The 228450-nt window shown below is 69.9% G+C and carries 203 protein-coding genes, 5 tRNA genes, 1 pseudogene and 1 riboswitch (1 of these 210 running past the window's edge); of the genes and pseudogenes, 114 read left to right on the forward strand and 95 right to left on the reverse strand.

What is annotated here, in order from left to right:
- Positions 1-37: 37 nt before the first annotated feature.
- Positions 38-1312 (forward strand): MFS transporter, encoded by a 1275-nt coding sequence (locus tag FHX52_RS15765; protein WP_141823266.1) that lies wholly within the window; start codon positions 38-40, stop codon positions 1310-1312.
- Positions 1313-1320: 8 nt separating this feature from the next.
- On the opposite strand, the gene FHX52_RS15770 is transcribed toward FHX52_RS15765, so the two are convergent.
- The 4 genes from FHX52_RS15770 to FHX52_RS15785 are packed head-to-tail and all read right to left on the reverse strand — an operon-like array spanning position 1321 to position 4380.
- Positions 1321-2388, reverse strand: coding sequence for an ABC transporter ATP-binding protein (locus FHX52_RS15770; protein WP_141823267.1), 1068 nt, complete (start codon positions 2386-2388; stop codon positions 1321-1323).
- Positions 2385-3194, reverse strand: a complete 810-nt coding sequence (locus FHX52_RS15775; protein WP_141823268.1) for an ABC transporter permease — start codon at positions 3192-3194, stop codon at positions 2385-2387. Before FHX52_RS15775 ends, FHX52_RS15770 begins: the two co-directional genes overlap by 4 nt.
- The gene (gene modA, locus FHX52_RS15780) at positions 3191-3988 is read right to left on the reverse strand and encodes a molybdate ABC transporter substrate-binding protein (RefSeq protein WP_141823269.1); all 798 of its coding nucleotides are present in this window, start codon (positions 3986-3988) and stop codon (positions 3191-3193) included. Before modA ends, FHX52_RS15775 begins: the two co-directional genes overlap by 4 nt.
- Positions 3985-4380, reverse strand: coding sequence for a TOBE domain-containing protein (locus FHX52_RS15785; protein WP_141823270.1), 396 nt, complete (start codon positions 4378-4380; stop codon positions 3985-3987). The genes modA and FHX52_RS15785 overlap by 4 nt, the downstream gene beginning before the upstream one ends.
- Positions 4381-4615: 235 nt before the next feature.
- Between FHX52_RS15785 and FHX52_RS15790 the strand changes: the two genes are divergently transcribed.
- Genes FHX52_RS15790 through FHX52_RS15800 form a run of 3 tightly spaced genes read left to right on the forward strand, consistent with a single transcriptional unit; the run spans position 4616 to position 5957 of the window.
- Positions 4616-5008 carry an ArsR/SmtB family transcription factor gene (locus FHX52_RS15790; protein ID WP_141823271.1) on the forward strand — a complete coding sequence of 131 codons (393 nt, stop codon included), beginning with the start codon at positions 4616-4618 and terminating at the stop codon, positions 5006-5008.
- A complete protein-coding gene (locus FHX52_RS15795; RefSeq protein ID WP_141823272.1) occupies positions 5005-5511 on the forward strand; it encodes an SRPBCC family protein in 507 nt (168 codons plus the stop codon). Before FHX52_RS15790 ends, FHX52_RS15795 begins: the two co-directional genes overlap by 4 nt.
- A gap of 5 nt (positions 5512-5516) precedes the next feature.
- Entirely contained in the window at positions 5517-5957 is a 441-nt protein-coding gene (locus FHX52_RS15800) for a VOC family protein (protein ID WP_141823273.1), read from the forward strand.
- A gap of 64 nt (positions 5958-6021) precedes the next feature.
- Here the strand turns inward: FHX52_RS15800 and FHX52_RS15805 are convergent, their stop codons facing one another.
- Positions 6022-7554 (reverse strand): S53 family peptidase, encoded by a 1533-nt coding sequence (locus tag FHX52_RS15805; RefSeq protein WP_141823274.1) that lies wholly within the window; start codon positions 7552-7554, stop codon positions 6022-6024.
- Between the two features lie 370 nt (positions 7555-7924).
- On the opposite strand from FHX52_RS15805, the gene gabT reads away from it, so the two are divergent.
- Positions 7925-9262, forward strand: a complete 1338-nt coding sequence (gene gabT, locus FHX52_RS15810) for a 4-aminobutyrate--2-oxoglutarate transaminase (protein ID WP_141823275.1) — start codon at positions 7925-7927, stop codon at positions 9260-9262.
- Between the two features lie 135 nt (positions 9263-9397).
- On the opposite strand, the gene FHX52_RS15815 is transcribed toward gabT, so the two are convergent.
- The 3 genes from FHX52_RS15815 to FHX52_RS15825 all read right to left on the reverse strand — a co-directional run bounded on the left by FHX52_RS15815 (position 9398) and on the right by FHX52_RS15825 (position 13620).
- Positions 9398-11770 (reverse strand): immune inhibitor A domain-containing protein, encoded by a 2373-nt coding sequence (locus FHX52_RS15815; RefSeq protein ID WP_141823276.1) that lies wholly within the window; start codon positions 11768-11770, stop codon positions 9398-9400.
- A gap of 351 nt (positions 11771-12121) precedes the next feature.
- Positions 12122-12946: an SGNH/GDSL hydrolase family protein gene (locus tag FHX52_RS15820; RefSeq protein WP_141823277.1), complete on the reverse strand. Its 825-nt coding sequence runs from the start codon at positions 12944-12946 to the stop codon at positions 12122-12124.
- The gene (locus FHX52_RS15825; RefSeq protein WP_141823278.1) at positions 12943-13620 is read right to left on the reverse strand and encodes a uracil-DNA glycosylase; all 678 of its coding nucleotides are present in this window, start codon (positions 13618-13620) and stop codon (positions 12943-12945) included. Before FHX52_RS15825 ends, FHX52_RS15820 begins: the two co-directional genes overlap by 4 nt.
- 131 nt (positions 13621-13751) lie before the next feature.
- Here FHX52_RS15825 and FHX52_RS15830 point away from each other — a divergent pair, with 131 nt between their 5' ends.
- Both FHX52_RS15830 and FHX52_RS15835 read left to right on the forward strand, forming a co-directional pair.
- The gene (locus FHX52_RS15830) at positions 13752-14999 is read left to right on the forward strand and encodes an N-acetylglucosamine-6-phosphate deacetylase (protein ID WP_141823279.1); all 1248 of its coding nucleotides are present in this window, start codon (positions 13752-13754) and stop codon (positions 14997-14999) included.
- Positions 15000-15020: 21 nt separating this feature from the next.
- Entirely contained in the window at positions 15021-15668 is a 648-nt protein-coding gene (locus FHX52_RS15835; protein ID WP_141823280.1) for an HAD family hydrolase, read from the forward strand.
- Positions 15669-15837: 169 nt separating this feature from the next.
- On the opposite strand, the gene FHX52_RS15840 is transcribed toward FHX52_RS15835, so the two are convergent.
- Positions 15838-17133: an IS30 family transposase gene (locus FHX52_RS15840; protein WP_141823737.1), complete on the reverse strand. Its 1296-nt coding sequence runs from the start codon at positions 17131-17133 to the stop codon at positions 15838-15840.
- A 218-nt stretch (positions 17134-17351) separates the two neighbouring features.
- Positions 17352-17771 carry a VOC family protein gene (locus FHX52_RS15845; RefSeq protein ID WP_141823281.1) on the reverse strand — a complete coding sequence of 140 codons (420 nt, stop codon included), beginning with the start codon at positions 17769-17771 and terminating at the stop codon, positions 17352-17354.
- 130 nt (positions 17772-17901) lie between these two features.
- Between FHX52_RS15845 and FHX52_RS15850 the strand changes: the two genes are divergently transcribed.
- The 4 genes from FHX52_RS15850 (at position 17902) to FHX52_RS15865 (ending at position 21362) form a co-directional block, all read left to right on the forward strand.
- Positions 17902-19263, forward strand: coding sequence for a pyridoxal phosphate-dependent decarboxylase family protein (locus FHX52_RS15850; RefSeq protein WP_141823282.1), 1362 nt, complete (start codon positions 17902-17904; stop codon positions 19261-19263).
- Between the two features lie 171 nt (positions 19264-19434).
- The gene (napA, locus tag FHX52_RS15855) at positions 19435-19734 is read left to right on the forward strand and encodes a nucleoid-associated protein NapA (RefSeq protein ID WP_141823283.1); all 300 of its coding nucleotides are present in this window, start codon (positions 19435-19437) and stop codon (positions 19732-19734) included.
- A 72-nt stretch (positions 19735-19806) separates the two neighbouring features.
- Positions 19807-20271 (forward strand): GNAT family N-acetyltransferase, encoded by a 465-nt coding sequence (locus FHX52_RS15860; RefSeq protein WP_141823284.1) that lies wholly within the window; start codon positions 19807-19809, stop codon positions 20269-20271.
- Complete coding sequence (locus tag FHX52_RS15865; RefSeq protein ID WP_141823285.1) at positions 20268-21362, forward strand: P1 family peptidase; 1095 nt, start codon at positions 20268-20270, stop codon at positions 21360-21362. The genes FHX52_RS15860 and FHX52_RS15865 overlap by 4 nt, the downstream gene beginning before the upstream one ends.
- A 75-nt stretch (positions 21363-21437) precedes the next feature.
- Here FHX52_RS15865 and FHX52_RS15870 read toward each other — a convergent pair whose 3' ends face one another.
- On the reverse strand, positions 21438-22676 hold the full coding sequence (locus tag FHX52_RS15870; protein WP_141823286.1) for a M48 family metallopeptidase: 1239 nt from the start codon (positions 22674-22676) through the stop codon (positions 21438-21440).
- Positions 22677-22885: 209 nt separating this feature from the next.
- Between FHX52_RS15870 and FHX52_RS15875 the strand changes: the two genes are divergently transcribed.
- Positions 22886-23221, forward strand: a complete 336-nt coding sequence (locus tag FHX52_RS15875; RefSeq protein WP_141823287.1) for a hypothetical protein — start codon at positions 22886-22888, stop codon at positions 23219-23221.
- Positions 23222-23267: 46 nt separating this feature from the next.
- Here FHX52_RS15875 and FHX52_RS15880 read toward each other — a convergent pair whose 3' ends face one another.
- Positions 23268-24158 carry an MBL fold metallo-hydrolase gene (locus FHX52_RS15880; RefSeq protein WP_141823288.1) on the reverse strand — a complete coding sequence of 297 codons (891 nt, stop codon included), beginning with the start codon at positions 24156-24158 and terminating at the stop codon, positions 23268-23270.
- 102 nt (positions 24159-24260) lie between these two features.
- On the opposite strand from FHX52_RS15880, the gene FHX52_RS15885 reads away from it, so the two are divergent.
- The 3 genes from FHX52_RS15885 (at position 24261) to groL (ending at position 27102) form a co-directional block, all read left to right on the forward strand.
- Complete coding sequence (locus FHX52_RS15885) at positions 24261-24725, forward strand: hypothetical protein (protein ID WP_141823289.1); 465 nt, start codon at positions 24261-24263, stop codon at positions 24723-24725.
- 29 nt (positions 24726-24754) lie between these two features.
- Positions 24755-25180 (forward strand): HIT family protein, encoded by a 426-nt coding sequence (locus tag FHX52_RS15890; protein WP_141823290.1) that lies wholly within the window; start codon positions 24755-24757, stop codon positions 25178-25180.
- A 287-nt stretch (positions 25181-25467) separates the two neighbouring features.
- Positions 25468-27102, forward strand: coding sequence for a chaperonin GroEL (groL, locus tag FHX52_RS15895; protein WP_141823291.1), 1635 nt, complete (start codon positions 25468-25470; stop codon positions 27100-27102).
- 293 nt (positions 27103-27395) lie between these two features.
- Here the strand turns inward: groL and FHX52_RS15900 are convergent, their stop codons facing one another.
- Positions 27396-27686 (reverse strand): WXG100 family type VII secretion target, encoded by a 291-nt coding sequence (locus FHX52_RS15900; RefSeq protein WP_141823292.1) that lies wholly within the window; start codon positions 27684-27686, stop codon positions 27396-27398.
- A gap of 130 nt (positions 27687-27816) precedes the next feature.
- On the opposite strand from FHX52_RS15900, the gene FHX52_RS15905 reads away from it, so the two are divergent.
- The gene (locus FHX52_RS15905; protein WP_141823293.1) at positions 27817-28605 is read left to right on the forward strand and encodes a DUF4031 domain-containing protein; all 789 of its coding nucleotides are present in this window, start codon (positions 27817-27819) and stop codon (positions 28603-28605) included.
- Between the two features lie 61 nt (positions 28606-28666).
- On the opposite strand, the gene FHX52_RS15910 is transcribed toward FHX52_RS15905, so the two are convergent.
- Complete coding sequence (locus tag FHX52_RS15910; RefSeq protein WP_141823294.1) at positions 28667-29161, reverse strand: YajQ family cyclic di-GMP-binding protein; 495 nt, start codon at positions 29159-29161, stop codon at positions 28667-28669.
- A gap of 133 nt (positions 29162-29294) precedes the next feature.
- Between FHX52_RS15910 and FHX52_RS15915 the strand changes: the two genes are divergently transcribed.
- Positions 29295-29375 (forward strand) — tRNA-Tyr (locus FHX52_RS15915).
- 160 nt (positions 29376-29535) lie between these two features.
- Here the strand turns inward: FHX52_RS15915 and FHX52_RS15920 are convergent.
- From FHX52_RS15920 to FHX52_RS15945, 6 genes are all read right to left on the reverse strand, one after another.
- On the reverse strand, positions 29536-30954 hold the full coding sequence (locus tag FHX52_RS15920) for a tyrosine-type recombinase/integrase (RefSeq protein WP_141823295.1): 1419 nt from the start codon (positions 30952-30954) through the stop codon (positions 29536-29538).
- Between the two features lie 2 nt (positions 30955-30956).
- A complete protein-coding gene (locus FHX52_RS15925; RefSeq protein ID WP_141823296.1) occupies positions 30957-31157 on the reverse strand; it encodes a helix-turn-helix transcriptional regulator in 201 nt (66 codons plus the stop codon).
- A gap of 1021 nt (positions 31158-32178) precedes the next feature.
- Positions 32179-32817, reverse strand: coding sequence for a hypothetical protein (locus FHX52_RS15930; RefSeq protein ID WP_141823297.1), 639 nt, complete (start codon positions 32815-32817; stop codon positions 32179-32181).
- Complete coding sequence (locus FHX52_RS15935; protein ID WP_141823298.1) at positions 32817-33569, reverse strand: SDR family NAD(P)-dependent oxidoreductase; 753 nt, start codon at positions 33567-33569, stop codon at positions 32817-32819. Before FHX52_RS15935 ends, FHX52_RS15930 begins: the two co-directional genes overlap by 1 nt.
- Positions 33570-33646: 77 nt before the next feature.
- A complete protein-coding gene (locus FHX52_RS15940) occupies positions 33647-34366 on the reverse strand; it encodes a class I SAM-dependent methyltransferase (RefSeq protein WP_185747316.1) in 720 nt (239 codons plus the stop codon).
- Entirely contained in the window at positions 34359-37136 is a 2778-nt protein-coding gene (locus tag FHX52_RS15945) for an NACHT domain-containing protein (RefSeq protein WP_141823300.1), read from the reverse strand. Before FHX52_RS15945 ends, FHX52_RS15940 begins: the two co-directional genes overlap by 8 nt.
- 261 nt (positions 37137-37397) lie before the next feature.
- On the opposite strand from FHX52_RS15945, the gene FHX52_RS15950 reads away from it, so the two are divergent.
- The 5 genes from FHX52_RS15950 to FHX52_RS15970 are packed head-to-tail and all read left to right on the forward strand — an operon-like array spanning position 37398 to position 41922.
- The gene (locus tag FHX52_RS15950; RefSeq protein WP_141823301.1) at positions 37398-37577 is read left to right on the forward strand and encodes a hypothetical protein; all 180 of its coding nucleotides are present in this window, start codon (positions 37398-37400) and stop codon (positions 37575-37577) included.
- Positions 37574-38401, forward strand: coding sequence for a hypothetical protein (locus tag FHX52_RS15955; RefSeq protein ID WP_141823302.1), 828 nt, complete (start codon positions 37574-37576; stop codon positions 38399-38401). The genes FHX52_RS15950 and FHX52_RS15955 overlap by 4 nt, the downstream gene beginning before the upstream one ends.
- A complete protein-coding gene (locus FHX52_RS15960; RefSeq protein WP_141823303.1) occupies positions 38401-39654 on the forward strand; it encodes an OmpA family protein in 1254 nt (417 codons plus the stop codon). The genes FHX52_RS15955 and FHX52_RS15960 overlap by 1 nt, the downstream gene beginning before the upstream one ends.
- Before the next feature lie 34 nt (positions 39655-39688).
- Entirely contained in the window at positions 39689-41071 is a 1383-nt protein-coding gene (locus FHX52_RS15965; RefSeq protein ID WP_141823304.1) for a hypothetical protein, read from the forward strand.
- A 56-nt stretch (positions 41072-41127) separates the two neighbouring features.
- Positions 41128-41922 (forward strand): zinc metalloprotease, encoded by a 795-nt coding sequence (locus tag FHX52_RS15970; RefSeq protein WP_141823305.1) that lies wholly within the window; start codon positions 41128-41130, stop codon positions 41920-41922.
- Between the two features lie 238 nt (positions 41923-42160).
- Here the strand turns inward: FHX52_RS15970 and FHX52_RS15975 are convergent, their stop codons facing one another.
- The 12 genes from FHX52_RS15975 to FHX52_RS16030 form a co-directional block, all read right to left on the reverse strand.
- Positions 42161-43525 (reverse strand): helix-turn-helix domain-containing protein, encoded by a 1365-nt coding sequence (locus FHX52_RS15975; protein WP_141823306.1) that lies wholly within the window; start codon positions 43523-43525, stop codon positions 42161-42163.
- The gene (locus FHX52_RS15980) at positions 43522-43857 is read right to left on the reverse strand and encodes a hypothetical protein (RefSeq protein WP_141823307.1); all 336 of its coding nucleotides are present in this window, start codon (positions 43855-43857) and stop codon (positions 43522-43524) included. Before FHX52_RS15980 ends, FHX52_RS15975 begins: the two co-directional genes overlap by 4 nt.
- A gap of 25 nt (positions 43858-43882) precedes the next feature.
- Positions 43883-45319, reverse strand: coding sequence for a CHC2 zinc finger domain-containing protein (locus tag FHX52_RS15985; RefSeq protein WP_141823308.1), 1437 nt, complete (start codon positions 45317-45319; stop codon positions 43883-43885).
- Positions 45316-45924, reverse strand: coding sequence for a hypothetical protein (locus FHX52_RS15990; protein WP_141823309.1), 609 nt, complete (start codon positions 45922-45924; stop codon positions 45316-45318). The genes FHX52_RS15985 and FHX52_RS15990 overlap by 4 nt, the downstream gene beginning before the upstream one ends.
- Before the next feature lie 161 nt (positions 45925-46085).
- Positions 46086-46514, reverse strand: a complete 429-nt coding sequence (locus tag FHX52_RS15995) for a hypothetical protein (protein ID WP_141823310.1) — start codon at positions 46512-46514, stop codon at positions 46086-46088.
- Between the two features lie 378 nt (positions 46515-46892).
- The gene (locus FHX52_RS16000; protein WP_246070038.1) at positions 46893-48203 is read right to left on the reverse strand and encodes a type IV secretory system conjugative DNA transfer family protein; all 1311 of its coding nucleotides are present in this window, start codon (positions 48201-48203) and stop codon (positions 46893-46895) included.
- A gap of 596 nt (positions 48204-48799) precedes the next feature.
- Positions 48800-50263: a TraC family protein gene (locus FHX52_RS16005; RefSeq protein WP_246070040.1), complete on the reverse strand. Its 1464-nt coding sequence runs from the start codon at positions 50261-50263 to the stop codon at positions 48800-48802.
- Positions 50263-51705, reverse strand: coding sequence for an SCO6880 family protein (locus FHX52_RS16010; protein ID WP_141823311.1), 1443 nt, complete (start codon positions 51703-51705; stop codon positions 50263-50265). The genes FHX52_RS16005 and FHX52_RS16010 overlap by 1 nt, the downstream gene beginning before the upstream one ends.
- A 4-nt stretch (positions 51706-51709) precedes the next feature.
- Positions 51710-53035 (reverse strand): hypothetical protein, encoded by a 1326-nt coding sequence (locus FHX52_RS16015; RefSeq protein WP_141823312.1) that lies wholly within the window; start codon positions 53033-53035, stop codon positions 51710-51712.
- A gap of 41 nt (positions 53036-53076) precedes the next feature.
- Complete coding sequence (locus tag FHX52_RS16020) at positions 53077-53886, reverse strand: hypothetical protein (RefSeq protein ID WP_141823313.1); 810 nt, start codon at positions 53884-53886, stop codon at positions 53077-53079.
- A gap of 1 nt (position 53887) precedes the next feature.
- Positions 53888-54181 carry a DUF6112 family protein gene (locus FHX52_RS16025; protein WP_246070042.1) on the reverse strand — a complete coding sequence of 98 codons (294 nt, stop codon included), beginning with the start codon at positions 54179-54181 and terminating at the stop codon, positions 53888-53890.
- 100 nt (positions 54182-54281) lie between these two features.
- Entirely contained in the window at positions 54282-55286 is a 1005-nt protein-coding gene (locus tag FHX52_RS16030) for a C40 family peptidase (RefSeq protein ID WP_246070049.1), read from the reverse strand.
- Between the two features lie 289 nt (positions 55287-55575).
- On the opposite strand from FHX52_RS16030, the gene FHX52_RS16035 reads away from it, so the two are divergent.
- Positions 55576-55941 (forward strand): hypothetical protein, encoded by a 366-nt coding sequence (locus tag FHX52_RS16035; protein ID WP_141823315.1) that lies wholly within the window; start codon positions 55576-55578, stop codon positions 55939-55941.
- 370 nt (positions 55942-56311) lie between these two features.
- Here FHX52_RS16035 and FHX52_RS16045 read toward each other — a convergent pair whose 3' ends face one another.
- Positions 56312-56857: a hypothetical protein gene (locus FHX52_RS16045; RefSeq protein ID WP_141823316.1), complete on the reverse strand. Its 546-nt coding sequence runs from the start codon at positions 56855-56857 to the stop codon at positions 56312-56314.
- A 230-nt stretch (positions 56858-57087) separates the two neighbouring features.
- On the opposite strand from FHX52_RS16045, the gene FHX52_RS16050 reads away from it, so the two are divergent.
- The gene (locus tag FHX52_RS16050; RefSeq protein ID WP_141823317.1) at positions 57088-58641 is read left to right on the forward strand and encodes a transcriptional regulator; all 1554 of its coding nucleotides are present in this window, start codon (positions 57088-57090) and stop codon (positions 58639-58641) included.
- Positions 58638-58985: a cupin domain-containing protein gene (locus FHX52_RS16055; RefSeq protein ID WP_141823318.1), complete on the forward strand. Its 348-nt coding sequence runs from the start codon at positions 58638-58640 to the stop codon at positions 58983-58985. The genes FHX52_RS16050 and FHX52_RS16055 overlap by 4 nt, the downstream gene beginning before the upstream one ends.
- A 610-nt stretch (positions 58986-59595) precedes the next feature.
- Here FHX52_RS16055 and FHX52_RS16060 read toward each other — a convergent pair.
- From FHX52_RS16060 to FHX52_RS16075, 4 genes are read right to left on the reverse strand one after another with little or no spacing between them, the layout of a single operon-like run.
- Positions 59596-60549: a PD-(D/E)XK nuclease family protein gene (locus FHX52_RS16060; RefSeq protein WP_141823319.1), complete on the reverse strand. Its 954-nt coding sequence runs from the start codon at positions 60547-60549 to the stop codon at positions 59596-59598.
- Positions 60550-60552: 3 nt separating this feature from the next.
- Positions 60553-66021 carry a DEAD/DEAH box helicase gene (locus FHX52_RS16065; RefSeq protein ID WP_221630619.1) on the reverse strand — a complete coding sequence of 1823 codons (5469 nt, stop codon included), beginning with the start codon at positions 66019-66021 and terminating at the stop codon, positions 60553-60555.
- Positions 66008-66952, reverse strand: coding sequence for a hypothetical protein (locus tag FHX52_RS16070; protein WP_141823320.1), 945 nt, complete (start codon positions 66950-66952; stop codon positions 66008-66010). Before FHX52_RS16070 ends, FHX52_RS16065 begins: the two co-directional genes overlap by 14 nt.
- Positions 66942-68684: a hypothetical protein gene (locus FHX52_RS16075; protein ID WP_141823321.1), complete on the reverse strand. Its 1743-nt coding sequence runs from the start codon at positions 68682-68684 to the stop codon at positions 66942-66944. Before FHX52_RS16075 ends, FHX52_RS16070 begins: the two co-directional genes overlap by 11 nt.
- Positions 68685-70118: 1434 nt before the next feature.
- Here FHX52_RS16075 and FHX52_RS16080 point away from each other — a divergent pair.
- The 5 genes from FHX52_RS16080 to FHX52_RS16100 all read left to right on the forward strand — a co-directional run bounded on the left by FHX52_RS16080 (position 70119) and on the right by FHX52_RS16100 (position 77435).
- Positions 70119-70460 (forward strand): histone-like nucleoid-structuring protein Lsr2, encoded by a 342-nt coding sequence (locus tag FHX52_RS16080; protein WP_141823322.1) that lies wholly within the window; start codon positions 70119-70121, stop codon positions 70458-70460.
- 562 nt (positions 70461-71022) lie between these two features.
- Positions 71023-74223, forward strand: coding sequence for a MobF family relaxase (gene mobF, locus FHX52_RS16085; RefSeq protein WP_246070051.1), 3201 nt, complete (start codon positions 71023-71025; stop codon positions 74221-74223).
- A 507-nt stretch (positions 74224-74730) separates the two neighbouring features.
- A complete protein-coding gene (locus FHX52_RS16090) occupies positions 74731-75171 on the forward strand; it encodes a very short patch repair endonuclease (RefSeq protein WP_141823323.1) in 441 nt (146 codons plus the stop codon).
- Positions 75172-75292: 121 nt separating this feature from the next.
- Complete coding sequence (locus FHX52_RS16095) at positions 75293-76513, forward strand: DNA cytosine methyltransferase (RefSeq protein WP_221630620.1); 1221 nt, start codon at positions 75293-75295, stop codon at positions 76511-76513.
- A 28-nt stretch (positions 76514-76541) separates the two neighbouring features.
- Positions 76542-77435, forward strand: coding sequence for a NotI family restriction endonuclease (locus FHX52_RS16100; protein ID WP_246070174.1), 894 nt, complete (start codon positions 76542-76544; stop codon positions 77433-77435).
- Positions 77436-77732: 297 nt separating this feature from the next.
- On the opposite strand, the gene FHX52_RS16105 is transcribed toward FHX52_RS16100, so the two are convergent.
- The 3 genes from FHX52_RS16105 to FHX52_RS16115 form a co-directional block, all read right to left on the reverse strand.
- On the reverse strand, positions 77733-78650 hold the full coding sequence (locus FHX52_RS16105; protein WP_185747317.1) for a NotI family restriction endonuclease: 918 nt from the start codon (positions 78648-78650) through the stop codon (positions 77733-77735).
- Positions 78651-78952: 302 nt separating this feature from the next.
- Entirely contained in the window at positions 78953-80182 is a 1230-nt protein-coding gene (locus FHX52_RS16110; RefSeq protein WP_141823327.1) for a hypothetical protein, read from the reverse strand.
- Positions 80183-80347: 165 nt separating this feature from the next.
- Positions 80348-81637 carry an ISL3 family transposase gene (locus tag FHX52_RS16115; RefSeq protein WP_141823328.1) on the reverse strand — a complete coding sequence of 430 codons (1290 nt, stop codon included), beginning with the start codon at positions 81635-81637 and terminating at the stop codon, positions 80348-80350.
- 265 nt (positions 81638-81902) lie between these two features.
- Here FHX52_RS16115 and FHX52_RS24680 point away from each other — a divergent pair, with 265 nt between their 5' ends.
- Entirely contained in the window at positions 81903-82235 is a 333-nt protein-coding gene (locus FHX52_RS24680; protein WP_185747318.1) for a hypothetical protein, read from the forward strand.
- Between the two features lie 25 nt (positions 82236-82260).
- Here FHX52_RS24680 and FHX52_RS16125 read toward each other — a convergent pair whose 3' ends face one another.
- Entirely contained in the window at positions 82261-84450 is a 2190-nt protein-coding gene (locus FHX52_RS16125) for a hypothetical protein (RefSeq protein WP_141823329.1), read from the reverse strand.
- A gap of 877 nt (positions 84451-85327) precedes the next feature.
- On the reverse strand, positions 85328-86476 hold the full coding sequence (locus FHX52_RS16130) for a DUF262 domain-containing protein (RefSeq protein WP_185747319.1): 1149 nt from the start codon (positions 86474-86476) through the stop codon (positions 85328-85330).
- A gap of 581 nt (positions 86477-87057) precedes the next feature.
- Here FHX52_RS16130 and FHX52_RS23930 point away from each other — a divergent pair.
- Positions 87058-87133 (forward strand) — tRNA-Tyr (locus FHX52_RS23930).
- 70 nt (positions 87134-87203) lie between these two features.
- On the opposite strand, the gene FHX52_RS16135 is transcribed toward FHX52_RS23930, so the two are convergent.
- A complete protein-coding gene (locus FHX52_RS16135; protein WP_141823331.1) occupies positions 87204-88349 on the reverse strand; it encodes a helix-turn-helix transcriptional regulator in 1146 nt (381 codons plus the stop codon).
- Between the two features lie 136 nt (positions 88350-88485).
- On the opposite strand from FHX52_RS16135, the gene FHX52_RS16140 reads away from it, so the two are divergent.
- Positions 88486-90291, forward strand: a complete 1806-nt coding sequence (locus tag FHX52_RS16140) for an FAD-binding oxidoreductase (RefSeq protein WP_221630621.1) — start codon at positions 88486-88488, stop codon at positions 90289-90291.
- Between the two features lie 32 nt (positions 90292-90323).
- Positions 90324-90839: a hypothetical protein gene (locus FHX52_RS16145; RefSeq protein WP_141823332.1), complete on the forward strand. Its 516-nt coding sequence runs from the start codon at positions 90324-90326 to the stop codon at positions 90837-90839.
- A gap of 137 nt (positions 90840-90976) precedes the next feature.
- Here the strand turns inward: FHX52_RS16145 and FHX52_RS16150 are convergent, their stop codons facing one another.
- Complete coding sequence (locus tag FHX52_RS16150; RefSeq protein ID WP_141823333.1) at positions 90977-91330, reverse strand: cupin domain-containing protein; 354 nt, start codon at positions 91328-91330, stop codon at positions 90977-90979.
- A 273-nt stretch (positions 91331-91603) separates the two neighbouring features.
- Between FHX52_RS16150 and mraY the strand changes: the two genes are divergently transcribed.
- From mraY to FHX52_RS16170, 4 genes are all read left to right on the forward strand, one after another.
- Complete coding sequence (mraY, locus tag FHX52_RS16155) at positions 91604-92716, forward strand: phospho-N-acetylmuramoyl-pentapeptide-transferase (RefSeq protein WP_141823334.1); 1113 nt, start codon at positions 91604-91606, stop codon at positions 92714-92716.
- 168 nt (positions 92717-92884) lie between these two features.
- Positions 92885-93649, forward strand: coding sequence for an HD domain-containing protein (locus tag FHX52_RS16160; RefSeq protein WP_141823335.1), 765 nt, complete (start codon positions 92885-92887; stop codon positions 93647-93649).
- Positions 93650-93657: 8 nt separating this feature from the next.
- Positions 93658-94551: a CPBP family intramembrane glutamic endopeptidase gene (locus tag FHX52_RS16165; protein ID WP_141823336.1), complete on the forward strand. Its 894-nt coding sequence runs from the start codon at positions 93658-93660 to the stop codon at positions 94549-94551.
- An 85-nt stretch (positions 94552-94636) separates the two neighbouring features.
- Entirely contained in the window at positions 94637-97381 is a 2745-nt protein-coding gene (locus FHX52_RS16170) for a helix-turn-helix transcriptional regulator (RefSeq protein WP_141823337.1), read from the forward strand.
- An 86-nt stretch (positions 97382-97467) separates the two neighbouring features.
- Here the strand turns inward: FHX52_RS16170 and FHX52_RS16175 are convergent, their stop codons facing one another.
- The 5 genes from FHX52_RS16175 to FHX52_RS16195 form a co-directional block, all read right to left on the reverse strand.
- Positions 97468-98883, reverse strand: a complete 1416-nt coding sequence (locus tag FHX52_RS16175) for an alpha/beta hydrolase (protein WP_141823338.1) — start codon at positions 98881-98883, stop codon at positions 97468-97470.
- On the reverse strand, positions 98880-100400 hold the full coding sequence (locus tag FHX52_RS16180; protein WP_141823339.1) for an MFS transporter: 1521 nt from the start codon (positions 100398-100400) through the stop codon (positions 98880-98882). Before FHX52_RS16180 ends, FHX52_RS16175 begins: the two co-directional genes overlap by 4 nt.
- Before the next feature lie 218 nt (positions 100401-100618).
- Positions 100619-101587 carry an NAD(P)-dependent alcohol dehydrogenase gene (locus FHX52_RS16185; RefSeq protein ID WP_141823340.1) on the reverse strand — a complete coding sequence of 323 codons (969 nt, stop codon included), beginning with the start codon at positions 101585-101587 and terminating at the stop codon, positions 100619-100621.
- 305 nt (positions 101588-101892) lie between these two features.
- Positions 101893-102921, reverse strand: a complete 1029-nt coding sequence (locus tag FHX52_RS16190; RefSeq protein WP_141823341.1) for a sensor histidine kinase — start codon at positions 102919-102921, stop codon at positions 101893-101895.
- A complete protein-coding gene (locus tag FHX52_RS16195; protein WP_141823342.1) occupies positions 102921-103652 on the reverse strand; it encodes a response regulator transcription factor in 732 nt (243 codons plus the stop codon). The genes FHX52_RS16190 and FHX52_RS16195 overlap by 1 nt, the downstream gene beginning before the upstream one ends.
- Before the next feature lie 160 nt (positions 103653-103812).
- Between FHX52_RS16195 and FHX52_RS16200 the strand changes: the two genes are divergently transcribed.
- Positions 103813-104268, forward strand: a complete 456-nt coding sequence (locus FHX52_RS16200; protein ID WP_141823343.1) for a hypothetical protein — start codon at positions 103813-103815, stop codon at positions 104266-104268.
- Positions 104269-105212: 944 nt separating this feature from the next.
- Positions 105213-107003 (forward strand): immune inhibitor A domain-containing protein, encoded by a 1791-nt coding sequence (locus FHX52_RS16205; RefSeq protein WP_141823344.1) that lies wholly within the window; start codon positions 105213-105215, stop codon positions 107001-107003.
- A 68-nt stretch (positions 107004-107071) separates the two neighbouring features.
- Here the strand turns inward: FHX52_RS16205 and FHX52_RS16210 are convergent, their stop codons facing one another.
- A complete protein-coding gene (locus FHX52_RS16210) occupies positions 107072-108109 on the reverse strand; it encodes a zinc-dependent alcohol dehydrogenase family protein (RefSeq protein ID WP_141823345.1) in 1038 nt (345 codons plus the stop codon).
- A gap of 124 nt (positions 108110-108233) precedes the next feature.
- Positions 108234-109871, reverse strand: a complete 1638-nt coding sequence (locus tag FHX52_RS16215) for a phytoene desaturase family protein (RefSeq protein ID WP_141823346.1) — start codon at positions 109869-109871, stop codon at positions 108234-108236.
- Between the two features lie 196 nt (positions 109872-110067).
- On the opposite strand from FHX52_RS16215, the gene FHX52_RS16220 reads away from it, so the two are divergent.
- The 4 genes from FHX52_RS16220 to FHX52_RS16230 all read left to right on the forward strand — a co-directional run bounded on the left by FHX52_RS16220 (position 110068) and on the right by FHX52_RS16230 (position 113683).
- A complete protein-coding gene (locus tag FHX52_RS16220) occupies positions 110068-111612 on the forward strand; it encodes a S8 family serine peptidase (RefSeq protein ID WP_185747320.1) in 1545 nt (514 codons plus the stop codon).
- Positions 111613-111798: 186 nt separating this feature from the next.
- Positions 111799-111966 (forward strand): hypothetical protein, encoded by a 168-nt coding sequence (locus tag FHX52_RS23935; protein ID WP_185747321.1) that lies wholly within the window; start codon positions 111799-111801, stop codon positions 111964-111966.
- Positions 111963-112742 carry a cytochrome b N-terminal domain-containing protein gene (locus FHX52_RS16225; RefSeq protein ID WP_221630623.1) on the forward strand — a complete coding sequence of 260 codons (780 nt, stop codon included), beginning with the start codon at positions 111963-111965 and terminating at the stop codon, positions 112740-112742. Before FHX52_RS23935 ends, FHX52_RS16225 begins: the two co-directional genes overlap by 4 nt.
- On the forward strand, positions 112739-113683 hold the full coding sequence (locus FHX52_RS16230; protein WP_141823348.1) for a hypothetical protein: 945 nt from the start codon (positions 112739-112741) through the stop codon (positions 113681-113683). Before FHX52_RS16225 ends, FHX52_RS16230 begins: the two co-directional genes overlap by 4 nt.
- Positions 113684-113716: 33 nt before the next feature.
- On the opposite strand, the gene FHX52_RS16235 is transcribed toward FHX52_RS16230, so the two are convergent.
- A complete protein-coding gene (locus FHX52_RS16235; protein WP_185747322.1) occupies positions 113717-114475 on the reverse strand; it encodes an SMP-30/gluconolactonase/LRE family protein in 759 nt (252 codons plus the stop codon).
- 85 nt (positions 114476-114560) lie between these two features.
- The gene (locus FHX52_RS24585) at positions 114561-114683 is read right to left on the reverse strand and encodes a hypothetical protein (RefSeq protein ID WP_281288016.1); all 123 of its coding nucleotides are present in this window, start codon (positions 114681-114683) and stop codon (positions 114561-114563) included.
- Between the two features lie 159 nt (positions 114684-114842).
- Positions 114843-114955, forward strand: a riboswitch (SAM riboswitch).
- A 29-nt stretch (positions 114956-114984) separates the two neighbouring features.
- Here FHX52_RS24585 and FHX52_RS24770 point away from each other — a divergent pair.
- The 7 genes from FHX52_RS24770 (at position 114985) to FHX52_RS16265 (ending at position 121263) form a co-directional block, all read left to right on the forward strand.
- Entirely contained in the window at positions 114985-115083 is a 99-nt protein-coding gene (locus FHX52_RS24770) for a putative leader peptide (RefSeq protein ID WP_425460115.1), read from the forward strand.
- A gap of 183 nt (positions 115084-115266) precedes the next feature.
- The gene (locus FHX52_RS16240; protein ID WP_141823350.1) at positions 115267-115497 is read left to right on the forward strand and encodes a hypothetical protein; all 231 of its coding nucleotides are present in this window, start codon (positions 115267-115269) and stop codon (positions 115495-115497) included.
- The gene (locus FHX52_RS16245) at positions 115494-116723 is read left to right on the forward strand and encodes an LLM class flavin-dependent oxidoreductase (protein WP_221630624.1); all 1230 of its coding nucleotides are present in this window, start codon (positions 115494-115496) and stop codon (positions 116721-116723) included. Before FHX52_RS16240 ends, FHX52_RS16245 begins: the two co-directional genes overlap by 4 nt.
- Before the next feature lie 14 nt (positions 116724-116737).
- Complete coding sequence (locus FHX52_RS16250; RefSeq protein WP_141823352.1) at positions 116738-118150, forward strand: NtaA/DmoA family FMN-dependent monooxygenase; 1413 nt, start codon at positions 116738-116740, stop codon at positions 118148-118150.
- A complete protein-coding gene (locus tag FHX52_RS16255; RefSeq protein ID WP_185747323.1) occupies positions 118147-118749 on the forward strand; it encodes an NAD(P)H-dependent oxidoreductase in 603 nt (200 codons plus the stop codon). The genes FHX52_RS16250 and FHX52_RS16255 overlap by 4 nt, the downstream gene beginning before the upstream one ends.
- A complete protein-coding gene (locus tag FHX52_RS16260) occupies positions 118746-119858 on the forward strand; it encodes an LLM class flavin-dependent oxidoreductase (protein ID WP_141823354.1) in 1113 nt (370 codons plus the stop codon). The genes FHX52_RS16255 and FHX52_RS16260 overlap by 4 nt, the downstream gene beginning before the upstream one ends.
- Before the next feature lie 232 nt (positions 119859-120090).
- Entirely contained in the window at positions 120091-121263 is a 1173-nt protein-coding gene (locus FHX52_RS16265) for a glutamate--cysteine ligase (protein ID WP_141823355.1), read from the forward strand.
- Positions 121264-121327: 64 nt separating this feature from the next.
- Here the strand turns inward: FHX52_RS16265 and FHX52_RS16270 are convergent, their stop codons facing one another.
- The 4 genes from FHX52_RS16270 to FHX52_RS16285 form a co-directional block, all read right to left on the reverse strand.
- Positions 121328-122236, reverse strand: coding sequence for an HAD family hydrolase (locus tag FHX52_RS16270; RefSeq protein WP_185747324.1), 909 nt, complete (start codon positions 122234-122236; stop codon positions 121328-121330).
- Positions 122237-122238: 2 nt separating this feature from the next.
- Positions 122239-123246, reverse strand: coding sequence for a formylglycine-generating enzyme family protein (locus FHX52_RS16275; protein ID WP_141823356.1), 1008 nt, complete (start codon positions 123244-123246; stop codon positions 122239-122241).
- Positions 123247-123305: 59 nt separating this feature from the next.
- A complete protein-coding gene (locus FHX52_RS16280) occupies positions 123306-124805 on the reverse strand; it encodes an arylsulfatase (protein ID WP_141823357.1) in 1500 nt (499 codons plus the stop codon).
- Between the two features lie 84 nt (positions 124806-124889).
- The gene (locus FHX52_RS16285; protein WP_141823358.1) at positions 124890-126239 is read right to left on the reverse strand and encodes an MFS transporter; all 1350 of its coding nucleotides are present in this window, start codon (positions 126237-126239) and stop codon (positions 124890-124892) included.
- A 199-nt stretch (positions 126240-126438) separates the two neighbouring features.
- Between FHX52_RS16285 and FHX52_RS16290 the strand changes: the two genes are divergently transcribed.
- Positions 126439-126765, forward strand: coding sequence for a rhodanese-like domain-containing protein (locus FHX52_RS16290; RefSeq protein ID WP_141823359.1), 327 nt, complete (start codon positions 126439-126441; stop codon positions 126763-126765).
- A gap of 14 nt (positions 126766-126779) precedes the next feature.
- Here FHX52_RS16290 and FHX52_RS16295 read toward each other — a convergent pair whose 3' ends face one another.
- Entirely contained in the window at positions 126780-129053 is a 2274-nt protein-coding gene (locus tag FHX52_RS16295; RefSeq protein ID WP_141823747.1) for a glycoside hydrolase family 3 C-terminal domain-containing protein, read from the reverse strand.
- 177 nt (positions 129054-129230) lie between these two features.
- Here FHX52_RS16295 and FHX52_RS16300 point away from each other — a divergent pair, with 177 nt between their 5' ends.
- Entirely contained in the window at positions 129231-129809 is a 579-nt protein-coding gene (locus FHX52_RS16300; RefSeq protein WP_141823360.1) for a TetR/AcrR family transcriptional regulator, read from the forward strand.
- Positions 129810-129840: 31 nt separating this feature from the next.
- Complete coding sequence (locus FHX52_RS16305; protein WP_141823361.1) at positions 129841-131331, forward strand: carboxylesterase/lipase family protein; 1491 nt, start codon at positions 129841-129843, stop codon at positions 131329-131331.
- A 16-nt stretch (positions 131332-131347) separates the two neighbouring features.
- Here the strand turns inward: FHX52_RS16305 and FHX52_RS16310 are convergent, their stop codons facing one another.
- Complete coding sequence (locus FHX52_RS16310; protein ID WP_141823362.1) at positions 131348-132727, reverse strand: MBL fold metallo-hydrolase; 1380 nt, start codon at positions 132725-132727, stop codon at positions 131348-131350.
- A 196-nt stretch (positions 132728-132923) separates the two neighbouring features.
- Between FHX52_RS16310 and FHX52_RS16315 the strand changes: the two genes are divergently transcribed.
- Positions 132924-133667, forward strand: a complete 744-nt coding sequence (locus tag FHX52_RS16315) for a ferritin-like domain-containing protein (protein WP_185747325.1) — start codon at positions 132924-132926, stop codon at positions 133665-133667.
- A 78-nt stretch (positions 133668-133745) separates the two neighbouring features.
- Here the strand turns inward: FHX52_RS16315 and FHX52_RS16320 are convergent, their stop codons facing one another.
- From FHX52_RS16320 to FHX52_RS16355, 8 genes are all read right to left on the reverse strand, one after another.
- Complete coding sequence (locus FHX52_RS16320) at positions 133746-134687, reverse strand: type IV toxin-antitoxin system AbiEi family antitoxin domain-containing protein (RefSeq protein ID WP_141823364.1); 942 nt, start codon at positions 134685-134687, stop codon at positions 133746-133748.
- 123 nt (positions 134688-134810) lie between these two features.
- Positions 134811-135926 (reverse strand): sensor histidine kinase, encoded by a 1116-nt coding sequence (locus FHX52_RS16325; protein ID WP_141823365.1) that lies wholly within the window; start codon positions 135924-135926, stop codon positions 134811-134813.
- A complete protein-coding gene (locus FHX52_RS16330; protein ID WP_141823366.1) occupies positions 135923-136648 on the reverse strand; it encodes a response regulator in 726 nt (241 codons plus the stop codon). Before FHX52_RS16330 ends, FHX52_RS16325 begins: the two co-directional genes overlap by 4 nt.
- Before the next feature lie 111 nt (positions 136649-136759).
- Entirely contained in the window at positions 136760-140176 is a 3417-nt protein-coding gene (locus FHX52_RS23940; protein WP_185747326.1) for a caspase family protein, read from the reverse strand.
- 75 nt (positions 140177-140251) lie between these two features.
- On the reverse strand, positions 140252-142330 hold the full coding sequence (locus FHX52_RS16340; RefSeq protein WP_141823367.1) for a CHAT domain-containing protein: 2079 nt from the start codon (positions 142328-142330) through the stop codon (positions 140252-140254).
- On the reverse strand, positions 142327-143637 hold the full coding sequence (locus FHX52_RS16345; RefSeq protein ID WP_141823368.1) for a CHAT domain-containing protein: 1311 nt from the start codon (positions 143635-143637) through the stop codon (positions 142327-142329). The genes FHX52_RS16340 and FHX52_RS16345 overlap by 4 nt, the downstream gene beginning before the upstream one ends.
- 139 nt (positions 143638-143776) lie before the next feature.
- Positions 143777-145207 carry an alanine--tRNA ligase-related protein gene (locus FHX52_RS16350; protein WP_141823369.1) on the reverse strand — a complete coding sequence of 477 codons (1431 nt, stop codon included), beginning with the start codon at positions 145205-145207 and terminating at the stop codon, positions 143777-143779.
- A gap of 52 nt (positions 145208-145259) precedes the next feature.
- Positions 145260-146495 (reverse strand): flavin-containing monooxygenase, encoded by a 1236-nt coding sequence (locus tag FHX52_RS16355; RefSeq protein WP_185747327.1) that lies wholly within the window; start codon positions 146493-146495, stop codon positions 145260-145262.
- 94 nt (positions 146496-146589) lie between these two features.
- Here FHX52_RS16355 and FHX52_RS16360 point away from each other — a divergent pair, with 94 nt between their 5' ends.
- From FHX52_RS16360 to FHX52_RS16370, 3 genes are read left to right on the forward strand one after another with little or no spacing between them, the layout of a single operon-like run.
- A complete protein-coding gene (locus FHX52_RS16360) occupies positions 146590-148329 on the forward strand; it encodes an alpha/beta hydrolase (RefSeq protein WP_185747328.1) in 1740 nt (579 codons plus the stop codon).
- A 55-nt stretch (positions 148330-148384) separates the two neighbouring features.
- Entirely contained in the window at positions 148385-148750 is a 366-nt protein-coding gene (locus FHX52_RS16365) for a YidH family protein (protein WP_141823371.1), read from the forward strand.
- Positions 148747-149094, forward strand: coding sequence for a DUF202 domain-containing protein (locus tag FHX52_RS16370; protein ID WP_185747329.1), 348 nt, complete (start codon positions 148747-148749; stop codon positions 149092-149094). Before FHX52_RS16365 ends, FHX52_RS16370 begins: the two co-directional genes overlap by 4 nt.
- Positions 149095-149106: 12 nt before the next feature.
- On the opposite strand, the gene FHX52_RS23945 is transcribed toward FHX52_RS16370, so the two are convergent.
- A complete protein-coding gene (locus tag FHX52_RS23945; RefSeq protein WP_185747330.1) occupies positions 149107-149796 on the reverse strand; it encodes a hypothetical protein in 690 nt (229 codons plus the stop codon).
- Positions 149797-149989: 193 nt separating this feature from the next.
- Between FHX52_RS23945 and FHX52_RS16380 the strand changes: the two genes are divergently transcribed.
- The 4 genes from FHX52_RS16380 to FHX52_RS16395 are packed head-to-tail and all read left to right on the forward strand — an operon-like array spanning position 149990 to position 153108.
- On the forward strand, positions 149990-150337 hold the full coding sequence (locus tag FHX52_RS16380; RefSeq protein ID WP_141823373.1) for a lycopene cyclase domain-containing protein: 348 nt from the start codon (positions 149990-149992) through the stop codon (positions 150335-150337).
- A complete protein-coding gene (locus FHX52_RS16385) occupies positions 150330-150704 on the forward strand; it encodes a lycopene cyclase domain-containing protein (protein WP_141823374.1) in 375 nt (124 codons plus the stop codon). The genes FHX52_RS16380 and FHX52_RS16385 overlap by 8 nt, the downstream gene beginning before the upstream one ends.
- A complete protein-coding gene (locus FHX52_RS16390) occupies positions 150686-151519 on the forward strand; it encodes a class I SAM-dependent methyltransferase (protein ID WP_141823375.1) in 834 nt (277 codons plus the stop codon). Before FHX52_RS16385 ends, FHX52_RS16390 begins: the two co-directional genes overlap by 19 nt.
- Positions 151516-153108: an FAD-dependent oxidoreductase gene (locus FHX52_RS16395; RefSeq protein WP_141823376.1), complete on the forward strand. Its 1593-nt coding sequence runs from the start codon at positions 151516-151518 to the stop codon at positions 153106-153108. The genes FHX52_RS16390 and FHX52_RS16395 overlap by 4 nt, the downstream gene beginning before the upstream one ends.
- A gap of 214 nt (positions 153109-153322) precedes the next feature.
- Here the strand turns inward: FHX52_RS16395 and FHX52_RS16400 are convergent, their stop codons facing one another.
- From FHX52_RS16400 to idi, 5 genes are all read right to left on the reverse strand, one after another.
- Positions 153323-154363, reverse strand: a complete 1041-nt coding sequence (locus tag FHX52_RS16400; RefSeq protein WP_141823377.1) for a Rieske (2Fe-2S) protein — start codon at positions 154361-154363, stop codon at positions 153323-153325.
- Positions 154360-155265, reverse strand: a complete 906-nt coding sequence (locus FHX52_RS16405) for a phytoene/squalene synthase family protein (protein WP_246070055.1) — start codon at positions 155263-155265, stop codon at positions 154360-154362. Before FHX52_RS16405 ends, FHX52_RS16400 begins: the two co-directional genes overlap by 4 nt.
- Positions 155262-156803: a phytoene desaturase family protein gene (locus FHX52_RS16410; RefSeq protein ID WP_141823378.1), complete on the reverse strand. Its 1542-nt coding sequence runs from the start codon at positions 156801-156803 to the stop codon at positions 155262-155264. The genes FHX52_RS16405 and FHX52_RS16410 overlap by 4 nt, the downstream gene beginning before the upstream one ends.
- Positions 156800-157945 carry a polyprenyl synthetase family protein gene (locus tag FHX52_RS16415; RefSeq protein WP_185747331.1) on the reverse strand — a complete coding sequence of 382 codons (1146 nt, stop codon included), beginning with the start codon at positions 157943-157945 and terminating at the stop codon, positions 156800-156802. Before FHX52_RS16415 ends, FHX52_RS16410 begins: the two co-directional genes overlap by 4 nt.
- 103 nt (positions 157946-158048) lie before the next feature.
- On the reverse strand, positions 158049-158690 hold the full coding sequence (gene idi / locus FHX52_RS16420) for an isopentenyl-diphosphate Delta-isomerase (protein WP_141823380.1): 642 nt from the start codon (positions 158688-158690) through the stop codon (positions 158049-158051).
- 135 nt (positions 158691-158825) lie between these two features.
- Between idi and FHX52_RS16425 the strand changes: the two genes are divergently transcribed.
- From FHX52_RS16425 to FHX52_RS16440, 4 genes and pseudogenes are all read left to right on the forward strand, one after another.
- Positions 158826-159245: an SRPBCC family protein gene (locus FHX52_RS16425; protein WP_141823381.1), complete on the forward strand. Its 420-nt coding sequence runs from the start codon at positions 158826-158828 to the stop codon at positions 159243-159245.
- Positions 159242-159814 carry a TetR/AcrR family transcriptional regulator gene (locus tag FHX52_RS16430; protein WP_185747332.1) on the forward strand — a complete coding sequence of 191 codons (573 nt, stop codon included), beginning with the start codon at positions 159242-159244 and terminating at the stop codon, positions 159812-159814. The genes FHX52_RS16425 and FHX52_RS16430 overlap by 4 nt, the downstream gene beginning before the upstream one ends.
- A gap of 10 nt (positions 159815-159824) precedes the next feature.
- A pseudogene (locus FHX52_RS24405) lies at positions 159825-160037 on the forward strand (NAD(P)-dependent dehydrogenase); the annotation flags it as partial.
- 632 nt (positions 160038-160669) lie between these two features.
- On the forward strand, positions 160670-160987 hold the full coding sequence (locus tag FHX52_RS16440) for a hypothetical protein (protein WP_141823383.1): 318 nt from the start codon (positions 160670-160672) through the stop codon (positions 160985-160987).
- A 5-nt stretch (positions 160988-160992) separates the two neighbouring features.
- Here FHX52_RS16440 and FHX52_RS16445 read toward each other — a convergent pair whose 3' ends face one another.
- Positions 160993-161994: an aldose epimerase family protein gene (locus FHX52_RS16445; protein ID WP_185747333.1), complete on the reverse strand. Its 1002-nt coding sequence runs from the start codon at positions 161992-161994 to the stop codon at positions 160993-160995.
- A 176-nt stretch (positions 161995-162170) separates the two neighbouring features.
- On the opposite strand from FHX52_RS16445, the gene FHX52_RS16450 reads away from it, so the two are divergent.
- Positions 162171-163439, forward strand: coding sequence for a D-arabinono-1,4-lactone oxidase (locus FHX52_RS16450; RefSeq protein ID WP_141823385.1), 1269 nt, complete (start codon positions 162171-162173; stop codon positions 163437-163439).
- Between the two features lie 22 nt (positions 163440-163461).
- Here the strand turns inward: FHX52_RS16450 and FHX52_RS16455 are convergent, their stop codons facing one another.
- The 4 genes from FHX52_RS16455 to FHX52_RS16470 form a co-directional block, all read right to left on the reverse strand.
- The gene (locus FHX52_RS16455) at positions 163462-164406 is read right to left on the reverse strand and encodes an SGNH/GDSL hydrolase family protein (protein ID WP_141823386.1); all 945 of its coding nucleotides are present in this window, start codon (positions 164404-164406) and stop codon (positions 163462-163464) included.
- A complete protein-coding gene (locus tag FHX52_RS16460; RefSeq protein ID WP_141823387.1) occupies positions 164399-165517 on the reverse strand; it encodes an alpha/beta hydrolase in 1119 nt (372 codons plus the stop codon). The genes FHX52_RS16455 and FHX52_RS16460 overlap by 8 nt, the downstream gene beginning before the upstream one ends.
- Entirely contained in the window at positions 165508-168837 is a 3330-nt protein-coding gene (lysX, locus tag FHX52_RS16465) for a bifunctional lysylphosphatidylglycerol synthetase/lysine--tRNA ligase LysX (RefSeq protein ID WP_141823388.1), read from the reverse strand. Before lysX ends, FHX52_RS16460 begins: the two co-directional genes overlap by 10 nt.
- A gap of 87 nt (positions 168838-168924) precedes the next feature.
- Positions 168925-169449 (reverse strand): MarR family winged helix-turn-helix transcriptional regulator, encoded by a 525-nt coding sequence (locus FHX52_RS16470; protein ID WP_246070057.1) that lies wholly within the window; start codon positions 169447-169449, stop codon positions 168925-168927.
- A gap of 61 nt (positions 169450-169510) precedes the next feature.
- On the opposite strand from FHX52_RS16470, the gene icmF reads away from it, so the two are divergent.
- The gene (gene icmF, locus FHX52_RS16475) at positions 169511-172780 is read left to right on the forward strand and encodes a fused isobutyryl-CoA mutase/GTPase IcmF (RefSeq protein WP_141823390.1); all 3270 of its coding nucleotides are present in this window, start codon (positions 169511-169513) and stop codon (positions 172778-172780) included.
- A gap of 152 nt (positions 172781-172932) precedes the next feature.
- Positions 172933-173697 carry a helical backbone metal receptor gene (locus FHX52_RS16480; protein ID WP_141823391.1) on the forward strand — a complete coding sequence of 255 codons (765 nt, stop codon included), beginning with the start codon at positions 172933-172935 and terminating at the stop codon, positions 173695-173697.
- A 98-nt stretch (positions 173698-173795) separates the two neighbouring features.
- Here the strand turns inward: FHX52_RS16480 and FHX52_RS16485 are convergent, their stop codons facing one another.
- Both FHX52_RS16485 and FHX52_RS16490 read right to left on the reverse strand, forming a co-directional pair.
- Entirely contained in the window at positions 173796-175040 is a 1245-nt protein-coding gene (locus tag FHX52_RS16485; protein ID WP_141823392.1) for a cupin domain-containing protein, read from the reverse strand.
- Entirely contained in the window at positions 175040-175312 is a 273-nt protein-coding gene (locus FHX52_RS16490; protein WP_141823393.1) for a BatC protein, read from the reverse strand. The genes FHX52_RS16485 and FHX52_RS16490 overlap by 1 nt, the downstream gene beginning before the upstream one ends.
- A gap of 110 nt (positions 175313-175422) precedes the next feature.
- Here FHX52_RS16490 and FHX52_RS16495 point away from each other — a divergent pair, with 110 nt between their 5' ends.
- Positions 175423-175626, forward strand: a complete 204-nt coding sequence (locus tag FHX52_RS16495) for a hypervirulence associated TUDOR domain-containing protein (RefSeq protein ID WP_141823394.1) — start codon at positions 175423-175425, stop codon at positions 175624-175626.
- Between the two features lie 61 nt (positions 175627-175687).
- On the opposite strand, the gene FHX52_RS16500 is transcribed toward FHX52_RS16495, so the two are convergent.
- Positions 175688-176509 (reverse strand): MBL fold metallo-hydrolase, encoded by an 822-nt coding sequence (locus FHX52_RS16500; RefSeq protein ID WP_141823395.1) that lies wholly within the window; start codon positions 176507-176509, stop codon positions 175688-175690.
- A gap of 70 nt (positions 176510-176579) precedes the next feature.
- Between FHX52_RS16500 and FHX52_RS16505 the strand changes: the two genes are divergently transcribed.
- The gene (locus tag FHX52_RS16505; RefSeq protein WP_246070062.1) at positions 176580-177494 is read left to right on the forward strand and encodes a hypothetical protein; all 915 of its coding nucleotides are present in this window, start codon (positions 176580-176582) and stop codon (positions 177492-177494) included.
- Between the two features lie 3 nt (positions 177495-177497).
- On the opposite strand, the gene FHX52_RS16510 is transcribed toward FHX52_RS16505, so the two are convergent.
- Positions 177498-178742 (reverse strand): AI-2E family transporter, encoded by a 1245-nt coding sequence (locus tag FHX52_RS16510; RefSeq protein WP_141823396.1) that lies wholly within the window; start codon positions 178740-178742, stop codon positions 177498-177500.
- A 146-nt stretch (positions 178743-178888) separates the two neighbouring features.
- Between FHX52_RS16510 and FHX52_RS16515 the strand changes: the two genes are divergently transcribed.
- The 6 genes from FHX52_RS16515 to FHX52_RS16540 all read left to right on the forward strand — a co-directional run bounded on the left by FHX52_RS16515 (position 178889) and on the right by FHX52_RS16540 (position 181558).
- Positions 178889-178961, forward strand: a tRNA-Thr gene (locus FHX52_RS16515).
- Positions 178962-179020: 59 nt separating this feature from the next.
- Positions 179021-179097, forward strand: a tRNA-Met gene (locus FHX52_RS16520).
- 172 nt (positions 179098-179269) lie between these two features.
- Positions 179270-179440 carry a 50S ribosomal protein L33 gene (gene rpmG / locus FHX52_RS16525; protein WP_141823397.1) on the forward strand — a complete coding sequence of 57 codons (171 nt, stop codon included), beginning with the start codon at positions 179270-179272 and terminating at the stop codon, positions 179438-179440.
- A 125-nt stretch (positions 179441-179565) separates the two neighbouring features.
- The gene (locus FHX52_RS16530) at positions 179566-180012 is read left to right on the forward strand and encodes an FAS1-like dehydratase domain-containing protein (RefSeq protein ID WP_141823398.1); all 447 of its coding nucleotides are present in this window, start codon (positions 179566-179568) and stop codon (positions 180010-180012) included.
- On the forward strand, positions 180012-180470 hold the full coding sequence (locus FHX52_RS16535) for a MaoC/PaaZ C-terminal domain-containing protein (RefSeq protein ID WP_141823399.1): 459 nt from the start codon (positions 180012-180014) through the stop codon (positions 180468-180470). Before FHX52_RS16530 ends, FHX52_RS16535 begins: the two co-directional genes overlap by 1 nt.
- Before the next feature lie 14 nt (positions 180471-180484).
- Positions 180485-181558: a UDP-N-acetylmuramate dehydrogenase gene (locus tag FHX52_RS16540; RefSeq protein ID WP_141823400.1), complete on the forward strand. Its 1074-nt coding sequence runs from the start codon at positions 180485-180487 to the stop codon at positions 181556-181558.
- Positions 181559-181729: 171 nt separating this feature from the next.
- Here FHX52_RS16540 and FHX52_RS16545 read toward each other — a convergent pair whose 3' ends face one another.
- From FHX52_RS16545 to FHX52_RS16560, 4 genes are all read right to left on the reverse strand, one after another.
- On the reverse strand, positions 181730-182380 hold the full coding sequence (locus FHX52_RS16545; RefSeq protein ID WP_141823401.1) for a hypothetical protein: 651 nt from the start codon (positions 182378-182380) through the stop codon (positions 181730-181732).
- Between the two features lie 122 nt (positions 182381-182502).
- Positions 182503-183537 (reverse strand): adenosine deaminase, encoded by a 1035-nt coding sequence (locus tag FHX52_RS16550; RefSeq protein WP_141823402.1) that lies wholly within the window; start codon positions 183535-183537, stop codon positions 182503-182505.
- 59 nt (positions 183538-183596) lie between these two features.
- Positions 183597-184118, reverse strand: coding sequence for a DUF5709 domain-containing protein (locus FHX52_RS16555; RefSeq protein WP_141823403.1), 522 nt, complete (start codon positions 184116-184118; stop codon positions 183597-183599).
- Positions 184115-185473 (reverse strand): aspartate aminotransferase type Ic, encoded by a 1359-nt coding sequence (locus FHX52_RS16560; RefSeq protein ID WP_141823404.1) that lies wholly within the window; start codon positions 185471-185473, stop codon positions 184115-184117. The genes FHX52_RS16555 and FHX52_RS16560 overlap by 4 nt, the downstream gene beginning before the upstream one ends.
- A 302-nt stretch (positions 185474-185775) precedes the next feature.
- On the opposite strand from FHX52_RS16560, the gene FHX52_RS16565 reads away from it, so the two are divergent.
- The 6 genes from FHX52_RS16565 (at position 185776) to ggt (ending at position 191050) form a co-directional block, all read left to right on the forward strand.
- Positions 185776-185848, forward strand: a tRNA-Trp gene (locus FHX52_RS16565).
- A 116-nt stretch (positions 185849-185964) separates the two neighbouring features.
- Positions 185965-186234 carry a preprotein translocase subunit SecE gene (gene secE / locus FHX52_RS16570; RefSeq protein ID WP_185747334.1) on the forward strand — a complete coding sequence of 90 codons (270 nt, stop codon included), beginning with the start codon at positions 185965-185967 and terminating at the stop codon, positions 186232-186234.
- An 80-nt stretch (positions 186235-186314) separates the two neighbouring features.
- Positions 186315-187214: a transcription termination/antitermination protein NusG gene (gene nusG / locus FHX52_RS16575; RefSeq protein ID WP_141823406.1), complete on the forward strand. Its 900-nt coding sequence runs from the start codon at positions 186315-186317 to the stop codon at positions 187212-187214.
- Positions 187215-187426: 212 nt separating this feature from the next.
- The gene (rplK, locus tag FHX52_RS16580) at positions 187427-187861 is read left to right on the forward strand and encodes a 50S ribosomal protein L11 (protein WP_141823407.1); all 435 of its coding nucleotides are present in this window, start codon (positions 187427-187429) and stop codon (positions 187859-187861) included.
- 146 nt (positions 187862-188007) lie between these two features.
- The gene (gene rplA / locus FHX52_RS16585; RefSeq protein ID WP_141823408.1) at positions 188008-188724 is read left to right on the forward strand and encodes a 50S ribosomal protein L1; all 717 of its coding nucleotides are present in this window, start codon (positions 188008-188010) and stop codon (positions 188722-188724) included.
- Between the two features lie 451 nt (positions 188725-189175).
- Positions 189176-191050 carry a gamma-glutamyltransferase gene (gene ggt / locus FHX52_RS16590; protein ID WP_246070064.1) on the forward strand — a complete coding sequence of 625 codons (1875 nt, stop codon included), beginning with the start codon at positions 189176-189178 and terminating at the stop codon, positions 191048-191050.
- A gap of 68 nt (positions 191051-191118) precedes the next feature.
- On the opposite strand, the gene FHX52_RS16595 is transcribed toward ggt, so the two are convergent.
- Positions 191119-191631, reverse strand: coding sequence for a hypothetical protein (locus FHX52_RS16595; RefSeq protein ID WP_141823409.1), 513 nt, complete (start codon positions 191629-191631; stop codon positions 191119-191121).
- A gap of 69 nt (positions 191632-191700) precedes the next feature.
- Entirely contained in the window at positions 191701-192573 is an 873-nt protein-coding gene (locus FHX52_RS16600; protein WP_141823410.1) for a DUF3152 domain-containing protein, read from the reverse strand.
- 294 nt (positions 192574-192867) lie between these two features.
- Here FHX52_RS16600 and rplJ point away from each other — a divergent pair, with 294 nt between their 5' ends.
- Together rplJ and rplL are read left to right on the forward strand one after the other, a co-directional pair.
- Entirely contained in the window at positions 192868-193452 is a 585-nt protein-coding gene (gene rplJ / locus FHX52_RS16605) for a 50S ribosomal protein L10 (RefSeq protein WP_141823411.1), read from the forward strand.
- 66 nt (positions 193453-193518) lie between these two features.
- On the forward strand, positions 193519-193908 hold the full coding sequence (rplL, locus tag FHX52_RS16610; RefSeq protein ID WP_141823412.1) for a 50S ribosomal protein L7/L12: 390 nt from the start codon (positions 193519-193521) through the stop codon (positions 193906-193908).
- Between the two features lie 370 nt (positions 193909-194278).
- Here the strand turns inward: rplL and FHX52_RS16615 are convergent, their stop codons facing one another.
- The 4 genes from FHX52_RS16615 to FHX52_RS16630 form a co-directional block, all read right to left on the reverse strand.
- Positions 194279-195412, reverse strand: a complete 1134-nt coding sequence (locus FHX52_RS16615) for a pyridoxal-phosphate-dependent aminotransferase family protein (RefSeq protein ID WP_141823413.1) — start codon at positions 195410-195412, stop codon at positions 194279-194281.
- Positions 195412-196833, reverse strand: a complete 1422-nt coding sequence (locus FHX52_RS16620; protein ID WP_342777958.1) for an FAD-binding oxidoreductase — start codon at positions 196831-196833, stop codon at positions 195412-195414. The genes FHX52_RS16615 and FHX52_RS16620 overlap by 1 nt, the downstream gene beginning before the upstream one ends.
- Before the next feature lie 86 nt (positions 196834-196919).
- Complete coding sequence (locus FHX52_RS16625) at positions 196920-197336, reverse strand: hypothetical protein (protein ID WP_141823414.1); 417 nt, start codon at positions 197334-197336, stop codon at positions 196920-196922.
- Positions 197333-197878 (reverse strand): SigE family RNA polymerase sigma factor, encoded by a 546-nt coding sequence (locus FHX52_RS16630; protein WP_141823415.1) that lies wholly within the window; start codon positions 197876-197878, stop codon positions 197333-197335. Before FHX52_RS16630 ends, FHX52_RS16625 begins: the two co-directional genes overlap by 4 nt.
- Positions 197879-198118: 240 nt before the next feature.
- Between FHX52_RS16630 and FHX52_RS16635 the strand changes: the two genes are divergently transcribed.
- From FHX52_RS16635 to FHX52_RS16645, 3 genes are all read left to right on the forward strand, one after another.
- Entirely contained in the window at positions 198119-198898 is a 780-nt protein-coding gene (locus tag FHX52_RS16635; RefSeq protein WP_141823416.1) for a hypothetical protein, read from the forward strand.
- A gap of 418 nt (positions 198899-199316) precedes the next feature.
- Complete coding sequence (locus FHX52_RS16640) at positions 199317-200291, forward strand: nitrilase-related carbon-nitrogen hydrolase (RefSeq protein ID WP_141823417.1); 975 nt, start codon at positions 199317-199319, stop codon at positions 200289-200291.
- Between the two features lie 9 nt (positions 200292-200300).
- Positions 200301-201368, forward strand: a complete 1068-nt coding sequence (locus tag FHX52_RS16645; RefSeq protein WP_141823418.1) for an agmatine deiminase family protein — start codon at positions 200301-200303, stop codon at positions 201366-201368.
- 190 nt (positions 201369-201558) lie between these two features.
- Here FHX52_RS16645 and FHX52_RS23950 read toward each other — a convergent pair whose 3' ends face one another.
- On the reverse strand, positions 201559-202065 hold the full coding sequence (locus FHX52_RS23950; RefSeq protein ID WP_185747335.1) for a DUF4282 domain-containing protein: 507 nt from the start codon (positions 202063-202065) through the stop codon (positions 201559-201561).
- Positions 202066-202512: 447 nt separating this feature from the next.
- Here FHX52_RS23950 and rpoB point away from each other — a divergent pair, with 447 nt between their 5' ends.
- The 8 genes from rpoB (at position 202513) to tuf (ending at position 215870) form a co-directional block, all read left to right on the forward strand.
- Positions 202513-205995: a DNA-directed RNA polymerase subunit beta gene (rpoB, locus tag FHX52_RS16655; protein ID WP_141823420.1), complete on the forward strand. Its 3483-nt coding sequence runs from the start codon at positions 202513-202515 to the stop codon at positions 205993-205995.
- Positions 205996-206119: 124 nt separating this feature from the next.
- On the forward strand, positions 206120-210016 hold the full coding sequence (locus tag FHX52_RS16660; protein ID WP_141823421.1) for a DNA-directed RNA polymerase subunit beta': 3897 nt from the start codon (positions 206120-206122) through the stop codon (positions 210014-210016).
- 245 nt (positions 210017-210261) lie between these two features.
- Positions 210262-210570: a LysR family transcriptional regulator gene (locus tag FHX52_RS16665; protein WP_141823422.1), complete on the forward strand. Its 309-nt coding sequence runs from the start codon at positions 210262-210264 to the stop codon at positions 210568-210570.
- 9 nt (positions 210571-210579) lie between these two features.
- A complete protein-coding gene (locus FHX52_RS16670) occupies positions 210580-211137 on the forward strand; it encodes a hypothetical protein (protein WP_141823423.1) in 558 nt (185 codons plus the stop codon).
- Between the two features lie 321 nt (positions 211138-211458).
- On the forward strand, positions 211459-211833 hold the full coding sequence (gene rpsL, locus FHX52_RS16675; protein ID WP_141823424.1) for a 30S ribosomal protein S12: 375 nt from the start codon (positions 211459-211461) through the stop codon (positions 211831-211833).
- Positions 211833-212303 (forward strand): 30S ribosomal protein S7, encoded by a 471-nt coding sequence (gene rpsG / locus FHX52_RS16680; RefSeq protein ID WP_141823425.1) that lies wholly within the window; start codon positions 211833-211835, stop codon positions 212301-212303. The genes rpsL and rpsG overlap by 1 nt, the downstream gene beginning before the upstream one ends.
- A 137-nt stretch (positions 212304-212440) precedes the next feature.
- Positions 212441-214558, forward strand: coding sequence for an elongation factor G (gene fusA / locus FHX52_RS16685; protein ID WP_141823426.1), 2118 nt, complete (start codon positions 212441-212443; stop codon positions 214556-214558).
- A gap of 115 nt (positions 214559-214673) precedes the next feature.
- Positions 214674-215870 carry an elongation factor Tu gene (gene tuf, locus FHX52_RS16690; protein WP_141823427.1) on the forward strand — a complete coding sequence of 399 codons (1197 nt, stop codon included), beginning with the start codon at positions 214674-214676 and terminating at the stop codon, positions 215868-215870.
- A gap of 486 nt (positions 215871-216356) precedes the next feature.
- On the opposite strand, the gene FHX52_RS16695 is transcribed toward tuf, so the two are convergent.
- Positions 216357-217466, reverse strand: a complete 1110-nt coding sequence (locus FHX52_RS16695) for a serine hydrolase domain-containing protein (protein ID WP_141823428.1) — start codon at positions 217464-217466, stop codon at positions 216357-216359.
- A gap of 82 nt (positions 217467-217548) precedes the next feature.
- On the reverse strand, positions 217549-218298 hold the full coding sequence (locus FHX52_RS16700) for a DUF2785 domain-containing protein (protein WP_185747336.1): 750 nt from the start codon (positions 218296-218298) through the stop codon (positions 217549-217551).
- Positions 218299-218350: 52 nt separating this feature from the next.
- On the opposite strand from FHX52_RS16700, the gene FHX52_RS16705 reads away from it, so the two are divergent.
- From FHX52_RS16705 to rplF, 18 genes are all read left to right on the forward strand, one after another.
- Positions 218351-219658, forward strand: a complete 1308-nt coding sequence (locus FHX52_RS16705) for a M18 family aminopeptidase (protein WP_141823430.1) — start codon at positions 218351-218353, stop codon at positions 219656-219658.
- 861 nt (positions 219659-220519) lie between these two features.
- Positions 220520-220828 carry a 30S ribosomal protein S10 gene (gene rpsJ, locus FHX52_RS16710; protein ID WP_009775966.1) on the forward strand — a complete coding sequence of 103 codons (309 nt, stop codon included), beginning with the start codon at positions 220520-220522 and terminating at the stop codon, positions 220826-220828.
- A gap of 13 nt (positions 220829-220841) precedes the next feature.
- Positions 220842-221495: a 50S ribosomal protein L3 gene (gene rplC / locus FHX52_RS16715; protein WP_185747337.1), complete on the forward strand. Its 654-nt coding sequence runs from the start codon at positions 220842-220844 to the stop codon at positions 221493-221495.
- The gene (gene rplD, locus FHX52_RS16720) at positions 221492-222130 is read left to right on the forward strand and encodes a 50S ribosomal protein L4 (protein WP_141823431.1); all 639 of its coding nucleotides are present in this window, start codon (positions 221492-221494) and stop codon (positions 222128-222130) included. The genes rplC and rplD overlap by 4 nt, the downstream gene beginning before the upstream one ends.
- Complete coding sequence (rplW, locus tag FHX52_RS16725; RefSeq protein ID WP_141823432.1) at positions 222127-222426, forward strand: 50S ribosomal protein L23; 300 nt, start codon at positions 222127-222129, stop codon at positions 222424-222426. The genes rplD and rplW overlap by 4 nt, the downstream gene beginning before the upstream one ends.
- A 28-nt stretch (positions 222427-222454) precedes the next feature.
- Positions 222455-223291 (forward strand): 50S ribosomal protein L2, encoded by an 837-nt coding sequence (gene rplB / locus FHX52_RS16730; protein ID WP_141823433.1) that lies wholly within the window; start codon positions 222455-222457, stop codon positions 223289-223291.
- Between the two features lie 15 nt (positions 223292-223306).
- Positions 223307-223588 (forward strand): 30S ribosomal protein S19, encoded by a 282-nt coding sequence (rpsS, locus tag FHX52_RS16735; protein ID WP_141823434.1) that lies wholly within the window; start codon positions 223307-223309, stop codon positions 223586-223588.
- Positions 223589-223623: 35 nt separating this feature from the next.
- A complete protein-coding gene (rplV, locus tag FHX52_RS16740; protein ID WP_141823435.1) occupies positions 223624-223992 on the forward strand; it encodes a 50S ribosomal protein L22 in 369 nt (122 codons plus the stop codon).
- Positions 223992-224816 (forward strand): 30S ribosomal protein S3, encoded by an 825-nt coding sequence (gene rpsC / locus FHX52_RS16745; protein ID WP_141823436.1) that lies wholly within the window; start codon positions 223992-223994, stop codon positions 224814-224816. Before rplV ends, rpsC begins: the two co-directional genes overlap by 1 nt.
- A gap of 2 nt (positions 224817-224818) precedes the next feature.
- A complete protein-coding gene (rplP, locus tag FHX52_RS16750) occupies positions 224819-225238 on the forward strand; it encodes a 50S ribosomal protein L16 (protein WP_141823437.1) in 420 nt (139 codons plus the stop codon).
- Positions 225238-225612, forward strand: a complete 375-nt coding sequence (gene rpmC / locus FHX52_RS16755) for a 50S ribosomal protein L29 (RefSeq protein ID WP_141823438.1) — start codon at positions 225238-225240, stop codon at positions 225610-225612. Before rplP ends, rpmC begins: the two co-directional genes overlap by 1 nt.
- Positions 225609-225908, forward strand: coding sequence for a 30S ribosomal protein S17 (gene rpsQ, locus FHX52_RS16760; protein ID WP_221630625.1), 300 nt, complete (start codon positions 225609-225611; stop codon positions 225906-225908). Before rpmC ends, rpsQ begins: the two co-directional genes overlap by 4 nt.
- A 220-nt stretch (positions 225909-226128) precedes the next feature.
- Positions 226129-226497, forward strand: coding sequence for a 50S ribosomal protein L14 (rplN, locus tag FHX52_RS16765; RefSeq protein ID WP_034715247.1), 369 nt, complete (start codon positions 226129-226131; stop codon positions 226495-226497).
- 2 nt (positions 226498-226499) lie between these two features.
- Positions 226500-226871 carry a 50S ribosomal protein L24 gene (rplX, locus tag FHX52_RS16770; protein ID WP_141823439.1) on the forward strand — a complete coding sequence of 124 codons (372 nt, stop codon included), beginning with the start codon at positions 226500-226502 and terminating at the stop codon, positions 226869-226871.
- 2 nt (positions 226872-226873) lie between these two features.
- Positions 226874-227449: a 50S ribosomal protein L5 gene (gene rplE, locus FHX52_RS16775; protein WP_141823440.1), complete on the forward strand. Its 576-nt coding sequence runs from the start codon at positions 226874-226876 to the stop codon at positions 227447-227449.
- Between the two features lies 1 nt (position 227450).
- The gene (locus FHX52_RS16780; protein WP_141823441.1) at positions 227451-227636 is read left to right on the forward strand and encodes a type Z 30S ribosomal protein S14; all 186 of its coding nucleotides are present in this window, start codon (positions 227451-227453) and stop codon (positions 227634-227636) included.
- A gap of 136 nt (positions 227637-227772) precedes the next feature.
- Positions 227773-228171, forward strand: coding sequence for a 30S ribosomal protein S8 (rpsH, locus tag FHX52_RS16785; RefSeq protein ID WP_141823442.1), 399 nt, complete (start codon positions 227773-227775; stop codon positions 228169-228171).
- A gap of 12 nt (positions 228172-228183) precedes the next feature.
- Positions 228184-228450, forward strand: the 5' end (the start) of a protein-coding gene (gene rplF, locus FHX52_RS16790; RefSeq protein WP_141823443.1) for a 50S ribosomal protein L6. The gene runs 270 nt beyond the window's last position; only the first 267 of its 537 coding nucleotides appear in the window; the start codon lies at positions 228184-228186; its stop codon lies off the right edge, out of view.

The raw sequence follows: 228450 nt of genomic DNA on the forward strand, positions 1-228450 counted from the left end.
GATGACGCCGCAGCTGCCCCGGCCCTAGCGTCGGGGCGTGCTCACGCTCCTGCGGCGTCCGCTGCGCGAGGCGCCCGCGATCCCGACGTTCTATGCCCTGACGGCCGTGGCGGCCTTCGCCTTCTCGGCGTGCTTCACCCTGAACCTCGTCTTCCAGTACCGCGTCATCGGGCTCGACCCACTCCAGATGGTGCTCGTCGGCACGGTGCTCGAGCTGACCTGCTTCCTGTTCGAGGTGCCCACGGGAGTGGTCGCCGACCTGTGGAGCCGGCGCGTGTCGGTCATCATCGGCTTCGTGCTCATCGGGGCCGGCTTCGCGGTCGAGGGCATCGTCGCGACGTTCGCGGCCGCCATCGTGGGCAACGTCGTGTGGGGCATCGGCTACACCTTCACCTCCGGTGCGTTGCAGGCCTGGATCACCGACGAGGTGGGGGAGGCGGCGGTCGCTCCGGTCTTCACGCGCGAGACCCAGATCGACCTCGGCTTCACCATCGTCGGGACGCTCGCAGCCGGGGCACTGGGGCTCATCTCGCTCCGGGTGCCGATCATTGTCGCGGGGGCGACGCTCATCCTCCTCGGCATCGGGCTGTGGGTCGTCATGCCCGAGCGGAACTTCCAGCCCACGCCCCGGGGGGAGCGCGAGACGTATGCCCACCTCAAGGCGCAGTTCGTGGCCGGCCTGACGATCGCGCGTACGCGCCGCGTGGTCCGCGTCTTCCTGCTCGTCAGCGTGCTCGCCGGTCTCGCGAGCGAGGTCTTCGACCGGCTGTGGCAGGTCAGGGTGCTCGACAGCTTCGCCATGCCGGAGGTCTTCGGCGGTGACGAGGCCATCGCCTTCACCGTGTTCGCGCTCATCGGCACGGTGGTCTCGCTCCTCGCCTCGCTCGCGAGCGGTCGGTGGTTGCCGCGCCACGTCATCGACGCCCACCCCGGACTGCCCGTCGCCATCGCGGCCGCCGCGCAGATGCTCGCCGTCGCCGGGCTGGCACTCGTCGGCAACCTCTGGCTGGCGCTGGCCTTCGTCTGGCTGCGCGGTGCGGCGATGGCCTTCAGCGGCCCCATCGAGGCGGCCTGGCTCGCCCGCAACCTCGACTCCTCGACCCGAGCCACGGTGCTGTCGATGAACAGCCAGGCCAATGCGATCGGGCAGGTCGTCGGTGGGCCACCGCTCGGCGCGCTCGCGACCCGCACCTCGATCCCGGTCGCCCTCCTCGTCGCCGCCGTTGTGCAGGCGCCGTCGGTCGCCGCGTTCTGGCGGATCCGTCGCCTCGGGGCTCCTGCGCAGCCGGTGGCCGAGAGCTCGTCGAGCTGAGGCGGTGCTCAGCGGGGGTAGGTGCGCACCTCGGTGGCCTTGACGGCGGCCCAGACCTCCGCCCCGACACGCAACCCCAGGGCGGCGACCGACTCGAGAGTCACCTCGGCGGTCAGCGGCACGTCGCCGAGCAGCCCGATCCGGGCCGACTGCCCCTGCATCGTCACCGACGCGATCCGCATCCGCCAGGTGTTTCGCGGTGATCCTTCGGGCTCGTGCGCGTGCAGCGACACGGCCGTCGGCGGGATCGTGGCCCAGACCGCACCTTCGGTGGGGCCGGTCGTCACGATGCGCCCGCCGTCCAGCGTCCGCACGTGGCCGCGCGAATCGCCCTGTGCCGCATACAGGTTTAGCCCGACAACAGTGCCGACGTAGGCGCTGCGCGGCTCGCGCAGCACCTCGCTCGGGGTGCCGGTCTGGGTGACCCGGCCGTCCTCGACGAAGACGAGGTGGTCGGCGAGCGTGAGGGCGTCGAGGGGGTCGTGGGTGACGAGCACCGTCACGCCGCTGTATGCCGCGAGGCGGGTCGCGAGGTCGCTGCGGGTTCGCGCTCTGGTGTCGGGGTCGAGCGCCGAGAGGGGCTCGTCGAGCAGCAGCAGCGCCGGGTCGGTGGCCAGCGCCCGCGCGAGCGCGACCCGAGCCTGCTGCCCGGATGACAGCTCCGCCGGCTTCGCCCCGGCCCGGTCGGCGAGGCCGACCCGGTCGAGCTCGGTGTGCGCACGGGCACGAGCGGCGCCGCGGCCCACCCCCCGGCTGCGGGGCCCGTAGGCGACGTTGTCGAGCGCCCGCAGGTGGGGGAAGAGAAGGCTGTCGGCAAGCATGAGCCCGACGCCGCGCTGCTCCGGCTCGAGGTGGTGGGTGCTGTCGGCCCAGAGCCCGCCGTCGACGCGCACGTGCCCGCTGTCGAGGCGCAGCACGCCCGCGAGGGCGAGCACCGTCGTCGTCTTGCCCCCGCCGTTCGGGCCGAGGACGCCGATGACCTGGCCGGGCTCGGCGGTGAGGGCGACATCGACCTCGGTCGTACCGCGGGTCAGAGCGATTCGGGCGTCGAGTCCTGCGCCGCCTCCGCCGCTCATCGCAGCCACCGTCCGCGCAGGACCCCCAGCACGAGCACGCTGACGGCGAGCAGCATGATGCTGATCGAGATGGCCACCTGCGGGTCGCGCTCGAGCTCGACGTAGACGAGGAGAGGCAGGGTCTGGGTGCGCCCCGGGAAGTTGCCGGCGAAGGTGATCGTCGCGCCGAACTCACCGAGCGCGCGGGCCCACGCGAGTGCGAGGCCACCGGCGATGCCGGGCAGGACGAGCGGGATGCCGACCGTGCGCAGGTAGCGCAGGTCGCTCGCACCGAGCGTGCGCGCCACCGACTCGAGCCGGGGGTCGAGACCGCGCATGGCGCCCTCGACGGCCAGCACGTAGTAGGGCATCGCCACGAAGGTCTCGGCGAGCACGACCGCCACTGTGGTGAAAGGGATCTGGATGCCGAACGGCGTGAGGTACTGGCCGAGCAGCCCGTTGCGGCCCCAGGTCAGGAGCAGGGCCACACCACCGACGACAGGCGGCAGCACGAGCGGCACCGTGAGCAAGGCCCGCACCCAGCTCGTCACGGGATGGTCGGAGCGCGCGAGGAACCAGGCCAGCGGGGTCCCGAGGAGCAGGCAGAGCACGGCCGTGACAGAGGTCGTCGTCAGCGAGAGTCGAAGTGCCGGAAGCACCGTCGGCGTCGCGAGGTCCGACGGGATGCGCGACCAGTCGGCCTGCACGAGCAGCGCGGCGAGCGGGACGACGAGCAGCAGGAGCGCGAGAGCCGCAGGCAGGCCGAGCACGATGCGCGAGGGCCAGCGGCCGGCATACCTCGTCGGCGAGTGGCTCGGAGCTGTCACGGTGCGGCGAAGCCGAAGGCCTGCAACGTGGCTCGGCCCTCGGCGCTCAGGAGGTAGGCGACGAACGCGCGGGACGCGGCGTCGTCGGCGAGGGTGATGACGGGGTAGGACAGCGTCGTGTTGAGCTGCGACGGGATGGTGACGCCCGTGACGGCATCCTTCGCGGCGACGACGTCGGAGTGGTAGACGACGGCGGCATCCGCCTCGCCGAGCTTCACCTTGGCGAGCGTCGCCTTGACGTCGACCTCCTTGCTCACGACGTTGGGCACGACGCGCGCCTTCCTGAACGTCGCCTGGGCCGCCTTGCCGCAGGGCACGGTGTCAGCGCAGAGGACGACCTTGACGGAGGGCTTCGCGAGGTCGGCGACAGAGGTGACTGCGCCGGGATTCGTTGGTGGCACGGCGATCTCAAGGACGTTGGTGGCGAACATCTGCGTGCCCTTGACGAGGCTCCTGTCGAGCGGCTCTGCGGCGGACGTGCCGGCGAGCGCGATGACGGAGGCGGGCGCGCCGTTGTTGACCTGCTGCACGAGGGTGGCGCTCGACCCGTAGGACGTCTCGACGGTCACCCCGGGATGAGCGGCCTCGAAGTCCTTCTTCAGCTGGTCGAAGGACTCCGTGAGCGATGCCGCAGCGAGCACGGTCACGGTGCCGTTCACCCCGCTGCTGGCCGGGCCGGACGAGGCGGAGGTGGAGCCCCCGCACGCTCCCAGGAGGGCGACGAGCAGGGCGGCGGGAGCCGCGAGGGCCAGGCGGCGGGCCCGTCGGGGGGGCAGGGGTGGGGTGGCGCTCATGCCGGGACCTCCACGACGACGTGGGTCGACTTGACGCTGGCCACGGCCACGGAGCCGACCTCGAGGTGCAGGTCGTCGACCGACTCGCTCGACAGCAGCGAGACCATGCGGAACGGGCCGCACTGCATCTCGACCTTGGCCATGACGGTGTCCTGGGTGATGGCCGTGATGATGCCGCGCATCCGGTTGCGGGCGGACGCGCCCCCGATGGCGCCGACCGCAGCCGGATGTGCGAGCTCCTGGGCGACCGCGGCCAGCTGGGCACCGTCGACGGTGCGTCGTCCGGCATCGTCGGTGCCGCCGTCGAGGCGGCCCGCGTCGACCATCCGCCTTACGGTGTCGTCGCTCACGCCGAGCAGGGCGGCGGCCTCAGTGATACGCAGATGCGGCATGAGAGCGACTCTAGCCCCGCAACTGCGCCGCGTCACGGGTTGGGAGCTGCCGCACCCGCGAGCTCGAACCAGAAGGAGCGAGAACCCCGATCGAAAGAGCAGTTCGTCGCGGTCGACCGACCCCGCGCGGCCACGTGGAGGGCGACGAACTGCTCTTGCGACTGCCGAGGGGGTTGACGTGAGGCGCGCCAGAGAGTGTAATCAACGTGTCAGTTGATAAAGGAGTTTGTTGATTATGATGCTCGCCCCCGTCTCGGATGCCGACCTGGACCGCGCCTTCGCGGCCCTCGCCGACCCGGTGCGCCGGGCGATCATCGCCCGCCTCAGCCGGGGCGCCGCGACGGTCAACGAGCTCGCAGAACCCTTCGAGATCAGCAAGCAGGCGGTGAGCCGGCACATCCAGGTGCTCGAGCTCGCCGGCCTCGTCAGTCGCAGCCGCGACGCCCAGCGGCGCCCCGTGCACCTCGAGGCAGCCCGGCTCGAGGCGTTGACGGCGTGGATCGACCGCTACCGCCTCGTCACCGAGCAGCGCTTCCGCGCGCTCGACGCCGTCCTCAGCGAACGCGTCGACGCCATCCCCACCACCGACAAGAACAGCACCACCACCGACAAGGAGCAGCAGTCATGAGCAACGCACTCACCCTCGACATCCCCGCCGGCGTCCCGTGGATCGACTTCACACGCGACTTCGACGCACCGGTCGAGGCCGTCTGGAACGCCCACCGTGACCCCGAGCTCGTCCGCCAGTGGCTCGGCCCGCGCGGCTACGAGATGGACATCGAGCGCTGGGACTTCACCCCGGGCGGCGGCTACCGCTACGTGCACCGCAACCCCGACGGCATGGAGTTCGGCTTCCACGGCACGTTCCACACGATCCGTGACAACGACCTCGCCATCCAGACCTTCGAGTTCGAGGGGGCGCCCGACGAGGTCGCGATCGAGTTCATGCGCTTCGTCGACCTCGGCGACGGGCGCTGCCGCCTCGAGGGACGCAGCATCGGCCGCACCGTCGAGGGCCGCGACATGATGGTCGAGAGCGGTATGGAGAAGGGCATGTCCGAGGGCTACGAGCGTCTCGAGGAGCTCGTCGCCCAGCCCACCCCCGTGACCACCGCACCGGCGCAGGGCTGAGCCCCGTGGACTGGACCCTCGAGGTCGTCATCGTCCCGGTCAGCGATCTCGATGCCGCCATCGCCTTCTACCGCGACCAAGTGGGCTTCACCCTCGACCACGACACGACGAACGAGCACATGCACGTCGCCCAGCTGACGCCGCCCGGCTCCGGCTGCTCGATCGTCGTGGGCGACCTGCCGTCGCAACGGTCGATGGCGCCCGGCAGCCTCCACGGGCTCCAGCTCGTCGTCGCCGACGCCGCTTCGGCCCGTCAGGAGCTCGTGGGCCGCGGAGTCGAGTGCTCCGAGATCACCGTCTTCGACGAGCGCGACGGCGGCACGTTCTTCGGCTTCGCCGACCCGGACGGCAACTCGTGGGCGGTGCAGCAGATCAGGGCCCGGGCCGACCAACCGCTCATCCCCCGTGAGCACCGGGGCCGCTTCGGCGAGGGTGTCGAGCTCTGAGCGAACCGGCGACGTCCGTGCCCGGGCCTGGAAACCAGGCCCAGGCACGGACGTCGCGCGTCGGTCAGTTGCCGTGCACCGCCTGGACGAGGTCGGGCAGCAGCACTGCTGCGTTCGGCGTGCCGAGGCCGGTCACCGGGTCCCAACCGGACGTGGCCGGGTAGCCAGCGACGCTGGGGTCGGCCGTGTTGTTGCCGAGGGTGACGTCGTGGAAGTCCGCGGCATACCGCGTCGCGTTGGCGCCGATCCGGTAGAGCCCCGGGTTGATGAGGCCCAGGCCGCCGCCGTTGATCTGGTCTGCGATCGCGACGAGCCCGGCCCACTCCGGGCAGGAGAGCGACGTGCCGCCGACGTCGTACCACCCGGTGCTGCAGGGTGCGCCACCGCAGATCAGCCCGCTCGTTCCGTCGGGAGGCAGCGACACGTAGATCAGGGCACCGGTGCCGGCGCTGGCCTGCAGGCCGATGTCAGGGACGCCGCGCTTGCTGCCGATCGGTGTGCTGCCGGCGGGCAGGGTCGACTGGTAGTCGGGCCTGTCGAAGATGCGGCTGAAGCCACCTCCGGAGAAGGTCCACCCCACCTCGGCTGCCTGCGGGTTCGCCTGGCACTTGGCCGGGGGGTGGATGCTGTCGACGACACGACCGGCCGTCGCCTCGGCGTCGGTGCACAGGTAGGTGCCCCCCACGCCCGTCACGAGCGGATCGGATGCGGGCCACTCCACCGTCGGGTAGGGGATGAGAGCCCCGCCCGTGCTCACCGGCTGCTTCATCGTGTTAGCCGTGCCGCCGTCGCCGGACGAGCCGAGCACCGTGACGCCGTTCTGGGCGGCGGAGACGAACGCGTGCCTGAGGTTCAGCAGCGACTGCGTGCTGCCGAAGGCATCCTCGGCGGAGGCGAAGCTCTGCGAGATCACGTTCGCAAGATGGTGGTCGACGACGTACTGCTCTGCGGCCATCATCTGTGGGAAGCCCTGGACCCCAAGGGTTTCGGAGTTCGGGGTGGTGACGAGGAGGATGTTGGCACCCGGAGCCATGGAGTGCGCGCTCTCGACGTCGAGCGACACCTCGAGCGCCCAGGCGGACTTATCCTGCAGGCCGGGGCTCTTGCTGGTCGGCGGAGGTGCCTTCGTTGCCGGACTGCCCTGAAGGTGCAGCTCGCTGAAGGTCGGCATCCCCGCGGTGCAGCTCACCGACTCCTCACCGCACATGGCGGGCAGCCCGAACGCCTGGTCGTAGACGTGCAGGTCGTGAGCCATCGTGTCGCTGCCGTGCGAGTCGACGATGGCGATCGTCATGCCGCGGCCGTCGAGGTGGCTGTCGATCAGGCTCTGGACGTTGTAGGCAGCGCGCGTCGACGTCGGCGTGAAGCACCGGCGTCCCGCGGAGTAGCACTGCGCCGCCGTGGGCGGGGTCGTCGAGGCTGTCATCTGGACGTAGTCGGACACCGCCGGGTGAAGGCCCGACAGGGCCGCGGTCGCCGACCCCGTCGAGACAGGAGCGGCGGTCAAAACGGTCGAGGCGCCGCTCGTGGCAGCGCCGAGGGTGGCCAGGGCGATGGCGCTGATGGTCGCCACCGCTCTCGCTTGGGTCTGGATCATCGTTGCTCCAAGCTTCCCGAGTGGATGTGATCTGCGGATCGAATCCTTCGGCTGACCGGCGGCGGACATCGGCGTCGACAGCCACCTCCCAGCGAACCGCTGCCACGCCGCGGGCACCACAGCGCCCTGGAAACTCAGTGCGAATTCACGGGTTGCGTGCAGGATCGGCTCCGCGTGCGTTCGGCCCAGACCGGGCCCCGCCGCAGCGCCATCGCAGGCGCGCGTCGTCGACCCGGGTGCACATTCAGTCGCACCAGCCGGCCCGGAGCGACGATATGCGTCGCCCACGGGGCCCGACGTGACGGATTGCGCACATCGGGGCACGGACTGCGGGTTCCGCCGGAGGCCGGCCGGGCGGCATACTGACCCCATGAGCAACGTCCCCCAGCAGCGGCTCCTCCAGACCGCGATCCCCGGCCCGAAGTCGGCCGCGCTCCAGGCCCGCAAGACGGCCGCCGTGTCCGCCGGTGTCTCCACCGGCCTCCCGGTCTACGTCGAGCGCGCCGGTGGCGGCATCCTCGTCGACGTCGACGGCAACCAGCTCATCGACTTCGGCTCCGGCATCGCCGTGACGACGGTCGGCAACGCCGCCCCACGCGTCGTCGACCGCGTGACGGCGCAGGTGCAGGACTTCACCCACACGTGCTTCATGGTGACCCCCTACGAGGAGTACCTCGAGGTCGCCGAGGCCCTCAACGACCTGACCCCCGGCGACCACGACAAGCGCACCGCGCTCTTCAACTCCGGCGCCGAGGCCGTCGAGAACGCCGTCAAGGTGGCCCGCCACTTCACCGGCCGCAACGCCGTCGTCGCCTTCGACCACGCCTACCACGGCCGCACCAACCTCACGATGGCGCTGACGGCCAAGAACATGCCGTACAAGCACAAGTTCGGCCCGTTCGCCGGCGAGGTCTACCGCGCGCCGATGAGCTACCCCTACCGCTGGCCGGGTGGCCCCGCCGACTGCGCCAAGGAGAGCTTCGACGCCTTCGTCAGCCAGGTGCACGCGCAGGTGGGGGAGGAGAACCTCGCCGCCGTGATCCTCGAGCCGATCCAGGGTGAGGGCGGATTCATCGTCCCCGCACCGGGATTCGTCAAGCAGGTCGCCGACTGGTGCACCGACAACGGCATCCTCTTCATCGCGGACGAGGTGCAGACGGGCTTCTGCCGCACCGGCGACTGGTTCGCGAGCGAGCACGAGGAGGTCGTGCCCGACCTCATCACGACCGCCAAGGGCATGGCCGGTGGCCTCCCGCTCGCTGCCGTCACCGGCCGCGCCGACGTCATGGACTCGATTCACGGCGGCGGCCTGGGTGGCACCTACGGCGGCAACCCCGTCGCCTGCGCGTCGGCTCTCGGCGCCATCGAGACGATGAAGGAGGAGGACCTCTGCGGCCGCGCCAAGCAGGTCGAGGCCCTCTTCGTCCCGCGCCTGCAGGCGCTCGCCGAGCGCTACCCCCAGATCGGCGACATCCGCGGCCGCGGCGCCATGCTCGCCGTCGAGCTCGTCAACGGCGCGGGCGACATCACGCCCAACGCCGCGCTCACCGCCGCCGTCAACAAGGCCTGTCACGCCGACGGCCTCGTCACCCTGACGTGCGGCACCTACGGCAATGTCTTCCGCTTCCTGCCGCCGCTCGCCGCGAGCGACGAGCTGCTCAGCGAGGGCCTCGACATCTTCGAGAAGGCGTTCGCCGCCTCCGTCTGAGGCGCCGTGACCCCGAGGAGGTATGCCGTCCGGTTGCCTTGCAGCGCAACGGAACCGGACGGCCTACCGCCTGACAAGCCGAGAGGCCCGCCCCCGTGAAGGGGCGGGCCTCTCTGTGTCGCAGGCGGTTACCTGTCAGCGCTTCCAGACCTTGACCGTCATCGACGTGCCGTTCTGGCCCGTGATGCCGATGTTGACACCGTTGTTAGGGACCTTGACGCCCGTGGTCGGCGTGCTCGGGTACCAGTACTGCTTGCTGTCGTCGAACACCGGCTGGGCGGGCTTGCCCGTGATCCGGTAGCCCACGCTGTTCTTGTGGTACGTGAACGAGTCGGACGTCTCCAGCGAGAACGGTGCGTCGTAGCCGGCGATGCGCGGACGCAGCAGCGTGCCGTCACCGACCGGCACCGGTGCCGGGTTGGCGTCGACCGGCAGGATCTCGCCCTCGCCCGGGTGCGCGCCGGTGTTGTTGTCGGCCTGCGAGAGGTCCCAGTAGCTGATGAGCAGGCCGTCCTGGTAGGGGAAGTGCTCGACGAAGTCAGGCTTCGTGTTCAGCCAACCGAAGTTGTACGGACCGCTCTTGAGGTACTGGTCGAACGACACGTAGTCGCGGTGTGAGGCGATGTAGTAGTTGGGGTAGTCCATGGTCGTCTCACTGCCGACTGCCGAGAAGCCGTCGAGGGTCCAGCCCTCGTTACCTGTCTCCGCGCCGGAGTTGACCAAGATGGTGCCACCGGAGACGACCTGGACGTCGTCGACGAAGAAGCCGCGCTCGGTGTAGGCCGGGTCGGTCGCGTAACGGAATCGGAGGCTAACCGTCTTACCCGCGTAGGCAGATAGGTCGAACGTCGCGGGAACCCACGTGTCGTTCGTCGTGCCGGTGATGCCGTTGTTCTCCTTGCCCGTGATGGTGCCCGGGATCGTGGCCCAGCCGGAGCCGTCGTTGACCTCGACATAGGCGAAGTCGCAGGTGCAGTCCTCGATGAAGTAGTTCGTCTGGAAGGACAGCGTCGAGGTGCCTGCGGCGAGGGTGACGTCACGGGTCATCGTGGCGTTGGTTGCGTCCTCACGGCCGCCGTACCAGGACTTCGAGCCGGCGTACGGCGTCGCGAGCTTGGTGACGACGGTCTTGTCGGGAAGGCCGACGATGACAGCCTGCTTCTTCGCCGAGTTGTACTCGTGGGGGCCAAGGTCGACCGTACTGCCCGCGGCCGTGACGGTCGGGATGTACTTGTAATCGAGCCAGCCGAGGAACAGCTTCTCCCAGGCGCCGAAGTCGGAGCCGCGCGAACCGATGGACTTATCCTTGGGTCCGGCCTGGCGGCTCTGCGCCATCATCGACCACCAGTTGACGCCGTTGTCGGCACCGGTGGCGCTGTCGTAGAGGTCGGGAAGGCCGAGGTCGTGGCCGTACTCGTGGGTGAAGACGGACATGCCGCCGTTCTCGGGCTGGATCGTGTAGTCGCCGACCCACATGCCCGTGGTGCCGATCTGCGTGCCACCGTTGAGGTTGCCCGCGGGGCCCTGGCTGCCGGCCGTGTTGTAGTACGCGAACCAGCGGTGCGACCAGATGGCGTCCTCACCCTGGATGGGGTCGCCGTCGGCCTGGTCGCCACCGGCGTGGACGATCTGGAAGTGGTCAATGTAGCCGTCGGGCTCGTTGAAGTTGCCGTCGTTGTCGGCGTCGTAGCGGTCCCACTGGTCGTAGGTCGCGAGGGTCGCCTTGATCTGGGTGTCGGTCTGGCCCTTGGCCTTCTGGTCGGCGACCCACTGGTTGACGCCGTCGCGCACGAGAGCCCACGTGTTGGTGCACACGTGGGAGCCGCAGAAGTCGCGGCCGTAGCGGGCCTCGTTGTAGGGCACCTTGACCCAGTCCGAGACCTGGCCGTCGATGCTGTAGCGGCCCGAGCTCTGGCGCTCGTACCACTGCTTGACGGTCTCCTGCGTGCCACCGGCGCCTATCGTGCCGCCTGTGCCGAAGTAGAGGTTCTGGAAGTAGTCGCGGCTGTAGTTCGCGTTCCAGTTTGTCGAGTTGTCGAGGCTGCGGTCGGGCTGCGGGATCGCGTTGTGCAGCGGTCCGTCCCACGTCGTCGGACCGGGGGTGTTCGGGTCGGAGTCGACGTCGGGGTAGCTCGCGCTGCGCTGGTTGCCGAACTCCGCGAGCACGACGAAGATCTTGTCGGTGCCCTCGCGGCTGAGCTCGACGTACTCGTCGGTCGCGCCACTGCCCTTCTTGCCGGTGGAGATTTTGGCGACGGTGCTCTTGCCTTGCTTGACGGCGGTGGCCTTGCCGTCGAGGACCTCGGTCAGGGCCCGCTGCTTGAGAGCTCGCGCCTTGTCCTGCTGCGGGCTCGAGAAGTCGTCCGAGCCGGCGGGTGCAGCGGCGTCGCCGACGTGCACCGTGTTCGGGCTGGCGTTGGGAAGAGCGCCCACCATCGGAGCTCCGATGGACACCCCCATCCCTGCGGCCAGGGCGAGGCTGAGCAGCCCCACAGACGTCCTACGCACTGATCCTCCTTGACGGGCGGCCGTCGTCGGCCGCCGGTCCGCGCGATGCGCGTGGCCCGATCAGGGTCACGCGCACCAGTGATGTCGGGTTGGGGCTCCCCCGAGCAACCCGAGAAGGAGAATGGCAGCGCCAGTGGGCTCGCGCCAGAGGTTGAGCCCACTAATTTCAGGAGTTTTTCAGGTGGCAGGCAGACCGCTCTGAAGAAGATGCCGTATGCCGCGTGGTCGGCGAAGGATCCGAAGGCCGCTCCCCGAGACTATTGGAGAGCGTCCGGGAGCGTCGGAGGGCCCGGACGTCTGGCGGTCTCAAGGGGACTCAGGCGGACGGCATACCTGCGTGGATGGCTGGGGTCAGTGCTGGTCGAGCGGGGCGACGTCGGGGCGCTTGGCCTGGCGGTGGTCGCCCGACGATCGGCCGGTGAGTCGGCGGTGGACCCAGGGGCCGACGTACTCCTTGGCCCACTGGGCGTTGGCCTGCAGCGCCTCGCGGCGCCCGATCGGCGGGGCCGGCTCGAGCGGTGTCGCCCAGTCGGTCTCGGCCGGAGTGTGTCCCAGCGCCTCGAGCGCGGCGAGGGAGACGCGCCGGTGGCCCTCGGTCGTCATGTGGATGCGGTCCTCGCTCCACATCCGCCAGTCGCGCAGGGCGTGCAGGCCCCACTGGTCGATGACGTGGGCGCCGTTGCGGCGCGCGATGCTCCAGATGTTGGCCGTGTGGATCGCGGCGCGGCCCCTCGTGGCCTTGACGAGCGGCGCGTCGGCCGGGTCGACGGGGGTCGCCATGAGCACGTCGGCGCCGGTCGCGCGGATGCGGGCCACCGCGGCCTCGAGGCGCGCGGCCAGCCCGTCGAGGTCGGCCTTGGGGCGCAGGATGTCGTTGCCGCCACCGACGATGCTGACGAGGTCCGGTTGCAGGGCGAGGGCGTCCTCGAGCTGCGGACCGACGACGTCGTCCAGCTTGCGACCGCGCACGGCGAGGTTGGCGTAGCCGAAGTCGAGCCCCTCCGTGCGGGCGATCTCGGACAGGTGCGACGCGAGGCGGTCGGCCCAGCCGGCGAACTCGCCGTCGTGGCCGAAGGTCGGGTCGTCGTCGCACATGCCCTCGGTGAAGGAGTCGCCGATCGCGACGTAGCGCGTCCAGACGGTCGGTCCGGAGACCTCGGGGGTGGGCTGGGTCATGTCAGCCTCCAGTCGATGGGTGCCGCGCCCTGCTGGGCGAGGAGGTCGTTGGTGCGGCTGAAGGGCCGCGAGCCGAAGAAGCCGGAGCGTGCCGAGAGGGGCGACGGGTGGGCCGACTCGATGCGCGGCACGTCGCCGAGCATGGGGGCGAGCGACTGGGCCTGACGGCCCCAGAGGATCGCAACGAGTGGCCCACCGCGCTCGACGAGGGCCGAGATGGCTTGTGCCGTAACGGTTTCCCAGCCCTTGCCCTGGTGGCTCGCACTGGCACCGGGACGCACCGTGAGCACTCTGTTGAGCAGCATGACGCCGCGCTCGAACCACGGCGTGAGGTCGCCGTTGCCCGGTGTCGGCAGGCCGAGGTCGGTGCCGAGCTCGACATAGATGTTCTGGAGTGAGCGCGGCACCGGTTGCACGTCGGGTGCCACGCTGAAGCTCAGCCCCACTGGGTGACCGGGCGTCGGGTAGGGGTCCTGGCCGACGACCAGCACGCGCACATCGGGCAGCGGCAGCGAGAAGGCCCGCAGCACGCGGTCGCCGGCCGGGAGGTAGCCCCGGCCCGCGGCGACCTCCGCGCGCAGGAACTCGCCCATCGCGCTGATGGTGTCGGCGACGGGTTCGAGGGCTGGCACCCAGGTCGGGTGGACGAGCTCACTGAGGGGTCGGGCCGGCACGGGCACACGCTACCCCCGCCCGCCCGCCGACCCCGGATCGAGGTGATCCTGGCACCGACGTGGCTTCCGCGATCACCTCGAATCGGGGAGTGGGGGAGGCTGAGGGTGGTGGTGCGACAGAATCGGTGGCGATGAACGCCACGCTCCGCGGACCCGCCCTCGTCGATGACGCCGTGCTGCCCGACGTGCTCGTGCGCATCGAGGGCGACCGCATCGCAGCCGTCACGCCACTGACCGGCACACACGGCCTTCCGAGCTCCACCCAGGGCTCCACACACGGCGCCGCCCGTGGCCCCGGTGATCCACTCGTCCCCGACCCCCGCACGTCTGGCAGCGCGGCCGCTGCTGAGGTGGTGAGCGGGACGATGCTGCCGGCATACGTCGACATGCACTGCCACGGGGGTGGCGGCACGGCCTTCACCGACCTCGACGACGCGGCCGCCGCGCGTGCCGCCGAGCACCACCACGCGCGCGGCACGACGAGCCTGCTCGCGAGCCTCGTGACGATGACGCCTCGCGACCTCGAGCGGGGGGTCGCGATGCTCGCGGAGCTCGCGGACGACGGGCTCGTCGACGGCATCCACCTCGAGGGTCCCTGGCTTGCCGAGGCGCGCTGCGGCGCCCACGACCCCACGCTCCTGCGCGACCCCACTCTTGCGGAGGTGGAACGCCTGCTTGCCCTGGGGCGCGGACACATTCGCCAGGTGACGCTCGCGCCGGAGCGCGACCACGGGCTCGACCTCGTGCGCTGGCTCACCGCCGCCGGAGTGCACGCGGCCGTGGGGCACACGACGGCGAGCTTTGCGCAGGTCGAGCAGGCGCTCGCCGCCGGGGCCGACGTCGCGACGCACCTCTTCAACGGGATGGACCCGTGGCACCACCGGGTGCCCGGAGCCGTGCCCGCCCTGCTGCGCGGGGCAGCCCGCGGCGTCGTCGTGGTCGAGGTCATCGCCGACGGGGCGCACCTCTCCGACGACACCGTGCGCACCGTGCTCGACCTCGCCGGTGCGGGCTCGGTGGCTTTCGTCTCCGACGCCATGGCCGCGGCCGGGGTGGGCGACGGCGCCTACGCGCTCGGCGGCCTGTCGGTCGTCGTCGACCGCGGCGTCGCGCGCCTCACCCGCGACCCCGACGGCACGTCGCCCGGCTCGATCGCCGGCGGCACGAGCCACGTCGCCGACATCGTCAGCCGACAGGTCGGCCTCGGGCTGCCCCTGCCGTATGCCGTCCGGGCCGGTTCGCGCACGCCGGCCCGCCTGCTCGGGCTGGCTGACCGCGGCTCGATCGCGGTCGGGGCGCGCGCGGACCTCGTCGTCGTCGACGAGGCGCTGAGGGTGCAGCGGGTGATGCGGGCCGGACGCTGGCTCGGCGAGGGCTGACGGGTTGGCTACGCTCGCCCGGTGACGACTCCCCGCTGGTCCACTGCCGTCTTCGATCTCGACGGCACGCTGGCCGACACCATCAACCTCATCGTCGAGTCCTACCAGCACGCGTTCCGCACCGTGCTCGGTCGTGAGGAGGACCCCGAGGTCATCAAGTCGTGGATCGGCCGGCCGCTCATCGGCGCCTTCCGCGACCACTCGCCCGAGCAGGCCGACGAGCTGTATGCGACCTACCTGCAATGGAACTCGGACAACACCGAGCGGCTCATCCGCACCTATGACGGCGTCATCGACGTGCTCGGTGACCTGCGCGAGGCCGGCGTGCACGTCGGCATCGCCACGTCGAAGCGGCGCGAGTCGGCCCAGCAGGCGATGGACATCCTCGGCATCAGCCAGCACGTCGACGTGCTCGTGGCGATGGAGGACACCGAGCGCCACAAGCCCGACCCGACGCCGCTGCTGCTCGCGCTCGAGCGGATGGGCCGCAGCAGCAACGCCGCCGTCTACGTCGGTGACGCGGTCGTCGACGTGCTCGCGGGCAAGGCCGCCGGCATGGACACCCTCGCCGTGACGTGGGGTGCCGGCCAGCGGGAGGCGCTGCATGCCGTGCGGCCGACCGTCGTCGCCTCGAGCGCGGACGAGCTGCGCGCCGCCTTCCTCGGCTGAGCTGCGCTACGAGCCCTCGGACTGCTGACCCAGGAAATCGAGAGAGCAGTCCGTCGGCCCACCCCCGGTGGTGCGCGGTCCGGGAGGAGGCCGACGAACTGCTCTCTCGATTGGGGGGGGCGGGCCCGGGGGAAGGCCGACGAACTGCTCTCTCGATTGGGGGGCGGTCTCAACTCGTCGGTGCAACGGTGAGTAGTTGGTTGAGTTTAGCGGCGGGGGTGTGGAATCCGAGGGTGGCTCGGGGTCGGGTGTTGAGCAGGCGCTCGACCTCGGCGACGCGTTCGTCGTCGATGGTGGTGAAGTCGGTGCCCTTGGGGAAGAACTCGCGGATCAGGCCGTTGGTGTTCTCGTTGGTGCCGCGCTGCCAGGGTGAGTGCGGGTCGCAGAAGTAGACGCTGCAGCCGGCCGCGACGGTGAACCGGGCGTGTTCGGCCAGCTCGGAGCCCTGGTCCCAGGTCAGGGTCTTGGCCAGGTGGCCCGGCAGGGAGGTGACCATCTCGATGAGCCGGTCGGTGACGGTGGCCGCGTCGTGGCGGCCCGGGAGCCGGGCGATCATCGTGTACCGGGTGGCGCGTTCGACCAGGGTGATCGCTGCGGTCCGGTTCCCGGCGCCCATGACCAGGTCGCCTTCCCAGTGCCCGGGTACCGCCCGGTCGGCGACCTCGGCCGGGCGGGCGGTGATCGTGGCGTCCCCGACCCAGGACTTCCCCCGGGGCCGGGCGGCCAGCTTGCTGGCCGGGACCCGGGTGGTGCGTCCGGAGCGCAGCGCCTTCTCCCGGGCCAGCTCCGCCCGCAGGCTGCCGCGGCCCTGGACGTAGAGGGCCTGGTAGATCGTCTCGTGAGAGATCTGCATGGACTCATCCTGCGGGTAGCGCAGCGCCAGCTCGCCCTGGATCTGCTGCGGGGACCAGTGCGCGTTCAACCCCTGGATGACCGCGGCCCGTAACGGGGCGTGCTCGGGCCGGTCCAGCTTCCGCTGCTGCGGCCGGGCCCGGCCCGCGACGGTGCGGACCTGAGCCGTCCGCGGCGAGTACACCCCGTTCAGGCGGTGGCGCTTCAGCTCGCGGCCCACCGTGGCCCGATGCACCCCCAGCTCACGCGCGATCCGCGCGTGGGACCACCGCTCCCGGCAGCGCAGCACGATCAGCCCGCGCCCGGCCTCGGTCAGCTGGCCACGCTCATCAGTCCAGTCCCCGGCGAGCACGAGCTCCGCATCGAGCGCGTCGTCCAGCCCCGTGTCGAGCCCCCTGTCGAGCCCCATGTCGAGCCCGTGCGCTGTGGCCGGCTCGCGCAACCCACCGCGTGGACCCATCCGTAACGACATGCCTGCATTCTTGGCCCACCGCTGCACCGAGGAACGATTCGTCCCCAGCTCACGCGCGACCGCACACGCCGACAGCCCCTGACCCAGCAACGTCAGCACCTGCGCCACGTCGTCCTCGGAATAGACCCGCCCACGAACCATCGCCAGCACCTCCACGATCCCGTGTTGCGCCGACGATCTGAGGCCGCCGGGGGGCGGGCCCGGGGGAAGGCCGACGAACTGCTCTCTCGATTGGGGGGCAGGCCCGGGAGAAGCCGACGAACTGCTCTCTCGATTGGGGGCCGGCTCGGCGGACGGTCTGCCGGAGCCGCCGACGTCGGCTGAGCTGCGCGCCGGGCTGCCGTCCCCGCCGCGTCAGCTCACCACCAGCAGAGGCAGAACGGGTGGCCGACAGGGTCGGCGTAGACGCGGTAGCCCGCTGTCGGCGTGTGCGCGTGGCTGTGCAGGTGACGGGCGCCCAGGGCCACCGCCCGCTCGTGGGCGGCCTCGATGTCGCCGACGTGGAAGTCGAGGTGCAGCTGCTGCTGCACCGGCGGCTCCGGCCACGTCGGTGCGACGAAGCCAGCGGCGCGGTGGAAGCCGATCGCCGTGCCTCCACGGGGCGGGTCGAGGGTCACGGCCCCGCCCTCCTCGTCGGCCTCCGGGCCGACCTCGGGCATCGGCCAGTCGAGCAGCCGGGCATAGAAGCCGGCCAGCGCTGCCGGGTCCGGGCAGTCGAGCACCACGGCGTCGAAGGTCGGGACAGCAGCAACACCAGCAACGGGCACAGTCGGATCCATGGTGACTCCTCGTCGAGTCCGGGCCGGTTGGGACCAACCGGTCATCTCGCCCACCGACGCTACCCGGCTCCGGGGACAGCGGACCCTGAGGCCGTCGGAGACTCCCCGCGAGAGGGCCTAGCATCGCCCCGTGCACAGCTTCGACAAGGACCCTGACCACATTGCCGTCGACAAGGTCCTCACCTACGCCCGTGAGCGCCTCCTCATGGACCCGATCCCGCTCGACGGGCCGCAGTCCGAGGACTACCTCCTCTCGGCGGCCGGGCAGACGATCACGGCGGCCGGGCTCGGCTCGACCCGCGCGATGGAGCTCTTCGAGCACACCCTCGCGCCGGCGTGCCTCTCGACCGACCACCCGCGCTACCTCTCCTTCATCCCGTGCGCGCCGACCCGCGAGGCCGCGGCCTTCGACGTCGTCGTCGGTGCCTCCTCGATCTACGGGGGGTCCTGGATGGAGGGCGCCGGAGCCGTCTACGCCGAGAACCAGGCGCTGCGCTGGATCGCCGACCTCGCGGGCCTGCCCGAGGAGGCGGGCGGCGTCTTCGTGCCCGGTGGCACGGTCGGCAACCTGTCGGCACTCGTCACCGCACGGCATACGGCCCGGGCCAAGGCGGTCGCCGAGGGCACCGGCGCGCGGCCCTTCCGCATCGCGGCGACGGACAACGCGCACTCGTCGGTGGTCTCGATGGCGGCGGTCATGGACGCGGAGGTCTGCGGCGTCGTCGTCGACGACATGCTGCGCATGACGGGCCCGGAGCTGCGGCGCACCCTCGAGGAGCACGGCCCCGAGACCTTCTTCGCGGTCGTCGCGACGAGCGGCACGACGAACTTCGGCGTCGTCGACGACCTCGACGGCGTCGCCGAGGTGTGCGAGGAGTTCGGCCTCTGGCTGCACGTCGACGGTGCCTACGGCGGCGCGGGGCTCGCGGCGCCGTCGGTGCGCCATCTCTACGAGGGCATCGAGCGCGCCGACTCCTTCATCGTCGACCCGCACAAGTGGCTCTTCGCGCCGTTCGACTGCTGCGCCCTCATCTACCGCGACCCCGAGCTGGCGCGCATCGCGCACACGCAGGAGGCCGGCTACCTCGACGTCATCACGAAGTCGGCGGAGTGGAACCCCACCGACTACTCGATCGGCCTGACGCGCCGTGCCCGCGGGCTGCCGCTCTGGTACTCCCTCGCCGTCCACGGCACCGACGCCTACGTCGAGGCGATCGAGGACACGCTCGCGGTGACGCGGCACGCGGCCGCCGAGATCGACAAGCGCCCCTACCTCGAGGCGGTGCGCGAGCCCGACCTGTCAGTCATCGTCTTCCGCCGGCTCGGCTGGTCGGCGGAGGACTACCAGGCCTGGACCGACCGGCTCCTCGACCGGGAGTTCGCGTTCGTCGTGCCGACGAGCTTCCGCGGGGAGACCCTGACGCGCTTCGCCGTCGTCAACCCGCACACGACGAAGGAGGACGTCACGGCCATCCTCGACACGATGGCGTGAGGGGCTGATGGGACTGGTGTTACCCGTGGAACGCGCTGTCCGGAGAAGCCTCCGGACACGCCCCGCCGCGACCTCGCAGGCGAATGACACCCCTGTCATTTCGGTCTATGGTGGGGACGGAGCCAACGCTTGACCGCACCACCTGACGACGACCGCAGCGAAGACGGGGACATGAGCACAGACCACGCCACGGCGCAGCCGCACCGCCACGACTCGGAGGACGGCCTGTCGGCCCGCGACCTCGAGATCCTGGCCTTCGAGCGCCAGTGGTGGAAGTACGCCGGCTCCAAGGAGCAGGCCATCAAGGAGCTCTTCGACATGAGCTCCACGCGCTACTACCAGGTCCTCAACGCGCTCCTCGACAACCCCGACGCCCTCGCAGCGGACCCCATGCTCATCAAGCGGCTGCGCCGGATGCGCTCCAGCCGCCAGCGCGCCCGCACGAGCCGTCGCCTCGGCATCAACGTCTGACGCCACCCACGCCGGCGTCTGCTCGGTTCGCACGTCCACGCCTGCGCGCGCTCGTCGTGGTTGACTTCGAGCATGGCCGAGGTCGTGATCCGTCGCGCGGGTCCCGATGACGCGTTCGTCGTCGCCGCGCTGCACCTGCAGTTCGCCCGCGAGCTCGGTATGCCGTCCGAGCAGGGCTACCTCGACCGTTTCGTCGACGCGTGGCTGGCCGACCGGCCGGACCGGCCGACGTGGATCGCCGAGAGCCGCGGCGAGCACGCCGGCCTGCTTGAGACGAGGCGCATCCGGGCGCTGCCGTGGCCGGGCCGCAAGGACGTGAGCTGGCTGCACGTCGGCGGCCTCTTCGTCGCGCCGACCTGCCGCGACCGTGGCGTGGGTCGCGCCCTCACCGAGGCGATGATCGAGTGGGCGCGCACCACCGACGTCAAGTGGATCCGGCTCAACGCACCTGACGCGCGGGCACAGGAGTTCTACGAGCGGCTCGGCTTCAGCTCGCCCGGTCGCCTCATGGAGTTCGAGCTGCGGGACTCGCGGTGACGGCGGCTCCGGACGGTGGGGCGCAGCACCCCGCGGGCGCCGGGCCGACGAACTCGCTCGTCGACGTGGCGGGCATCCGGGTCGGGCACCACACGCGCGAGGAGCCGGGCTGGCTCACCGGTGTCACGGTGGTCGTCGCGCCGGCCGGCGGAGCCGTCGCCGGGGTCGACGTGCGCGGGGGAGGCCCCGGCACCCGCGAGACCGACCTGCTCGACCCGCGCAACCTCGTCGACAGGGTCGACGCAGTGGTGCTCGGCGGCGGCTCGGCCTTCGGGCTCGCCGCGGCCGACGGGGTCATGGACGCGCTCGCCGCCGACGGCCGGGGCTGGCCGATGGCCGATCCTCCCGACGCCACGAGGGTCGTGCCGATCGTCCCGGCCGCGATCCTCTTCGACCTCGGACGCGGCGGCAGCTGGGCCAACCGCCCTCGTGCCGAGGACGGCAGGGCGGCATACGCGGCGGCGACGGACGCGGTGGCCCAGGGCAGCGTCGGGGCGGGCACGGGCGCCAAGGCCGGCGGCCTCCGCGGAGGCGTGGGCTCGGCAAGCGTCGTGCTCCCCTCGGGCGCCACGGTGGCGGCCCTCGTCGTCGTCAACGCCGTCGGCTCGGCCGTGGACCTCGAGACCGGGCTGCCGTATGCCGTCCGGCTGGGCCTTCCCGGGGAGCTCGGTCACGTGCGGGCGCCGAGTCAGGCGGATCTCGCTGCGGCACAGGCCCGCTCGCTGGCCGCGGTCGAGGCGGGAGAGGCGGCCGTGCCAGGGCTCGCGACGACCATCGGGGTCATCGCGACCGATGCGACGCTGACCAAGGCGCAGTGCCAGAAGATGGCCGGGGTCGGGCACGACGGCCTCGCCCGTGCGGTGCGACCGGTGCACACCCTGTTCGACGGCGACACCCTCTTCGCGCTCGCGACGGGGAGCGGGCCGTCGTCAGACCCCGTCGAGCAGACGATGGTCATGGAGGCCGGCGCCGACTGCGTGGCCCGCGCGGTCGTGCACGCGATGCTCGCGGCAACGTCTGTCGACCGGACCGCTGACGGTGGCGTCGCGCTGCGGTCGTGGTCGGACGCGTTCCCCTCAGCGCTCACCTGACGTCCGCAGCCGCGGGGCGGCGGCCGGACGGCGAGCCGTGAGTCGGCCGGGGGTCGGACGGGGGTCAGCGGGGAGTCAGAAGCAGGCCTCGAGGAGCTCGTGCGAGAGCTCGCGCGACAACCCCGGCCGGAGAGTCCTCAGCTCGTGGTCCGCAGCCTCCACGAGCAGTCGTCGCGTGGCGAGGGCCGCCGCGTCCACCGTGACGGGGCGTGCAGTGATGACCTCGAGGCGCAGGTCGTCTCGCGGGTGGCCGTCGTCCCAGCGCAGGCCCGTCGCTCGCGCACGTGCATGGGCCTCGCTCACAGCGGTGGGGGTGGGCGCGGGCCGCGCGCGCACCTGCTCGAGCGCCTCGAACGGGTCCTCCCGGCGACGCACGGCGGCGCCCGCCAGGGTGAGCAGGCCGCTCGTGTTCATCATCGAGAGCATGAGGCGCTCGGTCGCCACCGTGCCGGCGATGTCGGCGGCGCGCAGGTCGGCGAGGCACTCGCGTCGCTGGCTGTCACGCGCGGCCAGGCGCTCGAAGGCGAGCAGGAGGGCGAGGGAGGGGAGCGAGAGGACGCGGAGCAGACCCGACCCCATCCAGTTCATCGTGGCGGTGCCGCCCCACCCGCCGTCGTCGACGGTGGACGGAGTGAGCCCGGAGTAGGCCCCAGCAGGCAGCGGAGTGATGAGGGTGGCGAGGCGTTCGAGCACCCGGTGGGCCTGCCCGACCACGACAACCCGGCCCTGGTCACGGCCGACGAGGTGGCCCAGCTCATGACCGAGGAGGGCGATGCGTTCGTCGTCGGTGAGGCAGGTCCAGCAGGGCAGGCCGATGACGAGAGCCGGCCGCAGACGCCACCCGGTGCCCGTCACGAAGGCGTTGAAGTCGAGGTTGACGTGGATGCTCGCCGGCGGGCGCACTCCGAGCTCAGTCGACAACGCCGCCACGAGGCGGTGCGTGCCGGGGAAGTCGTCGCTCGACAGTGTTGGGGCGTCGGCCACCCGGTGCGGCCGGGGGAGCAGACCGGCCATGACGACCCACCCGAGCACCACGCCCGCCCAGCCCAGCCAGCCCTTGGGCGCAAAGGTCGCCCAGGTCAACACGGCAAAGGCCGCCACGAGCGCGATGAGCACGACGGCCGAGAAGGTGAGCAGGCCGGTCGACGCCAGCGGCGGCTTCGCCGCGTGCCCGTGGGCGACGAGCTCGCGGTGGACCCGCTCCGCGGCCCGGTCCACCGACGCCCGTTGCTGGCGGGCGAACCAGGAGAGCCGCTCGTCCTCCGGAGTCGGCAGGGGACGGGACGGCGGTGCAGCAGGGTGCGGCTCTGACACGGTGGTCCTTCGGCGACGAGTGGGATGGCCGGATGCTAGCCGCTGCGATCCGGGGAATCGCCTCCTGAACCCGCCTTGAAGCAGGAGACTTTGAGCACCTCATCTTCACGGGGCGCCCGGCGGGGGCAGGCATTCGTTCACCGCCAACAGAACAGGAGCTCGCGATGGCCAGGTCGTTCCGACACCTCATCTCCGGAGTTCACGGACGAGTGTCCGAGACTTTCACCCATCCCGACTGGGGAATGCTGTCGTCACAGTCGGTCGTGCACGTCTCGGCCGGACAGGTCATCACCCACGAGGCCGGACCGAACGACATGATGTACGGTCCCAACACCGACGCCGGCCAGCTCACGACGCAGCCCTTCTCCTACACCGTTGGAGATGCCGACGTCTGGGTCAGCAACGTCTCTCCGCTGGGCCTGGGGGAGGTTCCGGACGCGGAATCGGGCGGGGTGGCCTACGTCCTGCACGTCGACTCGGCCTCACCCATCGACGTCGCTGTCACGATCACGCTCGAGGACCAGACCGTCTGGGCCGTCGACTGACGACCGTTCGGGTAGCGGCGTTCGTCCGGGCCACTGCCACGACCGCTCAGGTGACCGGACGGTTGGCCTGCTCCCAGCCGCGGCGGATGGCGGACTCGAGGTGCTCTAGCGGGTAGGGCAGGCGCTCGTCCGGCTCGCGCAGCGCCGCTTCGAGCGGTTGCCCCGCGAGCCGGCGTGCCCTGATGACCGACGCGACGATAGCGATGTCGTCGCGCTGGGCCTCGACGAAAGCGGGGTCGACCGGGCGGCCGTGCCCCGGGACCACGACGGTGCGCGCGCTCGTCTGGTAGAGGTGCGAGGTGAGGGTGTCGGCCCAGTCGAAGGGCCAGCAGTCGCCGCCGAACGACGGGTGGGCGCTCTCCTCCACGAGGTCGCCGAGGAAGACCGCGTCGGTGTCGGGCACGACGACGGCGATGTCTCCGTCGGTGTGGCCGCGACCGGCATACGTCATCGTGACGCAGCGGTCACCGAGGTCGATGGTCGCGTTGCTGCCGAAGGTGCGGTCGGGCGCGCGCACGACCGTGGCCATGACCTCCGCAGCGTCCTGGGCCGTGTAGCCGTGCTCCGGCGCCGCACCGGGGTCGGCGCGGAAGAGCGCCTTGATGCGCTCCGCATCGGCCTCGAGCGTGCGTCCGACGTTGTCGTGGGCGTGCACGGTCGCGGTCTCGAAGGCGGCGTTGCCGAAGGTGTGGTCGAAGTGGACGTGGGTGTTGACGACGTGGGTGACCGTGATGTCGCGGCCGAGGCGGCGCACGTCGTCGAGGGCGTGCCGGCCCTGGACGTCGCTCGCCCGCGTGTCGATGACGACGGCGCCGTCGCGGCCGAGGACGAGCCCCACGTTGACGTCCCACTGGGGGTAGCGCGCCACGAAGACCCGGTCGGCGACCTCGACGAAACCGCGGGCGACCGAGGGCCGGGTCGGGGGCTGCGCCGTCATGCGCCCACGCTAGCGGCGGGACGGGGCCCAGCAGGCTCCGGAACGGCTCTCGCCCGGTTGCGATGCCCGATTCGCGCCGATCGTGCTCTACCTTGGGTAGCCATGTCCCTCGATACCCGCACCGAACGACGACAGGCCCGCCAGCGCCGCAACCTCGTCATCGGTGGGGTCGCCGCCCTCGCGTCGGTGCTCAGCGTGAGCCTGCTCGTCGCCCTCCTCACCGGCGGCGCCGACCAGCCCGCGTCGGCGGAGCAGCCGAACGGGCCGTCGACGAGCGCCTGGACACCCACCGACGACGACGTGTGGAGCGAGGCCCCCTCCACGACCTCGGTGCCGACCGTGACCGCCCCGGGTCTCACGGCCGCCACGGGCACCCCCACCGCCACCACGCCCGCCGCGCCGCAGCGCACCGCCGTCACCGTTGCTCGCACGACGAGCGCACCCAGGCCTGCAGACCCGGCGCCGGCGACGCCCACCACGACGATGACGACGAGCCCGACGAGCAACGTGCCCCCGGGTCAGCTCAAGCGCCCCAAGCCCAAGACGACCCCGCCGCCCCGCCGCTGAGCAGCGGCACGCCGTGGGAGCCTGACCGCATGGACTGTGTCTTCTGCTCGATCGTCGCGGGGGAGGTGCCGGCGGACGTCGTGCTCGACGAGCCGGACTTCGTGGGCTTCCTCGACCGGCGCCCCGTGTTCAAGGGGCACGTGCTCCTCGTGCCGCGCGAGCACGTCGACACCCTGCTCGACCTGCCCGCGCGCCTGCACGCCGGCCTCACCGAGACCGCGCAGCGCCTCGCCCGCGCCGCCGTGGAGGGCCTCGGTTCACAGGGCACCTTCGTGGCGACGAACAACGTCGTCAGCCAGTCGGTGCCCCACCTGCACGTCCACGTCGTGCCCCGCACCAAGGGTGACGGGCTGCGCGGCTTCTTCTGGCCGCGCACGTCCTACGCCTCTGCCGACGAGTCCGCCGGGTATGCCGCCCGGCTCGCCGCCGCGCTGGGGCCGCGCCCGCAGGACTGACCCGGGCGGACGGCATACGGACGCGAGATCGCGCCACGGCCGGTGGTCGGGGGCGCTCGGGGGCGCTCGGGGGCGCAGGCCGTCTGCGGCCGTGAGCTCAGAAGGGTTTGCACTCTCCGGGCGAGAGTGCCAATAATGGCGTTAGCACTCTCCATGGGGGAGTGACAGAAATGGGCCGTAGTTCGAGGGGCCCGGCCTCGCAGTGACGTGAGCTGCGCGACGGTCCTCGTCCGTCGCGGGCGACCTGCGGCCCGACACCAACGTTTCGTGTGGGAGGAACCACCCGAATGGCCAAGATCATTGCATTCGACGAAGAGGCGCGACGCGGTCTCGAGCGAGGGATGAACATCCTCGCCGACGCCGTGCGAGTCACCCTCGGCCCGAAGGGCCGCAACGTCGTGCTGGAGAAGAAGTGGGGCGCCCCCACGATCACCAACGACGGTGTCTCGATCGCCAAGGAGATCGAGCTCGACGACCCCTACGAGAAGATCGGCGCGGAGCTCGTCAAGGAGGTCGCCAAGAAGACCGACGACGTCGCCGGTGACGGCACGACGACGGCCACCGTCCTGGCCCAGGCCATGGTGAAGGAAGGCCTGCGCAACGTGGCTGCCGGCGCCAACCCGATGGCGCTCAAGCGCGGCATCGAGAAGGCCGTCGACGCCGTCTCCGCGACCCTGCTCGAGCAGGCCAAGGAGATCGAGACCAAGGAGCAGATCGCCTCGACCGCCAGCATCTCGGCGGCTGACGAGGAGATCGGCTCGCTCATCGCCGAGGCGATGGACAAGGTCGGCAAGGAAGGTGTCATCACCGTCGAGGACTCCAACACCATGGGCCTCGAGCTGGAGATGACGGAGGGCATGCGCTTCGACAAGGGCTACATCTCCGCGTACTTCGTCACCGACACCGAGCGCATGGAGACCGTCCTCGACGACGCCTACGTCCTCGTCGCGAACTCCAAGATCGGCAACGTCAAGGACCTGCTGCCCCTCCTCGAGAAGGTCATGCAGTCGGGCAAGCCGCTGCTCATCATCGCCGAGGACATCGAGGGTGAGGCCCTCGCCACCCTCGTCGTCAACAAGATCCGTGGCACGTTCAAGTCGGTTGCCGTCAAGGCCCCCGGCTTCGGCGACCGCCGCAAGGCCATGCTGACCGACATCGCCATCCTCACCGGTGGTCAGGTCATCTCCGAGGAGGTCGGTCTCAAGCTCGAGAACGCCACCCTCGACCTGCTCGGCAAGGCTCGCAAGGTCGTCGTCACCAAGGACGAGACGACCATCGTCGAGGACGCCGAGGACCGCTCGCAGATCGAGGGCCGCATCGCCCAGATCAAGGCCGAGATCGAGAAGTCGGACTCCGACTACGACCGCGAGAAGCTCCAGGAGCGCCTCGCCAAGCTCGCCGGCGGCGTCGCCGTCATCAAGGCGGGCGCGGCCACCGAGGTCGAGCTCAAGGAGCGCAAGCACCGCATCGAGGACGCCGTGCGCAACGCCAAGGCTGCCGTCGAGGAGGGCATCGTCGCCGGTGGTGGCGTGGCCCTCATCCAGGCCGCCAAGGTCGCGTTCGAGTCGCTCAACCTCGAGGGTGACGAGGCGACGGGCGCCAACATCGTGCGCGTCGCGACCGAGGCCCCGCTCAAGCAGATCGCGATCAACGCCGGTCTCGAGGGTGGAGTCGTGGCCGAGAAGGTGCGTGGGCTCGAGTCCGGATGGGGCCTCAACGCCGCCACCGGCGAGTACGTCGACCTGCTGGCCGCCGGCATCATCGACCCGGTCAAGGTGACCCGGTCGGCGCTGCAGAACGCAGCCTCGATCGCGGCGCTCTTCCTCACGACCGAGGCCGTCATCGCCGACAAGCCCGAGAAGAACGCGCCGGCGATGTCCGGTGGCGACGACATGGGCGGCATGGGCGGCATGGGCTTCTGAGCCCACTGGCTGTCTGCAGGACCTGATCCAACCGAGGGCCGGTTCCCGACACGGGAGCCGGCCTTCGGCGTGTTCGCGGTGGCCGGACGGGCGGGCTCCGGCCCTGTCATGCCGAACGCACCTTCTGCTGTGCGTTTGGCACCACACAGGCCGCAGAGGTGCCGACCGCGCGACCTGTCGCGCGTCTGGCACCTCGCTGCGCCCAGGCGCCGAACCCGGCCAGGCCATGGAGGGGACTCGACCCCGCCGGGAGATCGTGGGCTGACAGGGCTGACAGGGGGTGGTGGGCTCGGTCAGCGGGTGAAGAGGGCGCGCGTCGCGTTCTCGTGCTCGAGGTAGGCCGCCGAGACCCGCGAGGTGAGCCGGGCGATGTCGGACAGGGCCTCGTTCATGCGGGCCTGGGCGCTCTGGTAGTCGTGCAGCACCCGGACGAACTCCGCCTTGGCCGGGCCCTCCCACGCGCCGTCGAGCGAGGCGAGGCGCCCGCGCAGGGTCGCGACGTCGGACTGGATGCTCTCGGCGAGGCGGTTGATGTCGCCGGCCGCTGCGGCGATGACCTCGGTGTCGACGATCGAGCGGGACATGGTGGCTCCTTCGGGTCGGGACGCCCGGTCTGACGTCCTGTCCCGACCGAGGCTAGGTCGCCGCGGGGCAGCGCCTCCGGCGTCATCCACAGGCCTCGGCGATGTCGGGGCCCTGCCCTAGGCTGCCAAGGTGACGGTGTGGATCGATGAGCCCATCTGGCCTGCGCACGGTCGGCTGTTCGCCCACCTCGTCAGCGACGCGTCCTATGCCGAGCTGCACGCCGTCGCCCGCGCCGCGGGTCTGCACCCGAGGTCGTTCGACGGCGACCACTACGACGTGCCCGACGTGCGCTGGCACGAGGCGGTCGCCGCAGGTGCGACGCCCACCTCGGGGGTCGACCTCGCCCGCCGGCTCAACGCCTCGGGCCTGCGGCTGCGCAAGCGCAAGCACGATCGCGGCGTCGCGCGGCACCTCGACGTCTCCTTCCCCAACGGGGCGAGCGACGTCGACCTCATCGCCTCCTCCGTGCCCGTCGACGAGCGGCGCGTCATGGCCGCGATGGTCTTCGTGCGCGACTCGGGCGGTGACTTCGCCGTCGTGCACAGCGTCCGGCGCCGCGAGTGGGGCTCTCCCGGTGGCTGGCGTGAGCCCGACGAGTCACCGGTCGAGAACGCCGTCCGTGAGACGCACGAGGAGACCGGGCTGCTACTCGACCCGGCTCGCGTGTCCCCTTGCGGCTATGAGCGGTTCACGCCGCGCACCGACGACAACGTCATCGGTGTGGACAAGCCCTATCTCCAGGTCTTCCGCACGGAGCTCGACGCGGTGCGCCCGCCGCTGACCAACGGAGACGACGGCATTCACGCCACGCGCTGGGTCACGCCGCAGGAGTATGCCGCCCTCTGCGGTCACCTCTTCTGGTGGCCCCTCGCGGCCGAGGTGTTCCCCGACCTCCGGGGCCTCGTCCCCGCCCCGTGACACAGGTATGCCGTCCGCCGGAGCCAGGCGGACGGCATACCGGATGCGGCTGAGTGGGTGCTCAGCGCTGGTTGGTGAAGGAGAGCGCGACGTCGAGGTCAGCCTCGCGCAGCATGCGCTGGACGGCCTGGAGGTCGTCGCGGCTCTTGCTCGAGACGCGCAGCTCGTCGCCCTGGATCTGGCTCTTGACGCCCTTGGGGCCTTCGTCGCGGATGAGCTTGTTGATCTTCTTCGCGTTCTCCTGGGAGATGCCCTCCTTGAGGGCCGCGTCGAGGTGGTACTCCTTGCCGGAGATCCGCGGGCCGGCCTCGGGGACGTCGAGGTGCTTGAGGCTGACCTTGCGCTTGACGAGGTGGGTCTGGACGACGTCGAGGACCGCCTTGCAGCGCTCCTCGGTGCTGGCCTTCATCTTGATGACCTCGCCGGCGAGCTCGACGGAGGCGCCGACGTTCTTGAAGTCGTAGCGCGTCGCGATCTCCTTGCTGGCGCTGTTGACCGCGTTCGCGATCTCCTGCTTGTCGAACTTGCTGACGATGTCGAAGGAGGAGTCGGCCATCGGGGGTCCTTCCGGATGCTGTTGTCTGGTCAGTCGGGCGGGCGCGTCGGGGCTGGTGGAGGCGTCCTGACGGCCACCGCGGCCCCGATTTCGGACGCCGCCCGATCTCTTGCTATCCTTCCAGACGCACCAAGGCAGGTTGTCCGAGCGGCCAATGGAAACGGACTGTAAATCCGTCGCGAGAGCTACGAAGGTTCGAATCCTTCACCTGCCACACAGTGCTCAGAAGGGCCCCTGGCCAGCGGAAACGCCGGTCGGGGGCCCTTCTGCCGACGCCGGTCGCTGTCCGGCTATGACCGGCTCCAGACAGTGCTTTACGGGTGTCAGTGGGGAACTGGTGGGGAAGTTCGCGCGTCTCCCGGTGCGGATCTTGGTCATGGGCGGATCCCCTCGGCGGCGGAGAGTGCGAGCTCGACCCTGCGGCGAGAGGCCGCGTCCTGGCCGACGATGCAGGATGCGTAGACGCGCAGGAGCACGCTCACGCTGTGGCCGGCCCACTCGGCGACCTGGGTCGCGGGAACGCCGGCGTTGAGCCACAGCGAGACCGCAGCGTGGCGCAGATCGTAGGGACGCTTTGCCAGTGGCGAGCGATACTCAGCTTCGGTCAAGGCACCTTGGCGGGCCTTGTCCCAGACCCGGTAGACGATTCCCATCGACTGTGGGCTTGCGAAGGGAGGCGCGACGGGGATGCCCGCTCGGCCCGCGCGAGTGACGAAGAGGCGACCCTCGAGGCCCGGGGGGAACGTATCGATGTGTCGCCGCAGCACCGCCACCAGCTCTGGTGGTGCAGGTACCTGTCGGGTCGCCCTCCGCGCCCGGTGCTTGAGGCTCCGGTCCTCGGTCGCCTGGCCGGTGTCGGTCCACGCGGATCCCACGGTCTGAGTGGAGCCGAGCAGGTGCAGTGTGCCCCAGGAATCGAGGCTCGTCGGAAGCTCGAAGTCCTGGACCTTGAGGTGGCGCACCTCAGAGGGGCGCAGGCCCGCGTAGTAGATGCAGGCAAAGAATGCCTCCAAGGAGGGGTAGATGGCCGCGACGACGTCGAGCAGCTCCTTAGCTTGGTGCGGATTGACAACCACACGTCGGTCGATCTCGTCTGTGTGAGTTGGGGGCCTCCAGGCGATCCGGTCCAATGGATTCGTCGGCAGAGCAGCAACCTCCACGGCGTACTGGAAGGCGCTGTACAGGGCGGATCGCTTTCGAGCGACCGTGCTGGAGGAGGCTGGCTTCCCATCCAGCTTGAGCGCCAATGCCTCGAGTACTCGCCGCAACAGCGCTGACGCTGCCATATCGACGAGCGACGGCGAGTGCCGGCGAGCCCATCGAACCGCGGCCGCGTGCTCCTCTGGCGGCTCGGTCTCCCTCGACCCTGAACGAGCCGCAGAGTTGAAGACCCAGCCCTCCAGAGCGCGGCGTATGACCGTTGGGTCGATGCTTGAGGCGGGCAGCGCGGCAACGGTGGCCGTGGTCAGGCCCTCGGCAATGCCTTTTCGGTGGCGCGGGGAAGCATGCGGCCATTTGACGTCGACGAAGGTCATCGCGTGATCCACCCACGAAACGTCCGGCAGCTTGTCGAGGACGCTGACGGGTTGTCCCGTCTGCACGTCGAAGGGCTCGGCTTGGCGCAGGCCCACCAAGAGCCGCGCGCGGAAGGACTCGGCCAACTTGATGGTGTCAAAGGTCCTCTGAAGAATGCGACCTTCGACCCTCCATCTGACGGTGTACGTCGTCTTGCGCTTGCCTTTGTAGCGACGGACACCCCACACCTGCACGTCGAGGGTGGTCCGCGAGGTCATTGTCAGACTCGCTGTTCGAGAGACTGCAGCCAGCTCTCGAAATCGGCGCGCCTAATCCGCAGGTCGCCATTCGGCAGCTTGATGCAGGGTGGTGCCTTCCGCGCAGCACGCCAGTCGTAGAACGTCGACCTGGCAACGCCGAGTTCGTCGCAGATCTCCCGGACAGTGAGATGAGTGTGCTTGTCGTTCTGCGCTGTGGTCATCACCGGCTCCCTTCGACGTCTGTGGTCGTGAGCCGTTCACATCCGACAGGGGGCCCTATGCGCCTGAGACATGAAGAAGCGCACCGGTCGTCGCGGCGAAAAGGGTCTGCATAGTCGCGAACGACTGCGCAGGCAAGTGCATAGATGTATTGCGAAGGGGACCGCGGACCGTATGTCGGGTCGACGGTTCCTACCGTGGCCTGCCCATGTTCACCGCGGGGATGATCGCCGGTGGCGATCGCCCTTGGCGAGTGGCGGTAGAGGCCGCGAGCGGCGGACGGGTAGGTCGTCGTAACGTCAGCGGTCATGACTCGGGCGGGGCGTCCGAACTGCTGCCATCAAGATGATCCGCAAGCAGCGCAATTACGCGCCCTTCGTGACGATTGCTTGGGCGAACCTGTCGCGGCAGGAAGGCCCTGGATGTTGTTGTCGCTGCGCGGCGGTCCGCCTGGATGGCTAGAGACTGGATGACTTCTTGTCGCTTGGGACGGTCTCGTGCCAGTCGACCGCTTCGTCAGTGGGCTGTGTCTCACCTTCCACAGACATCCCTGTGAGACATTGAGCCTTCCGCTCGCCTCCTGTACAGCGGAGCAGCTCCTCGGCGAGATCGTCAACGAGAGGCTCCCGTTGTGATCCATGAGCCATGAGCCATGAGCCATGAGCCACGAGCGGTTGGAGTCCCTGAAGAGCGACCAAATCTGCGAGAAATCCAGCAAGCAATGAATCCTTGGACGTGACTGATCCGACAGGGATCGTGGTTGTCGGGCCGGTCCGGAAAGAAGGGCCGGAGGACGTCGCCCCTTCGCTGCTTGACGCGGAGCGTCTCACCACAGTGTGTGGTCGGCGGGAGCCAGATCTCCCGCGGTCGCACCAAGGGGTTCGGCAGTCCCAGCCGCCTGGCCGCGCACTGGCCTCGCGACCTTGGGCACACCGCCCCATCTCTCGTGCCAGCCAGGCATGGGCCGATCCTGGCCTCCAACTTCTTGAGGAGCCACCCGGCTCGTCGACGGCGTTGGTGCAATTAGCCGGCAAGCACTCGCGCAAGAGTCGCGCTCGCAGAACGTTCTTCGTCCGGGGTCAATCCAGGGCGTTTGAAGTGAGTGGCGTTGAAGGGGCTTTCGGCCGCGAGCATCATGCCGCCCGTCTGCCGTGGACCCATCATCACGTAGGTCACGACGGTCTCGTCGTCCGGCACCAGAGTCTCATGCGGGACGCCGGCATCCATGTGGTGGCAGGTGCCAGCCTCGACGGTGCGAAGTTCCTGTCGGACAAGCTGTACGTTATCGCCGGTGGGCTCGATTGAGTCACCGTCAGCACCGCCGTACTGAACGGCATGCGCGACGAGTGCGGGTGCCTCACTTGATCTCCCGAAGATGACGTCGGCGTACTGCCCGTTCAAGACGAGGGACTGCAGCTCCCAGTCGTGGCTGTGGATGGTCGGATGACCAGGCAAATCACGTCGCGCAATCTCGCCAGGCCAGATGTGGACACGGTGGGAGCCGGTGAAGACACCGTCCCGCACGTCGCCTAGTCGGAACACAATGAAGCCGTTCGGGTGCCAGCGTGCACTGGAGACGTTGTTGAGCGCCTCTCGTATCGCCGAGCGCCAATTGTTGTGCAGATGGCGCTCGGCCCACGAGGACCATGTGGTGTCGGTCACTAGATCTCCAGTCGCTGTCCACCGTCGAGCGGGATGACTGCTCCGGTGATAAAAGGGTTGTTGACGAGGTAGGCGAGCGCATCCGCGACCTCGCTCGGCTCGCCGAGCCGACCGGCTGGTGTGGTGGAGATGGCCCAATCGACGACGCCCTGCCCGGCGGAGCGGGTCATTTCGGTGTCGATGTTGCCGGGAGCGATGCCGTTGACGGTGATCCCGTGGGCCCCGAGCTCGCGTGCCATAGCAGTCGTCACGGTGGCCAGTGCCGATTTCGCAGCGGTGTAGGCCAACACCGCCGAGGAGCCCTTGTCGGCGTAGGTGGTGTGGATGTTGATGATCCGGCCGAAGCCCTGGTCTTTCATGCCGGGCGCAACGGCCTTGATCAGCAGGATCGGTGCAATGACGTGCTCGGCGAAGGTCGTTGCCGAGTCCGCAAACGTTGCCGCGCTCCACTCAGACGGTCGCAGGATGCGCCCGGCATTGTTGACCAGGACCGAGATCGCGTCGCCCACGGCCAGCTCGGCGGCCAGATTCTCTACGGCCGCCTTGTCGCTCAGGTCAGCTTGAACGGCGCGGTGGACTCCAGGGCCCGGGAGGTCGGCGACGAACTTCTCGGCGATGTCGCTCTGCTCTCGGTAGACGACGATGACGGCCGCCCCGGCGCTCGCCAGCCGCTCGCTCATGGCAGCGCCGAGCCCCCGGGTGCCGCCGGTGACGACAGCAGTCCGTCCAGTCAGTTGCAGGTCGTTTGTCATCTTGGGTTCCTCTTTCTCGTAGTGAGCTGCAACCCAGTCGGAAGACGGGTGCTGGTCGTGTTTCTCGGCGACGTAGGTCAGTCGTCTGGCTTCTGTCCGATCGCGATGATCGTGCCGCCGAGGCGCGGGAAGACCCGTGCAAGCAGCGGGAGGTTGTAGCGCTTCCCGCGTCGGTGGAAGTCCACGAAGTTGCTGCGCACGTCGAGCGTTCTGAAACCAACACTGCTGAAAGCGCGATCCAACAACTCCGGGGTGAAGGGCCGGATGTGCAGCCGGATGTAGTCGTGAAGCGGGTCAATGTGGCGGGGAGCCTTGCCCAGAAGGAACCTGAGTCGATCCTGCAAGGTCGCGATGTTCGGCGTCGTCACCAACAGGAGGCCACCTGGCACAAGGACGCGGTGGCACTCGTCAAGAAACCGCCGGGGGTCGAAGAGGTGCTCGATCAGCTCGCCGCAGAAGATCGCGTCGACGGATGCGCTATCCAGGGGAAGGCCGGCGGTGACGTCCGCGCAGATCTTGGTTGTGAAGCCCGTGGCACCCTCAAGGGCCTCCGCAGACGCGTCGATGGCGATGCGGACAGCCTGCGGGTAGCTCTCCTTGCCGACAGGGCTACTGTCGCCGGGGCCAATATCCACGAGGACAAGGTTGGCGCTGGTGGGCGCAAGGTGCGCGTGCAGCAGTTCCGTCGCGACCTGCGTTCGTCGGCTGTGGTAGATGCTGGAGATGTACTCGAAAGCGCCCGGCTTGGCGTAGTGCTCCTGGTTGGCGCGGAGCGCCTGCTTGGCGGGGTCAGTCATCACGTACTCCCAGCTCATCGAGTAGCTCGCCGAGCTCGCGGGTCTCGGGCCAGTCCTTGGTGCGGGGGTCGCTCTGGAAGTGCGTCTGAACCCAGTTCAGAAGATCACGGTTCTCGAAGAGCGTGCTGGTCACCGAGTCACGAGAGATCGTGCGGTGATGGTACAGATCCAGGATGGTGTACAGATCCAGGCGCCAACTGCCGAAGTCGGTCTCGATCGACAGCTGGTAGATCAGTCGCGACACCGTCGAGCTCACTGTATTGAGCCGTCGGTCAAGGTACGGCTGCACGGGGTCGAAGGGCTGGTCGCCGAAGAACGACAGGTGGTAGCCGATATTGAGATCATTGGCGGCCGTCGTACGGCCAAGCGTGCGCTCTCGGCGCAGCGACTCGATGTACTGATCGATGCCCTTAGTCTCGCCACCGAAGCTGAGCCCGATGGCAAGACCCCTGCTCACCCATGGGTCATGCTCGATTGCGAGCCGGTCGAGCATGAGGTTGCGGACCGGTTCGAGCGGGAGCGACGACAGGTAATAGCAGATCTGCTGAATCGTCGAGCGCAGGCGGATGGAGTCCGGCTCGCGTGCAGCCTCGCGGTCGTAGCTGGCCAGCGCGCCCTGAAGGTTTTGGGCAAGCTGACGAGCGATGCCCGATGACGACGACGTGTTCTTCAGCTCGTCCTTGATGAAGTCAGAGACCTGCGGGGAGAGGTACTGTCGGAACACCGAGGCGGCTGCTTCCGGTCCCGTCTTCGCGGCGTTGATGATGTACCGCGCCACCAGGAACTCCTGGAAGGTCTTGTGCATGAACTCGAAACTGTCGAACTGCGTGGTACCCGAGCCGACGGCCTCGGCCCCGATCAGAATCGAGTGCAACTCAAGATCCCGTGCGTACGCCTTGACTTCGTCGGGCGTCTTGTCGAACAGCATCTCGGTCAACGCCTGTCGGATCTGTCCATCGGTGAACGAGGGTGCAGTCTGGAGGCCGGGAGTGCCTTCGTCGTAGAAGCGCCATGCGAGGTGCGTCAGTAAGTCGAGCTTGTCGGCCGACTCAAGGACGCTCCCGCGCCGGGCGGCTTCGTTGCGGAGGGTCTGCACGATCCACTGCCGGTGTAGTGATAACGAGTTCAGCTCCAGCGGGAGGTTGTTCTCGCCGGGTGGGATGAGGTCGAGCGCCATGTTGAGGCGCAGCGGGATCGAGAGGAGCGACTCGACGTTAGGCGACTCAAGCCGACGCTTAAGGCCCTCGACCACGCTCAGATCGTCAGTGTGGAAGACGTGCCGGTGGTAGGCGTCGATGTAGCGCTCGATCGTCGGCACGTCCCACGGCCGCATCTCCAGTACAGTGCGCCCCTCTACGAGAGTCGTTCCGGTGAGGAACTGCTCGTAGAACTGTGTGCGGCAGGCAATGACGTCCGCGCCCTGAAGGCTCTCGTTCTCGATCGCCTCGCGGACCTGCGGCAGGGTTCCCGACGCCAGAAGCTCGTCCAGGGAGTCCATGACGACGACGTCTCGACCATCGGTGAGCACCGCTGCTTTGCTGAGGTTGACGGCGCGCAGGTCGATCAGCACGGGAATGCGGTCAACATTGTCCGGCAACCGTGCGGCAAGGGCCAGGAAGATCAGGCGGCAGACCAAGGATTTTCCCGCTCCCGGAGGAGCCACAATCAGGTATTGCTCACCGTTGTCCCGCAGCTTCTCGGTCAGGTGCTTCACGACATCAGCGATTGGCTGGTTGCGATTTGCGCCCGCGCGGATGGACGCCGTCGCGGGCATCCGGAGCGCGGTGTTGCTGTCCAAGTCGCGCAGGGTCAGCGTCGATGACCCGGTGACCTTCAAGCTGAGCAAGCGGTCTCGCTCTGCCGCCAGGTCACTGCGTGTCGCCGAGACCTCCGCCCGCGACGGCATCGGTTTCTGCGCCTCCCGGGTCGCGCCCGGCGTCGCGGGAAGGATGTACGTCGGCTTGTTCGCACGCTCGTCAAGCCATCGGGCGACCCTAGCTTCGATGGTCGACACGTTCACCGTGTCCAGCTCGTTGTGGACCCCGAGCTTGGTAAGCGCGATCTTGGCGTCGGAGAACAGCTCGGAAGCCCGCTGTGTGTCACCGAGATGCGCCGTAAGGCCGACGCGGAGCTCCCACAGGGTCGGAAGGGCGACAGATTCCAGCTCGAACTGGCCCAGGGCGAGGAGGAGCCCGTCGGCGTCGTAGTTGGTGTGCTTGACGATGCCGCCGAAGTAGGAAGCGATGGCGTGCTCCCGTAGCGCCGACGCCGTCGTCACCTCCTCGATCCATATCGAGACCTCGTCGTCTGGCGACACCCACTCCGTCGGAGGCTTGATTCGTCCCAGCGTCTTGATCGTGGGATGCAGCAACGGCATGACCGGCTCGAGTTGCTTGAGCGCCGCGACTGGCTCTCCAGCGTCGGCGAGGTCACTTGCGTGGCTGAGGCGATCGGCGATGTCCAGAAGGTCGACCGCGGCGCGATCGAGCGTCAGCGAGTAGGCCCCAGTTCCCTTCGCCTCCAAGCTGTAGCCGGTGATCCCGTGGTCGGTGAGGAGCTTCTTGATGCCCGGCGCGTTGCCACGGATCTTGCTGGTGTCGCGTTCCTCCGGGTCGTCATACCAGCCGGCCGCTGCGAGCGAGTCCCCGTCGACCGTCTCGCTGGCCTTGAGCAGCAGGGCGGTCAGGATGCGCGAGGGCTTGTTGTCGCGGATCTCTTTGCCGCCGAGCAGGAGTCCATTGATCACAGAAATCGGGTAGCTCGCGGTCACGTCCTCGCCTCCTTCCTGCTGCCCGGAAAACCACGGTAGTAGCCCGGCTGTGGCCGCGTGTTGACGACTGTCGAAACCACACCCACGACAGTCCCCCATTAGGCGTCAACAGTCGGCTGGTTGACATACCGAGGCACTCGACCGGGCGGCCGTGTGTTGACGGGTGTTGAGTTCAGGCGCCTCCAACAGAGCCGAACGACCACCCCCAGCGTGCTTGCCACGCTTTATCCAGTGTCCACATCGAGCGGGAGGAGCCAGGCCATGAAGAACCCCAGCAACGGCATTACGTATTGGCCGTACGAGGTGTGCGACGACACCGGCGTCGTGACCTCTGGTCTCATCTTCGCGCCCTCCGCCGCGAGTGCCGCCTGGCACGTGATGCGCTTCGTCGCGCCGACCGCGCAGGTGCACGTCCTCGACGAAGGCGAGGGGGCCGCATGATCGACCGCGCTCTCCTGCAGGCGAACGCCGCGCCCACGTCGGTGCTCGCGGAGCCGCACAGTCTCCTCCAGGACGCCGTCCTCACAGCGCTCTCCGCCTGGTCGGAGGAGGCGACCGGTCTGCTGGAGTACTTCCAGGACAACATCGCCTTCCATCTCAGCCTCGACGGCCGGCCGACGGTGCTCGGCTCGTTCAGCAAGAACGCGCTGGTCTTCTCCGACACCGAGGTCTCGACGATCCAGATCCACCTCGGCGAGATCCTGCGTCTTGTTTTGCCGGCCCAGCGCGCGACGCAGTTGGTCGTCACCGCGTTGCACGAGCTGGCCCATGCCAACGCCGCTCTCGACGGCGTCAAGGACACTAGCCGCGGCGGCCGCTACCACAACCGCAAGTTCGGTCGTCATGCCGCCGGCCTCGGTCTGCAGACCGAGTTGGCGCCGCAGATCGGTGTCATCACCACCGGCCTCGCGCCCCACGTTCTCTCGGTGCTCGGCGACGCACTCGTCGACATCGAGGCGGCGCTGGTGATGGAGCTGCCCGGCCCGGTGCTGGGGCCGCTCTCGGCCGCCGCCGCGAGCTCCGCCGGGTTCGACGCCGCCAGCGAAGAGACCACGCTGCCGAAGCACATCAGCGCGGTCTGCGCCTGCGTGGAGATTGCGGGCCGTCCCCGACGGCTTCGCATGGCAGCTGGCTCCTGGCTCGCGGGGCCGGTGGTCTGCGGCGTCTGCCACGCACCCTTTCGACCCGTTGTCGGGTCCCTGTCAACCGCTGGTCGCACGAAAGCCACCAGCGGGGCCGCATCCCCCACGAAAGGAGCCCCGTAATGGCCACCAAGAAGGAGATCAAGAAGAAGGTGCGCGCCAGCTCGACGCGCACCCACAACCGCCGCAAGACCCCTTGGTATTCCCGCGCCCCGAGGTGGGTGCTGGTGCTTGGGACCGTCATCGCGCTGGCGCTGCTCGGCACCGGCGGCGCTGTCTCCTACGCGAAGTACAAGCTCGACTCGTTGGTGCCGAGACTCCCAATCATCGGCACCATCGTCTACACCGCGCCGACCGCCAACGAGCAGGCCATCGACCTGCCGACGTCGGTCACCGACCTGGTCACGCAGGCGGCTGACGCCAGCTCCGGCTTCCGGCTCGTGCGCGTCGATGGGGACGGCACGATCAGCTCGAAGGTTGTCGATGCCACGCCGAAGTTGCCCGACGGTGAGGTTGCAAAGGTCGAGGCCCGCAAGCGCGACGCCACCAACGCCCTGCTGGACAACCTCAAGGGGGACCTCAACGGAGCCGTGGCCACGGTGTCGGGGGAGTCGCTGCTCGGCGGCCTCCAGCGCCTGACCAACCTCGACACCACCAAGCCGGTGATCCTCATCGGCTCGCTGCTCGACACCACGAGTCCCTTCGACTTCCGCTCGCTCGGCTTCGATACCAACGTGCCTGAGCTGGCCGACAAGCTGAAGCAGGCAGATGAGCTGCCGAAGCTCGACGGTGCCGACATCCGCATCGTGGTGCGCGGCACGGCAGGCGACCAGCCGCAGCTGCGCACCGTCCAGAACGACTACCGCCAGGCTGCCTGGTCTACGGTCTTGAAGGCCAGTGGTGCTAGCTCGGTCAGCTTCAGCTATCCCGACGGCAGCACGCCCACCGCGACCGTGCCCGCGCCGGTGGTGCCGATCCCGCCGCCGCCAAGCACCCCGGTGGTGCCGGAGTCGACGCCGACCGGCACCATTTGCACCTTGCTCGGCGGCACCTACTTCCAGCCCGACAAGCCGGTGCTGCTCGATCGCGTGGCCACCCTCAAGGCGATCGAGAAGTGCGTCGCGGCCATGCCGCCCGGCGCGAAGGTGACGGTCACCGGCTACACCGCCGGTGCTGACCCGAAGAACAGCTTCGCGCTAACCCTCAGCCAGCAGCGCGCTGACGTCGTGCGCGATCTGCTCGTCGCCCTGGGCATCGCCAAGGGCGACATCACGACCTTCGGCAAGGGCAACTCGAACGACCGCCCGTACCCGAAGGCCCCCGACGACCCCCGCAACCGCTGCGTCGTCATCACCGCCGACACCGGCACCAAGTAGGAGAGGAACAACCACCATGAGTGAGAGCAACGTCGTGCTCCTCCACCCCGAGGAGCCGCACGAGCCCGGCCCGATCTGGAGCGGGCCGACGCCCAAGCCCAAGCTGACCGAGACCCAGGCAGTCAAAAAGGGCAAGTTCGTCGACCGCAAGACCTTCCGCTTCGTCGACCTGCTCTTCGGCCTCGTCGTCGCGCACCACATCTCGTCTCGGACGCCGCGCAACCAGTGGGAGCCGACGCCGACCGTCACACAGCGGCTCTCCGCGCCGTACATCAAGGAGGGCCAGGACATCGTCGACATCCGGTTGGAGACCGACGTCGACCCCGAGCTTGACGCCATCGACGAGGGCGTCGAGCAGATCAGGGTGAACGTCGAGACGTTGGAGAAGGGACCGGGCGACGTCACCTCGCCCGAGACCAACAAGCCCTTCAGCGCCGCCGAAGGCGTCAGCCGCGCCAAGCAGGACGCCGACCAGATTGAGCGCGACCGAGCCGCCGGGGCGCGCATCCACGAGCGGGTGCCGAAATGGCTGCGCATCGTGGGCCACCTGATGCCGTTCATCGAACTGCTCGGTTTGCTCAGCTTCGCCAGCTTCGAGTTGAACGTGCCGCTGCTGGCGCCCTGGGTGAACCTTCTCACCTGGAGCTTGTGCGTCGTGATCGTGGTGGTGATCTGCATTGCGCTCAAGGTCTCGGTCGACCGCGCCGCGACCCATCACAACCAGGCGCGCGAGAGTGAACTCTACGGCCAGAACCACGAGGCCGAGGCCAGCCGCAAGCACCGCCTCGGCTGGGGCATCGCTGCTGGCCTGATCGCGCTAGTCATCACGGTCTGCTTGCTGGAGCGGGCCGTCGTGGCGCTCACGGCCGCCCGCCCACTGGCGGCGCTGACCCTGGTCGCCCTGGCGGTGATTGCTGGCATCGCCTGCCCGGTCGTCGCCTTCGCGGCCACGGCCTTCGACGGCTCAAAGGTGCGCCGGGAGCACGACGTACTCGTCGAGCAGCTCGATGACGACCGCGACGAGTGGGACGACCACATCGCCTCGATCGAGGAGGAGACCGCCCAGCTGCTGCAGACCGCTGGCGGCATCACGACGCGCATCTTCCCGTCGATCCGGGTCGAGGCCGAGGCCAAGGCCAACGAGGCCCGGCCGGTGTTCAACTTCCTGCGCCTGCAACTCGGGCTGCCGGAGGGTGACGCCCCGGCTGGTGGCACCCGGCTGCTATGGGGCCACGCAGGCAAGGCTCGCAGCGGCTCGATCTCCAACGGTCTTCCGGGCAGCGACGAGATCAGCCTGCAGGGCCTCATCGACCGCTGGCTGCACGTGGAGTCGAAGCGTGGCGAGCTCAAGGCGCTGCTGGACCGTGTGGCCCAGCTCCCGCCCCACCCCTGGGACAAGTCCCGGCCCGACCAGTGATCTCACGGCGTAGCCCGGGGATTCACATCCCCGGCCGACGCAGGAAGGACACCCCCATGCGAAGCGTTCGCCGTGTACGTTCCCGCCGCACCCTGCGGGCACGACCCCCTCGTCGTCGTCGCCTGTCCCGGGCTTCCCGTCGCCGGTCACCGATTCCCAGCAGCTCCCTGATCGCTGCCGTCGCGGTTCCGGCCATCCTGCTTCTTGGCGTCGCCACTGCCCAAGCCGACAGCAAGCTCGACGTGCCGCCGAGCGTCGCCCCGGCGGCACCGGGGCACGCCCCGGCAGCACCGGCCATTCCCGGCGGTCTCAAGGAGGGGCGCGACTACTCGTTCATCGCGAAGGATGGCGGCACGCCCATCCAGTGGGCGTGCACCAAAACCATCCCCGTGGTGCTCGACGGCTCCGCTCCGCCAGGGGCCGAGAGGACCCTCAAGTCGGTGGTGAAGACGCTGACCGACGCCACCGGCTTGCCCTTGGTCGTGGAGCCGAGCGCGCCCACCGCTGGCGCCATCCACGTGCGCTACGTCGCCCAAGGGCAGCAGACTCTCGGCATGGAGCTGCATGACCCTGAGCTGGGCGAGGGCGGGCCGCAGGCGTCCGGCGGCACGATCACCTTGGGCAGGGTAGTGGTGCGCGACGACACGCCAGACGCCGATCCCCGCACTCCCCAAGGTGCCCACGTTCTCCTCCACGAACTCGGTCACGCCGTCGGCCTGAATCACTCCGTCGACAACGTCGACGAGCTGATGGCGCCGTCCAGCGGGCCCGGATCGAAGCCGGTGCTCGGCCCGGGGGACCGGTACGCCCTGAGTGTTATCGGATGCCCTTCAATGGGGGCGGGTGGGTGAGGGACCCACGGGCCACGGTCCAAAGTGGACTTGTACACGTCGACAGCCTGCCGACGGAACTCCTCGGAGTAGTACTTGCGGGCCGTGGTTCAGGATCATCTCGCTTCCCCAGGAATTGCTGGATTCAACGTGTCCATGAACCACGGTCACGGTCCACCGGCACTAATGAGACAACTCCGCTTTGGCTGAAAGTCGTCGCGTCGATTCCGAGCCTCCACAAAACCCGAAACGGGATGGTCTATAGCGTCGGCTGAATCCCGGGCGTTTGGCCAGCTGTGAGTTGGTCGGGCAGCGTTAAGAGCAGCCTTCGAGTCACGGTGGCGGCTTCCTCGGCGGCGCTCGCCTGGTGCGGGAGGTCAGCACCTGAGGCTGCGACCAGGCGGCCTCTGGCCGTCGATGTGAGCCGTTCAGCGGTGTGGTTGAGAGAGTTGGGGCGACCGAAGACGAGACCGGAGCGCACGAGGGCGCTCGAGAGGGCGGTTGCATGCGCGGAGAGCCAGGTGGCGCCTTGGGCGCTCCGAATCAGGGAGTCGTATACCCGCGCCGTATCCCAGGCGTCCCCGTCGTCGCGCGTGACGACATGGTCAAGTGTGGTGAAGAGAGCCCGTGCGGCAGCCGTGTAGTCCTTGGACGGGGGAGCCAGGGTCGTGTTTGGACCCCATACATTAACTGCACCTTGAGCGGCATGCGCGGCCTTCACGAGCAGCTCATGCTGTCTGGCGAATGACGGGCGACCGTTTCGTCGCAGGACGTCATCGAGGGCGGCGTAGATGTGGATGGCCTGGCTGGAGATGTCCTTGACGACATCGAGGCTTGGAACTGTCCTTCGGAGCTCGAGGTAGGCCTCGCGGGCCCAGGCGTGCAGCGCGAGGTCGAGCGCGTCGTTGAGCGTTCGCACCTCTGTGGCTGCTGGCCCGGCGGCGGGATTCTGCAGCCCTGAGACGCGTGTGCTCGGGGGCAGCGAGATCAGCGCTCGAGCGGCATACCGTGCCATTGTCATTGGCCGGTCGACGTCTTCGGTGTCGCAGAGGACGAGTGTGTGCCGAGCTGCCCGCGAGGCGAGCTGCAAGACGTCCCTGGCGATGCTGGTGGCCGAACTGGCCTGCAGCGGTGGCGTGCTCGGGTCGTGTCGGTGGGCGACGAGGATGTCGGCGGTGGCTCCGATGGTGGTGGCGAGCCGTGAGAGAGGGTGGGTCTCGCCTGCGTGGGCGGGCGTGACGTCCTTGAGGGCGAGAGCTGCGAGATTGATCTGGTACCCGTCGGGGTATCGTGCGGCCGCGATTGCCCCGCGGTGGATCTGCCTGCGCACGTGCTCGGGGCTGACGCCCAGGAGCTGGGCGGCCTGGCGTGGTGTGACTGTGTCGTCGCGGCTCGCCGGCACGAGAGGTTGGGGGTAGCTGGTGACGACCCGATGCAGGGGTAGCGCGTCTGCGTCGTACGCTCCTGCGCCGACCCGGTGGCGGGCGAGCTCTTCGAGGATGCGGTAGACGGTCTGGTCGAACGAGTCCCAATGCTGCTCCGTGATGGTTTCGCCGCAGGCCTCGAGCTCGCCCGCGAGCGCGTGTGCTCGGTCGAGGAGGTCCGTGACGGTGGTGAACGTCACGGCCGGTTCCCGCCGTGCGCGCCGGAAGCGGCCTCAAGCTCTTCGACGAGGCGTTGCAGGTCGAGGATGTGGGCGCGCCAGAAGTCGAGGTCGGCCGGGGCATCGTCAGGTGCCACGGAGTTCAGTTCGGTCAGTGCCGCTTCGAGGTGGCTGCCCGCGTTCGCGCGCTGGGCGATGGGCGCGGGCAGTGGGTGGAGCCCGGCGGCGACGAGGCGCAGGGTGCCCGCGAGGGTGGACCACCGTGCGAAAGGGTTGTCGTGGCTGCGCGCTTGGGCGAGCGCCGCGGCTTGGTGGAGCTCGCCTGCTGCGATGTCGAGCTGAGCACTGGACATGGGGTCTCCGTGGTTGGTCGATGGGTCACAGAAGGGCAGGGCCGGCGGCGACCGCCGCTCCCCGAATGGCACCAGACGCGGGCTGTAGCTCGCGGGCGAGAGCGATCGTGAAGACTCCCCGGGGATTCCAGCCGTGTCGGGTCATCTCGCTGGTGACTTCGTCGATGAACCGGGCACGCGCACGGGGGCTGAGGCCCTCCACGAGCGGTGCCACCGCGGCGACGGTGTCGCGAACCGGGTCAGTGGCCCGGGCGAGGACGAGCCGGACGAGGTCACGGCCCGGCAGATGCGTCACAGGCCCGGCTCCGGTCTGGGACTCGCAGGGGCGGAGGAAGGCGTTGACGCCGGTCGGACCGTGGTCGGCGATCCACGCTGCCGGGTCGGTGCCGGCGGGCATCTCGGTGATGGCCAGAGGCCGACGGGCAGTGAGGCACATGGCCTCCACCCACCGGTCGGTTCCGCGGCGGCCGGCATCGTCGCCATCCAGTGCGACCCGCGGCATCTGGGGGCTGGCGGCCAGGACCGCGGCGGCTTGGGTGGGGGAGACCGTGATCCCGTTGGCGCTCATCGGGGCGATCTGGTCGGAGACGCCGGCGGCCGCGGCAGCGGCAGCCAGGGCGATGGCGTCGATGGCGCCTTCGACGATGACGGCGTGACCGCTGGCAGCGAGGGTGTGGTGCGTCGGTCGGTAGAGCAGCTGGGACTTGTCGAAGACGGGGGTCCGGCTGGGGTTGCGGTACTTCGGGGCGTGGGGATGGCCGCTGACGTCCCGGCCGATGAAGCCGTGGATCTGCCCGTGGCTGTTGGTGACGGGGAAGATGAGCCGGTCCCGGAGGGTGTCGATGAGCCCGCCCGTGCGGGTCCGCGTCGCGAGATCGAGCTCGAGCAGCTCGTCGTCGGTGACGCCTTCGCCGCGGAGGTGCTCGGTGAGGGTCGTCCAGCCGTGGGAGGCGTAGCCGACGAGGGGGCCTGGGGCTTCGAGTTGGAGGTCGCGGAGGTTGAGTCCTCGGTGGTGCCAGAGCCGCTGGCGGGCGAAAGAGGCTGCGACGGGTGTCGAGAGGTGGTCCCAGGCCAGCTGGTTGATCTCGAAGGCGCGCTCGTGAGTGACCTGGAAGTCCGGGGGCGCAGGGACGGAACGCAGTCGCGGGTGGTTCGCCGCGATGCCGCTGACGGGTATGGAGCGGCCGTTCTCGAGTTCGGCAACCGCGTCCAGGAAGTCGAGGTTGCGGGTGCGTTGGACGAAGTCGATGACGTCGCCTGAGGCGCCGCACCCGAAGCAGTGGAAGCGGTCGGGCACCCCCTCGACGGACATCGACGCCGTTCGGTCCTCGTGGAAGGGGCAGCACGCCATCCAGGCGCCGCCTCGAGGGATCAGCTCGATGCCCGCGTCCGCCATCACGTCCGGCAGGGGGTGCCGATCGCGGAGATCCTGCACGTCGACCGACGCGCGCTGAGAGGTCACAGCTGCGCTCCGATCGAGAGTCGGTCCGGCTCGGCCGCCGGCGTCGTCGTCGTTTCAGCGAGGGCCGCCGAGTGCTTGTGAACGAGGTGCGCGAAGCTCTCGACGGGGAGGTGGACGTCGGTGTCGAGGGCCTGGCGGAAGGTGCGGTCGACAGCGAGGCGCGGCGCGCGTTCTGCGAGCACGGCGTACTCCTGCCAGGTCGGGTCCCACGCGTAGAGCAGCCCCTGGGTCGCCTCGTCTCCCTCGAGTCGCAGTGATACCCGCTGGTCGCCACGCGCGCCCCACCGCATGCCGTAGTCACGGTCGGTGCCCGGGAGGTGGCCGTACTGCCTCTCGAAGGCGTTCGGCCCGATCCAGGCGAGATCGACTGGCGCGGTCAGCGTCGGGTTCTCGAGGCCGTATGCCGCCGAGCGGAGGGTGTTCACGTCGCTCGCTCCTGCGTCGAGCGCGGCGGTGATCCGCTCGCCAATGGAGAAGGCGTCTTCGCCGAGTTCCGGTGCGAGGTGGAGCGCGGCTGCCTGGGCGAAGGCGTTGCGCTGTCCCAGTCGGTACCAGTAGTCGATGGGGTCGCTCTCCTCGACGTTGCGGCTGGCGTTTCGGGACAAGGCGAGCAGCTGGGCTGTGAGGGACCGAGTGGCGGCCGTTGGGCCGTCAGCGGGTGTGGGAGTCATGGCGCCCTTCCCCGCGCGAGGCTCTCTCGCGCGTCAGGGGAGCAACACGATCGGAGGGACACCATTGGCAGAGAGCGTCGGCTGTGGTGAGACGGTCAATCCGTCTCCGATGCACTGGTACTCACGGCAGCCCACCGCGCCATCAGGTCGTCGCGGTGTCCGTTGAGCGAGCACTGGGTTTTGGCGACCTGCTCGCCGAGCAGCTGCTGACAGTCGTGCAGGGCACGGACGAACTCCATTGCGCCCGTGGGGGATGCGGTGTCGGCGTAGTCGGCGCGTTCGTGGTCCCGTAGCGCGGAGAGGATCTCCACCATCGCCCCGTGCCGGTGCCAGCACGGTGGGATGATCCGCGGCTCGAAGGCGAACCGCACCACCAATGCTTCGACCCACTCGCGAAGCTGGTCCATCGCATCGGATGCTTCGGCGTCCGTAAGCGATGGCCAGTGAAGCGGCCCGCGAAGTTGACCGAAGGTGCGCTCGAAGGGGTCCAGCCCGAAGTCGAGTGGCTCCCGGTCCTGGCTCATGACTGAGCGGGCGGGAGTGTCGCGGTGGAGGGACGACGCGGCTGCGCTCTGCGGAGGATCGCGATGATCCCGGCGGTCGCGTGGGGCCGGCTGTACCGCTGCCAGCCGGCGTCGGCGTCGAGGATGGAATGGAGAAGATGGTGATGGCGGCGGCAGAGGGGGAGCAGGTCCCTGACGTCTTCGGCGCCGACGCGGACGTAGGTGGCGTGATGGAGGTGCCCCGACTTGAGGGTCCATGGGCGTCCGCACACCAGGCACGCGGGTTCGGCTCCTGCAGTGGTGAGCCAGGCGGCATACCACTCGCGCCGTTTGTCGCGCCAGGCGCGCGACGCGAGGTACACGTCGTAAGTGCCGCCGGTGCCTCCCGAGCGACGGGTCCTACGAGACATTCGCGTGCGCATATTGGATCTCGTGCTCGAGCTCGGTCCGTTGCGACAGAAGCGCCTTGGCATCCTTGCGCTTCAACCAGGGCGTCAGAGTGAGCGCGATGGGTCGGGCCGACCGAAGAAGCAGGATCGCGGACCCAAAGGGCAGGGTGCGCAAGGCGGACGCTTCGAGGATCGGCGCTTCGGTGGTGGACGTCGACGAGCTGCGGCGGCCGTCGGGCCCGATGCTCCGGTTGGTCGTCTCCTTCGTGTGGGTGCCGATGAGCTTGGACAGGTCGTCGAGGTCACGCGCGTTGGAACCTCCGCCCAGGATCAACTTCACGATCGCGGCGTCCCAGATGGCGGAGGCAGCGTGCTCGCCCCAGACGGCGCGTGCCTGTGCCAGTGACTGGAGGACGACCGTGGTGGAGATACCGGAGCCGCCCCCGTCTGACATCAGCGACGCCAGCGAGGGCAGAGGGTAGTTGGCGGCCTCGTCGAGGACCATCGACAGGGGCGGGTCGAGCCGGGCTGAGGGGGAGCGTGCCGCCGCTCGCCGAGCCACCTCGAGGACGTCCTCGAGGAAGGCGCCGACCAGCCCGGAAGTCGCGGCCGCGCCGGTCGAGGTCCCGAGAAGGTAGATGGTGCCGTTGTTCGCGAGGAACTCCGCCGGGTCGAAGTGTTCGCGGTCGCTGGGGGAGACCGCATCCAGCACGCGGGGGTCAGCGAGGGCCGCGAAGGCGATCGAGACCATGGCCCAAACGGAGTCTCGCTGCCGCGGGTCCGCGCTGATGAGCGAATCCAGTCCCTGGTGCCACGAGGACGCCGCGCCGGGGTGGGTGCTCAGGATCATCACGGCCTCACGTGCGTGCACCGCGGAGAGCGACCAGCGGTAGAGGTCTGTCGAGGTGCAGCCGCCCAAGGCCGCTGCATGCAGAAGCGCACGGACTGCCTGCTCGGCGGATGCCTGCCAGAAGTTAGCGTCGGTGGTGCCGGTCGCGGCACCGGACGTGAGTGCCTTGGCACGGATCATCGCCACGTGCGGGTCCTGGCAGCCACGGATAGGAGACCAACGTGCTGCGGAGGGGATGCCGGGGGCGAGGCCCTGTGGATCGAAGACGGCGACCGGGCCGACGGACTGCCGGGCTCGCAGTGTGGCTGTGAGGTTGTCCGGCCGTGTGCTCGTGGTGATCACGGCCCCTGGGGCGTCGAGGATGGCGGGGATGATGACATGCAGGCCCTTGCCGGATCGGGGCGGTCCGAGGACGACGATCGAGTCCTCGACAGTGGAGCAGCAAGCGACTCCGCGGGAGTGCCCGATCACTCGGCCGACATCCTTGAGGGTGGTGTGCGTGAGTGTGGGCCGCAGAGCTTGAGCTCGCTTGAGGACGCGCCTTGCCCCCGCGGTCCGCTCGATCTCCGCGCGTGCGGCGATGCCCTCTCGCGCTGCCCAGTGCATCTGGGCGCCCCCTCCGTCGAGACGGCGGCGGAGTGAGACGACCGCGCTCAGGGCTCCTGCGCTCAACGCCGTGACGCTCGCCCAGTAGAGCGGAGGTGGGCCGAGGTCGACTCCCCACGCCTCGCTCGGAGAGCCCGGATCACCCAGAAGGGACGCCACCTCGCGGAAGGAGAATCGAGGCACTTCTCCGCCGAAGGTGATGCCACAGGCGGCGGCCGCGGCCCAGAGGATGACGGTGACCCCGCAGAGCGCAAGGGCAACAGGGAAGCGCCAGTCCTGACTCCGGTGAGGTTGCATGACCTGGCGACGAGGTCGACGGGGCACCAGGGCTCTAGCCCCTGTTGTCCAGTCGATCACGTCGGAAGGAGGGCATGGTTTCTGTCACCGTGCCCTCCTTCCTCCTCGTTGACTCAGCCGTGCCGCGTGGTTCCCACACGACACAACCAGGCCATCTGCTCGCGTCAGGGGCCGAGCATGCGGGCGTTCGTGTCGAAAAGAGCGAGCTCCTCATCCGTCGCGACATGCCTGACGACGAAGGCCCGTTGCCCCACGCGCCAGAGACCTTCACCGCGCTGCAGGTCGGGCAGCTGCGCTCGCTCGGCACTCGACAGGCCGAGCTCCACTGCCGTCTGCGGGGCCTCGCTGACTTCCTGCTGGTAGATGATCTTGGTCGAGCAGTCACCGAGCAGGCCACGCGCGAGGGCACGCTCCTCGGAACCTGCGTTACCCACCGCGTCCAGGTCCGAGAGGCGATGGACCACAAGCAGATTGGCGATGCCCAGACCGCGCGACAGCTTCCACTGGGACTGCATCCGAGCCAGAAGCGCCGGCTGGCGCATGAGCCGCCACGCCTCGTCGTAGATCACCCAGCGCTGGCCCCCGTCGGCTGCGGACAGGGCCGACTCCATCCACGCCGACGCACACGTCATGACCATCGCGATCAGCTGGTCAGACCCTTGGATCTGGGAAAGGTCCAGGGAGACCATAGGCAGCGACGGGTCGAACGCCACAGTGGAGGGCCCGTCGAACAACCCGGCGAGATCCCCGGCGACCAGGCGCCGCAGTGCATGTGCCAGGTCTCGCCCATCTCGAGCGAGGTCCTCGGCGGTTGCGCCGGGCAGCGACTCTGTGGGCTCCAGCAGGTGGTCGACGACCACTGGCAGCACTGGCGTCTCGCTGCCGTGCGACGCGGCAGCGAGAGCGACGTCCAGTGCTGTGTGCTCGACGGAGACCAGGGAGCGCCCGAGCGCTGACTGTGCCAGGGAGCCGAGAAGCTCTCTGCGCCTGGTCGTCACGAGGACGGCCCACTCAGGGTCGCCCAGTGCGTCATGCCGGGGCCCTGGGTCAAGGGGGTTGAGCCGGTTGCCGGATCCACCGCCCAGCCGGATGGCCGCACCGCCGACTGCTTCCGCGACGGCTGACCACTCACCCTTCGGGTCGCCTGGCACGTAGACCCGTCGACCGAAAGCGATGGAACGGGTGGCGAGCGACTTGGCCAGGCACGACTTCCCCTTGCCCACGACCCCGGCAAGCAGGCAGTTCGGGTTGGTGATGAACCCGTTCCGGTAGAGGACCCACGGGTCGAAGCAGAAGCCGCCCCCGGACCACGCGTCCTGGCCCACGTAGACGCCCTCACTCCCGAGGCCGCCCTCGGCGAGGAAGAGGTAGGCACCTGCGACGACGTCGGACGTGCCCCGGTGGGCAGGCAGGCGCAGCCGGCGGTAGGAACGCCCGGCCTCCGCGCCAGACTCACCACCAGCCGGCAGCAGCTGAGCGCGGCCGAGGTCCTCGACCTCGTCACGACGGTTCACCCCGTCGTTCCCGCTGGGTCGTTGGGGGTCTCGGGATCGCCACCTCGAGCGAGCTCGCCTCGTTCCCGAGGGAGCGTAGAACCCGTTGGGTCGTGGCGCCTTGTGCTTGGGCATCAGTTCACCTTCCGGGCGAGCGGAAGCGCGGCGGAGACAAAGGCGCGGGCCTGCTGCCCGTAGAGGCGTCGCGTCTCGCAGCCACACTGGATCGCAGCGCGCGAGATCTCGGCAACTGATCCCTCCAGTGCCTCGCGGGTGGGCGCGGTGATCGACACCAACCCGGTGAACTTCACGTCGGCATGGCCGCTGATGAGAGCCCGCTCGCGGTCCAGAACGTCGTCTCGTTCGGCGCTGTCTGACAGGTCGGCAATCGCCCCGATCTTGGCCTTCTGCGCTGCCTCCGTCGCGTACTCGACCTTGGCCTTGCGGATGTCGCGGATGGCGACGTCGGCCGGGACGGGCTGGATCGTGAGTGACAGCGTCTTCCGGATCCCAGCCTGGAACACCAAGGAGTGCAGGAAGTAGGGCGGCACCGCCACCCGTGGCCACTCGCTGATCCACAGCACCGCCGAGAAGGCCGTGTCATGCCGGACATAACCCCAGTGCTCGTCCATCGCGACGGGGCCGGCGTCGGCCAGCGACTGCGTCGCGTCGGTGTCCCTTCCCGGCTCGAAGGTCTCGCGGAGAGTGGCGGCGATCTCCGACTCGTTGAGCCACGTGGCGAGGGTCAGATCCGCCGACCTCAGCCCGGTCTCGAGAGAGGTCATCTCCTGGCGGAGGAAGGCCACGCCCCCGCGAAGGCCGCGGCCCGACTGGCGGATGTGCGTTCTGGCCGCCTTGAGGTCGAGCGAGATCGCGATGAGGGTGCGGTGCGTCGACGCGGACGGCGCTGCGCACCGCATCAACATCTCGTACTGCCGGATCGGCCACTCGCCGCGCCGCTTCTTCTCGCCGTGCAGGTCCCACCACCCGGTGATGCCTCGCCCAGCGTCGGGCAGCGAGACCTCGAGCACCTGCACCCGGGTGCCGGTGCCCGACGCCGCCAAGCTCGCCAGCGCGCGTCCCCATCCGTGCACCCGTCGCTCCTGCTCGTCCGGTGCGAGCAGCACGTATGCCGGGTGGTGGACCACGGCGACCGCGCTGAGAGTGTGAGCGTGAGGGTCGTGAAGCATGGCGGTCCCCGACTCGCCATCGATCAGGAAGCGGATCGCTGCCGCGTCGCCCGGCAGCGCCAGGGTGCCCGATGGGCGAGGCGCAGCAGGCCGGGCCCGGAAGCGGGTCTGTCCTTCCACGTGCCGCAGGAGGAAGTGGCCGGCCGTCGGGAGGGACTCGACCAGCGGCCGCCCGTTCCACCTCACGAAGGCAAGCGCCCCGCAGCCACCCCACAACGGGCTCGTGACGGCCGCGCCGATTGCGCCGCCGACGAAGATCGAGGGCACGAACACGGCGATCGCCACGCACAGACATGCGACCCGTGCTGCCGACAGCCCGAGAAGGAACCCGCGCCGCGGCAGACGGCCGAAGCGAACGGTGGGCGTCGTGGATGAGAGGTCGGTCATGACGTCAGCTCCTGGGGAATGCGGGCGGAGGCGGCTGCTTCGAGACGCTGTCTCTCGGCGCTGCCGCGGACGAGTTGGGCGCCGGAGGTCCAGGCGGAGCGGAGGCTGGGGTGGCCGATCCCACGGCACTCGCCGTCTTGTTCACGACCGCCTTCGTCCCCATGGCGACGCCGGCGAGCACCGCGACCGGGGCAGCCACGGAGGCGGCTGCGGCGCCCCCGCTGCCGTTGGCTGCCCCGGCCAGTCCCGGGCTGCCCGAGCCACCGCCTGGCGCCAGGGATGACGGGGGAGTCGAAGAGCCGGCGCCACCGGGCGGTGGCGGAGGCCCCGGAGGACCAGGTGGTGGCAGTGGGCGGAACCGAGCCGCACTGGACCCCCCAGATCCCGACGAGCCGACGCTGGCGAGAACGCGGCTCTGACCTTGGATCGCACTGACCTTCTGCGGGGCGCTGATCAGCGTCTGCGCGCCGGCCGTGGCCTGGCGAGCAGTGGCGGCAGCGGCGTGGAGAGTGTCGCCGGCGAAGTGGAACATGCGAATGGCGATCCACGGCGCCAAGCCGCCAAGCAGGAGGATGAGGCATCCGCCGGCGAGCTGCGTCACGGTCTGCGAGACACCCGTGTTCGTCTGGCCCGCACCATTGAGCACGGCGACACCGATGCTGAGGATGATGACGAGCAGCAGCTTCGAGACGACCATGGCGCACACGAACTCGATCCACCGCCTGACCCAGCCTCGGGCGAAGTCGGCTGTCGCTCCCGCGAAGGCCAAGGGTGCGAGCACGGCCGCGACGAGCAGCATCAGCTTGCGGATCATCATCGCGGCCCAGACCACCACAACCGCCATGATGATGACGACAGCGAGGACGATCACCGCGGCTGGGTTCTGGACTTGGTTGAGCCCGACGAAGGCAAGCTTGGTGCCCATCCCGCCGATGTTCGTGCCCATCGTGTAGGTCACGACTCCCTCACTGAGCGCGTCGACTGCACCGATGAGCACACGCGTAGTTCCCAATGCGAGAGCTGAGCCGACGAAGCTGATGAGCAGGCCGGTGACTGCCCTGCCCATGGCGACGGGGTGACCGCGGACCGCCGCCATCGTGACCTGGATGACGAACAGGGCCAGACACAACACGCCCGCGATGGCGCCGGTGACGCCCATCTCGCGGGCGAGGGCTGGGGAGGACAGATCGAGGCTCGTCGCATCGCTGATCTGCTGCCACAGCCAAGTCGCGGCGCTCTGGGCCGCAAGTCCGAAGTAGCCGGCGATGTGGGAGAAGGCCCCGTCGACGACGTTCGCGCCGGCCCCAGCGACTCCGACCGCGACGTTCACGACTTGGCACATGGGATTGAGGGCCTGCACCCCATCGCAGCTCATGGCGCAGTCACCGGGACGGCGGTGTAGGTGACGAGGGTGATGAAGCCCCAGCGGTCCCGCGAGGGGGGCCCTTCGAGATTGAGCGTCAGGGCGACGCTGGTCGTTGACGTGACCTCGCGGCCTTGCTGCTGGGCGTGCAAGGTGACGGTGGCGGACACCTCGCGACCGGTGACGCCCGGGTCGGTGATGCGACCGGAGGCAACGGCGTTGCTCCATGCCATCGGCTCGACCACGCGGTCCACCCGGACTGTGGTGTAGGCCTGTCCGGCAGCCAGGGAGCGCCACTCCACCTCATCGGGAACCGCTGCCCGACCGCCCGACCTCTCTGTCACGGAGTGGAGGGCGAGCCGGCCGCGCAGCTCGGGAGGGACCAGGCCGACGACGAGGGGCTCGGACGTCATCGCCGACTCAGCCTGCACCCACGCCAGGTGGTCAGTCCGCACGCCGCTGTAGTCCTGGGTGAGCAGTCTCCGGACGAATTCGGCGGCATACAGGTCGGGTTGCTCGGCCGCGTCGCCCGAGATCCTGCGGGGCGTCACGACGGCGCTCACCTTCTCGACGGAGCGGAGCTGCTCGACTTCTGCCTGGGCGACGTCTCCCTTGACCCGGGCCGCAGCCGTGGGCTCTGGCGCTGTCTGGTTGGGCAGGGACGCCGATGTGCGGGTAGCCGAGGCGCCGATGGCGCCGCTTGACGAGGACGGCCCAGATGCCCTGTTGGCGACCAGGGCGAGGAGCGTCCCGATCGCCAGGAGGAGGGCGCAGCAGGCGACGAGGAGGACCCGTCGCCCGGGGTGCGTCAGCGACATGTCAACGCACCGCGGAGCCGGCAGCGCTGAAGAACGACACCAGCGTGTTGGCCGCACCGATGAGCATGGCGGCGCCGGCGGAGACGAGCACGCCTGTCTTTCCTCGACCGGAGACGTGGGGGTTCGAGGAGTGCGAGCCGACTGCCCAGGCGATCGCCGAGATCGCGACTCCGGCGACGGCCGCGATGAGGCCGAACGTGAGCAATGCGCCGACGATCTTCTCGACAGCAGCGATCCCGGGGAGGCCGTTGTCGTTCGGCGGGACGTTCACCGTGGGGGCCATCCATGGCTTCATGACCGTGCACCTTCCGCAGCTGGCGCGGACTGGTTCCGCGCATGGACCCGATAGCCGGCGGGTGGGGGCACCATTCGCGTGGCGGGCGTCATGACCGGACTCAGCCGATGTGACGCAGGCCTGAAAGACCCTTGGAGACAAAGGAACTGAACGCAACTACCCGGATGACGTCGCCTGTTCGCGGGGCGTGGACTACGAGGCCGCGGCCGATGAACATCCCGACGTGGCCGGGCGCGGCGATCGTGCCGTCCGCGCCGGGGATCATGACGAGGTCCCCGGGTGCCAGCTGGGCGACGGAGGTGACGTGGCCATTCCGCAGTTGCTGGCTGACGACGCGGCCGATGGTCACCCCGGCGCGCGACCACGCTTGCTGGGTGAGTCCTGAGCAGTCGAACCGATCCGGTCCGTTGCCGCCCCAGAGGTACGGCTTGCCGAGCTGCGCCAGGGCGAAGCTGACGGCGATGCGTCCGGCCGGACTGGTCTGTTCCGGGAGTGTGTAGCCGTTGGGGAGGCCATGCGTGCCGGCGCCGCCCGGGGACAGTGCGTCGGCGGGCGCACCACCGCAGTCGAGAGCGGAGGAGTCGGCCTCGATCGCCGCGAGCAGCGCGGCGGCGCGTGGAGCCTGACGTTGGTAGTTGCCGCCCATCACCGTGGATCCGCCGTTGGCAGCAGTGGGCCGGCCCGTGAAGGCGGAACGCTGGACCAGCTGAGCGGCCGTCCACGGAGGCATCGTGCCCCACCCGCCCTGACGCAGCAGCGCATCCACGAAGAGGTTGGTCGACTCGGCAGGATCCATGCGGCGAGCAGCACTTCCCCAGCCGGGTCGTTGCTGAAAGAGACCGAGCGAGTCGTGGTCGTAGCCGGTTCCCTGGTTGGCGTAGATGTCGCCCGCCGGATCGTTGGGGTTGGTGAGGACGCGGAGGTCGGACTCGGCCAGCGCCACCATCAGGGCGATGAACGCGCCCTGATGGCCGGCCCGTTGGGATGCCGTTGCCGCAATGACGCGCGCGTTCTGCGCTTGCGCAGCCGTGAGGCCGGAGACGCCGCCCGAGCTCACGCAGGTGGGAGGGCGATTCGCTTGCGGCTGAGTGATGGTGGCGGACACCAGGACGACGCCAGCTCCACTGCTGGCGAGGGCGATAGCAGCAGCGGAGGCGAGCAGGAACCGAGTCAGGGGCATGCGCACACAACTGAAGACGCGGGGCACCAACCGCGAGGACCGCCCGCATGGTGCCCCGACCTGATGGGTTCACCGCCCCAAGGAGGTATGCCGCATGGTGCGACTCAGGAGACAGAGGACGAGACGATCGAGAAGCTGGGGCGCGTCAGACTCGGAGGCGCGGCATCTCGCACTCGAGCTGGCGGGTCTTACCCCGGTCCCCATCATCGAGCCGATGCACTGGGGCATCGTCCTGCATGATGGGGAGCTCGGGCGCAGGGCGGTCCGACTCGACCTCCGGCGGCTGTCGGACTCCAACTGGTCGGCTGCATCGCAGTGTCGCGGCATCGTGACGGATCGTCGGCTGCTGGCCCAGATGCCGCAGGGGGAGTGGGTCTCGCTTTGGTGGCCCACCGTCGTCGGACTCCAGATCACTCTGGCGGCACAGTCGATCCTCGTCGACTACGGCGACGGGTACCCCTGGCACCTCTTCGGACCCGACGTCTCGGTCGTGGCCGTTGCGGCCATCGCCGCGATCTACGGCACCCAAGCCCTGGCTGAGCATCCAGCCCTGGCTCAGCTGCGGACGGTGTCGCCATGACCGCGGATCGCCTGAAGCTGGCGCCGGGCGTACTGACGCTGTTGCAGCGACAGGTCCTGGGAGGACGCGTAGAGCCCCAGGAGACCGGGCCATCCAGAGGGAGAGCCGGCGAGGAGCCGGTGGACCGCTCGTCGCTGTGGGGCAGAGAATCCCAGCTGCTCCAGCATGCGCTTGGTGCACGCTCTCGAGTTCCCGCCCGCCCGTTTTGCCGTGACGGTGGTCAGGGGATCCGTCGCGCCACGTCGGCGGGCCGCCTCGATGCGGGAGATGAACAAGTCGAAGACGGGGCTCAGGTGCACCTCAGCGATAGCACCCGGGGCGAGGTTCAGCTGTGATGCCGTCCAATCGACGAAGGTCTGTCGCTCGGGCATCACGCGACATCCGTTCGGTCTATCTCCGCGAAGGTGACCGGCTCGCCGGGGCTGACATGCGTCATCCCGTGCAACGCATCGGACTGGGCGGACCGCGCCGAGCCGATCGCTCCCTTGGTCGCCACGCCACGGAGCATGATGAACAGCTCCATCGGGGCCAAGGTCCGTGCCTGCTCTTCATGGGCGATCAGCCACTCCATCGCCGCGATCAGCTCCTGGCTTGCGTGGTCGGACGTGACAGGCACCGGCGAGCTCGACCCCATCGGGGTGACGAGGCACACGGACCGGGTGCAGACGACGTCGCGGACAGCGATCCACAGCTCGTCCTTCTCGGGGGAGGACTTGGAGAGCGTGGCGCAGTCGGACAGCCGGGCTGCGAGCTCGATGGCTCGCTCGTCGTGGGTGGTCATGTCCAGCTCCTCGAGGTGATAGCCGGCAACCGCCGGGCTGTCCGCTTGACTACATTTGTCCTCTCCAAAAGGCAGACGCGCGAGGCCTGGCGTTCGCTCCTGTGGATAGCGATTGAAATTGGCTTGGTTGTCCACAGGGCTGGCGATGTGGGTTTGCGCATGTCCCGCGGCGGGGGACAATCGCGATCCCCGGCGACGGGCTGTGTGGCTCCGCCGTGTATGGCGAGCTGCTCTGCACCGCAATGTGATTCGGTTCTCATGGTTCCCAGTCAGCCAGCCTTCGGGTCACCGCAGAATGTCCCGTCGATGCACCGGCAATGCACTCCCAGTGCACCGCGGACCTCGTTCCCCTGGGCGTGGTCCTGATGGGTGCGCCCGTCATCGCAACCTGGAATCCCCGGGACGCCGGCTGCCTGCAGCGTGCCCTACGCCTCACGAACGAAGCCTTCGCCGAGACGCTGGGCGCAGCGCCGCGCACGGTCGCGAAGTGGAACGCCAACGCGTCGATGAGTCTGACGATGGAGATGCAGGCGGCCCTCGACACCCTGCTGTCGAGGTCGCCCCAGGATGCCCAGCAGCGGTTCGCTGAGCTGCGGAGTCCTGCAACCGCCCGAGTCATTCACGGGCCGGATGACGTGTCAGACAGACTTTCCGCCGCCCGACACCTGCACACCTCGCTGACGTTCTTGGATGAGCTGAGTGGGGCCGTCCCCGGCACCGCCTTCGCCGCAGTGGCCAACCCGTCATCAGGGACCATGGGTCGAGGCATCCCGCCCCCGGCTGTGCACGTTCTGGTCGACCGGGGATCCGTCGCGCGGCTCCTGAGCTCCTACTACGCCTCGAGCGACGGGCAGGCAGCTCAGCTGGAGATCGTGACGGCACGGGAGAGGCTGGGCACGACGTTGGTCGCACCCGCACGTCAGGTCGCGGCTCTTGGCGGATCCCATTCGTACGCAGCCGCATTCACCTATATACAGCGGGCCGAGCCCGCCATGCCCGCGGGGACACCCGAACTCCTGGCCGCCGCGCACCAGCGACTGCAGAGATGTCTGGTGGGAGGCACTCGGTTCTCCGACCAAGCCACCTATCGGCTTGTTGACGCTCATCTGGGACCCGACGGCATACGCGCGGGTTTCAGCCCGTCGTCCTTTGCGAAATACGGGCTCACGTGGGATCTCTTGGAGGGGGAGGCGCTCGACGCCGTGGCATCCGGCAATTACGCGCTGCCACTGCGCGACCAGCTGTTGCCGACCCTGTCGTCTGTCCTCGAACCGGCTGGCCGGCTCTGCTTCGGCGGCGCCGTTGCACTGTCTGCCTTCGCGAGGCCCGCGGCTGCTGGGCGTGAACCCGACTATGTCCTTCTCGTCCAGGAACGCAGCCCCCGCGTGATCAACGCCAACGGCCGACTCGCCGTGATCCCGAAGTGCTTCCACCAGCCAACCAACGAGCCACGGGCGGAGGTCGACATCGCCACGACGATCAGACGGGAGCTCGAGGAGGAGCTCTTCGGCCGGCAGGAGGTAGACAGCAGCGCGGGGAGTCATGCGGTGGCCGACTTGCTCCACCCTTCGCGGATGACGAAGCCCATGCGTTGGCTGTTGGCGGAGTCGGCACTGGATGTGCAGCTGACCGGATTCGCCTACAACCTGCTCACGGGGAGCTTCGAGTTCCCCGCCCTCGTCGCCGTGCACGATGAACGTTTCTGGACCAGGTTCGGCGGTCGTGTCGCAGCGAACTGGGAGTCGTCCGGGCTGATGCGGTTCTCCAGCCTCGACACCGAAGGGCTGGAGCATCTGATCCACGACCCGCGCTGGTCCGACGAGGGTCTGGTAGCGCTTGCTCTAGGTTTGAAACGCTTGGCCCTCATCAGCCCCGAACGGGTTCGGCTTCCCGCCTTCGAGATTGGAGCGACGTCTTGAACATCGCCACCGGCAACGCATACGACGACGGTGACAGGCACCGCGGCTGGCTCGTCGGTAACTTCATCGAGCCGCCCGACTCTGTGGCGAACTCTGTGGACGTCGAGATCAAGTGGGGTGTGCACGCCGCGGGGGAGGAGCGGACCGAGTGGACCACCGGCGAGACGCGGACGTCTCTCCTTATCCTCATCTCCGGCAGGTTCGTCCAGCGCCTCCCCGATCGAGAGGTCGAGCTCGCCAGACAAGGCGACTACGTCCTCTGGGGGCCAGGCGTGGTGCACGCATGGCGTGCGATGGAGGACTCCGTGATGATGACGGTTCGGTGGCCCTCGGTCAGCGCCTGACGGCGGTCAAGCCTCGGAGTCTCTGGATGACATACCGTCACGGCTCGCGCTGCGGACCCAGCGGCGCAGGGTGGACTCGTCTTCGTCGAGGAGGAGCGCGGCGCGAGCGAGGCCGGAGATCTGCACGAGCTGCGCTTGGCTGTGTCGGAACTCGGCTTCCGCGGCGTCCAACTTCTCCTGGGCGCGCTGCCGGCTCCGTGAGGCGGCCTCCACGGAGCGAAGCGCCTCGGTTTCGGCTCTCTGAGCGGCCAGAAGTCGCCGTCTGGACTCGCTATCGACTGGGTGCCTCATTGGTAGGCCTTCCTCTCGAGTCTTCGAGGACAACGAGTGAGGGTCACCATGCACTGGAGCAGGCGTCGCTTTACTCGATGGGCGCTTGTGGGACGGTGCCGGGACAGGTGATGACGGTTGTGGCCTGAGTCCGGTGCCGATGTGGGAAAGACCCTCGCTCCCGTGTGCAGAGGATGGCGAAAGGCAGACGAGACCTGAACCTAAAGAGTGACCTGCGGACCACGAAGAAGCCCGAGTCGGGCTCCGCGCGTGGCCTTAGCCATCCCGGGCTCAGGATTGACGATGGCGCGGGCATTTCGGGCTCCTGAGGTGATCAGGGTCAATCCAGGCTGACACCCCAGGTCCGCGCCGTAGCGCGCCACTCAAGGCCCGGGGACGCGGGCCCACGAAGAAAGATCAGCCGTACGAGGGCGCCGGGACGCGCCCCGTGTGGCACCTGCCCCGGGCGAAGCTGTGTGACCCAGACGTCGGGCTCGATCATTAGCCCCACGGAGCCGTTGGCGGCCGCGCGGAGCTTCAGGATCCTCCCAGTGACCGTGTCGGGGCGGTCCTCAGGACTCAGCCCCCAATGAGCGCCGCACTCAAGGCGCCTCCGGCAAAACCGGCACGCCGTCAGAGAAGGCGTTGCGGGGCCGCCGGCATCTCGTCGCGCGTTCGCGAGCCCGCGCAGCGCCCCAGCAATGTCGTCTGCGGTGAAGGGCACAGCGATCCGCCCTCGGGCCAAACTGACGATTTCCAGCCGCCGGGGCAGCTCGCCATACCGCACCTGGAACAGGTGCGCGTAGAGAAGCAGCTGCTGGCGAACCTGGACCGACGCGACAGCCTCCTCGTGGATGGTGGTCTTCAGATCGAGGACTGCCGTATCGCCATGTGCGATCACGACATCCGCGCGCCCACGCAGGCGGATAACTGAGTCCTCCATGGTTACCTCGCACTCGACGGCTTCGTCAGGGGCTTTCCCGAGGGCAGCGGCGAGGGCAGGCGCCGCGCGACGTAGCCGCGCGCGCGTGAGCACGCCGCGCTCAATGGAGGCTGCTCTGACGCCCGCCGCGTCGGCAGCCTTGTCGAAGGCGCCCATGAGGCCCACGCCCGCGGGATCCGAGCGCGATAAGCCCTGCTGGATCCAGCGCCGGACGGCCTCATGAGCCAAGCTGCCCGCGTCCGCAGCCGCCCCAGCAGCAGCGGGAACGCTGCCGCTGGACGGGGACGCCGCTGCCGGGCATTGCGTGATCAGCCAGGCAGCGCTCGGGGAGAGCCACGCGTTGTTGTACATCGGCTAAGCGCCAGCCTCCTCGATCATTTCGAGCACCCGGCCCGGCGAACGGTCGAGCGTGAAGGTGTCCACGAAGACGACCGCGTCTGTTGCGCTGTTGTTCTCGAGCTCGGCGTACGCGTCAGCGAGCCGCTCCGACATCAGGATCTCCTCGCTCCCCTCCAGGGGATGCTTAGCGACGATCCCGATGCGCCCGTGCAAACGGCTGTCGTAGACGGCCCCGGCTGCGGGCAGTCCCTCCACGACCTCGGCGCCCATACTTGCGCTCCACGTGCCGACCGCCGACCTCTCGCGCTCGAGATCGATCTCCAGGGGCGCACCGTTGAGCACACCGAACAGGTCGCTCGCCAGCCGCCAGTCGAGCAGCGCGTGATACGCCATGTTCCCGTAGTCCCTCAGGCACCTGTAGCAGGAAGCGGAGCACTCGCCAGAGTGCGGGCTCAAGGCCAGGTCACTCAGGTAGCGCTCCGCCCGGTCGAGTAGATCCGGGAGCACCTCCCGGGCAGCAAGGTGGGTGGCAAAGCCGGCACCGTTCTCCAGCGTGTCAGCGAGGAATGCGTACTGCGTTGGCTGCCCGTCAGCGCCCACACCGGAGTAGATGCCTGCAGCCAGCTCGAGCGGCTGAACGTCGAGGTACGTTGCGGCCACGCTGCGGAGCAGGAACGCCAGGCTGTACCACGCACCCCGGCGACCGTCGCCCACGTCCCGCACGCCGGAGGGCTGCAGCGACGTAGCCGCCTGGTTCAGCCGGATGCCTTCCTCAGCGAGGACCGACGACCGCGGGCCGAAGAACAGGAAGTCAGTCGGCTGCACGGCTCCGAGGGCGACCAGGACCGGGTCGCCCTCGACTCGAGCTTGCCCGTACACCAGCTCGCGCCGGATGGCCTCCGTCGACAGGTAGCCGCCCCAGCTGTCCTGCGCCCGCCTGAAGGAGAACAAGTTGCCGCCGTTGTCATTAATGACGAAACGCCTGCCCGGACCCCCGAACGCGACGGACCTGGTTCCCGCAACATCCTGACGGTCCAGCAGGTGGAGGTCGGGGAGAGCCCGAGCAGCCATGGCTCTTGCCGTCCACGCGAAGTTGCCGTCGAAGTCGCGCTTCTTGCCCGCCCGGAAGCCGAGCGGCTCCCGCAGGGTCATGCCGCTGTAATGGGAGGGCCCGGAGCCGCAGCGGGGGCAGGTATTGCCGTCGGCATGCTCGCCCTCGCCGAGGTACGAGCAGGCTCGGCAGATCGCGATCTGCCGGGCAGGGCCGAGGGGGTCTGCTTCAGCGACTGGCTCATCTCCTCCTGGCCGGAAGGACGCGATGCCCACCGCCGGGTAGACGCTCCCGTCCCGGACGACCTCGCTCAGCGGCGCGAACGAGCCGACAGCCATCGCGAGGTCACGATCGATCGTGTTCGCAGGCGGCCACGGGTAGTTGCGCTTTGGGCGGGACAGGTGCAGGTACCTGACACTGGTCGGGAAGCCAAACATGGGGAGCACGCCATGCTCCGCCAGGCGCTGGCTCAGGTCCTCATGCCCCGTGGGGCTGGTCGCCGCCTGCTCGACCTTATCGACGAGCTCATCGAGGGTGAGGCGCCCCAGTGTGTCTGCTGACCCGGCGAGTGGTGTCCGGTCAGCGAGGTGCCTGGCAGCGTTCAGCACCTCGTCGCTGTGGACGCTGAGCCACGCCTCGAGCGGCTTGCGCAGGCGTGTCCACTCGTCGGTCCGGCCGAACGCGCCGTGGACGTTCGACGTGAAGTCGATCTTCAGGCCGGCGCGAAAGGCTTCAGCAGAGATGTCGCTCATCGCCAAGCGCAGCACCTCAGCCCGCAAACAGCGCAGGAAGATCTGATCCCTGTCGGGTGTCAGGTAGGGGGCAGGCGTCGGATCGTTCGTGATTGCCGCCGGGTTGTCGAAGTAGTACTCGTCATGGCTCCGGCCGCGGCAGACGGTGAGGGCAACTGCGACCGGGTTGTCGCGCCGTCCTGCGCGTCCGACCCGCTGCTGGTAGTTGAACCTGGTGGGAGGCATATTGCCCAGGACTACGACCGAGAGCGCCCCGATGTCGACGCCCGCCTCCATGGTTGTGGTCACGGACAGCAGGTCCACCGCCGCCGCTCTCGGGTTCTCCCCGTCGATGAACACGCCCTGGAAGCGTGCCTGCCGGGCCTGCGCATCGACTCGGTCTGTCTGCCCTGTCAGCTCCGCGCACACCATGCGGAAGCGCCCGGCCCCGGTGACCGCCTTCCACGCGTAGTAGTCCTCGCCGTGCTGCACGGGCACTGACTCGGCAGGCAGCTGACGCGCGCACTTGGTGCAGTAACCGCCTACCCGGTTCAGGTGCTGGCGCTTGCAGGAGGCGCAGACCCAGGCGCGGCCGGTGCTGGGCCTGATGCACACCTGCTCAGGGTCGATGACGTACTGGACGATGGCGCTGCCGCTGCCGGCCGCCACGAGCGCGCGCAGTTCTTGCGGCTCGGGGCCGCCGTGCTCGTGGATGCGCCGCCAGAGCTCCTTTAGCCGTGGTGTCGGCTCGTCGCGCCCCTCCCGGTTGCCGCGGAAGCGCCGCTGGTCGGCGAGCGCGCGCAAAGCAGCCCTCACATGCCCGAGTGCGTCATCTGGGATGGCGTCGGCGGGCTTGTCGTCAGTCGCGAGCGCAAGCCAGCCCAGCCCCAGCGACTCGAAGTCGCGCCCAGCTCCCGAGAACAGGCCCTGCAGCAGCTCACTGAACAGCGACGCGGTGATCCTCTCGAGGAGGCCCCGCTCAGCATCGTCCAGGTCTGCCCGCGGCCGGGGCGGGGTGGTGCTCCAGTCGTACAGGGCGCCCCAGTGACCCGACGGGTGATCATTCAGGGAGGCATGGGGACCGCCTGGGTTCACACCCATCGACAGCAGCTCCGCGGATAGGTCCGCGGTCAGGGCCTTGAGGGTCGGTGCCCGGCACAGCCTGGCGACCAGGACCGGCTCGTCCGCGGGGTCGCGGTTCGGCTCCCCCTCCCACAGCGACTGCAGCGAACTCCAGGTGGCGGGATCCTTCTCGCGGAGCCGCGCGACGGCTGCCCAGCTCTCACCCGTCCGGACTTGCCGACGCACGTGCGCTTCAGCGAGCTCGACGTCGCGGGCCGAGTCCTCATGCCGGGTGAGGCGCTCGAAGAGGAGGAGGCGCAGCAGGTCCTGGTAGTGCCGGAGGCCGAGACCGGAGGAGAGCTTGGCCGCGTCCTGGCGGCTGTCGGTGAAAACGATCATCTTGCGCTCGCGGTCGGGGAGGTCTGCCGCAAGCTCGGTCGTTAGCACCTGGTTGATCTTCTCGAAACCGGTCCGCATGCCGCGGATGGGGGACCGCTGACGGCCGGAGTCGGGGAGGCGCAGGCGGCGTGCGCCTTCGCCGTACTTGATCTCCCAGTCGTCGCCGCATGCAGGGCACTTCGTCGGGAAAGGCTCCAAGGTCTGAGGGTCCTGCTGGAACCCGTCCTTGACCCGAGGAGAGGTGACGTGGAACGCCCAGCCGGTGTGCTTGCCCCTCGCGCGCCGGAGCCAGCCGCGCCCAGGATCCAGAACGCTCGGGCGGAAGGCGTAATCCACCCCCTCATTCCCCGCATCCCAGTCCGTGCTGTCGAGTTCCGTCAGCGACTCAACGGGACGCGGCCAGTACACGAGGTAGTTCCATGCGCGGCGTTCCAGCTGCACCTGGTCAGGCAGCTTGGCCAGGTCCGGCACGTCAGCAAGCAGAGCGACGCCCTCAGGCGGGAACGCTTGGGTGAGACCCGCAGTGACGAAGCCGCCTAGGAACACGTCGCCGCAGTTCTGGCAGTAGTGCAGCTCGAGGACCCGGCTGCCGCAGTTCGGCTCGCACCGGGTCGCCGGCTCGGAGAACAGCCGCCCGACCGTCCTGCCGTCGTAGGTCCCGTCCGGGATGTTCGGGCAGGACGGGTCCGTGCACGCCCACACCCCGGGCACGTTGCGGAAGAACATGTGCGCCCTCAGCCTCGGGTCGCCGGCGGTCGGCTCCTCGGCGATGCCTCTGAGCACACGCTCGAGGGCCAGCCGTGCCTCGTCCGCTGTCGAGGCTGCCGGGAAGGTGGCACTGGCCACCTCGGCAAGGGTCTTGGCCGAGGTTGCCGGCCCGTTCAGGAAGGCGCGCCGGATGGTGTCGGTCAGCCCGGCGGTGCGCGCCCGCGCTGCGGCCTCGGTGGCCGGCGAGCCGGGGTCAGCCATGGCTGCCACATCTAGGGCTGCGGCTACCGGTGCGGAAGCCGGCATGAGCGTCTCGCCGGGGATGAAGTCGAAGCTGGAGCTGTCGGCGCCGAAGAAGTCTTGCAGGTACCCGCGGTCGCGGGCGGGATCCAGCGAGGCCGAGGCGGCGAGGATCCGCAGTTGTTCGGGATGGTCGGTGAGCCCGAGCCGGGATTTCAGCGAACGGATGAGGTAGCTGATTTCTGTGCCAGAGGTGCCGCGGTACATGTGCAGCTCGTCGACCACCAGTGTGAAGCGCCGCTTGTTGCGGTCGGCCCCGAGCCACTGGCGTGTCGAGTCGAAGAAGTGGCCGTCGCGCTCGCGCAGCAGCATCACGTTCAGCATCGAGTAGTTGGTGATGAGCACGTCAGGGGGCGCGTCGGCCATGTCCCACCGGGAGCGCATCTCCGCGCCGTCGAGGCGGGGCACGAAGAACCGCGCGTCCTCCATGCCCTGCTCACCGGCGAGCTCTCGCGCCTGGGCACCCCGGGTCTCCGTCGCCAACAAGTAACGCCGGAGCTCGCGCACCGCTCGGAAGTTGCTCCGGCCTCCCGTGACCGGTGTAGCGCCGGTGTAGCGGCCGAAGTAGAAGCGGTGCCCACGCCGGTTCCGGTTGAGCCACTCCCGGGCTGCGTCACTGTCCAGCGCCTTGCGCAGTCTGGTCAGCTGGTCGTCCACGAGCGCGTTCATGGGGTAGAGCACCAGGGCGCGGACGGCCTGCGGACGGCCCGACTCACCGGCACGTTGGGAGACGAAGTCGGCGCCATCCGCACGCCACCACGCTGATCCGGTCCGCGCGGGGGTGCCTCCCCATTCCTGTGACTCCTCCAGCAGGCTGGCGAGGACCGGCAGAAGGAACGACTCCGTCTTGCCCGACCCGGTCCCCGCCGTGATGACGGGATGGCGCCCGCGCTGCATACCGGTGGCGAGCGCCTGCTCCTGGTGCGTGTAAAGCGGGCGGCCGGGTGGTAGCAGGCCGCATTCGGCGAAGTCAGCCAGCTCAAGGGGTGCGCCAGCCGTTGCAACGGAACTTGCGAGATCCCGGGCGGCGGTGGCGTACTCCGGGCGCAGCTCGAGTAGCGGCTCGCGCCAAGCACCGCCGTCGCGGTTGAGCAGGGCCATGCGCTCATCCTGCAGCCGGACGTCCGCCAGGCCGAACGGGGTGTTGTAGTACCGGAAGTAGACGTCGCGGAGACGCTCGAACGTCCCGCTGGGGTCGAGGACTCGCGGCGTCGTCGCTTCAAGCATATCCATGGGTTGCTTCCTCGATCTCTTGGAGTAGGGACGCAGCCACCGCTCGGGCAACAGCGCGCGGGACATTGCGGTAGGCCAGGTTCTCCGCCTTCTCGCTCACCCGCGGGGGGAGGCCAGAGCACAGCGTTAGGACACGGGCCTGAAGAGCAGGCAGCGGGGCGCCGAAGTCGACGAAGACCGTGCCGACTTCGCCGCGCCCGGATCCCTCCTCCGGCCGCCAGGACAGGCAGGAGGTCCGGGTGCGGGCCAGCTCAAGGAAGGTGCCTTCCGCCAGAGCGATGCGGTACCAGGAGCCGCCGCGGACGGTCCGGTGCTCGCGCCGGCCGTTTGCCTCGAAGGAGTAGAGCCCGTCCGGGAACTCGAGGGCCATTGCTGAGTGCTTCGCCCAATCGTTAGGGCGGGGGCCGATGCGGCGCTCGAGCGTGTCATTGTGCGCTGCTGGAGGCGCGGTCAGGTCGCCCATCGCGATGGAGCGAAGCGCCGCTGCGCCGCGGCGCGCGAAGCAGCCGGCGTAGGCGACTCCACTGGCGGCAGCGGCGTCGCGTAGCTCCGCGGGGGAGTCGAACTGGATGAAGACCGGGGCCGGCAAGCGCAGCGCGCAGCCGTCATCCTCATCCGCCATCTGCGCGACGTACACGTCCGTCCCTGCCAGTGCGTCCACCAGCCCGGGGCGGCGGGCGCCGGCGAGCACAGCGACGCCGTCCCCGCACGGGAGCCGGACGACCGCGGGCGAGGCAACGCTCCACCTGCCGCCGATCCAGTCCACCTCGGCGTGGCCGAGTGCGCTCAGGTCACGCATCCACAGGCCGAAGGCCTTCCTAGTCAGACTGCGCCCGCGGGTCTGGCCGAGCCATTCAGCCCGGGCTCTGAGGTCCCGGATCGACCCGTCGCCGGTCTCGCTCATCCAGGCAAGCAGCAGCTCACCGCTCATGTGCCAGCCTCCACGCGCGTGCGTACAGGGCCCACAGGCCCGCCTCAGCGTCGCCGGGTGCCGGGGCCGCCGGGCCTGTGAGCTGCGCCCACACCCGGCTCGCCTCGGGGGTGATCCGCCGGAACTCAGGCGCGAGCCGGCGCAGCAGGATGGGTGGCCCCCAGCCCAGGCGGCGCTTCTGGACCAGCCACGCTGCCGACTCCGGCCGGTCGGTCTCGTAGAACATGCTCTGGAGGCCCACGCTCGCAAGCACGGGCGCGGGGGCAGGCTCGGGGGCCTGGGTGCAAGTCCCGTCGCGGTGCAGCCACCACGATTCGGATGCACCGCGCCGCACAAGGAGGGGCTCGGTGTCCCCGGTGCACTCCGGCGCGTTCGCTCCGCAGATGCCTGCCGGGCTCGGGCTGGCAGCCAACATCCCAGAGTCTGCCTTCCAGGACAGGCTCCCGGTCCCGGCCGCCGGGCCCTCAGCCGGGCTGCGGCGAAGGACTGTGAAGCGCAGTGACTCCCCGTCAGCCTCGATGCGATGCTCGCCGGGCTCGATGCCGGACAGGACCGACAGCGGAATCGGGAACCCTGAGGCCTTGAACTCCTGACTGACCCCGTCGAGGACGGCAATCACCTGCCGGGGCTCCTCAGCCACAGGCAGAAGCAGATCCGGCTCGCCGCCAGCCAGGTAGCAGCCCTGGGCCACTGAGCGGACCAAAGGTAGGCCGAAGCCGAGCCGGGGCCGGGCAGTGACCACCGGGCGCAGGGCCCGCTTCATGTGCCCAGGAAGGACGGCCAGCGCTTCGTTCAGCTTGTCCCGGTCTGAGAAACGAACCTTGCGGAAGATGACGAAGCCCTCGAGCAGCGGTTCACCCGGTGGCTGCTGCAGGATCCGCCAGCCGTCATCAGCCGCTTGGTCCAAGGCCGCCCGCACCGTGGCGGCCAGTTCCGGGTGCACGCCGAGCAGGAGCTCGCTGTACGGCTCAACACCATCGCCTGAGACCCATCCACCCGCCTCGGCATCCTGCCGCAGGGCGACGAGCCGGGAAGCGTGGAACTCGGCGGTGACGCCGTCACCATGCAAACGGAACCCTTCCTCGACCGCGGCCCCAGTTGGCACCGGGGCGCCGGCGAGGGTTGCGTACTGGCCGAACGCGGGGGGCTTGACCGGTGTACTGCACTCCCGGCCCCCGACACGCCCCGAGAGGGCCATTCCTGCTGGCTGCATGGCACCCGCGAGGACCCACTGTCCCTGCCAGTCGTCCAGGTCCAGCACAAGCCGCACGTCGAGGTGGCGGCGTCCTTCCGGCGTGACGACATGCCCGTCCCACGAGGCAGCCAGGCCCGCGATGATCGGGGCTAGCATCGCGGAGAGCGACTCGTCCTCCAGCGCGGTGCGCAGCGTGTCACTCAGGGTCTGGTGACGGACCGCCCACAGCCGCAGGTAGCTGAGAAGCGCTGCCTCGGCAGGAACGCCACGGTCGGCGACCCCGATGGCAGCGAAGAAGCGCGTCAGCAAGGCCTTGTCCGAGGCGCGCACGAGAGCCTGGCTCAGTGGGTAGCCGATGTTCGTCCAGTGCGGGTGGCTGCGGACGGTAGAGATGCCGAACTCACCGTCGCTGCGGCACATCCAGTCGTGCAGCTCCCGCCACATCGGCACGACGTCGCGCTCGAACGCGTGGAGCATGCTGAACCGCGCCGTCTCCACCTCGCCAGCGTCACCGCCGGGCAGGAGGGCCTGGGCCATCCGCAGGTAGTAGTTGGCAGCGGACGCTTGGGTGTCCCGGCGCATGCGGGTCGCGGCCAGGACGGTTAGGGCGAGCACCGGCAAGGTGGGTGGGGGGCCCGTGGGGTGGCTACGCCAGGCCGCCCGTAGACCCCGCAGGCTGGCAAACATGTTGCCGCCATCGGTAAGGCGGACAAACGAGAGGACAGCATGCGCCAAGCTCTCGGCTGCGCCTGACCCCGGCACTTCAGGCGCCACGCGCTCCAACTCATCGTCCGCAGCGAAGAAAACGACTGGAGTTCCGGGCCTGCTGAAGAACACCTCCGCAAGGAGGCGCTGCCATTCGTTGTACCCCAACTCGGCCGGGGCTTGCCTACTCGTGCTCATTCCACCCTGTTAGTGCCGGACCCCGGCGCTCCTGCCCGCTTTCTATGCCCATCTTCACACTCGCACGCTCCGCCCACACCGGGGCTGCTCGCGGAACAGCACCCTGCGCCTCCGGTCGACCCAAGCTGAGGTGCGGTGCCTGCATCGAGGTTGGTGGCTCTCGAACGGGCTGGGTGAAGTCCGTGACGCCTGGCTAGGACGCACACGGTCCCATGGCGGAAGATGCGTATCGCCAAGGCGCGCCGAGCAAATGCCCGTCACCCGATCAGCGGGCCCCGGCACCAGTCACCAGCTGCGTGGCTCGCGCTTGTCCCTGCCAAGATGTGCATCTTGGCGCCAGGGGGACTCGACGCGGTTGGCGGCTTCGTCAACCGAAAAGCTCCGGCTCCGGGGGCCGCCGTGCTCGCCGAACGCGACGTGCGCGACCGGCCTGTACACCCCGTTGCCCTGCCGCGGCCAGTACGCAGGAGAAGCCTTCGGCGACATCCGCCCCGACCAGCTGCCGCAACCGTGTGGTCAATCGTGAGCGGGCCCAAGGATCCCCGACAGCGACTAGCTGAGCAGCCTCGTGGACCCGGCAACTCGAGACACCGCCAAGGGATCTTGTACCGGCCAGCCGCAGCGGCCCCTTCCCGTGCGGCACGTGCCGCGGGCGGATGCGGATTCGCCCCTCGATCGGTGGAGAACACCCGGAGGACTCGCAGGCCGTCGCGGTGTCGTCCCTGCTGACCACGTCCAGCATCCGACTTCCGCACGAGCCGAACTCCACCCATGCGGCTGCAACCTCCTCCAAGCCGAGCGTCCGGAGCCATCATCCCCGGGTTCTGGGCACGCTGACATTGCGTGGGGCTCGCTCTAGCCCTTGAAGTTATTTCGTGAACACGACTGCGTAGACAACAGCCATGATCACAAGGTCACGGTCCCTTATGTCCCTGACGCGGACCCTGCCGGGCTGACTTCCAGGAGCCGTCTTGGCTCAAGGGATTTGGTGGTCAGGCTTGCTCATTTGCGCCGTTTCTCTCCTATCGGCGTATCAGGACGGCCGAGCTGCGCCCCTAGCATTTCCCCATGGCCCACAAGATGATCACTACTTTGGTCGACGACATTGATGGCACTGAGGCGGCAGAGACAGTCAGCTTTGGCCTCGACGGCAGGTCCTACGAGATCGACCTGTCCGAGAAGAACGCGAAAGCGCTCCGCGCGAGCCTGGGGCACTGGACCGCCCGTGCCCGTACATCCGGCCGGCCGGCACGCACCCGGCAGACGGTCGCAACGGCTGGCGCTTCCCGCAACGCCGAGATCCGCGCCTGGGCCCACAGCAATGGGCGCTCCGTACCCGCGCGCGGGCGGATCCCGCAGGGCGTCGTCGCAGCTTTCGACGCAGCCGTGAAGGGCGGCCAGGCCGTCTGAGGCCGACGCCGTCAATCGAGGCCGGTGTGGCCGGCCTGGTAGGTGCGTTAGTCCGACTCCTCGAAACAAGCGCATCGAACAGCTGTTCGATGCATCGGGCACAATGAACCATGGCTGGCGGCATGGGCAAGGAACGCGGCGTGCCGTTGCGTGACCGGCCGCTGGCAACGGGGGGGATCCGTCGACGAGATGCACCGACACGGCACTGCTGGGTGCAAGGGCCGAATGAGCACCCAGGGCCCTGGCCGGGTGTCGTCGTCCAATGGCGACAAGAGCCGGGCTCGGCGGAGTGGTCTGCGCTCGTGGTGTACGTCGTCCTCGACGGACCCGACCCGGCCACTGTCCAGGCCTGGGTCTCCTCAACGTTCCTGACACCCGCCAACCGCCCCTGACCATCTCCACGTCGCGGCCGGCTGGCTGCAGCCGACACCCCCCGCACACGCGGACCCGTCTCTCAAGTTCGGCCCCCTGGTGCACGCCCTCATTCTCGCTCCACACGTCTGGCACCGATGTGAGGTCCGCCGGGTGGTGCCCCCCGGCGCGGGTTGTTCAGGGTGTGACGATGTCGATCCGCCGGATGACGCTGGGCTCCGGGTACCGGTACCTGATGGCCTCGGTCGTACGCGGCGACGCCGATGGCCGGACGGCATCGCCGTTGACCGACTACTACACGCAGGTGGGTACACCGCGCGGCCGGTTCCTGGGGCGCGGCTTGGCCGGCCTGGATGCCGCCAATGGCGTCGCTCCCGGCTCGGTCGTGAACGAGGAGCAGCTGTGGCGGATGCTCGGCATGTTGCAGGACCCGGCCACCGGCGCACCGCTGGGACGGCCCCCGGGCGTCAGCCGGACGGCCTACGTCGACGGGCTCGGTCGGGCGCGGAAGGCGCCCATGACGGTGGCCGGGTTCGACCTGACCTTCTCCGTGCCGAAGTCGGTGTCGGTGGCGTGGGCGCTCGCCGACGAGCCGACCCGGGCCCGGGTCCGCGCCGCGCACCAGGCGGCGTTGGAGTTCGTGATCGGCTACGCGGAGGAGCGGGTGTTCGCCACCCGAACCGGTCGCGGCGGCGTCGTCTCGGACGACGTGCGCGGGGTGGTCGCGGCCGCGTTTGAGCACTGGGACTCCCGCGCCGGGGACCCGCAGCTGCACACCCACGTCGTGGTGCTCAACCGTGTGCAGGCCGTGTCCGACGGAGGCTGGCGCACCTTGGACAGCAAGGCATTGTTCCGGTCCGCGGTCGGGCTGTCGGAGCTATACAACGGCGTCCTCTCCGACCTGGTGACGGCCGACCTGGGGTACGGGTGGGCGCCGGAGGCCCGGCGCCATTCGGGAGTGGAGAAGTGGGAGGTCACCGGGGTCGCGGAGGCGCTGCGGTCCGAGTTCTCGCAGCGCAGCACCGAGATCGAGGCCGCCAAGGACGTCCTCGTCGAGCAGTTCGTGGCATCGCACGGGCGGCAGCCGACTGCCCGCGAGGTGCTCCAGCTGCGACAGCAGGCGACGTTAGCGACCCGCCCGGACAAGCATCAGCACCGCCTGTCCGAGCTCGTCGCCGGGTGGCGGAAGCGGGCCGTCCCGTACTTGGGACAGGAACCGGAGGCGTGGGTAGCGTCCCTGACGAACCGCAATGACCTGCCGCTGCTGCATGCCGCGGACCTGTCCGAGGGGATCCTGGCCGATGCAGCGCTGGCGGCGGTGACGGTGGTCTCGGGCAAGCGCGCCACCTTCACCAGGGCCAATGTGTTCGCCGAGGTGCTGCGCCAGATCGCCGGGGTGCGGTTCGCCGCCCCAGCCGAGCGGGTGACCGTCGCCGAGCGCGTGTCGGACCTGGCGCTGGGCATGTCGCTGCAGCTGACCCCGCCCGACGCCGGTGTCGTTCCCGACGCGTTGCGTCGCCCGGACGGGTCTTCCAGGTTCCGCGCCCGCGATTCGAAGCTCTTCACGACGGCCGAGTTGCTCGAGGCGGAGGGGCGGCTCCTCGCAGCCGGGCGGACCACTGATGGGCCTGCCGTGCCCGTGGGGATGGTCGTCGCTGCGGTGGCGCAGGACGTGCCGGGCCGCGAGCACCCGCTGTCGACGGACCAAGCCGATGCCGTGTGCCGGGTGCTGACCTCCGGGCGCGTCCTCGACGTCCTCGTCGGACCGGCAGGGACGGGCAAGTCGACAGCGATGGCCGGCGTCCGCGCGGCCTGGGAGGCCCGCCATGGGCCGGGGTCGGTCGTCGGGTTGGCGCCGTCAGCGGCTGCGGCGGAGGTTCTCGCCGACGCGGTCGGGGTGCCGACCGAGAACACCGCGAAATGGCTTGCGGAAGCGTCCCTTCAAGCCGCTCGGCGCGCCGAGCTCGACCAGCTATCGGCGAAATTGGACCGGGCAAGCCCATCGTTACGCACCCGAGCGCTCCTGTCCCGATCCCGGACGATCGCCGCAGATATTGACCGGTGGCGGCTCCGTGCGGGGCAGCTGGTCATCGTCGACGAGGCCTCGATGGCCGGCACCTTCGAGCTCGACTCGCTCACGGCGCACGCCCGCACCGCCGGCGCGAAGGTGCTCCTTGTGGGCGACTGGGCCCAGCTCTCCCCGGTGTCGGCAGGGGGAGCGTTCAAGCTCCTGGCGACGGACCGAGACGACACCCCGGAGCTGCTGGACGTGCGGCGGTTCCGGCACGAGTGGGAACGCGAAGCGTCCCTCGGACTGCGCTCCGGGCGTCCGTCCACGGCCGCGGCGTACGTTGCCCGGGGACGGGTCGAGGGCGGGGCCAGGGAGTCGATGCTCGACGTCCTCTTCGAGGCCTGGCGCGCAGACACCAGGGCAGGGCGCCGGTCGCTGATGATGGCTGCCGACGCGCAGACCGTGGCTGACCTCAATGCCCGAGCCCGAGCAGACCGTGTGGCCACCGGAGACGTCACCGCTCACGGGGTGCTGGTAGAGGACGGGTCCACCCTGGGGATCGGCGACGTCGTGGTCACCCGGCTGAATCAGCGCACCCTCGCCGCGTCCGGAGCCTGGGTCAAGAACGGCGACCAGTGGATCGTCACCGCCATCCGCGACGACGGGTCGGTGCTGGTCCGGCGTCCTGTCGGTGGGGGAGTGGCCCTCCTGCCGGCCTCGTATGTGCGGGAGCACGTCGAACTCGGCTACGCCACCACGGCGCACCGCGCGCAGGGCCGGACGGTGGACACGGCGCACGCGTTCGTCACTGCGACCACGGTCCGCGAGCCGCTCTACGTGATGGCCACCCGTGGCCGCGAGAGCAACCGGCTCTACATCGACACTAGGTATGACCCCGACAGCGAGACCGCCCACGAGCAGCCGCTCGAGGTGCCGCCGCTCGACGTCCTCACGCGTGTCCTCGCTTGCTCCGGCGCCGACAAGTCCGCCACCGAGACCCGCCACGACGAATTCACGAATGCCGACAACCCCGCCCGGTTTGTTGCTGAAGGAGCCGCAGCCTATGTTGTGGCACGCGAACGCCGGTACACCAACCTGCTCCTCGTCGCAGGGGTGACGCCCGGCGAGATCGAGTCCGCCAAGAACGCCGACTTGTGGCGTCCGCTTCTTGCCCGCATGCACCACACTGAACGCCTCGGCATCCACCTCGACACCGCGATCACGCCCGTCGGAGCTGCCGTCGGGCAAGCCGATGGCCGGGACAGGCTCCGCCTGATCGAGGCACGGCTGGCTCAGCAAATGAGCCTTCAAGTCGATCAGAAGGCCCAGGGAGCTGCGGTACGTGCACCTGGGATGGGCACGGGTTGGGCACATGGCTAACCGATGGCTCATCCCGTGCCTTCTCACTGGGAGCGGAGCCATGCGCCTAGGGTCGCTCGCCTGCAGGGACCAGGCCATCAGGGCAGTTGGAGTCGCTCGCGGGGGGTCGCGTTGTAGTCCTTCATTGCAGGAGTGGCGATATGGAGCAGGCCGGTGCGGTGCTAGCCGGAGCATCGTCTTCCCGGGGCCGGCCGGCGGAGATTCGCTTCCACCTGCTGCCTCCACGTGCCGGCAACAACCCGTGTGTCACCCGCATGAGTGCACCCTGGGTGCATGCAGGAGTGGTTGCGGACGGTCCCGTGAATGCGTTCGCCGGGGTGAGCATCGACCTCCCCAGCCGTGGCCTCATGGGCAGTCGCCCCTGCTTGCAAACTCGGAGCGTGGTTGTCGGTGCTCGTCGTTCACGCCCTCGCCGACACGTGTGGGAGCACCTGGCCGCGTTCGTCGGTTACAGCGTTGCAGTACTTCGCTGCAGTACTCCCGGGCCGAGCCTCGTAGGTTGGGACTATGGCGCGGGAGTGGGTGTCGACGACAGCGGGGGCTCACCTGGCGGGTCGACGTGCGAAGAGCACGGCTCCTGAGGTCGAGCTGCGCCAGGCGGTCCACGCTGCAGGGGGCCGTTTCCGGCTTCACCGGCGTTTGGCCAAGGGATGCACACCTGACTTCGTGCTGCCCGGCCGCAAGGTCGCGGTGTTCGTGGACGGCTGCTTTTGGCATGGCTGTCCCGAGCACGGCCGGCGCAAGCCTTGGACTGGTCCTAACGCGGACCTCTGGGAGCAGAAGATGCAGCGGAACGCTGAACGTGATCGTCAGTCGACCTTGCTCGCCGAGGAGCTCGGTTGGACGGTGGTCCGCGCTTGGGAGTGCCAGGTTCGTAGGGATGCCGTCAGACTGGCTGCAGAGATCATGGCTCTCGGCGACGCCTCATCAGAGTCTGGGCCCATCTGATGTGCCTCAGTGGCTTTGCGGAAGCAGCGCTGACTCCGACCAGACCCCCGGCCGAACAGTTGTTCGCAACACGCCGGCGGGGATGTCGTCGAGCGCCACGCCATCATGGAAGGATCACCCCGTGGCTAAGAGGACCGGACCAGAGCTCACCTGCATCGACCTGTTTGCCGGCGCCGGCGGCTTGTCGGAGGGGTTGCGCGAGGCGGGCTTCCGATCGCTCTACGCGAACGAGGTCATCCCGCAGTACGCCGCAACTTTCGCCCTGAACCATCCGGGAACGCTGGTTGATGCCAGCGACATCAGGGAGGTGGAGCCGGCAGGCGTGCGGGAGAAGCTTGGTCTTGCCCGAGGCGAGCTGGACCTGGTTGCGGGCGGCCCTCCGTGCCAGGGATTCAGCATCAACGCGCCGACTAGGAGCGCCGAAGACCGGCGCAACCACCTCTTTCGTGACTACTTGCGGTTCGTCGAGGAGTTCCGACCGCGGGCTGTTCTTATCGAGAACGTTCCCGGCCTGGTGAGCTTCGGGAATGGCGCGACGCTCCACGCGATTCTGGAGTCGCTAGAACTGCTTGGTTACTCGTCCGACGTCCGCATTCTTTATGCACCTCACTACGGCGTCCCCCAGACTCGGTGGCGCACGCTGGTGATTGGCCTCAGAGATGGCGGTGATGCGCTTGCTGCCTTCCCGGAGCCGCGCCACGAAGCGCCACATCGGGTGAACTTCACTTCGAAGCTTGGGAACAGAAACCTTGTCGTGCTTCCCACCGTTACTAATCTGCGAGGCCACACGACGGTCCGCGACGCCATTGGTGATCTGCCGGGACTCAAGAACGGGGAGCCGGGCGCAGAGATCAAGGAGTACCCGGAGGCGCCCCAGAACACGTATCAGGCCGATCTCCGAATCGGGTCCGATGGTGTCCACAACCACGAGGCGATCTCACTCTCGCGGGTGAACCTCGAGCGCCTCCGCCACATCCCACCCGGCGGCAACTGGACTAACATTCCACATGACCTTCTACCTGCGGGGATGCAACGTGCCCGCAGAACGGATCACACTAAGCGCTACGGCAGGGCCAATCCCGATGGCCTTTCGTCGACGATCCTGACAAAGTGCGATCCCCACTGGGGGGCTTACTTCCATTACAGCCAAGATCGAGCGTTCACGGTCCGGGAGGCCGCCAGGATCCAGTCCTTCCCGGATAGGTACATCTTCACGGGGTCGCGAGTCGCTCAGTTCGAGCAGGTAGGTAACGCCGTGCCGCCGATGCTGGGGCGCGCCGTTGGAAATTCCATCAGGTCCGTCTTGAGTGTGGAAGGATCGGCTCTCGACATAGCGACGTAGATGGGGCGAGGACCTAGTGGCGACGGACGTGTATGAGTTCTTTGGTTTCAGGGCGTCTGACAACTCCGCCGTCGCAGTAGACCACGCGCAGCGCGGGCAGTGTCCGTTCCTCCAGGACAGGTGCGAGAAGACGCTGAGTGACGGGCTGATCGCCGGTGTTTGCACGCTCAAACCAGTCACGAGCACCCCAGTAATCTGCTGTCCGGTGCGTCTGTACGCCGACGACTATCGAGTTCTCCGAGATGTAGCTGACATGGCCTTCACCCCTGGACTCGCCTTGCACCCGGGGGGCGCCGCTGCATCTGAAGCGCGTCACACTGGGCATGAGGTAATCGCAGTTTTTGGTAAGCGCTGGGGCGGGGAACTGCGCCTCCCACAGAGGCAAGGTCGGGGGTCCTACTTCGTAGACTGGATCTTGGCGCGGCTCGACGCGCAGGGCAACCTTGCAGAGTTCGTCGCCATCGAGGTCCAGTCGATCGACACTACCGGCAACTACCGAAACGGGCGCACTGCATTGCTTGCACAAACGCGCCATATTGAGCGGACCACGGCGGGCTTCAACTGGGAGAACGTCAGCAAGCGCATCCTTCCCCAGGTGATCTATAAAGGCAACGTGCTCCAAAGGGAGTCGCTGTGCCAAAAGGGCCTGTTCTTCGTCGTCCCTTCACCGGTATACGGACGCATCATGGACCGACTAGGCGGGTCGGGCGGTCTCCTCCCCTATCCGCTTCAGTCCAGCAGCATCACTTTTATGTCCTACGACCTTGACCTCAGCGCCGGGACGGCTCCCGGATTGTCAGTTCCGCTTAAGCAGGAGCACGTCTACACGACCAACATCGGTCAGGTTGCGCAGGCCTTCGCCGGGCCGGGAGTCATGCCCCCACAGGACTGCTATCGCGACGCGATCCGGGCGGCGCTTTGAGCTAGGCCTCGTCCTTGCCTGCCAGTCCAAACGTTCCGGGCTTCGTCTTGATGAGACGCGGGTCTCGGACGGCCGCAGAATGGATGTTCCTGATCCAGCCCTTGTAGTCTTCGCCCTTTGGTAGCAGTCCATCGGACCGTAGCGCGCGAAGAAGGTCCTCGCTGGTGCTCGGCCCTTGGGCCTCGACCAAGGCCACCCAACGCTCGCGAATCACCGAACCGTCTACCTGGTGCATAGGGACAGCGTAGCTAGTTCTTGCGTCTTCAGAACACTCTTGGACGCCGCGGTTCAGGTGATCTACAGGGGGATGACCTTCGTCGGTGAGGCCGCCTGGAGAGTCTGGTCCAGAGAGTCAAAGAAGCCGTCCATCGACATCGGTTCAGCTGCATCGAGGGCAGTAATCGACGCTGCGAGGCTTGCGTAGTGAACCTCGCCCCGGCCGAGGGAATTGCCTGCAAACTCTGCAACCAGCCAGACGACATCACTGGCAGCCAACTTATCGCGGTCTGTGCGCCCACTTGTTGTCGCAAGTCTTGACATCTGCTCGAAGAAGTAGCGGTCGACAAGTACGGCCGTCTTGATTCCCCAGTTGCGAAGTAGAGGGACCTTGAGGCTCAGCTGGGGCGCCAGACGCTTTGGTCCGCCAGAGCGATAGTCCGGTCGTCTAGGCTTCGCCGGCATCAGCACGTCTTCCGCGACTCGATACCTCTCGAAGTCGTCGACCATGTTGTGTCCAGAGAAGTACAGACTCTGTGTCTCAAGTGCTGCTAGTCGGCGTCCTTGGGGTGCGTCATCCACCAGAAGCCAGTCGATACGCCCCGCGCTTCCTGAGTCCCCATCAAGTGCCAAGCCGGCCCGCCTCAGAATCGGGGTTTCGCGTACCGCAGTTGCCCTAGGGTTGCCAAGCATCACCTCGGCCGCCCAACGAAGCAGGTCGCCGTTCTCCAGGAAGCGGTTCGGGCAGGCAGCCACGAGGTCGTTGGAGACCGAGGCCTGACCGTCAACTTGCTCGACTGGGTGCAGCGAGCAGACACCACCCCTCTTCGAGCACCGTGCACCAGGGACGATGGCAGCGGCGAAGGGGCACTGTTGTCGGGCGTCCGAAGCCGCCTGCAGGGCGAGATCGGCTACACGCAGGAATTGGGTGGGCTCCATGGCCAGGAGGTCAGTCCCGAACCACTCTCCGACACCCCACCGTGTGATCGTCCTTGGCACGACTCGCATGCTTCCACAACTCGCTGACGAGCGACGAGCTCCTACGGAAGTTGCGCCAGCAGGGCATGCTCCCGAAGGGCGATTCTGTAAGGCATGGATCAGGAACATCCATTCAACGGCATCCAACGAGAAGCGGCTTGGCAAGGCTCGGCCTGGACTCTCTGAGCTCAATGACTGAAGGCCCCGCTTGCGCTGGGGTCTGGAGCCGCCAGTGACGGCGGCTTGGTCTGGTGCACGGCCGTCCAACGCTCGTTGGCAGTGTGGACGCAACGGACCCTCGGCAAGGACGCGGCACCGACTGGCTACCTGCCTGGAGGGGCTGCCGAGTCGTCGGCTCCCGAGCGACTCGCAGGAAACTGAGGCAGCGACTCGAACTCCTCGGGGGCCGGTGCGAGCACGCGCTCAAGTCCATTTCGCAATCGCACCCGTTCGGCGGCGCGCTCGGCGCGTTCCTTTGCTTCAGTGGCGTCGGCCTGAGAGTTGTACCAAGCAGCCTTGGTCTTCCCTGGCAGCGCCGCGAGAGCTCCTGGGCCCTTGAGCAGCGCCACAACGATGCCCAGAACCTTGCTGGTCTCCGTCCCGTACTCCGTCAACAAATGGAGCCACGTAGAGCCGGCCCGAAGACGTACTCGGGGTGGCGCTGCCAACTCAAGGCCAGACGAGTAGTCGCCTTGCTGAGGAAGTTCGCGGCTGTGATCCATGGCCACGACGATGCTGGCGGCCTTGAACAGCTCGTTGAGGTCAGACATCAAATTGTCGAGAACTGATAGAGGGAGACCTGATTTGTAGTCCATCGGGGCCTCCGGCGTCCCTACAAATTTGAGTCGGACTGCGAACGGCCCCGAGGGCCTCTTCTGAGCCCCGACGGGGGCGCCAGACTCGGCGGCCATGCCGGGCGAATCCGGGACGAGCGTCTCGAGCGCCACCTCTGAACCAGGCTCGCTGGTTACTGAACGAACTTCCTCTGCGTCTCGCAGAGCCTCGTCCAAAGAGCCGTACACTCGGCTCCTCATAAGGATCACGCCGCGTCGATCACGCAGCGCGAAGGCATACTTATCACCGACCCTGGCTACTGAGATTTTCCCAGCCATTCGTCCCCCTTCGTTGAGGGGATGGTATTGGAAGTTGGCGCCGTGGACTGATCTCGCCGCCAACACGCTCCCCGGAGAGCGCAACAACTTCCCAACCCCCAGATCCTCAGGAGCGGAGCAGCCGAGGCACGCGCAGCGCCGGTTTCGAGCCCAGATCCCGCCGACACGCTGCCACGAACGCATCACGGTTTGCGGCCCTCTCCGTAGGTCCGTCTCCCCCCAACCGCTCGACTGCTCGAAGATATCCTCGGGTGCAAGGAGGTAAATCTCAGCTTCCGCATGGGACAGGTCGCGCCGGGCCACCTTGGACTGCTCCTCCATTTCGGCGAGGCGGTCGCGCACGTACCCGGCCTCCGGGTGGTCTCCGTCGAACCCAGACCCGACGATCTGGGAAACTTCTTCCCTGGCTTCCGACAGCTCGACGATGCTGTCGATGACCATGAGCGCTCGGACGTAAGCATCCCGCTGGTCCTGAAGAAAGCGAACGCGGTCCTCACGCTGGTTGCGGCGCCGCTCCTGAACAAAGTCGAAGAGGGACTTCAGTAGAACCCCAACCACGATGCCCGCTAGGGCGCTCTCCGCATTTGAGCGGGGCGGGTGCTGATTTCATGCCGCGTGTCTCTGCCCTCGGGTGAGGGCGATGTGGACCATGATGCGCCGTCGGTAGTTGTCCATGTTGGTGAAGCCGCATCCGACACGCTTGGTCTGCTTGATGATCCGGTTGAACCCTTCGGTCCGGGCGTTGGTGACGTCCTCGGTGAGCGCGACGAGCACCGCCGGCCACCACGTCTCGATCGTGGTCGCCAGCCGGGTGGTCTCCTCCATGTCGGCGCGGGCCGCGGCGTCGTAGAAGTCGTACAGCCGGCGCCGGATCAGGTTCGGCTCAGACTCGGCCAGCAGCAGCCGGAGGCGTTCCTTGACGGCGTGCGCGGCACCGATCTCGTTGGTCGGGTCCTCCGCAGCGAGGGCCGCGGTGAACCGGGCTCGCTGCCTGGGTGAGAGGTGCTCGTACCCGGTCAGCAGCAGCTGCCGCGAAGCCCACACCTTGTCGGTGGCGATGCCGCGTCGGCCGTGCAGCTGCCGGGTGATCCGTTGCCTGACCTGGGTGACCATCAGGTTCGCGAGGGCCACCAGGTGCCACTTGTCGACCGCGATCCGCGCGTCCGGCAGTGCGGTGCGGATCCCGGAGGCGTACGGCGCGGACGGGTCGATCACGACCAGCTCGACCCCGGCCCGGAACGCCGACGACTGCAGCGCGAGCCACTCGATCACGCACGCCCCGGAGCGTCCCGGGGTCAGGCCGAGCAGGCGCCCGGGGGCGGTCGGGTCGGCGTTGACGAAGGAGGTCATCCACAGGTCCGACCGCTTCCAACCAGCGTCTTGAAGGACCCAGCGCACCGAGCGGGCGCGGGTCTCGTCGATCCCGAGGACCCGGGTCGGTTCCGGTTCCGGCAGCCACCGCGCCGCCAGTGCGATGAGTGCCCGGTGCGCGGTCGCCCACGCCACGCCGTACTCGCCCGCGACCTCGCTGACCGCACGGTTGCCCGACGCGATCGCCGAGCCGATCTTCTCCCGCAGCCTGCTCGTGAGCCGCGACCGTGCGGGCACAGCGCGGGACTGCTGCGTGAACGTGACTGTCCCGCAGCGCGTTTCGCGGCAGACCAGGCGCCGCTTGAGCCACCACAGCTCGGTCCGCTGGCCGGAGGCGGGCAGGTCCTTGACCCGCACCAGCGGCCGTTCCTTGACCCTCGAGGTGAGCACTCCGCAGCCCGGGCAGGCGCCCTCCCGGTCGACCACCTCAATGACGATCATCACCGTGTGCGGGTCGATTCGTTCGAGCTGCAGGACGGCGAACTCGTCCTCCAGCCCGAGCAGCACTGACGTACCCTCGTTCATGCTCGTGGCCTCGCTGTTGTCGCGTTGTGAGAGACCAACAGCATGTCGGGGCCACGAGCCCCATCAACTACCAGGCGCCCCGCTCAAATGCGAAGAGCCCGCTAGGGCGTTCACCAGCGGCACCTACCACCATGAGGTGCCTGCCGCTGCGTTGACTTCCGATCCCGTCATGAGCCGAGCGTAGGGGGGTGGACCGCCCGGCAAGCTTGAGGCCCCAGCGGGTGTCTATAGCGGCTGAGATCTGCGGGTAGTCCCAAGATCGATCATGAGCACGAATGGTCTCGTGCCAGTGGGTGCGGCTGATGTCGGGAATGACGACGTGCAGCCTGGAGCCGTCGTGGAGGGTCACATCGCCGAATGGGCTGCTCAGATCGACTCGGCGTCCACTGTGCTTCAACATGCATTCGACGAGGTCGTGCACGTCGTCTGCGGTGTGGATGGTCGGTGTGAGCTCAGCGGCCCCACCACGCGCAACGAATTCTTGCCGGAAGCCCTGATGGAGCTCTCTCTCGTCGACGGGTCGCCGGGTGGAGGACTGTTGGCCGAGCCGTCGGTCGGTGAAGACCGCGCAATCCTAAGGCCTGATCTCTACACCTAGATTCCGGTTCGGACGGAGCCCTCACTTAGAGGAGGCCAACCTGCTCTAGCGCCGATCGCTGTGAGGCATCCCTCATGGTGTGACCGTGCTCCAGACTCTTGAGCACGAGTTCACCTTTGTCTCTCCTGTCCAAGTGGAAGGTTGACCACGTGTGGCATTCTGGGCAGACCCCTCCGTAGAGGAACGGGCGGATTAGGTGCCATCCGCCACTGCTATCCGAAATGTAAAGACTTCCAGCCTCGATATCATTTCTGCGGAGGACTTGAGACTCTAGGGGAACGATGGAGTGATCCCCCATCATCTGTCTGAACTTTACTTCGGACGTTCCCTCGAATGCATTGAGGCGGGTCGTCTCGACGCTGAGGAGTTTCAAGTCAGTTAGGAACTCGGCGCGCTGCATAAGCGCCTTGAGATCCTGATATGCGTCATCCAGTTCGCTTGGCATCCGATCTACGGGTAGTCGTCTTAGATGAGCGTAGTCATTGCGCCTTTCGCTCATCCTCTTCCTCGACTGGGCGAGCGTGCCGGTGCGCTCCAGAAAGCCGCAGGCCGAAATAAGTGCCGGATCTAGGTCGCGACCGACAAACCGCGGCCCACTAAGCTCCTCCAGGATTGCGACCCAGTCACCTATCCCTGTGCCTGACCGGCCGATCCTCAGTTTTTCCCTCACGGCGGCTACGGACTTAACCTGCTCGCCCGCCTCGAGAGCAACAACAAGACCAATCTGCGCAACGAAAGTAAGTAGCACTTCGTAGCACTCGAGTATCTCCCGATATGCGGCGTGTACATCCTGCCCGTCCAGTTGGGCCTCCATGGCACGCCATCGATATGCAAGTGGGTGAGGGTATCTGGTTCTTACGGCGTAGCTGAAGTCGTCAAGAGCCGCGGCTCCCTCCACGCGCAACCTCAACAGCCTTCCGGCGCCCACAAGCATCCTTCTGGCCTCCCTGGCATCTTGTCTATCAAACGAGGTGGCCAAGAGTGCGTCCGCCTCAGTCAGCCACGCATAGAGTCGCGCCGCCGCGGCGTCGATCTCCACAATGCTCGCTGCCAAACCGTCATCCGGGCGGGGTACTTGAATGTGCGCAAGATAATCGAACCCCTGCATCGACGATGGAATGTTGGCGCGCAGGGTTTCCTTCAGGAGGTCAGAGCCAAGGTAGGCGCGGATGATGCGACGATGGGCAGGGGAGAGATGCTGCCTTGGCCGAAGGGTAATTGTCCCTGACGCGGCCTGAGAAGGAAGGTCCGAAACCCTGACGTCGATCACATGTAGTCCATGCCGGAGAGAGCCAGGTGACTTAGGGGAGAGGAGGAGGTCGCCCTCGTGCAACTCAATGACCTCATCCGCCCAGATCTCGAGGTCGGGCTGGAGGGGACGCTCCGTGCGGTAGGCCCGCCCGGTGCGGTCAACGTTCAGAACGTCAAGCGATTCGAGCCGGGCCGCGTCCTCCTGCAAGGCATCCTCATCCGCCGCACCATCGGTGGGCGGAGGTATCGGTCTCACAACCGAAAATAGATCGGTGAGGTGTTCCGACGAGCCAAATTCAGACAACGACTCGTTGCGCCGCCGCAGTTCGGGATCGTGAGTGTCGAATCGAAGGCTCGTCAGCCCGAGTTCCGGCTGGTCGATTACATATCCGAACGGCGGCATGGCCCCGTTCCGCCTCTTGAGGAGCTGGTCCAGTTGGCGACGTACCAACTTCGGCTCGTCCCCCGCGTCGTACCGGAACATGCGCAAGACGTTTGGATAGTCGGATGTCACTGGGACAGACAGAACGGCGACCCTATGGCGTCTCGGCTCATGGGCGTTCAGCACTACCAGCGGTCGCCTCCCTGGCGGAACGGTGGATGGGCCGAGGTCGCCGTGGGATTCAAGACCGGTCCACGTGGAGACGACTACGAGCGGGTATTCGGACTTGGAGGTAAGCGCACTGAGCATTCGTGGAGAGGTGTGCGTTTTCGGGTTGTACACGAGCGGAGGAATGCATATCACCGGTCCAGACTCCAGCGCCTCGGTAATCGCGCTCAGGAATTCGCCGCGCCCCTCGATTCGAATTACGCGCGGGGAGTCTGGTACGTCGACGTTGAAGAACGCCGGCTCATGTCGCACGATCTTGGGTTCAGCGGCAGAATGACGCACAAGCATCTGTTCGCACAGCTGGATAAGGCTTGCCTCCAACTCGACTTTGCTCGTGTGCGAAGATGCCGTCACAACATGCTCCTTTGATGGGGGAGCACGCGTCGAGTGCTCGGTGGCCTCATCGTATATCAGGCCGATGCGCTGATCAGGGCTTGTCGGATGCCTGGCAGGCGAGGGTCGACGCGGCTAAGGCGGGTGCTCGTGGCCGGCGCCCTATCGGCCGGAAGCGAGCCACCGTCCCAGCCGATTTGACCGCCGCTTCCCTAAAAGCGGGACCTTACACGCATGTCCCAGAGACGCATCTCGGGAAGGAGGCCCGAAAGGGTTCGGTCAATATCCCAGGGTGCCTGACTCGTCCTCGTCCGTGTTGCCGAGGTACTCCAGACCGGGACTTTGATAGGCCCGAAGCCAGACGGTGCAATGTCTACCGGCGGCCTGCCGAATCGGGTCACTGGCCGACCGTGTGCAGTATCCCCGCGAAGGCCACCGAAAGAGTCCATGGAAGCGAGCCACACCGGGTCAAAATCGGACTCATGGAACCCAAGCGGTAGCAGCATGGCGAGGAGGTTTAGTCGTTTAACTCCGTTGTTCCCGTCGAGGCGACGGATGTACCAGGCGATGGCCGCCTTTGTCTCTTCCTCGACTGACCCGTGAACTGTTAAGTCGCCGCGAGGGAGGCTTGTAGCACAGGCATAGTAGTGCGTGGCAGCAATTGCCTCGAGCAGTGGCGATCGAACTCGCGACGTGCGCAATTTCCACAAGGAGGCGTAGACCGCCCGCCGACTTAACTCCTCAAAGAAGAACTCGATTGCAGCATGGGTCGATACCAAATAGGCGTCGCCTATCAAGAGGTCTGCGTCACGAGCAACGGGTCTTGCTGGCGACGAAAGTCGGCTCCTGAGGCGGTTAAGTGCGTTGTGTAGTTCATGATATGCAATTAGCGTGGCCATCACGGCATGTACTTCTGTGCGCTAGGCGCGCTTTCGCCAAGTTCCTTCCCCCAAATGCGCATCCTTGTGTGGAGGCTGGGTACGCTTTTGGTTGTCGATGTCAAGGCGGACTGGAAGTCAGGATCCGTCTTGCAGGCCTCTTCGAATCGCTGCCGCACCAATTCTGAGGTGTCGAGCGCTTGCCGTGCCACCTCAGGGTGCTGAAAGTAGAACGCCATGACGTCGAGGACGGCTCGATTCTTGCGTGACTCAAAACCCCGGGACGTAGCTCGTTTGAATGCGTCCTTTCCAAAGATTCTTAGGGTGGTTTCGATAGCAAGGTCAAGCCCGGACCCTACAGTTGTGACTTGTTCCGACACGCGACCCCAGTTCGAGTTAAACTCTTGACACGATTCGTCGAGAAACCTTCGAAGATCCCCCCGGTACTCTTTGTATCTAAGGGTTAACGAGATGTGGCGCGTAAGAATCTCCGCATCTCGCATGCGGAAGTCCGGATTCTTGATATTCAGGAATTTCCGAATCGCACCGCTCTCACTTGATGCCTGCATGACATAGTCCATGAAGGGGCCAGGATGGAGTGCTCGGCGCAGCTCCTGCGGCGATAGGCCGACTACGTTGCTGTTAAGTCGAAGGAAGGTTAGGTATAGAAGGCTCTCATTGGCCCAGCCCCGCAGTATGACGGCCCGAATCGCGGCGTTCTCGAGTGAGGCAGTGTGGTCCTCGAAGGAGTTGTCCGCTTGGAGATCTTCATAGGTCAGTCCATTCAAGTGCGTGAGGACATCTAACCCCGATAGGCGCATCGGTGGCCCATCCAAACCGGCAAAGCGTTGCAGACTTCGAAGCCGTTGTTTTCCGTCTAGAACGATGAACCGTCCTCGGGTCTCTTGGCGTTCGGCAAGAATGACCTGCGGCACGGGAATTCCCAAAAGCAGTGATTCAATGAAGCGAGACCGCTTCGTGACATTCCAGACATCTCTCCGCTGAAACGCCGGCTCCAAATCGAATCGTCCGCGACGCAACTGATCGACGATTGTACTGACCGTCCAATCGGTACCCCAGGTTACGGTGGCATCCGGCCTCACGTCCGCAGCAAGGTCCCCCTCATCCACGTCGAGCGAAAGTTGGTCAGCCACCTCTTGGGTAGACACCGTGTACTCCTCTAGGTCGTCGGCTAGACAAGGGGAGTCTGCCATCTACTCAGCCCGGTTGGCTCGTCATGTGCGCGCGAAGCGACGCCGACCTTGTGCTCCCTTGATGGATGGGCCCCTGCAGCGCAAGCGCTTGCGAAGGCTTCGACCTTCTTGGTCAGGGTGCCGAGCGCACAGGACTACGCGCACGCGCGATTCGTCAGGTTGGTCGCATCGACAAGCGAAACGGTAGCTCGACGTGTCTCCGCGTGCTTTGAGCGTGCGAGGGACGAGCTGGGCCCTGTCAGAACTGGCGACCGCGGGGATGAGGTTTGCCACCCGGCGACGGACTGGGTATCCCTGTGAATGGGCATGCCCAGTCTCCTACGGTCGATCACCAAGCGACGACTTCGTCAACCAGACAAGGTCGCGTCACTGCGGGCGGTAGGACGCAGGCTCATGGCTCGCTTGCGCGGCGCCGGTCCTGTGCAGCGGGACAAGAACAAGGGTGCTTCCCAGTCCGGCCATGGGGGACAGGCAAGGGCTGTGAGCGAGTGTCCGTGTTGCGATCGTGGTGAAGTTTCGCTCTGAGTCCCGTCGACGCAGGTCAGAGGGTTGGATCCCTCGGACTGTAAATCCGTCGCGAGAGCTACGAAGGTTCGAATCCTTCACCTGCCACCCAGTGCTCAGAGAGGCCCTGACCAGCGGAAACGTTGGTCAGGGCCTCTCGCACGTGCTGGGCGGTCCGCTACTCCAGGTAGCCGCCCGTCGGGCCGACCACCGAGCCGAGCCGCGGAGCGTACTGGTCGAAGTAGACGCGCGAGATGAGGTCGCGTCGGCTGCGCACACCGGCCTTGTCGAAGATCGACTTGAGGTGGTCCTGAACCGTGTAGGCCGACACGTGCAGCGTCGTCGCGATCTCCTTGGTGTCGACTCCCTGCAGCACGAGCCGCGTCACGTCGCGTTCGCGTGCGGTGAGATCGAACGCGGCGACGACGAGCTCGACGATCTCCGGCGGCCGCGCCTCCTCGATCGTGATGACGACGTCGCCGGTGACACCGTTGCGTGAGGCGAGCGGTGCGGCATGCAGGAGGAGCCAGTGACCGGAGGCCGCACGCACGCGTCCGCGCGGCAGACCGGCGCCCGGGGTGCTGAGGCTGTGGCGGGCGGCGGCGACGAGAGTGAAGACGATGCCCATCGGGTCGATGAGGTGCGGCGCCGACCGGAACTCGGCAAGGCGCTCCTCGGCGCCGAGGCTGATCTGGGTCACCTCGTCGGTGGCGTCCACGATGATCACCGCCGGACCGCAGGAGGCGGAGCGCCCGGTGGGCGCCAGCTGCTCGGGCTCGGCCAGGCGCGCGAGCACCCCGGCGCGCACGCCACGCGCGAACGACCCCGACAGCGATCCGAGGAACTCGACGTCGTCGGCGGCGAACTTCGGGTCGTTGTGGTCGCGGAAGAGGGCCATCCCGCCCCACATGCCGAGGGTGTCCTTGAAGAGCACCCGCGCCTCGTCGCCGAACCCGAAGATGGGCTTGATCAGCTGGTTCATGCGCAGTGACTCGTCGACGTAGTCGGGCATCGACTCGTGCATGCCGATCGCCGATCGGTCGGCGATGGCGAGGTGCCGGAACGATGAGCGCTCCTGGCCGCCGTACTCGATGTTCGCGAAGAGCACGTCCTGCGAGTCGGTTTCGGCGAGAGCGCCGTACTTTCGGCCGCTCGTGAGCAACAGCGACGCCGGGTCGTGCGTGGCGACGCACGCAGCCTCCCACGGCACCGCGCGCCGCACGGCGGCCGATGCCTCGCCGAGAAACTCGTCGAGGTCGAGCCCTGCACGCGAGAGCACGTCGACATCCCCACGGACGCGCTCGGCCGTCAGCCGATTCCCCATGCGCACAGTATGCCGCGGGGTGCGGGCTCGCTGACATCCCAGAAGTGTGGGGTCCTTGCCTTCCGTGGTGCTGGGAGCCGGAACTCCCCGTGCGACTGGGATTTCGCGCCGCGGGGGCGGCCAACAGGCTCGTCTCGTGACCATCACCATCCGAACGGCTTCCGTCGACGACCACGGCCGGCTCATGCACGCCGAAGATGCCACGGCTCAGGCCTGCCTCGCGTTCGTGCGTCTGGAACGCGAGCTCGAACGTCGTGGGTTGGCCCTCGCGGCGCTCGGGCGGCTGACGGTTCTGTCGCCCGTCCCGGCGCGCGTCGACGACGCGGCGGGGCCGGGGCCCGGCGCCTCCGGGCCGCGGCCGGGCGCCTCCGTGCCGGGGCCGGGCGCCTCCGGGCGCGTGGCCTCGACCACAGCACCTGAGGACGTCTTCGACCTCATCCGCGAACGGCTCGCATACGAGGGCGCCCACGTGCCCATCGACGTGCTGCCCGCGGAGCGCCTTGCCCAGCCGGGCATGCTCGTCGCCCTCCGCGCCGAGGTGGTCACGCACGGGTTCACACCATCCACCAGCCACGAAGGAACTCACATGTCTGCATCCACTCTCGACGTCGCCGCGCTGCGGGGCGTCTCGGGACTCCTGCTCCCCGGCGACGCCGGCTACGACGAGGCGTGCTCGCCGTGGAACCTCGCGTTCCCGCTGAGCCCCGCCGCAGTAGCCGTGCCGCAGTCGGTCGACGAGGTGATCGCCGCGGTGACATCGGCGGCCGAGCTGGGCCTGCGCGTCGCGCCACAGAGCACGGGTCACCTGGCGTCCACGCTCGACGGTCGCGTCGACAACGCCCTGCTGCTGCGCCTGCACGAGCTCACTGGCGTGACGGTCGACCCGGTCGCCCGCACGGCGCGGGTGCTCGGAGGCACGCTGTGGCGGGATGTCGTCGCGGCGGCAGCGCCGCACGGGCTCACCGCCCTGCACGGCAGCGCCGGTGATGTCGCCGTCGCCGGTTACGTCCTCGGCGGCGGGCTCTCGTTCTACGGCCGCCGCCACGGCCTCGCCTGCACCTCCGTGCGCGCGTTCGAGGTGGTGACCGCCGACGGCGCCCTCGTGCGTGCGACCGCCGATGAGCACCCCGACCTCTTCTGGGCATTGCGCGGCGGCGGGTTCGGCTTCGGCGCGGTCGTGGCGATCGAGCTGGACCTCCTGCCCTACGCCGAGGTGTATGCCGGCATGCTGCTGTGGGACCTGTCTCGCGGCGCGGAGGTGCTCCGTGCTTGGGCCGAGTGGACCTCGCGCGCTCCCGAGTCGGCAACCACGAGCATTCGGTTCCTGAGGTTTCCGCCGATACCCGACCTGCCGCCGTTCCTGAGCGGTCGCAGCCTCGTCGTCATCGACGGCGCGATCCTCGAGAGCGACGAGACGGCCGCCGAGCTGCTCGCACCCCTGCGCGCGCTGGAGCCGGAGATCGACACCTTCGGCCGTATGCCGGCCGCCGGGCTCCTCGGGGTCCACATGGACCCACCTGCCCCGACGCCCGGTGTGAGCGACCACGCGATGCTCACCGCCCTTCCGGCCGACGCGATCGACACGCTCCTCGCCGTGGCCGGCCCGGGCGTCGACACCCCGCTCATGGTCGCGGAGATCCGGCACGCGGGCGGTGCGCTCGACACGTCGACGGATGCCGCACTGCCGCGTCTGCACGGTCAGTACGCACTGTTCGCGTTGAGTGCGGTGCCGGTTCCCGACCTGCTGACGCTCGGCGAGCAGGTGACCAAGGCGACCGTCGACGCGATGCGGCCTTGGGCAGCGGTCACGGACTTCCCGAACTTCACGGAGCGCCAGGTCGCGGCATCCGCGCTCTACGACGTGGCCACCCGCGAACGCCTCGCGGCGACGCGAGACCGGTACGACCCCACCCGGATGTGGCTGGCCGCGCACGCGGTCTGATCCACGAGACCAACCAAGGAGAGAAGAAAGACATGCGAAGCACCACCCGAACCGTCGGTGGCGTCCTGACGGCCCTCGTCCTCGGAGCCGCTGTGCTCCCGGCCCAGGCCGCGCCGGCACCCGACTCGGCGGCGATCACCAACCAGCTCGTCGCGAAGACGCGAGCCGCCGTCGCGAAGTTCCACGATGTCGACGCCGCGATCGCGGCCGGCTACGTGCAGGTCGGCGAATGTGCCGAGAGTCCGGCCGGGGCGATGGGCATCCACTTCATGAACCCGGCGCTCATCACGCCCGGAGTCGTCGACCCCGCCCGCCCGCCCTTCCTCACCTACGGCCCCGCCAAGGGCGGGGGGCTGGAACTGTGGAGCGCGGAGTTCTTCGAGCCCGAGATCGGCCAGCCCACCCCGATGTACGGCGGGCAGGGCTTCGACGGCCCGATGCCCGGACACGAGCCCGGAATGCCGGCGCACTACGACCTGCACGTGTGGGTGGGCACGCACAACCCCGCCGGCCGGTTCGCCGCGTGGAACCCGAGCCTCCACTGCTGAGACTCGGACCATGGGCGGGGCAGGTCGCCGAGAAGCGACCTGCCCCGCCCATGCGACGTGCGACTCGCCGGGCCTCCGAGCAGCCCTGGCCGAGCGCCGAGACGGACGGTCTCAGTCGTCGGTCTCAGATGGGGGTCTCAGGCGGGCTTGGCGTAGGCCTTGATCCCGGTGTCGAGCAGCACGCACGGTTCGTCACCGTCGGTCCAGGCATCGTGACCGGGGTCCAGGTCCACGACATCGCCGGGGCCTACTGCGATCTCGCTGCCGTCGTCGAAGCGGACGGTCATGTGCCCGGACAGGCAGATTCCAGTGTGGTGGGTCTGGCAGGAGTCGGTGCCGGCCAGAGGTTTCACGTCGCTCGACCAGCGCCAGCCCGGTTCGAAGACCCCCCGGCCCAACGTGAAATCACCGAGGGTGACCACGTCCAGATGGCCGTGGTCTGCGAAGGGACGGCGCTCGTGCGGGGTGTCGATGCTCTGCTTCTCGGACATGGCTTCCTCTCGTGGTTTCGCTGGGGCCAGGGCCTGACGTCAGAAGCGACGTCCTTCTCCGACGCTAGACCTGCCACCGCGACGGCGAGTCCGTTCCGGATGAACGGGTCGGAGTTGGAGGCGTATGGACGGATTGCACCCGCTGGTCAGGATTCGCGCTGCGACTGGCCTAGGGTTGGTCGCCGATGTGGCCGCGGCCGAGGGGGCAGCCCGCCCACCCGCCCGCGTGAGCCACAGTCCCCAACCGCGGACGAAGGGCAGCGAAGAGCTCCGATGATCAACGTCATGCTTGCCGGTGGCATCTCGATGGCCGTGGCACTGCTCTGCACGAAACCCTTCATCGCCCTGCTGGTCCGGCGACGGTACGGCCAGTTCATCCATGACGACCTGGCTCATCACCAGGTGAAGCGCGGCAAGCCCACCATGGGTGGCGCGGTCATCATCGCAGCGGTGTTCGTCGGGTACTTCGCTTCGCACGCGATCCTGACGCTGCTGACTGCCACCGGGGCGCTCACGGTGATCCACAACGGGATCTCGCTCAGTGCCGTGCTCGTGCTCTTCCTGCTGGCCGGACTCGGTCTGGTGGGGTTCCTCGACGACTACACCAAGATCCGCAGGGAGCGCAGTCTCGGCCTCACCGGGCGGCAGAAGCTCGTCGGTCAGGCGCTCGTCACCGTCGTCTTCGCCCTGGCTGCCCTGTTGCTGACGAACGAGCAGGGACAGTCGCCGGCATCCACGGCGATCTCGTTCCTCCGGGACACCGGCATCGATCTCGCCTTCGCGGGTCCGGTGGTGGCGGTGGTCCTCTTCATCGCGTGGGCGGGCGTGCTCATCGCCGGGGCGTCCAACGGCGTGAACCTCACCGACGGCCTTGACGGGCTGGCCACCGGGGCTGCGGTCATGGTGTTCGGGGCGTACACGCTGATCGCCATGTGGCAGTACAACCAGGGGTGCTCGGTCGCGCCGGGGCCTGGCTGCTACGACGTCGGCGACGCGCTAGACCTCGCGGTCATCTCGTGTGCGATCGGCGGTGCGTGCTTCGGGTTCCTCTGGTGGAACGCGTCGCCCGCCGAGATCATCATGGGCGACACCGGTTCCCTGTCTCTCGGGGGCGCCTTGGCCGGACTGGCCATTCTCACCCACACCGAGCTGCTGCTCGTGGTGCTGGGCGGCCTCTTCGTCGTCGTCACGGCCTCGGTCATCATCCAGGTCGCCAGCTTCAAGCTCACCGGCAAGCGTGTGTTTCGGATCGCCCCGCTGCACCACCACTTCGAGATGGTGGGGTGGTCTGAGGTGGTCATCGTGGCGCGCTTCTGGATCATCGCCGGGATCTGCGTCACCGCGGGCCTCGCGCTCTTCTACGCCGAATGGCTCACCAACCACTGAGCCTCCCTCGCTGTACGCCCCGGCCACCCTCGCTGCATGCCCCGGCCATCTGGCCGGGGCGACGAACTCGGGGCAGCGGCAGAGTCGGGGGAGCTGCCGCGGCCGAGCGGTGCCACGGACAGCCGTACGTAGTCAGCGGCGGTGCGAGAACCGGGGAAAGGGAGTGCCATGAGCACGCGCGAGGCAACGGGAACCTACGACTGGACCCGCCGCACCGGCGGGCGCCTCGAGCCGAGCGAACGACGTGCCATGGTGGTCGACCTTGCCCGCGTCCACGTCGGCAACGCCCTCGGCCGGCTGGCGCTCATGACCCACCTCAGCCGCGGCCGTCACGCCTACGTGTCTCCCGATCGGCTGCGTCCACCGGACTCGCCCCTGACGCGTGCAGCGCTCGATGCCGCCTCCCGGGTCCTGCCGACGACCCTGCTCAACCACAGCCACCGGACCTACCGCTTCGGGCGCGCCCTCGGCGAGGTCGACGCCATCGACGTCGACACGGAGCTGCTCTACGCTGCCGCTCTCCTCCACGACACGGGGCTGGTCCTGGCCCGGGGGCGCGACGACTTCACCCTCACCTCGGCCCGCGTCGCCACCGACGTCGCGGAGCAGGTAGGTCTCTCGACGTCGGCGATCGAGACCGTCCAGACCGCCATCACCATGCACCACAGCCCCCGCGTCGCCCGCGAAGCAGGCCCGGTCGCCTACCTTCTCGCCGCCGGCGCAGGGCTCGACGTCGTCGGTCTCCGGAGCTGGGACGTGCCGCGCGCTGTCCTCGAGGGCGTCGTGCGCCTGCACCCCCGAGAGGGGTTCAAGGCGCACTTCACCGCCGCGTGGGCCGACGAGGCGGCCAGGGTTCCGCAGGGCCGCGCCATGCTCCTTCGTCGCCACGGCGCCTTCGCCGCCGCGATCGCCCTCGCACCCTTCGAGGAGTGAGCCGACTCATGAGTCCCACGTTCCCGGACACGCCGCTCACCCCGATCTCGCCCACGACGGCGGCGGGCAGCATCGATGAGGGAGGCCGCGAGGCGTCGCGACGCCGTCGGGTGGTCGAAGCCGTCACCTTCGTCGGCGCCTGGGTCGCCGCGGGCTACGTCCTGCGCCTCGACGACGACGCCTACCTGCTCCTGGGCATCCCGCTCACCCTGGCGTTCCAGGTGTTCGTGCGGCGCCGGCCGCTGCGAGAGCTCTTCGCGGCCGGCACGTCGCGGTTCGCGCTGAACAGGCGGGGCGTCGTCACCGCGATGCTGCTGGCAGTGGTCCCGGCACACTTCGCATTCCAGGCGCTGCTGGCGGGCGATCTGATGAGGTTCGGCTGGTACCTGGCGGCCACGACCGGTGCCGTCGCAGCAGCGTTCTCCCTCAGCGCCTCGACCGTGCCGGCCACCATCCGTGCCGCGGCCCTCCCCATCGCCATCGGGGCCGGCGGCATGCTGACGGTCTACGGGATCGTCCACCTCGCGGCCGGGGTTCCGCTTCAGGCGACGGCGGCGTTCGCGACGCTCGCCACGTACTCCGCGCTCTACTTCCCGGCCACGTTCCTGCTGGAGGAGGTCACCTTCCGCGCAGCTGTCGACGCGCACGTGCACCGCGAGGGAGAGCAACGCGGCTGGTGGTCGGCCGTCCTCGTGTCCGCGCTGTGGGGACTCTGGCATCTCCCGGTCTCGTCCGACGTGCCGTTGCCCTTCCCGCTCCTGGTCGTCGAGCTCGTCGTCGTCCACATCGTTCTCGGCGTTCCTCTCTCGTTCGCCTGGCGCCGCTCCCGCAACCTCGCGGCTCCGGCGCTGGCGCACGCCGTCAACGACGCGGTTCGCAACGCCGTCATGCTCGGGCTGTAGCCTCGCCGCCGCGCGATCGCCGGAGGTCGCCGCCATAGGCCCTGGAACGGCGTGGGGGAGCTCGCCTCAGCGGTACCGTCGGCATGTGCTCCATGGCCGCGACCGCGAACGCGCGCAGCTCGACCGCCTCGTGGCACAGGCACGTGCTGGCACTTCGGGGGCGCTCCTCGTACTGGGCGAACCCGGCATCGGCAAGACCGCGCTGCTGCGTGGCCTCGCCACGACCGCGCAGTCAGGGGCACTCGTGCTGCGCACCGCCGGGGTCGAGTCAGAGTCGCCGTTGCCGTATGCCGCCCTCCACCGTCTGCTCCGCCCGGTCGTCAGCCTCGTCGACGGACTCCCCGCTCCCCAGGCGCGGGCGTTGGGTGCAGCGTTCGGCCTCGTGGACAGCCCCACCGTCGAGCCCTTCCTCGTGGGGGTCGCGACCTTGTCGGTGCTGACCGAGGCCGCCGAGCCCGACCGGCCTGTCGTGTGCGTCGTCGACGATGCCCAGTGGCTCGACCCGGCGTCTGCGAACGCGCTGCTGTTCGCTGCGCGTCAGCTGTCGGCGGACCCCGTCGTCGTGGTCCTTGCAGCCCGCGCCGGAGGGCCTGGGCGTCCGGCCTTCGCTGCGGAGGGACTCCCCGTCCTCGAGCTGGGCGGCCTGGACGAGGCAGCCGCGCGACAGCTGCTCGACGAACGTCGTGACGGCGACCTGTTGCCCGATGACGTGGCCGCGCGGCTCGTCGGCGACACGGGCGGCAACCCGCTCGCGCTGCTCGAGCTGCCCGGCGCGCTCAGCCCCGCTCAGCTGGACGGCGCGGCCCCGCTGCCGGCTCTCCTCACGTTGACTGCGGGCGTCGAGCGAGCCTTTCTCGATCGGTGCCGGCGCCTCAGCGAAGAGGCGCAGACACTGATGCTCGTGGCCGCAGCAGACGCCACCGGGCTGGTCGACACGGTGCGCCGTGCGGCTCGCGCACTCGGGGTGCAGCCGCGCGCCTGGGATGACGCGGAACGCTCGGGTCTGCTCACCGTCACCGGCGAGACCGTTGCCGTGCGGCACCCCCTGGTGCGCTCGGCGGTCTACCAGGCGGCGACCAGCTTCGAGCGACGGCAGGTCCATCAGGTGCTGGCCGACGCCCTCGGTGGGCGCGACGAGGACCGGGCGACGTGGCACCGCGCAGCCGCCGTCGACGGGCTGGACGCCGGCGTCGCGGACGCCCTGGCGAAGGTGGCCGCCCGCGCCGAGCAGCGCGGTGCCCAGCTGTCGGCCGCGGACGCCTACGAGCGATCAGCCGAGCTCTCGACGGCCGATGCGGAGCGAGCGGCGCGGCTCTTCGGGGGAGCGCGCGCCGCTTGGGCGGCCGGGCAGGCCGCTCGAGCGCGAACCCTGGCCGCCTCGGCCCGCGAGCTGGCATCGGACCCCCTCCTGCGAGCAGACATCGACCGGCTGCGGGCGCGCATCGAGATCTACGTGGGCTCGGCCACGGACGCGCACCGTATCTTCACCGTCGCCGCCCGGAACGTCGCCGACCACGATGACGCTCGAGCGCTGGAGATGGCCGTCGCCGCGGCCATGACACGCACCTACGGTGGTGACAGCGGCGCCGTGATGCCGAACGACGAACTGGCCCGACTGCTGGTCCCGGCGAGCCGGGACACCCCTCGCACGGCGTGCCTCCGCCAGCTCCTGGAAGCGATGACCGCCTCCGCTGACACGGACTGGGCCAGCGCGACAGCGACCCTCGATCGGGCTCTGGCGGCAGGACGACAGGTGGAGGACCTCGATGTGCTGGGCAACCTCGGCAACGCCGCCCTGCACCTCGGCCACGACGCCGGAGCCCGCCTCCTTTATGCCGCCATGGTGTCCGCGGCCCGCGAGCAGGGTGCCGGCATGGTCGTCATCTACGGCCTCCAGAGACTCGCCTTCGCCCACTTCCCTGCGGGTGACTGGAACGGCATACGCGCCTGTGCCGATGAGGCGCTCACCCTGGCGCGGAGCGTCGGGCAGCCCACGCTCACCGCCGCGCCACTTGCCTGGTTCGCCCTCCTGTCCGCCCTCACCGGGAGCGACGAGCTCGACGAACACCTGGGCGACCTCGACATCGTGGTGGCCCAGCACCCGCTGGGGATCCTCACCGACCCGGTGCACGACCTGACCCGCTGGGCCAGAGGCACCCGGGCCGCCGCGACGGGTGATGCCACGGCAGCGCTGCACCACTTCGAGGCGCTGCGCGTGCCGGCGCTGCAGCGGATGACAGCGGTGGACCGCATCGACGCTGGCGTCCGTGCCGGAGGGCGAGCGGGGGACGAGGACGGGTCTGTCGCCGCGCTCACCTCGTTCGCCGCCGCATCCAAGCTGCCCTGGGCGTTGGCCGACAGTGCGTTCGCACGCGCCGTGGCCGCGACCGAGCCCGCGCAGGCCTCGGAGGAGTTCGAGACGGCAGTGGGCCTCTATCGGCAGGCGCATCGACCGTATGCGCAAGCGCGAGCCGAGCTGGCATACGGCGAGTTCCTCCGGCGGACGAACCGACGGGTGGACGCTCGTGCACACCTCCGCTCGGCGGTGGCGACGTTCGCCGACCTGGGAGCCGGCCCCCTTCTGGGCCGGGCCGAGCAGGAGCTGCGGGCCTCGGGCGAGACTGCACGCAAGCGAGACCCCTCCACCCTGCTCGACCTGACTCCGATGGAGCGCAAGGTGGCCGAGATGGTCGGCACCGGCCTGTCGAACAAGGACGTGGCCGCCCAGTGCTGGGTGTCCCCGCGCACCGTCGCCTTCCACCTGCGCAACGTCTTCACCAAGCTCGGCATCACGTCACGGACCGAGCTGGCGCGGATCGACTTCAGCTGACCCGCGCCTCGACCCGACAGCCTCGACGAGCGAGATCCTGCCTCACCCGGCAGACCCACCGTCGGGTCTGCCGGGCGACCCGCGTCTCAGCGCGCCACGGGCTCGCCTGTCCGGACAGCCGAGACGACGTCGAGAATCGCCTGCGTCGTCGCCGCGGCGTCGGCCTCGTCTGCGATGAGGTCCTCGTGGGTGGCGCCGGCGATGATGCGGTGCTGCGAGTTGGTCGACAGCGCAGCCAGACGGTCCTGCTTGCCGAACCAGTCTGGCGCGCTACCGGATCCGGCAGTCAGCACCGCCAGGGGCTTGGCGCCGAAGGAGGTGAGAGCACTCGCCTGGGTGGCCGAGGTCCCCGCCTGGGCGTACTCGTCAATCGTGCTCTCGAGCGTCTCCGACCGGCCGATGCTCGCCCGGACCTCGTCGCGAGCTCGTGGGGGAAGGGAGCCTGCTTCGACCGGGGCATACAGCCGGGTGAGGCCGACCCGGGCCGAGGCCGCCGCGAGTGCCGAGAGCCTGGCAGTCAGGTCGTACGAGCCGCTGTCGCTCGACGGGACGACCACCCCGTGCGACGGCCCGGCCGGCGCAGTCGAGTCCACGAGCACCATGCCGACCACCTCGTCGGGGTAGAGCGCGGCGAACGTCAAGGTGTAGAGGCCTCCGAAGGAGTGGCCGGCGAGCACGTACGGCCCCGGGACGTGTGCGCGCTGCAGAAGGGTGTGGAGCTCAGTGGCGACCGTTGCACCGTCCTGCGGCGCACCGGCGGGCTCGCTCCACCCTCGCCCTGCTCGGTCGTAGACGCAGACGCGCGTGTCGCGAGCGACGGCCGGCGAGATCCACGCCCAGTTCGAGGAGAACTCGCCACCACCCGTCTGGACCACGACCGTCGGGCTGCCGGACCCGGTGCAGCGGAGGTGCAGCCGGTGACCGCCGACGTCGACCAGCTGGCCGGGCGCGGGGTTCGCGCGTGCAGCGAGCGCCGCCCCGACCGTCTGGTACGCGCCGCCGACCGAGGCCAGCGCCAGGACGCCCAGCATCGGGAGCATCAGCCAGCGACGGCTCGGTCCGGGCAGGTGACGCCGCACCTGGAGGACCATCCAGACGACCAACGCGAGCAGGGTCGGCGGCCAGACCCAGTCGAGCACGGCGCTCGCGCCACGACCGCCGCCCGTCAGCAGCAGTCCGCCCAGACCCATGAAGACCGCCGGTGCACAGGCCCACCGCTGAGGGTGGTCGGTGAAACGTGTCGTCAGCAGCGCCAGCATCGCCCAGCCGACCGCGAACCCGATCAGGGCTGCGCCGGCCATGCGCGGCTCCTCGGCGGGGATGAGCGGAGCTGCAGCCAGCATCAGCGCGACGACGCCACCCGTGGCGAACGACCCGGCCACGATCACTGCGAGCGAGCGCCTCGTGCGAGGTGCCCGCTGAACGGTCACCGAGCTTGGACGCGTGAGGTCGTTCGCGGCATACCCTGCTCGGACCCGGCCGTCTGCGGCTGCGCCGTTCATGAGTCTCGCCCCGCTCGCACCGACGTGGAGGCAGGCCCGGTCGCCGAGGTGATGGGGGAGCGACTTCGCTGCGCGGCGACGAGCACCACACCCATGAGTGCCGTGGCCAGGGAGACCGCCGCGGCTGTGGTGAAGGCTGCCGCGAAGCCCGCGGCCGACATCGTCGCGGCTCCGTCCTCGGCGACGGCAAGGCCGATGGCCGTGAACGAGGCGATGCCGACAGCTGCACCGATCTGCGTCGCCGATCCGGCGAGCCCCGCAGCCAGGCCGGTGTGCGTGGCCGGGACGGCGGAGGCGATCACCATCGTCGTGGGCGTGAAGCTGAGCGCGACACCGGTCGCCACCAGCAGCAGACCCGGCAACACCCCCGCGAGGTAGCCCGCACCGAGCGGTGCGCTCGCCAGCCAGAGGTGTCCGGCTGCGAGAACCACCATGCCGACGACCAGCGTGCGTTGCGCACCGAGCGCACGCACCATCCTGGGCAGGAGGGCGAGGGAGACGACGAACCCCGTCAAGGCCGTGGGCACCATCGCGAACCCGGCCTGCTGCGGAGCCATGGCGAGCATCTGCTGGAGGTAGAGGGCCACGAGCACGAACGTGGAGGCGCGCGCGGCGCCACCGAGGACCGCGAGGACCACACCGGCATCGAGGGGCCGTGAGCGCAACAGCTCCAGCGGCACGAGCGGGTCCGCGGCCCGGCGTTCGATCATCCCGAAGGCCCAGAGCAGGACCATCGACGCGACCAGTCCTCCGAACACGGGCACCGACATTAGGCCGTGGTCGGCGAGGCCGAGTGCGGCGTGCACGAGAGCGACGGCGGCGCCGGTCACGGCCGCCGACCCGAACCAGTCGAAGGGACGACGTGCCCCGCGCACGTCGTCGGGCAGCAGACGCCGGGCGAGGACGACGCCCGCGACGGAGACGGGAACGGTCACGACGAAGACCGACGACCACCCGAACGATCCGACGAGCAGCCCGCCCGCCATGACCCCGGTCGCGCCGCCGAGCGTGGAGGCCGCGCCCCACAGGCCCATGGCCCGTGCTCGTGCGGCGCCGGGGAAGGTCAGCAGCAGCAGGGACATCGCGGCGGGGCTCAGGGCTGCCGCGCCCACCCCCTGGAGGATGCGGCCGCCCACGAGCACGCCCTGCCCGGTGGCCGTGGCCGCGACCAGCGTGCCCATGGTGAACAGGGCCGAGCCGGCGACGAACATCCGGCGCCGCCCGATCAGGTCGGCGGCCCGGCCGGACAGCAGCAACAGGCCGCCGACGGCCAGGACGTAGGCGTTGACGACCCACGTGGTCCCGGTCGGCGTGAGACCGAGGCCGGACTGCATGGCGGGCAGTGCGACATTGACGATCGACGTGTCGAGCATGACGACGAACTGCGCGGACACCAGCAGCGCCAGGGCGAGCCGTGGGCGCCTGCCCGTCGGGGACCCGCTGACGGGGGTGGGTGGTGCGGTGAGGGGTGGGGCGGGGCGGGGTGTCGGGAGTCGAGTCTCCAGAGCGGCGGGCACGATGACCTCCTGGGCCGTGGTTGGTGATGTCCTTCACGGTGCCGCTGGTGCCCCGGCCTTCGCGCCGGTCAGATGACCGGGATGGGCGCTCCTTCATCGCGGCGCCGGAACGGCCGGCGCCGGAACGGCCGGCGGCGAGGTTCGCCGCCGGCCGTGGTGGTCGGTGTCCAGCTGACGGATCGGTCAGGGCCGTCGCGTCGAGCCGCAGTGGGTGACTGTCACGCGGAGATGACGACCCGTCCTGGCGAGCGCCCCTCCTCGAAGGCTGCGACGGCGGCCGCTCCTTCCGACAGCGGGAAGACCGGGCCGAGCACCGGCCTGACCTGGCCGGCGGCCACGAGCTCGTTCATCGTGAGCAGCTCCCGGGCGTGCTCCCTCGTCACGAAGGAGACGAGCCTCTGCGGCACGAAGGGCGACAGGAGCGCAGCCCCCAGCTGACGATGGATGCCGCCGATCCACCGGTCACCCTCTCCGCCGACGATGACCAGCGTCCCTGTCCGAGTGAGCGCTCGGCGCAGGCGGCGAACCGGTGTCCGGCCGCCGATGTCGAGGATGAGGTCGAACCGGACCGAGCCGTCGGCGAAATCCGTTGTGGTGTAGTCGATCACGTCACTCGCGCCCAAGGAGCGCACCAGGTCGGCGCCGCCTGCGCTGCACACCCCCGTCACGGTTGCCCCGAACGCGGAGGCGAGCTGGACCGCGATCGTGCCCACGGCGCCCGACGCGCCCACGACGAGCACGCGCTGGCCCGGCTGCACGTGACCGTGGTCGCGCAGTGCCTGCAGCGCGACGAAGGTCGGGTAGGGCAGCACGGCCGCCTCCTCGAAGGACAGCCGCGGCGGTTTGGGGGCGACCTTCTCGACCGACGCCACGGCAAACTCGGCGAACGTGCCGCGGCACGCCCCGTACACCTCATCGCCCGGCTGGTAGGCGGTGACTCCCTCGCCCACCGTCTCGACCACGCCCGCGAAGTTCGTCCCGGGCACCGCGACGCTGGGAGCCCGGAAGCCGAAGCCCAGCAGGCGCATCAGGTAGGGCTCACCCGTCATGAAGTGCCACGCGCCCCGGTCCATCCCGGCCGCCGCGACTCGCACGAGGACCTCGCCCTCACCGGGCCTGGGGCGTTCGACGTCGCGCACGGCGAGCACGCCAGTGGTGCCGTAGCGATCCTGTGTCAGCGCCCGCATGCGCTCGCTCCTCGGCGAGGCAGGCGTCGTGGTGGTGGTGGCGCTCCGGTCGCGTGATTCGACGCGGTCGTTTCGTTGCGGTGGTGAGCTCTGGGCTGACATGGCGATCTCCTCGAGACGGTGACGATGTGGCGGAGGACTGTCTCCTGGCTCCGCGTCGGTGCGGCGTCCTCAAACCTGCTCGCATGCCACGCGGCTCGCCCCGGTCGAACGGCCGGGATCCGCCACCCCATGGTGCAAGCCAGCTGACGACAGCACGTGTTGTGGCCTCGCGCGCCACCTGCGGGGGCGGGCCGTCGAGAACGTCAGCGAGGTGCTGCAGGGTGACCGTCGGCCGGCAGGCGGAGGGTGAACCGGCAGCCGCCGTCGACGTTCACCACGTCCGCCGAGCCGCCGTGTGCCCGAGCCACCCCGGCGACGATGGCGAGCCCCAGCCCCGAGCCGCGACCCTCGCCTGGGGTGCGCGCCGCGGTGGCGCGGTAGCCCGTCTCGAAGACCCTCCCGATGACGTCGTCGGGGATGCCGCCGCACTCGTCGACCACCGCGACGACGACCGCGTCGGCGTCGCGGGTCACTGTCGTCGTCACCTCGCCACCACGCGGGGTGTGCCGTATGCCGTTGACCACGAGGTTCGCGACCGCGCGCCGCACCTCGCCGGGAGCGACCACGGCCCGGACCATCGGCGCGGCAGAGCCCGCGAGCCGGACCCCCTCGACGTCCGCGAGCGGGCGCAGGGCTGCCACCGCCTCCGAGACCAGGTCGCCCACGTCGACCACGGTCATCTGCAGTGCAGGATCGGCGGCCTGGAGCCGGGAGAGGGCGAGGAGCGTGTCGACGAGGTCACCCATCTGGTGCACCGAGGCACGCACCTGGCGCATGGCGGCGGGCACATCGGTGGCGACCCCGTCCTCGACCGCCTCGCTGATCGCCCAGATGCCGGCCAACGGCGTGCGCAGGTCGTGCGACACCCACGCGACGAGCTCGCGCCGGTCGGCCTCCGCCCGCACCTCGAGCTCGCGAGCCATCCGGTCGGCCGTCGCGGCTCGGTCCGCGTCGATGACCCGGCGTGCCACGAGGGCGCCGAGCACCGCGGCGACGGGCACGGCGGCCAGCAGCACGAGCAGCACGGTGGCGGAGTCCTCGGGTTGCAGGAACATCGCGCGCGCGCTCGCGTAGACGCCCGCGGCCACCGCGATGACCACGACCACCGGCGCCGCGATCGCTGCCCGTCCGACCGAGCGACGAGCGAGCGCCATCACGAGAACCACGCCCAGCAGCCCGACCACGAGCGTGACGCCGGCGGCCAGCGCGACGGCCGACACCTGGGTGGGCATCAGGCACGGTCCGGCGGCAAGGCGTCCCAGCGGTAACCCACCCCGAAGACCGTGACGAGCCGGGTCGGCGCGGACGGCTCTGCCTCGATCTTCTCTCGGAGCCGACGGACGTGGACGGTCACCGTCGACTCGTCGCCGAACTCCCAACCCCACACGGCTCGCATCAGCTCGTCACGGCGGTGCACCTCGCCGGGGTGGCTGAGGAACCAGTCGAGCAGCGCGAACTCCCTTGCTGTGAGGGAGAGTTCGGTGCCACGGCGAGTCACCACATGAGCGCGTCGGTCGAGCACGAGGTCGCCGTCGGCGCTCACCCCCCGGGGCTCCGCGGTCGCCCGCCCGTCGTCGGGTGGTCCGTCAGGGCCCGGCGCAGCGGCCCTGCGCAGGATCGCCTGGACGCGCAGCACGAGCTCTCGAGGGCTGAACGGCTTGGTCACGTAGTCGTCGGCGCCGACCTCCAGGCCGAGGATCCGGTCCTCCTCCTCGCCGAGGGCGGTGAGCATCACGACGGGGACCCGGGGGTGGTCGTGACGCAGCCTGCGGCATACCTCCAACCCACCGATCCCCGGGAGCATGAGGTCGAGGACCACGACGTCGGGGGACACCACGGACGCCAGGGCGAGGGCGGCGACTCCGTCGGCAGCGCGGTGCACCTCGAAGCCGGCCCGTTCGAGGTAGGCGCTCACGACGTCGCCCACGGTGGGGTCGTCGTCGACAACGAGGGCGCTGGTCATGGTTCGAGGATAGGGCGGGGCGGCGGCCCGCGGTCGGCGCCGGCGAGGAGGTCACCACCCCGTAAGGGGTCTGCAACCACCGCGTCATGGCCTCCTGCGCGGCGGCCCGGTTGACTCGCTTCAGGCCACCATCGGGGTGGACCAGAGAGCGAGGAATCCCATGAGGAGCAAGGCATTTCGCACGATCGCCGTTGTCGCAACGGCAGCGGGAGCGGTGCTGGGGCTGAGCGCGACGGCAGGGGCCGCCGGGGTCTCGGGCCCGGCGATCTACGTCAACCACGTGCTCTACCGCACCGTCGTGACGCCCACCGACCTGTCCGGCACGGGAGCCCCGGCGCAGAGCTGGGACACGATCTACAACTTCTTCGGAGCGCAGCGGAGCGTGGCCACCGCGGCGCCCGGTGACCCGGGCTTCAACGGTGGCCGCTGGCAGGTGCACAAGGTGTCCACTCCTCAGGGATATGCCGCAGCGCTGGCCGCCGGGGACCTCGACGGCAACGGCGTGCTCGACTCCACCGACGAGATCGACGCAGCGCTGGCCTCAGGTGCGCTCGTCGACGACGGCATCGTCAAGTACTTCGTCTGCACGCTCAACAAGGTGCCCGCAGGCGGCTGACGGGCTCGGGGTCTTTGAACCTTCCCCGAGTCGAGGTGATCCTGGCCCTCACGTGGGTGGCGGGATCACCTCGATCCGGTATGCCGTCCGGCTGGGTGGAGGTGATCCCGGACCTCACGTGGGTGGCGGGATCACCTCGAATGGGCGGGAGGGCGGCATACGGGGTCGGGGTCTTTGAACCTTCCCCGAGTCGAGGTGATCCTGGCCCTGACGTGGGTGGCGGGTTCACCACGATCCGGTATGCCGTCCGGCTGGGTGGAGGTGATATCGGGCGTCACGTGGGTGGCGGGATCACCTCGATTGGGCGGGAGGGCGGCATACCGGCTCGGGGCCTCTGAACCTTCCGAGTCGAGGTGATCCTGGCCCTGACGTGGGTGGCGGGTTCACCTCGATCCGGTATGCCGTCCGGCTGGGTGGAGGTGATCCCGGGCGTCGCGTGGGTGGCGGGATCACCTCGGATGGGCGGGAGGGCGGCATACCGGCTCGGGGGTCTCTGCACCTTCCCCGAGTCGAGGTGATCCTGGCCCTGACGTGGGTGGGGGGATCACCTCGATCCGGTACGCCGTCCGGCTGGGTGGAGGTGATCCTGGCCCTGACGTGGGTGGCGGGATCACCTCGGATGGGCGGGAGAGCGGCATACGGGGGCGGGGTCTTTGAACCTTCCCCGAGTCGAGGTGATCCTGGCCCTCGCGTGGGTGGCGGGATCACCTCGATCCGGTATGCCGTCCGGCTGGGTGGAGGTGATATCGGGCGTCACGTGGGTGGCGGGATCACCTCGATTGGGCGGGAGGAGGGCTGACGAACATTTGCACTTTCTTTAAACAAATTGCACTTTTCCTGACATACGCTCCGTTGACCGCTTCGGCGGTCACGCGCCGGTCGCCGCTGGCGCGCTCGCATGAGACAGGGCCGCAGCAATGCGGGATGGAGGAGAAATGCGCAACATGAAACCCCGAATCGTGGTGGTCTCGGTGCTCGCCGCCGCCACGGCGCTGTGCCCGAGCATCGCGGCCAGCGCGACACCCGACCCGGTGCCGGGCGCGGCGGCCGACGCGGACGGCATTGCCGTGCAGCGCGTCGACGACCGCCCCGACGCACAGAACGACGACCGCCGAGCCGCCATGGAGGAGGCCGTCGCCAAGGTCGTCCGCGGCGAGGCGACCCCCGAGTCGCGGGGCGGCAGCGGGGGCGGCAAGGCGGTGCAGATCGCCCCCGGCCAGTGGGCGCAGTACGGCCTGAAGTCGACCGACAGCATCCTCACCTTCCTCGTCGAGTTCGGCGACCAGAAGGACAGCCGGTATGCGGCGATGCCTGCCGGCCCGGTGCACAACGCGATTCCGGAGCCGGACCGCACCAAGGACAACACGACGTACTGGGTCGACGACTTCAATCGCGACCACTTCCAGGACATGTTCTTCGGTGCGGGCGAGTCCATGTCGAGCGTCTACAGCGAGATGTCCAGCGGTCGCTACACGGTCAAGGGCGACACCTCGGACTGGGTGAAAGTGCCCTATCACGAGGCGAGCTACGGGCAGACCGAGAACTCCACCGACATGCGCCGCTTCATCCAGGACAGCGCCAACGCCTGGTACGACCAGCAGAAGGCGAAGGGCAAGTCCGACGCCGACATCACGGCATACCTGCAGTCGTTCGACCAGTGGGACCGCTACGACTACGACAAGGACGGCAACTTCAACGAGCCCGACGGCTACATCGACCACTTCCAGGCGGTGCACGCCGGCGAGGGCGAGGAGGCCGGGGCGCCCGAGTGGGCGATCTGGTCGCACCGCTGGTCGGTCAACCAGTCGCGCAACGGCGGCCCGACCTGGAACCGCAACGGCGGCATCCAGATCGGAAACACGGCCTTCTGGATCCGCGACTACACGACCGAGCCTGAGAACGGTGGCCTCGGCGTCTTCGCCCACGAGTTCGGCCACGACCTCGGCCTGCCCGACCTCTACGACACGGGCGGTGGCGAGAACGGCACCGGCTTCTGGACCCTCATGAGCTCGGGCTCGTGGCTCGGTCACGGCACCGGTGACATCGGCACGACGCCCAACCACATGGGCGCCTGGGAGAAGCTCCAGCTCGGCTGGCTCGACTACACGACGGTCGCGCATGACGAGAAGGCCACGCTCATGCTCGGGCCGTCGATGCACGCCACGAAGAAGGAGCAGGCGCTCATCGTCACCCTGCCCAAGGATGCCGCGGGCAAGGACCGCTTCTACATCGCCGAGAACCGGCAGTATGCCGGCTACGACGCCACGCTGAAGACGGGGCCCTACAACTTCGGCTGGCCACTGACCAAGGACAACTGGGTCGAGCACTTCCCCTACCAGGACGGCCTGCTCGTCAGCTACTGGAACACCGCGGTGTCGAACAACAACACCCGCTCGCATCCCGGGACCGGCCGCGTGCTGCCGGTCGACGCCCGTCCGACGCCGCTGAGGTGGAGTGACGACACTGTCGCTCGCAACCGCATCCAGTCGTTCGACTCGACCTTCGGCGTCGAGGCGACGGACCCCATCTCGCTGCACCGCGAGACCGCCGCGGGCATGACGACGCTCGAGGTGCCGGCCCAGGCTCCGGTCCCGGTCTTCGACGACACCGACCCGAACCGCTACTACGACACCGCCAACCCCGGGGGCAGCGTCAAGGTCGCGGGCGCCGGAGTCACGATCAAGGTCGTTCAGAGCAACAGCACGGGCAAGATGACCGTGAAGGTCAACGACTGACCCGTCCACCAGCCCGGCATCGGCCCGAGTCCCGCAGTGGGCGCGGGCCGATGCTCGTCCCGGGTGCCTCAGCGGCGGGGGTCGACGATGGTGATGCCCGCGACCGTCGCGACGTCGAACCGGGGGAGCAGGGCGGCGGCCTCGTCGAGACCGATGGTGCGCTCGACCAGCAGCTGGGGCTGGAGGCGGCCCTGCTGGATGAGCTGCATCATTCCCGGGTAGTCGCTGGCCGCCATCCCGTGGCTGCCCAGCAGGTCGAGCTCCCAGCCGATGACCCGCGCCATCGGCACCCTGGGGTGTCCGTCGACGGGCGGCAGCAGGCCTATCTGCACGTGGCGGCCGCGGCGGCGCAGGCTGAGGATCGCGTCGGCACAGGTCTGCTCGCTGCCGACGGCGTCGACGGCGACGTGGCTCCCGCCGTCGGTGAGCTCCGCGACGGCGGCCGGGATGTCGGCGCCGTCCGCGAGCACGGTGTGCTCCGCACCCAGCGCCCTCGCGGCTGCGAGCGACTCGGGGTTGCGGTCGACAGCGACCACCCGCGCGCCGAGCGCCCGGGCGATCATCACGGTGCTGAGCCCCACCCCACCCGCGCCGACCACGGTCACCCACTCGCCGTGCGCGACCCGGGCCCGCCCGACGAGTGCGCGGTATGCCGTCGCGAAGCGGCAGCCGAGACTGGCCGCGGTCGCGAAGTCGATGCTGTCAGGCACGGCCACGAGGTTGGTGTCAGCCGCGTGCAATGCGACGTACTCAGCGAACGACCCCCAGTGGGTGAAGCCGGGTTGCTCCTGGTCCGGACAGACCTGGGCCTCACCGGCCAGGCACCACGCACACCGGCCGCAGCCACAGACGAAGGGCACCGTCACCCGGTCACCCGCCGCCCACCGGCGGACCTCCGGCCCCACCTCGGCGATGACGCCGGCGAGCTCGTGACCCGGCACGTGGGGCAAGGCGATGTCGTCATGACCGGCCCACGCGTGCCAGTCGCTGCGGCACATCCCGGTGGCCATGACACGGACGACCACTCCGAGCGGCGGAACCGTTGGATGGGCCACCTCGCGGACCTGGGGCTCAGCCCGCACGGCATCGATGACAACGGCACGCACGGGGTCAGGATGTCAGACGGGCAACGCCGACATCGGCGGCGCTCACGGTCGCGACGCCGCGGCGGTATGCCGCCCTCCCGAGGTCCCTGCGCCCCACCCCCCGTTGCGCTGGAGGGCCGCAGCGTCACGGCGAGCGTCTCGCCTTCACTCCCGGAACACGGGCACCGGGCCTGCGCCAGCTGGAGACTCGTGCGTGGCCCAACGCCGCCCGGGCGGCGTTGGAGCCGCAGGCGCCGTGGACACCGCCCCCCGGGTGTGCCGATGCCGAGCCGAGGTAGAGCCCCTGGATCGGTGTCTCCGCGCGCCCCAGCCCCGGCACGGGGCGGAACACCAGCTGCTGCTGCAGGGCCGCCGTGCCGCCGTTGATCGCGCCGCCGACGAGGTTCTCGTTCAGGCTCTCGAGGTCGGCCGGCCCGAGCACCCGGCGCGCTACCACGCGCTCGCCGAACCCCGGTGCGTGCTCCTCGATGCGCGCCTGCACCCGGTCTGCCATGCGTTCGGCAGCGGCCGCCGACCAGCGGCCTGACTCGATCGCCGGGCCGGCGACGCTCGCAGGACTCGGGTGCCGCACCTCGTGAGGAACGTGGGTGTAGGCCCAGACGGACTCCGCTCCGGCGGGTGCACGTGTGGGGTCCGTCGTGGCCATCTGCCCGAGGAGGATGAGCCCCTCTCGCGGCACGACCCCAGCCGACGTCTCGGCCCCTGCAACGGCGAGCGCGTCAACGGAGGGGGCGAGGTGCACGGTGCCGGGGGTTCTGGAAGGCGCTCCCGTCCACGGGATCGGCCCGTCGAGGGCCCAGTCGACCTTCACGGTCGCCGGATCCCACTCGAAGCGCGCCATCCGGCGTCGCAGACGGTTGGGCAGGTCGCTCCAGTCGACGAGTCCGCCGTAGAGCGCCGGGGCGGGGACGTCCGCGATGACGCACCGCCGGGACGTGATGCGTTCGCCGTCAGCGGTGCGCACGCCGATGGCTCGGCCGTTCTCGACGACGACGTGCTCGACCCGGCACGACGTGCGCACGGTCCCGCCCGCAACCTCGAAGCGGGCCGCCATCGCCTCGGCCAGCTTGCCAGCGCCACCGCGGGGCACGGGAAAGCCGAGCTCCTGGCCGAGCATGACGAGCAGCAGCCCCATGAGTCCCGATCCCGGCGAGTCGACGGGGATGTCGGCATGCGCTGCGTTGCCGGCGATGAGCAGCTGGGGCCCCTCGCCCCGGAAGAGCTCGGCGCCGATGCTGCGCGCAGGCAGGAGCATGCGCCGCACGGTGTCCAGCCCCCCGGCCCGGACCGCCCGCACTCCGAGAGCCGATCCGTGGCGTACCGGCGGGAAGGGGGTCAGGAGGGCCCCGACGAGGGGCTGCGAGATGCGGCTCCACCACTGGCACAGCTGCAGCCACGCGTCCCCGTCGCCCGGGCACAGGGCGTCCAGTGAAGCCGCCGTGTCGTTCCGGTCACGGTGCAGGACGGCCCAGCGTCCTTCATCGAGCGGGTGGCCGACGACGGCAGGTGCGTGCACCCACTCGAGGCCGTGCCGCTCGAGGCCGAGCGCTGCGATGGTCGGCGAGGCCGCGGCCAGGGGGTAGAACGAGCTGAAGGTGTCGTGGACCCATCCCTCACGCACCGCGGAGTCGCTCGCGACCGCCCCGCCGAGCCGGGGCTGTGCCTCGAGGACGAGGACGTCCCACCCCGCGTCGACGAGCAGGTTCGCGGCGACGAGCCCGTTGGGTCCGCTCCCGATGACGATGGAATCAGGATCTGGCATGGGGCCCTCCCTCGTCGGACTGTCGCTCGCGCGCAACCACCACCATCATGCAGAGTCGGTCGCGGGGCGCTCGGCAACTGCGCCGAATGCCGTCCGCAGGCGGTCAGGCGGGTCTACCTTCGTTGGGGTGGCCGCCAATGGCGACGGCCACGAGGCGGGGCGCGTCCCACGCGACCGTCGTGGAAGTGAGGATTTCATGTCCGTCTTTGCTTCTCGGGGAAGATCTCGTTCACTCATCGCCGCTGCGGCCGCTGTCACGGCCGGAGCCCTCGCCCTCGCTGGCGCCGGCCCCATCACGGGTGCCGCGGCCGCAGGCACGTCCCAGTCAGGGGCCGCCACCTATCTCGTCGTCTACCGCGCTGGCGTCTCCACGTCGGGGGCCGCCAAAGCGGTCAGCGACGCGAACGGCCAGATCGTGGCGAACTACTCGAACATCGGGGTCGTCATCGCACGATCGTCCGACGCGACCTTCGCCAGCACCATGCGCGCTGCACCCGGTGTCGAGGGCGCCTCTGCCACAGCCAAGTTCGCGACCCGGGTTGACGACGGGAGCAACGCCTCGTCCACCACTGCGGACCCGCCGGCGGGAAATGCGCCGGTGAGCGACCACGACTCCCTGTCGGGCCTCCAGTGGGACATGGCCCAGATCCACGTACCTGAGGCTCACGCCGTCACCGGCGGCAGCTCCAGCGTCCTCGTCGCCGACATCGACACCGGACTTGACTTCACGCACCCCGATCTCGCGGCGAACTACGACGCTGCGGCCAGCGCGAACTGCGCCTCGGGCGTGCCGACGCCGCTCGCGGCGGGCAACGACGACAACGGGCACGGCACCCACACGGCTGGAACCATTGCCGCGGCAGCCAACGGCCTCGGGATCGTCGGCGTCGCCCCGGGCGTGAGGATTGCCGGAGTCAAGGCCGGCGTGGGACTCGACGGGTTCTTCTTCCCGGAGTCCGTCGTCTGCGCCTACATGTGGGTGGCGGGCACCGGAGCCGTGGTGACCAACAACAGCTACTTCGCCGATCCGTGGCTCTTCAACTGCAAGAACGACCCGGAGCAGCGAGCCATCTGGACCGCCGAGCGGCGGGCGCTTCAGTTCGCCCAGTCCAAGGGCGTCGTGTTCGTCGCGGCTGAAGGCAACCAGGCCGACGACCTGTCGCACCCGACCCAGGATGCGACGAGTCCCGACAACACGACACCGGTCCTGCGTGACATCACCAACGCGTGCGCGGTCGTGCCCGTCGAGGTTCCCGGCGTCGTGGGGGTCACGGCAACCGGCAACCTGCAACAGAAGTCGTTCTACTCGTCCTACGGCGTGTCGTCGGCCGACATCGCGGCTCCCGGCGGCGACTCCATCCTGCAGCGGACCGCAGCGTCCCCGAACGGTCGGGTCCTGTCGACGTGGCCGGCGAACCTGTTGACCGCGACCTGCCTGCCGGCCCGACGTGTCGTCGACGCCTCCGGGGCGACCTACTGCTACCAGCAGGGCACGTCCATGGCGTCACCGCACGCCGTTGGCGTCGCGGCGCTCATCGCGAGTGTCACGGGCAAGCAGGGAGGAGCCCTGGCAACGGCGCTGCAGCGGGCGGTCAACCCGATCGCCTGTCCGGCCGACACCTCGCCGTATGACTTCTTCCCGGCCGTCGACAACGGCGCGCCCCAGACGTGCACCGGTGGGATCGGCCACAACAGCTGGTTCGGCGCGGGGGAGGTGGACGCGCTCAAGGCCGTCAGCTGACGCAGCCTGCCGTATGCCGTCGGGCGGGGCAGGTGCTCAGCCCGGCGGCATACGGCGCCCTTGCGCATCGATCTCTTTCGGGAAAGTGGTGCGCCGCCGGGTGGCCGGGCCCTACTCTTACGTTGTGTAGTAGTTCAACTGGTTGCGGGAGTGACTCACGCAGATCCCCTCTTCCAGGAGAACCAGATGTCCGGCCAGCTCGTCACATCAACCGTCCCCGCAGGCGCGGTCGTGCAGTGGGGCTTCCTCACGATCACCGTCGCGAACCTCATCGTGATCCTCACGATGATCGTCGTCTTCGTCCTCGCGATCCTGCTGCCCTTCCCCGCCGATCGTGACGAGGAGGGGTCATGAGCCGCACCGATCCGGCGGCGCCCATGCGTGCCGGAAGCCATGACAGCTGGACGCGGGCTCTGAGCGGGTGGATCGAGGGGCTCGTGCCCAAGGGCCAGTGGCTGCCCGACCGGCAGCCCGCCTACGTCGCCTCGTGGATCTACGTCTTCGGCGTGGCGTGCCTCGCCTCGCTCGTCGTCGTCATCGCCTCGGGGCTCGTGCTCACGTTCGGTGGCATCACGTGGTGGCACACGAACTCCTTCGGCCACTTCGTCAACTCCATGCACCTGTGGAGCGTCGAGCTCTTCTTTGCCACCATGGTGATCCACCTGTGGGGCAAGTTCTTCATGGCAGCTTGGCGTGGACATCGCGGAATGACTTGGGCGACAGGAGCGCTCGCGTTCTTCGGCTCGCTCGGAACCGCGTTCACCGGCTACCTGATCCAGACCAACTTCGACGCGCAGTGGATCAGCACGCAGGCCAAGGACGGACTCAACGCGGCCGGCGTCGGTGCCTACTTCAACGTCATGAACGTCGGCCAGATGGTGCTCTGGCACGTGTCGTTCCTGCCGCTCGTCGTCGGGGTGATCGTCGGGCTGCACCTGCTGCTCGTCCGGCGCCGTGGCGTCGTCCCGCCCATCGGGGCCGAGTCTCCCGTCGGCGTCGAGTCACCGGTCGCGGCCGAGCCGTCGGGGGCGAGTGCGCCGCCGGAGACGTCCGGTCCGGGTGCGGCGGCCGCTCCTCCCGGAGCTGCCCGACCGACAGCAGGTGTCTCGGCACAGGAGGTGGGGTCATGAGCGCCACGGCGACCCGACGCAGCGCCACCTGGGCCCCGGACTCCCATGACTTCCCGACGAGGCGCTACGACCTCGTGAAGGAGTTCGTCATCGCGCTCGTCGTGATGCTCGTGCTCACCATCGTGGCTGCGCTCGTCTTCTCCTCGCCCGACGACAGCGCGCTCTCCCTCCAGCGCTGGGCTCAGGAGGCGCCGAACGACGTCGTCGCGACCGCGACCGGTGAGCTCGCCGGCACGACGACGACCGCGACCTACGGCCCGCCGTACAACACGAATGCGGATGGGCAGAGCCTCGGCCCGATCGTCCTGCCGAAGCTGACCGGGGTCACGCAACCGATCGATGCAGCCGACGACTTCGTCATCACGCCGCTGCGCACCCTGTCCTCCGACCCGGCCGTCGCCGCAGCCCTCCGCCAGTGGTCGAGCGCGAGCGCCGACCAGCGCACGAAGTGGGCGCAGGCCTACTCCGACGCCCTCGCCGCCGCACCCGACGGCGACCCTGCCAAGGTGGCGTCCGGCGACTACGGTCCGGTGCCCGCGCTCGCGAAGGGCGAGCTTGCCCTCGCCAGCAGCGGTGCGCTGGAGGGGCTGCTCTCCTCGAGGACGAGCTTCTTCGGCACCGACAGCACGAAGCCGCTGCTCTTCCTCGCAGACGGGAGCTACCTCGAGGACCAGGCCCGAGTGCAGAACCTCGGCGGTGACCAGTGGGGCATCATGAACGAGACGGGCAACTACCCCGGCCAGCCCTGGCTCTGGCTCTACGCGTTCTGGTACCAGATCCCACCGTTCTCGACCTCCGACAACGCGGACGTGCAGGTCTGGGCGCTGATGATCCTGCTCAGCATCGGCTTCATCTGCATCCCCTGGATCCCGGGCCTGCGCACCTTGCCGAAGCACCTCGGCGTGCACAAGCTGATCTGGCGCGGCGGCCGCTGGCGCTGAACCACCCCTGAGCTCAGCCGTCTCACCCCTGCGTCACGACGTGGGGGTGAGACGCAGGATCACGCGGGCCTGGTCGTCGGCGACGTAGATGCGGCCCGAGCCGTCGATCAGCAGGCCCTGGGGCTCGATGAGGCCGGTCGCGGCCAGCACCGTCGAGGGGCCGCCGCCGAGCGGCCAGCGACGCACGTCGTGCCTGATGTGGCGCACGTCGGTGACGAGCAGGTTGCCGTGCCCGTCGAGGGCCACGTCGTCCGGCATCGAGGCGCGTGCTGCTCGGGTCCGGGACCCGCCCGCGCCGAGCCGCCACACGTCGCCCCCGCACTCGTCGGCGACGTAGACGCTGCCATCCGTGGCCACGGCTGCGCCGACGGGGTGGACGAAGCCTCGCGCCAGCACGGTGCGTGAGCTGCCGTCTGGCGCGATGCGATAGATGGTGCCGGTGACCGGGTCGGGCACCACGAGACTGAGAGTCGTTGCGTCCCAAGCGATCCCGTCCACACCCTGGTGACAGGTCACCTTGACCGGACGACCGGGCAGGGTCGTGAGCACGACCGGACGCGCCTGGCCTGCTGGGAATGCGAGCAGGCGGTTGGTGTTCTCCTCCGCCACCACGAGCGTGCCGTCGGCGAGCAGTACCATGCCCTCCGGGCCGTCGAGGCCTCGGTGCACCACCGTACCCGAACCGTCCGCGTTGAGCCGGCTGATGGTGCCGTTCGTGTAATCGCTGTAGAGCAGCGCACCGGAGGCGTCGAGGACGAGGTCGTCGGGGTGGTCCCCGCCGCGGTGCACCACCTCGGTCCGGTAGCTCCGCGGAGCGACCCCGTGGGCGGGCTGGCTCGTCCCGGGAGCCTTCGCAGATCGTGACGGCGTGGGCGTTTCACTCTGTGCAGTCGTGGGCCGCGTCGTCGTCATCGTCGACGGCGCCGGCGATGCGGACCGGCCACCAGCAGCACGCGTGGACGAGGCGCTCGCGGTGGGCTGGGTTGTGGGGGTCGAGCACGCAGCGAGCGCGAGGCAGACCGCTCCCGCGGCCACCAGTCGGGTGACACTCCTCATTCGGTGACGGTATGCCGCGTGGCTGTGATCCCACGGTGAGCGGCCGTCCAGAGCGTCTCCGAGCCATGCAGTCCTACTAGATCAGTATGGTATCGTTCTCGAACGTCAAGAGTCCCAGCGACAAGCCCCGGCTTGCTGGGCGGCAACCCTCCTCCGCGGTGGGGTGCCCCGGGTGAGGACACGGCGTCGACCCCATGGTCGTCGCAAGCGCGGGCCCTGAGGGCCCAACGGAGACAAGGGCGCCCATGACGCACACCACTGATCGACGCACCCGGGCCACGTGCCTGTGGAGCCGCCGCCACGTCGACCTGTCGCGGGTGAGCAGCGCCCTCTGTCACAGCTGAGCCCGCGAGCCGCTGTCGTATGCCGTCCGCTCCGGTGAACGGGTGCACCGCACCACCGGTGTCCCCTGAGTTCCCCGCCCGGATCCCACCCCCTGCCGCTCCCGCTCCGCGCTGCCTGAGGTAGCGCCGCGACGGTAGCCGAGCGGCGCATCGAGCCTTCCCACGATCCCAGGAGTCCCTGCAGTGCCCACGCAGACCGCATCGTCACAGACGTCAGCACCACCGCGACCGTCACCACAGACCGCAGCAGCGCAGACGCGCCTCGCTGTGGACCTCGCCGAGGAGGGCTACGGGGCCTGGCTGCTCGCGTGGCTCCCCGGCCGGGGAGCTGACTGGCACGGCGACGGCGACAGCGCAGTCAGAGGATCGACCATCCAGCCGAACGTCCTGCAGCAGAAGGGAATCGACTGGTGAGCACCCATGACGTTCACCCCGAGCCGCTCCATCTCGCCGTCGCCCTCGACGGGGCCGGTTGGCATCCCGCCGCATGGCGTGAGCCCGGCGCCAGGTCCCGGGAGCTCTTCACCGCGGCCTACTGGGCCGACGTCGCCGCCATTGCGGAGCGCGGCCTCTTGGACTTCGTCACCATCGAGGACAGCCTCGTGCTGCAGTCCAACGACCCGTTCGCCGACCGCGCCGACGAGCGCACCGACCAGGTGCGTGGACGACTCGACGCAGTCCTCGTCGCAGCGTCGATCGCACCGCTCACGCGGCACATCGGCCTCGTCCCGACCGTGACGACGACCCACACCGAGCCCTTCCACACGTCGAAGTCGCTCGCGACGCTCGACCACGTCAGCCGCGGCCGCGGCGGCTGGCGGGTCCAGGCGGGGGGCGCGAACGGCGAAGCCGGCCACTTCGGCCGCCGCGTGCTGCCCTCCCTCGGTAGCGACTACGCGACCGACCCCAAAGCCTCCGCGGCGCTGCGCGCCCGGTTCGACGAGGCGGCAGACCACGTCGAGGTCGTGCGCCGGCTCTGGGACAGCTGGGAGGACGACGCCGAGATCCGCGACGTCGAGACCGGCCGGTTCATCGACCGCGACAAGCTGCACTACATCGACTTCGAGGGCGAGCACTTCAGCGTCCGTGGCCCGTCCATCACACCGCGACCACCGCAGGGCCAGCCCGTGGTCGCCGCCTTGGCGCACCAGACCATCCCGTACGAGCTCGCCGCCCGCTCGACGGACGTCGTCTTCGTGACGCCCCACGACGATGAGCACGCCAGGAGCATCCTTGCGGAGGTGCGTGACGCCGAGGCGCGAGTCGAGCAGGATCGATTGCCGCTCAAGGTCTTTGCCGACCTCGTCGTCGTCATCGGGGCGAGTGCAGCAGCCGCCCAGGAGCGGCGGCGCCGGCTCGACGAGGTCGCGGGCGCGCCGTTCACCTCCGACGCCCTCATCGTGACGGGCACCGCGGCCGAGCTGGCCGAGTTGCTGCGTCGGTGGCAGGACATCGGCTACGCGGGATTCCGCCTGCGCCCGGCCGTCATCACCGACGACCTCACCGCGATCGTCGACGACCTCGTGCCCGAGCTGCAGGCGGCAGGGAGGTTCCGGACGGCATACGCCGAAGGCACCCTGCGCGAGCGGCTCGGACTGCCTGCCACCGCCAACCGTTACGCCGTCACCACTCCGGTGTGAGAGAAGGAATCCCCATGACGCATCAGCCCAAGCAGGTCATCCTCGGCGCGCACTTCCCGGGCGTCAACAACACGACGGTGTGGAGCGATCCGGCCTCCGGCAGCCACATCGACTTCTCCTCGTTCACCCACTTCGCTCGCACCGCCGAACGCGGCCGCTTCGACTTCCTCTTCCTCGCCGAGGGCCTCCGGCTGCGCGAGCAGCGCGGACAGATCCATGACCTCGACGTCGTGGGTCGCCCTGACACCTTCACCGTCCTGGCCGCCCTCGCGGCCGCGACCGACCACGTCGGCCTCGCGGGCACGATCAACACGACCTTCAACGAGCCGTACGAGGTGGCCCGGCAGTTCGCGAGCCTCGACCACCTCTCGGCGGGGCGCGCTGCGTGGAACGTCGTCACGAGCTCCGACGCCTTCACGGGCGAGAACTTCCGTCGTGGCGGGTTCCTGCCGTATTCCGAGCGCTACGAGCGCGCCGAGGAGTTCATCACGGTGGCCCGGGAGCTCTGGGACTCGTGGAGTCCTGGCGCGATCCTGGCCGAGGGCGGGCAGTTCCTGTCGGACCAGACGGCCGGCGCCTTCGAGCACCATGGCAAGCACTTCGACATCGCCGGTCGGTTCACGGTGCCGCGCAGCCCGCAAGGGCACCCGGTGATCCTCCAGGCCGGCGACTCCAGTGACGGAAGGGAGTTCGCCGCCCGCACGGCCGACGCCATCTTCAGCCGACACTCCACCGCCGAGGCGGGCCGCGCGTTCTGCCGTGACGTCAAGGACCGGCTCGCCCGCTACGGCCGTCGACCGGGGGACCTGAAGATCCTGCCCGCGGCCACGGTCGTGGTCGGCGACACCGACGCGCAGGCCGAGGAGCGCGCCGCCGAGGTCCGTCGTCAGCAGGTCAGTCCCCAGACGGCGATCCTGTTGCTCGAGCAGGTCTGGAACCGTGACCTCTCCGGCTACGACCCCGACGGGCCGCTGCCCACCATCGATCCGCTCGTCTCGGAGACGACGTCGATCGTGCGGGGTCGCGCCCGGCACGTCGGCGACGCCCTCGCCGAGGCCGCACGCTATCGGGCCATCGCGGAGGGGAAGGGTCTCACCATCCGTGAGCTCATCATCGAGCTCACCGGCCGGCAGACGTTCGTGGGCTCGCCGACCACCGTGGCCCGTGCGCTGGAGGAGTCCGTGGCGACCGACGTCAGCGACGGCTTCATCCTCGTCCCCCACCTGACGCCGGGTGGACTCGACGAGGTCGTCGACCGGGTGGTGCCGCTGCTGCAGGAGCGGGGCGTCCTGCGCCGTGACTACCACGAGGGCGCGACGCTGCGTGACCACCTGGGACTGCCGGCCGCGCGACCGGCGGCGGAGTGGCGCGAGAAGGCAATCGGCGTGAGCGCCGTCGACGGCGCTCCCGCCCGGGAGACGGCGTGAGGGCTCCGTCGGGCTCCGTCGTCGAGCTGATCGGCAACCCCCGTCCGGCGTCACGCACGCGCGCCCTCGCGGACCTCGTGGCGGTGAGGCTCAGCCACGCCCTCGGGGAGCCGGGTCCCGTGACCGGGTCGCACGGCATACCGCTGGGGGAGCCGGTCGTCATCGAGCTGGGGGACGCCGTCGGGGTCTCCTTCGGCCCCGAGCCCGTGCGTGTCCGCACGCCGCTCGTCGACCCGTTCGGCACGGTGATCCGGGCCCGACTGCTCGTCGTCGCGACCCCCACCTACAAGGCCACCTACAGCGGCCTCCTCAAGATCTTCCTCGACCAGCTCAGCCAGGGCGACCTCGCTCGGGTCGTCGCGGTGCCCGTGGCCATCGCCGGCGCGCCCGCCCACCGGGAGTCCGTGTCGTCCGCCCTCCACGAGCTGCTCGTCGAGCTCGGGGCACAGGTCCCCGCGCCCGCGCTTGCCCTGTTGGAGAGCGAGGTCGCCGACCAGGAGGCGCACGTCGGGCGCTGGGTGACGGCGTATGCCGCCGGGCTGGCAGAGAGCCTCACCGACCTCTCGCGCGTTGCCGAGACGAGCGGCGCTCACGGATGAGCCGGACCGGCGTCACCCTGCACTGGTTCCTTCCGACGGCTGGCGACAGCCGTCACCTGCTGGGCTCCTTCCACGCCGCCCCGAGCCGGGTGACGGGGAGTCTGGGCTACTGTGCGCCGACGCTGGACTACCTGGGTCAGGTGGCGCGCGCGGCCGACGATCTCGGCTTCACCGGGGTGCTGACGCCGACCGGCACGTGGTGCGAGGATGCATGGCTGACCTCGGCCGCCCTTGCGGCGCAGACGAGTCGGCTGAAGTTTCTCGTCGCCTTCCGGCCCGGGCTCATCTCTCCGACGCTCGCGGCGCAGATGGCAGCCACCTTGCAGCGGCAGACCGGTGGCCGGCTCCTCATCAACATCGTCACCGGCGGAGACGATCTCGAGATGCGCCGCTTCGGTGACTGGCTCGACCACGACGAGAGGTATGCGCGCACCGAGGAGTTCGTCCGGGTGCTCAGGGGGGCTTGGGGCACAGGGCCGTTCGACCTCGACGGTGACCACATCCACGTCGTCGGCGCCACGACGGCCGGGAGCCCCGACCCGGTGCCCGGCATCTACTTCGGTGGGTCGTCGGACCCCGCGATCGGCGTCGCCGCCCGGACTGCTGACGTCTACCTCACGTGGGGCGAGCCACCCGACCTCGCCCGCGCCAAGGTCGACCGGGTCCGGGCAGCTGCGGCGGCTGTGGGCCGGGAGCTGCGCTACGGCATACGGCTGCACGTCATCAGCCGCGGCACCTCCGAGGAAGCGTGGGCCGTCGCCGACCGCCTTCTCGCGCAGTTGAACCCGGAGGTCATCGCCGCGGCGCAGCAGCAGCTGTCGGCCAGCGGCTCGATCGGCCAGCAGCGGATGGTGGCCCTGCACGGTGGGCGCACCGACCAGCTCGAGATCGCCCCCAACCTCTGGGCAGGAGTCGGTCTCGTGCGCGGGGGAGCGGGCACCGCCCTCGTCGGGAGCCATGCCGAGGTGGCGGACCGCATCGCCGACTACCACCGCGATGGGTTCGACGAGTTCATCCTCTCCGGCTACCCCCACCTCGAGGAGGCCTACCACGTCGCCGAGGGAGTCATGCCGGCGCTGCGCCAGCGTGGTCTGCTGAACGAGCCATGACGCAGCCGGCGACCTCTCCGCTGCCGCTGCGTCCCACCCCTCCGGCCGAGCGAGGAGACCACGACGGTCACCGACGCCCTGCTCAGCAGCAACAGGGCCGAGACCGGCCCGCGGGCAACCGCGCTCCCGCCTCGAGCTGCCCCGCTAGGCTCGTGGAACCAGCTCACACCGGCACCGCAGCCCGCAGCGCCGCCTCGGCGGCGCTGACCCGACGAGCCTCCCGAGGGTGACCATGACTGATCTGAGCGCGCCGACCCCCGAGGTCACCTTCGCGCCGTCGGCGGGGCGCACGTTGGGTGTCGAGTGGGAGCTCGGGCTCCTCGACCCGACCACTCTCGACCTCACCTCGCGGGCGGACGAGCTGCTGCGGCTCGCCAACGCTGCCACCGACACCGGCCACGCGCGCCAGACGAAGTCGCGGTCGACGCTGACGAACGAGCTGCTCCGCAACACGGTCGAGATCGTCACCGGCGTATGCGCGAACGCCGAGGAGGCGTCGGCAGACCTCACCGACGGGCTCGAGCGGGTGCAGGCCGCAGCGGGCGAGCTCGGGGTCCTGCTCTACGGCGGCGGCGCACACCCGTTCGCCCGCTGGGAGGACCAGGAGGTCACCGAGGGCCACCGCTACGCGACCCTCATCGACCGCACCCAGTGGTGGGGGCGTCAGATGGTGATCTTCGGAGTCCACGTGCACGTCGGCGTCCGGTCGGCCGCCAAGGTGTGGCCGTTGATCAACGGGCTGCTGACCTACCACCCCCACCTCACGGCACTGTCGGCGTCCTCGCCGTACGGCTCCGGCGCCGACACCGGCTACGCGAGCAACCGGACCATGCTCTTCCAGCAGCTGCCCACCGCAGGACTGCCCTTCCAGTTCGAGACCTGGGCGCAGTACCGCGAGTACCTCCACGACGTCTTCACCACGGGCGTCATCACGGACGCGAGCGAGCTGCGCTGGGACATCAGGCCGTCCCTGCGGCTCGGTACGATCGAGGTCCGCGCCTGCGACGGCTTCGCGAGGACGCAGGACGTCGCGGCCATCGCGGCGCTCATCCACTGCCTCGTCGCCCACCTCGAGGACCAGCTCGACGAGGGCATTCTCGCGCGCCCGCTCCCGCCGTGGCACGTGCAGGAGAACAAGTGGCGGGCGGCCCGCTACGGGTTGGACGCCATCATCATCCGCAACGCCGGCAACAGCGAGGGGCCTGTCGTCGACGACATCCGCGAGCTGCTCTCGCGGCTGGAGCCCACCGCCCGCCAGCTCGGCTGCACGCGTGAGCTCGCGGCCGTCGAGGACATCCTGCAGCGCGGTGCCGGCTACCAGCGGATGCGTGATGCCGTCGCGCGCGAAGGCACCGGCGACCTCCGAGCCGCGGTGCGCTCGATGCTCGTGCCCGACTGCAGCTGACGCTGGCGGCCTCGCCTCGGAGGGGTCGGGCGACTGTTCGCCATCAGTCCCGGAAGACGGTTGCTCAGTCACGACGCATGCTGGCGATGGTCCAGCCGAGACGGGCCGCGACGTCCCTGATGGGCTCGGTCTCCTGCACCGTCTCGGCAGCGCTGTCGTAGCGGAACTCGCGGTCCTCGTCATCGTGGTCGATGAGCAGGGCGAGGCTCGGGCGGTCAGTGCTGAGCGCCCACTCGAGCATCTCGCGGTCGCCGGCGGAGTTGCCCGCAGCCAGCGCGGGCGCTCGCCCGAGCTGGGTCTGGATGTTCGACACCTTGACCTCGCCCTCGTTGGGTCTGCCATCGACCTGCGCCGATCGGCGCAGCGAAGGGCGCCCGCGTTCGTCACGGGAGAACGCATACGTGATGAGGGTTCCGACGACCCGCTCGGGAAGCACTCCGTAGAGGTCGGAGCTCACCGCGCGCACGAACTCCGTGCCGCCACCCGTGACGATGGCAACGGTGAAGCCGCGGTCGTCCAGGGCGTCGAGCAGCTCCAGCATCGGGACGTAGACCGTCGACCGGAGCGGGCGGTCGAGCGTGACGTGACGGGCCCTCGAGAGGAAGTCCCGGACCTCGGCGGCGAACGCCTCCGGTGCCTGTCCGTCGAACAGCTCGAGGAGCGCCATCGCCACCCGCGCCAGTCCCAGGTCGCCGACGGTGGCCCGGTCGCCGGCGAGGAGGGCGGCGTACTCCAGTCGTGACGCCAGCCCCGGATCGGCTGCGGCTCGACGAGCGAGGGCGTCGACGAAGAAGTCGAACTGTGCGTAGGTGGGTCGCTCGGCCCACAGGGTGCCGTCGTTGTCGAAACAGGCGAGGCGGCTGTCGGGCGCCAGTTCGGCCGAGGCTTCGAGGAAGTCGACGAGTGCGTCACGGGTGGCACCCGGCCGCCATGACGGCAGGAGGGCTTGCGGCGTGCCCGGCTCCCGGGACACGCTCAGTCCCCGGAGTCGACGCTGGAGCCCGCGTCGGGCGCGCGGCGCACGCACCGGAACCCGACGTGGCTCATGCCGGTGTCGACCATCTGCGGCCGACGAGCCGCCGGCCGGTAGCGCAGGCAGTAGCTGTCGGCGCACAGGTGCGAGCCACCCTTGATGACCTTGCGACCGACCCGGAACTGCGGTTGCCGGGGGTCGTAGCTCGCCTCGAGGTCGCCGCCACGGGGGTTGCTCGGCGCGCAGCAGGGCGACCCGGCATCGTCGGGGTGACGGGTCGTCCACCAGTCGTCGGTCCACTCCCACACGTTGCCGGCCATGTCGAAGAGGCCATAGCCGTTGGCGGGGAAGCTCCCCACGGGCGACGTCCGGAGGTAGCCGCTCTCGCCGGTGGAGCGCCACGGGAAGTCGAGGCCGTCCCACGTGTTGGCCATGATCCGGCCGTCAGGCCGCGGCTCGTCACCCCACGTGAAGGGTCGGCCGTCGAGACCGCCGCGGGCGGCATACTCCCACTCGGCCTCGGTGGGCAGGGACAGGCCCGCCCACGCCGCGTATGCCGCAGCGTCCTCGTGCGCGACGTGCACCACCGGGTGGTCGCCGAGGCGCTTGACCGAGCTCGAGGGGCCCTCCGGGTGTCGCCAGCTGGCGCCCGGAGTCCACGTCCACCACTGACTGAGGTGGCGCAGGTCGACCGGCCCGTCGGTCGGGGTGAAGACGAGCGAGCCCGGCTGGAGGTTCTCCGGGGGCGCACCGGGGTAGTCGGCGGGGTCGAGCGGGCGCTCGGCCACGGTGACGTATCCCGTGGACGCGACGAACGCCGCGAACTGCTCGTTGGTCACGGCCGCCGGGGTGATGGAGAAGGCGTCCACGCGCACGCGGTGTGTGGGCGCCTCCTCCGGGTAGTGCTCGTCCGATCCCATCGTGAACAGGCCGCCCGGGAGGTCGACGAGCGCGGCTGCGGGCCGGCGCCGACGCGGACGGGCCGACGACTGCCGGGACGCCTTGCTCATGGAGCTCCTCCGAGACGGTGGTCAGGACGGGCCGGTGCCTGCTGGTCGGGGAACCCGCGTCACGAGCTGCCGACCCCGGCCTTGAGCTTCGCCATCACCTGGTTGATGTTGAAGCTGGCCGGCTCCTGGCGGGCGGGGAACTCGATCAGCGTCTCCAGCATCCGGGCGACGTAGGCCTGCGCCGGGATGAACAGCCAGACGTGGTCGAGCACCCAGTCGTAGTAGGTGTTGGAGGTGATGTCGGCCCGCTCGTAGGGGTCGGTCTTCAGGTTGAAGAGCTTGGGGAAGCGCAGCTCGGTGAACGGCTCCTGCCAGATCTGCAGCGTGCCGGTGGCGCGCTGCTCGAGGAAGACGACCTTCCAGTTGTCGTAGCGCAGCGCCGACAGGTCACCGTCGTCGGAGACGTAGAAGAAGTGCTTGCGCGGGCTCTCGTCGGTGGCGCCGGTGAGGTAGTCGAGCTGGTTGTGCCCGTCGAGGTGCACCTTGTACGTCGTGCCGCCCAGGTCGGCTCCGGCCTTGAGACGGTCGGCCACGTCGGGGTCACCGGCTGCGGCGAGCAGGGTGACGAACCAGTCGTTGTGGCTGACGATCCCGTTGAGCACCCGGCCCCCGGGGATCTGCCCGGGCCAGCGGACCATCGCCGGCACCCGGTAGGCGCCCTCCCAGTTCGAGTTCTTCTCGCTGCGGAACGGCGTCATCCCCGCATCGGGCCAGCTGTTCATGTGCGGGCCGTTGTCGGTGGAGTACATGACGATGGTGTTCTCGGCCAGGCCGTTCTCATCGAGGTAGTCGAGCACCGAGCCGACGAGCTCGTCGTGGTCGACCATCGTGTCGTGGTACTCCGACTGCCACCGGCCGGCCTTGCCACGGCTGCCGTCCTTGACGTGCGTCCGGAAGTGCATGTGGGTCGTGTTGAGCCAGACGAAGAACGGAGTGTCCGCGTCCTTGGCGTCTGTCATGAAGCGCATCGCCTCGGGGACCACCTCGTCGTCGATGGTCTTCATCCGCTCCTTGGTCAGCGGGCCGGTGTCCTCGATGCGTGACGTGCCGTCGCCGTTGGCCCACGAGTGGATGACGCCGCGGGGGCCGAAGTTCTTGCGGAAGTTCGGGAACTCCTCCTCGGTGGGGTAGTCGTAGAGCTCGGGCTCCTCCTCCGCGTTGAGGTGGTAGAGGTTGCCGAAGAACTCGTCGAAACCGTGCGCCGTGGGCAGGAACTCGTCCCGGTCACCGAAGTGGTTCTTGCCGAACTGACCCGTCGTGTAGCCCCTCGCCTTCAGGGCGGTGGCGATCGTCGGATCCTCAGCGCGCAGACCGATGTCGGCACCCGGCATCCCCACCTTCGTCAAGCCGGTGCGGTAGGGGTTCTGACCGGTGATGAACGCGGCGCGGCCGGCGGTGCAGCTCTGCTCGCCGTAGTAGTCGGTGAACCGCGCACCCTCCTGCGCGATGCGGTCGATGTTGGGGGTGCGGTACCCCATGAGCCCGTCGGAGTAGCAGCTGAGGTTGCTGATCCCGATGTCGTCGCCCCAGATGATGAGGATGTTCGGCCGGTCGGCCATTGCGCCTCCAGGTGCCGTGCGGATGAAGCCTGTTCATGCACCCTAGGACGGCCGTGACCGCCTGTCCCCGCCATCAGGAAGTGTTCATCCGAGATTGTGACGCGGCGATCCGTCGGCCGAGATGGCCAAGCGCGCGCTGCCGTTCGCGCCGTGCTCGTGGCGGGTGTCGTGCGTCTCGTACATCCGCACGGCGACGACCAGCCCGGAGAGGGCGGTGAGACCGGCGACCACCCAGACCGCGGCCCGCACCCCGAGAGCATCGGCCACCACGCCCGCGAGCAGGGCACCGACCGCGAAGCCGCCGTCGCGCCACAGGCGGTAGACCCCGACGGCGCGAGCTCGCCACGTCGGGTGGGCGACGTCGCCGACAGCGGCGAGCAGTGTGGGGTAGACCATGGCCGTGCCCGCTCCGAGAAGGACCGCGCCGACTGCCCAGAGGCCGAACGACCCGGAGAGGGCGATCACGACGAGAGCGGCCGCCTGCAGCCACATCCCGCCGACGATGAGGCGCTTGCGGCCCCAGCGGTCGGAGAGAGCGCCTGTGACGAGCTGGCCGAGACCCCAGACCGCCGGGTAGAGCGCGGCGAGGATGCCGATCCGGCCCACCGACAGCCCCGCGCCGGTGAAGAGGATCGGGAAGAGCCCCCAGGCCAGGCCGTCGTTGAGGTTGTTGACCATGCCGGCCTGGCTCGCGGACGACAGCGCCGGCTCGCGGAAGCTCGTCTGGATGGCGACCTCGCGGCTCGTCAGGTCGCCGTGCAGGTGGGCGTTTCGTCCGTCCGGTCGCGGCGTGTGCATCGAGGCCTCGAGCCGGGCGTGGCCGTGGGTCTCGCGGACGAAGAGGGTCGAGAGGCCGAGGCCGAGCGCCGCGAAGACGATGCCGAGGAAGAACGGCGTGGGCCGCAGGCCGTGCTCCTGGGCGAGGTAGCCGGTGGCGAGTGCCGTCACGGCGACCGCGAGGTAGCCGGCCGCCTCGTTGAGGCCCATGGCGAGACCGCGGCGGGCCGGCCCCACGAGGTCGATCTTCATGACGACGGTGGTCGACCAGGTCAGGCCCTGGCTCACGCCGAGCAGCACGTTCGCCGCCACGACCCACCCCCAGGACGGTGCCCAGATGAGCAGCAGTGGCACCGGCAGGGCGAGCACCCAGCCGGCGACGAGGACCGGCTTGCGGCCGTAGCGGTCTCCAAGCGTGCCCGCGACGTAGTTCGTGACCGCCTTCGCCAGCCCGAACGCGACGATGAAGGTGAGCGCCGCCGTGTGCGCGTGCAGGCCGAAGTCCGAGGCGGCGAGCAGCGGCACGACGGTCCGCTCCTGACCGAGCATGCCGCCCACGAGCGCGTTGACGCCGACGAGGAGTGCGAACTGCGCGGCATTCTGGCGCAGGCCGAGCCGCGGCGCTGCGACGGCGTCGCGGGTCGTGGTGTCGTTCATGGGTTCCGTTCAGGCAGTGGGCTCCCGGCCCTGGGGAGCCGCGTGCGGGTGCGGCTCAGCACGATGCCGCAATTGGCAAGATCATATACCCGCTGGGGTATGCCGTCCGATTGGCTCGGGAGATGGGACGTGGGTTACGCTGTGCCTCGATAGATACCCCTAGGGGTATATTTTGTCAGACAGTCCGAGGAGACGCTTCATGACCACGACCACGACAGTCAGTGCCCTCGCGGCCGCCCACGCCGACGGCGCCGTCGTCATCGACGTCCGCGAACCCATGGAGTACGTCGGCGGGCACGTGCCCGGCGCCGTGCTCATGCCGATGGGCCAGCTGGCTTCACGGGTGGCCGAGCTCGACCGGACGCGTCCGGTCTTCGTGATCTGTGCGAGCGGCAACCGCAGCCGTGCGATGACCGACTTCCTGACGCGGGCCGGCTTCGACGCCCGCTCGGTCGACGGTGGCACGTCCGAGTGGATCCAGTCCGGTCACCCCGTCGTGAGGGGAACCCGACCCAACGCCGCCTGAGTCCCCGGCCTCGCTCAGCCGAGGCCGCGCTCGGCGTTGAGGCGCTCGAGCTGCGCGCCGACCTCGGCGGGCACGACGCCGGTGCCGGGGAAGCCGAGGATGCGGCCGACGGGGGCCGACCCGATGAGCTTCACCATGTCGGGGTCCTCGAGGAAGCGGGAGAGCCCGTGGCGGACGATCTCCGCAGCCTCCGGGTCGGCCATCACCTCGTCGAGCGACGAGTCGAGCGTGAGGGGCACTGCGACCTCGTCGCCAGCCACGGGCACCGTCGCCCGCACGCGGATGTCGCGGCTCGACGCGCCGACCTCGACGGAATACGACCCGCCCTCGACGACCCACGCGCCCGAGCGGATGTCCCAGCAGGCGAGGTCTGCTCGAGCCACACGCAGCTCGAAGACGCGGCTCTCGCCCGCGGCCAGGGCGACGGAGGCGAAGGCCTTGAGTTCCCGCAGCGGTCGCGCGACCTCGGAGGACGCGAGGCGGGTGTAGACCTGAACGACCTCGCGTCCGTCGCGCTCGCCGGTGTTCGTCACGGTGACGCTCACCGCGAGGCCCTCGGCGTCCGGCGTCACCGACAGCTCGGAGTACTCGAACGTCGTGTAGGACAGCCCGTGGCCGAAGGGGTGGGCGACGTCGACATCGCGGGCGTCGTACCACCGGTAGCCGACGAAGAGCCCCTCGCCGTAGCGCACGTGACCGTGCTCGCCCGGGAAGTCGAGGTAGGCGGGGGAGTCCTGCAGTCGGTGGGGGATCGTCTCGGCGAGGCGTCCGGAGGGGTTGACGGCGCCGTAGAGGACGTCGGCCACGGCGGTGCCGCCGGCCTGTCCGAGAAGCCAGGCCTCGACGACCGCGGCCGAGCGCTTCGTCACGTCACCGACGCGCACGACCCCGCCGTTGGACAGCACGACGACGACGCGGGGGTTCGCGTCGGCCACGGCGTCGAGCAGGGCGAGCTGCTCGACGGGGAGCTCGATGTCGGCGCGGTCGTAGCCCTCCGACTCGAGCTCGGCCGGCAGTCCGATGAAGAGCACGGCGACCTCGCTCGCCGCCGCGACCGCGACGGCCTCGCGCACGAGCTCGTCGGCGGTGGGGGAGGAGGAGTCCGCCTCACCGAGAAGGAAGCCCGCGGCATACGTCACGGCGCCCTCGGCGGCGTGCTCGCGCAGGCCGTCGAGCGCGCTGTCGAGGCGCGTCGGGTTGATGAGCGAGCTGCCGGCGCCCTGGTAGCGCGGCTGGGCCGCGAACGCGCCGATGGCCGCGACTCGCGTCGACGGCGCGAGGGGGAGGATGCCGTCGTTCTCGAGCAGGACGACGCTGCGCGCGGCGACCTCACGGGCGAGGGCGTGGTGGGCGTCGACGTCGTAACCGTCGGCCGCGCCGTGCGCGCTGCCTGAGGAGGCGTGACCGTCGCGCCGCAGCGTCTTCTGCACGAGGTCGACGACGCGCGTCGCGGCGACGTCGAGCACTGCCTCCTCGAGGCTGCCGGCGCGGACCGCCGCGACGATCTCGGCGTCGGTGCGGCCCTCGCTCGACGGCATCTCGAGGTCAAGGCCGGCAGCTACACCGGCGACGCGGTCATCGACCGCGCCCCAGTCCGACATGACGAGCCCGCGGAAGCCCCACTCGTCGCGCAGCACGTCAGTGAGCAGCCACCGGTTCTGTGACGCATAGGTGCCGTTGATCTTGTTGTAGGAGCACATGAGGGTCCACGGCTCGGCCTCCGTCACGACGCGCTGGAAGCCGCGCAGGTAGATCTCGCGCAGGGGCCGCTCGTCGACATCGGCCGAGACGCGCATGCGGTCGGCCTCCTGGTTGTTGGCCGCGAAGTGCTTGAGCGATGCCCCCACGCCCTGGCTCTGCAGCCCGCGCACGAGGGCGGCGCCGAGGACGCCCGAGACGACGGGGTCCTCCGAGAGGTACTCGAAGTTGCGGCCGCACAGCGGGGAGCGCTTGATGTTGATCCCGGGGCCGAGCAGCACGCCGACGCCCTGCGCTGCAGCCTCCTCTCCCAGCGCGGCGCCCACGCGCTCGAGCAGGTCGGGGTCGAAGGTCGAGCCCAGCGCGACGGCCGGGGGGAAGCACGTCGCCGGCTCGCTGTCGGCGAGGCCGACGTGGTCGGCGCCACCGCGCTGCTTGCGCACGCCATGGGGCCCGTCGGTCAGCATGACCTCGGGGATGCCGGCCCGCGCGACGCCCTGGGTGAACCAGAAGCTCGACCCGCTCGTCAGCGACGCCTTCTCCTCGAGCGTGAGCCGGGCGACGACCTCCTCGGGTGTCAGGGCGAGCATTGCCGAGGTGTCGCTGGTCGAGGCTGCGGCGACCTCGGAGCCGTTCTCGGTGGCGTCAGGCTGGAGGTCGGTCATCGTCGTCCTTTCGAGGAGCCGCTGCGGTGCGGCGCATCCAAAACCATACGATGCTCGGTTTTCATCGCGCAAGGGTCGTGTGCGCCGACATACGATGCCGACATGGGTCGGCGGGGTGCGTACGCGAAGGGTGTCGCCAAGCGCGAGGAGATCCTCGACGCTGCCCTGGCCGTCATCGCGCGCAACGGATACCAGCGCACGTCGGTGCGCGACATCGCCGAGGCGGTGGGCCTCAGCCAGGCCGGGCTCCTGCACTACTTCTCGTCGAAGGAGGCCCTCTTCGCCGAGGTGTTGCGCCGCCGCGACGAGGTCGACAAGGAGCGGATGCCGACCGACCCCGCCGCGCGGGTCGAGGGACTCATCGACGTCATGCGTCACAACGCCGACGTGCCCGGCCTCGTCCAGCTCTATGCCGAGCTCTCGACCGAGGCGTCGCACCCCGAGCACGCCGCCCACGACTTCTTCACGCAGCGGTATGCCGTCCTGCGCCGCGAGCTCGGAGAGGCCGTGCGGGCGGCCCAGGAGCGGGGCGAGCTCTCGGCGTCACTGGACCCGGAGTCGGTCGCCACCATCCTGCTCGCCTCGGCCGACGGGCTGCAGACCCAGTGGATGCTCGAGCCACGGCTCGACATGGCCGCCCAGCTCGATCACCTCTGGGCTGCGCTGCGTCGAGTCCCCTGACGTGAAACCAACTGTCCGAGAGAGGAATCCGATGGATCACCTTCGCGATGCCCCACCTGAAGTGATGACCATGGCAGGCGCCGCGCGTGGCTTCCGGCGCGGCGGATCCGCGGCGTTCCTCGGCATCCCGTTCGCCGAGCCGCCCACCGGCTCAAGGCGTTTCGCTGCGCCCGAGCCCAAGGAGGCGTGGCGAGGCGTGCTCGACGCCACGGCATACGGACCGACGCCGCAGCGGCAGGCGTTGTCGGAGACGACCCTCATCCCCGAGCCGTCCGTGCCGGGGGAGTCGACGCTCAACGTCAACGTCTTCACCCCGGTTAGCGAGCCCCACACGGACACAGGGCTGCCCGTGCTCGTGTGGATCCACGGCGGCGGCTTCGTCGCCGGCTCGCCCGCCAGCCCGTGGTACGACGGCCGCGCCTTCAACCGCGACGGCGTCCTCACCGTCACCGTGTCCTACCGGCTCGGCTTCGACGGCTTCGGGTGGATCGAGGGCGCACCGCAGAACCGTGGCGTGCTCGACTGGCTGCTGGCGCTGCGATGGGTGCAGGACAACATCGCTGCCTTCGGCGGCGACCCCGCCCGTGTGACGATCGCAGGCCAGTCGGCCGGGGGCGCAGCCGTGCTCACGCTTCTCGGCATGCCGGCTGCCCAGGGCCTGTTCACCGGCGCCTGGTCGCTGTCCGGGCTCGTGCCGGGCATCACCGCTGACGCGGCGCAGCGGTATGCCGCCCGGCTCGCCTCCGCCGCGGGCGTCACACCCGACCGGGCGGGCTTCGCCTCGCTCGAGGAGGCCGACCTGCTCGCCTGTCAGGACTCGCTCGCGACGGGCGTGGCAGGGGAGGGGCGGACACCGTTCGACCAGGCGCTGGCGCCGGCCCGCGACCTCGTGGTCGAGGGGCTCGGCCTCGGGCCCGTCGTCGACGGCCAGCTCGTGCCCACTCCGACGCTCGACGCCTACCGCGCCGGTGTCGGTCGCGGCGTGCCGCTCGTTCTCGGGGCCACGGACGACGAGTTCTCGCTGCTGATCCACGGGGTCCGTGAGCCGCTTGATGCGGTGTCGGGGTCGGATGCCCTTGCCGCCCTGGGGCTGGTCGAGCCGACCCTCGGTGCCTATCTCGCGGCCCATGCGGACTTCGCGACGTCGGACCTCGTCGGGCGCTACGTCACCGACCGGCTCTTCCGCAGCGCGACCCTCGAGGTTCTCGGCGCACGGGGCGCGTCCCGCTCCTGGCTCTACCGCTTCGCGTGGCCCTCGCCGATCTTCGGCGACGCGGTCCACTGCCTCGACGTGCCGTTCTGGTTCGACTGCCTCGACTCTGAGCGCGTCGAGCAGCTTGCGGGGTCCACTCCGCCGCAGACGCTGGCCGACGAGCTCCACCGTGCCGCAGTCGGTTTCATCGTCGACGGCGACCCCGGGTGGCCGTCGTGGTCCGAGACGAAACGGCCCACCCGGGTCTTCGACACACCCTCCACCGTCGAGCCGGACGGCTACGCCGACACGAGGGCGTTGCTGGAGTGACGCCTCTGTCGCCGGGTTAGGACGCGACCGCGTTCACGAGCGACCAGGCGGTGAAGCCGCCGAGGATGTCGGACACGTCACGGAAGCCCTTGGCCCGCAGGAGGCTGGCGCCGACGCTGCTGCGCCACCCACCCGCGCAGTAGACGACGACGGGCTTGGCCGGGTCGAGCTCGTCACTGCGACGGGCGAGCTCGGCGAGCGGGATGTGCAGGGCGTCGGGCAGCATGCCGGCCTCGAGCTCGCCGGCGTTGCGGATGTCGACGAGCTGCACGTCACCCGATGCGGCGGCCTCCTCGACCTGGGTCGCGGTGAGCCGGCTGGCGCGCTCCACGCGGTCCTGGTGGGAGAGGAAGTAGGCCTCGGGGTCGGGCACGTAGCCGAGCACGTTGTCGAAGCCGATGCGCGCGAAGCGCGTCGCGACCTCCTGCTCCTGGCCCTCGGGCGCGATGATGACGACGCGCTGCTCCGGCGTGAGCACGCTGCCGACGGTCTCGGCCATGCGGCCGTCCCAGGGCACGTTGACCGAGCCCCGGACGTGACCGGCGGCGAACTCCATCTGGTCGCGTGCGTCGTCGAGCACGGCGCCCGCGGCAAGGGCCGCGTCGACCTGCTCGTCGGTGAGCGCCGGAATGGCCGCGTCGGTGCTGCGCACGCCGCGTCCCTGCTTGTTGAGGGTCGCGTTGTAGATGAAGTAGGCCGGTGCCGGGGGCTGGCCGGCGGTGACGACCTCGAGGAAGTCGGCCTCGCTCATCGGCTGGCACGCGTAGTTGAAGGAACGCTGCTCGCCGATCGTCGACTGGCGCTCAGTCGAGAGGTTCTTGCCACAGGAGGAGCCGGCGCCGTGGGCGGGAAAGACGCGCACGGCGTCGGGCAGGCCCATGAGCTTGTGCTGGACGGAGTCGTAGAGCATCCGGCCGAGCTCGTCTGCCGTCACGCCGACGGAGGCGAGCAGGTCGGGGCGGCCGACGTCGCCGATGAAGAGTGCGTCGCCCGTGAGCACGCCGTAGGCCGTGTCGTCGTCGGCGTGCTCGTAGACGAGGACGCTGATCGACTCGGGGGTGTGGCCCGGGGTCGTCATGATCTCGAGCGTCACGTCTCCGAGGCTGATCCGCTCGCCGTCCTCGAGGGAGCGGACCTCGAACTCCGGCTGCGCGGCGGCGCCGTAGCCGATCCAGGCGCCCGTCTCGCGGGCCAGCTCGAGGTGGCCGGAGAGGAAGTCGGCGTGGAAGTGGGTGTTGATGATGCCGACGATGGTCAGGCCGCGGGCCGACGCGTCGTCGAGGTACTCCGCCACGTCCCGGCGCGGGTCGACGACAACGGCTTGGCCGGTCGTCTCGTCGCCCACGAGGTAGGACGCCTGCGAGAGGCAGTCGAGGTAGTACTGGCTGAAGTACATGAGTCTCCTTCGGGTTGCGGCGGCAGCTCTTGGAACCATCGTAACCCATACCCCTAGGGGTATATTCCACCCGCCGGCATCGGCTTCACGAAGGCTTCACACTGGGCAGGCCAGTCCCTTCACGGCGGCGAGGTTCACTCGAACCAGAGGGAGTCGGTGAAAGACCCCCAGAGCCACCACGATGAAGGAGCCGATCATGAACACCACCTGGAGGACCCGAACCGCGATCATCGCCGGCGCGACCGTCATCCTTGCTGGCGGAGCGACGGTGGCGGTGGCCGGTGCAACGACCGTCACGGGCGCCGCGCCGACCGTTGCGATGGCGGCTTCGGTTGACGCCGCCACCGCGAAGGGCCTGGCCTTCACCCGGGAAGAGGAGCAGATGGCCCGCGACCTCTATCGGGCGCTCGCCGACCAGTACGACGGGGCGATGCCGTTCAGCATGATCGTGGGCAGCGAGCAGCGGCACTTCGACTCCGTCGGAGTCCTGCTCACCCGCTACGGCATCGCCGACCCGTCTGCTGGCGCGTCGGCCGGCAGCTATGCCGACCCGGCGATCCAGAAGCTCTACGACGGCTGGCTGGCCGAGGGCAAGACGTCGCTCGCGGCGGCATACGGCGTCGGTGTCGCTCTGGAGAAGCGTGACATCGCGGACCTCGACACGGTGATCGCCGCGACCTCGGCGACGGACGTCAAGGCGCTCTACACCCAGCTGCAGAACGCGTCGAAGCACCACCTCGCCGCGTACGAGGCCGCCGTCGACGGCCGGACGATGGGGCCGGGCGCCGGCATGGGGGCGGGCATGGGTGCGGGCATGGGGCGCGGCTACGGCTACGGCAACGCGCCGGGGACTGGTCAGGGTCGAATGGGCCCGGGCAATGGCACGGGCCAGGTTGCTGACTGCCCGATGCACGACGCGACCGACTCGACCGACTCGTGAGGCACTGAGCAGGCCCGTGGAGGGTTGGCGCTGCCACGGCAGCGCCCGCCCTCCACGCGACTCGCGACAGGCGCCGCATCAGTCGGCGCTCAGAACGCAGTCCGCGCGCCGGCACGGGTGCGCGGCGCCCTCCCACCCCCGCTGCTGGAGGATGAGCGCCAGGTCGCGCGCCGTGTCGCACGGAGTACCCGCGACATCGGGCCAGTGGACCCTCACCGTGAGCCATTCACGGGTCGCGTTGGTGCGGTCGCGGCGGCCGTCCTTCTGCTGGGCGATCCAGCCGGCATGACCGAGCCGACCGTCGACCTCGACCTTGAGCCGCTGCTCCTCGTAGTCGTTGTCACACACCGTGCCGCCCGGACCTGGCGCTTGGCGCGCCGCGACCGGCAGACCGTGGGCCCTCTCGACGTCGCGCAGGTAGCGGCGCTCTGCACTGCTCTCAGCGCCTGCCCCGATGTCGCTCAGCGCCTCGGACAGATCCGACCGGTGCGTCTGGTTCGGCCGGCTCAGGAGGGTCAACCGGAGGTTGTGCACCGTCGTCCGTCCGGTCTGGCAGGCCTTCGCGATGAGCGCGACCGCTGTGTCGAGGGAAGCGCCCTGGGCGAGGTCGAAGACCGTGTGGTCGAGGTTGACTCGGTGCGGCCACTCCCGCTCGTCCATCCGCTCCGTTGCGTGACGGCTCCGAGTCACGACGAGGTCCCCGGTCGAGGTGGGCCGCCGCGTCGCGGGAACGACGATGTGGAGCCGGGGTCCGGGGGTGGGCAGAATCCTCCAGAGGAATCCGGCGCTTGGCCCGCACAAAGCGCTCGGGGTGCCGACGTGGAGCAGCGCTGCCTGGGCTCGGGTCAGCCAGTCGTCTCGGCCGGGCATCGTCTGGTAGACGCCTCGGTGCAGCTGGACCCAACGGCCGGAGCCGACGCGCCACCTGATCGCTGCGTCGGTCAGTCCTGACGCCAGGGCTCGCTGACGTGTGATCAGACCGAAGTGCGCCCGGGCGAAGGAGCCGAGTTCCTGGGACATCGGGCCATGGTGACCAGAGTCAGTGCCGGGTTGCCCTGGTTGTCCCCAGACCGCGGCACCGGCCCCACCCCTGTGGAGGGTTGGCGCTGCCAGGGCGGCGCCAACCCTCCACAGGGGTGGGGCCTAGCGACTCTGGCCCGGGAGTCCGCTGAGTGGCAGGCGAGCCGTGAAGGTCGCGCCCAGACCCCGGCCCGGCGACTGCGCCGTCAGGTCACCACCGTGGGCGCGCATGATGCCCCGGGCGACGGTGAGCCCGATGCCCGACCCGGTGTCGCCCTCGACCGCACGCCGGCGGGGCACGCGGTAGAACCGCTCGAAGACCCGCTCGAGGTCTGCGACGTCGAGGCCCTCGCCGGTGTCGGTGACCTCGACGATCGCGTCCGCGTGCTCGGCGCGGCAGCGCACCTGCAGCTCGCCGCCCGGCGGGGTGGCGCGGATCGCGTTGCCGAGCATGTTCGTCACGACCTGCGAGATCCGGTCGGCGTCAGCTGCGACCCCGGCCGGCGAGGTTCCGGTGTCGACCACGAGACGCAGCCCGGAGTCCTCGGCCTGGGGGCGCAGCCGCTCGGCGGCCGCGCGGGTGATCGATCCGAGGTCCACCTGCCGCAGCTCGAGCCCCAGCCGCCCCTCCTCCGCCCGCGACAGGGCCGACAGGTCGTCCGACAGGCGGCGGAGGCGTCGCACCTCGTCGCTCACCCGGCTGAGCTCGGCGGCGCCGGGCGGCATGACGCCGTCGATCATCGCCTCGACGTAGCCGTCGATGACCGTGAGCGGCGTGCGCATCTCGTGGGCCACCTCTCCGAGCAGCCGCACGCGTCGCGCCTCGGTCTCGGCGAGGCCCCGGCCGAGGGTGTTGACGTCGGTGGCGAGCTCCGCCAGCTCGGTCTCGTGGGGGACCGGCACGGGCACGGCATACCTGCCCTGCGCCATCTCGCGGGTCGCGGCGCGCACCGCGGCGAGCGGGCGGACGAGGCGGTATGCCGCGAAGGTGCCGAACACCGCGGCAGCCACCGCACCCACGAGCGCGCCGACGAGCAGCGCTCCCTGGACGGCGTCGGCGAACTGCTGACGCAGGGTGCCGGCGCCCTGACCGCCGCCCATTCCGCCCATCCCCGACATCCGCATGCTCTCGTCGAAGAGGGCGGGAGCGAGCTGGCGCACGATGACGAAGGTGGCGGCGGCGCCGAGCACGGCGACGAGGAGGTGAGAGAGGACGAGGCGCACGTCGAGGCGGTTCATCGTCCGACCTCCGCGGGGTCGAGGAGGAACTTGTAGCCGACGCCGCGGACGGTGCCGATGATGCGCGGCGAGCTGGCGTCGTCACCCAGCGCCTTACGCATGCTGCGGATGTGCACGTCGACGACTCGCTCGTCACCGTAGAAGTCATAGCCCCAGACCTTCTCGAGCAGCTGCGAACGCGAGAACACCCGGCCGGGAGAGGTTGCGAGGGCGATGAGGAGGTCGAGCTCGAGCGTGGACAGCGAGACCGTCGTGTCGTCCACGGCCACCTCCCTGCGCTCCGGGTCGATGACCATTCCGTCGAAACGGAGGGCCGGGTCATCCTGCTGAGCAAGGGTTTCCGGACTGTCCGGCCGGATCCGACGGAGCACCGTCTTGACCCGGGCGACGACCTCGCGCGGGCTGAACGGCTTGGTGACGTAGTCGTCCGCCCCGACGCCCAGGCCGACGAGCTTGTCGACCTCCTCTGCCCGAGCGGTGACGAGGATGACCGGCAGCTGTGACTGCTGCCGGATCGTGCGCAGCACCTCGAGCCCGTCGATGTCGGGCAGCCCGACGTCGAGGAGCACGAGCTCCGGTGCGCCGCGTGAGGCGGTGGCCTGTCGAAGCGCCTCACGGCCGGAGCCGCACTCGATCACCTCGAAGCCGTCCGCCTCGAGATAGGCCCGCAGCACCGTGCGGATCTGTGGCTCGTCGTCGACGACGAGGATGCGTCGTGCCACCGGTCACCTCCCGGGCTCGGGCTCGCTCCCAGCCTAGGAGCAACCGGTGGGGCGGGTGCGTCGGGTCGGCGTCGGGTCGGTGTCGGGTCGGTGTCGGGTCGGTGTCGGGTCTCAGGACGACGTGAGGTCGGCGAGAACCGCGAGGGTGTCCGGGTTCTCGAAGAAGCTCACGTGGTCGGTTGCGACGGTGTGCAGCACCGGGGCGGGGTTGCGCCCGGCAGGCAGCGTCGAGGCGCTCTTCACCGACACGGCGAGGTCGTTGGGCTGGTCGAAGAAGACGAGGTCGACGACGTCACTGCCGATCCGTGAGGGAGACAGGCGGGCCATGAGCCTCGCGATGCGCCCGGTCGGCACAGCCTCGGTCGAGGGGGCGAGCGAGCGGTTGCCGACGATGACGTCGTAGCGCGCACTCGGGTCGGGGGCTGCGGCGAGCCGCTTGAGGAACGCGGACTGCGCCTGCATCTCGTCGAGGGCGGTGTCGACCTTCTCGACGGCGCCGAGCAGCGCGGACAGTGCGGTGACGGGCCACGCCACGGGGATGAAGCCGTTGGCGAGCAAGGCGATTGCCGCCGTCGCCCAGCGCTGCACCGAGGGCCACGGCGAGCCGGCGTTCGGGGTGCCCAGGGTGATGAGGTGGGTAATGTCGACCCCTCCGTCGATCTCGACGAGGTGGCGACTGACGAGCCCGCCCATCGAGTGGGCGACGACGTCGAGACGCTTGCCGTGACCGCTCGCGAGCCCGACGTCGCGCAGCATGGATCGCAAGGACGCCGCATTCTCCTCGATCGGGGTGTCGAGGTTCTCGTAGTCGAACGCGAGGACGACGTCGTAGCGTTCGCCGATGGGCGCGACCGCCCCGCTGATGCGTGAGCTCCTCACCATCCCCTCGGTGTCACCGATGATCCCGTGCACGTAGAGCACGACGGAGTCGGCAGCCTGCACCGCGTGCTTCACGACGGAGATCTCCGACTCGTAGGCCACGGAGCCCTCGCCGTCCACGGTCGCCATCCGCAGCAGCGGGTAGGCGGGCGGCAGCCCGAGAGCCTTGCCGACGAGCTTGCGGAAGAGGATGCGGATCGACCCCGTCAGGCTGCGCTGGGTCGACACGGGGTCGCTCAGGCGCTGGAGGACGATCTCCGTGGCGTTGCCCGACCGCCGGGCGAAACCGAGCGGCACGTAGAACTCGCCGTCCCACGCCAGCGGCAACACGTGGGCGTCGGGGTCGAGCGGCCGGTCGAGGTGCAGCACGAGCGGCTGCGCGGCCGTGACCGCGGCAGGGTCAGCGCCCCCGTCGAGGGTGATCACGAGAGCGTCGGTCTGCGACTCGTCGCCTCGGGTGGAGATGAGCCCGAAGGGTGTGGTCCCCGCTTCTTGGAGAGGGCTGGGCACGGGAGCGGCCCCGAGGTCCCGGGTCGCGTCGGGTGCCCCCGAGAGCTGGACCGTCGCGCGGAGGCTGGGGTGCGGAGCGATGCGGACACCGGGCGCCACCTCCACCGGGTGGTCGGACGTGATCGCGACACCGGGGCGCGGCCGGACAGCGACGACCTGGATGTCGACCGTCATCCAGTCGGCTCTCGAGTCGCCGGCGCCGACCGGCTTGGCCCGGCGGGTGCCGACATGGTCGAGGAGGCGGTCGAGGCTCGACATCGGGCCGGCCCCCCGCACGGTGGCCCCGGCACGCAGGGGAGCAGACACCTCGAGGTCGGGCTGCGCCAGCATCCGGGGGTCGAACTCGTCCGTGCTGACGATGAGCTTCAGCAGGTCGGTGACCTCGGTGACGCCGGCCTCCCACAGCTCGTCGGGCACGCTGGTCTCGAGTTCGATGGGGTGGCTCTGGTCCTTCCCGAGCTCCATCGACCCGGCCGCGATCGCGTCGGCATAGATCCCGAAGGTGTCGGTGAGGTCGAGCAGTGCGACCCAGAGCGGGCGCTGGGACGTGTTGGTGAGGGTCACGGTGAACGGACGTGGCTTCTGGTTCCCGGAGCCGTCCGTGGCGTAGTCGAAGCGCCAGAGCCCGTCGACCTCGGCGAACGGCTCCTCACCGGGTGCGGTCTGCGCCTCGACGGTGACTGCCACCGTGTCGCTGGAGAGGTGGGTGCCCGGGTTGCGCAGGTCGGCCACGCGCTGCCAGGCGGCGATGTGCTCGAGCACTCCGATGGCTTCGTCCGGGGTGCCGGCCCGGGGGCACAGGTCCCGCTCGCTGGCGATGCGGCTGATGGCGTAGCCGGACCCGTCCGGGGTGACCTGTACCTGTGCCTGCTCGCCCGACTCCGGGTCGGCCTCGGCGACGAGCAGCGGTCCGTGCTCGTCGCGGTCGGCGAGGGCCGCTCTGAGGGCCTTCGTGCCGGGGCCCGGGTCGAGGCGAGCGAGGAGCGGTGGCAGAGGGGTGGCCGTCACCACGGCCCGGTAGCTGCGCGCCGGATCGAGCTCACCCGTGGTGAGCGTGAGGGTGGCGTCTGCCGACCGTGCCGCCGTGACCGCCCCGGTGGCGACGACGGCGTCGTGGCTGTCCGTGATCGCGACCAGCGTCTGCTCGTCGCGCACGGGGGCAGCGAGCCCGTGCATCGCGCCGCCGTCGACGGTCCAGTTCCGGCCGTCGTGGGTCACGACGAAGTAGCGCGGGGTCGCCCTGACGGCGCCACCGAGGAAGGGGCGGTCGAGGTCGTCGGTCGACGTGGTCTCGAGCTGCGGTGACTGGTAGCGCACCGTCCGGCGCACCTGGGCACTGACCTGGCGGTGGATCTCACGGTAGGTGAGGGCGTCTCCCGCGGTGCTCAGGGCGACTTCGAGGGCGGCAGACATCGCACCGCGATGGGCACCGCCCTGCACGACCTCCTTCGACGTCTCGTTGGCGCGACAGCCGGTGAGCAGGACGTGGGGGGCGTTGGGCATCGTCCAGCCGCTGTCGCCGAGGGCATCCCGCTCCGGCAGCCGCGATGCCACGAGCTCGTCGACGTGGTCGCGGTCGAAGAGGAAGCTCTCGAGGGGGCGTGGCCTGCGGTCGGTCGGCGCCTGTCGTCCCGCCAGGCCGTCCTCGAGCGGGGCGCGGGTGCCGCTGCCGGAGTGACAGCAGTCGAGGACGATGACGACGTGGGGATCCGAGGCGGCCACCTCGGCGATCAGCACGGACAGTTCCTTGTCCGCGAGGTCCCACTGCCCCTCCGTCCTGCTGTCGTGCAGCACCAGGGTCTCGTCGAGGTGGTCCGGCTCGAGGTGCCACCACTGCTCGGGAGCAGGCTCCTGGGATCCGTGGCCGCTGTAGTAGAAGAGCGCCACGTCGTCCGCGGTGGCCTGGGCGAGGTGCTCGCGGAAGCCGGTGATGACGGCTGCGCGGGTCGCCTCCTCGTCGACGAGGGCGCGGACGTGCAGGGCGTTGCTGCTCACCCGGGCGGTGAGCAGCGCCTCGATGGCCTCGATGTCGTTGCGGCAGCCGCTCAGCGCCGGCACGGGCGCGGGGTAGGCATCGATGCCGACGAGCAGGGCGTAGACGTTGCGCGTCGCAGGCGTGGGCGTAGCCGTGGGTGTCATGACGTGCCTCCGAGTCGTGGCCGGGTGGCCGGTCGAGCTGCGATGTCGCGGCCGGGTGGTGTCCCCGGTCGCGTCCTAGGTGAGTCCTCCCGATGCCGCGAGCAGCGACGACGGGTCGCCGTAGAGGGCGTAGGCCGCCCACGTCGTGCGGTCCTGCTGGCGGCCGTGGCTCATGACGCGCGCCCGGCGCAGCGCCTCGCCGACACGCTGGCGCTTCTCGATGAGCTGACGGTAGAACTCGACGGCCAGGTCGGCGGCCGTGTCGTCGAAGACCGGCCAGAGCGAGCCGACGCAGGCCTGGGCTCCGCCGTAGACGAACGCGGACGCCAGACCTTGGGCCTGGGCGACGGTTCCGCCGGTGGAGCGTCCCTGCGCCTGGGGCGCGGACTTGCTCGACTCGCAGGCGTTGAGGAAGACCACGGGGTGGCCCTCGAGGAGGCGCTGGACGCGCTCGGCGCGGAAGTGCTCACCGGTGGAGAGCAGCAGGTAGCTGAGCTCCGGGCGCCCGGCGTCGAAGCCGGCGTGCCCGGCGTAGTGGATGAGGTCGTAGTCGCCGAGGCTCAGCTCGTCGGTCAACCGGCTGGCCGTGACGTCGGAACCGGTGAGCTTGGTGACGATCGGCGCCGGCGACATCTCGGCGAGACGAGCCTCGATGTCGTTGATCTCCTTCTCGGCCTGCTGGAGCGGCTCCCCGTGGACCGAGTGGACGAGCAGCACCGTCGTCTTGCGCCGCTCCACGGTCAAGGCGGCGTCGCGCGTACGCCGCGGGAAGGTCTGCTGGGCCGGCATACGGGCGAATGTCCTCTTGAGACAGAGGAACTCGGTGCCGTCGTGCAGCAGCTCCCAGGGGAGCTCGGGGTTGTTGGACGTGATGGTGAGAGGGAACTCGTCCGTCTCGTCGATGATGCGCTGCATCGCGTCCGGGATGAGCAGGCTGTACATCCGTCGGCCGATGCGCTCGAGCCGTCCTGCGGTGTCGAGCTGGTCGAGGTGGTCGGTCGAGATGGCACGGACGGGTGCCGCCCGCCGCAGCGCCGGTGCCCCGACGGGGGCCGCTGGAGCCGCTGGAGCCGCCGGAGCCGCCGGAGCCGCAAGCCCCGTGGGGCCCGCTTGAGCCACCGGCGACTCTTGCGCGGGGGCGCTGGTCGCCGCCGCGGCCGAGCGGATGCCCTGGATCGAGCTCTCCGCGATCGTGTCGATGGTCTCCCTGAAGAGGTCCTGGTCGGTGAGGAGCACCTCGACGTCGTCGTAGAGGTTGCTCTCCTGGATCGTGCCGAAGTTCGGACGCCGCAGCAGCACCTTGTAGGGCACGCTGAGGTCGACGGTGGCCCCGGAGATGAGGAAGAGCTCGGTCCGCCGGGCCAGCTTGCTGTCGCGCAGCTCGGCGTCGCGGACCTTGCGCTCGAGGTCCGCGGTGTACGTCTCGAACTTCGCCGCGTCGACGTCGACCTGGTCGGGATCGACCTCGTCGGGGTGGCCGCGAGGCAGGGTGAGGCCCTTCTCGGCGAGCCGGCGCTTGGCGTGCTGGACGGCCACGGCCGCCGTGTCGTAGCGGCCCGACCTGAAGTCCAGGTCGCTCGTGCGGAACTTGCCCACGACATCGAGGGCGAGCTCGGCCTCGGACTCGGCGTCGTCGTAGCGCAGCTCGCTCGCCCGCTCCACGACGTGGTGGAGTCGCTCGAAGTTGAGCTGGAGGCTCCGGTACTCCTCGGTGATGGACGCCGTGACCGCGTCGAGGGCGGCCTTTCGGGCGCGAAGCTGCTGCCGGGACGAGCGCGCGACGGTCCACTCGGGCTCGCCGAGCAGGCCCTCGAGGGACGTCATGCAGGAGCGGCGCGGACCGGCCGCGCCGGAGGCCATGCGGGCGATCTGGTCGTCCGCACGGGTGATGAGTGCCACGAGCGTCGTGATGAGCTCCTGCTCCCCGACCACCGACGTGAGGCGGGTCTGCGCCATCGCCTCCGTCAGCGTGCGCAGGTCCTCGACGAGCGCCCGGCAGTCGTTGAGCTGCCGGGTGGCCTCGGCGAGGCGCGCGACTGAGACCGGCGCCGTGGGCGAGGACGCGGTATGCGTGGGGCGCGGTGCGCGTGACCGCGGGGAGCCCGCCCCCCGGCTCACCGGCTGCTGCGCAGCAGTGTCGACGGCCCGCTTCACCGTGTCACCCCGGTCGGGGTGCCGAGCGCGGCGGTCAGCTCCTCGAGCTGCTGACGGACGAAGGCGGGGGTGTCTGCCTCCCCGACCGGGTCCCACTGCTCGCGCAGGGCTCGCAGGTTGGCCTGGCGGATGGTGCTCTCGAGCAGGCGCACCCGGTCCTCGGGGCTCTGCGCGTCGGGCGCGTCCGGGACGGCGGGCAGGGTGACCGAGTCCCCGGGTGACGTGGCCAGGACGAGCGCCCGGTCGGCATGCTGGAACAGCACGGGCTGGGCCCACTCGTCCCCGAGGGACGAGGCGAACGCGACCTGCTGGGCCCGTCCCGACGCCACCGCCTGGGCCGTGGTCGCCCCGGAGGCCAGGGCCGAGTAGAGACCTCCGAGGAAGGCCAGGCAGCTCGCGTCGCTGATGGCAGCGCGGATGCCGATCACGGCGTGCACGCTCGGGGCGATCTGGGCGGCGAGCTGGTCGCTGTCGCAGGCGGCGAGGACGACGAGTCTCAGGGCGGAGCCTCGGAGGACCTTCGACAGGGTCCGGCCGGACACCACCTCCGGCCGGTCGGCAGTGCCGATCACGAGATCCTGCCACCCCTGCCGGGCGCGTTGACCGGTCCCCAGCACGTGGACGACGTGCACGTCGTCGCGCTGGAAGGCCTGCGTCAGCTGGATCGATCTGACGTCCGGGACCGTGACGAGGTCGGAAGCGGGGAAGGCCTCGTGGATGATGCGGGGGTCGTTCGCCTGGTCGATGCCGTAGAACGACGAGGTCAGGGCGATGATCCGCAGCTGCGCGGGCTCCAGCGGATCCGCGGCCTCAGGCCCCTGGGCGGGAGCGTCCGGGTGCGGCTCGGGGCGCTCGCGGATCACGCACCATCCCTCCGACATCGCGACGTACTGCGACCCGGAGGCAAGCGTCGGGTCGGCGATCAGCTCCCACGGGAGGGCGTGGACGGCATACGACGTGCTTCGGATGATGATGTGCAGCGCGCCCTGCTCGCGACCCCGCTCCACGGCCTGCGCCCAGCAGCGGCTGAGGGCGCCGGAGAAGAGGGCGCTGAAGAGCTGCGCGCCCACCCTGGGACGGTTCGGCTCCGGAACGAAGCTCTTGGTCGGGGTGCGGGTGCCGGGCGTGCGCCACTCCGGGTTCACGACGAACGAACCCGTGGCGATCACCGCGCCGTCATCGACGTGCGCCGTCACGTCGTGGCGGTCGGGGTCACCATCGACCGGCTCGATCGTCACGACGAGTCGCGCCGGCTCCGGCCGGCCCGGCGTGACGTACTCGGACACGTCGTTCTTGAACAGGGCCATGTCACTTCTCCCACTGCCTCCGCCAGTCCCAGTGTGGTCCGGCGACGACCCGCACCGCAGCCGAACTGAGGATCACCTGTGAGAGGGCGGTGACGGAGGGGCTGATACCGAAAGGGGGCCGCGGGGCGGCCTGAGGTGGTCAGCCCGCGGGGTCAGTGGGCTGCGTCGTCCCCGTCCGCCCCGAGGGGCGCCTGGCGCGGGACCGCGCGCGTTGGGCGGCCATCTGCTCGTCGAAATCCGCCCGCCACGTCGGGCTGAGGGCGATCCCGACGCGCGACGCCTCCTCCGTGCTCAGCTCGACGGGGAAGCCGTAGGTGTCGTAGAGGACGAAGAGGTCGGCGCCCGTCGCGCCCTCGTGCAGGTGGCCGTGCAGCTGGGCGAGGCCCTTGCGCAGGGTCCGGCGGAAGGCGTGCTCCTCCGTGGCGAGCACGGTGATGACGTCATCGGTGTGCTCGGCCACCTCGGGGTAGTCGGCCGTGTAGATCCCCGCGACCACCCCGATGATCGCGGGGAAGAAGTTCTCCTCGAGGCCCAGGGCGAAGGCGTAGCGCACCGCCCGTCGCACGAGCCGGCGCAGCACGTAGCCCTGCGCCTTGTTGCTGGGCCGCACCCCGTCGACGGCGAGAAACGTTGCGCCCCTCAGGTGGTCGGCGATGACGCGCATCGCGTGCGTCTCGTCGTCGTACGAACGGCCGGAGAGCGACTCGAGCTCCTCGATGATCGGGCGGAGCAGGCTGATGCGGAAGACGTCCGAGGTGTCGAGCGCCGCAGCCGCGATGCGCTCGAGACCGCCGCCGTAGTCGACGTTGCGACGCGGGAGCGGCTCGAAGCCGGTCTCGGTGCGGCGGTACTCCATGAAGACCGAGTTGCCGAGCTCGATGAAGCGACCACAGTCGCAGTTCGGGTGGCAGCGCGCGCCGTAGGCCGGGTCGTGCTGGACGTGGGGGAAGAGATAGAACACTTCGGAGTCGGGGCCGCCGGGCTCGCCGACGGGCATGTGCTCCGCGCCGCCGGCACGCGTCCACCAGTTGCTCGCACCGTAGAAGACGATGCGCGCATCGCCCGTGCCGACCTGCGACGCGTGCTCGTCGGTGCCGACGTCGACCTGCTGGGCCGTGAGGCCGGCCGCCTCGAAGAGGCCCTGCCAGATCGCCGCCGTCTCCTCGTCCTTCGGTATGCCGTGGGCGGGGTCACCGCTGAAGCAGGAGACGTAGAGGCGGTCGGGGTCGAGCCCGACCTTGTCGGTGAGGAAGGTCCAGAACTGCGGGATCTGGACGTCCTTGAAGTAGTCGCCGAGGCTCCAGCTGCCGAGCATCTCGAAGAAGGTCGTGTGCCGGTTGTCTCCGACCTCCTCGATGTCCTGCACGCGCAGGCACGTCTGGCTGTCTGCCAGACGGCGCCCGGCTGGGTGGTCGGCGCCGAGGAGGTAGGGCAGCAGCGGCTGCATGCCGCTGCCGGTGAAGAGTGTCGTCGGGTCGTTCTCCGGGGTGAGCCGCGCCCGGGGGATGACGGTGTGGCCCCGCTCGGCGAGGAAGCCGAGGAAGGCCCGGCGGATCTCGTCGGCGTCCATGGGCCGATTCCACACCCGCGTCGCAGGGGTGTCGAGGCAGTTTGTCCCCTCGTCACACCGCCGAGGCGATGCGGGTGGCGGTCGCGGTCGCGTCGTCGCCCACCCCGAAGAGGAGCGACGACCGGCGCCGGCGCAGGAAGTGCACGCCGACGAAGTGCAGACCGGGCGCCACGGTGCTCTCGCCGTCGTCGTGCAGCGGGAAGCCCTGCGCGTCGACGAGGCCTGGCACGTCGATCCACTCCGTGTAGCGCGACCGGAAGCCGCACGCCACGACGACCGCGCCGAAGCCGTGGAGGTCGAGCTCGGTCGGGGCGTCGGTCACGAGCACTGTCGGCGGTGGGATCTCGGGCACGGGCCGCCCTTCGCGCGCGCAGGCCTGCGCCACCGCGCCGCTGACGAGCCGGAAGCCCGCGTCGCCCGCGGCGATCGTCTGCGCGAGGTCGGGCTCGAGGTATGCCGTCCGGCCGGCCACTCCCGCAAGGTGGCCCGTGAGCCGCACCCCGAGCGCCGCGAGGGTGCGGTAGTGGAGGTCGTGTCCGCCGCGGGCGCCGCTCGCCTGGACGTTGGCGCCGTGTCGCGCGGCCGGGCTGGCGAGCTGGTCGGGCCCCTGCTCGTAGAACTCGGCGGCGATGAGCCAGTCGAAGAGGTCACGGTCCTCGAGGCGCCGGTAGAACCATGGCGCCCTGCCGCAGGCCATGACGACGTCACGGCCGGCGAGGGCGAGCTCCTCGGCGATCTGGCAGGCGCTCTGGCCGCTGCCGACGACGAGCACCGCCCCCTCGGGCAGGCCCGCCGGGTTGCGGTAGGTCGCGACGTCGACCACCGCGATGTCGGGCGACAGCCCCACGAGGACCGCCGGCTTCAGGGGCTGCTGGTAGGCGCCGGTCGCGATGACGGCGACCCGGCTGCGGATCGTGCCGTCGTCGGTGTCGAGGAGGTAGCCACCGTCACCACCGTCGGCCGCGTCGCCCAGCGGGGTGAGCCGGTGCACCGGCGTGCCCGGGCGGACCTCGGCTCCCAGCCGTCCGGCATACCGCTGGAGGTGGTCGGCGATCTCGGTGCGCGCCATGAACCCGCCCAGGTCGTCACCGCGGTAGTGCGCGCCGGGCAGGGTGACGGTGTGGTTGGGCCCGACGAGCGTGAAGCTGTCCCACCGGCCGAGCCACGACGAGCCGGGTGTGGTGGCCTCGAGCACCACGTGCTCGACTCCGCGCGCGGTCAGCTCGTGGCTGGTCGCGAGGCCGGCCTGACCGGCTCCCACGACGACGACGTCGATCTCTTCCGCCATGACGCCACCGTGCCACGAGAAGTCCCCGCTCGGGCGCACCTGTTGTGGGAGCGTGGGTGTCGCAGGCGGATCCCTCCTCCCGAAGCGAGCGCGCATGAGCCAGTCCACGACGGCGGCGGAACCGGCCTCGGGTGGCGCACCCGGCCCCGGCGACGAGGTCGACGCGCCGCCACCACCCGAGGATCCGACGCCCTCACGCGGGCGTTTCCGCGGCCTGCTCCACGCGACCCTGCCCGGTTGCTGGGGCGCCGTGCTCTTCGCCGCCCTGTCCTTCACGCCGTCGCTGCTCCCGCGGGGCGGCTTCATCCAGGGCCTCGTCTGCGGCATCACGGCCTCCATCGGCTACGGGCTCGGCGTGCTCGCGGCGTGGCTGTGGCGTGCCTTCGCCGACCGGGAGCCGCGGCAGGCCAGGCCGAGGTCGTGGCGTGTCCTGCTCGTCGGCGGGGGCCTCGTGCTCGTCGTAGCCTTCGCCCTCGGGCAGTACTGGCAGCACCAGATCAGGGCGCTCATGGGGGTGACGGAGTACAACCTCGCGCTCGTCGTCATCTCGCCGTTCGTCGCGGTCTTCTTCTTCGCCCTCTTCGTCCTCATCGGGCGCGGCATCCGCAGGGTCTACCACTGGGTCGCGGAGCTGCTCAGCCGGCGCTTCGGCAAGAGGGCCGCGAGCGCGACCGGCTGGGTGCTCGTCACCGCGACCGTCTACCTCGTCATCAGCGGCATCCTGCTCGACGGGCTCGTGAGCGCCATGGACGAGGCGTTCTCGGTGCGCAACGGGATCACCGAGGAGGGTGTCGCGCAGCCCACCTCGAGCCTGCGCTCCGGCGGGCCGGGCTCGGTGGTCCCGTGGGACACCCTGGGTCGTGAGGGTCGCACCTTCGCCGCGTCCGGGCCCTCCGCGTCCGACATCACCGCCGTCGTCGGTCGACCGGCCGAGGAGCCGATCCGCACGTATGCCGGCCTCGACTCGGGTGACGACGCCGAGGCCCGCGCCGCCCTCGCCGTCGAGGACCTCGCCCGGGCGGGCGGTTTCGAGCGGAAGAACCTGCTCGTCGCGACGACGACCGGCAGCGGCTGGGTCGACCCTGCGCTCGTAGCGCCCTTCGAGTACCTCAGCGACGGCGATGCCGCCACGGTGTCGATGCAGTACTCCTACCTGCCCTCGTGGCTGTCCTTCCTCGTCGACCAGACGAAGGCCCGCGAGGCCGGCCGAGCCCTCTTCGACGCGGTCTACGACCGGTGGTCGAAGCTGCCTCAGGACAAGCGGCCCCGGCTCTTCGTCGCCGGCGAGAGCCTCGGCACGTTCGGTGGCGAGACCGCCTTCAGCGGCGAGTACGACCTGCGCAACCGCACGGCGGGCACCGTCTTCGCGGGACCACCCAACTTCAACACCCTCTTCCGCGACTTCAGCGACCACCGCGACCCCGGCAGCCCCGAGATCGAGCCGGTCTACAAGAACGGTCGGACGGTGCGGTTCGCCACTGACGCCGCCACGTCGATCCCGCCCGCGGGCCAGCCGTGGGACGGAACGCGGGTCATCTACCTCATGCACCCCTCCGACCCCATCGTCTGGTGGAGCCCGAACCTGATCTTCACCGAGCCCGACTGGATCGGCGAGCCGCCGGGACGCGACGTTCTCGAGGGCATGCTGTGGATGCCCTTCATCACCTTCTGGCAGGTCACCGCCGACCTCCCCTTCTCGACGGGGGTGCCCGCCGGCCACGGGCACAAGTACACGACGGAGTACGTCGACGCCTGGAACGCCGTCATGCGGCCGGAGGGCATCAGTGCCGAGCAGCTCGCGCGGATCAGGTCGGCGACGGCCGCCCTAGGGTGAGGGTGGTGGTCGCCTCGACAACCGATTCGCCTCACGTCGAAGGGAGCCCCCGCCCATGACCAGCGAGGAGCGCCGCTTCCCCCGCTCCGTCTACGAGCACGGGGAGGACCCCGACCCCCGCTTCAGCCTGGCCAACGAACGCACCTTCCTCGCCTGGGTGCGCACCTCGCTCGCGTTCGTCGCTGCAGGTCTCGCGGTCGAGGCCCTCCAGCTGCCCGTCTCATCCCCGCTTCGGCTCGTCATCTCGCTGATGCTCATCCTTGCCGGCCTGGCTGCAGCCGTGCAGGCGTGGTTCGGCTGGACCCGCACCGAGCGGGCCATGCGGCACGTCGGGGCACTGCCGTCGTCAGGTCTCAAGCTGCCGATCGTCGTCATCCTCGGCATCGTCTGCGTCGCCGTGGTGCTGGGGCTGCTGGTGTGAGCCAGCCGAGCGGGCCCGGCCTCGCGGAGGAGCGCACCGGCTTCGCGTGGCGGCGCACAGCCGTCAGCGTCGCCGTCGGGGCGCTGCTCTGCCTCAAGATCCTTCCGCCGCTCCTCGGTCCGGCCGGGTGGGCGCTCGCGGTGCTCGGCTTCTGCTGGAGCGCCGACCTGGCCCGGATCGGCCGGCGGCGCCACGTCGAGGCGAGGGCCTCGACGCGTCCGGGCGCGAGCGTGCCGCTCGGCGGCGGTGGCAACGTCGTGCGCACGGCCGCTGTCACCTGTGCGGTCGGGGTCACCGCGACTGTGGCAGCGGTGGTCATCGCGATGCGGGGCGGGGGCGTCTGACCCGAGGTCGGGTCACGCCGGCGTCTCGTCCTCCTGCGTCGCGTCCTCCTGCGTCGCGTCCTTCTGCGTCGCGTCGTCCTGTGTCGCCGGGTACTCCTCGCCGGACATCGAGCCGAGCAGGCGCTCGATGTCCGCGACGGCGCTGCGCCAGACGGACTCTGTCGTCGCGAGCGGGTCGAGCGGGTCGAGCGGGTCGAGCGGGCCGAGCGGGCCGAGCGGGCCGAGCGGGTCGAGTGGCTCGGACGGCCCGGGTGGCTCGGACGGCGCGCGGTCGAAGACGAGGTCGGCGGCCTCGAACGCCGCGGCCGCCCGGCGCAGATCTGCGGCGCGCCAGCCCGCGAGGAGGCGAGGCAGCACCGCGAGCTCCTGCGCCCGAGCGTGCTGTACCACGGCCTCCTCGAGCGCGGCCGCGCAGCGACAGATGGCCGACTCCTCGAGCGACGAGGCGGAGGCGAGCCCGCGGGCGAGTCCCAGGAGCGGACCGTGGCGGGGGATCACCCGCTGCACGGCGACGAACGGTTCGCGGCGAAGTCCCAGCCGCTCGGCGACCGTGTGCAGGACGACGTAGTGCGAGAGCCATCCGGCCGCCGCCGCCTGCTCGGCCCCGGTCGTCTCGGCGACCTCGCACACGAGGCCGCGCATCCGGGTGTGCTGCCGAGCGACGACGCGCACGACGTCGGTGACCGCCGACCGTGGCTGCATCGTGCACCTCCTCGGGCTCGCCCTCGCGGGGCTGGCGCGCCCGGCCCGCGCCACCCCCATACGGCATGCCATACCCGCAGCGGCGGCGCTCAGACAGGCCCCTGCCGCACCGGCGCCGACCGCGACGTAGGGTGGTGCTCGCAGCCCTCCGGGCGGCACCGACCCCGACGACCGGTCATCGTGGAGGAGCGGCGTGGATCGCTACCAGTATCTGCTGCTCATGGCGGCCTGCATCGCGATCACGCTGCCGCTGGAGTTCGTCCTCGGTGCGCGCGTCTATCGCAGGCCGGCCCTGCTGGTGACGGCGATGGTGCCCGTCGTGGTCGCCTTCTCGGTGTGGGACATCGTCGGCATCTGGCGTGGCCACTGGTCCTACAACCCGCTCTACGTCACCGGCATCGAGCTGCCCCTGCGGATGCCGCTCGAAGAGCTCGTCTTCTTCGTCGTCATCCCGATCTGCGGGCTGCTGACCTACGAGGCGGTGGGGCAGGTGCTCCGCCTCGTGCGTCGTCTGCGCTCGGGCACGGACGCCCATGCCTGAGTACACCGTGCTCGCCGTCGTGGCGGTCGTCGCGACGGTCGTGCTCGAACGATGGTCGGGCACCCGGGTGTTCGCCCGGTTGCAGTTCTGGCTGGCCATGGCGATCGTGTTCGCCTTCCAGATGATCGTCGACGGCTGGCTGACCAAGCTGAGCGCGCCGATCGTCATCTACAACCCGGAGCACCACCTGGGCCTGCGCTGGCCGTGGGACGTGCCGGTCGAGGACTACCTCTTCGGCTTCGCGATGGTGGCGGGCACGATCATCCTGTGGGAGCGTGCGAAGCGGCTCCGGCAGACCCCCGCCGAGCACCAGCCCGTGGCTGGGCAGGATCACGACGAGGAGGACCCGTGGACGCAGGGCAGGTGACGCGCACGGAGGTGCCGGAGGCCTTCGACGAGGTGGCGGACCGCTACGACCTCATGGTGGGCATGAGCCCGGGCTACCACGCCCAGCTGCGGGCCTCGGCCGACGCGCTCCTCGACGCCATCCCCGATGCCGCCACACCGTCGACACCAGGGGTGGCGTCGGCATCGACGGCCTCGGCCGATGCGCTGTTGCGCCTGCTCGACCTCGGCTGCGGCTCGGGCGCCTCCACCCGCGCCATCGTGGAGTCGGTGCGTCGCCACACCGCCCCGGGCGCTCGCACCACGGCCCGTCCGGCCTCGGTCCTCGCCGTCGACGGGTCGGCCGGCATGCTCGATGCGGCGCGCAGCAAGGCCTGGCCGTCGTGGGTCGCCTTCGCCCAGGGCCGCGCCGAGGACCTCGCCGACCAGCCCGAGCTCGCCGACGCCCGCGTCGCCGGTGGTCTCGACGGGGTGCTCGCGGCATACCTCGTGCGCAACGTGCCCGACCGCGACGCCGTCATCGCGGCGATCCGCGACGAGCTCCGCCCCGGCGGCGTGGTCGCCCTGCACGACTACTCCGTGCGCGGGCGCCCCGTCTCGACGGCGCTGTGGACGGCGATGTGCTGGGGCATCATCATCCCGCTGGGATGGGTGACCTCACGACGCACGCGCCTCTACCGCTACCTGTGGCGCAGCGTGCTCGACATGGACTCCACGGCCCAGCTCGAGGACAGGCTGCGGCGCGCGGGGTTCGTCGACGTGACGACGCTCCACGCGAGCGGCTGGCAGCGCGGCATCGTGCACACGGTGCTCGGTCGCCGTCCGGTCGACGCATGAGCCCACGCGCCACCCGCCCCGCCCTGCCGAGGCTCCCCGGGCGTGCCCGCTGGACGCCTGGCCTGGACCCCCGGGCGGAGCGCCACGCTCCTCGCCCGCCGGCAGCCGCGCCCGATCCGGACCCATCACTCGTCGTCGTCGTCGGGGGCGGCATCGCCGGCCTCGCCGCTGCGACAGGGCTTTCCGAGCGAGGCGTGCCCGTGGTGCTCGTCGAGCGCGAGTCGACGCTCGGCGGTCGCGTGCGTTCCTGGGCGGTGGACTCCGAGCGAGGAGAGCCGCTCTCGATGAGCCGCGGCTTCCACGCGTTCTTCCGGCAGTACTACAACCTCCGTGCCCTGCTGCGCCGCAGCGACCCATCCCTCGAGCGGCTCTTCGCGGTGCCCGACTACCCGCTGACGCTCGCCGACGGTCCGACCGACTCCTTCGCGCGCATCCCGCGCACCCCGCCCCTCAGCATCGCGGCGTTCGTCGCCCAGAGCCCGAGCTTTCCCGTCAGCGCGCTGCGGGGTGTCGACGTCGGGGCGGCGCTCGGGTTGCTCGACGTCCAGTTCCCCGAGACGTATGCCGCCTACGACGGCGTGAGCGCCGCTGACGTGCTCGACCGCCTCCGCTTCCCCGAGCAGGCGCGTCACCTCGCGCTCGAGGTCTTCGCGCGCAGCTTCTTCGCCGACCCGCGTGACTTCTCCGGCGGCGAGCTCGTCGCGATGTTCCACACGTACTTCACCGGCTCGGCCGAGGGGCTGCTCTTCGACGTTCCTGCGACCGACTACGACACCGCACTGTGGGCTCCGCTCGGGTCCTACCTCGCCCGGATGGGGGTTGACGTCCGCACCGGCACGGAGGTGGCTGCCCTCGAGGACGGGCCGGACGGCATACGGGTGCGGCTCGGTGACGGCTCGACGGTGACCGCGGGTGGTGTCGTGCTCGCGACCGACCGCGAGCCCCTCCAGCGGATCGTCGCCGGCGCGCCGTGGCTCGGCGATGCGTCCTGGCGTGACGCCCTTGCGCACCAGCGCATCGCGCCATCCTTCGCCGTGTGGCGTCAGTGGCTCGATCGTCCTGCGGCGCAAGGGAGCCCGCTCTTCCTCGGCACGAGCGGCTATGGCCCGCTCGACAACGTCACCTTCGTCGACCAGATGGAGACGGGAGCGGCGACGTGGGCCGCGCGCACCGGCGGGTGCGTCGTCGAGCTGCACGCGTATGCCGTGCCCGACGGCACCGACGACGGTGACCTGCGTGACGAGCTGAGTCGCCAGCTGCACCGGCTCCACCCGGAGCTGGCCGGGGCGACCGTGCTGCACGAGGAGTGGCTGCTCGCCCGCGACTGCCCACTGGCGGGCACCGACCCGTGGGCGGCGCGGCCGGGCGTCGTGACCCCCGACCCGCGGGTCGTGCTGGCCGGGGACGGCGTGCGCTGCGAGCACCCGGTTGCGCTCATGGAGCGGGCCGCGACGACCGGGTGGATGGCCGCGAACGAGCTGCTCGCCCGCCGGGGCCTCGTCGGTCACGACCTCTGGACCGTGCCGCTGCGCGGACGCGGGCGAGCCGCCGCCCACGCCGCCCGCCGCCTCCTCGGCGCAACCCCCTGACCCCACCGAGAGTCCTCCCGGCAATCGAGAGCGCACTCCGTAGGAGACGACAATCGAGAGCGCACTCCCGTCGGTAGTCGCAATCGAAAGAGCACTTCGTCGGCGGTCGGCCCGCGGTTTCTCCGCGTCGGGGAGGTCAGCCGCTGTGGGCGGTCGGCAATCGAGAGAGCACTCCGTCGGGAGACGAAGATCGAGAGAGCAGTTCGTCGGGAGGTCAGCCGCCGTAGGACTCGCCGCGGTCGCGCAGGAGCCACCGGCGCTCCGCGTAGGCCATGTCGTCGACCCACAGCTGCCGCGCGGTGGACGCCACCGCGGGGCGGATGAGGCGCGCGGCGGCCCGAGCGAGGGCAAAGCCCTGGCGGTCGGAGTGGGCGATCGTCGCCTCGGTCATGACGGTGCAGGGCCGCCCTGAGCGGTCGTGTCCGATGAGGGTGGCATGGGTCTCGACGACGCTGCCGGCACCCTCGCCGTCGACGATCGTCATGACGATGGTTCGCGCGTCGGGGCAGGCGAACTCGGCTCGCACCGGCACGCCCCACGTGCGGCTGACGCGGAAGGCGACGTCGACGACGAGGCAGTCGTCGGTCGAGGCGGCGTCGTCGACCGTGAGGTGGCTGAAGGCGTAGGGGTGGTACCACGTGCCGTGCCAGGGGTCGAGTCGGTTGGCGATGATGTCGGCCGGCTCGCAGACGCCGCGCACGGCGATCACGGTGGCGAATGACTGCGCCACCGGCGGTCGCACCGTGAGTCTGGGTGCCGCAGAAGGGGTCTCGCCCTCGGTCGGCAGCTGCACCCAGAGCAGCACGCCGTCGTCGTGGGCGGGGAAGGTGAGCCAGTCGCGTCGCACGCGGGGTCCGAGGGCGAGCCCGTGCCAGCGGCAGTAGACCTGACCGTGCATCACCTCGCAGTCCTCGAGCAGTGCGCCGAGGTGTGGGCAGGCGCCCGGCCCGGCGAGCAGGCCGCCGTCCTCACCGCGCCAGAGCACGACCTCGCGGTCGTCGACCGTGCGGGTCACCGACCGGCTGGGACCGAGGTCGGCGGAGGCGCCAACGACGTGCCAGCCGCCGGGGTCGCGCTGCTGGGCATCGAGGAAGGAGCGTCGGATGCGTGCCGGGCGCGCCTCCCGCCACGTGCCGGCCAGGCGGTCGCGCGGCTCGGCAGGCATGCGCCGCAAGGGGTTGATCGGCCGCGGGGAGGCGTCGGCGGGGGAGCGGCCGGTGTCGGGAGCGGTCCGCAGGAGGGAGCGCAGGCTCATGAGGTGACCACCCTTTGCTTCGTGGGTCCGAGGATGAGGACGCGGGTGCTGAGCGCCGCCTTGTGCCACGTCGGCACTCGCGCCCGGCCGGAGAAGACGTCGTAGTCACGCGCCTCGATGCGGTCGAGGATGCGGGCATACAGGGTGCGCGCCGCGGACACGCACCGCGCCGACGACGGAGGGAGCAGCGGTATGCCGCGGTCGGCCTCGGCATAGAGCGCGCGGTTGCGCTCGATCTCGAAGCGCAGGAGCCCGCGCCACGCGGGGTCGACCTCACGCCGGTGGGGGTCGGCGCCGAAGCGGCGCAGGTCCTCCTGGGGCACGTAGACGCGCCCGCGGTCGAGGTCCTCGCCGATGTCGCGCAGGAAGTTCGTCAGCTGGAAGGCCTGCCCCAGCGCCCGCGCGGGGCCGAGGGCGTCGGGGGAGAGCGGACGCAGCACGGGCAGCATCATCTCGCCGATGACGGCGGCCGAGCCGTCCATGTAGCCGAGCAGGTCGTCCCACGTCTCGTAGGTCGTCTGCGTGAGGTCCTGGGCCATCGCGCCGAAGAAGCGGTCGAAGCACTCGTCCGCGATGCCACAGGTGCGCACGCTGTGCGCCACCGCTGCGATGACGGGGTCCTGCGTCGGGGCGCCCGCGGTCACCTCGCGGAAGTGCTCCGCGAAGCGGTGCAGCCGCTCCGTCGTCTCGGCAACCTGCGCGGCTCCGGTCGCTCCCGGGGCGTCGACGATGTCGTCGGCGAGCCGGCAGAGGGCGTAGACGGCATACACGTGCCGGCGCCGCTCGGGAGGCAGCAGGATCGTGCCCCAGTAGTAGGTCGTGCCGTGCTGGCGGGTGATCCGCGCGCAGACGCGGTAGCCCTCGGCGACCTGGTCCGTCACGGTGTCGTCGACGGTGCTCACGCCACGCTCCCGCCAGGCGCGACGTCGTGACGCCCAGCCCCGCCCGTGGGGGTCAACCCGCGACGGGCCGGCGCCGGGAGGTAGTCGTCGACGCGGTCGGCGGCCAGCTTGCCGCTGACGAGCACCATCGGCACCCCGACGCCGGGCACGGTGCCCGATCCGGCGAAGACGAGCCCGGGCACGCGACGCTCGAGGTTGCCTGGCCGGAAGGGGCCGGTCTGCCCGAAGGTGTGCGCGAGGGCGAAGGGCGTGCCCTGGTGCATGCCGAGGTCACGCCACTCGAGCGGAGTCATGAGGTGGTCGGTGACGACGTCTGTCGGGTACCCATTGCTGTCAAGGAAGTTCGTCAACCGCTCGGCCATCTGCGGGCGGGTCGCCTCCCAGTCGACGGTGCCCGTGAGGTTGGGCACCGGTTCGAGGACGTAGAGCGTCGAGCAGCCGTCGGGGGCGAGGCTCGGGTCGGTGACCGTGGGCACCGTGACGAGCCGCGACGGGTCCGGCATGAGGCTGCGGTCGTCGATGAGGGCCTTGAAGCTGCCGACCCAGTCGTCACCGAAGTGGATGTTGTGGTGTGCGGTGCCCTCGGCGGGGAGGCCCTGTGCCCCGACGTGCCAGACGACGGCCGAGGGGGAGTAGGTGCCTGAGCGCACAGCCCGGGGCGGCCGCAGCTGGGGGAGCAGCCGCTCGTAAGCCGCGGGCAGGTCGAGCGTGCACACGACCGCATCGGCCCGCAGCCGCTCACCGGACTCGAGAGCGACCCCACTGACCGCGCCACGCCGGTCGAGCAGCAGGCGCTCCACCGCCTCGCCATAGTGCTGCTCGACGCCTGCACGTGCCGCCGCAGCGGCGAGTGCCGCAGGCACGGCGTCCATGCCACCCTTCGGGAACCACACCCCCTCGATGGAGTCCATGTAGGTGATGACGGCATAGAGGGCGAGGGCGTCCTCGGGCGACAACCCGGCATACAGCGCCTGGAACGAGAAGAGGCGGTGCAGCCGCTCGTCGTCGAACCACTCGCGCACCACGGGGCCGAGCCGGCGAAAACCGCCGAGCCGCAGGAGAGTTGCCGCAGCCTTCGGTGAGGAGGCAAGTCCCAGAGGGGAGTCGAAGTTGTGGTCGATGAAGTGCGGCATCTCGACCTCGTAGAGGCGCTTCAGCCACGCTGCGAAGCGCGGAAAGGCCTCGGCGTCCTTGGGGCCGCAGGTGCGAGCGATCTCGTCGCGCATCGCCTCGATGCCGTGCCGCACGTGGATCGTCGAACCGTCGGCGTAGACGGCTCGGTAGGCCGGGTCGAGGAGCGTCATCGGCAGCTCGGCCTCGATCGTCGTGCCGACGGCACGCAACGCGTCGTCGACGAGGCCGGGCATCGTCATGACGGTGGGCCCGGTGTCGAAGACGAAGCCCTCCTGCTGGCGACGCAGACCGCGGCCCCCGGGCCGGTCGTGCCGCTCGACGAGGGTCACCTCGTGTCCCCGGCCGGTGAGGTGGCAGGCGGCGGAGAGGCCCGACAGGCCGGCTCCGATGACGATGACGCTCATGCGTCCCTCCAGGCGATCGATCGGGCGAGTGACCGCAGGGCGTCGGCCCCCATGGGGTCGAGGTCGACGTGGTCGAGGGCGGTGAGCGCGAGATCGACCTCGCGGGTGATGCGCTGCTCGGCCTGCTCGAGGACCCCGGCGTCGAGCATGAGCTGCTGGAGCACACCGACGTCGGCGTCGGTGATGACAGACCGGTGCCCGAGGTAGCGCTCGGCGACGTCCTCGGGCAGGAGGCGCCGCGCCTCGGCGAGCAGGACGGTCGCCTTGCCTCGGAGCAGGTCGTCGCCGACGGGCTTGCCGGTGCGTGCCGGGTCACCCCAGACGCCGAGCACGTCGTCGCGCAGCGCGAAGGCCTCGCCGAGGTGCCCCCCGAAGGTCTCGAGAGCGGCGAGAGCGTCGGCCTCGGCCCGCGCGGCCAGGGCTCCGAGCAGCAGCGGCCGTTGCACGGTGTAGGCCCCCGACTTGAGCCGTGCGACCCGGCGGGCCTGGGCGAGGTCGCGGCGACGTGCCGCAGCGCCGGTGACGTCGAGCAGCTGGCCCTGCACGAGCTCGCGGAGCATGTCGGCCCAGGCTCGCTGGAGGGGAGCGTCAAGACCCGCCGTCAGGACCCAGGACTCCGTCAGGGCGAGATCGCCGAAGAGGATGGCGATGCTGTCGCCGAAGAGCGCCGGATCGCCGAGCGCGTCTGCGGCCGTGTGCTCCTCGGCTGCCTCGACATGCGTCGTGGGGCGCCCGCGGCGCGAGTCAGAGCGGTCCATCACGTCGTCGTGGACGAGCGCGAAGAGGTGGACGAGCTCGAGGGCCGCACACACCGTCACGGTGTCGTCGCGGCCGACACCACGGGCGGGGCCGCCCGCGCTCACCCAGCCCCAGTGGCACATCACCGGTCGCAGCCGCTTGCCCGTGGCGGGCAGCAGCCAGCCGCGCAGGTGCTCGGGCAGGTCGGCCCGCAGGACGTCGGCGGCCTCGGGGCACCGGACCCGCCACTGCCGCTCGAGCTCGACGCAGACCCGGTCGAGCACGAGATCGGTGCGGCGCAGGGTCTCGCCACAGTCCACCGAGTCGGCCTGCACCTCGCTCGCCCAGCTCGCGACGAGGACCTCGTCGTCGTTGGCCGTGGGGGCGGGCCGGTGTGGACTCATGTCGCTCCTCGCTGCTCGGCGGTGGGGCATGGGCGAAGCGTCGCGGGCGAGGGGGTGCAGCCGGCGGCGTCTCGGGGCCAGTGGGCTCTCACCTTGGGTCACGTCAGCCCCAGTGATCAAGAAGTTGTCCAACGTTGTCCGTGGGAGGAGCCACGCGCGGTGGCTGCAGGGCGGCCGGCAGCAGGTCGGTGGACGCGTCGGGCCACGTGCTCGGGGCTCCGAGTGCCTCGAGGTGCGCGACCTGCTCGCGGCACCAAACCGAGACCTCGCGGCCGCCTGCGATGGACGACACGACGTCGTCCCACGGCTCCCAGGCCCACTCCGCGACCTCGTCGGCGCGCGGACGGAGCGGCTCCTCCCGGTCGACGTGCACGGCGAGGACGGGGCACAGCTCGAGCTCGACGACGCCCGCCATCTCGGCGCGGTAGCGGAAGCCAGGGAGGACGAGGCGCGGCTCGCCCACCTCGAGACCCAGCTCGTCGGCGGCGCGCCGCCGGACGGCATACGGCAGCGGCTCGCCGGGGGCGGGGTGGCCGCAGAACGAGTTGGTCCACACGCCGGGGAAGGTGCGCTTGTCGAGAGCGCGCCGCGTCACGAGCAGGTTGTCGTCGGCGTCGAAGACGTAGCAGGAGAAGCCGAGGTGCAGGGGAGTCTGCGGCCCGTGGACGGTCGCCTTCGGCGCCGTGCCGAGCACGCTCCCGTCGTCGGCGACGAGCACGACCCGCTCGTCCTCCGTGCCCACCACGTGCGCTCCTCGTCCCACGACATGCTGGTCCACCGGGCGGCGACCTTGCGGCAAGGCTAACCAGAGGCACCGCTCGCCGCATCACCCGCGGTGCCTGCCGGGGCGGTTGCGACCGGCGTGTGTATCATCTGATACATGATCGAGGCCTCGTCGACGAGCAACGCACCTCCCGAGCGGCTCTGGCTGGTCGTCAGCGAGGTGGAGCGGTGGGGCGACCGGCTGCCGACCTTCACCTCCGTGCGAGCGCTGGAGCCGTGGCGTCCCGTCGGCGTCGGCTCGCGCTTCGAGGTCAGGCAGCCCGGGCTGCCGGGCGCGACGTACGAGATGACCGCCTGGGAGCCCGGTCGCAGCTTCACCTGGGTCGCTCGCTCGCCGGGCGTCGTGACGACGGCGTCGCACACCGTCGGTGCGCACGCGGCCGGCTCGACCGTCGACCTCGCCCTCGACTGGACCGGCCCGCTCGCTGCCGTCATCCGGCGGCTGCTCGGCCGCAAGTCCCAGGGCATGGTCGAGTCCGAAGCCCTCACCATGTGCCGCCTCGCGGAGCTGGAGTGACGCGTCCGCGGCCTCGGGATGTGTTGCTGGACAAGGCGATCGGCTACTACGCAGCGAACGGCGTGGGCGACACTAGCCTGCGCACGCTCGCCTCGTCCATCGGCACGAGCCAGCGCATGCTGCACTACCACTTCGGCTCGCGGGAGGACCTCCTCGCGGCGGTGATCGAGAGCGTCGTCACCGCGCAGATCGCGACGCTCGACCGCCTCTTCGCCGAGGAGCACGACCCCTTCGAGGCCGGACGCCGCAACTGGGAGGCGGCGGCCGCCTCCGCCCAGACCTTCGGGCCGCTCTTCTTCGAGCTCGCGTCGCACGCCATGCGAGGGCGCCCGTATGCCGTCCGGCTGGGTGAGGTGATCGTCACCGCCCATGTCGCGGCGTTCCGTCGCGCCTATGCGACGGTGACCGACGATGCGCAGGCGGAGGTGCTGGCACGGCTGACCCTCGCGGTCGGGCAGGGGGTGCTGCTCCAGCTGCTCATCGACGGCAACCGGCCGGCGGCCGATGCGGCGGTCGACGAGCTCACGCAGATGGTGCGAGCTCGGCTGGAGGGATCGGTTCGTCGGTGAGATCACCCTGACGACGTCGACCCAGGCGTATGACCCGTCGCCTTAACTGCTCGACCACGCGGCGACCAAGGCCGCTCTCAACAACCTCACCGTCAACCTGCTGGGCCGCGCCGGCCAGCCGGCCGAGGTCGCCCCTACCTATGTCTTCGTCGCGTCCCCGTCCGACGCCGGCTACGTCTCCGGCACCGTCATCGGGGTCACCGGCGGCGGCGCAGTCTTCTGACCCACCCAACTTCCCGATCGAGAGAGCAGTTCGTCGGCAGGCCCCCCGCCCGACGAACTGCTCTTTCGATCGGGACCCGGGAATCGAGAGAGCAGTTGGTCGGCAGGCCCCCGCCCGACGAACTGCTCTTTCGATCGGAAGGGAGGCGGCGGCATACGGGATGCCGGGAGGCTGCCGCTGAGCGCGCCGCAGGCGCGGGTGGGTGATGACTCCCCAGGCGTATGCCGTGAGGTCTCCCCGCGATCGTGAGTGCACCGCGTCCTCGGGCTTCCTCGCCGACGAACTGCTCTTTCGATCGGGACCCTGGAATCGAGAGAGCAGTTCGTCGGCAGACCCCCGCCCGACGGACTGCTCTTTCGATCGGGCTGGCGGGGCGGACGCTGCGCGGTCGAGGGTCGCGACGCCGCATCCGCCGTCGGCGGGATCGTGCGCCGGCTCACGACGTTGGGAGACAAGGCAGCCCGGCGCAACAACGAGCTTCCCGAGGTCCCGGTCCCCGAGCTCGTGCGCGAGTAGACTCCGAGGCGCAGTGCACTGACAGGTTCCACTCGACGCTCTGGAGCCGATCGCCATCGAGGGCAGGCAGCCCCCGCCAGTGGTCGGGTGCCGGACGAATCGATGAAGGAGGTGCCATGGGCGACCAGGTCGGACTCTTCGTGCTCCTCGGCGTCATCGTCGTGCTGGCGGGCGGTTTCGCGATCTTCCTGGGCATGCGTGGCCAGGGTGACAACGACACCCTCAACACCCACGAGGACCAGACGTTGCGGCAGCGTGAGGACCACCCCGAAGGTGCGGAGCGCTCACACCTCGTGGGCAACCCACCCATCGACACCATCACGACCGATGGCTGGGGCGCAGCGCGACCCGGCGAGGGAGCCGAGCCCGAGGAGCTCCCTGAGGACGTGCACCCCGAGAAGCACGACAGCGACCGTCGCCACGGCCGCCACTGACGTCGTCAGCGCAGCCGCCACACCGTCGTCGACCGGAGGATCTCGCCTGCCCTGAGCACCGTGGACGGGAACCCAGGGTGGTGAGGCGCATCGGGGAAGCCCTGTGTTTCCAAGGCAATTCCCGACCGGGGGCCGTATGCCGTGCCCGACGTGCCCGTGACCGTGCCGTCGAAGTGCGCCCCGGTGTAGACCTGCACCCCCGGCTGGTCGCTGTCGACGTCGAGGGTGAGGCCGGAACGCCCGCGCAGGGTGGCCACGTGCCGCAGGCCCTCGCCGTCGACGACGAAGTTGTGGTCGAGGCCCTGACCGTGCTCGAGCTGCTCGTCGCGGTGCGCCAGCGCCTCGCCGACGCGTCGGGGTGCCCTGAAGTCGAAGGGCGTCCCGTCGACGCGACGCACCTCTCCGGTGGGGATGAGCAGCGCGTCGGTGGGGGTGAAGCGGCCTGCCGAGAGGGTGAGCTCGTGGCCGTCGACGGGCCCGCTGCCTTCCCCGTCGAGGTTGAAGTAGCTGTGGTTCGTGAGGTTGACGAGCGTGTCACCGTCGGCGGTCGCCTCGTAGTCGATGCGCACGAGACCCGGCCCGACGGCATACGTCACGGTGACGTCCAGCGCGCCCGGGAAGCCCTGGTCACCGTCCGGGCTGTGCAGGCCGAAGTGCACCCTGCTCGCGTCCTGGTCGACGATCGTCCACGGCCGGTGGTCGAAGCCGTCGAGGCCGCCGTGGAGGGTGGTCGTGCCCTCGTTGGCGCTCAGCCGGTGCGTCTGACCGCCGAGCTCGAAGCTCGCCCCGGCGATGCGGTTGCCGAAGCGGCCGATGGTCGCCCCCAGGTAGCCACCGGCCGTGACGTAGGTGCGCGCGTCGGCGTGGCCGAGCACGATGCCGACCGTTCGGCCGTCGGGAGCCGGCACCTCGAGCCGGCGCACCGCGGCGCCCGCGGTGAGCACCTCGAGGAGGATCCCGTCGGCTCGGAGCAGGACGGACGTGGGTGGGGCGACGTCGGCAGACACGATGGCTCCTGCGGTGGGGGAGGCGAGGGTGGCGGGCCCAGTCTGCCGTGTGATCCAGCAGTTGATCCGCCCGCGCCGGCTGCGGCTCGCCGAGCCTAGGGTGAAGGTGACTGGAGCCGGACCTGACCGCCCGCATCGAGGTGGGCGGTCGCCGGAGGCGAGGAGAACGGGCACCCATGACGCAGGTCGAGACCAACTGGGCGGGCAACCACACCTATCGCGCGCGCGTCGAGCGGGCGCAGTCCCTCGAGCAGGTGCAGCAGATCGTCGCGGCAGCCCCGCGCGTGCGCGCCCTGGGCTCGCGGCACAGCTTCACCGACCTCACCGACACGACCGACGAGAGCGGAGCAGCAGGCGTGCTCGTCTCGCTGGCCGACCTCCCCACCACCGTCGAGGTCGACACCGAGGCCCGCACCGCGCGCGTGACGGGCCGGGCGGCATACGGAGACGTCGCGACGCGGCTGCAGGCCGAGGGCTGGGCCCTGGCCAACCTCGCGTCGCTCCCGCACATCTCCGTCGCCGGCGCGGTCGCGACGGGCACGCACGGGTCGGGAGTCGAGAACGGCTCTCTCGCAACGGCGGTCGCGGCACTCGAGATCGTCGGCCCTGACGGCAGCATCCGGCGCGTGGCGCGCGGCGACGCCGACTTCGAGGGAAGCGTCGTCGCACTCGGTGCGCTGGGCGTCGTCACCGCGGTCACGCTCGACATCGAGCCGACCTACGACGTGCGCCAGGACGCCTTCACCGGGCTCGGCTGGCAGTCCCTGGCCGAGCACCTCGAGACGATCACGAGCAGCGCCTACAGCGTCAGCCTCTTCACCCGGTGGACCGACGCCGGCATCGACCAGGTGTGGCTCAAGAGCCGGGTCGGCGACCGTGCCACGGAGCCCCCGCGTGAGCTCTTCGGCGCCCGGGCCGCCACCTCGACGCTGCACATGATCGAGGGGGGAGCGATCGAGGCGGTCACCCAGCAGGGCGGCGTTCCGGGGCCCTGGCTCGACCGGCTGCCGCACTTCCGCATGGAGTTCACCCCCAGCCGCGGCGAGGAGCTGCAGAGCGAGTACCTCCTGCCGCGCGAGCACACGCTCGAAGCCGTCGAGCGGCTTCGTGCCCTCGCCGAGGTCATGGCACCGGTCCTCATGGTGACCGAGCTGCGTACGGTCGCCGCCGACTCGCACTGGCTCAGCAGCTCCTACGGCCACGACGTCGTCGGGGTGCACTTCACGTGGGTGCGCGACGTCGAGCGGGTGTATGCCGTGCTCCCCCTCATCGAGGACGCGCTCCTGCCGCTCGGGGCCCGACCGCACTGGGGCAAGTGCTTCGTCGCGGGCTCGGCGCAGCTCGAGCCGCTCTACCCCCGGATCGGCGACTTCCGTGACCTGCGGCGGCGCGTGGACCCGGAGGGCAAGTTCGGCAACGCCTTCGTGGACCGGGTCATCGGCTGACTCCCCGAGAGGCGTTGCGGAGTCAGGGACTCGGAGTCCAGCTCGCCACGGCCCCGGCCGCGGTGAGGGCGTCGAGCACGGCCTTGGCGATGATGGCGTGCCCCTTGGCGTTGGGGTGGTCGCCGTCGTCGAGCAGGGCCGAGGTGGGGTCGAGCGAGCCGTCGCCCTTGAGCGGGGTGTAGGCGTCGACGTAGATCGTCTGCAGGCTGCTCGCGACCCCGGCGATCGTCGTGTTGACCGCCCGGGTGAGGGCGTCGCTGCCGACGACGAAGGCGTTGCCCCGGGCCTGGCCCACGGCGCCGTCGACCGTCACGTTCCAGTAGCCGACGACGGCGATCTGCACCTGCCGGTTCCGGTCGACCGCACGGATGTCGGAGACGATGTGCGACAGCCCGGTTCGCAGGTCGCTCATCGTCGAGCTCCAGCAGGAAGAGGTGCTTGCGGGCAGGCACGACGGGTCGTCGACGAGGTCGAGGTCGAAGTCGTTGGCGCCCACCTCGATGACGACGAGGTCGGCGTTCGACAAATGCCGCGACGTCGACGGCGAGCTGAGGTCCTCCTCGACGTCGGCGGTCGTCCAGCCCCCGGTGGCGTCGTTGTGCACCGTGACCGGGCGACCGGTCTCGCCGTGGAGGGAGGCGCCGAGGCGCTCGACGTAGCCGGTGCAGTCGCACGAGCCGGCCGAGGGCACGGAGTCGCCGAGGGCCACGACGGTCAGCGGGTCGCCGGCCGCCGGCCCCGTGTGGGTGGGTGTGGGCGCCGTCGACGGGGGAGGCGCCGTGGACGGTGACGAGGTCCGCGCCGGCGTCGAGGTGCGCGGAACGGAGGCGGACGGCATACCGGAGGCGGGGGACGACGCGAGCGACCCGAGGTGGCCGCTGCCCAGGGCCCACGCCCCGAGCAGGAGCGCGACGACACCGGCCGCCACGGCGAGGAGGCGCCGCGGCGACCGGGTGCGGTCACCCATGGAAGCCGGGCATCGTCTGGGCGAGCCAGAGGAACGACGCCGGGACGAACGACTCCCACACCGAGTCGCGGTGGCCGCCGTGAGCCAGCACGGTCGCGGTCACGTCGAGGGGTGGCTTCGCGACGCTGAGGAACTTCGACGTCGTCGGGTAGGAGAGGCCGTCCTCGCGTGAGGTGAGGATCCACATCGCGAGCGCCGGGGGAGCGGTGTGCGCCATGTTGACGAGGTCGTAGCTGCCGAGGGTCGAGCTCGTCAGCGGGTCGTAGTGCGAGCCGAAGTCGGGCCGGAAGTAGCCCTGCATCCCGATCGACGCGCCGAAGACGTCGGGGTGGCGCATGGAGAGGGAGGCCGCGCACCAGGCGCCGTAGGAGTAGCCCCACGCCGCCCACGACGTGCGGACCCGCTGCACGTGGAAGTGCTTCGCCGTCCAGGCCGGGATGTCGTGGGAGAGCCAGGTGTCGGTCTGCGGCTGGCCCGGGCCACCGTTGACGCACTCCGTGTCGAGGCCCGCCGGGGTGTCGATGCGCGGGATGACGACGATCGAGGGGGCCATCTTGTGCTGCGCCGTGAGGCTGTCGATCGTCGAGAGCATGTTGAGGCGCACGAAGCCCATCGGGCCGCTGGGGAAGCCGTGCAGCCCGAGGATGACGGGGTAGGCGTGAGTCGACTTCGGGTTGTAGCCGACCGGCAGGTAGACGAGCACCTGCCCCTGCGAGTTGGCGTGCTGGTCGACGACGCCGTAGCTCTGCAGCCGGGCGCCGGGCTGCGGCAGGGGCGGCAGCGTGGCGGGCGTCGCCGGGAGGTGAGTGAGCCCGGTGCCCTGCACCTTCGCGACGACGACGTCGTGGCTCGTGCCGCCGTGGTGCGTCTGCACGGAGGCCGCGCGAGAGCCGAGCAGGTCGGCCCAGCTCGAGTAGAAGGCGTACTGGTCGTTGAGCGCTGCGCCGCAGAGCGCCACGACGAGGACGTTGAGGAGCAGCACCTGCACGCCTCGGGTGCCGGCGCGAACGTAGCGGTTGCCCCAGTGCGGCCAGCCGATGACGAGCAGGACGAAGACGACAAGGCCGAGCCCGCCGAGCAGCAGGATGAGGCTCGAGTCGGTCAGCTCCATGTGCCGGCCTCCGTCAGTTCGGTGCGGCCGGCGGCGGGGCGCACGAAGGGGAAGGTGAGGACCGACCGGATGGCCGTGTTGGTGAGCAGCATGATGAGACGGTCGATGCCGAGCCCGAGCCCGCCGCTCGGCGGCATCCCCAGCTCGAGGGCGAGGAGGAAGTCCTCGTCGACCTCCATCGCCTCCACGTCGCCTGCCGCTGCCTTGAGCGACTGCTCCGTGAGGCGCGCGCGCTGGTCGACGGGGTCGGTCAGCTCGCTGTATGCCGTGCCGATCTCGACCCCGGCGATGACGAGGTCCCAGCGCTCCACGAGCCCCGGCTGCGACCGGTGGGGGTGCGTGAGGGGAGAGGTCTCGACGGGGAAGTCGGTGTAGAACGTGGGGCGCATCGTCGCCGGCTCGACGAGCTCGCCGTAGAGCGCCTCGATGACGGCTCCGGCCCCCATCTCGGGCCGTAGCGCGACGTCGTGGGTCTGCGCGAGGCCGATGAGCAGGTCCATGTCGGTGTCGAGGTCGACCCTGCGACCCACGGCCTCGGAGACCGCCTCGAGCACCGGGATGACCGGCCACTCGCCGCTGATGTCGACGAGCTCGGCGCCCTGGGTGCCCGTCCGGGCGGTGTCGCGGGTGGGCAGCGGCATGACCTCGGCGCCGTGCACCTGCCAGGCGGCCTGCCTGACGATCCGCTCGGCGAGGAGGCGCATCGAGGTGTAGTCGCCGTGCGGCTGGTAGACCTCGAGCGAGGTGAACTCGGGGTTGTGGGTGGCGTCGGCGCCCTCGTTGCGGAAGTTGCGACCGAGCTCGAAGATCGGCCCCATCCCGGCGACGAGGAGTCGCTTGAGGTAGAGCTCGGGCGCGATGCGCAGCGAGAGGTCGAGGCCGTAGGCGTTGATGTAGGTGCGGAACGGCCGGGCGGTGGCGCCGCCGTGCACGGTGTGCAGCATCGGCGTCTCCACCTCGAGGTAGTCCTCGTCGCCCAGCAGGCGACGGATGGCCGACACGACCTCGGACCTCGTGCGCAGCAGGGCGATCTCGGACGGGTGCACGAGCAGGTCGGTCGAGCGCTGCCGTGCGCGCAGGGCCGGGTCGCGCAGCGCGCCGAAGGGGATCGGGTGGAGCGACTTCGCCTCCATCCGCCACGCCTGCACGAGCAGGCTCGGGGTGCCGGTGCGCGAGGCGCCCGTGACCGCCTCGACCCGGATGAGGTCGCCGGAGTCGACGGTGGCCGTGAAGGCGTCGAGCCGGGAGCGGGTCATGACTGCGGCGTCGAGGAGCAGCTGGACTGCGGCGGCACCGTCGACGAGGGTCGCGAAGACGACGGAGCCGTGGTCGCGGACGTCGCGCACCCGGCCGACGACGTCGAGGGCGGTCGGCTGCCGCCACGCCTCGGCCGGGATCGAGCCGATGGAGGTCGAGGGCTGACCGGCGCCGACCGGGTAGCCGTCGGAACCGTCGCGGCGCAGCCGCTCGAGGGTGCCGAGGCGGTGGCGGAACTGCTCGGAGCGGCGCGGCTCGAGCGACTGGGCATCGGCGCCGGCCTCGTCGATGCGGACGACCTCACGCACCTGGGCCGCGTCGAGCGAGCCCGACGTCGAGCGGCGGTGCGGCCACGGGATGAAGCCTTCGACGGCGCCCGCAGCGAGGACGACCTGGGGCAGGGCGACGGTGTCGTCGTGGCAGAGGAAGCGCGGTGACCACTGCGGTTCGTACTTCTGGGTGGCGCGGTGGAGCCGCTCGAGCTGCCAGAAGCGGTCGAAGAGCCCGAGCATCGAGGCGTTGAGGCGCGTCAGGGGCCGTGACCCGAGCCGGCTCGCGTCGTCGAAGACCCCGCGGAAGAGACAGAAGTTGAGCGACACCCGGGAGACCCCGAGGGAGTGGGCCCGGGCCATCAGCTCGCTCACCATGAGCTCGGTGACCCCGCTCGGTGCGTCGGGCGCCCGGCGCATGAGGTCGAGCGAGAGACCGTTCCGGCCCCACGGCACGAAGGAGAGCAGGCCCACGAGCTCACCGTCCCCGTCCCGCGCGGTGACGTGCAGGATGCGGCCGTCGGCGGGGTCGTCGCTGCGGCCGAGCGCCATCGAGAACCCGCGCTCCACCTCGCCGGCACGCCAGGCGTCCGCGTGCTGTGTCAGGCTGTGCAGCTCGGGCGCGGCGATGTCGTCCTGTCGTCGCACCTGGACGGTGAGGCCGGCCCGGGTCGCCCGCTTGACTGCGTGCCGCACGTCGGACATCGAGGTGCGGCGCAGGTCGTAGCGAGTGGGGTCGAGGATCGCCTCGTCACCCATGAGCAGCACCTGCATGCCGGCAGCCGCGTAGCTGCGGGCAGCGCGCTCGCTGGCGCCGATGGCGGCGGGCACCCAGCCGAACTCCCGGGCCTCGGCACGCCAGGCCGCGATGGCGCCGGCCCAGGCGTCGGGGTCGCCGATCGGGTCGGCGGAGGCCAGCGAGACGCCGCCGATGACGCGGTAGGTCACCGCCGCCCGGCCGTCCGCGGAGAAGACCGACGACTTGTCGCGCCGAGTCGCGAAGTAGCCGAGGGAGTCGGCAGCGCCATGGACCGAGAGCAGCCGGCGGAGCGACAGCTCGCGGTCGGGGGACCACCGGCTGCGCGGTCGGGCCGAGGCGACGAAGAGGAGCAGCGCTCCGAGGATCGTCAGCGTGGCGAGCACGGCGACGACGTCGATGACCCAGGGCGGGATGAGGCCGAGGGAGCGGCGGCTCACCCCGCCGAGGGCGGCCAGGACGGTGGCGACGACGGCGCGCACCTGTGATCGCGGGGCGCCGACGGCGCCGATGAGCAGCCAGGCAGCACCCACCGTGATGATGCTGCCCGCGGCGAGCACCGCGAGCGCGGGCCACCATGACCCACGCTGGAGCTTGCCGGTGAACTGCTCGCGCATGCGCCAGAGCCACCACAGGACGAGGACGGCGACGAGCGCCGCGGCGACGTCGAGGCCGCGGCCCAGTGAGCCCCGCGTCTCCCACATGGCGTCGATCTGCAGCTGGGAGCGGAACAGCTCGACGGAGCCGAGAGCGATCCCCAGGACCTGGAAGGCGGCGACGAGCCAGAGGCCGATTCGTTTGCGCCCCAGGAGGGCTCGCGTCGTGATGCCGAGGAGGACGACGGAGACCACCGTGGGAGCGACCGGGACGTTGAGCAGTCCGAAGAACTCCTCCACGACCGTGGGGTGCGGGCGGTGCCTCCCCGCCAAGGTGAGCACGAGAGCAACGACGGTGGCGACGGCATACGCTGCGGTGAGGATGCGGGCGGAGCGCTGCGAGCGCTGTGGCGCGTGCGCGACCCGGCGGGGACGAACCATGCTCTGACGATGGACCCGTTTTCTGGGAGTTTTCTGCGGGGCTGCTCGGAGGGCTCTGGACCTTCGCCGTGAGCCTCGCGGCGCCGCCTAGAAGTCGCCTGCGTCGCGGCGAAGGCGGGTCAGCACGTCGACGAGGGAGTCGACGTCCGAGCTCGAGAGGTCGGGCTGCTCGAACACCTCGGCGTTGAGCGCCTTCGTCGCCCGCTCGGCGAGCTCGCGGCCTGAGGGAGTGAGCGCGACGAGCATGGCGCGCCGGTCCTCGGGGTGCGTGGACCGGGTCACGAGCCCGGCGTCCTCGAGGCGGTCGACGGCGTTCGTCACGCTCGTGGGGTGCACCTGCAGGCGGCTGCCGATGACCTTCATCGGGAGCGAGCCCCGCTTGCTGAACCACAGCAGCATGAGGACCTCGTAGCGCGCGAACGTCACCCCGAGCGGCCGGAGCGTCGCCTCGACGCGGGCGAGCACGATCTGGTGGGCCCGCATGAGCGACGTCACGGCTGCCATGCCGTCGGCGGCGGAGTCCCAGCCCTGCTCCACCCACTGCTGCCGGGCGCGGGCGATGGGGTCGAAGCCGAGGCCCGGGCCGGCCGTGCTCCTCGTCTCGGCGCTCATGCCGTCATCGTAGTCACGCGACGCGTTGACGTCCATTAGTAGGAAGTCCTACTATTTTTCCATGTCCGACGCAGCGAAGCGCGATCACCACAGGCCGTCACACCACGTCCGGCTCGTCACGGCCAGCAGCCTCTTCGACGGCCACGACGCCTCGATCAACATCATGCGGCGCATCATGCAGTCGCAGGGCGCCGAGGTGATCCACCTCGGGCACAACCGCTCGGTCCAGGAGGTCGTCGACGCCGCGATCGAGGAGGACGTGCAGGGGGTGGCGGTCAGCTCCTACCAGGGCGGGCACGTCGAGTACTTCGAGTACCTCATGCAGCTGCTCAAGGAGAACGGCGCCGGGCACATCCGCGTCGTCGGCGGCGGTGGCGGCGTCATCGTCCCCGAGGAGATCTCGCGGCTGCGCGAGTCCGGCGTGACGATCTTCAGCCCCGAGGACGGCCAGCGCCTCGGCCTCGCCGGCATGATCAACACCGTCGTCGCTGACTGCGACTTCGACCTCTGGGAGACGGGTGCCCCGTCGCTCGAGGCCGTGCTGGCCGGTGACCGGGCGGCCGTGGCGCGCGCCGTCACCGGCGCGCAGGAGGGTCGCCTCGACGACGCGACCCTGACCGGCGTCCGCGAGGCCGCCGGCAGGCGCCGGGTGCCCGTGCTCGGCATCACCGGCACCGGCGGCTCCGGCAAGTCGAGCCTCACTGACGAGCTGATCCGCCGGCTTCGCCTCGACCAGCAGGACAAGCTGCGCGTGGCCGTCCTCGCCGTCGACCCGACCCGAAGCCGCGGTGGTGGCGCCCTGCTCGGTGACCGCATCCGCATGAGCTCGCTCGACGGCGACCGCGTCTTCTTCCGCAGCCTCGCCACCCGCGGCGGCTCGCAGGTGCCGACGCACCTGGGCGATGTCGTCGACGTCGTACGCGCAGCCGGTTTCGACCTCGTCATCCTCGAGACGCCCGGCATCGGCCAGGGCGACGCCGCCGTCGTCGACTTCGCCGACGTGTCGCTCTACGTCATGACCCCGGAGTTCGGCGCGAGCAGCCAGCTCGAGAAGATCGACATGCTCGACCGGGCCGATGTCGTGGCGATCAACAAGTTCGAGCGCCGCGGCGCCGAGGACGCGCTGCGCGACGTCGGCCGCCAGATGGTGCGCAACCGCGAGGCCTTCGGCAAGGGGCCCTCCGACATGCCCGTCTACGGCACGTCCGCCGCCACCTTCAACGACGACGGCGTCACCGCGCTCTACCAGGAGCTGCGAACGCTGTTGTCCGCCAAGGGGATGCCGATCGAGGAAGGCGTCCTTCCGGCGGTGACGACGAAGCAGTCGACGCGCATCGCGACCGTGGTGCCCGCCGCCCGCGTGCGCTACCTCGCGGAGATCAGCGACACCGTCCGTGGCTACCACGAGGCCACCGAGCGGTATGCCGCCGCGGCCAGTCGTGTGCAGCGCCTCGAGTCCGTGCGTGGCGAGCTCGCAGCCGCCGCTGCCGCCGACGACCTCGACAGCGCCGAGAGCGCGGTCGGCGCCGTGGAGGCCCTGCTCGACGACGCCCGCACCGACCTGCCCAGCGAGGTTGCCGACGCCCTCGCCTCGTGGCCCGCCGTCGTCGAGTCCTACTCCGGTGACGAGCAGGTCGTCAGCATCCGCGGCAAGGAGATCCGCAACGCCCTCACGCGAGAGTCCTTGTCGGGCAACAAGATCCCCCGGGTGTCCCTGCCTCGCTACCGCGACCACGGCGAGCTCGTCAGCTTCCTGCGCCGTGAGAACCTCCCCGGCTACTTCCCCTACACGGCTGGTGTCTTCCCGTTCAAGCGCGAGGGGGAGGACCCCGCCCGCATGTTCGCGGGTGAGGGCGACCCGTTCCGTACCAACCGCCGCTTCAAGCTCCTCTCCGAGGGCCAGCCGGCGACGCGCCTGTCGACCGCCTTCGACTCGGTGACCCTCTACGGCCGCGACCCCGACCCGCGGCCCGACGTCTACGGCAAGGTCGGCACCTCCGGCGTCTCCGTCGCCACGCTCGACGACATGAAGGTCCTCTACGGCGGCTTCGACCTCGTCAGCCCGACGACGTCGGTGTCGATGACGATCAACGGCCCCGCCCCGACGATCCTCGCCTTCTTCCTCAACACCGCGATCGACCAGCAGGTCGACGCGTTCACGGCGCGGGAGGGGCGCGCACCGAGCGATGCCGAGCGGGCTGAGCTCACGGCATACGCCCTCGCCAACGTGCGTGGCACGGTGCAGGCCGACATCCTCAAGGAGGACCAGGGCCAGAACACCTGCATCTTCAGCACCGAGTTCTCGCTCAAGATGATGGCCGACATCCAGGAGTGGTTCATCGAGCACCAGGTGCGCAACTTCTACTCGGTGTCGATCTCGGGCTACCACATCGCCGAGGCCGGGGCGAACCCCATCAGCCAGCTCGCCTTCACGCTCGCCAACGGCTTCACCTACGTCGAGAGCTACCTCGCGCGCGGCATGGCGGTCGACGACTTCGCGCCCAACCTGTCGTTCTTCTTCAGCAATGGCATGGACCCTGAGTACTCCGTGCTCGGCCGGGTCGCCCGCCGCATCTGGGCGGTCGCGATGAAGGAGCGCTACGGCGCCAACGACCGCTCCCAGAAGCTGAAGTACCACGTGCAGACCTCGGGTCGCTCGCTGCACGCGCAGGAGATGGACTTCAACGACATCCGCACGACCCTGCAGGCGCTCATCGCGATCTACGACAACGCGAACTCCTTGCACACCAACGCTTTCGACGAGGCCGTGACGACCCCGTCGGAGGAGTCGGTGCGTCGTGCCCTCGCGATCCAGCTCATCATCAACCGCGAGTGGGGCCTCGCGATGAACGAGAACCCGCTCCAGGGCTCGTTCGTCATCGACGAGCTCACCGACCTCGTCGAGGCAGCCGTGCTCAAGGAGTTCGACCGGATCACCGAGCGCGGCGGCGTGCTGGGCGCGATGGAGACGGGCTACCAGCGCGGCCGCATCCAGGACGAGTCGATGCTCTACGAGCACCGCAAGCACGATGGCAGCCTGCCGATCATCGGCGTCAACACCTTCCGCAACCCGCACGAGGGGGAGGTTCCGCGCAGCGTGGTGCTAGCCCGCGGCACCGAGGAGGAGAAGCAGGGCCAGCTCTCGCGGGTCCGCGCCTTCCGGGCGGAGCACGAGGTCGAGGCGGCGGCCGCCCTCGAGGAGCTCAAGGCGGTCGCGATCGAGGGTGGCAACGTCTTCGACGTCCTCATGCGGGCGGCGCGGGTGTGCTCGCTCCAGCAGGTCACCGAGGCCTTCTTCGAGGTCGGTGGCCAGTACCGTCGCAACGTCTGACCCCTCCCGTCGAGTGGCCACAAACGGCCGCTCGACCACCGTCGAGTGGCCACAAAGTGCCGCTCGACCACCGTCGAGTGGCCACTCTTGGCCGCCTCGTCACCGTCGAGTGGCCACTCTTGGCCGCCCCGCCACCGTCGAGAGGCCAAAGGATGTCGCGTTCCACCCCCGTCGACGACCTCGGGTATGCCGTCCCGCTGGCGACGTCGCCGACGCGCGTCGTGTCCTTGGTCCCGTCGATCACCGAAGCCCTGGCGACGACCAGCCCCTCAAGGCTCGTCGGGGCAACTGACTGGTGCACCCACCCGAGCGACCTCGCGGTGCAGCGGGTCCGGGGCACGAAGAACCCCGATCTCAAGGCCATCGCGGCACTCGAGCCCGATCTCGTCGTGGCGAACAAGGAGGAGAACCGCGAGCTGGACGTGCAGCGCTTGCGCGCGGACGGCATACCGGTCTGGGTGACGGACATCGAGACGGTGCCCGGCGCGCTCGACTCGCTGGAGCGGCTCTTCGTCGAGGCGCTCGAGGTTGCCGCACCCGCCTGGCTCGCCGCGGCTCGGGCGGAGTGGGGCGGTCCGGTGGCGGCGACGACCCTCGACGTGGCCGTCGCCATCTGGAGGGACCCGTGGATGGCCGTGGGCCGCGACACCTTCACCGGCGACCTCGTCTCGCGCCTGGGATGGCGCAACGTCTTCGACGGGCACGCCGACCGCTATCCCCACGTCGACCTCGCGGACCTCGACCGTGACGGGATCGTTGTCCTGCTGCCCGACGAGCCCTATGTCTTCACGGTCGACGACGGCCCGGAGGCGTTCTCGCGAGCCCGCACTGCCCTCGTGAGCGGGCGCCTGCTGACGTGGTACGGGCCGTCGCTCGTCGGCGCCCGTGTGGCCCTGACTCAGGCCGTCATGCGCTGACCCGACACGAAGTGGCCGCTCGAGGTGCGAGGGGCGGCCAGGATTGGCCACTCGAAGGGGGAGACGCGACCAGGATTGGCCACTCGACGGGGGAGTGCTCAGTCGTCGGGAATTGCGAGGCCGGCGAGCATGAGGCGGCGGGCGAGGTCGATGCCGACCATGTCGGCGCGCAGCACTCCGCCGTCGACGAGCGCGACGATGGTGCCGACGTCTCGGGGCTCGACGTCGAAGTCCGGGAGGCGGCTCGTCAGCACCGCGTGCCCGTCGCCGCTCGGCACGAGCCGGGCGTCGACGTGCGGCCGCAGCCGCAGGCATGCCGCGCCCGTCAGTGCCTCGGCGGCGGCGACCTGGGCGAGCGGGCCGATCGGAGAAGGTCGTTGGGCGGAGCGCACCTTCGTCTCGAGAGCGTCGGTCACCGCGTCGGGCTCGACCTCGTGCAGGGCGCGGATGAGCGCCTCCCGCACGAGCTCGATGTCGGTGGCGAGGGCTCCGTGGCCGAAGCCCTCGGGGGACGGGACGAGCGAGGCGCGCACCTGTTCGTCGCGGCTGACCGCAGCGATCGCCGAGGCCATGAGGGCGTCGGCGAGGTGGCGGCGGGTCCACACGTGGATGCCGAGGGTCAGGTGCGTGCTGACACCGCCCAACGCGGTGGCGGAGTGCACCCACCCGCGGGGGAGGTAGAGCACGTCGCCGGGGCGGAGGGTGAGCTCGAGGGCCGGCTCGGCGGTGCTGGCCTGCGCCACCTCGGCGCGGCGGTCGGTCCACGGCTCGTCACGAAGCGGGGCGGGGTGCACCGGCGGCCTGAGGCGCCAACGCTTCTCGCCGCCCACCTGCAGGACGAAGACGTCGTGGACGTCGTAGTGGTCGCTGAAGCCCGTGCTCTGGCGCGGCGTCACGTAGGCGTTGGCCTGCACCGGGTGGCCGAGCTCGTCCGCGAGCTGCTGGGTGAAGTCGACGAGCGGGCCCCACGTGCGATGCAGGCCCTGCAGGACGATCGTCGCGCCGCCGGCGAAGAGGCGCAGCAGCTTGTCGTCGCTCACCTGGTCGGGCACCGTCGCCCCCACCCCACCGCCTTGGGTGAACTCGCGGTCGCCGAGGGTCTGGCCGTCGCGGGCGACGCGCAGGAAGGGCGCTCGCAGGCCCCGACGCGAGACGAGCTCGTCGACCGCGCTCTCACCGAAGAGATCGGTGAGGCCTCCGGGCAGGTCGGCCGCGCGCGTGACGAGGGGGGAGCGGGCCCAGGTCTGCGCCGCGAACTCCGCGGCGTCGACGGGCACGAGGCGCTGGAGCGCCGAGCGCCCACGCTGGTGCGTGGGCGCTCGGCTCGTCATGCCAGCGGTCATCAGATCGCGTTGGTCGGGTCCGTCCCCGCCCCACCGTCCGCGCCACCGTCGTGCGACGAGGTGTCGGCTCCGCCGTCGGCGGGCCCCTCAGTGTCGGCGCCGCCATCGGCGCCACCGTCGTGCGAGGAGGTGTCGGCTCCGCCGTCGGCGGGCCCCTCCGTGTCGGCGCCGCCATCGGCGCCACCGTCGTGCGACGACGTGTCGGCTCCGCCGTCAGCAGGGCCTTCGGTCGTCGGGTCATCGCTCACGGGGTCCAGCGGGCTGTCGCTCATGGCATCTCCTCCACAGGGTTCGGCGCGGCGCCGGACGACGCCGTCGAGCGTCACCTACCCGCTCGGGGCGCCACTGGCACACCTCGCTCCGGCGTGTTGTCATCGGTGTCATGGCGATCACGAAGGGCGACACCGTCCACTGGAACACCTCGCAGGGCCGCACCACCGGCACGGTGGTCGAGAAGCGCGTCTCGGAGTTCACCTTCGAGGGGCAGACGTTCAACGCCTCCACGGACGAGCCCTACTGGATCGTCGAGTCGAGCAAGACGGGTGCCAGGGCGGCGCACAAGGAGTCGACGCTCGACGCGAGCTGACGCCGACTGGCGCGGGCTGACGCCCACTGGCGCGGGCTGGCACGAAGTCAACCCCACCCCGTCAGGTCAGGTGGTCGAAGTCTCCTCGCGTCCACGCCGCGTGCCGGTCGGCTGAGCGCCGCAGCACGCCCTTGGCATCCGACGGCACCACGGCGCCGAAGTTGTTGTAGAGCCGGTCGAAGTGCAGTCCCTCCAGCTGACCGGCGATCCGCTGGACCACGTTGCCGGACAAGGGGATCCGGTTGGGATAGCTGCGCAGGAAGCTCACGGACCGGCGGTCGGGGTTGGGGAAGACCGCGTCGGCGGCGAGCAGGACACCGGCCCCCGCCGCCCCGGCTGCCCACTCGACGACGGCCTGGCCGCGGAAGTGCCCGCCGACCCGGTGCAGCGTGAGACCGGGCGCGACCTCGCGCCGCTCGTCGTAGTGCTCGACGAGCGGGCTGGGCCGTCTCACCCACTCCCGGTCGCGATCGGCGACGAGCACCGGCACGTCACCGAGGGCATGCGCCCACTCCGTCTGGACCCCGTACATGTGCGGGTGGCTGGCGGCCACGGCCAGCGTCGGCCCGAGCGAGCGCACGAGCTCGAGCGCCTCGTCGTCGACGTAGCCGATGCAGTCGAAGAGCAGGGTGCCTTCGGGCGTGCGCACGACCATCGTCTGCTGACCGATGCCGACCGCGGGCTCTGCGCGCAGTCCCCACAGGTCGGGCTCCACCTCCGTCGCGACGATGCGGGTGCCGCGCTCTCGCAGCTCGGCGAGGCTGGTCCAGGCCTGACCGTCGGCCGGGACCCACTGGCGCTCGTCCTCGCAGACGAGGCACGCGTCGGGCGGCTGGGGCAGGTCGGCGGTCTCGACGGCGCACGTCTCGCAGATCCAGATCACGCCACCACTGTGGCCGCTCGCACCCGGTCTGCACCACCCCGCCAGCGCGTGGGTGCGGGAGGATGCAGGGGTGATCCTCCACCTGCGTGCCGCCGTCGAGCAGCTGTATGCCGCGATGCCGGGTGAGTTCACGACGCTGCGCACCCAGCTCGCCAAGCAGGCACGCGACGCCGGCGACGCAGCGCTCGCGAAGGAGATCACCGCCCTGCGCAAGCCGACCGCGGCGGCGTGGGCCCTCAACCACTTCGTGCGTGAGCACGGCGAGGAGCTCGCCGACTTCAGGGGCTTCGCGGAGCTGCTCCGTGAGGCCCAGCGCTCCCTCGACGCCGACCAGCTGCGGGTGCTCGGCCGCGAGCGGGCGAAGCGGGTCGATGCCGTCGCCGAGCGCGTCGCCGCCGAGGCGGCCGCCGCGGGCCAGCGGCTCGGCGCGGGTGTTGCCCAGGAGGTGCGCGACACCCTCACCGCTCTCGTGGCCGACGAGAGCGCCGAGGCCTCGATCCTCACCGGCGCCCTCGTGCGCGCCCTGTCCTACTCCGGCTTCGGCTCCGTCGACATCGACGACGTCGTGGCCGTCGACGCAGGGCTCGACGGGGGGCTCGTCGGAGGGCTTGTCGGGGGCGCCGCAGCGACGCGACCCGCTCTCGAGGTGCTGCAGGGCGGAGGTGAGGGCGGCCAGGCAGCTGCCGCAGTCGACCTCGAGGAGCGGCGTCGAGCGCGTCGAGCGGCGGAGCGCGCCCGACTCACGACCGAGCTCGAGCAGGCCCGCGCCGAGCTGCGCACCGCAGACCGTCAGGTCGCCGTGCTGACCGCCCGCCAGGAGGAGGTCGTCGAGGGCATCGCCGACCTCGAGCGACGTCTGGCGACGGCACGTGCCCGCCTCGAGAAGGTCACGGCAGAGCTCGACGAGGCGAGCGGCATACGTGATCGGGCCGAGCGACGTGAGGCTGACGCCACCACGGCGCTCGCCGAGGATGAATCGCCTTGAGGCTCAGACGCCTTCGGTGGATGCCGGCTGAGGGCTGTCCCCGCCGGTGGCCGGTGCAGGGCTGTCGGCATCGCTCGACGCAGGCTTCTTGAGCAGCTGCCTCTTCTGCTTCTTGGCGCCGTCCTTCGCCGCCTGCAGGGCTGCGAGCTCGGGCACGAGGTCGTACTTGCGCGAGTAGATGCCGAAGAGGGCCAGCATGAGCGCCGCGACGGGCACGGCGACGAACGCCCCCGCCACACCGAAGAGCGCCGCTCCGAACATCACGGCCGCGAAGGACACGGCCGGGTGCACGTCGACCGCCTCGGCCGAGATCTTGGGCTCGATCGTGACGTTCTCGATCTGCTGGTAGACGAGGGCGAAGGCGAGCAGCGCCAGCCCCTGCCACGGCTCCGGCCCCACGAGCCCGACGAAGACGGGCAGCGCGATCGCGATGTAGGTGCCGATCGTCGGCACGAACTGCGCCACGAGCCCGGTCCAGATGCCGAGGGCGAGCCAGTAGGGCATGCCGATGATGAGCATGAAGAGGCTCGAGAGGCCACCGCAGATCGCGGCCAGCACGAGGCGAGCCGAGACGTAGCCGCCTGTCTTGATGACGGCGAGGTCCCAGGCGACGATGAAGACCTCCTGCTGCTTCGGGGGCACGAGCCGAGCCACCCACATGCGCAGCCGTGCGTTGTCGGCCGAGAAGTAGAAGGTGAAGAAGAAGAACGTGATCGACGAGAAGAACGCGCCGAGCACGGCCCCGACGACGCCGATGAGCCCACCCGCCAGGTCGCCGGCCAGGCTCGCGAGCCCGGCGGTCCCGCCGGTGAACTGGTCGAGGATCGACTGCACCGACAGCGATGCCCCGAAGGTCGCGTTGGCCCAGTCCACGGCCCTCGCGATGATGTCGGGCACCGAGCGCACGAAGGTCGCGAGCTGCTCGCCGAGGAGGCGTCCGAAGGCGAGCATGAAGACGATGACGAAGAGCAGGACGCCGAGCATGACGAGGATCGTCGCGACGCCCCGTCGCATGCGGTGGCTGAGGCGGGCCACCGCGGGCTCCATGGCGATGGCGGCGAGCATCGACATGATGAGGGTGAAGATGACGCTCCCACCGTCGTCGACGACCCACTTGGCGAGCGCGGCCAGCGCCACGACCCCGGCGAGCACCCAGCCGGTCCGCCAGACGTTGCGCCGGTCGAAGCGCACGACGATGTCGGCGCCCGGCGTCGGCGACAGCGGAGGCTCCGTGGAGGGACCGGTCATGAGCCGATCCTCTCAGCCCACCCACCTCAGGACGGGGAGATCCGGCCGGTCTGCCGATTTCGTTTCTGTCGCGACGACCGTGTAGTCTCACCGTCGCAGAACAGGTCAGCCGTGGCTCCTCACAGGGGTCGCATCGCGTTGGCCGTGCCCCAATAGCTCAGTCGGCAGAGCGTTTCCATGGTAAGGAAAAGGTCTAGGGTTCGATTCCCTATTGGGGCTCTGGTCGGTCACCCGATCGGTTCGTCGCAGCACTGCGGCGGACCCGGGTGGCAGCCCATGGCGGGGTAGCTCAGCTGGTTAGAGCGCACGACTCATAATCGTGAGGTCGCGGGATCGAGCCCCGCTCCCGCTACCACTCTCGTTGCGTGGCGCCGGGTTCCGGCTGAGATCTCGACAGACGATTTCTCGATCGGCACCGCCGTCGCGTAGCCTTGTGTGTCGCGACCGCGTGCCCGCTTGTTCACGTGCGCGGCGGAGCACCCGAAGACATCGTTTCAGCAAGCACGTTCCCGAAAGAGCAGGTTGCCGTGGCCAGCAAGAGCACCGACGTCCGTCCCAAGATCACGATGGCGTGCGTGGACTGCAAGGACCGCAACTACATCACGAAGAAGAACCGTCGGAACAACCCCGACCGTCTCGCCTTCAACAAGTTCTGCCCGAAGTGCGGCAAGCACACCGAGCACCGCGAGACCCGCTGACCCCAGTGCCCTGCCCCGCGCCCTGAGCGCGTCGGCGGCCCGTCAGCTCCACAGCAGCACCGTTCGCTCCTCCGGCCCGTGGCCGGGGGAGCGTTCGTCGTCCCCGGCTCGATAGGGTTGCCGGTATGCCGGTCAACGCAGACTTCCAGGGGCGGGAGTACCCGCCCACCGAGCCCTACCGGGTCAGTGCCGCCAAGATCCGCGAGTTCGCCGAGGCGGTCGGTTCGACCGACCCCGTGCACGTCGACGCCGACGTCGCTCGCTCACGCGGCTATGCCGACGTCATCGCCCCGCCGACCTTCGCCGTGCTCATCGCGCAGCAGTGCGACGGCCAGCTGGTCCGCGACCCCGACGCCGGCATCGACTTCAGCCGGGTCGTGCACGGCGAGCAGCGCTTCGTCCACCACCGGCCGCTCACCGCGGGCGACGCGATCGTCGGCACCCTGCACGTCGACACCGTGCGCGAGGCCGGTGGCCACGCCATGGTGACCACCCGCACGGAGCTCGCGACGGAGGCCGGCGAGCCGGTCTGCACCGCGACCTCGACCATCGTCATCCGAGGAGGCGAGTGATGAACGAGCAGCCCACCACCCCCGCAGCTCCCGCCACGGTGCGCTCCGCCGCCGACGTCACCGTCGGCGAGGCCCTGCCCGCCGTGACGATCCACGTCGACCGCCCGAGGCTCGTGCAGTACGCCGGCGCCTCCCTCGACCGCAACCGGATCCACTGGGACGAGCCCTTCGCGAAGCAGGTCGGCCTGCCCGACGTCATCGCGCACGGCATGTTCACGATGGGCTCGGCCGTCACCCTCGTCACCGACTGGGTCGGCGACGCGGGCCGGGTCGTCGAGTACGGCACCCGCTTCACCAAGCCCGTCGTCGTGCCCTACGACGGCGGCGCCGACATCGAGGTGTCGGGCGTCGTCAAGGCCCTCGACCCGGAGACGAAGCGGGTCACCGTCGAGCTCACCGCGACCGCCGGCGGCGAGAAGGTCCTCGGCCGGGCCATCGCCGTGGCCGTGCTCGACTGAGCACCCCCACGAGCGTGCGCGAGGACCACGACGTCGCCCTGGCGACCCTGACGACGATGCGGGTGGGTGGCCCGGCCGCCCGCCTCGTCACCGTCTCGACCATCGACGAGCTCGTCGACACGGTGCGCGAGGTCGACGACGCGGACGAGCCCCTGCTCGTCGTGTCGGGCGGCTCCAACCTCATCGTCTCCGACGAGGGCTTCGAGGGCACCGTCGTGCACGTCGCGACGGGCGGCGTGACCCCGGAGTCGGCCGACTTCTGCGCCGGTGCGCTCGTGCGCGTCGCGGCGGGGGAGGGCTGGGACTCGCTTGTCGAGCGAGCTGTCGCGGAGGGGTGGGCCGGCGTCGAGGGGCTCTCCGGCATACCTGGCCTGACGGGCGCCACCCCGATCCAGAACGTCGGCGCCTACGGCCAGGACGTCTCCCAGACGATCTGGTCGGTGCGCACCTGGGACCGGCGCGAGCAGGTCGTGCGCACCTTCGCCAACGGCGACTGCGGCTTCGGCTACCGCCACTCGCGCTTCAAGGGCACCGACCGCTTCGTCGTGCTCGACGTGGTCTTCCAGTTCGAGATCGCGGACCTCAGCCGCCCGGTCGCGTATGCCGCCCTGGCCGACGGTCTCGGGGTGCCGCTCGGCACGCGGGTGCCCCTCTCGGACGCCCGTGAGGCCGTGCTCGAGCAGCGTCGCAGCCGCGGCATGGTGCTCGACGCCGACGACCACGACACGTGGTCGTGCGGCTCGTTCTTCACCAACCCGATCCTGCGCCCGCACGCCTTCGACGCCCTCGTCGAGCGGGTCAGCGACCACCTCGGCCCGGAGGCTCCCGTGCCGCCGCGCTTCGCCGAGTCCGACGGGCGCGTCAAGACCAGCGCCGCCTGGCTCATCGACAAGGCGGGCTTCGGCAAGGGCCACGGTCTGCCCGGCCCTGCAGCCCTCTCGACCAAGCACACGCTGGCTGTGACCAACCGTGGCGGTGCGACGACGGCCGACGTGCTCGCCCTCGCGCGCGAGGTGCGTGACGGCGTCGAGGAGGCCTTCGGGGTGCGCCTCGTCAACGAGCCGGTGCTCGTCGGCGAGACGCTCTGACGGCAGGGCCGCGCCGGACGCCCGCCAGCCGCACACCCCGGCGCTAGGGGCGCAGCTTCGAGTCGCTTGCACCCGGTATGCCGTGTGCGGCGGACCCGAGGCGGCGCCGCTGGCCCGTGGACCCCTCTCGCCGCTCCGTCGCTGCAGGGAGCGGGCTCCGGGGCGACGCGGCTACTTCGAGAGGACGACCGTGAAGGTCTTGGCGTTGATGGCCTTGTCGGTCGTGCTGACCTGGTAGGCGGGCCGGTTGAAGGCCAGCGTCAGGGCCGAGGTCGTGCCGCGGTTGACCTTGAAGAAGACCCAGCCCGAGGACCACTGCTCACGGGTGGCCTTGGTGAGGTCCTTGGTGCTCCACAGTCCCTTGAACTCGGTCGTCGACGGCACCGTCTGCTTGGGGTTAGCCGCGATGAGGCTGAGCATCGACGGGTCGAGCGTCGCCGAGTAGCGGGTGCCGGCCTCGAAGCGCACGCGCACCCCGACGATCTCGAACTGCTCGGCGCCGACCGGCTGCCCGGCGGGCCACTTGAGGTGGCGCGCGATGCGGGTGGCGGTGATGGTGTGGCCGAGGTCAGGATCCTTGATCACCGCGTTGATGTTCTTGTAGCTGACCTTCTCGACGGCGGCCGGGGGCGGCGTCGTCGGCGTGGCCGTCTCGGTGGCCGGGGCGGTCGTCGTCGTGGCCGGCGCGGTCGGGTCGGCGGTCACCGCGGACTCGCCGCTGCACGCGGCGAGCGTGAGGGCGGGCACCACGAGGGCGACGGCACAGAGCTGTCGCAGACGGGTGCGGGAGGTCGTGGAGGGGGCGTCGGAGGATCGCGTCAAGGTCTTCATCTCCCGACCAGCATGAACGCCGGGGTCGCCGTGGAGCAAACTCGGCTCACCCCGAGGGACGACGCTATGCCCGATTGGTCCAACTTCTCGTGGGGGCGCGGGCGTGGCGGGACTCACGATGAGGAGGGCGTCGCCAGCCACGAGTCGACGTCCGCGAGCGCCGCGGCGCGCACGTGTTCGGGGGCGCGGCTGCCGCACAGCGACCCGCGGGCGAGGGCAGCGAGCCCGGCGTCGTCGAAGCCGAGCTCGCGGGCAGCGGCATACTGCGCGGCCAGGCGGTTGCCGAAGAGGAGCGGGTCGTCGGCGCCCAGCGCCACCGGTATGCCGGCCTCGACGATCCGCCGCAGGGGCACCTCCTCGGCCGTGCCGTAGACGCCGAGCGCGACGTTGCTGCCGGGGCACACCTCGAGCGTCACCCCGGACTCCGCCACGGCATCGAGCACCGCCGGGTCCTCGACCGAGCGCACCCCGTGGCCGATGCGGTCGGGATCGAGGTGCTCGAGGGTCTCCATGACGGCCTGCGCGCCGAGCAGCTCACCGCCGTGGGGCACGAGCGCGAGGCCGGCGCGGCGGGCGATGGCGAAGGCAGGCCCGAACTCGGCGATGACGCCGCGGCGCTCGTCGTTGGACAGGCCGAAGCCCACGACGTGGCCGGCGTCGTCACCGGCATACCGGGCGGCGAGGCGGGCGAGCGTGCGGGCCTCGAGCGGGTGGCGCATCCGGCTTGCGGCGACGACGACGGCGACCCCGATGCGCCCGTCGGACGACACCGACCGCGCCTCGTCGAGGACGATCTCGAGCGCCGGGGTGATGCCGCCGACGAAGGGTGCGTAGGAGGTCGGGTCGACCTGGATCTCGAGCCAGCGCGAGCCCTCGGCCGCGTCGTCGTGGGCGGCCTCGCGCACGATGCGCCGCATGTCGGCCTCGCCGCGGACGCAGGCGCGGGCGGCGTCGTAGAGACGCTGGAAGCGGAACCAGCCGCGCTCGTCCGTCGCCCGGGCCAGCTTCGGCGGGTAGCCCGTGACGAGGGCGTCGGGCAGCCGTATGCCGTGCTGCTGGGCAAGCTCGCGCACGGTCTCGACGCGCATGGAGCCGGTGAAGTGCAGGTGCAGGTGGGCCTTGGGAAGGGCCGTCACCTCGCGCGTCATGCGGGTCAGTGTGTCACCCGGCCGTGGCGCCGACCGGAGGGGTGGTCGGGCCTGTCGCGTCAGCGGTCGTCGGGCTCGTCGGCGATCTCGTCGACGATGTGCATCGCGGCCTCCTCGGCCGACGCGCCGGCGCCGTCGATGCCCACGTCGTTGGCCCAGGCCTGCTTCTCGTCGTCGTCGTGGGCGCCCTCGTCGTCGGCCACGAGGCGTCCTGCGCGCCGGTCGCCGACCTCGTTGTCGCCGAGCCAGTCGTCCTCGGCGTCGATCGAGTCGGGGTCGTCGCCGCCGATGCGGTCGTCGTCGAGGCCGCTCTCGTTGTCGGGCGCGCCGTAGGCCGAGTTGGGGTCGGGCACCTCCTGGCGGATGCGCTCCTCGATCGTCTCGTCGATCGACTCCTCGTAGGCCGTGGTGCCGTGGGCCGTGACGCCCTGCGGGCGGTCGTTGGGGGAGTAGCCGCGGTCGAGCACGTCCTCGAGGTCGTCGCCCTCGAGGGTGTCCTCGGACTGGAGCTGGTCCTCGTCGTCGACGCTGTAGACGGTGAGGTCGTCGGCGATGGTCTCGTTCGGCTCGTTGTCGCTCATCGCGGCGCTCCTTCGGTGGTGGGCTCACTCTGCCCGGTGGTCTCGCTGCCTGCTCCTACCCCCGAGGCGCGGTCCTGCGTCAGCCTCTCGGCCGCAGCGAGGGCGACGCAGGTGGCCACGCCGGCCATCGCCGTGCGCACCTCGTCGAGGCCCGGGAAGGTCGGTGCGAGGCGGATGTTGCGGTCGCGCGGGTCGTCGCCGTGGGGGAAGGACGAGCCCGCCGGCGTCAGGGCGATGCCGGCCCCCTTGGCGAGGGCCACGACGCGCGAGGCCGTGCCGTCGAGCACGTCGAGGTTGACGAAGTAGCCGCCGGTCGGGTGGGTCCACTCGGCCACCTCGAGACCCTCGAGCCCGTCGGTGAGGGCCTCGGCGACCGCGGCGAACTTCGGCGCGATGATCGCGCGGTGCTTGCGCATGTGGGCACGCACGCCGTCGGCGTCGCGGAAGAACTCGACGTGGCGCAGGTGGTTGACCTTGTCCGGTCCGATCGAGCCCATCGCGAGGTGGCCGAGCCACCACTTCACGTTGGCCTCGCTGGCAGCGAGCACGGCGACGCCGGCTCCGGCGAAGGTGATCTTCGAGGTCGACGCGAACATGATCGGTCGGTTCGGGTGGCCCGAGGCCGCCGCGAGGCTGAGGATGTCGGCGCTCTTGGCCTCGTCCTCCGTGAGGTGGTGGAACGCGTACGCGTTGTCCCAGAAGATCGTGAAGTCGGGCGCGGCGGTCGGCATCGCGGCGAGGCGCGCGGCCTTCTCCTGCGACACGATCGCGCCGGACGGGTTGGCATAGGTCGGCACGATCCAGATGCCCTTGACGCTCGGGTCGTCCTTGACGAGCGCCTCGACCGCGGCCACGTCGGGCCCGTCGTCGTGCATGTCGACGGTGACCATCTCGATGCCGAACTCCGCGAGCATCGAGAAGTGCCGGTCGTAGCCTGGCACCGGGCAGATGAAGGTGACCTTCTCCTCCTGCGACCACGGCCGCGGGGAGTCGACGCCGCCGAAGAGCAGGAAGTCGACGATCGTGGAGTACATCATCGTGAGGCTCGAGTTGCCGCCCGCGACGACCTGCGACGGCTCGACCCAGAGCAGCTCGGCGAACAGCTCGCGCAGCTCGGCGAGGCCCTCGAGCCCGCCGTAGTTGCGCACGTCGACCCCGGCGCGGTCGGTCGTGCCCGTCGGCAGGCGCAGCAGGTCGTCCGAGAGGTCGAGCTGCGCCGCGGAGGGCTTGCCCCGCGTGAGGTCGAGCTTGAGACCGCGAGCCTGAAGCGCCGCGTAGGCTTCCTGCTGCTGCGTGAGGAAGGCAGCGAGGTCGTCGTCGGACAGCGAGGCGAGGGGGGTGCGCGGGTTCGTCACAGCCTCGATCCTGCCACTGCGCGCCGCCGCGCGGGCAGCCTGGTCCGTATGCCGGGTCCGTGTGCTCGGTGCGCGTGCTCCACGTGTGCCGGGCCGTATGCCGGGTGCGTCCGACCACACGCAGGTTGCGTCCGTCGGCCCGGTCCTCACGGCATGCGTGTGCGGGGTGGAGGGGGTCGCGCGAAGGTGCTCTCGCCGGTTCGCGTTGAGGCCGGTGCGTCACGTATGATCGTCGCTCGGACGGCTTCGCTGGCCATGCTGACGCATGCCGTCCCTCCGGTTCCACCCCATGGTGCCGGTGAAGGGCAATAGCTCAATTGGTAGAGCTCTGGTCTCCAAAACCAGCGGTTGGGGGTTCGAGTCCCTCTTGCCCTGCGCATCTGATGATGTGGTCGTCGTGCAAGGCGGCACGCGGCTTCTGCCCTGAGGTGGTCATCCCACCGAGACGGGTTGGCTGTCGCGGGCCGACACCCAGGCAGAAAGAAGGAATCGTGACCGAGACGAGCGCCAAGCGCGGGTCCGACCGGGCTGACAAGGCCCGTGGCGGCAACGCGATCTCGCGTCTCTTCGGAGCGATCAGCCTGTTCGTGCGGCAGATCCTTGACGAGCTGCGCAAGGTCGTGCGTCCGACGGGCCCCGAGCTCGTGCGCTACACGACCGTCGTCGTCGTCTTCGTCGTGGTGATGATGGCTCTGGTGTCCGCACTCGACTTCGGCTTCACCAAGCTCGTCTCGTGGGTCTTCACCGGGACCACGAGCTAGCCGAGGGCGCCGGCCCGAGTCGTCAGAAGCCATTGCCAGCCCCACCCGGCTGGTCCCCCAGCAAGGAAGTAGGTCAGAGCGTGTCCGAGCAGCTCGCCCAGCAGGGCGCCCCGAACGGCGAGAGCGCCGAGAGCGACGTCGTCGACCCCACGGTCGGTGACGACGCCTCGAGCGACGCCGTCGCGGAGGAGCAGGACACCGTCGAGCGCTCCGAGGCCGTCGACACGGCCGAGGCCGACGAGACCGAGGACGACACCGACGTCGACAGCGAGACCGAGGACGACACCGAGGGTGACGTCGACGCGGAGGCCACCAACGAGGCCACCGACGAGGCCGCTGACGAGGTCACCGAGGAGCCGGTCGCGCAGGGCAGCGGTGACCCCGTCGCCGACTTCAAGGCGGACCTGCGCTCGCGCTTCGGCGACTGGTACGTCGTGCACTCCTACGCCGGCTACGAGAACCGGGTCAAGGCCAACCTCGAGACGCGCATCCAGACCCTCAACATGGAGGACTTCATCTTCGAGATCGAGGTCCCCATGGAGGAGGTCACCGAGATCAAGAACGGCCAGAAGAAGCTCGTCCGCCGCGTCCGGATGCCCGGCTACGTCCTCGTGCGCATGGACCTCACCGACGAGAGCTGGGGTGCCGTTCGGCACACGCCCGGCGTCACCGGCTTCGTCGGCAACGCCCACCAGCCCGTGCCGCTCTCGATCGACGAGGTCTTCACGATGCTCGCGCCGTCCTTCGAGGCCGCAGCCGGCCCCGGTACGGGCGACGCCAAGCAGTCGGCCCCCAAGGACATCCGCGTCCTCGACTTCGAGGTCGGCGAGTCCGTCACCGTCATGGAAGGGCCCTTCGAGACCCTTCCCGCCACGATCTCCGAGATCAACGCCGACACCCAGAAGCTCAAGGTGCTCGTCTCGATCTTCGGCCGGGAGACCCCGGTCGAGCTCTCCTTCGGTCAGGTCGCCAAGATCTGAACACACGGGGGCTCGCGGGCCTTGCGGCCCTCCGCCCCCGTGGACCCCGGAAAGCCCGCGTGGTTCCACCGCGCGACTGCTTCAAGAACCCGCGTGGTTTCGGCTGCGCGTCAGCAAGAACAACTGAAAACCGCCACGAACGCTCCGCGTCCTTGGCAGTGCAACCGGGTCATCGCCCACGGCGTCGGCCCACAACGAAGAAGGTAGGCATCATGCCCCCCAAGAAGAAGAAGGTCTCCGGCTTCATCAAGCTGCAGATCCAGGCCGGTGCGGCCACGCCCGCGCCCCCCGTCGGCCCGGCCCTCGGCCAGCACGGCGTCAACATCATGGAGTTCGTCAAGGCGTACAACGCCGCGACGGAGTCCCAGCGCGGCAACGTCATCCCGGTCGAGATCACGGTCTACGAGGACCGCTCGTTCACCTTCGTGACGAAGACCCCGCCGGCCGCCGAGCTCATCAAGAAGGCTGCCGGCGTCGCCAAGGGTTCTGGCGAGCCGCACAAGACGAAGGTCGCCAAGCTCTCGCGCGACCAGGTCTACGACATCGCCCGCCAGAAGATGGAAGACCTCAACGCCAACGACGAGGACATGGCGGCGCGCATCATCGCCGGCACGGCCCGCTCGATGGGCATCGACACCGAGCTCTGAGCAGCCGGGGTCACACACGCTTCGGGAGCCCGCCCCTGCGGGGGCGGGTCACCCCGAGACCGAGCCGGGCGGCATACCGCATCGGCTCCGTGGGAGACCAGCGCACGGTCGCACCACGACTCCACGACACACCAAGGAGCAGTTCCATGAAGCGCAGCAAGAACTACCGCGCAGCCGCCGAGCTCGTCACGCCCGGCAAGGTCTACGCCCCGCTCGAGGCCGTCCGCGTCGCCAAGCAGACCGCCAAGGCCAAGTACGACGAGACCGTCGAGGTCGCCATGCGCCTCGGTGTCGACCCGCGCAAGGCCGACCAGGCCGTCCGCGGCACGGTCAACCTGCCGCACGGCACGGGCAAGACCGCCAAGGTCCTCGTCTTCGCCAACGGCGACAAGGCCGAGGCCGCCCGTGAGGCCGGCGCCGACTACGTCGGCTCCGACGACATGCTCGAGAAGGTGCAGGGCGGCTGGCTCGACTTCGACGCCGTCGTCGCCACGCCCGACATGATGGGCAAGGTCGGTCGTCTCGGCAAGGTTCTCGGTCCCCGAGGCCTCATGCCGAACCCCAAGACCGGCACCGTGACGATGGACGTCGCCAAGGCTGTCACCGACATCAAGGGCGGCAAGATCGAGTTCCGCGTCGACAAGCACGCGAACCTCCACTTCATCATCGGCAAGGCCTCGTTCGACGAGACGAAGCTCGTCGAGAACTACGCCGCCGCGCTCGAGGAGATCCTGCGTCTCAAGCCGTCGAGCTCGAAGGGCCGCTACATCGAGAAGGCCACCGTGTCCACGACGATGGGCCCGGGCATCCCGCTCGACTTCTCCAAGACGCGCAACCTCCTCGTCGAGGAGGAGCAGGCCTGATCGCCTGACCCCGTCATCGAGAGCCCGTCACCCCTTTTGGGGTGGCGGGCTCTCGTCGTTGTGGCGTTGCGTTGGGCGGTGCCTCGGCGCCCGTCATTGCTCGCGGGGTGAGGGGTCGCGTGGGCCGCCGGCAGCCGCTCGCGGCGTGGAGCGTCGACGGGCGTATGCCGTCACGCTCACTTTCGGGGGCACGGTGCCCGTCGCCGATGCCGCTCCCGACTCCCGGCAACCCCCGCTCAGGGGCACCCTCCTCGTCGAGCGGCCGCGTCGTCACACGGGTGCACTCCTCGAGTGGCCGCGTCGTCACACGGGTGCACTCCTCGAGTGGCCTCGTCGTCACACGGGTGCACTCCTCGAGTGGCCGCGTCGTCACACGAGGGGGAGCGCGGCATACGTGAATGGGTGGGGGTCTCGACCTGAAATGGGGAGTTTGCGCGGGTACGGTCGATTCATGAGTCGTCATAGCGCACGCACCACGACACGATCCAGATGGGTTCTCGGCGCGCTCGTCGTCGGGTTGCCCCTCGCTCTGCTGCCGGCCACGGCCGGGGCGCAGACCCAGGCCGCGCCCACGGCGGCGCCCGGCACCGACCGCGGCTGGCACGGCAAGCCGACCGAGCTGCCCAAGGTGGCGGTCATGACGGGCTCCGGCGGCGCGGTCGCCTCGGTCGACCGCGATGCCTCACAGGTCGGCATCGACGTGCTGGCCCGCGGCGGCAACGCCGCTGACGCCGCGGTGGCGACGGCCGCCGCCCTGGGCGTCACGGAGCCCTACAGCGCCGGCATCGGCGGTGGCGGCTTCCTCGTCTACTACGACGCGCGCACGAGACACGTGTCGACGATCGACGGGCGAGAGACGGCCCCGGCGAGCTTCACCGAGGACACCTTCCGCAAGCCGGACGGCACCGCCATGGACTTCACCACCGTCGTCAACTCCGGCCTGTCTGTCGGGGTGCCCGGCACGCCGGCCCTGTGGGCCAAGGCGCTGCGCGACTACGGCACGCTCTCGCTCAACGCAGCGCTGAAGCCGGCCGAGCGGCTCGCGGCCAAGGGCTTCCTCGTCGACCAGACCTTCCACGACCAGACGGCGCAGAACGCCGCCCGGTTCGCGAAGTTCCCGGAGACGGCACGGGTCTTCCTGCGCGATGGTCAGGCGCCGGCCGTCGGCACGGTCTTCACCAACCCCGACATGGCCAAGGCATACCGGACGCTGCGGACCCAGGGCGTCGACGTGCTCTACCGCGGGCGCCTCGGTGAGGCGATCGTGCGCGAGTCCAACGCACCGCACACCGCTGCCGGGGTCAGCGTCATGGGCGGGCAGATGACGCTGCGCGACCTGGCCGCCTACCGGGCTCTGACGAAGGCGCCGATCCACTCGCAGTACAAGGGCCTCGACGTCTACGGCATGCCCGTGCCGAGCTCGGGCGGCATCGCTGTGGCCGAGATCCTCAACCTGATGAAGGCCTATGAGGACCGCACCGGTGTCACGACCTCGGCCGTGTCCGACGTCGACTACCTCCATCGCTTCTCGGAGGCGTCGGCGACGGCGTTCGCCGACCGCAACCGCTACGTCGGCGACGTGCCGGGCGTGCCCGTCTCAGAGCTCGTCAGCCCGGCCTTCGCGGCCGAGCGCGCCTGCCTCTTCAGCCCGACCCAGGCTCAGCCACGACCGATCCCGTTCGGCTCGCCCGACGGCAGCTACACATCGTGCGCACCGGGCGCCAAGGCGCAGCAGGAGCCTTATGAGGGCCTGTCGACGACCCACCTCACGGCCACCGACCGCTGGGGCAACGTGGCGTCCTACACGCTGACGATCGAGCAGACCGGCGGCTCCGGTATCACGGTGCCCGGCTACGGCTTCCTGCTCAACAACGAGCTCACCGACTTCAACTTCGTGCCGCTGACGGCCGGGGTGCCGGACCCGAACCTGCCCGGCCCGGGCAAGCGGCCGCGCTCGTCGATGAGCCCGACCATCCTCATGGACGGTGGCACGCCGTTCCTCGCCGTGGGCTCGCCCGGCGGCGCGACGATCATCACCTCGGTGTCGCAGACGATCCTCGGCTACCTCGACCGCGGCCTGCCTCTCGTCGACGCGATCGCGGCGCCGCGGCTCAGCTCGCGCAACGGCACCGAGGGGGCCGAGCCGGCCCTGCTCGCCAGCCCGGTTGCCGCGGGCCTCACCGCGCTCGGCCACAAGCTGAGCAACGCCGGCGAGATCGGCGCGGTGACGGCCATCCGGAGCCTGGGCGGGGGCCGCTTCGAGGCCGCTGCCGAGACCGTGCGCCGCGGCGGCGGGTCGGCGATGGTGGTGCGGCCCCAGCCCTGACCGGGCGCCCACCGCTGGGTCTGTGACGGAGCGGCCACTCGACATCGGACGACGTCGAGTGGCCGTTCTCAGCAGGGGCCGTTGACGGGTACGGAGACCCGGATGTTCGTCGTGCCCTTCGACTGGATCGTGACCCGAGCTCCCTTGTCGTCGTGCGCCTCGATGCCGGTGAAGCCGCCGGTCAGCTGCGACTGCTGAGCGGGCGGGAACCCGTGCGCAGCGAGGGCAGCCTTGGTGTCGGCGATGACGGCGTCCCAGTCCGGGGTCTGCGTCGGGTCGAGCTCGGCGGTCATCGTCTTCGTGAACCAGCGACAGCCCTCGGTCGTGAGGTTCGTGCCGCCCCCGGTGCCGTCCTTCCACTTCGCGCCGAGCGGCCCGGCCGCGGCCTTGGCGACGTCCTGCAGGACGGGGTCGTAGGCCGCCCGGGCCTGCTCGCTCGTCAGGCCGGACGAGCCCGTGCAGCCAGCGAGCAGGGCGAGCGCCGCCGCGGCAGCGACGAGCGTGCGCCTGCGGGGCCCCGCGACGGGGGTGCGGGGTCCACCGCGCCCCGATCGTCCGCCGTCGCCGCGCCGCATGGTCATGTCACGATTCTGGCAGTGCCCTCTGCGGCTCGCCCCTCGGGCCCGGTCGGAGCGGGCCTCCGGTGTCTGTCAGCTCGCCTTGGGCGTCGGCCACGGCCAGGCGGTGCAGCCCTTGAGCCCGTAAGTCTGCTGCATCATCACCGGAGCGACCTTGCCGGCTCCGCCGCAGTAGGCGTGCCCGTGACCGAGACCGTGGCCTACCTCGTGGTTGACGAGGTAGGTGCGGTAGCCCGCGAGGTCGGTGCCGTAGGCCTCCGCCCCGAGGATCCACCGGCGCGCGTTGAGCACGACGCGACCACCGTTGTGGCAGCTCACCTGACCACGTGTCTCGAGGGGAGCGCACAGCCTGTCGGTCGTGTCGGGGCTCGCGAGGGTGATCCGCAGGTCGACGGAGTCGCCCTTGGCCACCTCGGCGGGCGAGACGTTGACGAAGCGCACGCCGTCCTTGGTCTGCCAGCCCCGGGGGTCGCGCAGCACGGTGGCCACCGTCGTCGCCAGCGCCGTGGTGTCGACGCCCAGGCCGCCCTCCGCCTCGAGGGTCCAGCGCACGGTGCGCCCCGTCGAGGGTGGGGTGCCGAGGGCCGACGCCGGCACGACGACGGCGGTCATCGTGCCGCTGCCGCGCTCGACGACCTTGGCCGCCGTGCCGGCCGGGGCGGTCGGTGCGGAGGGCCCGGTGCCGCTCGGGGCGGGAGCCGCGACGGTCTCGGGCACCCGCTCGACGTCGTCGAGGGGCACGGATACAGCCAAGCCGGTGGTCACCGAGACGCGTGAGGCGGACGACAGCGCACTCTCGGGCACCTCGCCGGCGCCCGCCGCAGCGACTGCCCACACGTCGGCGACGAGGCACCCCACGAGGGCTGCCGCCGCCACGACGCGTCGCCGGTGCACCTGCTGACGTCGTGAGTCAGCAGGTCCGCCTGCTCCGCCACCCCTGTGCATGTGTTCCACGCTAGGGCACCTACCCGTTGGGGTCGCGGAGGCGACGGTCGACCCGCGAGGACCGATTTGGTCCTGGCCCCCGACAGCCCGTACTCTTGCGGAGACCAATGACCGCCGGTTGGGTTCTGTGGCTGACACAGATCCTCGAAGGTTCCGCACGATGCGGGCAGCCAGCGCAGGACCTCAGCCACACGGCATACAGCGTATGCCGCCTCGTGCCCCGAGCGCCCTGCGCCGGGGCCTTTTTCGTGAGGGCCCTTCCCCGGTGGCAACACGCAAGGGAAGGAGGCCCAGATGGCAAAGGCCGACAGGACTGCCGCCATCGCCGAGATCGCGGACCAGTTCCGTGAGTCCGGCGCGGCCGTTCTCACCGAGTACCGCGGGCTGACCGTGGCCCAGCTCTCGCAGCTGCGCAACTCGATCCGAGAGCACGCCACCTACGCCGTGGTCAAGAACACGCTGACGGAGAAGGCTGCTCAGGAGGCCGGAATCACGGCCTTCGACGGCCAGTTCCAGGGCCCGAGCGCCATCGCCTTCGTGACCGGTGACCCGGTCGAGGCGGCCAAGGGCCTGCGTGACTTCGCCAAGGCAAACCCCCTCCTCGTGATCAAGGCTGGCGTCCTCGACGGCAAGCCGCTGACCACCGAGGAGATCACGAAGCTCGCCGACCTCGAGTCGCGCGAGGTTCTCCTGGCCAAGATGGCGGGGGCCATGAAGGGCTCCCTCACCAAGGCCGCCTACCTCTTCAACGCTCCTCTGTCGCAGACGGCCCGTGTGGTCGAGGCTCTGCGCCAGAAGCGCGAGGAGCAGGGCCCCGCCACGGAGGCTCCGGCCGCCGAGGCAACCACCGACGTCGCCGAGGGTGGCGACGAGAGCTGACGCCTTCTGGCGTTCGCTCGATTCATCAATCAGCCACTCACGGCAAGTAACAGGAAGGAAGCCATCATGGCGAAGCTCAGCACCGACGAGCTCCTTGACGCCTTCAAGGAGATGACCCTCATCGAGCTCTCGGAGTTCGTGAAGCAGTTCGAGGAGACCTTCGAGGTCACCGCCGCCGCCCCGGTCGCCGTTGCGGCCGCTGGTGGCGCCGCCGGCGGCGCCGCCGCCGAGGAGGCCGAGGAGCAGAGCGAGTTCGACGTCGTTCTGACCGCCGCGGGCGAGAAGAAGATCCAGGTCATCAAGGAGGTCCGCGCGCTCACGAGCCTCGGCCTCAAGGAGGCCAAGGACCTCGTCGACGGCGCCCCCAAGCCCGTCCTCGAGAAGGTCGACAAGGCTGCTGCCGAGAAGGCCAAGGAGCAGCTCGAGGCCGCCGGCGCGTCCGTCGAGCTCAAGTGAGCCGTCCCGGCTAGTCCGGGACTCCAGCATCACCGCGAAGGCGGGTCCGACCAGCTGGTCGGACCCGCCTTCGGCGTTCACCGGCTCAGCCGGACGCTGCGCCTACCGGCGCTCGCGGCGAGAGCGTCGTCGGCCCTGGTATGCCGCTCACCGACCTCCCAGCGCATGTGGGCCGCCGCCGAAGCCGCTCCCACCGACAGGTGCAGCGCCCATCACCGATGCGACCCGAAAGGGCGCAGGGTTGCTCGTGCGGCCGATTCATGGGCGGCGCCATCGCAGGGACGCGGCGTCGCTGCGAGACGATGCGCCGCCCATGCTCCTGAGGCCGCGGGAGCGGCGCTGCGTCGCGTCCGGCCTGGCTCGGGCTCTCTCAGGCAGCGTGGTCCAGGGCGTCCTTGAGGGCGGCGAGGATGAGGGCCACGCGGTCGGGCCGGGCGTTGTGGCCCATGAGGCCGATGCGCCAGACGTTCGAGGCGAACGCCCCTGCGCCGGCGCCGATCTCGAGGTTGTGCCGCTCGAGCAGGTAGCCGCGGACGGCGGCGGAGTCGACGCCGTCGGGCACCCGGACGGTGGTCAGCTCGGGCAGGCGGGTGCCCTCCTCAGCGAAGAGGGCGAGGCCCATGGCCTCGAGCCCGTTCTGCAGGAGCCGGCCGGCCTCGGCGTGGCGGTCCCACACCTTCTCGAGGCCCTCGTCGGCGATGCGGCGCAGGCCGGCGTGGAGGCTCGCGACCATCGCCGTCGGTGCGGTGTGGTGGTAGGTCCGCTTGCCCGCACCGGCGGCCTCGCCGACGTAGCCGCCGAGCAGGCCGAGGTCGAGGTACCACGACGACGGCTTCTCGACCCGTCGGGCGAAGGCGCGGTCGTTGATGGTGAAGGGCGCGAGCCCGGGCGCGACGCCGAGGCACTTCTGGGTGCCTGCGTAGCCGATGTCGATGCCCCAGTCGTCGGCCCGCAGCTCGATGCCGCCGATGCTCGTGACGGCGTCGACGAGCAGCAGGGCGTCTCCCTTGGCGGCGCCGAGGGCGGCGATGTCGGAGCGGACTCCGGTGGAGGTCTCGGCGTGCACGGCGGCGATGATCTTGGGCGACGGGTGGGCGGTCACGACGCGCTCGACGTCGACGGGCCGGCCCCACTCGTGGTCGACCCGCACGACCTCGGCGCCGTGCCGCCCGGCGACGTCGACCATGCGCTCGCCGAAGAGGCCGTTGACGGCCACGACGACGACGTCGCCCGGTTCGACCGTGTTGACGAAGGCTGCCTCCATGCCGGCCGACCCAGTGGCCGAGAGCGGCAGGGTGCGGCGGTTGTCGGTGCCCCAGACGTAGCGCAGGAGGTCGCAGGTCTCGTCCATGATCGCGAGGAAGTCGGGGTCGAGGTGCCCGAGCAGCGGCGAGGCCAGCGCCAGGGTGGCCTCGGGGTAGGGGTTGCAGGGCCCCGGGCCGAAGAGGTGCCGCTCGGCGACGGGGCGGGTGACGGCTGCGGGAGGCGTGCTCGAAGAGGTCATCAGAATCCTGCTCCGGGGTTGAGGATGCCCTGCGGGTCGAGGGCGTGCTTGATGCGGTGGGTGAGTGCCATGACGTCGGGGCCGAGCTGCTCGGGCAGGGCGTCGCGCTTGAGGCGGCCGACGCCGTGCTCACCGGTGATCGTGCCGCCGAGGCTGATGGCGAGGCTCATGACCTGCGAGAACGCTTGTGCTGCACGGTTTCTCGCCTCGACGTCACCGGGAGGGTAGACGACGACGGGGTGGGTGTTGCCGTCGCCGGCGTGCGCCACGACGGGGATCTCGACGTCATTGGACCGCGCGATCTCGGCGATGCCGCTGAGCAGGTCGGGTAGTCGCGGCACGGGCACGCCGACGTCCTCGAGCATGATCGTGCCGCGGCGCTCGATCGCGTAGATCGCCGCTCGGCGGGCGGCGACGAAGAGCTCGCCCTCGTAGGGCTCGGTCGTCGTGAAGCACTCCCGGGCACCGCCCTCGGAGCAGAGCTGCTCCATGACGGCGATCTCCTCTCCGCGCGCGGCTCCGGGGGCGTCCGACTGGGCGAGCAGCATCGCGCCGGCGTCGCGGTCGAGGCCCATCGGCTTGTGGTCCTCGACGGCGTTGATCGAGGCCTGGTCCATCAGCTCCATCATCGAGGCGCGCAGCCGGCTGCCGATCGCGACGACGACGCGCGCGGCGTCGGCGACGTCGTCGAAGGTCGCCACGAGGGTGGCGGGCGGCTGCTGCGCCGGAACGAGGCGCAGCGTCGCGCGCGTCACCACACCGAGGGTGCCCTCGCTGCCGACGAAGAGCTTGAGCAGCGACAGGCCGGCGGTGTCCTTGATCCGCTGGCCCCCGAGCCGCACGAGCGTGCCGTCAGCCAGCACGACGTCGAGGCCGAGCACGTAGTCGGTCGTGACGCCGTACTTCACGCAGCAGAGGCCGCCGGCGTTGGTCGCGACGTTGCCCCCGATCGAGCAGATCTCGTAGGACGAGGGGTCAGGCGGGTACCAGAGGCCGTGCTCGGCGGCGGCCTGCTTGACCTCGACGTTGAGCGCGCCGGCCTCGACGACCGCCGTGCGGGTGGTCGGGTCGATCTCGACCGCACGCATCCGCTCGAGGCTGAGCACGACGCAGCCGTCGATGGCGTTGGAGCCTCCGGACAGTCCGCTGCCCGCCCCTCGCGGCACGAGCGGTATGCCGTGTGCCCCCGCCCAGCGCACCGTGGCCTGCACGTCGGCCGCGGACGAGGCGCGGACCACGGCGAGCGGCATACCGGCGCCCTCGTCTGCCGTGAAGTCGAAGCGGTAGGCGGCGACGCCGGCAGGGTCGGTGAGCAGGGCCCCGGGCGCCAGCGCGGCCGCGAGGGCGCCGAGGTCGGGGGAGGGGCCTGCGGCGGCGGCAGTCTGGTCGGCGGACTGAGCGTCCTTGCTCACGGTCGTCACCGTCCCACCGTAACCGCGCGGCCACGTGGGGGCGCGGGCACCGGGGACGCAGGTCACGGCAGCGGTCGTTGAGTCGACGCGGTGGGTCAGGGAGGGCTGCTCACGGTGATGGTGACCGTGACGGGCTCTGTCTGGAGGGGTCCGGTGACGACACGGGAGGTGACCACTGAGCCCGACGTGCCGTAGATCGTCGTGGTCACCGATGAAGCAGGGGTCGTCGCGCTCGTGGAGGTCGGCACCTCGGGACTGGCGCGGGGCACCTGCGTCGTCGCCGAGCCCGGCCCTGAGGGCGACACCGGCACGGGGCGCTGCCCCACGAGGAGCGCCGCGGCGACGGCGGCCGCCACGAGGGCGATGCCAGTCGCCGCGAGCGCCGGACGCCGCCAAGGATGGCCGGCGGTCTCGAGGCGCGGTCTCAGGTCGTCGACGAGGCGGCTTGCCGACGGAGCCCGGCCGGCCTCGTCGTCGAGGGTCTGGCGCAGAAGGCGCTCGACGTCGTTCACCTCGGGCTCCTTCGTGGGAGGGGCCTGGGGGCTGGCGCGGCTAGTGCAGAGCCGGTGTCGTCACGCAACCCCGGGTGATCCCGCAGCGTGGCGAGGGCCCGAGCCGCTTGGCTCCTCACGGTGGACTCGGCGACCCCGAGCACCTCCGCGATGTCGCGGTCGGACAGGTCCTCGTAGTAGCGCAGCACGAGGACGACCCGCTGCCGTCGCGGAAGGCCCCGGACGACGCCCCAGACGAGCTCGCGGTCGGCGAGCTCATCATCCGGGGCAGGGGTGACGCGGCGGCCCGCGTCGGGGAGGGAGGCTGCGGGCAGCTCGCGGCTCCGCAGTCGCCGGCGCCAGCTGAGGTACTCGTTCGTGATCGCCCGACGGGTGTAGGCGAAGGGCGCCGCGACCTCCACGACGGACCACCTGCGGTGCACCTTGACCAGGGCGTCCTGCACGAGGTCGTGCGCCTGGTGCCCGTCGCCGCAGACGAGGTGGGCGTAGCGGAGGAGGGCCGGACCACGGGTTCGGACGAAGTCCTCGAAGGACGCCTCCATGGTCGTGTGCCCACCCTGCCTCTCGCGACGGTCGCCCACGCGTCACGCGGGCGCGGCGCCATCGGCGCCGTGCACCACCCTGACGCATCGAGGACGCGGATCTGCTGCACGGACCACGGCATTCTCGGGGCGGTGCGGCCCGGTAGGTTGACCGCCATGGGAACGGTGTCACACGAGCAGGAGCCGGCTGCCCCCGCGCCCCGGGGCGGCGCGAGCCCCATGGGACGCTACGGACCGCTGGTGAGCATCACCCACTTCGACACCGCTCCGAGGGAGCTGGAGTGGCAACTGCCACTGGAGGGCGAGCTCTACCGGCTCATCCCGGGGCCCGACCGCCCCGACTACTCGCTGCTCGTCCTCGAGCGGCCCCTCCACTTCTACCCGGCGACCGGCTTCGACCTCGGGCGGGTCGAGGCGGACCAGCAGGTCGAGGACCGCAAGGGCCGGCCGATGGTCCGCGTGCATGCGCTCCTCGTGTGCGCGCGCTTCGTCGGGCAGCAGCTCCACCCGGGCATGCACGACCTCGCCGTCAACATCGCCTACGTCATCGACAACTCCCTCGCCCGTGACGCGGTCGTCGACTTCGCCAAGATCGAGGTCGCCGCGGTCGGCTTCATCAGCGAGGGCCACGTGAGTGGCCCGAGCACGCCCGGTGAGGCGGACGCCCCGGCTGAGGCTGCCTCCACTGACGACGACGTCGTCGCGGACGCCGCGCGCGTGCTGCGCGACGGCGTGGCCGCTCACCGCGGACGACCCGTCGACCGGCTGAGCGCGACGCTCGTCGTCGGTGCGGACCACCGGCTCGCCGGGCTGTCGGGCAACGCCGACGGTGAGGCGCCCGTGCCCACCCCGGAGACGTTCGAGCAGGTCAACGAGGTCCTGGCCCGACTGGACGGCCTTGCCGGCGGGCCCGCCGGTGCGGCCGAGGACAGCTCGGTTCAGGACGGCGCGCGCCGCTTCACCGTGCGCGTCGAGGGTGACTCCGTCGTCCTCGAGAAGAATCGCGACGCCTCCGCGTAACCTCATCTGCCCCCGCGTCGTTCACGTGATGACCGACGTGCATCGGTCGAGGGGGACGGCACGGCAGGGGGCCTGAGCGCGCGGTGGGGGGCCGCAGGCTCGTGTGTGCTCAACTCCGCGGGGGGAGAGAAGGTCCCGGGCGCCCGAAACGGCGCCCGGGACCGACCTCGCACCACGGGGGCGCAGGGCCGCCAGGCCCGTGAGCCCGCGCCTGGGTGCCTGCAAGCGACCGTTCTGGGGTCGGGGGTCCACGGGGGCGCAGGGCCGCCGGGCCCGTGAGCCCGCGGCTTCTGGGGTCGGGGGTCCACGGGGGCGCAGGGCCGCCAGGCCCGTGAGCCCGCGGCTTCTGGGGTCGGGGGTCCACGGGGGCGCAGGGCCGCCAGGCCCGTGAGCCCCCGTGTGTTGGCATACTTCGATCGTGAAACTCATTCAGGCCGAAGCCGTCCTCGAGTCCCTCGCCCGCGTCGACGCACCCGGAGCCGCCCCCGTCCGGGTCGCCCTCGTGCAGCACGCCTGGGTCGACGACCCGGAGGCGCTGCGCGAAACGCTCCGTGACGGCATACGGACGGCTGCCGAGGCGGGAGCCCGCATCGTCTTCCTCCCCGAGCTGACCCTGTCGCGCTACCCCGCGGACACGCTGCCCGAGGGCACGCCGTCCGCGACCGCCGAGGACCTCGACGGCGGGCCGACCATCACCTTCGCCCGGGCGGCTGCCGCCGACTTCGGCGTGCACGTCCACGCCTCGCTCTACGAGCGGGCCGCCGCACCCGACGGCAGCGACGACGGGCTCGGCTTCAACACCGCCGTCATCGTCGCGCCGAGCGGAGAGGTCGTGGCCCGCACCCGCAAGACGCACATCCCCGTGACCGCCGGCTACTACGAGGACAAGTACTTCCGTCCGGGGCCTCCCGACGACGCGTATCCCGTTGTGGCGCTTGACGATCCGTCCGTACGCCTCGGTCTTCCAACGTGCTGGGACGAGTGGTTCCCCGAGGTCGCCCGCCTCTACTCCCTCGGCGGCGCGCAGGTGCTCTGCTACCCGACGGCGATCGGCTCGGAGCCCGACCACCCCGACTTCGACACGCAGCCGCTGTGGCAGCAGGTCATCGTCGGCAACGGCATCGCCAACGGCCTCTTCATGGTCGTGCCCAACCGCTACGGCACCGAAGGGCTGATCACCTTCTACGGCAGCTCCTTCATCTCCGACCCCTACGGCCGCGTCCTCGTGCAGGCGCCGCGCGACGAGGCGGCGGTCCTCGTCGCCGACCTCGACCTCGCGCAGCGCGACGACTGGCTCGAGCTCTTCCCGTTCCTCGCGACCCGGCGCCCCGACTCGTATGCCGCCCTCGCCGAGCCCGTGCGCGACGAGCACCGTCGCGTCGTGGCCGACTGAGACCCGGCGATGAGCGAAGCCGCAGGACAGCCGGGATCCGTCGGCGCAGCCACCTCCGACCGATGGCGTATGCCGTCCGAGACGTCACGCCACGACGCGACGTGGATGGCGTGGCCGAGCCAGGGCTACACCCTCGGCGAGACCCCGGAGGAGGTCGAGCGGGCACGCACGACGTGGGCCGCGGTGGCGGGCGCCGTCGCGGACTTCGAGCCGGTGCGGATGGCCGTCGTCCCGGCCGACCTCGAGGTGGCGGAGCGCTACCTGCGCGGCGACGTCGAGCTCGTGCCGACGGCCCTCGACGACGCGTGGATGCGCGACATCGGTCCGACCTTCGTCGTCTCCGACCAGGGCACACTCGGGGCCGTCGACTGGGTCTTCAACGGCTGGGGTGCCCAGTCCTGGGCATCGTGGGAGCACGACGCCCAGGTCGGCGCCTTCGTCGCCGGCCTCGCCGGCGCCCAGCTCATCGACTCGCCGCTCGTCAACGAGGGCGGCGGCATCCACGTCGACGGTCTCGGAACCGTGCTGCTGACCGAGACCGTCCAGCTCGACCCCGGCCGCAACCCCGGTCTGACCCGGGCCGACGTCGAGGCCGAGCTGGCGCGCACGATCGGCGCGACGGCATACGTCTGGCTGCCTCGCGGGCTCACCCGTGACTACGACGAGTTCGGCACGCGCGGCCACGTCGACATCGTGGCGACGATCCCGAGCCCCGGTGTCGTGCTCCTGCACGAGCAGCAGGACCCGTCACACCCCGACCAGGCGGTCTCCCGCCAGCTGCGCGAGGTGCTCGAGGATGCCCGCGACGCCCGCGGCGAGCGCTTCGAGGTCATCGGCGTCCCGGCGCCGCGCACGCTGACCGACGACGAGGGGCCCGTCGACTGGTCCTACCTCAACCACCTCGTCGTCAACGACGGCGTCATCGCCTGCACCTTCGGCGACGAGCAGGACGAGGCTTCGCTCGCGATCCTGGCCGAGGCCTACCCGGGTCGACGGATCGTCGGCATCGACGCCCGGCCGCTCTTCGACCGCGGCGGCGGCATCCACTGCATCACCCAGCAGCAGCCCGCCCTCTGACGAGCCCCCGGGCAAAATCGAGAGAGCAGTTCGTCGGCTCGGCCGCGAGCGAACTGGCCCGACCAGCCCCCCGACAAATCGAGAGAGCAGTTCGTCGGCTCGGCCGCGAGCGGCCTCCCCGACGAACTGCTCTCTCGATTGCGTGCTGGGGTCTCGATCTGTCTGGTGGGGTGTGGGCGAGCGAGGTGGGTCAGGCCTGCGGCAGGCGCTTGTGGACGTCCTCGCTCATGCGCACGACGGAGATTCCGAACTCGAGGCCGATCCTCACGACCGCGAGCCAGATGATCGCGACGAGCGGGCCGAAGACGAGGGCGATGAGGCCCGACGACACGCTCTGGGTGAACGAGGTGATGACGACGATGACGTACATGACGACCGCCCAGATCGTCGCCAGCACGTAGACGAAGCGGACGATCTTCGGGGTGACGAAGCTGTTGAAGCTGAAGTCGAACAGTGCCGGCAGGAAGCCGGACGACGAGTCGATGATCGCCCCGGCACCCGAGGACACGGCGGAGGAGGCCGCCGACGGCTGGGCGGGCTGCATCGGCGGACCCGAAGGGCTCACCGGCGCGGGAGGCGGCGGGGGAGGGGTGGAGCCGGCGGCGGGCGGTGTGGCACCGGGCCCGGGGCCGAGGGGGTCAGAGCCCGGGGGCGGCGACCCGAACGAGCCCTGCTCCGGGGGGTTCTGGTCGGACATCGTGCGATCTCCTTCTGTGCGGTGGTGGCGCGGGTTCAAGGCCCCGCGGCCGAACAGGCCCAGCGTAGGACCGGGGGGTGCCCGGACCCCGGGTGAACGCGCCGAACGATGGCCGGCTCTTGACGTGGGCTCGAGGAGGGTCCATATTCGTCGCGTTCGCATCGCGAGCTCCCGGTCCGGGGGGCGTGGCAGGTCACGTCGAGGGCATCCGGTCTGTTGAGGCCGGATGAGTGCCTCGGCGACGAACTCCGTCTCTTGACCCGGCTGGACACTCCTGCCCTGTGGGGGTAGGCTAGGCCTTTGCGCTGCCCATGCCCACCTTTCGCGACCCCGGTCCGACTCTCCGTGCCGCTCAACGGCACGACCACCGACCCGGGGACCCGCGAGCGGAGCCATGCGTCAGCGCGGATCTGAAGATTCGAAAAAAGGCCCGTGGAAGGACCCTCCTTGGCTGCCGCGCGTTCTGCGACGAACATGTCCACCGCACAGACCCCTTCGGGACGTCTGTCCTTCGCGAAGATTCGCGAACCCCTCGAGGTCCCTGACCTCCTTGCACTCCAGACGGAGAGCTTCGACTGGCTTCTCGGCAACGAGCGCTGGCAGTCCCGCGTGGCTGCCGCGAAGTCCGAGGGGCGCACCGACGTCCCCGACCGCTCCGGTCTCGAGGAGATCTTCGAGGAGATCTCCCCGATCGAGGACTTCAGCGGCTCCATGTCGCTGTCGTTCCGCGACCACCGCTTCGAGGAGACCCGCAAGACGATCGAGTCGTGCAAGGAGCGCGACCAGACGTACGACGCACCGCTCTTCGTGACCGCCGAGTTCATGAACACCGTCACGGGTGAGATCAAGAGCCAGACGGTCTTCATGGGCGACTTCCCGCTCATGACCGAGCGCGGCACCTTCATCATCAACGGCACCGAGCGTGTCGTCGTCAGCCAGCTCGTCCGCAGCCCGGGCGTCTACTTCGAGCGCACGCCCGACAAGACGTCCGACAAGGACATCTACACGGCCAAGATCATCCCCAGCCGTGGTGCGTGGCTCGAGTTCGAGATCGACAAGCGCGACATGGTCGGCGTCCGCGTCGACCGCAAGCGCAAGCAGTCGGTCACGGTTCTCCTCAAGGCCCTCGGCTGGACCGAGGCGCAGATCCTCGAGGAGTTCGGCGAGTTCGAGTCGATGCGTCTGACGCTCGAGAAGGACCACACGCAGGGCCAGGACGACGCGCTGCTCGACATCTACCGCAAGCTGCGTCCGGGCGAGCCGCCGACCAAGGAGGCCGCGCAGACCCTGCTCGACAACCTCTACTTCAACGGCAAGCGCTACGACCTCGCCAAGGTCGGTCGCTACAAGGTGAACAAGAAGCTCGGCGTCGACGCGCCGATCAGCGACTCGACGCTGTCGGTCGACGACATCGTCAAGACGATCAAGTTCATCGTGACGCTGCACGACGGCCAGGACTCGATGAAGGGCGTCAAGAACGGCAACGAGATCGACGTCCGCGTCGAGGTCGACGACATCGACCACTTCGGCAACCGTCGTCTCCGCTCCGTCGGCGAGCTCATCCAGAACCAGGTCCGCACCGGCCTCTCGCGCATGGAGCGCGTCGTGCGTGAGCGCATGACGACCCAGGACGTCGAGGCCATCACGCCGCAGACCCTGATCAACATCCGCCCCGTGGTGGCGTCGATCAAGGAGTTCTTCGGAACCTCGCAGCTCTCGCAGTTCATGGACCAGAACAACCCGCTCGCGGGTCTGACGCACAAGCGTCGTCTGTCCGCGCTCGGCCCGGGTGGTATCTCCCGTGACCGCGCCCAGATGGAGGTCCGTGACGTCCACCCGTCGCACTACGGCCGCATGTGCCCGATCGAGACCCCGGAAGGCCCGAACATCGGCCTCATCGGCTCGCTCGCGTCCTACGGTCGCATCAACGCGTTCGGCTTCATCGAGACGCCGTACCGCAAGGTCGTGAGCGGTGTCGTCACCGATGACATCGACTACCTGTCCGCCGACGAGGAGGACAAGTACGTCGTCGCCCAGGCGAACGCGCCGATCGACCTCGAGGGCAACTTCACCGAGGAGCGCGTGCTCGTGCGCACCAAGGGCGGAGAGGTCGAGCTCGTCCCCGGTGACGAGGTCGACTACATGGACGTCTCGCCGCGCCAGATGGTGTCGGCCGCGACGGCGATGATCCCGTTCCTCGAGCACGACGACGCCAACCGCGCGCTCATGGGCGCCAACATGCAGCGTCAGGCGGTCCCGCTCGTCAAGAGCGAGGCCCCGCTCGTCGGCACCGGCATGGAGTTCCGTGCGGCCCTCGACTCGGGCGACGTCGTCCGCGCCGAGAAGGCCGGCGTCGTCCAGGAGGTCGCTGCCGACCTCGTGACCGTCGCCAACGACGACGGCACCTACCGCACCTACCCGATCGCGAAGTTCGCGCGCTCCAACCAGGGCACGAGCTACAACCAGGTCGTCGTCGTCAACGAGGGCGACCGCCTCGAGGCCGGCGGCGTCATCGCCGACGGTCCCGCGACCGACGGTGGCGAGATGGCGCTCGGGCGCAACCTGCTCGTCGCGTTCATGTCGTGGGAGGGCCACAACTACGAGGACGCGATCATCCTCAGCCAGCGTCTCGTGCAGGACGACGTGCTCTCCTCGATCCACATCGAGGAGCACGAGGTCGACGCGCGCGACACCAAGCTGGGCCCGGAGGAGATCACGCGGGACATCCCGAACGTCTCCGAGGACGTGCTGGCCGACCTCGACGAGCGCGGCATCATCCGCGTCGGCGCCGAGGTCCGCGACGGCGACCTGCTCGTCGGCAAGGTGACGCCCAAGGGCGAGACCGAGCTGACGCCGGAGGAGCGCCTGCTCCGTGCGATCTTCGGTGAGAAGGCGCGCGAGGTCCGCGACACCTCCCTCAAGGTGCCCCACGGCGAGACCGGCACCGTCATCGGGGTCAAGGAGTTCCGCTCCGACCTCGGCGACGACCTGCCCCCGGGTGTCAACCAGCTCGTGCGTGTCTACGTGGCCAACAAGCGCAAGATCACCGACGGTGACAAGCTCGCCGGCCGCCACGGCAACAAGGGCGTCATCTCCAAGATCCTGCCCGTCGAGGACATGCCGTTCCTCGAGGACGGCACCCCGGTCGACGTCGTGCTCAACCCGCACGGTGTGCCGCGGCGCATGAACCTCGGCCAGATCCTCGAGCTCCACCTCGGCTGGGCAGCCAGCCGCGGCTGGAAGATCGAGGGCAAGCCGGAGTGGGCCGACCAGATCCCGCTCGACGCGCACGAGGCCGCCCCCGGCTCGCGCGTGGCGACGCCGGTCTTCGACGGTGCGTCGGAGGACGTCGTGACGGGTCTGCTCGACTCGACGCTCAAGACGCGCGACGGCGTGCGACTCATCGACGCCTCGGGCAAGACCCGCCTCTTCGACGGCCGCTCCGGCGAGCCGTTCCCGGAGCCGGTCGCGGTGGGCTACATGTACATCCTCAAGCTCCACCACCTCGTCGACGACAAGATCCACGCTCGCTCCACGGGTCCCTACTCGATGATCACCCAGCAGCCGCTCGGCGGTAAGGCCCAGTTCGGTGGCCAGCGCTTCGGTGAGATGGAGGTCTGGGCCCTCGAGGCGTACGGCGCTGCCTACACCCTCCAGGAGCTGCTGACGATCAAGTCCGACGACGTCCCGGGCCGCGTGAAGGTCTACGAGGCGATCGTCAAGGGCGAGAACATCCCGGACTCCGGCATCCCCGAGTCGTTCAAGGTCCTCCTCAAGGAGATGCAGTCGCTGTGTCTCAACGTCGAGGTCCTGAACTCCGAGGGCACGACGATCGAGATGAAGGAATCCGACGAGGAGGTCTTCCGCGCAGCGGAGGAGCTCGGCATCGACCTGAGCCGGCGCGAGCCGTCCAGCGTCGAAGAGGTCTGAGACAGGGCCACCACACGACAGGCGGTGCGTATGCCGTCCGGCCCGCTGGACGGCATACGCCCCCCACGTCAACGAACACCACTCAGACCAAAGACTTAACGAGAGTTACGAGAGAAGGAACCACGTGCTCGACGTCAACTTCTTCGACGAGCTGCGCATCGGCCTCGCCACCGCGGACTCCATCCGCCAGTGGAGCCACGGCGAGGTCAAGAAGCCCGAGACCATCAACTACCGCACCCTCAAGCCGGAGAAGGAGGGCCTCTTCTGCGAGCGCATCTTCGGTCCGACCCGCGACTGGGAGTGCAACTGCGGCAAGTACAAGCGGGTCCGCTTCAAGGGCATCATCTGTGAGCGCTGTGGCGTCGAGGTCACCCGCGCCAAGGTGCGCCGTGAGCGGATGGGCCACATCGAGCTCGCCGCCCCCGTCACCCACATCTGGTACTTCAAGGGTGTTCCGAGCCGCCTCGGCTACCTGCTCGACCTCGCCCCGAAGGACCTCGAGAAGGTCATCTACTTCGCGGCCTACATGATCACGTCCGTCGACGACGAGCAGCGTCACACCGACCTGCCCTCGCTCGAGGCCCAGATCCAGGCCGAGAAGAAGGAGATCGAGAACCGTCGCGACGCCGACGTCGAGGCCCGCGCCCAGACGCTCGAGCGCAACATCGCCGAGCTAGAGGCCGAGGGTGCCAAGGCCGACGCCAAGCGCAAGGTCCGCGACCAGGCCGAGCGCGAGATGAACAACATCCGCAAGCGCGCCGACCAGCAGGTCGAGCGGCTCGAGCAGGTCTGGGACCGCTTCAAGAACCTCAAGGTCCAGGACCTCGAGGGCGACGAGATCCTCTACCGCGAGATGCGTGACCGCTTCGGTCTCTACTTCGAGGGCGGCATGGGCGCCGCGGCGATCCAGAAGCGCCTCGAGTCCTTCGACCTCGACGCCGAGGCCGAGATCCTCCAGGAGATCATCGCCACCGGCAAGGGCCAGAAGAAGACCCGCGCCATCAAGCGGCTCAAGGTCGTCAACGCCTTCCAGACGACGACGAACCACCCGTCGGGCATGGTCCTCGACGCGATCCCGGTCATCCCGCCGGACCTGCGCCCGATGGTGCAGCTCGACGGTGGCCGCTTCGCGACCTCGGACCTCAACGACCTCTACCGTCGCGTCATCAACCGCAACAACCGCCTGAAGCGGCTTCTCGACCTCGGCGCGCCCGAGATCATCGTCAACAACGAGAAGCGCATGCTCCAGGAGGCCGTCGACAGCCTCTTCGACAACGGCCGTCGTGGTCGCCCGGTCACGGGTCCCGGCAACCGTCCGCTCAAGTCGCTCTCCGACATGCTCAAGGGCAAGCAGGGCCGCTTCCGCCAGAACCTGCTCGGCAAGCGCGTCGACTACTCCGGCCGTTCGGTCATCGTCGTCGGCCCGCAGCTGAAGCTGCACCAGTGCGGTCTGCCCAAGCAGATGGCGCTCGAGCTCTTCAAGCCCTTCGTGATGAAGCGCCTCGTCGACCTCGACCACGCGCAGAACATCAAGTCGGCCAAGCGCATGGTCGAGCGTGCCCGTCCGGTCGTCTGGGACGTCCTCGAAGAGGTCATCACCGAGCACCCCGTGCTGCTCAACCGAGCACCGACCCTCCACAGGCTTGGTATTCAGGCGTTCGAGCCGCAGCTCGTCGAGGGCAAGGCCATTCAGATCCACCCGCTCGTCTGCTCGGCCTTCAACGCCGACTTCGACGGTGACCAGATGGCCGTCCACGTGCCGCTGTCGGCAGAGGCGCAGGCCGAGGCCCGCATCCTCATGCTGTCGAGCAACAACATCCTCAAGCCCGCCGACGGTCGTCCCGTGACGATGCCGACGCAGGACATGATCACCGGCATCTACCACCTCACCGACGCCATCGACGGTGGCGGCCTCGGTGCGGGTCGTGCGTTCACGTCGCCGTCGGAGGCTCGCATGGCCTTCGACCGTGGCGAGATCGAGCTCGGCTCGGCGGTCAAGCTGCGCCTGACGGACGCGGTGCCCCCGGCCGGCTTCGAGCTGCCCGAGGGTGTCGAGGCCGGCGAGGACGGCATCGTCAAGAGCATCACGCTCGAGACGACGCTCGGCCGCGCCATCTTCAACGACACGCTGCCGCTCGACTACCCGTTCGAGAACCGCCCGGTCGACCGCAAGCGGCTCTCGGCGATCGTCAACGACCTCGCCGAGCGCTACTCCAAGGTGCAGGTCGCCGCGTCCCTCGACGCCCTGAAGGAGGCCGGTTTCCACTGGTCGACCCGCTCGGGCTGCACCGTCGCGATCTCCGACGTCACGACGCCGGACAACAAGACGGCCATCCTCGAGGGCTACGAGACCAAGGCCGCCAAGGTCCAGACCCAGTACGAGCGCGGTCTCATCACCGACGACGAGCGTCGTCAGGAGCTCGTCGAGATCTGGACCCAGGCGTCCAACCAGGTCGCCAAGGAGATGGAGACCAACTTCCCGCGCACGAACCCCATCTACCGGATGGTGTCCTCGGGTGCTGGTGGTAACTGGTTCCAGATCCGTCAGATCGCCGGCATGCGAGGCCTCATGGCCAACCCGAAGGGCGAGATCATCCCGCGCCCGATCAAGGCGAACTTCCGTGAGGGCCTCACGGTGCTCGAGTTCTTCATCTCGACGCACGGTGCCCGCAAGGGTCTGGCCGACACGGCGCTTCGTACCGCTGACTCGGGCTACCTCACGCGTCGTCTCGTCGACGTGTCGCAGGACGTCATCATCCGTGAGGACGACTGTGGCACCGACCGCGGTCTCAAGCTGCCGATCGCCGAAGTCAACGAGACGACCGGCACCCGGTCGCTCGGCGACGCGGTCGAGGCCTCGGTCTACGCGCGCACGCTGGCCGAGGACGTCGTCGTCGACGGCGAGACGCTCGCCGTCGCGGGCATCGACCTCGGTGACGTCGTCATCGACGCGCTCTTCGCGGCCGGTGTCAACGAGGTGCGCATCCGCTCGGTCCTCACCTGCGACAGCAAGGTCGGCACGTGTGCGGCCTGCTACGGCCGCTCCCTCGCGACCGGCAAGCTCGTCGACATCGGCGAGGCCGTCGGCATCATCGCGGCCCAGTCGATCGGTGAGCCCGGCACGCAGCTGACGATGCGTACCTTCCACACCGGTGGTGCGGCCGCGGCCGACGACATCACCCAGGGTCTGCCACGTGTCGTCGAGCTCTTCGAGGCCCGCACCCCCAAGGGTGTGGCCCCGATCGCCGAGGCCACCGGCCGGATCGAGATCGAGGACACCGACAAGGCGCGTCGCGTCCTGCTCACGCCCGACGACGGCTCCGAGCAGCACGCCTACCCCGTCAGCAAGCGTTCGCGCCTGCTCGTCGGCGACGGTGACCACGTCGAGGTCGGCGACAAGCTGGTCCAGGGCGCGATCGACCCCAAGCAGGTCCTTCGCATCCTCGGCCCGCGTGCCGCCCAGAAGCACCTCGTCGATGAGGTGCAGCGGGTCTACCGCCAGCAGGGTGTGTCGATCCACGACAAGCACATCGAGGTCATCGTGCGGCAGATGCTGCGGCGCGTGACGATCATCGAGGCCGGCGACGCGGACCTCCTCCCGGGCGAGCTCGCCGAGCGCGGCCGCTTCGAGGACGAGAACCGTCGCGTCATGGCCGAGGGTGGCCGTCCGGCCGCTGGTCGTCCCGAGCTCATGGGCATCACCAAGGCCTCGCTGGCCACCGAGTCGTGGCTGTCGGCCGCGTCCTTCCAGGAGACGACCCGCGTGCTCACGCAGGCTGCCATGGAGGCCAAGTCCGACCCGCTGCTCGGCCTCAAGGAGAACGTCATCCTCGGAAAGCTCATCCCTGCCGGCACGGGCCTGCCCCGCTACCGGAACGTCAAGGTCGAGCCCACCGAGGAGGCCAAGGCCGCCATGTACTCGCTGCCGAACTACGACGCGTACGACTACGCGGGCTTCGGCACGGGCTCCGGCGAGGCGATCCGTCTCGACGACGAGGCGCTGGGCCTGGACCAGTTCTGACCGGTCACGGCCCCGCGTGAGCGATGGCCGCTGACCACGCCGTATGCCGCAGGGCCGGCTTCCCGACAGGGGGGCCGGCCCTGCGGCACACCCGCCTCCGGAGGGAGCGGCTGCGGCCGGTGTCGTGATGCCTGCCCGGCGCGCTGTCGCTCCCGACGAGGGCGGCTACGTCAGTGGTACGTTCACGCCACACGACAGGTGCCTGGCCGGGCGGGGTTCGTCTGGGCCGGGGTGATCGGGGGATCATGGATGTGCAGCTCTTCCACACCTTCGACGCGGTGGCCACTCACGGCTCCGTCTCGAAGGCCGCCGCGGCGTTGGGGTACTCCCAGCCGGCGGTGACGCACCAGGTGCAGCGACTCGAGCACCTCCTCCGGGCCCGCCTGTTCGACCGGTGCGCGGGCGGGGTGACGCTGACCTCCGCCGGCGAGCGGCTGCTGCCGCTCGCGCGCACCGTCCTGTCGGTGCTGGGCCAGATGCAGGCGGACATCGAGCCGGATGCGAGCCCAGGCAAGGCGGGGGACTCGGGTGGGCGACGCTCCCCGGATCGCTAGGGTGAGTGCATGACCGAGCCTGCGGCGGACGTGCCCGCCACCTCCGAGACCGACGCAACCGACGCCAGCGACGAGTCGAGCACATCGGCCCCGACCGTGATCATCGTCGTGACCGAGGAGCCCCTCAAGCCCGTCGACGTCGACAAGATCATCGCGCTGCACGAGGAGGAGTCGGCGACCTACCGGGTGCTCGTGCCGGCCGACACCCAGCGCAACATGCTCTCCTCGTTCCTCAACCACCTCAGCCTCTTCGAGATGAAGGAGGCGCTCGACAGCCTGCGCCCCGTCGACCGCGACGAGGCACACGCCGACGCCCAGAGCGCCCTCGACACGACGCTGGCCGAGTTCGCCGCGCACGACGTGCCGGCCACGGGTGAGATCACGGCCGACGACCCGCTGCCGACGCTCGTCGAGGAGGTCGCCCGGCTCGACGCGAGCGAGGTCGTCGTCGTCACCGAGCCCCAGGCGGTCGAGGACACCTTCCACCGCGACTGGGCCTCCAAGGCGCGCGAGAGCCTCGGCCTGCCGGTGCTGCACATGTACGCGGGGGACTGGCGCCTCGGCTGAGGCCCCTGCGCTGACGGATTTGGTCGGCGTGCCGCACCCCGGTACGCTTGAACACTGTGCTTGAGGCGCAGCCCTCTCGCATGCGCGATGACGGCCCCGGTGCCCTGTCCTCCCGGTCTGACCGGACGACATCACTGAGGTCCAGAGCGAACCTCCCGCCGGGCAACCCACCACCAGCTGGTCGCGAGACCATCGCACGCGTGGGGAGTGCAGGGGGGAGCACCGTTCCGACACACCCGACCTCGGGGGTCGTGGGAACGAACAGCCAAGGAGCCGTCCGACCGGACGACTGACAACGAGCAACGTTATGGAGTAACCAGGTTGCCTACCATCAACCAGCTGGTCCGCAAGGGCCGCCAGGACAAGGCCACGAAGGCCAAGACCCCGGCGCTCAAGGGCTCGCCCCAGCGCCGTGGCGTGTGCACCCGCGTGTACACCACCACCCCCAAGAAGCCGAACTCTGCCCTGCGCAAGGTCGCCCGCGTGCGCCTCTCCAGCGGCATCGAGGTCACGGCCTACATCCCCGGCGTCGGCCACAACCTGCAGGAGCACTCGATCGTGCTCGTGCGTGGTGGTCGTGTGAAGGACCTCCCAGGTGTTCGCTACAAGATCGTCCGCGGCACGCTCGACACCCAGGGTGTCAAGAACCGCAAGCAGGCTCGTAGCCGTTACGGCGCGAAGAAGGAGAAGAGCTGATGCCTCGTAAGGGACCCGCTCCGAAGCGCCCGCTCGTCGTCGACCCGGTCTACGCCAGCCCGCTCGTCACGCAGCTCGTCAACAAGATCCTCCTCGACGGCAAGAAGTCCATCGCCGAGATGATCGTCTACGGCGCCCTCGAGGGCGTCCGCGCCAAGACCGGCACCGACCCCGTCGCCACGCTGAAGCGTGCGCTCGACAACGTCAAGCCGGCCATGGAGGTCAAGAGCCGTCGCGTCGGTGGCGCGACCTACCAGGTGCCGATCGAGGTCAAGCCCAACCGCTCGACCACCCTCGCCCTGCGTTGGCTCGTCGGCTACTCGCGTCAGCGTCGTGAGAAGACGATGACCGAGCGCCTCATGAACGAGATCCTCGACGCGAGCAACGGCCTCGGTGCCGCTGTGAAGCGCCGCGAGGACACCCACAAGATGGCCGAGTCCAACAAGGCCTTCGCGCACTACCGCTGGTAACAGCGTTGCCCAGCCGTATGCCGCTGAGCCAGCTCGGCGGCATACGGCTCGGGCCCCGCCCGCCCCGCCACGAACGACCGTGGCGCGCGGGCCCCCTGAGATTTTGACCCCACGACGAATGAGACGAGAAACCTGACGTGGCACTCGACGTTCTGACGGACCTCAACAAGGTCCGCAACATCGGCATCATGGCGCACATCGACGCTGGCAAGACCACGGTGACGGAGCGCATCCTCTTCTACACCGGTGTCAAGCACAAGATCGGTGAGACCCACGACGGTGCGTCGACGACCGACTGGATGGAGCAGGAGAAGGAGCGCGGCATCACGATCACGTCTGCCGCCGTGACCTCCTTCTGGAACAAGAACCAGATCAACATCATCGACACCCCCGGACACGTGGACTTCACGGTCGAGGTCGAGCGCTCGCTGCGCGTCCTCGACGGCGCCGTCGCCGTCTTCGACGGCAAGGAGGGTGTCGAGCCCCAGTCCGAGACGGTGTGGCGCCAGGCCGACAAGTACGACGTGCCGCGCATCTGCTTCGTCAACAAGATGGACAAGCTCGGTGCCGACTTCTACTTCACCGTGCAGACGATCAAGGACCGCCTGGGCGCCGAGCCCCTGGTGATCCAGCTGCCGATCGGTGCCGAGAACGACTTCGTCGGGGTCGTCGACCTGGTCGAGATGCGGGCCCTCGTGTGGCCCGGCGACGCCAAGGGCGACGTCACCATGGGCGCGAAGTACGAGATCGAGGAGATCCCGGCCGACCTCCAGGCGAAGGCCGACGAGTACCACATGGCCCTCGTCGAGCGTGTCGCCGAGGCCGACGACGAGCTCATGGAGAAGTACCTCGGCGGCGAGGAGCTCACCGTGGCCGAGCTGAAGGAGGGCATCCGCAAGCTCACCGTCCGTTCCGAGCTCTACCCGGTTCTCTGTGGCTCCGCGTTCAAGAACCGCGGTGTCCAGCCGATGCTCGACGCCGTCGTCTCCTACCTCCCCTCGCCGCTCGACGTGCCCCCGATGATCGGCCACAAGCCGGGCAACGAGGCGGTCGAGATGACCCGCGCGCCGTCCACGGAGGAGCCGTTCTCGGCCCTCGCCTTCAAGGTCGCCACGCACCCGTTCTTCGGCACGCTCACCTTCATCCGCGTCTACTCGGGCCACATCAGCTCGGGCACGACGGTGATCAACTCGACGAAGGGTCGCAAGGAGCGCATCGGGAAGCTCTTCCAGATGCACGCCAACAAGGAGAACCCGGTCGACGAGGCCCTGGCCGGCCACATCTACGCGGCCATCGGCCTCAAGGACACGACGACCGGCGACACCCTGTCGGACATCAACGAGCAGATCGTGCTCGAGTCCATGACCTTCCCCGACCCCGTCATCCAGGTCGCCATCGAGCCCAAGACGAAGGGCGACCAGGAGAAGCTCGGCACGGCCATCCAGAAGCTCTCCGCCGAGGACCCGACCTTCCAGGTCCACCACGACGAGGACACGGGCCAGACGATCATCGCCGGCATGGGCGAGCTGCACCTCGACATCCTCGTCGACCGCATGAAGCGCGAGTTCAAGGTCGAGGCAAACGTCGGCAAGCCGCAGGTGGCCTACCGCGAGACGATCCGTCGTCCCGTGCTCAAGTACGACTACACGCACAAGAAGCAGACCGGTGGCTCGGGGCAGTTCGCCAAGGTCCAGGTCAGCTTCGAGCCCCTGGGCGAGACCGAGGACGGCTCGATGTACGAGTTCGTCAACGGTGTCACCGGTGGTCGCGTCCCGCGTGAGTACATCCCGTCGGTCGACGCCGGCATCCAGGACGCCATGCAGTACGGCGTGCTCGCCGGCTACCCGCTGGTCGGCATCAAGGCGACCCTCGTCGACGGTGCCTACCACGACGTCGACTCCTCCGAGATGGCGTTCAAGATCGCCGGCTCGATGGTGCTCAAGGAGGCCATCCGCAAGGCGGACCCGGTCCTGCTCGAGCCGATGATGGCCGTCGAGGTGCGTACGCCCGAGGAGTACATGGGCGACGTCATCGGTGACATCAACTCCCGCCGTGGCCAGATCCAGGCCATGGAGGACATCAGCGGTGCCAAGGTCGTCAAGGGCCTCGTCCCGCTGTCGGAGATGTTCGGGTACGTCGGTGACCTGCGGTCGAAGACCCAGGGTCGTGCCAACTACTCGATGGAGTTCGACTCCTATGCAGAGGTCCCCAAGGCTGTCGCCGAGGAGATCATCAAGAAGACCCGGGGAGAGTGACCACGGTCTGCCGCACTCCGGCTATCCCGTAGTCTCTACTCCGGAATCACCCACAGCGCCACGTCCTGCCCTGGTCGTTAGGCGTCACACATAAAGTCCTGAGGAGGACACCACAGTGGCGAAGGCAAAGTTCGAGCGGACCAAGCCGCACGTCAACATCGGCACCATCGGTCACATCGACCACGGCAAGACGACGCTGACGGCTGCGATTTCCAAGGTTCTGCACGACAAGTACCCCGACCTGAACCCCCAGTTCGCGTTCGAGGACATCGACAAGGCTCCTGAGGAGCGCCAGCGCGGTATCACGATCTCGATCGCGCACATCGAGTACCAGACAGAGGGTCGTCACTACGCCCACGTCGACTGCCCCGGCCACGCCGACTACGTGAAGAACATGATCACGGGTGCGGCTCAGATGGACGGTGCGATCCTCGTGGTCGCGGCGACCGACGGCCCGATGCCGCAGACGAAGGAGCACGTCCTGCTCGCGAAGCAGGTCGGCGTTCCCTACATCGTCGTGGCGCTCAACAAGGCCGACATGGTCGACGACGAGGAGATCCTCGAGCTCGTCGAGATGGAGGTCCGTGAGCTTCTCTCGGGCTACGAGTTCCCCGGCGACGACCTCCCGGTCGTCAAGGTCTCGGCGCTCAAGGCTCTCGAGGGCGACCCGGAGTGGGGCCAGTCGGTCCTCGACCTCATGGACGCCGTCGACACGGCCATCCCGACGCCCGAGCGTGACGTCGACAAGCCGTTCCTCATGCCCGTCGAGGACGTCTTCACGATCACCGGTCGTGGCACCGTCGTCACCGGTCGCATCGAGCGCGGCATCCTCAAGGTCAACGAGGAGGTCGAGATCGTCGGCATCCACACCGGCCCGCCGGCCAAGACGACCGTCACCGGCGTCGAGATGTTCCGCAAGCTCCTCGACGAGGGTCGCGCTGGCGAGAACGTCGGCCTGCTCCTTCGTGGCACGAAGCGCGAGGACGTCGAGCGCGGCCAGGTTGTCGTCAAGCCCGGCTCGATCACCCCGCACACGGACTTCGAGGCTCAGGTCTACATCCTCTCGAAGGACGAGGGCGGCCGTCACACGCCGTTCTACGACAACTACCGTCCGCAGTTCTACTTCCGTACGACGGACGTGACGGGTGTCGTGCACCTGCCCGAGGGCACCGAGATGGTCATGCCCGGCGACAACACCGACATGACGGTCGAGCTCATCCAGCCGATCGCCATGGAGGACGGCCTCAAGTTCGCCATCCGTGAGGGTGGCCGCACGGTCGGCGCCGGTCGCGTCACGAAGATCATCAAGTGATCTGACGCTGCACCTGCAGCACCTGCAGCACCTGCTTCACCGGTTGGGCCCGTTCCGCTTCGGCGGGGCGGGCCCTTCCGCATCTGCGGGGTGGGTCATGGTGCCCGGGTCGTGGTGCCCCGGGGGCGTGGTGCCCCCGAGGCGGGGAGCGGCGTGGAGCGTCGGCGGCCGCTCCCAGCGCGCTCCGGCGTTCCGTATGCCGTTGGCCGCCGCCGATGCCGCTCCCCGCCTCGGGTGCCCCACTCCTTCACGGCCCTCGCTTGCCCCGTGCGAGCGCCTTCCCCGCCTCGGGTGCCCCACTCCTGTACGGCCCGGCCTTGCCTCCGGCCGTTGGTCGCCGATGCCGCTCCCCGACTCGGGTGCCCCACTCCTTCACGGCCCGGCCTTGCCTCCGGCCGTTCGCCGCCGATGCCGCTCCGCGCCGCGGGGGCCCCGCTCGTTCACGGGCCGCGCGTGCGTATGCCGTCCTGCCGCCTCGCGCGCGCGTCAGAGGGGTGGCAGGCCGAGGACGTCGCGGAAGGCGGTCTCGACCGCGTCGGACCGGTCGTGGTCGCCCATCGTCCCCGTGACGAAGGCGAACGCGTACTCGTCACGTGTGCTGGCCCAGCCGGCGCTGCCCCCGATGCCGCCCATGCCGAAGCCCTCGTCGTCGACCCCGAAGCCGAGGCCCCAGGCTCGCTCCGGCCCGCCCATGACCCGGTCGATGCCGTGGGCCTGCGCGCTCGCGGCCTCGTCACGCAGCGACGGGGAGATGACGCGCCCGGCGAGCAGGGCGGCATACAGACCCGCGACGGCGCGTGCGGTGCCGTGCCCGTTGACCGCGGGAACCTCGGCGCGCCGGAAGGCGGAACTGTTGACGGTGTCCTGGTCGAGGGCTCCGGGAGGGTTGAGGAGGGCCTGACGGAGCAGGGCCGGGCGGTCGTCGCCGCCCAGACCCGCGACGAGGGAGTCGACCTCGGTGAGGTCGACGGCGCGCGCCTGCGCCTGGTCGTCGAGGCCGATGTGGAAGTCGAGGGCAGCCGGTCCGCAGACCTCGTCGCGCAGGAAGGTGCCGAAGGGACGGCCGTCGACCCGGCGGACGAGCTCGCCGACGAGGTGGCCGTAGAAGAGCGCGCTCTCGCCGATGGCCGTGCCGCTGGTCCACAGCGGCTCCTGCCCGGCGAGACGTGAGCACAGACCGTCCCAGTCGAGGAGCAGCTCCGGGGGAGCGGGGTCGGCCAGGGCGACGAGCCCGACCTGGTGCGAGAGCAGCTGACGGACCGTCGCGGGGGTGCGCAGCTGAGACCAGTGCTCCTGCACGGCGCTGTCGAGGTCGAGCAGCCCGCGGTCGACGAGGACGAGCGCCGCCATGGCGGTGAAGGCCTTGGTGACCGAGTAGGGCATGACGATGCTCTCGCGCTGCCACGGCCGGGTGCGGCCCGCGTCGGCCCACCCACCCCAGAGGTCAGCGACCCAGCGGCCGTCGTGCCAGATGGCCACGGCTGCTCCGGTGCCGCGTTGCCGGGTGACGACGTCGTGGAAGACCTCGCGCACGGGCTCGAAGCCGGGCGCCACCGAGCCGCGCGGGGCGTCACCTGAGTGGTCCGACAGGGTCATGGCGACAGTGTGCCGTGCCCACGACGGGTGCTGCAGCGAGTTGTGGGCGGCACGCGCGGCCAACGGGGAGAGCCCCGTCGCCTCAGCGGGCGCGTGGCCGCCAGAACCACGGGGTGACCTCGGCCAGCACTGCGGCGATCTCGCGCCGGACGGCCTCCGCGACCGTGACGTGGACCGGCTCGCCGCCGCGCAGCACCTGTTCGCCGAGGGCGACGTGCAGCGAGCGCAGGGTCCGCATCGTGTTGCTGGCCTCGGCGGGCACCGGGCCCGGCGCCCCCGACGAGAAGAGCGTGTGCACGTGATGGAGCCACGCCACGGCGACCGCGGGGTCGAGCTCCGCCCCGGAGAGCACGAGGGCGACGGCGCAGGCGAGCCGGTCGTCCTCCTGGTCGCGCCACACCGCAGTTGTCGGGGCCACGAGCCGTCGCGCGAGGGCGTCGAGCAGCTCGGCCGGCTCCCCGACACCGGCGACGCCACACGCACCGTAGAAGTCGGCGCCGTGCGCCACCGCGTGCAGCCAGCCGAGCTCGGAATCGTAGCCGCGCAGGTCGGTCTCCCCGACGTACCACCGCGTCACCGCGGGCACCCACTGCTCGTCGTGGTGGCCAGCCTCGACGAGGCAGGCCAGCACGAGGGGAGCGAAGGTCCGGGCCTCGACTCGCTCGTGGCCGAGGCGCTCGACCATTGCGTCGCCGAGCCAGCGGCGGTCGTCCACGCCCAGCCCGCCGCCACGCACGAGGCCGGCGAGGGCCGCATACGCCCGCTCGTCGCGGACGGCCGGGTCGGGGGAGGCGAGGTCGTCGACGAGTGCGCGGAGCATGGCGTCTGGCATGGTCGCGATCCTGTCAGCCGGGGTGTGCGGGCGGCGGATAGGGTCGTGACCCATGGCGCACTCGTTCGACACCGACACCGAAGCCCAGGGCCTCATCGACTACGTCGACGCGAGCCCGACTCCGTTCCACGCCTGCGAGCAGGCCGCCCGTCGGCTCACCGCCGAGGGCTTCACCGAGGTCGTCGAGACCGGCCCGTGGCCGAGCGAGCCGGGGCGCCACTACCTCGTGCGCGGCGGCTCCCTCATCGCCTGGGACACGAGCGGTGCACACGGCTCGGGGGCCGGCCCCGCGGCGGGCTTCCGCGTCGTCGGGGCGCACACCGACAGCCCGAACCTGCGCCTCAAGCCCAACGCCGACCACGTCAAGGCCGGCTGGCAGATGCTGGCCGTCGAGCCCTACGGCGGACTCGTCCTCAACTCCTGGCTCGACCGCGACCTCGGCCTCGCGGGCCGGGTCACGGTGCGCACCGCGGACGGCATCGAGTCGCGACTCTTCCACGACGCGGCGCCGATCCTGCGGGTCGCGCAGCTCGCGATCCACCTCGACCGCAGCCAGAACGACGAGCTGACCCTGAACCGCCAGCAGCACATGGTGCCGCTCTGGGGCGTCGGTGACCAGCCCGGCGACGTGCGTCGCTACCTCGCCGCCCAGGTCGGCGTCGACCACGACGACCTGCTCGCATGGGACGTCATGACCCACCCCGTCGAGCCGTCGGCCCGCATCGGCCGGGAGCGCGACCTCATCGCCGCGCCCCGCCTCGACAACCTCGCCACGTCGTATGCCGGGGTGCGCGCCCTGCTCGACGCCGTGGCCACCGAGCCCGCCCGGGTGCCTGTCCTCGTGCTCTTCGACCACGAGGAGATCGGCAGCACCTCGGAGCGCGGAGCGACCTCGACGCTGCTGCCGTCGGTCCTCGAGCGCATCGTCATCGCCGCGGGCGGCACACGTGAGGACTACTGGCGCGCGCTCGCCGGCACCGTCATCGCCTCGGGCGACATGGGCCATGCGACCCACCCCAACTACGCCGACCGCCACGAGCCGCTCCACCAGATCCGCGTCAACGGAGGACCCGTGCTCAAGGTCAACACCAACCTGCGCTACGCCACGGACTCCGTCGGCGCGGCCGCGTTCCGTCTCGCCTGCGAGCAGGCGGGGGTCCCGATGCAGACCTTCGTGACCCGCAGCGACCTGCCGTGCGGCTCGACCGTCGGCCCCGTGACCTCGTCGCTCACCGGCGCGACGACCGTCGACTTCGGCGCCGCGGCGCTGTCGATGCACAGCGCCCGCGAGCTCATGGGTGCGCAGGACCCCGCGATGTATGCCGCCGCGCTGGCCGCCTTCCTCGCCCCCACCTCCTGACGCACCCCCCGCGGTTCGAGGTGATGCCGGGCCTCACGTCGGTGGCGCGATCACCTCGAATCAGGTTCGGCAGTCCCCGGTTCGAGGCGATCCTTGGCCTCACGTGGGTGGCGCGATCACCTCGATCCGGTATGCCGTCCGGCTGGGTGGAGGTGATGCCGAGCCCCACGTGGGTGGCGCGATCACCTCGATTGGGCGGGAGGGTGGCATACCCTGCGGTTGGAGGTGATCCCGGGCCCCACGTGGGTGGCGCGATCACCTCGATTGGGCGGGAGGGCGGCATACCCCTGCGGTTGGAGGTGATCCTGGGCCCCACGTGGGTGGCGCGATCACCTCGATTGGGCGGGAGGGCGGCATACCCCTGCGGTTGGAGGTGATCCTGGGCCTCACGTGGGCGGCGGGATCACCTCGATCCGGTATGCCGTCCAGCCTGCCGTTGGAGGTGATGCTGGGCCCTACGTGGGCGGCGGGATCACCTCGAATCAGCGGGAGGGCGGCATACCTCGGCGCGGGCTGGAGGGGTGGGGCGACGCGCCGCAGGGCGCTGGCCTGCGGCAACGGGGTGGGCCGATTTGATAGTGCGTCGCCGCCTCTGGCACACTGTTCAGGTTGCTTGACGCGCGTCGCTGACCCATGTCGGTGGCGCCGCCCCTTGAGAGCCTCCTGACGGGGACTCGCCCGGACTCCTCTCGGAGGCCCGAGGGAAGCGCAAGTTACCCGGTTCGGCCGGGATCACCACGACGAGAGTGGCACTTCGGTGCGCACTTTCACCGCGAAGCGGGCGCGACACGCCCGACCTCGGGGGTCGGAGATCCAAGGGAACCGGCAGGAAGAGTACGGCGAGAGAGAGACGTAACGGAGATGGCGGGACAGAAGATCCGCATCCGCTTGAAGTCGTATGACCACGAGGTCATCGACAACTCGGCGCGCAAGATTGTCGACACGGTGACGCGTGCCGGTGCCACTGTGGTGGGCCCGGTGCCGCTTCCGACGGAGAAGAACGTCTTCGTCGTCATCCGGTCGCCGCACAAGTACAAGGACAGCCGCGAGCACTTCGAGATGCGCACGCACAAGCGCCTCATCGACATCATCGACCCGACGCCCAAGGCCGTCGACTCGCTGATGCGTCTCGACCTGCCGGCGGACGTCAACATCGAGATCAAGCTCTGAGGCGGTGGCTGAGATGACTGTTGCTCAGAAGACTGTCAAGGGCGTGCTCGGCGAGAAGCTCGGCATGACCCAGGTGTGGGACGCCGACAACCGACTCATCCCCGTGACCGTGGTCCAGGCCGGCCCCTGCGTCGTGACGCAGGTGCGCGCCGACGAGACCGACGGCTACGCCGCGGTGCAGATCGCCTTCGGTGCGATCGACCCGCGCAAGGTCAACAAGCCCATGAGCGGGCACTTCGAGAAGGCCGGCGTCACGCCGCGCCGTCACCTCGTCGAGCTGCGCACCGCCGACGCCGGCGACTACGAGCTCGGCCAGGAGATCACGGCCGACCTGTTCGAGGCCGGCCAGCGCGTCGACGCGACGGGTACCACCAAGGGCAAGGGCTTCGCCGGTGTCATGAAGCGTCACGGCTTCCACGGCGTCAGCTCCTCGCATGGTGCGCACCGCAACCACCGCAAGCCGGGCTCCATCGGAGGCTGCTCCACGCCGGGCCGTGTCTTCAAGGGCATGCGCATGGCCGGTCGCATGGGTGGCGTCCGCCAGACGACCCAGAACCTCACGATTCACGCCGTTGACGCCGAGAAGGGCCTGCTGCTCATCAAGGGTGCCGTTCCCGGCCCCCGTGGCGGCATCGTCCTGATCCGCACGGCCGCGAAGGGTGCATGATCCAGATGGCAACCAAGACCCCTAACCTGCCCGCCGAGATCTTCGACGTGCAGACGAACGTCCCGCTGATCCACCAGGTCGTGGTGGCCCAGCTCGCGGCCGCTCGTCAGGGCACGCACTCGACGAAGACCCGTGGTGAGGTGCGCGGCGGTGGCCGCAAGCCCTACCGCCAGAAGGGCACCGGCCGCGCGCGCCAGGGCTCGACCCGCGCGCCGCAGTTCGCCGGCGGTGGCGTCGTCCATGGCCCGCAGCCGCGTGACTACTCGCAGCGCACCCCCAAGAAGATGAAGGCCGCCGCCCTGCGCGGTGCCCTCTCCGACCGGGCCCGCTTCGACCGCATCCACGTCGTCGACTCCATCGTCTCGGGCGACCTGCCCTCGGCGAAGGACGCCGCCGCCGTGCTCGCCGGCCTGACCGAGCGCCCGAACCTGCTCGTCGTCATCGAGCGTGGCAACGACGTCGCGATGAAGTCGGTGCGCAACCTGCAGAACGTCCACGTCCTGGTGGCTGACCAGCTCAACACCTACGACGTGCTCTGCGCCGACGACATCGTCTTCACCCAGGCCGCCCTCGACGCGTTCGTCGCGGGCCCCGTGAAGGCTGACAAGGCTGCTGCCAAGGAGGACGCCAAGTGAGCATCCACGCCAAGGACCCCCGCGACATCCTCATCGCGCCGGTCGTCTCGGAGAAGTCGTACGGTCTGCTCGACGAGGGCAAGTACACCTTCATCGTCGACCCCCGCGCGAACAAGACGGAGATCAAGATCGCCATCGAGTCGATCTTCGACGTCAAGGTCGACAAGGTCCACACCCTGAACCGTCAGGGCAAGAGCCGTCGCACCCGTTTCGGCATCGGCAAGCGCAAGGACACCAAGCGTGCGATCGTCTCCCTCCGCGAGGGCACGATCGACATCTTCGGTGCGGGCGCCTGAGACCGACGAAGAACAGGACTGAACCACAATGGGAATCCGTAAGTACAAGCCGACCACGCCGGGCCGTCGTGGCTCGTCGGTCGCCGACTTCGTCGAGATCACGCGCTCCACGCCGGAGAAGTCGCTGGTCCGCCCGCTCACCAAGACGGGTGGCCGCAACAACGCCGGTCGCATCACGACGCGTCACATCGGTGGTGGCCACAAGCGCGCCTACCGTGTCATCGACTTCCGTCGCCACGACAAGGACGGCGTGCCCGCCAAGGTCGCTCACATCGAGTACGACCCCAACCGCACGGCGCGCATCGCGCTCGTCCAGTACGCCGACGGCGAGAAGCGCTACATCCTCGCGCCGAACCGCCTCAAGCAGGGCGACCCGATCGAGAACGGCGCCGGCGCCGACATCAAGCCCGGCAACAGCCTGCCGCTGCGCAACATCCCCGTCGGCACGGTCATCCACGCCATCGAGCTGAAGCCCGGTGGCGGCGCGAAGATCGCCCGCTCGGCCGGTGCCCGCGTGCAGCTCGTCGCCAAGGACGGCCCCTACGCCCAGCTGCGTATGCCGTCCGGTGAGATCCGCAACGTCGACGTGCGCTGCCGCGCCACCGTCGGCGAGGTCGGCAACGCCGAGCAGAGCAACATCAACTGGGGCAAGGCCGGCCGCATGCGCTGGAAGGGCAAGCGCCCGACCGTCCGTGGTGTCGCGATGAACCCGGTTGACCACCCGCACGGTGGTGGTGAGGGCAAGACGTCCGGTGGACGTCACCCCGTCAGCCCCTGGGGCCAGGCCGAAGGCCGAACCCGCAAGGGCCACAAGGAAAGCGACAAGCTCATCGTTCGTCGCCGTCGTACTGGCAAGAAGCGCTGATAAGGAGCCTTTGGAATGCCTCGTAGCCTGAAGAAGGGCCCCTTCATCGACGACCACCTTCAGAAGAAGGTGGACGCCCAGAACGAAGCGGGAACCAAGACCGTCATCAAGACCTGGTCACGTCGCTCGGTCATCAGCCCCGACATGCTCGGTCACACCTTCGCCGTCCACGACGGCCGCAAGCACGTCCCGGTGTTCGTCACCGAGTCGATGGTCGGCCACAAGCTCGGCGAGTTCGCGCCGACCCGCACGTTCAAGGGTCACGTGAAGGACGACAAGAAGGGTCGTCGTCGCTGATGGCCACTCGAACCGAAGAAGCCAAGGAAGCAGCCATGGAAGCCAAGGCCTCGGCCCGGCACGTCCGGGTCAGCCCCCAGAAGGCGCGTCGTGTCGTGGACCTCATCCGCGGCAAGGGCGCCACCGACGCCATCACGACGCTGACGTTCGCGCCGCAGTCGGCGTCCGACCCGGTCAAGAAGGTGCTCGAGAGCGCCATCGCCAACTGCCGGGTCAAGGCCGACCGCGAGTCCGTCGCCTTCGACGAGCGTGAGCTCGTCGTCAGCGCCGCGTTCGTCGACGAAGGCCCGACGATGAAGCGTTTCCGTCCGCGGGCCCAGGGCCGCGCCGGCCGGATCAACAAGCGCACGAGCCACATCACCGTGGTCGTGTCCCAGATCGAGAAGAAGAAGGGAGCCCGCTGATGGGTCAGAAGGTCAACCCCCACGGCTTCCGTCTGGGCATCACCACCGACCACAAGAGCCGCTGGTTCGCCGACTCCACCAAGCAGGGTCAGCGTTACCGCGACTACGTCAAGGAAGATGTCTCGATCCGTCGCCTGATGGAGAAGGGCATGGAGCGCGCCGGCATCGCCAAGGTCGAGATCGAGCGCACCCGTGACCGCGTCCGCGTCGACATCCACACCGCGCGTCCGGGCATCGTCATCGGCCGCCGCGGCGCCGAGGCCGACCGCATCCGCGGCGAGCTCGAGAAGCTCACGGGCAAGCAGGTCCAGCTCAACATCCTCGAGGTCAAGAACCCGGAGATCGACAGCCAGCTGGTCGCCCAGGGCATCGCCGAGCAGCTCTCCGCTCGTGTCTCCTTCCGTCGTGCGATGCGCAAGGGCATGCAGTCCGCGCAGCGCGCCGGCGCCAAGGGCATCCGCGTGCAGGTCTCGGGCCGTCTCAACGGCGCCGAGATGAGCCGCACCGAGTTCTACCGCGAGGGTCGCGTCCCGCTGCACACGCTGCGCGCGCAGATCGACTACGGCTTCTACGAGGCTCGTACGACGTTCGGCCGCATCGGCGTCAAGGTGTGGATCTACAAGGGCGACATGACGGCCAAGGAGCTCGCTGCCCAGCAGGCCGCCGCCCCGCGCCCGTCGCGTGGCCCGCGTCGTGACGGCGGTGACCGTCCGAACCGCGCCCGTCGTGGTGACCGCAACGAGAACGCCGGTGCGCCGGCCGTGACCGACACCGCTGCTGAGCAGGCCCCGGCCCCCGCCAGCACCGAGAATGAGCAGGCCTGACCATGTTGATTCCCCGCCGAGTCAAGCACCGCAAGCAGCACCACCCCAACCGCCACGGTGCGGCGAAGGGTGGTACGACGATCGCCTTCGGTGAGTACGGCATCCAGGCTCTCGAGCCCGCCTACGTCACCAACCGCCAGATCGAGTCCGCTCGTATCGCGATGACCCGCTACATCAAGCGTGGCGGAAAGGTCTGGATCAACATCTACCCGGACCGTCCGCTCACGAAGAAGCCCGCCGAGACCCGCATGGGTTCCGGTAAGGGTTCGCCTGAGTGGTGGATCGCCAACGTCAAGCCGGGCCGCGTCATGTTCGAGCTGTCGGGCGTCTCCGAGCCGGTGGCCCGTGAGGCCATGCGTCTCGCGATGCACAAGCTCCCCATGAAGTGCCGGTTCATCCAGCGTGAGGGTGGTGACATCTGATGGCAGTCGGAACCAAGGACCTGGCTTCCAACCAGCTGCGTGGTCTCGATGACACGAAGCTGGCCGACGAGCTGAAGAAGGCCAAGGAGGAGCTGTTCAACCTCCGCTTCCAGTCGGCCACCGGTCAGCTGGACAACCACGGTCGTCTCCGCGCCGTCAAGCGCGACATCGCCCGGATCTACACGGAGATGCGTGAGCGCGAGCTCGGCATCGGCTCGGCCCCCGTGCCCGAGCCCGAGCCCGTGGTGACGGACACCAAGGCCGACAAGAAGGCCAAGAAGGCCGACAAGGCCGAGGACAAGGCTGACAAGGCCGAGAAGAAGGCCAAGAAGGCTGACAAGGCTGACAAGGCTGACAAGGAGGCTGACGCGTGAGCGAGCAGGACAAGGCCACTGTGGCCACCGAGACCAAGACCAGCGACCGCAACTACCGCAAGACCCGCCAGGGTTACGTGGTGAGCGACAAGATGGACAAGACCGTCGTCGTCGAGGTCGAGGACCGCGTCAAGCACGCCCTCTACGGCAAGGTCATCCGTCGCACGAGCAAGGTCAAGGCCCACGACGAGCAGAACACCGCCGGCGTCGGCGACCGCGTGCTCATCATGGAGACGCGTCCGCTCTCCGCGACGAAGCGCTGGCGCGTCGTCGAGATCCTCGAGAAGGCCAAGTAAACGGTTGGGGGGTTCGGCCCTGGCGGGCCTGCCCCCCCGACTGCCCCCCGAAAAGCCCGCGTGGCTGGGGGAGCGGGCCTCGCGGCATACGCGCTCGTATGCCGTCCGGCCCGCACCAAGACCACACCCCATTCAGTTCGGCAAGGCTTCCGGCAAGAGAAATCGCGCAGGGCGCGAATTCTCTTGCCGGGAGAACCAGCACGACGACAGGAGTTAGACAGTGATTCAGCAGGAGTCGCGACTGCGCGTCGCCGACAACACCGGTGCCAAGGAACTCCTTTGCATCCGTGTTCTCGGCGGTTCGGGCCGTCGGTACGCCGGCATCGGCGACACCATCGTCGCCACCGTCAAGGACGCGATCCCCGGCGGCAACGTCAAGAAGGGTGACGTCGTCAAGGCCGTCATCGTTCGCACCGTCAAGGAGCGCCGCCGCGCCGACGGGTCCTACATCAAGTTCGACGAGAACGCCGCCGTGATCCTCAAGGGCGACGGGGACCCCCGTGGCACCCGCATCTTCGGCCCGGTCGGCCGCGAGCTGCGCGAGAAGAAGTTCATGAAGATCATCTCGCTGGCGCCGGAGGTGCTGTGAACATGGCGAACGCCAAGATGAAGATCAAGAAGGGTGACCTCGTCCAGGTCATCTCCGGACGCAGCCAGAAGAACGGCGGCGACCGGGGCAAGCAGGGCAAGGTCATCGCGGTGTACCCCGAGACCCAGCGTGTGCTGGTCGAGGGCATCAACCGCGTCACCAAGCACGTCAAGGCGGGCGCGACCGCTCGCGGTACGCGCACCGGTGGCCTCGTGCACACCGAGGCCGCGATCCACGTGAGCAACGTGGCGATCGTCGACCCCGAGTCGAAGAAGCCGACGCGCATCAAGACGCGCGTCGAGTCGGTGGAGCGGAACGGCCGCACCAAGGCGTCTCGCGTCCGGGTCGCCGTGAAGTCGGACAAGGACCTCTGAAAATGACCAACACTGTGACTGAGTCCGCTGCGGCGAAGCCGCGTCTTCAGCAGCGCTACCAGGACGAGATCAAGGGCGCGCTCCTCGAGCAGTTCGGCTACGCCAACGTCATGCAGGTTCCCGGCGTCGTCAAGGTCGTCGTCAACATGGGTGTCGGCGACGCGGCCAAGGACAGCAAGCTCATCGAGGGCGCCGTCCGTGACCTCACCGCCATCACCGGCCAGAAGCCGGTCGTGACGAAGGCCCGCAAGTCCATCGCGCAGTTCAAGCTTCGCGAGGGTATGCCGATCGGCGCGCACACGACGCTGCGTGGCGACCGCATGTGGGAGTTCCTCGACCGACTCGTGTCGATCGCCCTCCCGCGCATCCGTGACTTCCGCGGCCTGTCGCCGAAGCAGTTCGACGGCAACGGCAACTACACCTTCGGTCTCACGGAGCAGTCGATGTTCCACGAGATCGACCAGGACCGCATCGACCGGGTCCGTGGGATGGACATCACCGTGGTCACCACGGCGACCAACGATGACGAGGGTCGCGCGCTGCTCAAGCAGCTCGGCTTCCCCTTCAAGGAGAACTGACATGGCCAAGACCGCACTGGTCAACAAGGCGAACCGGAAGCCGAAGTTCAAGGTCCGTGCGTACACCCGCTGCCAGAAGTGCGGTCGCCCGCACTCGGTGTACCGCAAGTTCGGCCTGTGCCGCATCTGCCTTCGCGAGATGGCTCACGCGGGCCAGCTGCCGGGCGTGACCAAGAGCTCGTGGTGACCGGCACCGCCGGAAGCCAAACCCCAGACCAAGCAAACCTCTGACACCGTAGGTCGGCCACGCGGCATACGCCGAGCGGGAGCTGACACCAGCGACCGAAGGTCGAAACCCCGGTGAGGAAGGGCGGAGAGCCCACATGACCATGACTGACCCGATTGCGGACATGCTGACCCGCGTCCGGAACGCCAACTCGGCGCACCACGACGTCGTCTCCATGCCGTACTCCAAGCTCAAGAAGAACATCGCCGAGATCCTCCAGGCCGAGGGCTACATCGCCTCGTGGAAGATCGAGGAGGCCGAGGTCGGCCAGACCCTGACCATCGACCTCAAGTACGGCCCGAACCGCGAGCGCTCCATCGCCGGAGTCCGCCGCGTCAGCAAGCCGGGTCTGCGCGTCTACGCCAAGTCGACGAACCTTCCCCGGGTTCTCGGTGGCCTCGGCGTCGCGATCCTGTCGACGTCGAACGGTCTGCTGACCGACCGCCAGGCACACGAGAAGGGCGTGGGTGGGGAAGTCCTCGCCTACGTCTGGTAAGGAGAGACTGACATGTCGCGAATCGGACGACTTCCGGTCTCCATCCCGTCGGGCGTGGACGTCAAGGTCGATGGCCAGGACGTCAGCGTCAAGGGTCCGAAGGGTGAGCTCTCGCTCACCATCCCGAACCCCATCACCGTTGAGATGGCCGAGGGCAACCTCGAGGTCAAGCGTCCCGACGACGAGCGCGACTCGCGCTCGCGTCACGGGCTGACCCGCTCCCTCATCAACAACATGGTCCTCGGTGTCACCGAGGGCTACGAGAAGAAGATGGAGATC

The sequence above is a fragment of the Humibacillus xanthopallidus genome (assembly GCF_006717145.1).
Lineage (GTDB): Bacteria > Actinomycetota > Actinomycetes > Actinomycetales > Dermatophilaceae > Humibacillus > Humibacillus xanthopallidus.

Excerpts from the sequence above, each read along its gene's own strand:
- FHX52_RS15770 (WP_141823267.1), bottom strand. The coding sequence starts at position 2,388 with ATGAGCGGCGGAGGCGGCGCAGGACTCGACGCCCGAATCGCTCTGACC.
- modA (WP_141823269.1), bottom strand. The coding sequence starts at position 3,988 with ATGAGCGCCACCCCACCCCTGCCCCCCCGACGGGCCCGCCGCCTGGCC.
- FHX52_RS15785 (WP_141823270.1), bottom strand. The coding sequence starts at position 4,380 with ATGCCGCATCTGCGTATCACTGAGGCCGCCGCCCTGCTCGGCGTGAGC.
- FHX52_RS15790 (WP_141823271.1), top strand. The coding sequence starts at position 4,616 with ATGATGCTCGCCCCCGTCTCGGATGCCGACCTGGACCGCGCCTTCGCG.
- FHX52_RS15795 (WP_141823272.1), top strand. The coding sequence starts at position 5,005 with ATGAGCAACGCACTCACCCTCGACATCCCCGCCGGCGTCCCGTGGATC.
- FHX52_RS15805 (WP_141823274.1), bottom strand. The coding sequence starts at position 7,554 with ATGATCCAGACCCAAGCGAGAGCGGTGGCGACCATCAGCGCCATCGCC.
- gabT (WP_141823275.1), top strand. The coding sequence starts at position 7,925 with ATGAGCAACGTCCCCCAGCAGCGGCTCCTCCAGACCGCGATCCCCGGC.
- FHX52_RS15820 (WP_141823277.1), bottom strand. The coding sequence starts at position 12,946 with ATGACCCAGCCCACCCCCGAGGTCTCCGGACCGACCGTCTGGACGCGC.
- FHX52_RS15830 (WP_141823279.1), top strand. The coding sequence starts at position 13,752 with ATGAACGCCACGCTCCGCGGACCCGCCCTCGTCGATGACGCCGTGCTG.
- FHX52_RS15840 (WP_141823737.1), bottom strand. The coding sequence starts at position 17,133 with ATGGTTCGTGGGCGGGTCTATTCCGAGGACGACGTGGCGCAGGTGCTG.
- FHX52_RS15845 (WP_141823281.1), bottom strand. The coding sequence starts at position 17,771 with ATGGATCCGACTGTGCCCGTTGCTGGTGTTGCTGCTGTCCCGACCTTC.
- napA (WP_141823283.1), top strand. The coding sequence starts at position 19,435 with ATGAGCACAGACCACGCCACGGCGCAGCCGCACCGCCACGACTCGGAG.
- FHX52_RS15860 (WP_141823284.1), top strand. The coding sequence starts at position 19,807 with ATGGCCGAGGTCGTGATCCGTCGCGCGGGTCCCGATGACGCGTTCGTC.
- FHX52_RS15880 (WP_141823288.1), bottom strand. The coding sequence starts at position 24,158 with ATGACGGCGCAGCCCCCGACCCGGCCCTCGGTCGCCCGCGGTTTCGTC.
- FHX52_RS15885 (WP_141823289.1), top strand. The coding sequence starts at position 24,261 with ATGTCCCTCGATACCCGCACCGAACGACGACAGGCCCGCCAGCGCCGC.
- FHX52_RS15890 (WP_141823290.1), top strand. The coding sequence starts at position 24,755 with ATGGACTGTGTCTTCTGCTCGATCGTCGCGGGGGAGGTGCCGGCGGAC.
- groL (WP_141823291.1), top strand. The coding sequence starts at position 25,468 with ATGGCCAAGATCATTGCATTCGACGAAGAGGCGCGACGCGGTCTCGAG.
- FHX52_RS15900 (WP_141823292.1), bottom strand. The coding sequence starts at position 27,686 with ATGTCCCGCTCGATCGTCGACACCGAGGTCATCGCCGCAGCGGCCGGC.
- FHX52_RS15910 (WP_141823294.1), bottom strand. The coding sequence starts at position 29,161 with ATGGCCGACTCCTCCTTCGACATCGTCAGCAAGTTCGACAAGCAGGAG.
- FHX52_RS15920 (WP_141823295.1), bottom strand. The coding sequence starts at position 30,954 with ATGACCTCGCGGACCACCCTCGACGTGCAGGTGTGGGGTGTCCGTCGC.
- FHX52_RS15925 (WP_141823296.1), bottom strand. The coding sequence starts at position 31,157 with ATGACCACAGCGCAGAACGACAAGCACACTCATCTCACTGTCCGGGAG.
- FHX52_RS15935 (WP_141823298.1), bottom strand. The coding sequence starts at position 33,569 with ATGACAAACGACCTGCAACTGACTGGACGGACTGCTGTCGTCACCGGC.
- FHX52_RS15940 (WP_185747316.1), bottom strand. The coding sequence starts at position 34,366 with ATGACTGACCCCGCCAAGCAGGCGCTCCGCGCCAACCAGGAGCACTAC.
- FHX52_RS15950 (WP_141823301.1), top strand. The coding sequence starts at position 37,398 with ATGAAGAACCCCAGCAACGGCATTACGTATTGGCCGTACGAGGTGTGC.
- FHX52_RS15955 (WP_141823302.1), top strand. The coding sequence starts at position 37,574 with ATGATCGACCGCGCTCTCCTGCAGGCGAACGCCGCGCCCACGTCGGTG.
- FHX52_RS15960 (WP_141823303.1), top strand. The coding sequence starts at position 38,401 with ATGGCCACCAAGAAGGAGATCAAGAAGAAGGTGCGCGCCAGCTCGACG.
- FHX52_RS15970 (WP_141823305.1), top strand. The coding sequence starts at position 41,128 with ATGCGAAGCGTTCGCCGTGTACGTTCCCGCCGCACCCTGCGGGCACGA.
- FHX52_RS15980 (WP_141823307.1), bottom strand. The coding sequence starts at position 43,857 with ATGTCCAGTGCTCAGCTCGACATCGCAGCAGGCGAGCTCCACCAAGCC.
- FHX52_RS15995 (WP_141823310.1), bottom strand. The coding sequence starts at position 46,514 with ATGAGCCAGGACCGGGAGCCACTCGACTTCGGGCTGGACCCCTTCGAG.
- FHX52_RS16005 (WP_246070040.1), bottom strand. The coding sequence starts at position 50,263 with ATGCCCAAGCACAAGGCGCCACGACCCAACGGGTTCTACGCTCCCTCG.
- FHX52_RS16010 (WP_141823311.1), bottom strand. The coding sequence starts at position 51,705 with ATGACCGACCTCTCATCCACGACGCCCACCGTTCGCTTCGGCCGTCTG.
- FHX52_RS16020 (WP_141823313.1), bottom strand. The coding sequence starts at position 53,886 with ATGTCGCTGACGCACCCCGGGCGACGGGTCCTCCTCGTCGCCTGCTGC.
- FHX52_RS16025 (WP_246070042.1), bottom strand. The coding sequence starts at position 54,181 with ATGAAGCCATGGATGGCCCCCACGGTGAACGTCCCGCCGAACGACAAC.
- FHX52_RS16035 (WP_141823315.1), top strand. The coding sequence starts at position 55,576 with ATGCACTGGGGCATCGTCCTGCATGATGGGGAGCTCGGGCGCAGGGCG.
- FHX52_RS16050 (WP_141823317.1), top strand. The coding sequence starts at position 57,088 with ATGGGTGCGCCCGTCATCGCAACCTGGAATCCCCGGGACGCCGGCTGC.
- FHX52_RS16060 (WP_141823319.1), bottom strand. The coding sequence starts at position 60,549 with ATGTACAACAACGCGTGGCTCTCCCCGAGCGCTGCCTGGCTGATCACG.
- FHX52_RS16065 (WP_221630619.1), bottom strand. The coding sequence starts at position 66,021 with ATGGATATGCTTGAAGCGACGACGCCGCGAGTCCTCGACCCCAGCGGG.
- FHX52_RS16070 (WP_141823320.1), bottom strand. The coding sequence starts at position 66,952 with ATGAGCGGTGAGCTGCTGCTTGCCTGGATGAGCGAGACCGGCGACGGG.
- FHX52_RS16075 (WP_141823321.1), bottom strand. The coding sequence starts at position 68,684 with ATGGCCCAGGCCCTCCTGCCCGGCGGTGACGCTGGCGAGGTGGAGACG.
- FHX52_RS16080 (WP_141823322.1), top strand. The coding sequence starts at position 70,119 with ATGGCCCACAAGATGATCACTACTTTGGTCGACGACATTGATGGCACT.
- mobF (WP_246070051.1), top strand. The coding sequence starts at position 71,023 with ATGTCGATCCGCCGGATGACGCTGGGCTCCGGGTACCGGTACCTGATG.
- FHX52_RS16090 (WP_141823323.1), top strand. The coding sequence starts at position 74,731 with ATGGCGCGGGAGTGGGTGTCGACGACAGCGGGGGCTCACCTGGCGGGT.
- FHX52_RS16110 (WP_141823327.1), bottom strand. The coding sequence starts at position 80,182 with ATGGTCATCGACAGCATCGTCGAGCTGTCGGAAGCCAGGGAAGAAGTT.
- FHX52_RS16115 (WP_141823328.1), bottom strand. The coding sequence starts at position 81,637 with ATGAACGAGGGTACGTCAGTGCTGCTCGGGCTGGAGGACGAGTTCGCC.
- FHX52_RS24680 (WP_185747318.1), top strand. The coding sequence starts at position 81,903 with ATGAGCACGAATGGTCTCGTGCCAGTGGGTGCGGCTGATGTCGGGAAT.
- FHX52_RS16135 (WP_141823331.1), bottom strand. The coding sequence starts at position 88,349 with ATGGGGAATCGGCTGACGGCCGAGCGCGTCCGTGGGGATGTCGACGTG.
- FHX52_RS16145 (WP_141823332.1), top strand. The coding sequence starts at position 90,324 with ATGCGAAGCACCACCCGAACCGTCGGTGGCGTCCTGACGGCCCTCGTC.
- FHX52_RS16150 (WP_141823333.1), bottom strand. The coding sequence starts at position 91,330 with ATGTCCGAGAAGCAGAGCATCGACACCCCGCACGAGCGCCGTCCCTTC.
- mraY (WP_141823334.1), top strand. The coding sequence starts at position 91,604 with ATGATCAACGTCATGCTTGCCGGTGGCATCTCGATGGCCGTGGCACTG.
- FHX52_RS16160 (WP_141823335.1), top strand. The coding sequence starts at position 92,885 with ATGAGCACGCGCGAGGCAACGGGAACCTACGACTGGACCCGCCGCACC.
- FHX52_RS16165 (WP_141823336.1), top strand. The coding sequence starts at position 93,658 with ATGAGTCCCACGTTCCCGGACACGCCGCTCACCCCGATCTCGCCCACG.
- FHX52_RS16175 (WP_141823338.1), bottom strand. The coding sequence starts at position 98,883 with ATGAACGGCGCAGCCGCAGACGGCCGGGTCCGAGCAGGGTATGCCGCG.
- FHX52_RS16185 (WP_141823340.1), bottom strand. The coding sequence starts at position 101,587 with ATGCGGGCGCTGACACAGGATCGCTACGGCACCACTGGCGTGCTCGCC.
- FHX52_RS16190 (WP_141823341.1), bottom strand. The coding sequence starts at position 102,921 with ATGCCCACCCAGGTGTCGGCCGTCGCGCTGGCCGCCGGCGTCACGCTC.
- FHX52_RS16195 (WP_141823342.1), bottom strand. The coding sequence starts at position 103,652 with ATGACCAGCGCCCTCGTTGTCGACGACGACCCCACCGTGGGCGACGTC.
- FHX52_RS16200 (WP_141823343.1), top strand. The coding sequence starts at position 103,813 with ATGAGGAGCAAGGCATTTCGCACGATCGCCGTTGTCGCAACGGCAGCG.
- FHX52_RS16205 (WP_141823344.1), top strand. The coding sequence starts at position 105,213 with ATGAAACCCCGAATCGTGGTGGTCTCGGTGCTCGCCGCCGCCACGGCG.
- FHX52_RS16215 (WP_141823346.1), bottom strand. The coding sequence starts at position 109,871 with ATGCCAGATCCTGATTCCATCGTCATCGGGAGCGGACCCAACGGGCTC.
- FHX52_RS16220 (WP_185747320.1), top strand. The coding sequence starts at position 110,068 with ATGTCCGTCTTTGCTTCTCGGGGAAGATCTCGTTCACTCATCGCCGCT.
- FHX52_RS23935 (WP_185747321.1), top strand. The coding sequence starts at position 111,799 with ATGTCCGGCCAGCTCGTCACATCAACCGTCCCCGCAGGCGCGGTCGTG.
- FHX52_RS16225 (WP_221630623.1), top strand. The coding sequence starts at position 111,963 with ATGAGCCGCACCGATCCGGCGGCGCCCATGCGTGCCGGAAGCCATGAC.
- FHX52_RS16230 (WP_141823348.1), top strand. The coding sequence starts at position 112,739 with ATGAGCGCCACGGCGACCCGACGCAGCGCCACCTGGGCCCCGGACTCC.
- FHX52_RS24770 (WP_425460115.1), top strand. The coding sequence starts at position 114,985 with ATGACGCACACCACTGATCGACGCACCCGGGCCACGTGCCTGTGGAGC.
- FHX52_RS16250 (WP_141823352.1), top strand. The coding sequence starts at position 116,738 with ATGACGCATCAGCCCAAGCAGGTCATCCTCGGCGCGCACTTCCCGGGC.
- FHX52_RS16260 (WP_141823354.1), top strand. The coding sequence starts at position 118,746 with ATGAGCCGGACCGGCGTCACCCTGCACTGGTTCCTTCCGACGGCTGGC.
- FHX52_RS16265 (WP_141823355.1), top strand. The coding sequence starts at position 120,091 with ATGACTGATCTGAGCGCGCCGACCCCCGAGGTCACCTTCGCGCCGTCG.
- FHX52_RS16275 (WP_141823356.1), bottom strand. The coding sequence starts at position 123,246 with ATGAGCAAGGCGTCCCGGCAGTCGTCGGCCCGTCCGCGTCGGCGCCGG.
- FHX52_RS16280 (WP_141823357.1), bottom strand. The coding sequence starts at position 124,805 with ATGGCCGACCGGCCGAACATCCTCATCATCTGGGGCGACGACATCGGG.
- FHX52_RS16285 (WP_141823358.1), bottom strand. The coding sequence starts at position 126,239 with ATGAACGACACCACGACCCGCGACGCCGTCGCAGCGCCGCGGCTCGGC.
- FHX52_RS16290 (WP_141823359.1), top strand. The coding sequence starts at position 126,439 with ATGACCACGACCACGACAGTCAGTGCCCTCGCGGCCGCCCACGCCGAC.
- FHX52_RS16295 (WP_141823747.1), bottom strand. The coding sequence starts at position 129,053 with ATGCTCGCCCTGACACCCGAGGAGGTCGTCGCCCGGCTCACGCTCGAG.
- FHX52_RS16300 (WP_141823360.1), top strand. The coding sequence starts at position 129,231 with ATGGGTCGGCGGGGTGCGTACGCGAAGGGTGTCGCCAAGCGCGAGGAG.
- FHX52_RS16305 (WP_141823361.1), top strand. The coding sequence starts at position 129,841 with ATGGATCACCTTCGCGATGCCCCACCTGAAGTGATGACCATGGCAGGC.
- FHX52_RS16310 (WP_141823362.1), bottom strand. The coding sequence starts at position 132,727 with ATGTACTTCAGCCAGTACTACCTCGACTGCCTCTCGCAGGCGTCCTAC.
- FHX52_RS16315 (WP_185747325.1), top strand. The coding sequence starts at position 132,924 with ATGAACACCACCTGGAGGACCCGAACCGCGATCATCGCCGGCGCGACC.
- FHX52_RS16320 (WP_141823364.1), bottom strand. The coding sequence starts at position 134,687 with ATGTCCCAGGAACTCGGCTCCTTCGCCCGGGCGCACTTCGGTCTGATC.
- FHX52_RS16325 (WP_141823365.1), bottom strand. The coding sequence starts at position 135,926 with ATGAACCGCCTCGACGTGCGCCTCGTCCTCTCTCACCTCCTCGTCGCC.
- FHX52_RS23940 (WP_185747326.1), bottom strand. The coding sequence starts at position 140,176 with ATGACACCCACGGCTACGCCCACGCCTGCGACGCGCAACGTCTACGCC.
- FHX52_RS16345 (WP_141823368.1), bottom strand. The coding sequence starts at position 143,637 with ATGGCCCTGTTCAAGAACGACGTGTCCGAGTACGTCACGCCGGGCCGG.
- FHX52_RS16350 (WP_141823369.1), bottom strand. The coding sequence starts at position 145,207 with ATGGACGCCGACGAGATCCGCCGGGCCTTCCTCGGCTTCCTCGCCGAG.
- FHX52_RS16355 (WP_185747327.1), bottom strand. The coding sequence starts at position 146,495 with ATGGCGGAAGAGATCGACGTCGTCGTCGTGGGAGCCGGTCAGGCCGGC.
- FHX52_RS16360 (WP_185747328.1), top strand. The coding sequence starts at position 146,590 with ATGAGCCAGTCCACGACGGCGGCGGAACCGGCCTCGGGTGGCGCACCC.
- FHX52_RS16365 (WP_141823371.1), top strand. The coding sequence starts at position 148,385 with ATGACCAGCGAGGAGCGCCGCTTCCCCCGCTCCGTCTACGAGCACGGG.
- FHX52_RS23945 (WP_185747330.1), bottom strand. The coding sequence starts at position 149,796 with ATGCAGCCACGGTCGGCGGTCACCGACGTCGTGCGCGTCGTCGCTCGG.
- FHX52_RS16385 (WP_141823374.1), top strand. The coding sequence starts at position 150,330 with ATGCCTGAGTACACCGTGCTCGCCGTCGTGGCGGTCGTCGCGACGGTC.
- FHX52_RS16395 (WP_141823376.1), top strand. The coding sequence starts at position 151,516 with ATGAGCCCACGCGCCACCCGCCCCGCCCTGCCGAGGCTCCCCGGGCGT.
- FHX52_RS16400 (WP_141823377.1), bottom strand. The coding sequence starts at position 154,363 with ATGAGCCTGCGCTCCCTCCTGCGGACCGCTCCCGACACCGGCCGCTCC.
- FHX52_RS16410 (WP_141823378.1), bottom strand. The coding sequence starts at position 156,803 with ATGAGCGTCATCGTCATCGGAGCCGGCCTGTCGGGCCTCTCCGCCGCC.
- FHX52_RS16415 (WP_185747331.1), bottom strand. The coding sequence starts at position 157,945 with ATGAGTCCACACCGGCCCGCCCCCACGGCCAACGACGACGAGGTCCTC.
- FHX52_RS16425 (WP_141823381.1), top strand. The coding sequence starts at position 158,826 with ATGATCGAGGCCTCGTCGACGAGCAACGCACCTCCCGAGCGGCTCTGG.
- FHX52_RS16440 (WP_141823383.1), top strand. The coding sequence starts at position 160,670 with ATGGGCGACCAGGTCGGACTCTTCGTGCTCCTCGGCGTCATCGTCGTG.
- FHX52_RS16450 (WP_141823385.1), top strand. The coding sequence starts at position 162,171 with ATGACGCAGGTCGAGACCAACTGGGCGGGCAACCACACCTATCGCGCG.
- FHX52_RS16455 (WP_141823386.1), bottom strand. The coding sequence starts at position 164,406 with ATGGGTGACCGCACCCGGTCGCCGCGGCGCCTCCTCGCCGTGGCGGCC.
- FHX52_RS16460 (WP_141823387.1), bottom strand. The coding sequence starts at position 165,517 with ATGGAGCTGACCGACTCGAGCCTCATCCTGCTGCTCGGCGGGCTCGGC.
- lysX (WP_141823388.1), bottom strand. The coding sequence starts at position 168,837 with ATGGTTCGTCCCCGCCGGGTCGCGCACGCGCCACAGCGCTCGCAGCGC.
- FHX52_RS16470 (WP_246070057.1), bottom strand. The coding sequence starts at position 169,449 with ATGAGCGCCGAGACGAGGAGCACGGCCGGCCCGGGCCTCGGCTTCGAC.
- icmF (WP_141823390.1), top strand. The coding sequence starts at position 169,511 with ATGTCCGACGCAGCGAAGCGCGATCACCACAGGCCGTCACACCACGTC.
- FHX52_RS16480 (WP_141823391.1), top strand. The coding sequence starts at position 172,933 with ATGTCGCGTTCCACCCCCGTCGACGACCTCGGGTATGCCGTCCCGCTG.
- FHX52_RS16485 (WP_141823392.1), bottom strand. The coding sequence starts at position 175,040 with ATGACCGCTGGCATGACGAGCCGAGCGCCCACGCACCAGCGTGGGCGC.
- FHX52_RS16490 (WP_141823393.1), bottom strand. The coding sequence starts at position 175,312 with ATGAGCGACAGCCCGCTGGACCCCGTGAGCGATGACCCGACGACCGAA.
- FHX52_RS16495 (WP_141823394.1), top strand. The coding sequence starts at position 175,423 with ATGGCGATCACGAAGGGCGACACCGTCCACTGGAACACCTCGCAGGGC.
- FHX52_RS16510 (WP_141823396.1), bottom strand. The coding sequence starts at position 178,742 with ATGACCGGTCCCTCCACGGAGCCTCCGCTGTCGCCGACGCCGGGCGCC.
- FHX52_RS16530 (WP_141823398.1), top strand. The coding sequence starts at position 179,566 with ATGCCGGTCAACGCAGACTTCCAGGGGCGGGAGTACCCGCCCACCGAG.
- FHX52_RS16535 (WP_141823399.1), top strand. The coding sequence starts at position 180,012 with ATGAACGAGCAGCCCACCACCCCCGCAGCTCCCGCCACGGTGCGCTCC.
- FHX52_RS16550 (WP_141823402.1), bottom strand. The coding sequence starts at position 183,537 with ATGACGCGCGAGGTGACGGCCCTTCCCAAGGCCCACCTGCACCTGCAC.
- FHX52_RS16555 (WP_141823403.1), bottom strand. The coding sequence starts at position 184,118 with ATGAGCGACAACGAGCCGAACGAGACCATCGCCGACGACCTCACCGTC.
- rplK (WP_141823407.1), top strand. The coding sequence starts at position 187,427 with ATGCCCCCCAAGAAGAAGAAGGTCTCCGGCTTCATCAAGCTGCAGATC.
- rplA (WP_141823408.1), top strand. The coding sequence starts at position 188,008 with ATGAAGCGCAGCAAGAACTACCGCGCAGCCGCCGAGCTCGTCACGCCC.
- ggt (WP_246070064.1), top strand. The coding sequence starts at position 189,176 with ATGAGTCGTCATAGCGCACGCACCACGACACGATCCAGATGGGTTCTC.
- FHX52_RS16595 (WP_141823409.1), bottom strand. The coding sequence starts at position 191,631 with ATGACCATGCGGCGCGGCGACGGCGGACGATCGGGGCGCGGTGGACCC.
- FHX52_RS16600 (WP_141823410.1), bottom strand. The coding sequence starts at position 192,573 with ATGCACAGGGGTGGCGGAGCAGGCGGACCTGCTGACTCACGACGTCAG.
- rplJ (WP_141823411.1), top strand. The coding sequence starts at position 192,868 with ATGGCAAAGGCCGACAGGACTGCCGCCATCGCCGAGATCGCGGACCAG.
- rplL (WP_141823412.1), top strand. The coding sequence starts at position 193,519 with ATGGCGAAGCTCAGCACCGACGAGCTCCTTGACGCCTTCAAGGAGATG.
- FHX52_RS16615 (WP_141823413.1), bottom strand. The coding sequence starts at position 195,412 with ATGACCTCTTCGAGCACGCCTCCCGCAGCCGTCACCCGCCCCGTCGCC.
- FHX52_RS16630 (WP_141823415.1), bottom strand. The coding sequence starts at position 197,878 with ATGGAGGCGTCCTTCGAGGACTTCGTCCGAACCCGTGGTCCGGCCCTC.
- FHX52_RS16645 (WP_141823418.1), top strand. The coding sequence starts at position 200,301 with ATGAGCGAAGCCGCAGGACAGCCGGGATCCGTCGGCGCAGCCACCTCC.
- FHX52_RS23950 (WP_185747335.1), bottom strand. The coding sequence starts at position 202,065 with ATGTCCGACCAGAACCCCCCGGAGCAGGGCTCGTTCGGGTCGCCGCCC.
- FHX52_RS16665 (WP_141823422.1), top strand. The coding sequence starts at position 210,262 with ATGGATGTGCAGCTCTTCCACACCTTCGACGCGGTGGCCACTCACGGC.
- FHX52_RS16670 (WP_141823423.1), top strand. The coding sequence starts at position 210,580 with ATGACCGAGCCTGCGGCGGACGTGCCCGCCACCTCCGAGACCGACGCA.
- rpsG (WP_141823425.1), top strand. The coding sequence starts at position 211,833 with ATGCCTCGTAAGGGACCCGCTCCGAAGCGCCCGCTCGTCGTCGACCCG.
- FHX52_RS16695 (WP_141823428.1), bottom strand. The coding sequence starts at position 217,466 with ATGACCCTGTCGGACCACTCAGGTGACGCCCCGCGCGGCTCGGTGGCG.
- FHX52_RS16700 (WP_185747336.1), bottom strand. The coding sequence starts at position 218,298 with ATGCCAGACGCCATGCTCCGCGCACTCGTCGACGACCTCGCCTCCCCC.
- FHX52_RS16705 (WP_141823430.1), top strand. The coding sequence starts at position 218,351 with ATGGCGCACTCGTTCGACACCGACACCGAAGCCCAGGGCCTCATCGAC.
- rpsJ (WP_009775966.1), top strand. The coding sequence starts at position 220,520 with ATGGCGGGACAGAAGATCCGCATCCGCTTGAAGTCGTATGACCACGAG.
- rplC (WP_185747337.1), top strand. The coding sequence starts at position 220,842 with ATGACTGTTGCTCAGAAGACTGTCAAGGGCGTGCTCGGCGAGAAGCTC.
- rplD (WP_141823431.1), top strand. The coding sequence starts at position 221,492 with ATGATCCAGATGGCAACCAAGACCCCTAACCTGCCCGCCGAGATCTTC.
- rplB (WP_141823433.1), top strand. The coding sequence starts at position 222,455 with ATGGGAATCCGTAAGTACAAGCCGACCACGCCGGGCCGTCGTGGCTCG.
- rpsS (WP_141823434.1), top strand. The coding sequence starts at position 223,307 with ATGCCTCGTAGCCTGAAGAAGGGCCCCTTCATCGACGACCACCTTCAG.
- rplV (WP_141823435.1), top strand. The coding sequence starts at position 223,624 with ATGGAAGCCAAGGCCTCGGCCCGGCACGTCCGGGTCAGCCCCCAGAAG.
- rpsC (WP_141823436.1), top strand. The coding sequence starts at position 223,992 with ATGGGTCAGAAGGTCAACCCCCACGGCTTCCGTCTGGGCATCACCACC.
- rplP (WP_141823437.1), top strand. The coding sequence starts at position 224,819 with ATGTTGATTCCCCGCCGAGTCAAGCACCGCAAGCAGCACCACCCCAAC.
- rpmC (WP_141823438.1), top strand. The coding sequence starts at position 225,238 with ATGGCAGTCGGAACCAAGGACCTGGCTTCCAACCAGCTGCGTGGTCTC.
- rplX (WP_141823439.1), top strand. The coding sequence starts at position 226,500 with ATGGCGAACGCCAAGATGAAGATCAAGAAGGGTGACCTCGTCCAGGTC.
- rplE (WP_141823440.1), top strand. The coding sequence starts at position 226,874 with ATGACCAACACTGTGACTGAGTCCGCTGCGGCGAAGCCGCGTCTTCAG.
- FHX52_RS16780 (WP_141823441.1), top strand. The coding sequence starts at position 227,451 with ATGGCCAAGACCGCACTGGTCAACAAGGCGAACCGGAAGCCGAAGTTC.
- rpsH (WP_141823442.1), top strand. The coding sequence starts at position 227,773 with ATGACCATGACTGACCCGATTGCGGACATGCTGACCCGCGTCCGGAAC.